General features: G+C 39.6%; 210 protein-coding genes and 3 pseudogenes (1 of these 213 only partly in view). 138 read left to right on the top strand and 75 right to left on the bottom strand.

The genetic code is table 11. The features are described 5' to 3' along the window. From lpxK to PJ15_RS03110, 20 genes are all read left to right on the top strand, one after another. Window positions 1-167: the final stretch of a tetraacyldisaccharide 4'-kinase gene (gene lpxK, locus PJ15_RS03205; protein WP_047427900.1), read on the top strand. Its footprint begins 841 nt before the window's first position; 167 of the gene's 1,008 nt are visible here — the last part of the coding sequence; its start codon lies off the left edge, out of view; it ends in the stop codon at window positions 165-167. 9 nt (window positions 168-176) lie between these two features. Further along, a complete protein-coding gene (gene kdsB, locus PJ15_RS03200; RefSeq protein WP_047427897.1) occupies window positions 177-938 on the top strand; it encodes a 3-deoxy-manno-octulosonate cytidylyltransferase in 762 nt (253 codons plus the stop codon). A 4-nt stretch (window positions 939-942) separates the two neighbouring features. Beyond that, window positions 943-1,926, top strand: a complete 984-nt coding sequence (locus tag PJ15_RS03195; protein WP_047427893.1) for a DNA polymerase III subunit delta' — start codon at window positions 943-945, stop codon at window positions 1,924-1,926. A 201-nt stretch (window positions 1,927-2,127) separates the two neighbouring features. Further along, window positions 2,128-2,433, top strand: coding sequence for a hypothetical protein (locus PJ15_RS03190; protein WP_004772520.1), 306 nt, complete (start codon window positions 2,128-2,130; stop codon window positions 2,431-2,433). A 357-nt stretch (window positions 2,434-2,790) separates the two neighbouring features. Beyond that, on the top strand, window positions 2,791-3,135 hold the full coding sequence (locus PJ15_RS03185; RefSeq protein WP_004772519.1) for a PilZ domain-containing protein: 345 nt from the start codon (window positions 2,791-2,793) through the stop codon (window positions 3,133-3,135). A 24-nt stretch (window positions 3,136-3,159) separates the two neighbouring features. Further along, a complete protein-coding gene (locus PJ15_RS03180; RefSeq protein WP_047427890.1) occupies window positions 3,160-3,933 on the top strand; it encodes a TatD family hydrolase in 774 nt (257 codons plus the stop codon). Between the two features lie 40 nt (window positions 3,934-3,973). Continuing rightward, window positions 3,974-4,582, top strand: a complete 609-nt coding sequence (locus PJ15_RS03175) for a TetR/AcrR family transcriptional regulator (protein ID WP_004772516.1) — start codon at window positions 3,974-3,976, stop codon at window positions 4,580-4,582. Between the two features lie 11 nt (window positions 4,583-4,593). Continuing rightward, window positions 4,594-5,142, top strand: a complete 549-nt coding sequence (locus PJ15_RS03170; RefSeq protein WP_047427887.1) for a Tfp pilus assembly protein FimT/FimU — start codon at window positions 4,594-4,596, stop codon at window positions 5,140-5,142. A 67-nt stretch (window positions 5,143-5,209) separates the two neighbouring features. Then, window positions 5,210-5,635, top strand: coding sequence for a type II secretion system minor pseudopilin GspI (gene gspI / locus PJ15_RS03165; protein WP_227504687.1), 426 nt, complete (start codon window positions 5,210-5,212; stop codon window positions 5,633-5,635). Then, window positions 5,635-6,252 (top strand): type II secretion system minor pseudopilin GspJ, encoded by a 618-nt coding sequence (gene gspJ, locus PJ15_RS03160; RefSeq protein WP_047427884.1) that lies wholly within the window; start codon window positions 5,635-5,637, stop codon window positions 6,250-6,252. Before gspI ends, gspJ begins: the two co-directional genes overlap by 1 nt. A 4-nt stretch (window positions 6,253-6,256) precedes the next feature. Then, window positions 6,257-7,216, top strand: coding sequence for a type II secretion system minor pseudopilin GspK (gene gspK, locus PJ15_RS03155; protein ID WP_047429135.1), 960 nt, complete (start codon window positions 6,257-6,259; stop codon window positions 7,214-7,216). 107 nt (window positions 7,217-7,323) lie between these two features. Beyond that, the gene (locus PJ15_RS03150) at window positions 7,324-7,920 is read left to right on the top strand and encodes a 6-pyruvoyl trahydropterin synthase family protein (protein ID WP_047427881.1); all 597 of its coding nucleotides are present in this window, start codon (window positions 7,324-7,326) and stop codon (window positions 7,918-7,920) included. Window positions 7,921-7,963: 43 nt separating this feature from the next. Then, entirely contained in the window at window positions 7,964-8,677 is a 714-nt protein-coding gene (gene ung / locus PJ15_RS03145; protein ID WP_047427878.1) for a uracil-DNA glycosylase, read from the top strand. Continuing rightward, on the top strand, window positions 8,674-9,798 hold the full coding sequence (locus tag PJ15_RS03140; RefSeq protein ID WP_171067027.1) for an enoyl-CoA hydratase/isomerase family protein: 1,125 nt from the start codon (window positions 8,674-8,676) through the stop codon (window positions 9,796-9,798). The genes ung and PJ15_RS03140 overlap by 4 nt, the downstream gene beginning before the upstream one ends. A gap of 6 nt (window positions 9,799-9,804) precedes the next feature. Beyond that, entirely contained in the window at window positions 9,805-10,314 is a 510-nt protein-coding gene (gene tadA, locus PJ15_RS03135; RefSeq protein WP_047427876.1) for a tRNA adenosine(34) deaminase TadA, read from the top strand. Between the two features lie 66 nt (window positions 10,315-10,380). Next, a complete protein-coding gene (locus PJ15_RS03130; RefSeq protein ID WP_047427874.1) occupies window positions 10,381-10,821 on the top strand; it encodes an SRPBCC family protein in 441 nt (146 codons plus the stop codon). Window positions 10,822-10,830: 9 nt separating this feature from the next. Beyond that, a complete protein-coding gene (gene cmk, locus PJ15_RS03125) occupies window positions 10,831-11,511 on the top strand; it encodes a (d)CMP kinase (protein ID WP_047427871.1) in 681 nt (226 codons plus the stop codon). Between the two features lie 115 nt (window positions 11,512-11,626). Next, window positions 11,627-13,309 (top strand): 30S ribosomal protein S1, encoded by a 1,683-nt coding sequence (gene rpsA, locus PJ15_RS03120; RefSeq protein WP_004772497.1) that lies wholly within the window; start codon window positions 11,627-11,629, stop codon window positions 13,307-13,309. 157 nt (window positions 13,310-13,466) lie between these two features. Continuing rightward, window positions 13,467-13,769 carry an integration host factor subunit beta gene (locus tag PJ15_RS03115; protein WP_004653854.1) on the top strand — a complete coding sequence of 101 codons (303 nt, stop codon included), beginning with the start codon at window positions 13,467-13,469 and terminating at the stop codon, window positions 13,767-13,769. A gap of 14 nt (window positions 13,770-13,783) precedes the next feature. Continuing rightward, the gene (locus PJ15_RS03110) at window positions 13,784-14,149 is read left to right on the top strand and encodes a lipopolysaccharide assembly protein LapA domain-containing protein (RefSeq protein ID WP_004772496.1); all 366 of its coding nucleotides are present in this window, start codon (window positions 13,784-13,786) and stop codon (window positions 14,147-14,149) included. Between the two features lie 85 nt (window positions 14,150-14,234). Here the strand turns inward: PJ15_RS03110 and PJ15_RS03105 are convergent, their stop codons facing one another. Then, the gene (locus tag PJ15_RS03105; protein WP_004772494.1) at window positions 14,235-14,561 is read right to left on the bottom strand and encodes an AzlD domain-containing protein; all 327 of its coding nucleotides are present in this window, start codon (window positions 14,559-14,561) and stop codon (window positions 14,235-14,237) included. Beyond that, window positions 14,558-15,214, bottom strand: coding sequence for an AzlC family ABC transporter permease (locus tag PJ15_RS03100; protein ID WP_005257890.1), 657 nt, complete (start codon window positions 15,212-15,214; stop codon window positions 14,558-14,560). The genes PJ15_RS03105 and PJ15_RS03100 overlap by 4 nt, the downstream gene beginning before the upstream one ends. An 89-nt stretch (window positions 15,215-15,303) precedes the next feature. On the opposite strand from PJ15_RS03100, the gene PJ15_RS03095 reads away from it, so the two are divergent. Together PJ15_RS03095 and pyrF are read left to right on the top strand one after the other, a co-directional pair. Further along, window positions 15,304-15,852 (top strand): helix-turn-helix domain-containing protein, encoded by a 549-nt coding sequence (locus PJ15_RS03095; protein ID WP_004772490.1) that lies wholly within the window; start codon window positions 15,304-15,306, stop codon window positions 15,850-15,852. Between the two features lie 113 nt (window positions 15,853-15,965). Next, window positions 15,966-16,646: an orotidine-5'-phosphate decarboxylase gene (gene pyrF, locus PJ15_RS03090; protein WP_004772489.1), complete on the top strand. Its 681-nt coding sequence runs from the start codon at window positions 15,966-15,968 to the stop codon at window positions 16,644-16,646. A gap of 12 nt (window positions 16,647-16,658) precedes the next feature. Here the strand turns inward: pyrF and PJ15_RS03085 are convergent, their stop codons facing one another. Further along, the gene (locus PJ15_RS03085) at window positions 16,659-17,576 is read right to left on the bottom strand and encodes a lysine exporter LysO family protein (protein ID WP_047427864.1); all 918 of its coding nucleotides are present in this window, start codon (window positions 17,574-17,576) and stop codon (window positions 16,659-16,661) included. Between the two features lie 227 nt (window positions 17,577-17,803). Here PJ15_RS03085 and PJ15_RS03080 point away from each other — a divergent pair, with 227 nt between their 5' ends. Continuing rightward, a complete protein-coding gene (locus PJ15_RS03080) occupies window positions 17,804-18,379 on the top strand; it encodes a TetR/AcrR family transcriptional regulator (protein ID WP_047427862.1) in 576 nt (191 codons plus the stop codon). Window positions 18,380-18,404: 25 nt separating this feature from the next. Here PJ15_RS03080 and PJ15_RS03075 read toward each other — a convergent pair whose 3' ends face one another. Together PJ15_RS03075 and PJ15_RS03070 are read right to left on the bottom strand one after the other, a co-directional pair. Continuing rightward, the gene (locus PJ15_RS03075; protein WP_047427859.1) at window positions 18,405-19,631 is read right to left on the bottom strand and encodes a multidrug effflux MFS transporter; all 1,227 of its coding nucleotides are present in this window, start codon (window positions 19,629-19,631) and stop codon (window positions 18,405-18,407) included. Window positions 19,632-19,862: 231 nt separating this feature from the next. Further along, window positions 19,863-21,377, bottom strand: a complete 1,515-nt coding sequence (locus PJ15_RS03070) for a flavin-containing monooxygenase (RefSeq protein WP_047427856.1) — start codon at window positions 21,375-21,377, stop codon at window positions 19,863-19,865. A gap of 155 nt (window positions 21,378-21,532) precedes the next feature. Between PJ15_RS03070 and PJ15_RS03065 the strand changes: the two genes are divergently transcribed. From PJ15_RS03065 to PJ15_RS03040, 6 genes are all read left to right on the top strand, one after another. Next, complete coding sequence (locus PJ15_RS03065; protein WP_004772479.1) at window positions 21,533-22,552, top strand: AraC family transcriptional regulator; 1,020 nt, start codon at window positions 21,533-21,535, stop codon at window positions 22,550-22,552. 118 nt (window positions 22,553-22,670) lie between these two features. Next, complete coding sequence (zapE, locus tag PJ15_RS03060) at window positions 22,671-23,816, top strand: cell division protein ZapE (protein WP_004772477.1); 1,146 nt, start codon at window positions 22,671-22,673, stop codon at window positions 23,814-23,816. Between the two features lie 290 nt (window positions 23,817-24,106). Then, complete coding sequence (locus PJ15_RS03055) at window positions 24,107-26,269, top strand: malate synthase G (protein ID WP_047427853.1); 2,163 nt, start codon at window positions 24,107-24,109, stop codon at window positions 26,267-26,269. A gap of 67 nt (window positions 26,270-26,336) precedes the next feature. Beyond that, on the top strand, window positions 26,337-26,819 hold the full coding sequence (locus PJ15_RS03050) for a hypothetical protein (protein WP_047427851.1): 483 nt from the start codon (window positions 26,337-26,339) through the stop codon (window positions 26,817-26,819). Between the two features lie 89 nt (window positions 26,820-26,908). Next, window positions 26,909-27,529: a 2OG-Fe(II) oxygenase gene (locus tag PJ15_RS03045; protein ID WP_004772473.1), complete on the top strand. Its 621-nt coding sequence runs from the start codon at window positions 26,909-26,911 to the stop codon at window positions 27,527-27,529. Window positions 27,530-27,606: 77 nt separating this feature from the next. Then, on the top strand, window positions 27,607-28,272 hold the full coding sequence (locus PJ15_RS03040) for an SOS response-associated peptidase (protein WP_047427847.1): 666 nt from the start codon (window positions 27,607-27,609) through the stop codon (window positions 28,270-28,272). A gap of 56 nt (window positions 28,273-28,328) precedes the next feature. On the opposite strand, the gene PJ15_RS03035 is transcribed toward PJ15_RS03040, so the two are convergent. Continuing rightward, on the bottom strand, window positions 28,329-28,793 hold the full coding sequence (locus PJ15_RS03035) for a MarR family winged helix-turn-helix transcriptional regulator (protein ID WP_004772470.1): 465 nt from the start codon (window positions 28,791-28,793) through the stop codon (window positions 28,329-28,331). Window positions 28,794-29,433: 640 nt separating this feature from the next. Beyond that, window positions 29,434-30,291 carry an alpha/beta fold hydrolase gene (locus PJ15_RS03030; protein ID WP_047427844.1) on the bottom strand — a complete coding sequence of 286 codons (858 nt, stop codon included), beginning with the start codon at window positions 30,289-30,291 and terminating at the stop codon, window positions 29,434-29,436. Between the two features lie 134 nt (window positions 30,292-30,425). Here PJ15_RS03030 and PJ15_RS03025 point away from each other — a divergent pair, with 134 nt between their 5' ends. Then, a complete protein-coding gene (locus PJ15_RS03025; RefSeq protein WP_047427842.1) occupies window positions 30,426-30,881 on the top strand; it encodes a hypothetical protein in 456 nt (151 codons plus the stop codon). Window positions 30,882-30,894: 13 nt separating this feature from the next. Here PJ15_RS03025 and PJ15_RS03020 read toward each other — a convergent pair whose 3' ends face one another. Beyond that, on the bottom strand, window positions 30,895-31,155 hold the full coding sequence (locus PJ15_RS03020; protein ID WP_004772467.1) for a hypothetical protein: 261 nt from the start codon (window positions 31,153-31,155) through the stop codon (window positions 30,895-30,897). A 426-nt stretch (window positions 31,156-31,581) separates the two neighbouring features. Then, window positions 31,582-32,883, bottom strand: a complete 1,302-nt coding sequence (gene brnQ, locus PJ15_RS03015; protein ID WP_047427841.1) for a branched-chain amino acid transport system II carrier protein — start codon at window positions 32,881-32,883, stop codon at window positions 31,582-31,584. Between the two features lie 357 nt (window positions 32,884-33,240). Between brnQ and map the strand changes: the two genes are divergently transcribed. After that, window positions 33,241-34,035, top strand: a complete 795-nt coding sequence (gene map / locus PJ15_RS03010) for a type I methionyl aminopeptidase (RefSeq protein ID WP_004772465.1) — start codon at window positions 33,241-33,243, stop codon at window positions 34,033-34,035. 30 nt (window positions 34,036-34,065) lie between these two features. On the opposite strand, the gene PJ15_RS03005 is transcribed toward map, so the two are convergent. Continuing rightward, window positions 34,066-34,986, bottom strand: coding sequence for a LysR family transcriptional regulator (locus tag PJ15_RS03005; protein ID WP_047427838.1), 921 nt, complete (start codon window positions 34,984-34,986; stop codon window positions 34,066-34,068). A 55-nt stretch (window positions 34,987-35,041) separates the two neighbouring features. Next, window positions 35,042-35,470 carry a guanosine-3',5'-bis(diphosphate) 3'-pyrophosphohydrolase gene (locus tag PJ15_RS03000; RefSeq protein ID WP_047427834.1) on the bottom strand — a complete coding sequence of 143 codons (429 nt, stop codon included), beginning with the start codon at window positions 35,468-35,470 and terminating at the stop codon, window positions 35,042-35,044. A gap of 89 nt (window positions 35,471-35,559) precedes the next feature. Between PJ15_RS03000 and PJ15_RS02995 the strand changes: the two genes are divergently transcribed. Beyond that, window positions 35,560-35,883 carry a hypothetical protein gene (locus PJ15_RS02995; RefSeq protein ID WP_047427831.1) on the top strand — a complete coding sequence of 108 codons (324 nt, stop codon included), beginning with the start codon at window positions 35,560-35,562 and terminating at the stop codon, window positions 35,881-35,883. Window positions 35,884-35,934: 51 nt separating this feature from the next. On the opposite strand, the gene grxD is transcribed toward PJ15_RS02995, so the two are convergent. Next, window positions 35,935-36,276 carry a Grx4 family monothiol glutaredoxin gene (grxD, locus tag PJ15_RS02990; protein WP_004772459.1) on the bottom strand — a complete coding sequence of 114 codons (342 nt, stop codon included), beginning with the start codon at window positions 36,274-36,276 and terminating at the stop codon, window positions 35,935-35,937. 163 nt (window positions 36,277-36,439) lie between these two features. Between grxD and PJ15_RS02985 the strand changes: the two genes are divergently transcribed. Next, window positions 36,440-37,654, top strand: a complete 1,215-nt coding sequence (locus PJ15_RS02985) for an aspartate aminotransferase family protein (protein ID WP_047427825.1) — start codon at window positions 36,440-36,442, stop codon at window positions 37,652-37,654. Between the two features lie 58 nt (window positions 37,655-37,712). Here PJ15_RS02985 and PJ15_RS02980 read toward each other — a convergent pair whose 3' ends face one another. The 3 genes from PJ15_RS02980 to PJ15_RS02970 form a co-directional block, all read right to left on the bottom strand. Beyond that, entirely contained in the window at window positions 37,713-38,144 is a 432-nt protein-coding gene (locus tag PJ15_RS02980) for a CBS domain-containing protein (RefSeq protein WP_004772457.1), read from the bottom strand. 138 nt (window positions 38,145-38,282) lie between these two features. Continuing rightward, window positions 38,283-38,660, bottom strand: coding sequence for a DUF2750 domain-containing protein (locus tag PJ15_RS02975; protein WP_032810616.1), 378 nt, complete (start codon window positions 38,658-38,660; stop codon window positions 38,283-38,285). 334 nt (window positions 38,661-38,994) lie between these two features. Next, a complete protein-coding gene (locus PJ15_RS02970) occupies window positions 38,995-39,228 on the bottom strand; it encodes a hypothetical protein (protein ID WP_004772455.1) in 234 nt (77 codons plus the stop codon). A 226-nt stretch (window positions 39,229-39,454) separates the two neighbouring features. Between PJ15_RS02970 and PJ15_RS02965 the strand changes: the two genes are divergently transcribed. The 4 genes from PJ15_RS02965 (at window position 39,455) to PJ15_RS02950 (ending at window position 42,424) form a co-directional block, all read left to right on the top strand. Next, entirely contained in the window at window positions 39,455-39,814 is a 360-nt protein-coding gene (locus PJ15_RS02965; protein WP_004772454.1) for a hypothetical protein, read from the top strand. Window positions 39,815-39,927: 113 nt separating this feature from the next. After that, entirely contained in the window at window positions 39,928-40,257 is a 330-nt protein-coding gene (locus PJ15_RS02960; RefSeq protein WP_047427821.1) for a hypothetical protein, read from the top strand. Between the two features lie 116 nt (window positions 40,258-40,373). After that, window positions 40,374-41,495, top strand: a complete 1,122-nt coding sequence (gene ftsY, locus PJ15_RS02955) for a signal recognition particle-docking protein FtsY (protein ID WP_004772450.1) — start codon at window positions 40,374-40,376, stop codon at window positions 41,493-41,495. A 332-nt stretch (window positions 41,496-41,827) separates the two neighbouring features. After that, on the top strand, window positions 41,828-42,424 hold the full coding sequence (locus PJ15_RS02950) for a nitroreductase family protein (protein WP_004772449.1): 597 nt from the start codon (window positions 41,828-41,830) through the stop codon (window positions 42,422-42,424). Window positions 42,425-42,572: 148 nt separating this feature from the next. Here the strand turns inward: PJ15_RS02950 and PJ15_RS02945 are convergent, their stop codons facing one another. After that, complete coding sequence (locus PJ15_RS02945) at window positions 42,573-43,061, bottom strand: pyridoxamine 5'-phosphate oxidase family protein (RefSeq protein ID WP_047427815.1); 489 nt, start codon at window positions 43,059-43,061, stop codon at window positions 42,573-42,575. Window positions 43,062-43,432: 371 nt separating this feature from the next. Here PJ15_RS02945 and PJ15_RS02940 point away from each other — a divergent pair, with 371 nt between their 5' ends. Together PJ15_RS02940 and PJ15_RS02935 are read left to right on the top strand one after the other, a co-directional pair. Next, window positions 43,433-43,894 (top strand): hypothetical protein, encoded by a 462-nt coding sequence (locus PJ15_RS02940; RefSeq protein WP_047429133.1) that lies wholly within the window; start codon window positions 43,433-43,435, stop codon window positions 43,892-43,894. A gap of 1,189 nt (window positions 43,895-45,083) precedes the next feature. Next, entirely contained in the window at window positions 45,084-45,773 is a 690-nt protein-coding gene (locus tag PJ15_RS02935; protein WP_047427813.1) for a DUF2057 family protein, read from the top strand. 92 nt (window positions 45,774-45,865) lie between these two features. On the opposite strand, the gene PJ15_RS02930 is transcribed toward PJ15_RS02935, so the two are convergent. Genes PJ15_RS02930 through PJ15_RS18775 form a run of 3 tightly spaced genes read right to left on the bottom strand, consistent with a single transcriptional unit; the run spans window position 45,866 to window position 48,073 of the window. Then, the gene (locus PJ15_RS02930; protein ID WP_047427810.1) at window positions 45,866-47,524 is read right to left on the bottom strand and encodes a PepSY-associated TM helix domain-containing protein; all 1,659 of its coding nucleotides are present in this window, start codon (window positions 47,522-47,524) and stop codon (window positions 45,866-45,868) included. Between the two features lie 2 nt (window positions 47,525-47,526). Then, on the bottom strand, window positions 47,527-47,814 hold the full coding sequence (locus PJ15_RS02925) for a hypothetical protein (protein ID WP_047427807.1): 288 nt from the start codon (window positions 47,812-47,814) through the stop codon (window positions 47,527-47,529). A 1-nt stretch (window position 47,815) separates the two neighbouring features. Then, window positions 47,816-48,073: a hypothetical protein gene (locus PJ15_RS18775; protein ID WP_047427804.1), complete on the bottom strand. Its 258-nt coding sequence runs from the start codon at window positions 48,071-48,073 to the stop codon at window positions 47,816-47,818. Between the two features lie 168 nt (window positions 48,074-48,241). On the opposite strand from PJ15_RS18775, the gene PJ15_RS02915 reads away from it, so the two are divergent. Further along, window positions 48,242-50,401, top strand: coding sequence for a TonB-dependent siderophore receptor (locus PJ15_RS02915; protein ID WP_047427801.1), 2,160 nt, complete (start codon window positions 48,242-48,244; stop codon window positions 50,399-50,401). 78 nt (window positions 50,402-50,479) lie between these two features. Here PJ15_RS02915 and PJ15_RS02910 read toward each other — a convergent pair whose 3' ends face one another. The 8 genes from PJ15_RS02910 to PJ15_RS02875 form a co-directional block, all read right to left on the bottom strand. Continuing rightward, window positions 50,480-50,776 (bottom strand): cyd operon YbgE family protein, encoded by a 297-nt coding sequence (locus PJ15_RS02910; RefSeq protein ID WP_047427798.1) that lies wholly within the window; start codon window positions 50,774-50,776, stop codon window positions 50,480-50,482. A gap of 4 nt (window positions 50,777-50,780) precedes the next feature. Next, window positions 50,781-50,882, bottom strand: coding sequence for a cytochrome bd-I oxidase subunit CydX (gene cydX, locus PJ15_RS18270; protein ID WP_000270276.1), 102 nt, complete (start codon window positions 50,880-50,882; stop codon window positions 50,781-50,783). A 14-nt stretch (window positions 50,883-50,896) separates the two neighbouring features. Then, window positions 50,897-52,042, bottom strand: coding sequence for a cytochrome d ubiquinol oxidase subunit II (gene cydB / locus PJ15_RS02900; RefSeq protein ID WP_047427795.1), 1,146 nt, complete (start codon window positions 52,040-52,042; stop codon window positions 50,897-50,899). Beyond that, window positions 52,039-53,616, bottom strand: a complete 1,578-nt coding sequence (locus PJ15_RS02895; RefSeq protein ID WP_005241807.1) for a cytochrome ubiquinol oxidase subunit I — start codon at window positions 53,614-53,616, stop codon at window positions 52,039-52,041. The genes cydB and PJ15_RS02895 overlap by 4 nt, the downstream gene beginning before the upstream one ends. Continuing rightward, complete coding sequence (gene cydP / locus PJ15_RS02890; protein ID WP_004653758.1) at window positions 53,616-53,807, bottom strand: cytochrome oxidase putative small subunit CydP; 192 nt, start codon at window positions 53,805-53,807, stop codon at window positions 53,616-53,618. Before cydP ends, PJ15_RS02895 begins: the two co-directional genes overlap by 1 nt. 556 nt (window positions 53,808-54,363) lie before the next feature. Continuing rightward, entirely contained in the window at window positions 54,364-54,975 is a 612-nt protein-coding gene (locus PJ15_RS02885) for an OB-fold-containig protein (RefSeq protein WP_171066990.1), read from the bottom strand. A 22-nt stretch (window positions 54,976-54,997) separates the two neighbouring features. Then, the gene (locus tag PJ15_RS02880; protein ID WP_155766441.1) at window positions 54,998-55,303 is read right to left on the bottom strand and encodes a Rieske (2Fe-2S) protein; all 306 of its coding nucleotides are present in this window, start codon (window positions 55,301-55,303) and stop codon (window positions 54,998-55,000) included. A gap of 16 nt (window positions 55,304-55,319) precedes the next feature. Then, window positions 55,320-56,333: an adenosine kinase gene (locus PJ15_RS02875; RefSeq protein ID WP_047429131.1), complete on the bottom strand. Its 1,014-nt coding sequence runs from the start codon at window positions 56,331-56,333 to the stop codon at window positions 55,320-55,322. 112 nt (window positions 56,334-56,445) lie between these two features. Here PJ15_RS02875 and PJ15_RS02870 point away from each other — a divergent pair, with 112 nt between their 5' ends. From PJ15_RS02870 to PJ15_RS02855, 4 genes are all read left to right on the top strand, one after another. Further along, the gene (locus tag PJ15_RS02870; protein WP_047427784.1) at window positions 56,446-56,895 is read left to right on the top strand and encodes a GNAT family N-acetyltransferase; all 450 of its coding nucleotides are present in this window, start codon (window positions 56,446-56,448) and stop codon (window positions 56,893-56,895) included. Window positions 56,896-57,027: 132 nt separating this feature from the next. Continuing rightward, on the top strand, window positions 57,028-59,967 hold the full coding sequence (locus PJ15_RS02865) for an insulinase family protein (protein ID WP_047427783.1): 2,940 nt from the start codon (window positions 57,028-57,030) through the stop codon (window positions 59,965-59,967). Window positions 59,968-59,987: 20 nt separating this feature from the next. Further along, on the top strand, window positions 59,988-61,154 hold the full coding sequence (locus PJ15_RS02860) for a phospholipase A (protein ID WP_047427780.1): 1,167 nt from the start codon (window positions 59,988-59,990) through the stop codon (window positions 61,152-61,154). Then, entirely contained in the window at window positions 61,155-61,682 is a 528-nt protein-coding gene (locus PJ15_RS02855) for a cysteine peptidase family C39 domain-containing protein (RefSeq protein ID WP_047427778.1), read from the top strand. It abuts the gene before it with no gap. Here the strand turns inward: PJ15_RS02855 and PJ15_RS02850 are convergent. The 3 genes from PJ15_RS02850 to ilvA all read right to left on the bottom strand — a co-directional run bounded on the left by PJ15_RS02850 (window position 61,670) and on the right by ilvA (window position 65,355). After that, complete coding sequence (locus PJ15_RS02850; protein WP_047427774.1) at window positions 61,670-63,007, bottom strand: TrkH family potassium uptake protein; 1,338 nt, start codon at window positions 63,005-63,007, stop codon at window positions 61,670-61,672. The two genes, PJ15_RS02855 and PJ15_RS02850, sit on opposite strands and share 13 nt — an antisense overlap. A gap of 1 nt (window position 63,008) precedes the next feature. Further along, window positions 63,009-63,659 (bottom strand): potassium channel family protein, encoded by a 651-nt coding sequence (locus PJ15_RS02845; protein WP_047427771.1) that lies wholly within the window; start codon window positions 63,657-63,659, stop codon window positions 63,009-63,011. A 157-nt stretch (window positions 63,660-63,816) separates the two neighbouring features. After that, window positions 63,817-65,355 (bottom strand): threonine ammonia-lyase, biosynthetic, encoded by a 1,539-nt coding sequence (gene ilvA, locus PJ15_RS02840; protein WP_004772413.1) that lies wholly within the window; start codon window positions 65,353-65,355, stop codon window positions 63,817-63,819. A gap of 104 nt (window positions 65,356-65,459) precedes the next feature. On the opposite strand from ilvA, the gene rpiA reads away from it, so the two are divergent. Then, window positions 65,460-66,131 carry a ribose-5-phosphate isomerase RpiA gene (gene rpiA / locus PJ15_RS02835; RefSeq protein ID WP_047427768.1) on the top strand — a complete coding sequence of 224 codons (672 nt, stop codon included), beginning with the start codon at window positions 65,460-65,462 and terminating at the stop codon, window positions 66,129-66,131. Beyond that, the gene (locus PJ15_RS02830; RefSeq protein WP_047427765.1) at window positions 66,131-66,826 is read left to right on the top strand and encodes a M48 family metallopeptidase; all 696 of its coding nucleotides are present in this window, start codon (window positions 66,131-66,133) and stop codon (window positions 66,824-66,826) included. The genes rpiA and PJ15_RS02830 overlap by 1 nt, the downstream gene beginning before the upstream one ends. Here PJ15_RS02830 and PJ15_RS02825 read toward each other — a convergent pair. From PJ15_RS02825 to PJ15_RS02815, 3 genes are all read right to left on the bottom strand, one after another. Continuing rightward, complete coding sequence (locus tag PJ15_RS02825; protein WP_047427763.1) at window positions 66,823-67,434, bottom strand: CDP-alcohol phosphatidyltransferase family protein; 612 nt, start codon at window positions 67,432-67,434, stop codon at window positions 66,823-66,825. The two genes, PJ15_RS02830 and PJ15_RS02825, sit on opposite strands and share 4 nt — an antisense overlap. A 125-nt stretch (window positions 67,435-67,559) precedes the next feature. Continuing rightward, window positions 67,560-69,044, bottom strand: coding sequence for an alkaline phosphatase (gene phoA / locus PJ15_RS02820; RefSeq protein WP_047427762.1), 1,485 nt, complete (start codon window positions 69,042-69,044; stop codon window positions 67,560-67,562). A 145-nt stretch (window positions 69,045-69,189) separates the two neighbouring features. Continuing rightward, window positions 69,190-70,701 (bottom strand): hypothetical protein, encoded by a 1,512-nt coding sequence (locus tag PJ15_RS02815; RefSeq protein WP_047427760.1) that lies wholly within the window; start codon window positions 70,699-70,701, stop codon window positions 69,190-69,192. 296 nt (window positions 70,702-70,997) lie between these two features. Here PJ15_RS02815 and argC point away from each other — a divergent pair, with 296 nt between their 5' ends. The 5 genes from argC (at window position 70,998) to PJ15_RS02790 (ending at window position 76,678) form a co-directional block, all read left to right on the top strand. After that, a complete protein-coding gene (argC, locus tag PJ15_RS02810; RefSeq protein WP_047427758.1) occupies window positions 70,998-72,047 on the top strand; it encodes an N-acetyl-gamma-glutamyl-phosphate reductase in 1,050 nt (349 codons plus the stop codon). Between the two features lie 81 nt (window positions 72,048-72,128). Then, window positions 72,129-72,878, top strand: coding sequence for a DUF6776 family protein (locus tag PJ15_RS02805; protein ID WP_004772399.1), 750 nt, complete (start codon window positions 72,129-72,131; stop codon window positions 72,876-72,878). 22 nt (window positions 72,879-72,900) lie between these two features. After that, window positions 72,901-73,314, top strand: coding sequence for an ATP-dependent Clp protease adapter ClpS (gene clpS / locus PJ15_RS02800; RefSeq protein WP_165569270.1), 414 nt, complete (start codon window positions 72,901-72,903; stop codon window positions 73,312-73,314). 716 nt (window positions 73,315-74,030) lie between these two features. Then, window positions 74,031-76,316 (top strand): ATP-dependent Clp protease ATP-binding subunit ClpA, encoded by a 2,286-nt coding sequence (gene clpA, locus PJ15_RS02795; protein WP_004772396.1) that lies wholly within the window; start codon window positions 74,031-74,033, stop codon window positions 76,314-76,316. Beyond that, window positions 76,316-76,678, top strand: a complete 363-nt coding sequence (locus PJ15_RS02790) for a YnfA family protein (protein WP_047427756.1) — start codon at window positions 76,316-76,318, stop codon at window positions 76,676-76,678. Before clpA ends, PJ15_RS02790 begins: the two co-directional genes overlap by 1 nt. Before the next feature lie 55 nt (window positions 76,679-76,733). Here PJ15_RS02790 and PJ15_RS02785 read toward each other — a convergent pair whose 3' ends face one another. Then, the gene (locus tag PJ15_RS02785; protein ID WP_047427754.1) at window positions 76,734-78,305 is read right to left on the bottom strand and encodes an ATP-binding cassette domain-containing protein; all 1,572 of its coding nucleotides are present in this window, start codon (window positions 78,303-78,305) and stop codon (window positions 76,734-76,736) included. 618 nt (window positions 78,306-78,923) lie between these two features. Between PJ15_RS02785 and PJ15_RS02780 the strand changes: the two genes are divergently transcribed. After that, window positions 78,924-79,967, top strand: a complete 1,044-nt coding sequence (locus PJ15_RS02780; protein WP_005257815.1) for a 3-deoxy-7-phosphoheptulonate synthase — start codon at window positions 78,924-78,926, stop codon at window positions 79,965-79,967. Between the two features lie 45 nt (window positions 79,968-80,012). On the opposite strand, the gene PJ15_RS02775 is transcribed toward PJ15_RS02780, so the two are convergent. Both PJ15_RS02775 and PJ15_RS02770 read right to left on the bottom strand, forming a co-directional pair. Further along, window positions 80,013-80,933, bottom strand: coding sequence for an alpha/beta fold hydrolase (locus PJ15_RS02775; RefSeq protein ID WP_047427751.1), 921 nt, complete (start codon window positions 80,931-80,933; stop codon window positions 80,013-80,015). Next, on the bottom strand, window positions 80,933-81,493 hold the full coding sequence (locus tag PJ15_RS02770) for a PadR family transcriptional regulator (protein ID WP_004772388.1): 561 nt from the start codon (window positions 81,491-81,493) through the stop codon (window positions 80,933-80,935). Before PJ15_RS02770 ends, PJ15_RS02775 begins: the two co-directional genes overlap by 1 nt. A gap of 125 nt (window positions 81,494-81,618) precedes the next feature. Here PJ15_RS02770 and PJ15_RS02765 point away from each other — a divergent pair, with 125 nt between their 5' ends. From PJ15_RS02765 to PJ15_RS02750, 4 genes are all read left to right on the top strand, one after another. Then, window positions 81,619-83,643 carry an NADPH-dependent 2,4-dienoyl-CoA reductase gene (locus PJ15_RS02765; protein WP_047427748.1) on the top strand — a complete coding sequence of 675 codons (2,025 nt, stop codon included), beginning with the start codon at window positions 81,619-81,621 and terminating at the stop codon, window positions 83,641-83,643. 68 nt (window positions 83,644-83,711) lie between these two features. Then, window positions 83,712-84,119 carry a nuclear transport factor 2 family protein gene (locus PJ15_RS02760; protein WP_047427745.1) on the top strand — a complete coding sequence of 136 codons (408 nt, stop codon included), beginning with the start codon at window positions 83,712-83,714 and terminating at the stop codon, window positions 84,117-84,119. Window positions 84,120-84,158: 39 nt separating this feature from the next. Then, a complete protein-coding gene (locus tag PJ15_RS02755) occupies window positions 84,159-84,878 on the top strand; it encodes an SGNH/GDSL hydrolase family protein (RefSeq protein ID WP_004772383.1) in 720 nt (239 codons plus the stop codon). 14 nt (window positions 84,879-84,892) lie between these two features. Further along, window positions 84,893-85,978 carry a YheT family hydrolase gene (locus PJ15_RS02750; protein WP_047427742.1) on the top strand — a complete coding sequence of 362 codons (1,086 nt, stop codon included), beginning with the start codon at window positions 84,893-84,895 and terminating at the stop codon, window positions 85,976-85,978. A gap of 73 nt (window positions 85,979-86,051) precedes the next feature. On the opposite strand, the gene PJ15_RS02745 is transcribed toward PJ15_RS02750, so the two are convergent. After that, a complete protein-coding gene (locus PJ15_RS02745) occupies window positions 86,052-86,558 on the bottom strand; it encodes a hypothetical protein (RefSeq protein ID WP_004772380.1) in 507 nt (168 codons plus the stop codon). Window positions 86,559-86,927: 369 nt separating this feature from the next. On the opposite strand from PJ15_RS02745, the gene PJ15_RS02740 reads away from it, so the two are divergent. The 14 genes from PJ15_RS02740 (at window position 86,928) to PJ15_RS02675 (ending at window position 99,427) form a co-directional block, all read left to right on the top strand. After that, complete coding sequence (locus PJ15_RS02740; RefSeq protein WP_004772379.1) at window positions 86,928-88,559, top strand: CTP synthase; 1,632 nt, start codon at window positions 86,928-86,930, stop codon at window positions 88,557-88,559. A gap of 33 nt (window positions 88,560-88,592) precedes the next feature. Then, window positions 88,593-89,450 carry a 3-deoxy-8-phosphooctulonate synthase gene (gene kdsA, locus PJ15_RS02735; protein WP_004772378.1) on the top strand — a complete coding sequence of 286 codons (858 nt, stop codon included), beginning with the start codon at window positions 88,593-88,595 and terminating at the stop codon, window positions 89,448-89,450. A gap of 45 nt (window positions 89,451-89,495) precedes the next feature. Then, window positions 89,496-90,785, top strand: a complete 1,290-nt coding sequence (gene eno, locus PJ15_RS02730) for a phosphopyruvate hydratase (RefSeq protein WP_005230688.1) — start codon at window positions 89,496-89,498, stop codon at window positions 90,783-90,785. 126 nt (window positions 90,786-90,911) lie between these two features. Next, entirely contained in the window at window positions 90,912-91,283 is a 372-nt protein-coding gene (gene ftsB, locus PJ15_RS02725; RefSeq protein ID WP_004772376.1) for a cell division protein FtsB, read from the top strand. Continuing rightward, window positions 91,267-91,971 carry a 2-C-methyl-D-erythritol 4-phosphate cytidylyltransferase gene (gene ispD / locus PJ15_RS02720; RefSeq protein ID WP_047427735.1) on the top strand — a complete coding sequence of 235 codons (705 nt, stop codon included), beginning with the start codon at window positions 91,267-91,269 and terminating at the stop codon, window positions 91,969-91,971. The genes ftsB and ispD overlap by 17 nt, the downstream gene beginning before the upstream one ends. 152 nt (window positions 91,972-92,123) lie before the next feature. Next, on the top strand, window positions 92,124-92,600 hold the full coding sequence (locus tag PJ15_RS02715; RefSeq protein ID WP_004772374.1) for a DUF6438 domain-containing protein: 477 nt from the start codon (window positions 92,124-92,126) through the stop codon (window positions 92,598-92,600). A gap of 117 nt (window positions 92,601-92,717) precedes the next feature. Continuing rightward, on the top strand, window positions 92,718-93,134 hold the full coding sequence (locus PJ15_RS02710; protein ID WP_047427733.1) for a YeeE/YedE family protein: 417 nt from the start codon (window positions 92,718-92,720) through the stop codon (window positions 93,132-93,134). Beyond that, window positions 93,134-93,553: a DUF6691 family protein gene (locus PJ15_RS02705; RefSeq protein ID WP_047429129.1), complete on the top strand. Its 420-nt coding sequence runs from the start codon at window positions 93,134-93,136 to the stop codon at window positions 93,551-93,553. The genes PJ15_RS02710 and PJ15_RS02705 overlap by 1 nt, the downstream gene beginning before the upstream one ends. Before the next feature lie 2 nt (window positions 93,554-93,555). After that, window positions 93,556-94,428 (top strand): MBL fold metallo-hydrolase, encoded by an 873-nt coding sequence (locus PJ15_RS02700; protein ID WP_047427731.1) that lies wholly within the window; start codon window positions 93,556-93,558, stop codon window positions 94,426-94,428. 182 nt (window positions 94,429-94,610) lie between these two features. Further along, complete coding sequence (locus PJ15_RS02695; RefSeq protein ID WP_047427728.1) at window positions 94,611-95,309, top strand: histidine phosphatase family protein; 699 nt, start codon at window positions 94,611-94,613, stop codon at window positions 95,307-95,309. 219 nt (window positions 95,310-95,528) lie between these two features. Beyond that, window positions 95,529-96,626 carry an LLM class flavin-dependent oxidoreductase gene (locus tag PJ15_RS02690; RefSeq protein ID WP_047427726.1) on the top strand — a complete coding sequence of 366 codons (1,098 nt, stop codon included), beginning with the start codon at window positions 95,529-95,531 and terminating at the stop codon, window positions 96,624-96,626. Between the two features lie 172 nt (window positions 96,627-96,798). Then, a complete protein-coding gene (locus PJ15_RS02685; RefSeq protein WP_005257798.1) occupies window positions 96,799-97,059 on the top strand; it encodes a hypothetical protein in 261 nt (86 codons plus the stop codon). A gap of 319 nt (window positions 97,060-97,378) precedes the next feature. After that, complete coding sequence (locus PJ15_RS02680) at window positions 97,379-97,828, top strand: hypothetical protein (protein ID WP_047427723.1); 450 nt, start codon at window positions 97,379-97,381, stop codon at window positions 97,826-97,828. Between the two features lie 486 nt (window positions 97,829-98,314). Next, on the top strand, window positions 98,315-99,427 hold the full coding sequence (locus tag PJ15_RS02675; RefSeq protein ID WP_047427720.1) for an OmpW/AlkL family protein: 1,113 nt from the start codon (window positions 98,315-98,317) through the stop codon (window positions 99,425-99,427). 81 nt (window positions 99,428-99,508) lie between these two features. Here the strand turns inward: PJ15_RS02675 and PJ15_RS18575 are convergent, their stop codons facing one another. Continuing rightward, window positions 99,509-99,649: a hypothetical protein gene (locus tag PJ15_RS18575; protein WP_171248557.1), complete on the bottom strand. Its 141-nt coding sequence runs from the start codon at window positions 99,647-99,649 to the stop codon at window positions 99,509-99,511. A 484-nt stretch (window positions 99,650-100,133) separates the two neighbouring features. On the opposite strand from PJ15_RS18575, the gene PJ15_RS02670 reads away from it, so the two are divergent. The 3 genes from PJ15_RS02670 to PJ15_RS02660 all read left to right on the top strand — a co-directional run bounded on the left by PJ15_RS02670 (window position 100,134) and on the right by PJ15_RS02660 (window position 102,367). Next, complete coding sequence (locus tag PJ15_RS02670; protein WP_047427717.1) at window positions 100,134-100,949, top strand: DUF4882 family protein; 816 nt, start codon at window positions 100,134-100,136, stop codon at window positions 100,947-100,949. A gap of 179 nt (window positions 100,950-101,128) precedes the next feature. Further along, window positions 101,129-101,719: a uracil-DNA glycosylase family protein gene (locus PJ15_RS02665; protein ID WP_047427714.1), complete on the top strand. Its 591-nt coding sequence runs from the start codon at window positions 101,129-101,131 to the stop codon at window positions 101,717-101,719. Window positions 101,720-101,740: 21 nt separating this feature from the next. Further along, a complete protein-coding gene (locus PJ15_RS02660) occupies window positions 101,741-102,367 on the top strand; it encodes a class I SAM-dependent methyltransferase (protein ID WP_047427711.1) in 627 nt (208 codons plus the stop codon). Between the two features lie 25 nt (window positions 102,368-102,392). Here PJ15_RS02660 and PJ15_RS02655 read toward each other — a convergent pair whose 3' ends face one another. Beyond that, window positions 102,393-103,916 (bottom strand): phospholipase D family protein, encoded by a 1,524-nt coding sequence (locus PJ15_RS02655; RefSeq protein WP_047429127.1) that lies wholly within the window; start codon window positions 103,914-103,916, stop codon window positions 102,393-102,395. 158 nt (window positions 103,917-104,074) lie between these two features. On the opposite strand from PJ15_RS02655, the gene PJ15_RS02650 reads away from it, so the two are divergent. From PJ15_RS02650 to PJ15_RS02605, 10 genes are all read left to right on the top strand, one after another. Beyond that, window positions 104,075-105,184: an S-(hydroxymethyl)glutathione dehydrogenase/class III alcohol dehydrogenase gene (locus tag PJ15_RS02650; RefSeq protein ID WP_047427708.1), complete on the top strand. Its 1,110-nt coding sequence runs from the start codon at window positions 104,075-104,077 to the stop codon at window positions 105,182-105,184. 57 nt (window positions 105,185-105,241) lie between these two features. Further along, on the top strand, window positions 105,242-105,589 hold the full coding sequence (locus tag PJ15_RS02645; protein ID WP_047427705.1) for a winged helix-turn-helix domain-containing protein: 348 nt from the start codon (window positions 105,242-105,244) through the stop codon (window positions 105,587-105,589). A 256-nt stretch (window positions 105,590-105,845) separates the two neighbouring features. Beyond that, window positions 105,846-107,672: an allophanate hydrolase gene (gene atzF / locus PJ15_RS02640; RefSeq protein ID WP_047427702.1), complete on the top strand. Its 1,827-nt coding sequence runs from the start codon at window positions 105,846-105,848 to the stop codon at window positions 107,670-107,672. A 15-nt stretch (window positions 107,673-107,687) separates the two neighbouring features. Beyond that, the gene (uca, locus tag PJ15_RS02635) at window positions 107,688-111,293 is read left to right on the top strand and encodes an urea carboxylase (RefSeq protein ID WP_047427698.1); all 3,606 of its coding nucleotides are present in this window, start codon (window positions 107,688-107,690) and stop codon (window positions 111,291-111,293) included. A gap of 6 nt (window positions 111,294-111,299) precedes the next feature. Beyond that, window positions 111,300-111,992 (top strand): GntR family transcriptional regulator, encoded by a 693-nt coding sequence (locus PJ15_RS02630; RefSeq protein WP_004772300.1) that lies wholly within the window; start codon window positions 111,300-111,302, stop codon window positions 111,990-111,992. A 32-nt stretch (window positions 111,993-112,024) separates the two neighbouring features. Continuing rightward, window positions 112,025-112,336: a hypothetical protein gene (locus PJ15_RS02625; protein WP_047427695.1), complete on the top strand. Its 312-nt coding sequence runs from the start codon at window positions 112,025-112,027 to the stop codon at window positions 112,334-112,336. A gap of 160 nt (window positions 112,337-112,496) precedes the next feature. Next, window positions 112,497-113,375, top strand: coding sequence for an AraC family transcriptional regulator (locus tag PJ15_RS02620; RefSeq protein ID WP_047427692.1), 879 nt, complete (start codon window positions 112,497-112,499; stop codon window positions 113,373-113,375). Window positions 113,376-113,379: 4 nt separating this feature from the next. Continuing rightward, window positions 113,380-114,384: an NAD(P)H-quinone oxidoreductase gene (locus PJ15_RS02615; protein WP_047427689.1), complete on the top strand. Its 1,005-nt coding sequence runs from the start codon at window positions 113,380-113,382 to the stop codon at window positions 114,382-114,384. A 108-nt stretch (window positions 114,385-114,492) separates the two neighbouring features. Next, entirely contained in the window at window positions 114,493-115,368 is an 876-nt protein-coding gene (hchA, locus tag PJ15_RS02610; RefSeq protein WP_047427685.1) for a glyoxalase III HchA, read from the top strand. 153 nt (window positions 115,369-115,521) lie between these two features. Continuing rightward, window positions 115,522-116,523, top strand: a complete 1,002-nt coding sequence (locus tag PJ15_RS02605; RefSeq protein WP_047427682.1) for a 2-dehydropantoate 2-reductase — start codon at window positions 115,522-115,524, stop codon at window positions 116,521-116,523. Between the two features lie 57 nt (window positions 116,524-116,580). Here PJ15_RS02605 and PJ15_RS02600 read toward each other — a convergent pair whose 3' ends face one another. Continuing rightward, entirely contained in the window at window positions 116,581-117,453 is an 873-nt protein-coding gene (locus tag PJ15_RS02600) for a bile acid:sodium symporter family protein (RefSeq protein WP_047427680.1), read from the bottom strand. A gap of 739 nt (window positions 117,454-118,192) precedes the next feature. Here PJ15_RS02600 and PJ15_RS02595 point away from each other — a divergent pair. The 6 genes from PJ15_RS02595 to PJ15_RS02570 all read left to right on the top strand — a co-directional run bounded on the left by PJ15_RS02595 (window position 118,193) and on the right by PJ15_RS02570 (window position 125,877). Continuing rightward, the gene (locus PJ15_RS02595) at window positions 118,193-119,254 is read left to right on the top strand and encodes an HlyD family secretion protein (protein ID WP_047427674.1); all 1,062 of its coding nucleotides are present in this window, start codon (window positions 118,193-118,195) and stop codon (window positions 119,252-119,254) included. Between the two features lie 23 nt (window positions 119,255-119,277). Further along, window positions 119,278-120,825 (top strand): DHA2 family efflux MFS transporter permease subunit, encoded by a 1,548-nt coding sequence (locus PJ15_RS02590; protein ID WP_047427670.1) that lies wholly within the window; start codon window positions 119,278-119,280, stop codon window positions 120,823-120,825. 156 nt (window positions 120,826-120,981) lie between these two features. Then, window positions 120,982-121,803, top strand: a complete 822-nt coding sequence (locus PJ15_RS02585; protein ID WP_047427667.1) for a hypothetical protein — start codon at window positions 120,982-120,984, stop codon at window positions 121,801-121,803. Beyond that, window positions 121,800-123,386: a GH3 auxin-responsive promoter family protein gene (locus PJ15_RS02580; RefSeq protein ID WP_047427664.1), complete on the top strand. Its 1,587-nt coding sequence runs from the start codon at window positions 121,800-121,802 to the stop codon at window positions 123,384-123,386. The genes PJ15_RS02585 and PJ15_RS02580 overlap by 4 nt, the downstream gene beginning before the upstream one ends. Then, window positions 123,383-124,720: a TolC family protein gene (locus tag PJ15_RS02575; protein ID WP_047427661.1), complete on the top strand. Its 1,338-nt coding sequence runs from the start codon at window positions 123,383-123,385 to the stop codon at window positions 124,718-124,720. Before PJ15_RS02580 ends, PJ15_RS02575 begins: the two co-directional genes overlap by 4 nt. Then, window positions 124,717-125,877: a hypothetical protein gene (locus tag PJ15_RS02570; RefSeq protein ID WP_047427658.1), complete on the top strand. Its 1,161-nt coding sequence runs from the start codon at window positions 124,717-124,719 to the stop codon at window positions 125,875-125,877. The genes PJ15_RS02575 and PJ15_RS02570 overlap by 4 nt, the downstream gene beginning before the upstream one ends. Window positions 125,878-125,947: 70 nt before the next feature. Here the strand turns inward: PJ15_RS02570 and PJ15_RS02565 are convergent, their stop codons facing one another. From PJ15_RS02565 to PJ15_RS02555, 3 genes are all read right to left on the bottom strand, one after another. Beyond that, on the bottom strand, window positions 125,948-126,421 hold the full coding sequence (locus PJ15_RS02565) for an SRPBCC family protein (protein ID WP_047427655.1): 474 nt from the start codon (window positions 126,419-126,421) through the stop codon (window positions 125,948-125,950). Continuing rightward, the gene (locus tag PJ15_RS02560; RefSeq protein WP_047427652.1) at window positions 126,399-126,758 is read right to left on the bottom strand and encodes an ArsR/SmtB family transcription factor; all 360 of its coding nucleotides are present in this window, start codon (window positions 126,756-126,758) and stop codon (window positions 126,399-126,401) included. The genes PJ15_RS02565 and PJ15_RS02560 overlap by 23 nt, the downstream gene beginning before the upstream one ends. A gap of 91 nt (window positions 126,759-126,849) precedes the next feature. Beyond that, window positions 126,850-127,743: a DMT family transporter gene (locus PJ15_RS02555; protein ID WP_047427649.1), complete on the bottom strand. Its 894-nt coding sequence runs from the start codon at window positions 127,741-127,743 to the stop codon at window positions 126,850-126,852. 90 nt (window positions 127,744-127,833) lie between these two features. Between PJ15_RS02555 and PJ15_RS02550 the strand changes: the two genes are divergently transcribed. From PJ15_RS02550 to PJ15_RS02530, 5 genes are all read left to right on the top strand, one after another. After that, window positions 127,834-128,706 carry a LysR family transcriptional regulator gene (locus tag PJ15_RS02550; protein ID WP_047427645.1) on the top strand — a complete coding sequence of 291 codons (873 nt, stop codon included), beginning with the start codon at window positions 127,834-127,836 and terminating at the stop codon, window positions 128,704-128,706. Between the two features lie 251 nt (window positions 128,707-128,957). Then, window positions 128,958-131,162, top strand: coding sequence for an OsmC domain/YcaO domain-containing protein (locus PJ15_RS02545; protein ID WP_047427642.1), 2,205 nt, complete (start codon window positions 128,958-128,960; stop codon window positions 131,160-131,162). Between the two features lie 282 nt (window positions 131,163-131,444). Then, on the top strand, window positions 131,445-131,756 hold the full coding sequence (locus PJ15_RS02540) for a DUF305 domain-containing protein (protein ID WP_047427640.1): 312 nt from the start codon (window positions 131,445-131,447) through the stop codon (window positions 131,754-131,756). A 95-nt stretch (window positions 131,757-131,851) separates the two neighbouring features. Continuing rightward, the gene (fdx, locus tag PJ15_RS02535) at window positions 131,852-132,193 is read left to right on the top strand and encodes an ISC system 2Fe-2S type ferredoxin (protein ID WP_047427638.1); all 342 of its coding nucleotides are present in this window, start codon (window positions 131,852-131,854) and stop codon (window positions 132,191-132,193) included. A gap of 101 nt (window positions 132,194-132,294) precedes the next feature. Beyond that, window positions 132,295-132,483 (top strand): heavy-metal-associated domain-containing protein, encoded by a 189-nt coding sequence (locus PJ15_RS02530; RefSeq protein WP_047427635.1) that lies wholly within the window; start codon window positions 132,295-132,297, stop codon window positions 132,481-132,483. Window positions 132,484-132,584: 101 nt separating this feature from the next. Here PJ15_RS02530 and cueR read toward each other — a convergent pair whose 3' ends face one another. From cueR to PJ15_RS02510, 4 genes are all read right to left on the bottom strand, one after another. After that, the gene (cueR, locus tag PJ15_RS02525; protein WP_005257759.1) at window positions 132,585-133,043 is read right to left on the bottom strand and encodes a Cu(I)-responsive transcriptional regulator; all 459 of its coding nucleotides are present in this window, start codon (window positions 133,041-133,043) and stop codon (window positions 132,585-132,587) included. 11 nt (window positions 133,044-133,054) lie between these two features. Continuing rightward, on the bottom strand, window positions 133,055-135,538 hold the full coding sequence (locus PJ15_RS02520) for a heavy metal translocating P-type ATPase (protein ID WP_047427631.1): 2,484 nt from the start codon (window positions 135,536-135,538) through the stop codon (window positions 133,055-133,057). 312 nt (window positions 135,539-135,850) lie between these two features. Continuing rightward, window positions 135,851-136,693: an SDR family NAD(P)-dependent oxidoreductase gene (locus tag PJ15_RS02515; protein ID WP_047427628.1), complete on the bottom strand. Its 843-nt coding sequence runs from the start codon at window positions 136,691-136,693 to the stop codon at window positions 135,851-135,853. After that, window positions 136,694-138,226 (bottom strand): flavin-containing monooxygenase, encoded by a 1,533-nt coding sequence (locus PJ15_RS02510; protein ID WP_047427625.1) that lies wholly within the window; start codon window positions 138,224-138,226, stop codon window positions 136,694-136,696. It lies immediately after the preceding gene. Between the two features lie 113 nt (window positions 138,227-138,339). Here PJ15_RS02510 and PJ15_RS02505 point away from each other — a divergent pair, with 113 nt between their 5' ends. The 4 genes from PJ15_RS02505 to PJ15_RS02490 all read left to right on the top strand — a co-directional run bounded on the left by PJ15_RS02505 (window position 138,340) and on the right by PJ15_RS02490 (window position 142,974). Then, window positions 138,340-139,365 carry an AraC family transcriptional regulator gene (locus tag PJ15_RS02505; protein WP_047427623.1) on the top strand — a complete coding sequence of 342 codons (1,026 nt, stop codon included), beginning with the start codon at window positions 138,340-138,342 and terminating at the stop codon, window positions 139,363-139,365. Window positions 139,366-139,494: 129 nt separating this feature from the next. Next, entirely contained in the window at window positions 139,495-140,208 is a 714-nt protein-coding gene (locus tag PJ15_RS02500) for a response regulator transcription factor (protein WP_047427621.1), read from the top strand. 86 nt (window positions 140,209-140,294) lie between these two features. After that, window positions 140,295-141,758, top strand: a complete 1,464-nt coding sequence (iaaH, locus tag PJ15_RS02495) for an indoleacetamide hydrolase (RefSeq protein WP_047427618.1) — start codon at window positions 140,295-140,297, stop codon at window positions 141,756-141,758. A gap of 184 nt (window positions 141,759-141,942) precedes the next feature. After that, a complete protein-coding gene (locus tag PJ15_RS02490; protein WP_047427615.1) occupies window positions 141,943-142,974 on the top strand; it encodes a M20/M25/M40 family metallo-hydrolase in 1,032 nt (343 codons plus the stop codon). Between the two features lie 70 nt (window positions 142,975-143,044). Here the strand turns inward: PJ15_RS02490 and PJ15_RS02485 are convergent, their stop codons facing one another. After that, window positions 143,045-143,347: a DUF3817 domain-containing protein gene (locus PJ15_RS02485; RefSeq protein ID WP_047427612.1), complete on the bottom strand. Its 303-nt coding sequence runs from the start codon at window positions 143,345-143,347 to the stop codon at window positions 143,045-143,047. 377 nt (window positions 143,348-143,724) lie between these two features. Between PJ15_RS02485 and PJ15_RS02480 the strand changes: the two genes are divergently transcribed. After that, window positions 143,725-144,708 (top strand): NAD(P)H-dependent flavin oxidoreductase, encoded by a 984-nt coding sequence (locus tag PJ15_RS02480; RefSeq protein WP_005257745.1) that lies wholly within the window; start codon window positions 143,725-143,727, stop codon window positions 144,706-144,708. A 48-nt stretch (window positions 144,709-144,756) separates the two neighbouring features. Here the strand turns inward: PJ15_RS02480 and PJ15_RS02475 are convergent, their stop codons facing one another. From PJ15_RS02475 to PJ15_RS02460, 4 genes are all read right to left on the bottom strand, one after another. Next, window positions 144,757-145,743 (bottom strand): NAD(P)H-quinone oxidoreductase, encoded by a 987-nt coding sequence (locus PJ15_RS02475; protein WP_047427609.1) that lies wholly within the window; start codon window positions 145,741-145,743, stop codon window positions 144,757-144,759. Between the two features lie 90 nt (window positions 145,744-145,833). Then, on the bottom strand, window positions 145,834-147,279 hold the full coding sequence (locus PJ15_RS02470; RefSeq protein ID WP_047427606.1) for a coniferyl aldehyde dehydrogenase: 1,446 nt from the start codon (window positions 147,277-147,279) through the stop codon (window positions 145,834-145,836). Between the two features lie 56 nt (window positions 147,280-147,335). Further along, window positions 147,336-148,580 (bottom strand): saccharopine dehydrogenase family protein, encoded by a 1,245-nt coding sequence (locus PJ15_RS02465; protein ID WP_047427605.1) that lies wholly within the window; start codon window positions 148,578-148,580, stop codon window positions 147,336-147,338. 34 nt (window positions 148,581-148,614) lie between these two features. Further along, the gene (locus PJ15_RS02460) at window positions 148,615-149,511 is read right to left on the bottom strand and encodes an acetoacetate decarboxylase family protein (protein ID WP_047427602.1); all 897 of its coding nucleotides are present in this window, start codon (window positions 149,509-149,511) and stop codon (window positions 148,615-148,617) included. A 426-nt stretch (window positions 149,512-149,937) separates the two neighbouring features. On the opposite strand from PJ15_RS02460, the gene PJ15_RS02455 reads away from it, so the two are divergent. Together PJ15_RS02455 and PJ15_RS02450 are read left to right on the top strand one after the other, a co-directional pair. Beyond that, the gene (locus tag PJ15_RS02455; RefSeq protein WP_032869652.1) at window positions 149,938-150,768 is read left to right on the top strand and encodes an alpha/beta fold hydrolase; all 831 of its coding nucleotides are present in this window, start codon (window positions 149,938-149,940) and stop codon (window positions 150,766-150,768) included. A 175-nt stretch (window positions 150,769-150,943) separates the two neighbouring features. Beyond that, window positions 150,944-152,173: an NADH:flavin oxidoreductase/NADH oxidase family protein gene (locus PJ15_RS02450; protein ID WP_047427598.1), complete on the top strand. Its 1,230-nt coding sequence runs from the start codon at window positions 150,944-150,946 to the stop codon at window positions 152,171-152,173. Window positions 152,174-152,482: 309 nt separating this feature from the next. Here PJ15_RS02450 and PJ15_RS02445 read toward each other — a convergent pair whose 3' ends face one another. The 3 genes from PJ15_RS02445 to PJ15_RS02435 all read right to left on the bottom strand — a co-directional run bounded on the left by PJ15_RS02445 (window position 152,483) and on the right by PJ15_RS02435 (window position 155,053). Next, window positions 152,483-153,529: an acetoacetate decarboxylase gene (locus PJ15_RS02445; protein WP_047427594.1), complete on the bottom strand. Its 1,047-nt coding sequence runs from the start codon at window positions 153,527-153,529 to the stop codon at window positions 152,483-152,485. A gap of 189 nt (window positions 153,530-153,718) precedes the next feature. After that, window positions 153,719-154,522, bottom strand: coding sequence for a type 1 glutamine amidotransferase domain-containing protein (locus PJ15_RS02440; protein ID WP_047427592.1), 804 nt, complete (start codon window positions 154,520-154,522; stop codon window positions 153,719-153,721). 111 nt (window positions 154,523-154,633) lie between these two features. Beyond that, complete coding sequence (locus tag PJ15_RS02435; RefSeq protein ID WP_047427589.1) at window positions 154,634-155,053, bottom strand: MerR family transcriptional regulator; 420 nt, start codon at window positions 155,051-155,053, stop codon at window positions 154,634-154,636. Window positions 155,054-155,145: 92 nt separating this feature from the next. On the opposite strand from PJ15_RS02435, the gene PJ15_RS02430 reads away from it, so the two are divergent. The 4 genes from PJ15_RS02430 to PJ15_RS02415 all read left to right on the top strand — a co-directional run bounded on the left by PJ15_RS02430 (window position 155,146) and on the right by PJ15_RS02415 (window position 159,345). After that, window positions 155,146-155,844 carry a type 1 glutamine amidotransferase domain-containing protein gene (locus tag PJ15_RS02430; RefSeq protein ID WP_047427587.1) on the top strand — a complete coding sequence of 233 codons (699 nt, stop codon included), beginning with the start codon at window positions 155,146-155,148 and terminating at the stop codon, window positions 155,842-155,844. A gap of 360 nt (window positions 155,845-156,204) precedes the next feature. Next, window positions 156,205-156,861 (top strand): hypothetical protein, encoded by a 657-nt coding sequence (locus PJ15_RS02425; protein ID WP_047427584.1) that lies wholly within the window; start codon window positions 156,205-156,207, stop codon window positions 156,859-156,861. Window positions 156,862-157,216: 355 nt separating this feature from the next. Continuing rightward, window positions 157,217-158,473 (top strand): 3-(3-hydroxy-phenyl)propionate transporter MhpT, encoded by a 1,257-nt coding sequence (gene mhpT / locus PJ15_RS02420; protein ID WP_047427581.1) that lies wholly within the window; start codon window positions 157,217-157,219, stop codon window positions 158,471-158,473. 197 nt (window positions 158,474-158,670) lie between these two features. Then, window positions 158,671-159,345, top strand: coding sequence for a YjjG family noncanonical pyrimidine nucleotidase (locus tag PJ15_RS02415; protein WP_004772237.1), 675 nt, complete (start codon window positions 158,671-158,673; stop codon window positions 159,343-159,345). Window positions 159,346-159,375: 30 nt separating this feature from the next. Here PJ15_RS02415 and PJ15_RS02410 read toward each other — a convergent pair whose 3' ends face one another. Further along, window positions 159,376-159,945, bottom strand: a complete 570-nt coding sequence (locus tag PJ15_RS02410) for a helix-turn-helix domain-containing protein (RefSeq protein WP_047427578.1) — start codon at window positions 159,943-159,945, stop codon at window positions 159,376-159,378. Between the two features lie 93 nt (window positions 159,946-160,038). On the opposite strand from PJ15_RS02410, the gene PJ15_RS02405 reads away from it, so the two are divergent. Continuing rightward, window positions 160,039-161,223 carry a benzoate/H(+) symporter BenE family transporter gene (locus tag PJ15_RS02405; RefSeq protein WP_047427574.1) on the top strand — a complete coding sequence of 395 codons (1,185 nt, stop codon included), beginning with the start codon at window positions 160,039-160,041 and terminating at the stop codon, window positions 161,221-161,223. Window positions 161,224-161,400: 177 nt separating this feature from the next. On the opposite strand, the gene PJ15_RS02400 is transcribed toward PJ15_RS02405, so the two are convergent. Next, a complete protein-coding gene (locus PJ15_RS02400; protein WP_047429125.1) occupies window positions 161,401-162,429 on the bottom strand; it encodes a putative 2-aminoethylphosphonate ABC transporter substrate-binding protein in 1,029 nt (342 codons plus the stop codon). A gap of 227 nt (window positions 162,430-162,656) precedes the next feature. Between PJ15_RS02400 and PJ15_RS02395 the strand changes: the two genes are divergently transcribed. The 6 genes from PJ15_RS02395 to phnX all read left to right on the top strand — a co-directional run bounded on the left by PJ15_RS02395 (window position 162,657) and on the right by phnX (window position 169,673). Next, on the top strand, window positions 162,657-163,379 hold the full coding sequence (locus PJ15_RS02395) for a UTRA domain-containing protein (protein ID WP_052138567.1): 723 nt from the start codon (window positions 162,657-162,659) through the stop codon (window positions 163,377-163,379). 91 nt (window positions 163,380-163,470) lie between these two features. Further along, window positions 163,471-164,646, top strand: coding sequence for an ABC transporter ATP-binding protein (locus PJ15_RS02390; protein ID WP_047427568.1), 1,176 nt, complete (start codon window positions 163,471-163,473; stop codon window positions 164,644-164,646). Then, window positions 164,640-166,352 carry a putative 2-aminoethylphosphonate ABC transporter permease subunit gene (locus PJ15_RS02385; protein ID WP_047427564.1) on the top strand — a complete coding sequence of 571 codons (1,713 nt, stop codon included), beginning with the start codon at window positions 164,640-164,642 and terminating at the stop codon, window positions 166,350-166,352. The genes PJ15_RS02390 and PJ15_RS02385 overlap by 7 nt, the downstream gene beginning before the upstream one ends. A gap of 108 nt (window positions 166,353-166,460) precedes the next feature. Further along, on the top strand, window positions 166,461-167,603 hold the full coding sequence (locus PJ15_RS02380; RefSeq protein ID WP_047427562.1) for a TIGR03364 family FAD-dependent oxidoreductase: 1,143 nt from the start codon (window positions 166,461-166,463) through the stop codon (window positions 167,601-167,603). A 67-nt stretch (window positions 167,604-167,670) separates the two neighbouring features. Next, window positions 167,671-168,822 (top strand): 2-aminoethylphosphonate--pyruvate transaminase, encoded by a 1,152-nt coding sequence (gene phnW / locus PJ15_RS02375; RefSeq protein ID WP_047427559.1) that lies wholly within the window; start codon window positions 167,671-167,673, stop codon window positions 168,820-168,822. A gap of 35 nt (window positions 168,823-168,857) precedes the next feature. Further along, complete coding sequence (gene phnX / locus PJ15_RS02370) at window positions 168,858-169,673, top strand: phosphonoacetaldehyde hydrolase (protein WP_047427556.1); 816 nt, start codon at window positions 168,858-168,860, stop codon at window positions 169,671-169,673. Between the two features lie 68 nt (window positions 169,674-169,741). Here the strand turns inward: phnX and PJ15_RS02365 are convergent, their stop codons facing one another. Further along, on the bottom strand, window positions 169,742-170,638 hold the full coding sequence (locus tag PJ15_RS02365; protein WP_047427552.1) for a LysR family transcriptional regulator: 897 nt from the start codon (window positions 170,636-170,638) through the stop codon (window positions 169,742-169,744). Window positions 170,639-170,761: 123 nt separating this feature from the next. Here PJ15_RS02365 and PJ15_RS02360 point away from each other — a divergent pair, with 123 nt between their 5' ends. After that, a complete protein-coding gene (locus tag PJ15_RS02360; RefSeq protein ID WP_047427550.1) occupies window positions 170,762-171,517 on the top strand; it encodes an SDR family oxidoreductase in 756 nt (251 codons plus the stop codon). 353 nt (window positions 171,518-171,870) lie between these two features. Beyond that, window positions 171,871-172,803 carry a lauroyl acyltransferase gene (locus PJ15_RS02355; protein WP_047427548.1) on the top strand — a complete coding sequence of 311 codons (933 nt, stop codon included), beginning with the start codon at window positions 171,871-171,873 and terminating at the stop codon, window positions 172,801-172,803. Window positions 172,804-172,914: 111 nt separating this feature from the next. On the opposite strand, the gene PJ15_RS02350 is transcribed toward PJ15_RS02355, so the two are convergent. After that, the gene (locus tag PJ15_RS02350; RefSeq protein WP_004772208.1) at window positions 172,915-173,148 is read right to left on the bottom strand and encodes a DUF2171 domain-containing protein; all 234 of its coding nucleotides are present in this window, start codon (window positions 173,146-173,148) and stop codon (window positions 172,915-172,917) included. A 262-nt stretch (window positions 173,149-173,410) separates the two neighbouring features. Between PJ15_RS02350 and PJ15_RS02345 the strand changes: the two genes are divergently transcribed. From PJ15_RS02345 to PJ15_RS02325, 5 genes are all read left to right on the top strand, one after another. Next, complete coding sequence (locus PJ15_RS02345) at window positions 173,411-174,424, top strand: acyl-CoA dehydrogenase (protein ID WP_047427543.1); 1,014 nt, start codon at window positions 173,411-173,413, stop codon at window positions 174,422-174,424. Beyond that, window positions 174,412-175,188, top strand: coding sequence for a PIG-L deacetylase family protein (locus tag PJ15_RS02340; protein WP_047427540.1), 777 nt, complete (start codon window positions 174,412-174,414; stop codon window positions 175,186-175,188). Before PJ15_RS02345 ends, PJ15_RS02340 begins: the two co-directional genes overlap by 13 nt. Continuing rightward, window positions 175,181-175,780, top strand: coding sequence for a class I SAM-dependent methyltransferase (locus PJ15_RS02335; protein ID WP_047427538.1), 600 nt, complete (start codon window positions 175,181-175,183; stop codon window positions 175,778-175,780). The genes PJ15_RS02340 and PJ15_RS02335 overlap by 8 nt, the downstream gene beginning before the upstream one ends. After that, complete coding sequence (locus tag PJ15_RS02330; RefSeq protein WP_047427536.1) at window positions 175,777-176,421, top strand: glycosyltransferase; 645 nt, start codon at window positions 175,777-175,779, stop codon at window positions 176,419-176,421. Before PJ15_RS02335 ends, PJ15_RS02330 begins: the two co-directional genes overlap by 4 nt. Window positions 176,422-176,564: 143 nt before the next feature. Beyond that, window positions 176,565-177,035 carry a BLUF domain-containing protein gene (locus tag PJ15_RS02325; protein ID WP_047427534.1) on the top strand — a complete coding sequence of 157 codons (471 nt, stop codon included), beginning with the start codon at window positions 176,565-176,567 and terminating at the stop codon, window positions 177,033-177,035. On the opposite strand, the gene PJ15_RS02320 is transcribed toward PJ15_RS02325, so the two are convergent. Further along, window positions 177,022-177,360: a hypothetical protein gene (locus PJ15_RS02320; RefSeq protein ID WP_047427531.1), complete on the bottom strand. Its 339-nt coding sequence runs from the start codon at window positions 177,358-177,360 to the stop codon at window positions 177,022-177,024. The genes PJ15_RS02325 and PJ15_RS02320 overlap by 14 nt on opposite strands. A 541-nt stretch (window positions 177,361-177,901) precedes the next feature. Further along, window positions 177,902-178,537 (bottom strand): SOS response-associated peptidase, encoded by a 636-nt coding sequence (locus tag PJ15_RS02315; protein WP_047427528.1) that lies wholly within the window; start codon window positions 178,535-178,537, stop codon window positions 177,902-177,904. A gap of 455 nt (window positions 178,538-178,992) precedes the next feature. Here PJ15_RS02315 and gltS point away from each other — a divergent pair, with 455 nt between their 5' ends. From gltS to PJ15_RS02290, 5 genes are all read left to right on the top strand, one after another. Beyond that, on the top strand, window positions 178,993-180,213 hold the full coding sequence (gene gltS / locus PJ15_RS02310; protein WP_047427525.1) for a sodium/glutamate symporter: 1,221 nt from the start codon (window positions 178,993-178,995) through the stop codon (window positions 180,211-180,213). A gap of 271 nt (window positions 180,214-180,484) precedes the next feature. Next, window positions 180,485-181,648, top strand: coding sequence for a zinc-dependent alcohol dehydrogenase (locus PJ15_RS02305; protein ID WP_004772193.1), 1,164 nt, complete (start codon window positions 180,485-180,487; stop codon window positions 181,646-181,648). 156 nt (window positions 181,649-181,804) lie between these two features. Next, complete coding sequence (locus PJ15_RS02300) at window positions 181,805-182,605, top strand: SDR family NAD(P)-dependent oxidoreductase (RefSeq protein ID WP_047427521.1); 801 nt, start codon at window positions 181,805-181,807, stop codon at window positions 182,603-182,605. Window positions 182,606-182,765: 160 nt separating this feature from the next. Then, window positions 182,766-183,650, top strand: coding sequence for an aromatic amino acid DMT transporter YddG (gene yddG / locus PJ15_RS02295; RefSeq protein WP_047427517.1), 885 nt, complete (start codon window positions 182,766-182,768; stop codon window positions 183,648-183,650). Window positions 183,651-183,750: 100 nt separating this feature from the next. Then, window positions 183,751-184,473 carry a 4'-phosphopantetheinyl transferase family protein gene (locus tag PJ15_RS02290; protein ID WP_047427514.1) on the top strand — a complete coding sequence of 241 codons (723 nt, stop codon included), beginning with the start codon at window positions 183,751-183,753 and terminating at the stop codon, window positions 184,471-184,473. Window positions 184,474-184,535: 62 nt separating this feature from the next. Here the strand turns inward: PJ15_RS02290 and entS are convergent, their stop codons facing one another. From entS to fes, 4 genes are read right to left on the bottom strand one after another with little or no spacing between them, the layout of a single operon-like run. Next, window positions 184,536-185,786, bottom strand: a complete 1,251-nt coding sequence (gene entS / locus PJ15_RS02285) for an enterobactin transporter EntS (RefSeq protein WP_047427512.1) — start codon at window positions 185,784-185,786, stop codon at window positions 184,536-184,538. Next, complete coding sequence (locus tag PJ15_RS02280; RefSeq protein WP_047427509.1) at window positions 185,776-192,939, bottom strand: non-ribosomal peptide synthetase; 7,164 nt, start codon at window positions 192,937-192,939, stop codon at window positions 185,776-185,778. Before PJ15_RS02280 ends, entS begins: the two co-directional genes overlap by 11 nt. 13 nt (window positions 192,940-192,952) lie before the next feature. Continuing rightward, window positions 192,953-193,168: an MbtH family protein gene (locus PJ15_RS02275; RefSeq protein ID WP_047427506.1), complete on the bottom strand. Its 216-nt coding sequence runs from the start codon at window positions 193,166-193,168 to the stop codon at window positions 192,953-192,955. Between the two features lie 31 nt (window positions 193,169-193,199). Next, window positions 193,200-194,393 (bottom strand): enterochelin esterase, encoded by a 1,194-nt coding sequence (gene fes / locus PJ15_RS02270; RefSeq protein ID WP_047427504.1) that lies wholly within the window; start codon window positions 194,391-194,393, stop codon window positions 193,200-193,202. A 271-nt stretch (window positions 194,394-194,664) separates the two neighbouring features. Here fes and PJ15_RS02265 point away from each other — a divergent pair, with 271 nt between their 5' ends. From PJ15_RS02265 to PJ15_RS18770, 5 genes and pseudogenes are all read left to right on the top strand, one after another. Beyond that, a complete protein-coding gene (locus tag PJ15_RS02265; RefSeq protein WP_047427501.1) occupies window positions 194,665-195,435 on the top strand; it encodes an SDR family oxidoreductase in 771 nt (256 codons plus the stop codon). A 61-nt stretch (window positions 195,436-195,496) separates the two neighbouring features. Then, window positions 195,497-196,729 (top strand): isochorismate synthase MenF, encoded by a 1,233-nt coding sequence (locus PJ15_RS02260; RefSeq protein ID WP_047427498.1) that lies wholly within the window; start codon window positions 195,497-195,499, stop codon window positions 196,727-196,729. Between the two features lies 1 nt (window position 196,730). After that, the gene (locus PJ15_RS02255; RefSeq protein WP_047427496.1) at window positions 196,731-198,380 is read left to right on the top strand and encodes a (2,3-dihydroxybenzoyl)adenylate synthase; all 1,650 of its coding nucleotides are present in this window, start codon (window positions 196,731-196,733) and stop codon (window positions 198,378-198,380) included. Between the two features lie 42 nt (window positions 198,381-198,422). Next, window positions 198,423-199,052: pseudogene (locus PJ15_RS02250) on the top strand (isochorismatase family protein); the annotation flags it as partial. Between the two features lie 12 nt (window positions 199,053-199,064). Continuing rightward, window positions 199,065-199,292, top strand: a complete 228-nt coding sequence (locus PJ15_RS18770) for a phosphopantetheine-binding protein (protein WP_227504686.1) — start codon at window positions 199,065-199,067, stop codon at window positions 199,290-199,292. 136 nt (window positions 199,293-199,428) lie between these two features. On the opposite strand, the gene PJ15_RS02245 is transcribed toward PJ15_RS18770, so the two are convergent. Continuing rightward, window positions 199,429-202,584 carry a multidrug efflux RND transporter permease subunit gene (locus tag PJ15_RS02245; RefSeq protein ID WP_047427493.1) on the bottom strand — a complete coding sequence of 1,052 codons (3,156 nt, stop codon included), beginning with the start codon at window positions 202,582-202,584 and terminating at the stop codon, window positions 199,429-199,431. Window positions 202,585-202,808: 224 nt separating this feature from the next. On the opposite strand from PJ15_RS02245, the gene PJ15_RS02240 reads away from it, so the two are divergent. The 7 genes from PJ15_RS02240 to PJ15_RS02210 all read left to right on the top strand — a co-directional run bounded on the left by PJ15_RS02240 (window position 202,809) and on the right by PJ15_RS02210 (window position 213,609). Continuing rightward, window positions 202,809-204,803, top strand: coding sequence for a TonB-dependent receptor plug domain-containing protein (locus tag PJ15_RS02240; protein WP_047429123.1), 1,995 nt, complete (start codon window positions 202,809-202,811; stop codon window positions 204,801-204,803). Window positions 204,804-204,945: 142 nt separating this feature from the next. Continuing rightward, window positions 204,946-205,326 carry a Fur family transcriptional regulator gene (locus tag PJ15_RS02235; protein ID WP_047427491.1) on the top strand — a complete coding sequence of 127 codons (381 nt, stop codon included), beginning with the start codon at window positions 204,946-204,948 and terminating at the stop codon, window positions 205,324-205,326. 153 nt (window positions 205,327-205,479) lie between these two features. Continuing rightward, a complete protein-coding gene (locus tag PJ15_RS02230) occupies window positions 205,480-207,633 on the top strand; it encodes a TonB-dependent siderophore receptor (protein ID WP_047427489.1) in 2,154 nt (717 codons plus the stop codon). A gap of 319 nt (window positions 207,634-207,952) precedes the next feature. Continuing rightward, the gene (locus PJ15_RS02225) at window positions 207,953-209,275 is read left to right on the top strand and encodes a site-specific integrase (protein WP_047427487.1); all 1,323 of its coding nucleotides are present in this window, start codon (window positions 207,953-207,955) and stop codon (window positions 209,273-209,275) included. A gap of 6 nt (window positions 209,276-209,281) precedes the next feature. Beyond that, a complete protein-coding gene (locus PJ15_RS02220) occupies window positions 209,282-210,862 on the top strand; it encodes a site-specific integrase (RefSeq protein WP_047427484.1) in 1,581 nt (526 codons plus the stop codon). Continuing rightward, window positions 210,852-213,170 carry a hypothetical protein gene (locus PJ15_RS02215; RefSeq protein WP_047427480.1) on the top strand — a complete coding sequence of 773 codons (2,319 nt, stop codon included), beginning with the start codon at window positions 210,852-210,854 and terminating at the stop codon, window positions 213,168-213,170. Before PJ15_RS02220 ends, PJ15_RS02215 begins: the two co-directional genes overlap by 11 nt. Before the next feature lies 1 nt (window position 213,171). Further along, the gene (locus PJ15_RS02210) at window positions 213,172-213,609 is read left to right on the top strand and encodes a hypothetical protein (RefSeq protein WP_047427477.1); all 438 of its coding nucleotides are present in this window, start codon (window positions 213,172-213,174) and stop codon (window positions 213,607-213,609) included. Window positions 213,610-213,767: 158 nt separating this feature from the next. Here the strand turns inward: PJ15_RS02210 and PJ15_RS02205 are convergent, their stop codons facing one another. From PJ15_RS02205 to PJ15_RS02200, 4 genes and pseudogenes are all read right to left on the bottom strand, one after another. Further along, window positions 213,768-214,241, bottom strand: coding sequence for a hypothetical protein (locus PJ15_RS02205; protein WP_047427474.1), 474 nt, complete (start codon window positions 214,239-214,241; stop codon window positions 213,768-213,770). After that, window positions 214,238-214,447 (bottom strand): annotated as a pseudogene (locus tag PJ15_RS18765) (hypothetical protein); the annotation flags it as partial. The gene PJ15_RS02205 and the pseudogene PJ15_RS18765, both read right to left, overlap by 4 nt. 51 nt (window positions 214,448-214,498) lie before the next feature. Continuing rightward, window positions 214,499-214,630 carry a hypothetical protein gene (locus PJ15_RS18880; protein ID WP_264673640.1) on the bottom strand — a complete coding sequence of 44 codons (132 nt, stop codon included), beginning with the start codon at window positions 214,628-214,630 and terminating at the stop codon, window positions 214,499-214,501. 88 nt (window positions 214,631-214,718) lie between these two features. Further along, window positions 214,719-215,327, bottom strand: coding sequence for a hypothetical protein (locus PJ15_RS02200; RefSeq protein ID WP_047427471.1), 609 nt, complete (start codon window positions 215,325-215,327; stop codon window positions 214,719-214,721). A 984-nt stretch (window positions 215,328-216,311) separates the two neighbouring features. Here PJ15_RS02200 and PJ15_RS02195 point away from each other — a divergent pair. Then, window positions 216,312-217,961, top strand: a complete 1,650-nt coding sequence (locus PJ15_RS02195; RefSeq protein WP_047427469.1) for an RNA-directed DNA polymerase — start codon at window positions 216,312-216,314, stop codon at window positions 217,959-217,961. Continuing rightward, window positions 217,951-218,670 carry a hypothetical protein gene (locus PJ15_RS02190; RefSeq protein WP_047427467.1) on the top strand — a complete coding sequence of 240 codons (720 nt, stop codon included), beginning with the start codon at window positions 217,951-217,953 and terminating at the stop codon, window positions 218,668-218,670. The genes PJ15_RS02195 and PJ15_RS02190 overlap by 11 nt, the downstream gene beginning before the upstream one ends. Window positions 218,671-218,689: 19 nt before the next feature. Here PJ15_RS02190 and PJ15_RS02185 read toward each other — a convergent pair. The 5 genes and pseudogenes from PJ15_RS02185 to PJ15_RS02165 all read right to left on the bottom strand — a co-directional run. Beyond that, window positions 218,690-218,875 (bottom strand): annotated as a pseudogene (locus tag PJ15_RS02185) (anaerobic dehydrogenase); the annotation flags it as partial. A gap of 332 nt (window positions 218,876-219,207) precedes the next feature. Beyond that, window positions 219,208-219,408, bottom strand: a complete 201-nt coding sequence (locus PJ15_RS18760; protein ID WP_227504677.1) for a hypothetical protein — start codon at window positions 219,406-219,408, stop codon at window positions 219,208-219,210. Window positions 219,409-219,676: 268 nt separating this feature from the next. Next, complete coding sequence (locus PJ15_RS02175; RefSeq protein ID WP_047427461.1) at window positions 219,677-224,311, bottom strand: hypothetical protein; 4,635 nt, start codon at window positions 224,309-224,311, stop codon at window positions 219,677-219,679. 65 nt (window positions 224,312-224,376) lie between these two features. Continuing rightward, on the bottom strand, window positions 224,377-229,494 hold the full coding sequence (locus tag PJ15_RS02170) for an ATP-binding protein (protein ID WP_227504676.1): 5,118 nt from the start codon (window positions 229,492-229,494) through the stop codon (window positions 224,377-224,379). Next, window positions 229,481-230,503 (bottom strand): ComEC/Rec2 family competence protein, encoded by a 1,023-nt coding sequence (locus PJ15_RS02165; protein WP_047427458.1) that lies wholly within the window; start codon window positions 230,501-230,503, stop codon window positions 229,481-229,483. Before PJ15_RS02165 ends, PJ15_RS02170 begins: the two co-directional genes overlap by 14 nt. Window positions 230,504-230,686: the final 183 nt, after the last annotated feature.

Below are 230,686 nucleotides of genomic sequence, written 5' to 3'. Positions count from 1 at the left end.
CAATCATTACCACTGAAAAAGATGCCGTAAAATTCAAGGCATTATTAAAGCAACATCCTGAATTTAATATTCCGATCTGGGTGGTACCCGTCGAAGCAGTTTTATCGCCTGACTGTTATGTGTTGTTAAAACAGCAATTAAAACAGGTCGGGATTCAACTTTCTTAGAGATCTATCATGAAGCATATTGTTATTCCTGCTCGTTTTGCGAGCTCTCGTTTGCCAGGAAAACCATTACTCCTTATTCATGGTCGACCAATGATTTTGCGGGTGGTAGATCAGGCAAAAAAAGTTGCTGGTTTTGATGATTTATGTGTAGCAACAGATGATCCTCGTATTGCAGAGGTTTGTCAGGCAGAAGGTGTGGATGTGGTTTTAACCAATCCTCAGCATCCATCTGGTACGGATCGTTTAAGCGAAGTTGCTCGTATCAAAGGTTGGTCAGCAGACGATGTGATTGTGAACGTACAAGGTGATGAGCCTTTATTGCCTGCTCAACTGGTACAACAGGTCACACAGCTTTTGATTGATAATCCACAATGCTCAATGTCTACTTTGTGCGAGCCGATCCATCAGTTAGATGAATTTCAACGTGATAGCATCGTGAAAGTGGTGATGAGCAATCGTAATGAAGCGCTTTATTTTAGTCGTGCGACCATTCCTTATGATCGTGACGGCGCAAAACAAGCTTTACCAACGCTACACACACAGGCTTTCCGTCATTTAGGTCTATATGCTTACCGTGTGAAATTATTGCAAGAATACGTGACTTGGGAACAGGGCAATCTGGAGAAACTAGAAAGCCTAGAGCAATTACGTGTTTTGGAAAATGGTCATCGCATTGCGATTGATGTTGCAGAAGCGAACTTACCCCCAGGCGTAGATACACAGGCGGATTTAGATCGTCTCAATACAATGCCTGTGAGTGCATTTGAATAAGATTATGGTCGATACTCAAATGAAAACACTGTATCCCTGGCATGCACAGACTTGGGAACTTCTCAGTACACGATTTCCTCATCTGGGACATGGGTTATTATTTTATGGCAAAAAAGGCTGCGCCAAAAAAGAGTTTGCTGAACGTTTTGTTGCTTGGGTGCTTTGTTTAAATAAACAGGCACAAGCTGCTTGTGGTGAATGTACAAGCTGCCAATGGCTAAAATCGGATACACATCCTAATTATGTGCATATCACTACAGACGAAGAAAATAAAAAACAAAACGCAAAAATCAAGATTGAGAAAATACGTGACTTACTGCCATTTGTTCAACAAACAGGTGAAGGCTGGCGTGTTGTGGTCATTGAGCCTGCGGAAGCATTAAATACAGCCTCTGCAAATGCTTTGTTGAAAACGCTAGAAGAACCGGGTGAGCGAGTCGTATTGATTTTACTTGCTGATCATTATTTGAAATTACCTGCCACCATTCGCAGTCGATTACAGCATTTTGCGTTAGATCGTTTAACGCTTGAAGATGCGCAGACTTTTGTCAAACAGCAAATTCCAGAAATTTCATCAAGCCAAGTGTCATTATTGCTGAATCTTGCCAATGATATGCCGCTAACGGCGATTGAAATTGAAAAAAGTGAATGGTTGCAGAAACGCGCTATTTTCCTTACTGACTGGTTGAAGTTGGTTGCAGAAAAAAATATGCCTTTGAACTATTCAAATAAATGGTCTAAAGAGCTTAATTTTTCAGAATTTATGACCATGTTTGAGTATTTGCTGGGTGATTTGATTAGTTTGAAACTCAATCAGGCGCTTAAAAATGATGATCTGGATTTTAGTCGTTTGGTCGAGTGTTATAACCTTGAGCAGCTATTTGGAATCTATTCTGATTTGCAGCAGAAAAAACGCATGGTTGAGCAGAATGTTCAAACCCAACTGGTAATGGATGAGCTGTTTATTCAGTTGATGAATGTAGCTTAATCGTGCTTTAAGTACTCGGCTGACTGATTGTTTCAATAAAACAGGGAATGAACTTGCCTCTAAAATAAGTTCATTACCTTGTTTTATATTACTTATGTAAAAATTGTATCTAAAATGTACATTGCTCTTTAATCCTTGATCAAAAAAGAATATAAAATGTGAAACACTTCACAATAATATTAAAAAATAAGGAATATCGAGATGAAAATTAAATCTATCGCGATTGCGTTGTCATTTGTGATTTTACCAAGCATGGCAATGGCTGAACCGAAGTTTATTTCAAATATTAATGGATCATCTTTTCAGATTAATGCGTCTAATGCGGGTTCACAAGCTTACGAATGTGTATATAGCTACTCTTTCAATCATGTCCGTGGTGCTGGCGCAAATCAGTTCAGTGGTAAATTTTATATTGAAGCTGGGGCCAACAACATTTCTGTCATTGCCAGAAATACCGATCAAGCGATTAGTAAATTAGACTTTGATTATAAATGTACTGAAAAATAAAAAACTTTATTTTTATCATTATTAAAAAGCCGCTCACAAGAGCGGTTTTTTTCTAAATCACATCTGTATTTTTCTTATCATTTCTTTCAAGCTGTCATCTGTTGTAAAACTACGGCACGTATTATTCGAAAAAGTGATAAATAAGCTGCTTTTTTAAATGCCCTAAATTGTATTTAACCTAAACATCATTTGTTGTTTGCAGGATTGTTTTCTATAATTCAGTCATATAAGACGTATAGATATTAAATGAACGATCACGAAAGATAGGCTATAAATCAGATGGAAACATTCGGATGTTTTATACGTCGAAAGTAGACGTTCTAGATTTTGTGTTTCAATATTGAACAGGGGAAAGTTATGCAACCACAAATGATGGGCGGAATTATACAGGTCAACATTCCAGACAAAGCGACCTTACAATCAAGTTATATGCCTTTTGTACAAGGCGGCGGTTTATTTGTGCCAACTAAACAAGCGGTGAAAATGGGACAGGAAGTTTTTGTACTGGCAACACTTCCGGAACAATCCCAAAAGATTCCATTGACTGGAAAAGTGATCTGGATTTCTCATAAACAGACGCATTTTAAGCCACAAGGTTTTGCAATACAGCTTGCTGGTGAAAAAGGCGTGTATTATAAAAATGAAGCTGAGAAATTGCTGGCCGGATCCAAAGGTCTGGATCGTCCAAGTTATACCATGTAGTTATGAAGTAAATAGGATAGAAGAGTGTTTGTTGATACGCATTGCCATTTAACCATGTTGGATCTAAGCCCTTATCAAGGCGACTTGGATCAGGCACTTGAGCAAGCCCGTCTTGCGGGTGTTTCGAAATTCATGGGCATTTCGGTTGATCTTGAAGATCATATAAAGTTGGCAGAAATTGCATCCCGACATCACGATGTTGGGTATTCTGTCGGTGTTCATCCATGTGAGGATGAACAGGTGATGGCGCGCGCGACAACAGACTATCTCGTCAATCTTGCTCAATCCGATAAAGTGTGGGCTTTGGGTGAGACGGGACTGGATTATTATCACAGTACAGATTTCGTCGAGGAACAAAAGCGTTGCTTTGCCCGACACATTGAAGCTTCAAAAATCGTGAAAAAGCCTGTGGTTGTGCATACCCGTGCAGCCAAGCACGATACCATTGATATTATTCATGCAGAGCAGTCTACCCATGGTATTTTGCATTGTTTTACCGAAGATTGGGAAACAGCAAAAGCCGTTTTGGATTGTGGTTACTATATTTCTTTCTCTGGGATTGTTTCTTTTAAAAATGCTCAGGATTTACGGGATGTGGCAAAGCAAGTGCCGCTTGATCGTCTTTTGATAGAAACAGATAGTCCTTATTTAGCGCCAGTGCCTTATCGCGGTAAAAGCAATGAACCGAAATATGTTCCTTTTGTAGCAAAAGCATTAAGTGATGTATATGATAAATCGGTTGAAGAGATTGGCATGATTACAACACAAAATTTTGAAAATCTCTTAAATTTGAAATAAACGGTTTTGTTGTATTAGGAAAGAGAGTTATTACGTGAAAATGGATCGTCAAGCTCAGTTTAGAGCACGAGAAGTATTAATTTTTCAAATCGCGGAGCAACTCCTATTAGAAAATGGTGAAGCAGGCATGACGCTGGATGCGTTGGCAGCTGAGCTGGATCTTGCTAAAGGCACGTTATATAAGCATTTTCAAAGTAAAGATGAGCTGTATATGTTGCTGATTATTCGTAATGAGCGCATGTTATTGGAAATGATTCAGGATACCGAAAAGGCATTTCCTGAACATTTGGCTTTCTTTATGTTGCACCATTTGCATCATCCTGAGCGTACGGCCTTATTCCATCAGATAGAAGAGCGGCTTTCGACCACTGGACAGGGTATTCAATTACTGTTCAGTGAGCTATATAAGGTGCGTAGACAGCGTTTGCGTATCATTATCCGAATGACGGAAAGTTATTTGCTGGGTATTAACAGTACCATGACGACGCGGGATTACCTTGCTTCGATCTGGTCTTTGACCTATGGCGCAGCCGTTATCCTGAATTCGAGCTTCTATCAGCGTTATCTGGGTTCTCGAGATACCTTACGTGTCGCTTATATTGAGCAGGCTTTGGCATTACCGAAGCTGGTCGAAACTGCGCTTGCATAGTTGAAATGATAATGAGATCACCAAAGCATTCGCAAAAGGCTTTTACCCTGATTGAGGTGATGGTGGTGATCGTTATTATGACGATTATGGCATCTCTTGTGGTTTTGAATATCGGTGGTGTTGATCAACGCCGCGCCATGCAAGCCCGAGAGATGTTTATTCTTGATCTGAAAAAAATTAATAAAGAAGCCACTGATCAGGCAAAAGTTTTTGCGTTAAATACTCAAAATGCCACGGATGTTGCACCTTTCAGTTATAACCTCTATGAATATCATGACCAGAGTCTTGAGCAGATTCAGCAGGCTGACCGCACTTGGCAACTATATAAAGAGTTTAAGACGCGTCAATTACCCAATAATGTGTCTTTGAGTATACAAAGTTTAGATACAGCAAATTATAACAAAGCAAAAAATGAAGATTTACTTGGCGGTAAGGCTCCTCAACTCATCTGGTTTGGAAATGGTGAAACGAAGCCTGTCCGAATCCAGTTTTATTATGCGCAACAGCCGATCGGACATGAGTTAGAACTGGATCATTTGGGTAAAGTCAATGAAAATTAAGTCTTTAGTATATTGTCCAGAGAGTGGTTCTTCTGTTGCTGTAGAACAGAAACCTCGCACCTCAAGCATAGCTTTCGGCCTTGCAGCAGGGCCGAGCGTTGCTCGGCGTAGTCCTGCTTCAGGATTTACTCTACTAGAAGTGATGGTTGCGTTGGCGATCTTTGCTGTTGCTGCGATTGCGTTAACCAAGGTAGCGATGCAATATACGCAATCGACATCAAATGCCATTTTAAGAACCAAAGCACAATTTGTGGCCATGAATGAAGTGGCAATGATGGAAATGAATCAAGAATGGCTGGATGGAACACAATCCAAGCAAGTGACCTCTCAAGGGGAAACTTGGCAAATCGATAAAAAAGCACAATCTACAATCAGCCCTAAAATCCAGCGAATTGAACTCCAAGTCAGTTTATTTAATAAAGAACAAGGTAAGGTCGAAGCGGGGATTACCAATCTTGTGTTCTTTAACTATCCTGCCAAAGCTAGAACATAATGAAATATACACGCGCATTTACTCTGGTCGAGTTATTGGTTGCAATTGCAATCTTTGCAGTACTTTCGATGCTGGGCTGGAAAGTGTTTGACTATTTATTAAAAGTAAAAGACCGTAATGCAGAACATGAATTGCACTTATTTGCTTTGCAGGATGCTTATCAGCAGTTCTTGCGGGATAGTTTGCAGATCATACCTTTGACAGCTAATGATGGACGACAGTTGCAAGCTGCGCTTGTCTTGAATGATCAGCACTTTGCATTCAGCAAGGCTGGTGTTTCTGACCCACTGAAACAAGGTTTGTCGCCTTACGAGCGTATTGAATATCGTTATGATGCTGAACAAAAGAAAGTTTATCGCCTCAAATATTCAAATCTGAATATTCCTAATCGGGTACAGCCAGTTTCAAGTACTTTATTGGAAAATGTAGATCAATTTAAAGTGATTGTTTTGAATCCCCAAGAATCGACGCAATGGCCTGAAAATAGTGATCCAAGTAATATCGCTGAACTGAAGAAATTACCACTTGGAATCAAAGTTCAGTTGACAGTGGCTGGTACAGACTACGAGTGGATTTATAGTCTGCTCAATAATAATTCAGATGCAGGCGGTCAGTAATGTCATGAAAAAACATTCATCTCAACATGGCATCGCTCTATTAACGATTCTGGTAATGGTAGCTTTGGCGACCATTCTAGCGGCGACCATTGCCAAGCGACAAACCAATACTGCCGAAAACACGGGTTATTTAATGCGTCAAAACCAATCTCTGCTTTATGCAAAAAGTGCAGAGGCATTTTTCTCGGAATTGCTGATACAAGATAGCGATAACGGGGAAAGTATTGACCATTTACAGGAAAACTGGGCAAAACCGATGCCGCCATTTCCTGTAGAGGATGGATATGTTTCTGGTCGTTTAGTTGATGAGTCTGGAAAATTTAATCTTAATAATTTAGTGAAAGCTGATGGAACAAAGGTGGATGAAGCCGCGCAACGCTGGTTTGAAAAATTGCTACAACGGGTAGGTTTGCCTGCTGAGTTAAGTCAGGCCGTAATTGACTGGCAAGATGTTGATGATGAAACCACAGGGCCAATGGGAGCCGAGAGTAGTTATTATCAGGGTTTGGATCCTGCTTATCTAACGCCAAATACCAAATTCCACAGTGTAGAAGAGTTGAAACTGGTCAGAGGATTTGAGGGTAAGAATTATGATTTGATTAAACCCTATGTCACGGCATTACCTGAAGCGACCAAGGTCAACATGAATACGGCACCAGCCTTGTTATTGGCCAGTATTGATCTAAAAGTCGATGTAAAAGCGGTGGAGCAAGAGCTAAAAGCGAAACGGGCGAATTTGACTTATTTCAATAATATTGATGATTTATGGCATCTAAATGCATTTTCTGGGATAGAAGAACAGAATAAATCTGATGCCGCTGATTTGCTGGATAGTAAATCCAACTATTTTACTGCACAAATTGAAGTGGTTTTAAGCGAACGAAAACGTCAATTTACCAGCTCTTTAGCACGTAAGGATAAGCAAGTGACTGTTTATTCAAGAAGTCTTTCACCTTTCCAGTAAATTTCTGGATTGGTTAATCAAATGGTGACAAGGTTTAAAATCAATCCCAATCCATGTTTTTTTGCTTTATAATAAAATTCGTTTGCAGATAAAGATTAGCTTGGTGCATGTTAATTCGTAAATTGTTTAAGTTTGAGAATGCTCATATTGTACGTAACTGTACATCGGATCGTTGTAAGCGTTCGATTCATGGGCATAGTTATAAAGTTGAATTATTATTAAAAGCGTCAAAGCTGGATCATGGGCAAATGGTCTATGATTTCGGCTTACTCAAAGGCGTTATTAAGGAGCTATATGATAGCTTCGATCATGCAATCTGTTTTTGGCAGAAAGATGACCCTGCTTATATTGATGCATGTAAGACATTCAGTGCGCGCTGGATTTCCTTACCCGTTTCGCCATCGGCAGAACAGTTTTCGCGTATCTTTTTCTATCTCGCTCAGCAAGTGTTAAATTCAACTGTTACCCAGAATGGTGAAGGGGACGTTGAAGTGTATTCAGTGATTGTGCATGAAACAGATACTGGCTATGCACAGAGTTTTCAGGAAGATATTGAAAATACACAAATGGGCGAATTGAGTCTGGAACAGATTGTCTTTTCAGAACAGGTACAGGCTGAATGGAGCGACTTTCAGATGTACGAAAACCTGAAAAAAGGAACAAAATTCCAGAATCCGAATGTAGAGTTACAAGTTAATATTTAAGTATTCTTCACTTAAATAAAAGAATTTATTTCAAGGAATGTTGATGCAACTTACTGAACAGCAACAGGACAAACTTAATAAAGTTCAGTTGGACGAGTCTTGGAAAATCTCATTATCAGAGTTTCTTCTGAGCCCTAAAATGGATAATTTGCGTGAGTTTTTACAACAAGAAAAACTTGCAGAAAGAGTCATCTATCCACCAAGCAAGCAGATCTTTAATGCATTGAATACCACACCATTAAATGCGGTGAAGGTCGTGATTCTGGGGCAGGATCCTTATCATGGTCCAAGTCAGGCCAATGGTTTAAGCTTTTCTGTGCAAAGAGGGGTTGCATTACCGCCATCTTTGCGTAATATTTTTCACGAATTAAATACTGACCTGGGTGTTCCTGTTTCTCGTCATGGTGACTTGAGTAAATGGGCGGCACAAGGTGTGTTATTGCTCAACAGTGTACTTACGGTCGCGGCAGGACAGCCAACTTCACATCAAAAACAGGGATGGGAAGACTTTACCGATTCAGTCATTGATGTATTGAATGAGCAGCGCGAACATATTGTGTTTATTTTATGGGGTGCTTATGCACAGCGTAAAGGACAACGTATCGACCGTAACAAGCATCTTGTTCTAACAGCAGCGCATCCATCACCACTCGCTGCAAACCGTGGTGGTTTTTTTGGCTGTAAAGTATTTTCTAAAACTAATCAATATTTGAAACAACATGGCATTGAGCCTATAGACTGGCAATTGGACGCATAATGACTTCTCCCGATTTAAATAGCTATCATCCTGATTTAGTTATTGAGCATGCAAAAAATGGTTGGCGAATCATTCGTCTTAATCGCCCTAAATCACTGCATGCTTTAGATGAGCCGATTGTAAGTGCTCTGCTTAAAGTATTTGAGCATTTTCATGAAGATGAAAGTGTTAAAGCGATCTGGTTCGATTCGACGACACCAAAAGCATTTTGTGCAGGTGGGGATGTCCGTAAATTACGTCAGCTTGTCATCAATAAAGAAGTTGAAACAGCGAATCAATTTTTCCAGCAAGAATATGCGCTTGATTTACTCCTACATAATTATGCAAAACCGATCGTTGTCTGGGGCGAAGGCTATGTAATGGGTGGTGGCTTAGGCTTGTTTATGGCAGCACCATTCCGTTTGGTTACTCCATATTCACGTCTGGCAATGCCTGAAATCAATATCGGTTTATATCCAGATGTGGGCGCAAGCCGCTTCCTTGCTGATCGTGGTCAAATCGGTTTATTTACTGGTTTAACTGGCTCAATTATGACCGCAGCGGGCGCATTCAGCGTAGGTTGGGCAACGCATATTTGTGAAGCACAACGCGATAATGTTCTGCAAAAGGTTTTAAATGTCGATTGGAATCATTATCCAGCGGGTGCTTTCCGTGCGATTGATGATACCTTGAATAGCTTACATCGTCCTGTTGCTGCGGGTCCTTTGCAAAATTCAATTGATGTAATTCATAGCGTTTGTCGTGGGCAAAACTTTGAATATGACTATCAATCGATTATTGGCCTCAGTGATGCAAGTAGTGACTGGTTACGTCAGGCAAGTGAGAACCTGCAAAAAGGTTCACCAAGCACTGCAGCAATTACCTGGTTGTTATGGCAATGGGGTAAACAAGGTCATGCATGGGATGAAGTCTTTGCATTAGAAGCCCAAATTTCTGAATGGAAAATCCGTCATCCTGATTTTGTTGAAGGTGTGCGTGCCCGTCTGGTTGATAAAGACTTATCACCTGAATGGAAAGCAACAGAACAGTTAACGCTTAAAGGTATTTTGGGCGACTGTGCACCTGTAACCAATATCGAGAGCTGGAATGCGTTGTTGAAGCACTATGGCGTGATTGCTTAAGCTGATATGACTGTAGAAAAACATAATGATGAATACTGGATGCAGCTTGCCTATGAGCAGGCTGCATTAGCGGCATCACAGGGAGAAATTCCTGTCGGTGCCATTCTTGTTAGTGATGATCAGGTCATTGGTGCAGGATACAATGCACCGATTAAACTTTCAGATCCTACTGCACATGCAGAAATACAGGCTTTACGTGCAGCGTGCCAGTCTTTAAATAACTACCGTTTGCCTGAAGATACGACACTGTATGTTACGCTTGAACCTTGCACCATGTGTGTAGGCGCTTTAGTGCATGCACGGGTAAAGCGTGTGGTTTTTGCCACGACTGAGCCAAAAGCGGGTTCTCTGGTCAGTGCCAGACAATTACTCGAAAGTGGTTATTACAATCATAAATTTGTTTTTGAGCAAGGATGTCTGCAAGCGCAATGTTCCTTGCAGTTAAGTAATTTTTTCAAACAAAGAAGAAATGAAAAGAAGAAAATCCGTTCATCAAAAACGTCCTTAAATGATTAAAAATGTCTCATGAGTTATGGCACACTAAGCCTCCAATGTTTTTGGATATAATCAAAAGGCGAAGTTATGCGTAATGCAATCACGATAGAAAAAGAATTCAATGCACCGATCTCTGAGGTTTTTGACTTGTTGTCAAAACACGCAACCTATAACAAGGCATTTGCACCATTACAGGTGGTTCGTGTGAAAGATTCTGCTGATCCGGAACGTCCTGACGGGATTGGTTCAATTCGCCGCATGGGATTTGGTCCGATTAAACCGCTTCAGGAAGAAATCACGCTATTGGAAGAGAATAAACGAATTGAGTATAAGTTGATCAACAACCCATTGGTAAAACACCATTTGGGGCAAATTGACTTTAAAGAAGTCACACCTTTTGTAACTTTGGTAACTTATAAGATTGAATTTACAGCAAAAGCACCTTTTGTAAGTAAATTAGTTCTTGCACAACTCAAAGCAGCGATTACACTAGGTTTTTCAAAATTAGCCAAATCAGTTGCTTCATAAGAGATGGGAATGACAGTTCATATTATTACGATTGATGGTCCAAGTGGTTCTGGTAAGGGCACATTGGCTGCAAAAATTGCCGCACATTATGGTTTTAATTTATTAGATTCTGGTGCGTTATATCGTTTACTTGGGCTGTCTTTGTTTCAACATGGCTTGTTGGATCAGCTGGATACCAAGCTAGAGCAGTGTGTTGAGTATGCTACACAGCTCGATATCGAATTTAAATCTACAGAAGCAGCAACACTTGTTTTTCTGGAAGGCGTTGATGTTACCAATACCATTCGCACAGAGCAGGTCGGTGAGTATGCATCTAAAGTGGCAACTGTTCCAGAATTAAGAAAAGCATTATTTGAACGTCAACGTGCATTTATTCAGGCGCCGGGTCTGGTTGCTGACGGACGTGATATGGCGACATCGATTTTTCCAGAAGCCCAAGCCAAGATTTATTTAACTGCATCGGCTGAATCTCGTGCAGAGCGTAGAGTAAAACAGTTGCAGGGTATGGGTCTTGATGCTAAAATAAGCGACATTTTATCTAACATACAGGCTAGAGATAAAAGAGATATGGAGCGAACTGTTGCTCCGCTCAAGCCAGCTGAAGACGCGTATGTCATTGATAGTTCTACAATAGGCATCAATGAAGTGTTTCAGTTAATGGTGGACTATATCGATAGCTGTATTCAATAGATAAACCCTTTTATTTTCAGTTGAAGCATTGCTTGATCAGATTTTTTGGACAATGTAACAACTTAACTAAACCGGCCTTGTCTGATCCAAGACCGCGGACTTTATCAGGTATATCATGACCGAATCTTTTGCAGCCCTCTTTGAAGAAAGTGAATTAAACCTCAACGTTGAAAAGGGTGCAGTCATCCAAGGTACTGTTGTTAGTATCGATTCTGACTGGGTTACTGTTGACACTGGCCTTAAATCTGAAGGCGTTGTTGACCGTGCTGAATTTTTAAATGAACAACGTGAACTTGAAGTTCAAGTTGGCGATACTGTTGACGTAGTTGTTGAAGCGCTTGACAACGGTATGGGTCAAACAGTTTTATCACGTGAAAAAGCGAAACGTGCTGAAACTTGGACTAAACTTGAGAAAATCTTTGAAGACGGCGAAATCGTTACTGGTGTTATCTCTGGTAAGGTTAAAGGCGGTTTCACTGTTGACATTGGTCCTGTACGTGCATTCTTACCAGGTTCTTTAGTTGACACTCGTCCTATCCGTGACACAACTCACCTTGAAGGTAAAGAGTTAGAGTTCAAAGTAATCAAACTTGATGCTAAACGTAACAACGTTGTTGTATCTCGTCGTGCAGTTATGGAAGCTGAATCTTCAGCTGACCGTGAAGCATTACTTGCTCAACTTGAAGAAGGTCAAACAGTTACAGGTACGATCAAGAACCTTACTGATTACGGCGCGTTCGTTGATCTTGGCGGTATTGATGGTCTTCTACATATCACAGATATGGCTTGGAAGCGTATCAAGCACCCTTCAGAAGTTGTTGAAGTTGGTCAAGAAGTTACAGTTAAAGTACTTAAGTTTGACCGCGAGCGTAACCGCGTATCTTTAGGCCTTAAGCAATTAGGCGAAGATCCATGGTTAGCGATCATGAGCCGTTACCCTAAAGGTTCTATCGTTAAAGCACGTGTAACTAACTTAACTGACTACGGTTGCTTCGCTGAAATCGCTGAAGGCGTTGAAGGCTTAGTACACGTTTCAGAAATGGACCACACAAACAAAAACATCCACCCATCTAAAGTTGTTCAGATCGGTGACGAAGTTGATGTTATGGTTCTTGAAGTTGACGAAGAACGTCGTCGTATTTCATTGGGTATCAAACAAACTCGTGCTAACCCATGGGAAGAGTTTGCTAAAGCAAATGAAAAAGGCGAAAAAGTTTCTGGTACGATCAAGTCAATCACTGACTTCGGTATCTTCATCGGTTTATCTGGTGGTATCGACGGTTTAGTACACTTGTCTGATATTTCTTGGAACGAACAAGGCGAAGAAGCGATTCGTCGTTACAAGAAAGGCGACACAGTTGAAGCAGTTATCTTATCTGTTGACGCTGAAGGCAACCGTATCAGCCTTGGTATCAAGCAATTAAACAGCGATCCATTCAATGACTTCTTGGCTGCGAATGAGCGCGGTGCTTTAGTTAAAGGTACTGTAACTGCTGTTGATGCTAAAGGTGCTACAGTTAAATTAGCTGATGACATCGAAGCAACACTTAAAGCTTCTGAAATCAACCGTGACCGCGTTGAAGATGCGACTAAATTCTTAGAAGTTGGTCAAGAAGTTGAAGCTAAGATCATCAACGTTGATCGCAAATCTCGCTCTATCAACTTGTCTATCAAAGCGAAAGACGAAGCTGAAGAGAAAGAAGCTGTGAACAATGCTCGCCAAGCTGCTGCAACTCAAGCTGCAGAAAGCAATGGTCCTAAGACTATTGGTGACTTAATTAAAGCTCAAATGAAGTAATTTGTTAAAAAGTACGTTTCTTGTAACAGAGACGTACTTTTTTATACAAAAATACTGTAAACGGTAGCGTAGTAATCATGTACTGCGCTACCGTTTTGTATTTAAACAGGTTATTATTAAAAACATTGGAAAGTAGCGATAATTAAAGAGGTCATCAATGACTACTGAAGCACTTAATAAATCTGATTTAATTGAACGGATTGCTCTTAAAAACCCACACTTGGCTGAACCTTTAGTTGAAGATGCAGTTAAGATCATGATTGATCAAATGATTGAAGCACTTTCAAGCGGTGATCGTATTGAGATTCGTGGTTTTGGTAGTTTTGCATTACATCACCGTGAACCACGTTTAGGTCGTAACCCTAAAACAGGTAAGTCAGTTGATGTTGCAGCGAAAGCAGTTCCACACTTTAAACCTGGTAAGGCACTTCGTGATGCAGTAAACGAATCTGCTGAATAAGTATTGAGGTCTTTATGCGTTATGTCTTAATTGCATTACTCGTTGCCATTTTTGGTTATTCACTTGCTTTGGTACTTCAAAACCCGGCTGAGCTACAAGTAGACTTGTTATTTACTCAAGTTCCAGCGATGCGTTTGGGGTTATTACTTTTATTGACGTTAGTCTTAGGTGTTGTTGTTGGTTTACTTCTAGGCGTACAGGTTTTCCGCGTTTTCCAAACCAGTTGGGAAATTAAGAGATTGCGCAAAGATATTGATCATCTTCGTAAAGAGCAAATTCAACTTGCACAGCAAGCTGCCGCAGAAGCTGCTGCGAGTGTAAGACATGAGAAAACGGTTCTGGATATTAACCCAGAAAGCCAGCCGCGTACTCCGTTATAAATTTTATATTTCAGCCTTATAAAATCTTGATGATTGTATAAGGCCCTTAAAAGCTCTTTATTGGATTAAAGAGCTTTTTTTGTTTTTATGGAAAACCGAAATATCTCAACATGGCGGTAATGAGCATAGCGACTAAAATCACCACAATAAGAGAATATTTTTTCCATGCAAAAATGATCGCAACCGAAACGCCAATAATTTTACTGATGCCACTAAAATGAGTTTCTGTAAAAAGGGTATTAAATACGGCTAAGGTGAACAGCAGAACACAGGCAGAATCAGCCAATAACTGTTTATGATGTTCTTTGATCTCAATGCGATTTGCCAGATAAAAGCCTGAATAACGGATCAGGTACGTCCCTAAAGCAAGTACAACAATGCCTATGAAGATATAACTCTCGCTGTATTTCATTTCGTTTTTCGACCTATCATTAAACCCAGCATGGACACTAAAACAGGAAGTCCTGTTGGAAGTAAGGGAATAGAAGCTAAGGAAAGTGATGTGCCTAGAAATACTCGATTTCGTGTGGTTTTATTCTTGAGCATCGGCAGGATCAAGGCAAAAAGAATGGCTGGAAATGCTGCATCAATGCCAAAGACATAGATATCTGGAATATTTTTGCTCAGCAGATAACCGATGAATACACCGAGCGGCCAAAGTATGCTGATACCTAGGCCACACATCCAGTAAGCCCATTTTTTCAAATGCGCTTCTTGTTGACTCAGTCCGAACATCACACTTTCATCATTCATGATGTGACAGGCAATAAAGTGATAGACATTTTTCTCAATAAATGTTGCAACCGATAATCCAAAAGGCAAATGACGCAAATTGATGAGTATACCTGTGAATGCGGCAAATACAGGATTTGCTCCTGTTGCAATCATGCCAATAAAAGTAAATTCAGCTGCGCCAGCTAATACTGTTAAGGACAGAGCGAGAGGAATCCACATGGGCAGGTCAAAACTGGCTGCAACTGATCCAAGAGAAATCCCGACAATTCCTGTTGCGACTGAGATGAGAATGATGGCTTTGATTAAGTTATAGCGTTCTTTATCTTGCATCTTTATTTTCTATATCAAACGACCGTACGATATAATAGATTAATTTTATATCGTTCGTCAAAACGAACAATCGTTTTTTATGGTGATTTATGGCATTGCCAATTGAAATTGTTGCAAAGGGTTTGCAAAGAGAGAGACAAAAAGCAGGACTGTCATTGGCAGAAGTCGCGCGTCGGGCGGGTATAGCCAAATCAACCTTGTCGCAATTGGAAGCTGCACAAGGAAATCCTAGTCTGGAAACATTGTGGGCCTTGTGTGTGGCTTTGGATATTCCATTTGCAAAGTTAATGGAAAGTAATATTGCACAAACTCAGGTCATTCGTTTTGGCGAAGGGCCATCTGTTTCCTCTGAAATTGCCCATTATCAGGCTATTTTATTGGCCAATTGTCCAACTGGCGCTAGACGTGATGTATATATGCTCACCACACAGCCAGGTGAACCACGTTGCAGTCAGCCGCATCCGATTGGCAGTATTGAGCATATTGTGATTATGAAAGGTCAGGCAAGAGTCGGCTTAATTTCCGAACCAGTTTTGCTGAATGAAGGGGATTACATTTGTTATCCTGCCGATCAGCCCCATATTTTTGAGGCTTTGCAAGACGATACTAGAGCAATTCTTATTTCCGAGCAGAGATAAGGGCTATTTCTGTATGATCGAAACGCTTTTTTGCATTATGGGTGCTTTCTTGCTTTGTTCATGCTGTGAATCACTTTATAATTAACTGATTTTTATGTGATGGAACTAGATTCGTGAGTATTATTGTTGCCCTAGACGCAAAAAGCCAATATGACGCCTTAACAATTGTTGATCAGCTTGATCCGTCACTTTGCCGTGTGAAAGTTGGCAAAGAGCTTTTTACTCATGAAGGTCCATCAATTGTGAAAAACTTGCAAGACAAAGGTTTTGAAGTTTTTCTTGATCTAAAGTTCCATGATATCCCGAACACTACCGCTCAAGCAGTATGTGCTGCTGCCGACTTAGGTGTATGGATGGTGAATGTGCATGCTTCAGGCGGCCGTAAGATGATGGAAACTTGCGTTGAACGATTGAAGGCCGGCAACTATCAGACTCAGTTGATTGCAGTGACTGTATTAACGTCAATGGGACGTGAAGATTTGCGTGATATCGGTCTGGATATCGAGCCAGTTGAACAAGTGAAGCGTTTAGCAAAACTCACTCAGGAAAGCGGGCTAGATGGTGTGGTATGCTCAGCACAAGAAGCTAAGATCCTTCGCGATATGTTAGGTCAACAGTTTGCATTGGTGACACCAGGGATTCGTCCAGAGGGTTCAAATGCAGATGACCAAAAACGTATTGTTACCCCAAAACAGGCTATGCTTGATGGTTCAACGCATTTAGTAATTGGTCGTCCAATCACTAAAGCGGAAAAACCGACTGAGATGTTGAAATCAATTTTGGCTTCGATTTAATGAAGTCAAAGTTTAAAACTTCATACTGAGAAATAAGCTGATTAAGAGTGGTGCGAGGAGCGACAGAATCAATCCACTCATCATGGCATGTGGTACATAATGTGTGCCACATGACTGTTTCACCATCGCAAGCGTTACATCCATTGAGGTAGCGCCTGCGCTGGAAATCGCAGAGCGTGGAAAGCGCCAACCTAAACAATACATCAATAAAATCGCAAAGATTTCTCTAAATAAATCGGTTAACAGGGCAATACCACCTAGTTTGGCCGAATGCAGTTCGGTAAATAAAATTCCGGACATTGAATACCAGCCATAACCTTGAGCTAAAGCCATAACTTCATTCAGGCTGTAATGATTCGATAGAATAAAATAGTTAACAATTGCTGCAAGACAAGATCCAATAAACGCTGCGACAGGCACCAATAAGATTTTCCAGCTTAACCAGCTACGATCGAATTGAGTAAAGGCCAGTTCAATACCAATCAAGAAAATAAAGATTAATAATAAATACCAGCTATTAAAGGCAATATGCAGATCTAATTTTTGAATAAGCATACCCAAGCCAATACCCACGGCTAAGGCCAGAAAGGCTTTTCCAATGTTTTTCAGTGCATTTAGAAACAAGTGGAGTGAAATTTTCCCTTGCACGCTTTGGCGATCAATTAGCTTATACGTCATTAAACAAATAAAAAAAGAACCAATCGAAGTGGTAAATGCAATGAGTACTGCTGGTGGCAAGATTGCGGCTGGATTTTGAATATGGTTGAGTGCTTGCGTGAGTTCAAACGCAACACTGACCAGTAAAATATAAGAGAAATAAGGAAGAATTTTAAATACAAATTTTTTTAGTGATTGAGATAAATGCGGTGCGATAAAATAGCCTAAGCTGATACAAACAAAAATTTGGAAAATCAGAACAAAAGAGGTCATACGATCAGAGCGTTGAAAGTGCTGATTTATTATGCAGGGAAATCTGATAGTTGGGTAGATTTATATATCATTTGATCAACAAAATTTGGGGCTGAAACAATGCGAAAGAATTGAACAGAGCATCTCGCACATTTTTTATTTTTAGATGCAGATTGAATGAGCTGATTCATCTATGAATATCGCATGAGGTGAAATATACTTTTATCAGTACAAGAGGTAGATGATTTGTGACAGCAGCTAAGATTCAAAAATATGCATTGGAACGTTTTGCAAAACAGGGCTTTGCCGCCACGTCATTGAATGAAATTGCGACTGATGTTGGTATAAAAAAACCTTCGATTTATGCACATTTTAAGAATAAGGATGAGCTCTATCTCAGCCTGATTCCCATCATGATTGATGAAGAACTGGGATATGCCAAAACAATTTTGCAAGGTGGGGAGCATCTACAACAACAATTGCATGATTATTTTATCAGCATCGAACAGCGCTTTAATGAGTCTTATGCGGTTCAGTTCTGGATGAATGCTTTGATCAGTCCACCCGTGCATTTGTATGATCAGGTGATTGAGCCGATGCATGTGTTTATGGCTGATCTGGAACAGTTATTTTCGCAAGCGATTCAGAATTCTGAAGTGGCTAAAAATCAGCATCAACTCGATTCCCAGACACTTGCTCGGGTATGCATGAGTTTTGTGGATGCATTGCAAAGTGAATTGATTTATGGCGGTCAAGAAAAGTTCCGACTTCGTCTGGATGCCATCTTAAAAGCATTGAATGTATTGATCAGTACCTCAATTTAAAAGGTACTGATGCGTGTGAATATCATTATTCAGCTTCTGCAACAGGAAAGCGAGCCCGTTGTCCTGAGGCGGCAAAAATAGATAAGCCCAGTGCGATACTGCCACAGATGAATAAACTTGCAGGAAGCAGGCTGATATTAACGTCCATAAAGCTGACAATAAAACCAATCAGTGAAGCAAAAGCATATTGGAGTAAGCCCATTAATGATGAGGCTGCACCCGTTAAATGCTGTGGGCTTTGTTGCATGGTAAGTGCGGTGACGTTACCAAAGATAAATCCTGTAGACCAAATACTTAGTCCCAAAAGAATAATGTATTGCCACAAGCTTAAATCATAAAAAGACACACTCGTTAGCAGAATCAAGCTGGCCCCACTAAATATACACATTCCAAGTATCAGTAAGCGTTGCGCCGACCAGCGTTTTAATAACAGGATTGAAACTTGCCCAAGAATGATTAGTCCAATCGCATTGGCTGCGAATAAGGTACTAAAAGTTTCATTATGAATATGATAATGCTGAATAAAAATAAAAGGTGACTGGCTTAGGTAAACAAAGAAAGCACCCAAGATAAGACCACCAGCAAGAGTGTAGGCCGTAAAGCTTTTATTTAAGCTCAAGGTTTGATAACTGGTTTTGATTGTGGCGAGTTGGAGTGGCTGACGATATTCAGGCTTTAAGGTTTCGGGTATGGCGTAATTGCCCCAGAACCATAAGATTGTACCAAGTACGGCCAATGTATAGAAAATAAGTGTCCATGATCCGAAGCGAAGAATAAAGCTACCAAATAAAGGGGCAATGATTGGAATGATCATCATCACCTGCATCAGGATGGAAAAGTTTTTGGCACTACTTTGTGCATCGCATACATCCGAAATAATCGCTCTAGGTACAACTAAACCCGCGGATGCGCCGATGGCTTGTAAGAATCGAGCAGCCAGTAACCATTCAATCGACGGTGCAATTGCAGCCAGTAATGAACCTAAAATGAAGATCGCAATACCGATTAGCAAAGGTTTACGGCGTCCAAAACGATCAAGTAAAGGCCCGTAAATCCCTTGACCAATTGCAAGACCAATCAAGAAGACCGAGAGCGTCAATTGAACTTGTCCAGGCGTGGTTGCAAAGCTTTCTGCAAGTAGGGGAAATGCAGGTAAATAAATATCAATCGCCAGCGCATCTAAAGCGGTAAATAAGGAGAGCAGCAGTAACAAAGACCAACTGATTTTTGAAATTGGAGGAGCAGATTGCATATCTTGTAAACTCGAGTGCAGAAAGCGAACAGGTATTAGTAACTACCTAACGGTAGGTAGTTAAAATCTTAGCATGAATTTTTTGTTTTTGCCTATAAAAAGAAATGTGGCTTTAAATTGGAAAAGATAAAGGAATAAAGAGCGGGTAAGCAGGAGGTATAAGTCGTTGTATCATTCAGAAATAAAAAAGCCCCTAAGAAGTTCAAGGGCTTTTTAACTGTATTTTGCTATTTATGCAGCATTGGATTTGGCAGCAGTTGAGCTATTGATAAAATTATAATCAGCCACGTTTACTTTGCGTGTCTCTAACCAATATCTCCACGTATAGGTTGGCCATAGTGAGAAGTTTTTGCCATCAGCAGCCTGATACCAACTGCTACAGCCACCCGCTTGCCAGACCGTACCTTTCAGTTGCTCTTGTACACGCTCATTAAACTGATCTTGAACATCCTGCTTGATTTCGACAGCTTGAGTCTTGGTTTGATCGACAGTTTGAATCAATTGCAGAATGTAGTTCACCTGTGATTCGATCATGAAAATCACAGAGTTATGACCAAGAATAGTATTTGGCCCAAGTAACTGAAACAAATTCGGGAAGTTTTTGGTGCTGATACCATAATAGCTTTCCGCGCCATCTTTCCATGCTTGTTTGAGTTCAATACCGTTACGACCAATGCAATTGAAATGCTTTAAGTAAATACGTGGGTCAGTAATAAAGCCAGTTCCATAAATTAGGCAATCAATTTGGCGTTCTTTGCCATCTTTAGTGATGATGCCATTCGCTGTAATTTCCTGAATAGCATCCGTCACTAGTTCAACATTGTCACGGTTAAAGGTCGGGAAGTATTTATTAGAAATCAAAATACGTTTACAGCCCATCACAAAGTCTGGGGTTAATTTTTTTGCCAGTGCTTTGTCTTTTACCTGAAAACGGATAAAAGCTTCCGCCAGTTTTTGACCATATTTCATTATTTGTGGCTGTACAATCGGCACGACACGAGATTCATTGGTCCAGTACAGACGGGTACGATGAATTTGACGATAGATGTTTGAAGCTTTAAAGAGTGTTTTGCTGAGCTGTGAGTATTTGCGTTCATCACGTGGAATTACCCAAGCTGCGGTACGTTGTAATACATAGAGCTGCTTCACTTCGGGTGCAATTTCTGGAATGTACTGAATGGCACTACCACCTGTACCAATGGATGCAACTGATTTACCTGTTAAATCATAATCGTGATCCCATTGAGATGAATGGAACACTTTACCCTTAAAGTTCTCAATTCCTTTGACATGAGGAATTTGTGGAACATGTAACGGGCCAGAAGCAAAAATCACAAATTGTGCTTCGAGAGTGGCTTGGTCTTTAAAGTCCAATGTCCAGATATTGCGGTTTTCATCAAACTCGGCTTTGGTTACTTCATGTCCGAATTTGCAATAGTCTTTTAATTTGTATTGTTCAGTGATGTCTTGAATATAAGTAAAGATCTCATCTGCTTCTGCATAACGTTTTGACCAATCGGTTTTTGGTGCAAATGAAAGGGAATACATATGCGACTGCACATCACATGCCGCACCTGGATATTGGTTTTCACGCCACGTGCCACCGACGTCATTGGTTTTTTCTAAAATTACAAAATCATGGATTTGACTTTGTAACAGGCGAATGGCCATTGCTAAACCACCAAAACCTGCACCAATAATTGCCACTTTTGTTTTTTGAATCGCATTTTTGGTTACATCACGCATAGCGTATATCCTGCACAGCTAAATTTTATGCAAGTTTAATGGTTTTAACGAGATTAAATATGATTGTACCGACGTAAAACTTGACCATTTCGGCAATTCATTTGCTCAGGCTTTTATAGTAAAACATTAAAGTTTTGAGAACTGTATTAGGAATTATGAAGAGATCTATCCTCGGATTGATGTATTTGATTCAAGGCATGCGTCATGTCGGCATTGATGTGGATGCACGTTTAGCAAATATGGGTATACAAGCCGATGCTTTAGATCCAGCTTCAATTATTCCTGATGAGATCGAATGGGATATCTTGCAACATATTAGTCAGGATATTTCACCTGAACAAGGTCTGTTCATCGGGCAACATTATGCGCTGGCAGGTTATGGGCCATTTCTGATGTTATTGGTCACCAGTGAAACTCTCCATAAGGCTTTGTTAAATGGGGTGCAATTTCAGCAGTTGACTCATTTATTTGGTTCTTTACATCTCGAAATTAAAGAAGATTTTATTCATTTGTTCTATCAGCCTGTTGATCTGAATACGCATTTAGGTCAATTGCGCGCGCAATGTGAAATTTCAGGTACGTATAAGTTCTTACAAGATATTTTCAAAATGATGGGATTAGAGATCCCTAATATTCGGATTGAATTGCCATTTACCCGTCCGAAAGACTTAAATTTGCTTGCAGCCTATCAGGATTATTATGGAATAGATGTCAAATTTGGATGTAGAGAGGCTGCTTTCATATTAGAAAATACTCAAATACTCAACATTAAGATCCCATCTGCTGATGTATTGACCTATCGCATTTATGAAGAAAAATGCCTAGCGGATATTCAAAATCTAGAAAAAAGTGCCAGTCTAAAATTGACCGTGGTCGAATATGTGAAGGATTATCTGGAAATGCAAAATGGAGTCATTCCGACGATGGCAGAAACGGCCTGTGCCTTGCATATTCCCGAGCGAACTTTAAGGCATCAATTGCAGCAAATGCAGACCAGCTATAAAGAAATTCGTGAAAAGCTGATCCAGCAGAAGGCCATAAAATTCATTGAAAACAGTTCATATTCGATTGAACAGGTGGCTGAAATGTTGGGTTATTCTGAGCCAGCAGCGTTCAATCATGCCTTTAAAAGATGGTTTGGATTGAGTCCAAGACAATATAATCGCAATCATTAAATGATTAAAAATGGTACATTATGATGTTTAAACTCTATGATAATTAAGCCTAAAATCTAATGTCATTGAACGGAATGTTCGATATAATTTTCACCAATTAAAATTGCAATAACACCTTATGTCAAATTCTAAACCAGACTCACATAGCACTGCATTTATCCCAACGTCACCTGCTGAGCGTTATACTCAAGCACTTGAGTCAGGACAATTCATGCCAGATGAAGCACAAGCTCAGGCTGTGCGAGAGTTAGACCGAGTATGGAAAGAGTTACTCACTCGCTATAAGGCTTCTAAGAAAGCGTTTCGACGTTTCCGTCGTCAAACCTATCCGAAAGGCGTTTATATGTGGGGTGGTGTAGGCCGTGGCAAGACGTGGCTGATGGATCAGTTTTACGAATCTGTTCCATTCCGCCGTAAAATGCGTATGCATTTCCATCACTTTATGCAACATGTCCACAAAGAGTTGAATAAGCTTTCAGGTCAACGCAATCCTTTAGATTTGGTTGCGGATCAGATTTATAAAGATGCTGTTGTAATTTGCTTTGACGAATTTTTCGTATCGAACGTTACAGATGCAATGATCCTGAGTGATTTGTTCCAGAAGTTATTTGAGCGTGGCATTACGTTAGTTGCAACGTCAAATATTGCACCAGATGGTTTGTATAAGAACGGGATTCATCGTGACCGATTCTTGCCAACCATTGAGCTGGTCAAGAAAAACTGTGTCGTTTTAAACGTAGATGCCGGTGTGGATTATCGTTTACGTGTCTTGAAACAAGCACAATTATTCAAGTATCCATTAACGGATGATGCTCAAGCTTGGTTATCTGGGCGTTTTAAAGCCTTGACCCAAACGCAGGCGCAATCTAATTCTCCAATCATGATCAATAATCGCGTGGTAGAGACTTTAGGCCATACTGAAGATGTATTGTGGTGTGAATTCTCTGAATTATGTTTTAAACCGCGTAGTCCAGCCGACTTTATTGAAATTGCTAACATTTACAATACCGTGCTGGTGAGTAATGTTCCGCATTTGACAGATTTCTTGTCAGAAGGAACACGCCGTTTTATTTATCTGGTCGATGAATTCTATGACCGTGGTGTAAAACTGATTCTTACTTCTGAAGATTCAATCATTGATCTGTATGAGGGTGAGAAATTGGCATTTGAAATTGAACGGACGCGTTCACGTTTATTGGAAATGCAATCGGATGATTATCTACATTCCGAGCATCGACAGATTCAGGTCGCACAAACTTCATAAATCAAAAAGGCATTCTTCGGAATGCCTTTTTTTATAAACTTACATTGATAAGGCTTTATTCCTGACTGATTTTTGTTATAACTAGATGAGTTTGAAAAGGGAGTATGTTGCAGAACTAGAAAGAAAAGCATCGACATTTGATATTTTGATAAATATAAAAAATCTTGTTTGTCAATACGTCTAATAGGGAAAATGCTTACTATTTAGGAATGTGATATTACTATTCAGGCTAGTATAAATCAGTATACTAGAATTCTTGTTATAAAAAGTTAGCACCATCAGGAAAGACAATGACTGTACGTATTCAAAAAGGCAAGCTAGCGATTGCTAAAGAACTTTATGATTTCATCGAAAATGAAGCTTTACCAGGGGCTGGTTTAGAGAGTGAAACTTACTGGAAAAACTTCGAGCAAGTCGTTGTCGACCTTAGCCCAAAGAACAAGGCATTATTGGCTAAGCGTGATGATCTTCAAGCGAAGATTGATGAATGGCACCGTAATAATAAATTTGAACTTAATGCTTATAAAGCATTCTTAACCGAGATTGGTTATCTGGTACCAGAAGTTGCAGACTTTAAAGTAAGCACTGAAAATGTAGATGAAGAAATTGCTTTACTTGCAGGCCCTCAATTGGTTGTACCTGTACGTAATGCACGTTATTGCCTAAACGCAGCCAATGCACGTTGGGGTTCTTTATATGACGCGCTTTACGGTACAGATGTTATCTCTGAAGAAGGTGGCGCAGAGAAGGGTAAAGGTTATAACCCAGTTCGTGGTGACAAGGTTATTGCTTTTGCTAAAGACTTCTTGAATCAAACTTTCCCATTGGCACAGGGTTCACATGCAGATGCAACCAAATATGCAGTTGTAAACAACGCTTTGGCTGTGACTTTAAAAGATGGTTCAACCACTACTTTGGCTCATCCATCTCAATTTGTTGGCTTTAATGGCGATGCTGCGGCTCCTGCAGAAATCGTACTCTTAAATAATGGTTTGCACGTGATCATTGAGATCGATGCAAATAGCCCAGTGGGTAAAACTGATGCGGCGGGTGTAAAAGATTTAACACTTGAAGCTGCTGTAACCACGATTCAGGATTTGGAAGACTCGGTTGCTGCGGTTGATGCAGAAGAGAAAGTTGAAGGCTACCGTAATTGGTTAGGCTTGATGAAAGGTGACTTACAAGAGTCAATCGAGAAAAATGGTAAAACCATTACCCGTGCTTTGAATAAAGATCGTACTGTACAAAACCTGATTGGTGGTACAACTACTTTACATGGTCGTTCATTGATGTTGCTTCGTAATGTTGGGCATTTAATGACTAACCCTGCGATCCTTGTAGATGGCGAAGAAGTGTTTGAAGGCATCATGGATGCATTAGTGACGCCATTACTTACCGTTGCTGATATCCGTGGTCAAAACGAGAATAAAAACTCTCGTAAAGGTTCAATGTATATCGTTAAGCCAAAAATGCATGGTCCAGAAGAAGTTGCCTTTGCTGTTGAATTGTTTGAACGTGCTGAACAAGCAATTGGTTTACCTGCAAAATCGCTCAAAATCGGGATTATGGATGAAGAGCGCCGTACATCTGTAAACTTGAAGAACTGTATTGCTGCTGCAAAAGATCGCACGATCTTCATCAATACTGGCTTTATGGATCGTACAGGTGATGAAATCCATACCTCTATGGAAGCTGCACCAGTTGTTCGTAAAGAAGCAGTTAAAACACAAAAGTGGATTGCTGCTTACGAAAACCGTAACGTTGCAATTGGTTTGGCATGTGGTTTACAAGGCAAAGCGCAAATTGGTAAAGGCATGTGGCCAAAACCAGACAGCATGAAAGATATGTTGGCAACCAAAACGGCTCATCCAAACGCGGGTGCATCTTGTGCATGGGTTCCATCTCCAACAGGTGCGGTACTTCATGCCTTGCATTACCATCAGATCAATGTAAAAGCGCGTCAAGATGAATTAGCTGCTGAAAACATGTTGTCTTTAGATGACTTGTTAACACCGCCGTTTGCACCAGAAACAAACTGGACTGCGGAAGAGTTAAACAATGAACTTGAAAATAACTGTCAAGGTATCTTGGGTTATGTAGTTCGTTGGGTAGATTTAGGTGTTGGTTGTTCTAAAGTGCCAGACATCAACAACGTTGGTTTAATGGAAGACCGTGCAACATTACGTATTTCATCTCAACACGTTGCAAACTGGCTGCGTCACGGTATCGTAACGCGTGAACAGGTTGAAGAAGTGCTTAAGCGTATGGCTGTGATTGTTGATCAGCAAAATGCTAATGATCCACTTTATACGCCAATGGCACCTAACTTTGATGGTATTGCGTTCCAAGCTGCTTCTGACTTGATCTTCAAAGGTGCAGAGCAGCCATCTGGCTATACAGAGCCATTGCTACACGCAGCGCGTTTAAAATTAAAAGGTTATACAGGTGACTAAGTTTACTTGTTAGACTGATAAAAGGTACCTATTTAATAGGTACCTTTTTTATAAATAGAGGAAAAAAATGTATTTTTGGAACACAAAAAAATTAATTGACGATTTAAGAAACAACCGTTTAACAGAACAAAACTACAAAAATTACTATTTGGTTAGCAGTGTATTTATGCTCATCATGATGTTTGCTATGCGTTTTGCTCCTGTAGATGGTGAGCTTCCAAATCTTATTGATGCGGTGTTGAGCACTATAATTCTCATTGTTGGTATCAATTTTTGTTTTAAGGCGAATGGCGGAAATCAAGGTAAACAATTTGTTAGTCGTTTAATCTGTCTCTTTTTGCCAATTGGCATAAGGTTTATCTTGGCTTATTTCCTGTTATTTCTTTCTTTAATTCTTGTTTTTATTTTAACTGCACGATTTATTGATTCCACTCAAATTCTGGTGTTAATTACCCCTTATCAAAAATGGGGGATGCTTATTATTTCAATTTTAATGCAGGTGATGATGTATTGGCGCTTTTGTGTAGCATTGAAAGCAATTCATCGTTAACAGAGTGTAGGTAAAACAGGATAAAACAGATTAGCACTGAAATATTTGTTATAATTATTACAGTTTGATCATTTAGCCGAATCATAGCGATGTCACAAATTTTAAAATTAGATGCTTTAAAACAGGCGCAAGTTTCAACTTCGCCATATCCTTACTTTGTGGTGGAAAATTCAATTGTAGACAGCGAAGTGAAAGCTGTGATTCAGGATTTTCCAAAGATTGAACAAGGTGGAAGCTATAACATTGAAGATGTTGAGATTAAACCTAATTTTGATCGTTTCTTAAAATCATTAGATACCAAAGAATTTCGTCAAATTTTAACTGAAAAATTTGATGTGGATGTGATGGAACATCCGATGATGATCACTTTACGTGGTTATTCACGTCAAAAAGATGGTCGTATCCACTCGGATTCAAAAACCAAACTTTTGACCATCCTGATTTATTTAAATGAATCTTGGGATGCACCTACAGGTCGTCTACGTATCTTAAATGATGAAAAGAACATGGATGACTATGTTGCAGAAATCGATGCTGGTCCGGGTACATTAGTTGCTTTTAAAGTTACCGATAACGGCTGGCATGGTTACGTCCCTTATGAAGGACAACGTCAATCAATCCAGATTAACTTTTTAACCAGTGATAAAGCCAATGCCAAGCACCGCTTTATTCATGGTTTAAGTGCAAAAATGAAAAAATTATTTGGCTAATATTGGCTGAATAGAAAGAGGAGGGTTGATACCTCCTTTTTTTAACTTTATTTTCGAAGGTGAATACTCAACGAACTATGTGTGCCAACTTTAAACCACTGACAGATGAACAAGCGAAGCAGCTTGGTTTGCCTCCGATTCCATTTGAATATGTAGAAGAGGTTTATCCAAGCTATAAAACACCTTTGTTGTTTAAATCAGAACAAGGGTTTGAGTGGCGTGATGTGTTATTTGGTTTGGTGCCGAAATGGTCGGAAGATATCAATATTTCCAAACATACCTATAATGCGCGACATGAAACACTGTTTCAAAAACCGAGTTTTCTGGAGGCTGCTTCTAAATGTAAGTTTGGCGTCATTCCAGTCACTGAGTTTTATGAAAGTAAGTACATTGATAATAAACCGCAACGCTGGGCAGTACGCCGTAAAGATGGAAAGGCTTTCTTTATTGCGGCTTTATATGAGATCAGAAAGCTAAATGATCAGGTGATCCGCTCGGCCACCATGCTAACGATGGACGCCATAGACCACCCGATGATGAAGGATTTTCATGAACCAGGCGATGTCAAACGATCTGTAGTGGTGATTCCGCATGAGCGTTTAGATGAATGGTTAAGCTTAAAACAGCCCCATCAGCTTTATGATTTTATGAAGGGTTTCCCTGTGGAAGAGTTTGAGTGTCTACATGTTCCCAAAGCAAAAATAGAGAAAGTGACACCGCAGTTAAATATGTTTGATTTTTAATTTTCAAATAAAAAAGGCTTCATGATGGAAGCCTTTTTTTATCTTTTATCATTGTATTAACGTGCAAGATTTTTAAACATATGACGCAGAATTTCCATGGTCTTTTCAATTTGCAATGGTGTTAAACCGTCAAAAGATTGTTCTAGTATGACTGCAGTCAGGTCATTGATCTTGGTAATCATTTCTTGACCTTTTTCAGTAAGATAAACACGAGTAATACGTCCATCTTCCTTGCATGAATAGGTGTCAATATACCCTTCATCTTTCAGGCGATAAACGATCTTGGTGGTGGTCGACATTTTTGAAATGACCATCTCGGAAAGTTCGGATACGCTGGCATGCGGTTTGACGTGCAGGGCAATCAAAATACGACGACGTGAATTGTCTAGACCGTACTTTTTCAACACATTGTCGATGTTTTGGACATACTGAGCATTTACTTGAGAAATCCAGTAAAAAGGGAAGTCTTCCAGATTAAATGAATCGGCTGTAGGTAAAAAACGCGCATATTTTTTTGGCATTACTTATTTCCTATGCTTGCACAAGGAGCTAATCCAATTTAGCTCTTAGATTCCATGAAATGTCTACAATTTGCCTGTTAACAAAAATCCTTTTCCTGATTTTTTTAACATCCCATTTTTAACATCTTTGCCTAAAGATAATCTTTAAATTATCTTTGTTCTGAATAGAGAAGTCATCATAAAATTCACATAAATCAGCTATTAAAGATGAACTATCCAGTCGTCTAACCCTAAAGGGAGTTCTACAGTTTCGCATTGCTGCTTGTTTATAGAATACTCGTATTGTAGAAAAAAAATACGAATTTTGACGTGACATTTTTATAAAAATTTCTGTCTAAAATGTCATAAATATATAAAATCAATATATTTATAAAATAAATAACGCTTAAATAAATAGCGAATACATGAGTTTGTCTTGATCAATTGGTTAAAATATAGCACATCAATTTTTTTTAAAAAGATGAATAAATACATTCTTTGTCACACTTTTCTATTAAATTTCTAAAAAATCGAGTGTGTAGTCGGTTAAATAACGTTATTTAAGACGATAGATCCCATAAAAAACGCACCTAAACAGGATTACAGGTTTAGATGCGCAAAAGTAAACTGGTTGTTGTGTTCGCTTTTTATCTGGTCATGGTCAAATCCGTAATTCATTTTCTAATATTGGCCAGATCTTCTGATGAGATTTCTTGAACATCAGCATATGTCCAATTTGCTTATAACCAAGCTGTTGCGGATTCAGTTCAATTAATTTTGTCTCTGCATTCGGATATAAACGAAGCAAATCTTTAACATTGGTATGTGTCGCAATTTCATCATCTGTTGCCCAGAATGATATAATAGGGCATTGAATTTGCTGATGATAATCTTCAAAGATACTTTTTCCTATAGCATTCATTACATAACCAGGTTTGCTACAAAACTCTGCCCATTGTCGTGCAACATTCTTTGGCAGATTTTCACCCATTCCGATGAATTGGGTCGCGCCATAACCTTTAAAAAAGCTAGAAACAGGAAAAATGACATTGAACATGAGTGGTGCTAGAACTTTGGTTTTACCTTTGAGTCCTTTTACGTGGCCCGTTGAGCCAGCAATAGCTAATACTTTTGCAACCTTGTGATAATTTGATGCAATACCAAGCAACTGTCCGCCAGCACTATGACCTACAATAATGATTTTCTCTGCTTGGGTACGATTCAACAATGCTTCTATCGCAGCAGGAATATCATAAATTCCCCAGTCATTAATGCTTGCTGTGGAGTCTTTTAGTGGACCATGTAGTGATTCTCCAATTCCTCGAAAATCAAAACTCAGTACTTGATAACCTTGCTGGTTCAGCCATTCGGCGAATGCATGATAAAAGTTTTTGGTAATTCCTGTTGCTGGGCAGATCAAAACTGGATAGGGCTTATCAGAATGTTCTGTTGGATAGAACTGGGCAGCAAGTTGATAGCCATCTTTACAACTGATCCAAAAAGATTCAACGCTATTCATGGAGAAAACACTCTTATGTATTTATCTTTATACTTTACATAAGTTCCAAAAAGAAACCTGATTAAAAAATGACTTAAAAGTCAAATTTTATGTAATATAGGCGCCTATAAGAAATTAGGATATAGGGAAATAAGATGTATGTTTTAAATACAGCAACACAATTTGCAATTGTATTTAGTGGGATTTTTCTATGGGTGGGGATGCTTACAGGTGTTTGGAAATATTATCAAATTAGACAATCTGAGCTGGCGAGAGCACATTATTATGTAGATATCGCGCATCGGAGTAGTCTGCTTTATGCGCCAGCAAGTCTGATTTTAGCGGTACTCAGCTATTTTACGGTTTTATCGGATGAGATCGTTTTATTCTGTGTGATTGCTAATTTATTCTTTTTTGCGATGTCGATCTTGATGTATATACTGCATGGCTTATTAAAAGATACGACCAATCAATTTAAGCAACCGCATAAAGTAGGGCGGTTAAATTTGCCTGAATGGTGTATGACATTGATGATGCTCAGTTTAATTATTGTCGAGTTAGGCGCTACAACAGTGTTGTTATTCGGAACAATTGCTCAGTTTTTAAATTAAAAAAAATGGATGATTACTCATCCATTCTCCCTAGAGAATTTTTTTGGCGTGCTGCGCTTAACTGTCGAAACTTTCGATCGACGATCGCCCACATACAAAAGGCAACAGAGACAATCAATGCATATGCAAAATATTCGGGTTTTAAATTACCTTTAATTGTGCCTTGGAACAGCAACGTTACCATTAAGGCTAGCGTTGTCGTTGCATATACTATTGTATCATTCGCCTTCAGAGCGTTAATGAAGACTTGCTTGTTGAAATGTATTGATAACATCTCCATCCCTCCTTGTTGTGACGACAAAACCATGCGTTTTTGTCTGAATTGTTTTTTAAGTTGTACTGCTATTTTCTGAGCATTTCAATAGCAAAAAGGGGTATTTTGAAAATAAATTTTGGAATGTATTGATTTATATAACTTTAAAGTATTTTTTATATTAATTTATGGTATTTTTTAGTTAAATATTGGTCGATATTTTTACATTATGAAATATTTATGACAGCTATATAAAATGGGTTATAGCGCTTATTTTAGAAATATCGGGTATCATAAAAGGATAGAAAACAGTGTGATTTTACGCGGTTTTTAACGGATAAAAAAGAAAGATTTGTCGTAAACAAAAAATGAACGTTGGATAAAAGGACATTTTCTGCATAGCTAAAATCATGTTTGGGTAAAACATCACTTTAACGACAAATCATTTTACTTCTTCTGAGCTAAAGCTCGGTCAACCACAATTGCAATCACCAGAACAGCCAATGATGGGAGTAACCATGCAAGGTTTTGTTCATTTAAAGGTAAATGCTGAATAAAGGTTGGGAGTTGTGCTGTAAAACCTGCGGCTTTAATCGCTTCAACAATACCAAAAAGGAAAGCTACGGCTGTTACTGAACCTACGACGATCGAAGGATTATTCCAGCGTTTCCAGAAAAAGCTGAGCATGATCACAACAATTGCTGGTGGATAAATTGCACTGAGTACAGGTACAGAGAATGCAATTAGCTTGGTTAAACCTAGATTGGAAATTAATAATGAGAAGCCAGTGAGAATGAAAACAAGTAATTTATATGATAAACCTGTTAATTCATTGAAATATTCTGCACAAGCACAGGTCAATCCAATCGCAGTAACCATACACGCAAGGAAAATCAGACAGGTGAGGAAGTAAGAACCATAATCACCAAATGCATGCTGTACATAAGCATGGAGGATAATCGCACCATTGGCTGCATCAGGTGCAACTTCGTGACTACCTAAACCAAGTTTAAATAAGCTGACATAGACAAGGGTAAGTCCAACACCAGCAATTAAGCTTGCGATAATCGCGTATTTGGTAATGAGTTTGGTATCTGTAACGCCACGAGATTGAATCGCTTGAATAATCACAATACCGAATACCAGAGCGCCCAAGGTATCCATGGTGAGGTAACCACTGACAAAACCTTCAGAAACCGGACTGCTTACATAGTTATTCACCGCAGGCGAGATAAGACCTGTTGGAATAGCAAAAGCTGCAATACCTAAAATTGCCAGTGCAATAATTTTTAAAGGTGCAAGTACATGACCTACAGTGTCGAGCAATTTGTTTGGGTACAATGAAACCGCAGTAACAAAAGCAAAATAAACAATACTATAGATAAAGAGGCTACTACCTGAGGTACCAAAATAAGGAGCAAAGCCAATTTCATAAGAAACGGTTGCTGTACGCGGAGTCGCGAATAGCGGCCCTACAGTTAAGTAGCAAGCAATGGTGAGCAGTAGGCTAAAGAAACGGCCAAGCGGAGAACTAATGATTTCGATCGAGCCTTTCATGCGAGATAAAGCCATGATCGTAATAACAGGTAAACCAACTGCGGTGATTAAGAAACCGAAAGCGGCAAGCCAAACATGTTCACCAGCCTGCTGAGCAACGATAGGAGGAAAGATAATATTGCCTGCGCCAATAAATAACGCAAAGGTCATAAAACCTAAAGCAATGATATCTCCTGTACGAAGTTGATTCATAAAGAGGGAGGCATAAAATAAAAGTGCAAATTTTAGAATAAAAAAGCGTTCATTTGAAACTAATTTATGTGAAAATTGTTTGTTTTTTGACTAAAAAGAAATTATTAAAATCATATAATTAGATGTGGTAAAGCTAATGCATTGAAAAGGTTTTTAAAACTCCGAAAATAAAAAGTGCTGATGTCTTTTCTCAATCAGCTTAATCGAAATTAAATGTAAAATAAAAATGGTCTTTTAGTCTTAAAAAGATTGAAGATTTGCATGCAAGGGCGTACAACTATTGAAATACTTTATGCAGCCCTAATATTTTTGCTTGCATGTGAAATTAATCTGATAGATGAATAAGGAAAATCTCGAATGAGAGCTTCTACTGTGACCATTAAAACTGAACAAGATCTTGAGAAATTAAGAATCTCAGGTCGTTTGGCGGCACAAGTGTTAGAAATGATTGGTGCTTATATTAAGCCTGGCGTTTCAACTGAATATTTAGATGATATCTGCAATGATTATATCGTGAATACCTTGCAGGTGATTCCAGCCAATGTTGGCTATCACGGTTTTACCAAGACAACCTGTATTTCTGTCAATGAAGAAGTGTGTCATGCCATTCCTTCTGCCAAAAAGATTTTGCAAGAAGGCGATATCTTGAATATCGATGTGGCTGTGATTAAAGATGGCTATTTTGGCGATACTAGTCGCATGTATTTTGTCGGTGAGCCGAGTCCTGAAGCCAAGAAACTGGTTGAAACAACCTACGAAGCGATGTTAGCTGGTATTCATACCGTTAAACCTGGTGCAACATTAGGTGATATTGGTCATGCGATCCAGACAGTTGCCCAAAATGCAGGCTATAGCATTGTTCGTGAATATTGTGGACATGGCATCGGCCGTATCTATCATGAACAGCCGAATATTTTGCATTACGGACAAAAAGGCCAAGGGATGGTTTTGAAAAAAGGCATGGTCTTTACCATTGAACCGATGGTTAATGCAGGCAAGCCGCATGTGAAAGAGTTAAATGATGGCTGGACTGTGGTCACCAAAGACAAGTCACTTTCTGCACAATGGGAACATATGGTTGCGGTGACTGATGACGGTTTTGAATTACTTACCCCGTGGCCAGAAGGTACAGGGCATTATCCAGCAGTTTAATTGTGTTGTGATACAGCAAAGGCTCGATGGTTAATCGGGCCTTTTCTTTGTTGAGCACTGTGTTAATTGCTCAACCAGATAATCAATAAATACACGTACGGCAGGTAACAAGCCGCGACGAGACGGATAGACTGCATGGAAAACACCATGTGGCGCTGTCCATTCAGGTAGTACAGTCACCAGTTGTCCAGTCTTAACAAAGTCTTGTGCAATGCTGTCCGGTAATAAAGCGATCCCGCAGTTTTGTGTTGCCAGCTCTGCCAACATTAAAAGATTTGATCCCATAATGACAGGATTCACCTTAATCTTTTTCTGCTGATGATCTGGGCCAGTTAACAAGAATTGCTGGTCAAGATGATCTTCTGACATACTGATAATTCGATGTTCGGCGAGCTGTTCTGGCGTTGTCAGATTACCAAACTCATTTAAATAGGCTTGACTGGCAAAAAGACGTTGTTCAATCGCTTCAAACTGTCGTAGTACCAGATTCGGATCATCATCTAATTTAGAACGCACTCGTAAAGCCAGATCAATTCCTTCATTAATGACATCGACTCGACGATTGCTTACCAACATCTGAACACGTACTTCAGGATATTTTTTCAAGAAAGCAGGCAGGATTTTCGCCATCTGGTTCTGGGCAATATCGACAGGCACACTGACTTTAATCACACCACGTGGCTGACTACTTAAATGATTCACCACATCATGTGCCGCTTGCGCTGCATTCATCATGACTTGCGCGTGGCGATAGACATCCATCCCGATATCAGTCACTGCGAAATGACGCGAACTACGCTGAATCAGACGTACACCAAGTTGTTCTTCGAGGTTATATACCCGACGGCTTAATTTTGATTTTGGAATGTCAGTCGCACGTTCAGCTGCACTAAAACCACCATGCTCAACCACAAGCGCAAAGCAATAAAAATCATCTAAATCCGTTAGCATTACGCTATAAACTCCAGCTTATTGTGTTCAGGTTAAATCATTATAAATGCAATTATTAAACATTTTGGGATAATAATATATCTCGAACCTGTTGATATTCTTTCAATCGTTCAAAATCTTTCATTGTCGGATACTGAATCCGCGACAAGTCCATATTGTCTGTGATATCAGCTAATTTAACAACACGTGCAATGGGATTCTGTACAGTCCGTTGGGCCGCTTGTATTCGGGATTCTCCCTCCTGCTTGGTAAGGGAAATAATTGCGTCGATCAGATGTGTCTGAAAACCTAATCTATAGAGTTCATCAATCGTGGTTGTTGTGTCTTCTAAAATATCATGTAAAACAGCAACGATTTTGTGCTCAATGTCTGGCACGTTCAACATGACTCTTAATGGATGCAGAATATAGGGCGCATTAGCTTTATCCACTTGGCCTGCATGCCGTTCTGCTGCAAGTGAAATCGCCCGTTCAAGTGTTGCCATGATTGCAACCCTCCCATTCAAAAGTATTGAAGATAGATTCGGGCATCATATTCTTTTAAACTGCATGAAACTTTTGATGCTTTATTATTATGTCATACCAACTGATTAACATTGCCGATGCCACCCAAAATATTGCCTGTCCATATTGCCAGCATGCAGTTTTAGACTGGGATCAGGAACAATATATTCAACCTTGTGAACATACCTTGTTTATGGCAATGGATTTAGGTTTTGAATTTATCGCAGATCGTTTTGATGAGGTTTTGTCACAATCGGTTGATGAAATTCATGAAGATCCAAATATGAATATTTTTGCAACGGTGAGTCAGGCAAATTATCCTGAAATGCAAATTTATAAAGCTGATTTAGGGGTAGAAGGCTTATTTCGCTATGTAGGCTTTAGTCCAAACTAATGACCATCCAATAAAAAAGCCAATCATTTGATTGGCTTTTTACTTTACAACTTATGCTTCTGGAGCAGGGCTGTACTGTTCAACCAATGGCTTTAATTCACCATTCTGGAACATTTCAAGCATAATATCACTACCGCCAATAAGCTCGCCATTTACCCAAAGTTGTGGGAAAGTAGGCCAGTTTGCAATTTGCGGTAAAGTTGCACGAATATCTTGATTTTCCAAGATATTTACATACGCAAATGGACGACCAATTTGGCTAAGTGCTTCTACTGCACGAGCAGAAAAACCACATTGCGGGAATTGTGGAGTGCCTTTCATGTAAAGTAAAACAGGGTGTTTCGCAATTTGATCACGAATTAACGCTACTGTATCACGCGCTTGTTCCGTCATAGATAGATCCTCTACTAATCTCCCTGCATTATACCTAAAAAATGGCGTGACGGAGGATTGCAAAAGATTTTTCTTGTATAAATGTGACTTTAAGCTTTCAATCTATGCAAGTTTTTGCTTATATAACTTTTTTCACCACAACTACCGATAGATTGAGTTTGTTATGACTAATATCACTCTTGCTCCTGTGCAACCTGATCAACCCACACATCTTATGGCGACTTATGGTCGCCAGGCGATCAGCTTTGTACGAGGGCGAGGGGCGTATTTATATACAGCAGATGGCACTGAGTATTTAGATGCACTAACAGGTATTGCAGTATGTGGATTAGGGCACGCACACCCTGTCATTGCTGAAGCAATTGCTGAACAGGCTGCAACTTTAGTACATACCAGTAATTTATTTGAAATTCCTTGGCAAACTGCGGCAGCACAGAAACTCGCTGAAGTTTCTGGAATGGAAGAAATCTTCTTCTCAAATAGTGGGGCGGAATCCAATGAAGGTGCAATTAAAATTGCGCGTAAGTTTGGTTCACAACAAGGCATTGCCAACCCTAAAATTTTAGTGGCAGAGCAGTCTTTCCATGGTCGTACACTTGCAACCTTATCCGCAACAGGCAATAAGAAAGTACAGGAAGGTTTCGCACCCTTGGTGGATGGCTTTGTTCGTGTTCCGTTTGGAGATGTTGAGGCGATTCAAGAAGCAGCCATTACACATCCAGATATCGTTGCCATCCTGATTGAGCCAATTCAAGGTGAAGGTGGGGTGAATACTGCACCTCAAGGCTTTAGCTATCTAGAAGATGTGCGTGCTTTATGTAATCAGCATAACTGGCTGATGATGCTGGATGAGATCCAGACTGGTAATGGTCGTACAGGCAAATATTTTGCTTATCAGCATACCAATATTATTCCTGATGTCATGACCACAGCAAAAGGTTTGGGGAATGGTTTTCCTGTGGGTGCGGTGATGACACAAGGTAAGGCGGTAGGCTTACTTGGCGCAGGAAGCCATGGTTCAACCTATGGTGGTACAGTGCTGGGTTCACGTGTGGTATATACCGTGCTTGATACATTGGAAACGGAAAATGCTGTTGAAAATGCGGCAACAGTGGGTGCTTATATTGTTGATCAGTTAAGAGCGCAATTGACGGATCATCATGTACAGGTACGTGGTTTCGGGATGATGATTGGTATTCAATTACCAAAAGATTGTGCTGAGCTGGTTGCAATTGCGCGTGATGAATATAAGTTGATTGTGAACGTGACGGCTGGTTCAGTTGTTCGTTTACTGCCGCCTTTGAATATGACGCAAGCGCAAGCCGATGAATTATTGCAACGTCTTGTTCCAGCCATTCAAAATTTTCTAAAAGCTTAATCTGTAATAAGTAACAAAAAAGGGCAATTGATTTGCCCTTTTTTGTTTTTGATTAAAATTAACCAGAAATATATTGTTGAAGCTGCTCAATCAGAATGCGTTGATCATCCATCGCTGCTTTTACCAGATCTCCAATCGAAATAAAGCCCACTAACTTTTCTTGATCCAGTACTGGAAGATGACGTAAATGGCGATCGGTCATGAGGTTAAGACATTCTTCTACCGTATGATTAAGACTGACTGAAATGACTTTCGAGGTCATAATGTCTGCAACAGGCGTGTTATTTGATGAACGTTCCATTAAGGCAATTTTACGCGTGTAGTCACGTTCAGAGAAAATTCCAACAACTTTTTCATCTTCAGCAACAACCAGAGCACCGACACCTTTATCGGCCATGATCTTAATTGCTTCAAGTACAGTCGCATTTGGTGAGATTGTAAAAATTGATTGTACTGCTTTATTCTTGATGACTTGAGCAACGATTGTCATTGTTTATCCACCTGTGTTGTATTGTCATTTTCATTTAACTTAACGGTATTTTTTTTAATTGCAAAGTGCTAATTTCACTCCAATGATAACTTTTTCTCATAAATGCTCAAAAAGTCATCACTGGCGTTAAATCATGTTTTAAGCAGGTATAACTGCTTCACGTGGCATAAAAAAGAAATGCTGCATTTGCTGTGTTGAGAGCTTAAATTTGCGGTGTGATGAGTTGAATAATGCTGGCTCAACCTGCAAGCGGGTTAAAGTGGGAAGCAATGACTCATGAAAATCCTTAGGGGTAATTTTCCGTGGCGTGTAGTGTTTCCAGTTGGCTTTGGCATAACGATGGGCTTGTACACCATTGAGCCAGAAAGGGAAGACATGACCGTCCTGATCCGATTTGATTGCCCAACCTTCGTGGTAAAGGCCCCAAAGTGCACCACAGTACATCATTGTTTTTAGAATTGAAATTTTAATCATCAACTCTCGTGAAACCGGCTGAAAATGGTTAAAGCGATACATTTTATTGAACTAATATTCTTAAACTTATGGTTCATTATAAGAAATCTAGATGTCATTTATGTTTAACAATTGACTAAAATCGTAAGCAAATATTGTAGTTACTTAGAAAATTGAGTGATTAGTTCTTTAATTTTGTAAGCTAAAGCTTTGGATAAAATAGAGTTATTGTGTTTTTATCGGTCGGGAAATTCGATCAAGAGAGGGCAATGTTTTAATGCAGTACGAGTGAAAAAGAGGAGATCATCTTACTAATTATAGTTTAACAGGCATTAAAAAAACGCCACCTGAGCAAATCAAAGCGATGAAAGCTTTGATATAGCGCAAGGACGTTTCTTTAAGCTTGAAGGGTTGCCATCTTCTGCCAATACTGAGCTTTCAAGGAATCACGTTCTACTCGGAAGCCTTGATAATACAATTCTGCTAAAAATAGTGCCGCTTTACCGTGACCTGCTTTAGCGACTTCCTCAAGCTCTTTTACTGCATCTTGGAAGTTTTTTTGCGATTGAATTGTATTGACCGCATTTGCATATAGATGCTCTAGTTCATGGTGTGTAAAATGTTGAATCATATAATAACTCCTTATTTTAATTATGATTACCGCAAATTCTATCCAAAGTTACTCTACTTTGAATTTAAGCTACTTTAACTTAGAATTATTAAAGTAATATGACAAATTGATGGAATTGTCAAATATATTCAGCAATTTTGCGTAAATAAAAGCTTACACGATTAAACATTTACCACAAATAATTTTAAGTAGAATCAAAGTGAGAATAAGAGAAAAGGAGAATAACATGTCAAATGTGATTGATGGTGTGAACGTTGATGTTCCTCCATTAGAAAGCCAAATCATTGCGCTTGCTCATCATCATCGTAAATTACTTGATGAAGCGATCTTTCATCAGGAAATTCATTTAGGTGATTATTGTCTGGCACAGCGTAAGCGTGTTTATGACTTTGCCAGCCATTTAAGCCCTGAACAAAAAGACCGTTTTTATAAAATTTATGATGGCGAGCTGAAGAATATTGCCGATGACGATGATTTACATCCTGCTGATGCAGAAAGTGGGGTGGGGATGTTTGCGATTTTCATTGTTCTCGTCATCATTGCATTCATTCTGTACTTTGCTTTTGTTCGCTCGCTGGTCAGTTAATCACAGCTAAAGTTGTTTGCACGTTCAATAAGTTGTGGAATTGTGACTTATTGAACGTTGTACTTGTCCTAAGCGAATCAGAGACATACACTACCTCTAATTCGAGGTAGGTTATGTTGTCTATACTTTCTAAACATAAAGTGATGCAATCCAGATTAGGATTCAAACTGGACCAATTTTATAATATTTTGGTCGGTATTATTATTTTGTCCATTTTTATACTTGCGTATAACGCATTATTACGTCCAATCAATGCATCGCAATATCAGCAAGTGGTGCAGTTTGCTCATCAGGCCAGCCATCCAAGAACCCAGCATATGGCGCATGATGTTTTAGACCAGACGCCAATTCGTCGTCTAGATTATTTAAAGTTATTAAATGCTTATCAATTTGAATCAAGCCGGATTAGACAATATCCTGCGATGGCGAAAGAAGATGAGTGAGTTTTAATCGACTCATTTTCATTATAAATGAATCAATTGTCCCATTCGGGAAAACGATAGCAATTTATGCTAGACTGGCCCCATTTTAAAAGCTGCTTTACTCTCAAGGAATCGACATGCAACAGCAATCGAATATGCAAAATAAATTCTTGATAAATGCTGACATCGGTGATGACGATGTAACATTACCAAGTCTACCTGCTGTCGATGTTCCCATTATAGAGCCAGCTGTACAGCAAACAGTTGAAACCCCTGTAGTAGCACCAGTCGTTGAGCAACCAGCATCGGCAGCTGTTGAAGAAGAAGCCAAATCAACAGGCTTCTTTGGTCGTATGAAAGATGGTTTGACGAAAACCCGTCGTAGTTTTACGGATGGTATGGTCAATATTCTGATTGGTGGCAAAGAAATTGATGACGAATTACTGGAAGAAGTTGAAGAACAACTTTTAGTTGCAGATATTGGTGTTGATGCGACCAAAACTATTATTGCCAATTTGACTGAACGTACTGCTCGTGGTGATTTGATTTATTCGCATGCTTTATACAAGGCACTTCAGGAAGAACTGGTTGCTTTGCTAGCTCCACGTGTTAAACCACTGCATATTGATCCGAATAAATCACCGTATGTGATTTTGATGGTAGGTGTAAATGGTGTAGGAAAAACCACAACCATTGGTAAACTGGCGAAGCGTTTACAAGGTGAAGGCAAGAAAGTGATGTTGGCTGCGGGCGATACATTCCGTGCAGCAGCAACTGAACAATTGCAAATTTGGGGTGAGCGCAATGACATTCCTGTTGTGGCTCAAGGTCATGGTGCTGATAGTGCTTCTGTGATTTTTGATGCATTTGAAAGTGCGCGTGCCAAAGGCATTGATGTATTGATTGCAGATACCGCTGGTCGTTTGCAAAACAAAGCCAACTTGATGGAAGAGTTGAAAAAAGTGAAACGTGTGATGCAGAAAATTGATGCAACTGCTCCACATGAAATCATGCTAATTGTAGATGCTGGTACAGGTCAAAATGCGATTAATCAGGTTCAGCTTTTTGATGAGGCTGTTGGTCTAACAGGCATTACCATCACCAAACTGGATGGTACTGCAAAAGGTGGCGTATTGTTCAATATCGCAAGTCGTACTCACGTGCCGATTCGCTATATTGGTGTTGGTGAGAAGATTGATGATTTACGTCCATTCTCGGCTAAATCATTCGTTGCTGCGTTATTTGAAACAGACAAATAAATTAGATTCTAATATGAAATAAAAGCCGAGTTTTCGGCTTTTTTTCTTTTTAAAAACAAGATTTAGCTGGCAATATCATTGCGTGATTGCGAATCATTCTACTGAAAGAGATAGAGTGGAACAGAACAAAATAATAAGATTTGCAAGGGCCGAGAGCTAGAAGTCAACCCATTAAAGCCCAATTACATCTGAACCAGAACAGTATATTAATTAGCATTGTTTCAAAAAAAGAACGATCTGTTATGTTTTTTGGTCTATTCCTAAAAAATACCTCGTTATACACTACATTCAATCCAAGATAACGCCTCAGAGCACAAGGTAGGAATAACAACATGAGCAACTTCTTAAATAGTATTAAATCACGCCGTACAATTTATGCGATTGGTAAAAACCTGACAGTAGACCAAGCGACAATTGAAGAAACGATCCGTGAAGCTGTAAAACAAAGCCCATCATCATTCAACTCACAAACTTCACGTGTTGTGACTTTATATGGTGAATCACATGCAAAATTCTGGGAAATCGTACGTGAAACTTTACGTAAAATGGTTCCAGCTGAAGCTTTCGCGAATACAAGCGCGAAAATTGATAGCTTTGCAGCAGGTTTTGGTACAGCGTTATTTTATGAAGATCAAGATGTTGTAAAGGGTCTACAAGAGCAATTCGCGCTATATGCAGATAACTTCCCAGTATGGTCTGAACATTCAAGTGCAATTGCCCAATTTGCAACTTGGACTGCTTTATCTGAAATTGGTGTTGGTGCGTCATTACAGCATTACAACCCAATTATTGATGCAGAAGTTGCAGAAACTTTTGATATTCCTGCAAACTGGAAATTACGTGCTCAGCTTGTATTCGGTTCAATCGAAGCTGCTGCTGGCGATAAAACATATATGGATGATGCAGCACGTTTCAAAACTTTCAACTAAGTTTAGATCGGGCATCAAAAAAAGAGCACTTTATGTGCTCTTTTTTATTGGAGTAAAAAATTTCTCTTTTAAACTTATACGCTGTTAGAGGAGTATTTCATTGAGAGAAGACAAATCAGGTGCCGTCTTGTAAGAAAGTTCATTAAATTTACAGGGAGATATTTTTCGTTGTGCCAAGCTCCTCAGATTCTCCTGTAATAGAAGCTTTAGCAAGTTTGAATAGGGTTGCTACTTTACCTGAACCTTTCCAATATTGAGCGCCGTTGCAGATCACACGAAGTAGTTGAATATCTGGGTCAGATTTACCATGTTCAAAGAATGCTTCATAGGCAGGAGACCAGATCTGATCAAGAATCGCAGGATCGACGACACACTCAGCGATACCATTAATCGAAACATAATCATTATTCGATATATTGCTATATCCCAAATTGACTTGGTTATTTAGCGGAATACTTTTCACCAGTTCAGAACTTTTAGAACCTAAAAACCATACGACCCCATTAAAATCTGTATCTTGGGTGGTCATTGGGACAGAGTGTAAGTGGCCTTTTTCAGAGATGAAAGTAACCATGGCAAATTTAATGCCTTTAAGCAATTGATTTAATTCTTGATATTCATTGTTTAGGTTGTTCATACCGAAGTTCTCCTACGTTTGATTTCTCAATATCCATGAAAACAAAAAAGTAGAGGGTTTCGGTTTGTGGCGCATTTGTTTTATCCATCTAGAAATGATGACTTCGTGTTAATTAAATTATTAAAAAATATTTAAAACCAGTTATTTCAATTGCTTTGGGAAGCTTGTCTTATATTTCGCGGAAAGCCCTTTGTATGCTTTTTAAGTCAATTAGATCTGTGACTTACTGAAATACCAGTAACTTTAAGAGGCAGTTATGATTTGTTGGTTTAATCATAAGTTTTTGTTTTTATAGCACTTAATTTGAAATAATTATGTGAAAAGTGTAAAATATACACTTGTCTTTATTTGTTTGTTTATTGGGTGGCTTGGTGAAAAAAATATTAATTCTTCTTATAAGTACGGTGATTTCTGGTTCAGTTTATAGTGCAGATGACTTATTTAATAAACCTCAATCTATATTGATTCTGCAAAACGACGAACCTCAATATCAAATCGAGAGTAGTGAACAAGTTGATTTCTTTGAATCATTGAAGCAGCAAGAGCAAGATCGTCTAAGTCAACGCACTCAAGATTTAGAAAACCTGAATGAAATTCAATCAATTACTTCTAATATGAGTCCTCATGACAGAGCGCAGTATTATCTTGAGCATCGACATTTGGGTGCTTTAGATGCGCATGGGCAAGAGCAGCAATTCAACTCACTACAGAAGGCTCGAAATAGAGGTATGATTTCAAACCAAGATTATCAACAAAAAATTATGAAACATAGTCCATTACCTTTAGAGCATAGAAGTAATCAGTTTAAATTATCAATTCCGATTGGAGATTAAGGCGACTGATTTCTGATGTAATTGGGTGGACTGATTACTTTTCCACCCAAAGCTTCCGTAATAATGACATCTGACTTACATTCATTAGCTATTTGCATAGGACAGGTTATTCAAATTATTTATTCGCCCTTAAAAGCTGAATGGCAATGCGACCTATAATTAAGTTTTTCCCCAGAGTAGACACTCTCTATGCATGGAGCTTATCCTTTTAAATTATCTATAAAAACAAGCTCAATACTGTAGATTTGAATTGAGTATTTTTGACCATTTGGTAAAATAATGGAGTAAGGTACTGTTTTGGGGTGCTTTATTTTACTTTTCAAGGGGTTGAAAATTATGAATATTATCAAGTTTTTAAAAAGCTTTAACACAATTGGGGCTTATCTGATTGTTGCAAGCGTTGTGCTTGTCATACTTATTTTATATTTTTATTTCATTAATCCAAATTAAGTATTAATCAATGTTAAGCAAAGCCACTTTCGGGTGGTTTTTTACTGCTTATATGTTCTTGCGAAAGAGACAAGATGTTTCAGTGCTTACAATGTGGTAATAATTTAAACACGATAATTACAATCCGATTACGAATTATTACACTTAATCTGATATAAAAATTTTAACGAGAAGAGGTTGATAATTATGAATATTTTTAAGTTTTTGAAAAGCTTTAATACGGTAGATTTTTATCTGGTTATTGCTAGTCTTATGCTGGCGGCACTTATATTTCTATTTTACTTTGTGAGTCCAAATTAACACCTAACGAAGTATAGTCTGGCATTTTTTATACCCTAAATTGCAAGATTGGTGTAATCATTATTTTTACCAAGTCCATTAGATCATATGATGTAAAAGTGTTTAAGGAATTGTTAGAGGGTACCAATCGCGAAAAGTTACAGAAAACCTTTTTAGAGAAAATCTTGAATTGCAATCTGAATTATTAAAACGCAATAAAATCAAAAAATAAATAATAATAGGGTTGTATTAAGGGGTTGTAGATATCAAAGAATGTTGAAATCTTGGTCTCTTAACACTAAGTTTTAGATAAAGCTTTTTTTTGTTGGTTTGAAGCTGTACTTATCTTAAAAAAGCTAAATTGTTGCAATAGGCAGTTTTAACTTTTGTCATAAAATCGTCATAATCGCATTGCATAGTGCATACGGTTTCATAAATTGTTTATAACGAGAAGAGTCTAATGTCTTTAAGAGTTGGTGTTGCTGCTTTCGGGTTATTATTAAGTAGTTCAGTGTTTTCAGCAGTTACAATCACTGCACCTGAAGAAATCGTGATTCTTGCTGTAAATGGTCAAGAAGTGAATAATGGATTAATTCCTTCAAAAAACAATAACTATCAGGTCGATCCGGGTAATTTAGTAGTTAATGTTCGTTATCGCGAATATTTTGAGCATCTGAATGGTGAGCATGACATCCTTAAGTCAGGTGTCGTCACGATTCAGGCACCGAACCTTCAAGATAATCAAACTTATACTTTAGGTTTGATCAACGCACCTAAAGATTTTGAAGCCGCAAAGAAATATGCTGATCAGCCTACGGTTGCTTTATATGATCAAAATAAAAAGCTTGTCGTTCAACAAACGGGTGCGAACAATGAAGCACAACCTTGGTTCTCAGGCAATAATTTTTTAAGCCGCACTCTGGATTTAACCCAAAAGAATAAAAACAATGTTGCCAATCAGCCAGCGCCTGTTTACTCAGGCACTGCTACACAAACAGCAGTTGTTGCGACTGCACCTGTTGCTGTAACAACAGCAGCTCAAGTAGGTGCAACCAAGACAACCGATCAACAAATGGCAGAATTATGGCAAAAAGCATCGAAAGCTGAACGTCAAAAATTCATGGCGTGGTTGGCTGGACAAAGCAACTAAATCTCATATCAATAAAAAGGCCGATGATATCATCGGCTTTTTTACGCTTTTAAAAATAATTAGACTATTTTATCTCTGGATCTACGAATAAGTTAGACCTGATTTTCTGTAAGAACTGAATGATCCTGTTTTTGATTGGACCAGATTGAACCTACGGGTGCGCTTAGTGCTCGATCTCTTGCTTGTTGATAAAAGCGTAAAAACAGTAAAGAGAAGCATACTGCAACAATATCTATCCAGATTAAATATCCTGTTGAATGCCATAACCCTTGAATAGGAAATAGGTAAGTGAGAACAGAAGTTGTTGGAATAAGCAATAAAATCACCGCAATTGCAAAGAAGAGTTGAGGTAATGCTTTGGCTGCTCCAATTAGAAAGCTGTATAAAATACAAGCAATAAACACAAAATAGTAGCTGTACATGAATACATGGTTATGACTTTGTAATTGCATTGGTATGACGTAGGCCCAGCGTCCAGCCAGCATGCTCACAAATATTGCCAGCATACAACCGAGACATGCGCCGATCGTAAGATTAGCAATAAACATCACATCCTTACGTTGTTGTGGAGCTGGCAGATTAGGATTTTTCTGTTTCCGTAAACGGGTTTCAATCCAAAGGATATTGCCAGAATAAAATAAATAAGCTCCACCTAAACCAAAGATGAGATAAATCCAACGAATGGAATCGCCACCATAATTTCCAAAATGTAGTGCGAACATAGAACGGATCAGTGATGCAGCCGAGCTTTCTTCTGTTGATAGGGTTTTGGTTGGATAAGGTGAATCTTGATAAGGATTAAAATTCATATAATCAAAAGTATCGCCCCTTAGCATGCGATCTGGATGATATAGTGCAACGAACGCAGAGGCCCGTCCAGGATGATCCAGCTGGTTGAAACGGATACCATCAATGCGATAATCAGGTGCAGCTTTCTGTATATTCTGAAAAATCTTTTCTACATCGAGCTGTGGTGCTGGATCAACAATTTTTACCGCAGGCGGTCGTTCAAAAAGTGGTTTGTCTTTTGAGACCAGCTGGCTGAGTGCGCCATAGAAAATATCATGAAAGGCAAAAACAACGACGGTAATACTGATAATAATATGAAATGGTAAGCTGGTGATCCCGATAACATTATGGGTATCTAACCAAAAACGTTTCTTATTTTTACCTGGACGGACAGCAAAATAATCTTTGATTAATGTTGGCAATAACACGATCAGACCAGACATAATTGCAAGAAAATATAGAACTGAAACCACACCCATCACCATAACACCCGCGGTATGATGTCCCATCATGCCTGGAATACCTGCGGTTTCATGAAGTTGCTCAATCAGCCAGCCTAATTTAGACACATTCACTTGTTGAGCAATCAACTGACCATTGGCATCGAGTGTTGCCAACATACTGGTTTGAGCAATATCAATTCCATGATGATCATCTTCTGGCTCATGTGCTGCTTCCCATTGAATCGGCGCATTATGTCCTTCTGGTGAGCTGAAACTGAGCGTAAAGGCTTTCTTTGTCTCTGGATATTGTGCCTGCACCTGTTCAACGAGCTGGTTATATTGGTTAGGTTGAATGGCTGCTAGTTTTTGTTGAGGAGGTGTTGCCCATTGACTCAATTGATGTTGAAACATGGTTAAACCACCCGCAAAAAAACAGATAAACAGAAGAATACCTGCGCTGATTCCGACCCATGTATGAAGATTTTTACCTGTTTTAATGATATCTGCGCGAACTTTCATTTTTAACCTCTCAACCAGACCAACAGGGCATAAGCAAGCACATTCGCGATACTGAAAATCAGCATCGTTTGCCAACCTTTCGGAATGAAATAGGCAATAAAGAAAGCAAATAGCCAGAACCACGGGATCGACCACATACCTAATTGAGGTGCAATAGAGGAGTCCGAGTTTGACTTGTTGAGTAGAACGATAATTGCACCCATTGCCATGGCAAAGCTCAAGCCAAGAAAGAAACCGGCAAACGTTTTTGTCCACCAGTCTGGTTGTAATTTTTGTTTCAGCATATCCATTTTAATTTGACCTTTTCATGAGCATCAGCAGAGGAGCGAATGACCAGACTAGTGTCGCAATTGCAAGCCAGATCAAGATTGCCACGAGTAAAGGCAACGCATAAAGCAATATGCTTAAACCAATCAATAAACCGATTATGGCCGTATAAAAAAAATAACGACTCAGTTGGTTTTTTAAGAAATTTTGATTGGGATGGCTGAGATAAAGACCGATACAGGATAAAAGTGTGACAGTGATCCCGATTAGTTTTAAAGTCATATGTGAAATCTGCAAATAGTAATGATAATAATTATTGTTTAAATTTTAGCAAAATTAAAGCCTATATTCAAAAACTTAATCAAATCCAAAAGGAACAAAGGAAATCATTGTTATTGATAATCATTTGCATTTATGTAGAATGTAAAAAAATATTTTCAGGGGGAAAGAATGAAGCACCATCATTTATATACTGCGATCATGTTTGTTTTGGCTGGTCAATATCACAATGTCGCATGGGCAAATGATTCTCGTGTGGACCAAGAGAGCAATAATGTTTTACCCACAATTCATTTAAAAGCAGAACAAGCAGATCCATCCTATACCGTAAAAAAATCAAAATCTGCGACGAAACTTGATTTATCTCTGAAAGAAACACCTCAGAGTGTCACGGTATTTACAGCACAACAAATCGAAGACCAAAACCTGAATAGTACCAATGATGTCTTGGCTCAGACTGCTGGTGTCACCATGGTTCAGTATGGGCAATTGGGTGCGGGGTATAACACTTATTATTCACGAGGTTTTGCAATCACCAATGTTCAACGCGATGGAATACCAACATCAACTGCTTCTTTTGGTGGTGCAGATATGTTTGGTCTTGAAGATTCAGCACTTTATGAACGTATCGAGGTGACCAAAGGCGCTACAGGTTTGACCAGTGGATCAGGCAATCCAAGTGCCAGCATTAACTATGTACGAAAACGTCCTACAGCAGAGGTAAAAGGGGCCGTTAATGTACAAGTGGGTAATTGGGATCGGTATCGGAGTCAAATTGATGTAAGCGGTGGGCTAAATCAGGATAACTCGATTCGTGGTCGTACCGTCGCTGTTTATGAGGAAGGCGGCAATCAACAGGATCGGTTTCATCGTCAAAATGCAGTGATTTATGGGGCTTTAGATGTTGATTTAAGCGATAAAACAACGCTTACTACGGCTCTTACAGCACAACAAGTCAAAATTGATGGGGCGACGGCGCATGGTTTTCCATTTATAACGCATGATGGACAAAAACAAGTAAGTTTTGGGAGAAAAGATAATCCTGCGGCAAACTTTACCTTTAGTGACACTGAGAAATTAAATATTTTTCTAGGCCTTGAACATCAGTTTAATGATAACTGGCAGGCAATTGCGAATTATGCATTTACCAAAGCAAGCAATAAACGTGAGTATGGCGTCGCTGGATCTGGGGGCATTACTTATGATAAGCCGTATAGCGTGAATAAAACCTTAACCTTACAACCAGGACAAATGGTGGTGACGAGTGGGCGTTTAGAAAGTACACCAGAGGTACATTCCCTAGATTTATATACATCAGGAAAGTTTCAGGCATTTGGGCAAGAACATGATGTTAGTTTTGGGGTAAATGGTTATCGGATTCAATCAGATGATCCAACTTTCAACCGTTATTATGTCGTTGAAAATATTGCAGGTTGGAATGGCAAGAGTCTGAGACCTGATATAAAACAAAGTGGCCGTAATCTTGTAGATGAGCAGCAATTAGGTGCCTTTGCCGCTGCGAAATTACAATTGCTTGATCCATTAAAACTGGTATTAGGTACACGTTTTAGTAACTGGGAACGTAAAACCACGGATAATGAACAAAAACAGAATGGGGTTTTTACGCCGTATGCAGGTTTAATTCTTGATCTGACGAAGAATGTATCTGCTTATAGCAGCTATACCACAATTTTTAATCCTTCTTCTCGAAAAGATAAAAATGAAAACTATCTAGATCCAGAAGAGGGCAATAGTTTTGAGGTGGGTCTAAAAGCAGATTTTTATGAAGGGCGTTTGAATGCAAGTGCTGCCTATTTCTCAATGAAACAGGATAACTTTGCAATTCAGGATACCAGTGCCGGAACAGCAGAGTTGGATTTTCAGCCTTATATTGCTGTAGATGGTGCGAAAGTGAAGGGCTATGAATTGAGTCTTGCTGGTGAAGTTTTACCAGATTGGAATATTCAGGCTGGCTATACTCATACTGATGCTAAAAATCAGAATGGTGAGATTCTGAATCCTATTTTACCAAAGAATACCTTTAAATTATTTACCACATATAAGCTGGATAAGATCACTTTAGGCGGTGGTGTGAATTGGCAAAGTGAAATTTATGATGCCGCTTCCGCAAAAGCTGGGGGCTTAGCTGCTCAATTGAACAGACAAGACAGCTATGCGTTGGTCAACTTGATGGGGCGTTATCAAATGACTCCAGATGTCAGTCTTGGTTTAAATGTGAATAATTTATTTGATAAAGAGTACAAGGCAAATACTACAAATACGTGGGGTGTGGCGCGTAACTTTACAGCTTCAGTGAATTTTAAGTTTTGATGATTTGATAAGTCAGCCAAAATTAAAAAAGCTGCCAGATCTGGCAGCTTTTTTAAATGGTAGGGAAATGAAAATAACTTATTGGCCTAACCAGATAAAGTATCCGAGAACCATCAAAGGCCAGGCGATATAAGGGCTAAATAACCATTTCCATAACCAGAATCTTGGTACAAATCCAACCCCATGCACAAAGCCACCAGAAATGCCAATCATCACCAGCATCAGCAGGCTATGATTATAGTGTCCGTCTGCATCCAGCATCAGCGATGGATGTACCAGTAAAATAGCAGCAAGGGGCAATGCCAACAAAAACGAAATGGTCATTGCAAGCACTTGAGCTTTACGATTCTTCGGTGTTGTCATTGCTTCAGCCATTTTATTATTCCTCATCTAAATTTTGATGATGTTCGATATACAATGCACTGAGCACACCTGCGAAACATGCCATCAAAATGCCTAGAATCCATGCAAAATACCACATGTCACATCTCCTGATTAGTACAAACTATGTGAATTTTCTTCAATGTGTTTGTTGGTGATGACGCCCCACATTTTGTAATAAGACCAAGAGGTATAGATCAAAATGAGCGGAACGAAGATACATGCAGCAATCGTCATTACCCCGAGGGTTTTATGACTAGAAACGGCATCCCACATGGTCAAGCTTGATGTTGGATCAATGCTTGATGGTAACAAGAATGGGAATAATGCAAAACCTGCAGTCAGGATTGCACCGACAATCATTAAGCTTGTACCTGTAAAGCTTGCAGCCGCTTTATGTTTGCCTGCACTAATGATGACCAGTAGCGCACCTAAAATTGCAACAATAGGTGCCGCCATAGTAATCGGATAAGTTGCATAGTTATTTAACCAACCATGATTGGCATTGGTCACAACGTCTTTAGCAAGTGGGTTGAGTGCCGCATTTGTATTTACAGCAGTGGCATAGCTATAACCCGAGATATTACCAAAGAATAACCATGCACCCGCAGCCAAGAAGCACACAAGGAAGGCAATTGCCATGATTTGTGTTGCTTTGGCAGAACGATTATGTAAATTCCCGTCCGTACGTAGCATGAGCCATGCGCCGCCGTGTGCACATAACATTGATAGGCTGACAATACCGCAAATCAATGCAAATGGATTCAGTAATGCAAAGAAGCTACCTGTATATTGTGAGCGTAATGTGTCATCTAGGCTGAATGGTACGCCAAGGAACAAGTTCCCGAATGCCACACCAAACACTAGCGCAGGCACCGCACCACCGATGCATAGACCCCAGTCCCAAGAAGTACGCCATTGGGTATTCTCTAACTTGGAGCGATAGTCAAATCCGACGGGTCGCAGGAACAGGGCAAATAAAACCAGTAGCAAGGCCCAGTACATTCCGGAGAAGGCAACCGCATAGACCATTGGCCAAGCTGCAAATAAAGCACCACCTGCGGTAATGAACCAGACTTGGTTACCATCCCAGTGCGGTGCAATCGTATTGATTGCAGCACGGCGTTCAGAATCGGTTTTACCCACGAATGGCATCAGTGCCATTGAGCCCATATCGAAACCATCGGTGAGGGCAAAGCCAATCAGTAGAACACCGACCAATACCCACCAGATAATTTTTAGGAGTTCATATTCGATCATGACTGAGCCTCCCCAGCTTTTGCTTCGAGTTTTTCGAAGTGATATTTACCAGTATGTAACGAGCTTGGACCTAAACGAGCGAATTTGATCATTAAGTACATTTCGATAATCAGTAGCACGGTATAGAACGCAGCTAATGCAATGATTGAACCCCATACATCGCCTGTACTCACACTTGAAGCAGACAAATGTGTTGGTAAGATTTCACCAATTGACCACGGTTGACGACCACCTTCAGCCACATACCAACCTGTTTGAGCAGCAATCCATGGGAGAGGGAGAGCAAACAAAGCAAATTTGAGTAACCACGGTTTATCTTCGGCATTACGTTTTGCCACTGACCATGTTGCAAGAAGGAATAGCAATAACATCAGGAAGCCAGAAGCCACCATTGCACGGAATGAGAAGAATAGAGCAGCTACATTTGGAATGGTGTCTTTAGTTGCTGCCTGAATATGTTCTTCAGTTGCATCAACCACATTTGGAGAATATTTTTTCAAGAGTAGGCCATAACCTAAGTCTTTTTGATTTTTCTCAAATGAAGCCAATAAGTCTGGAGAACGGTCACCCGCACGAAGTTTTTCTAACTCGCTATAAGCTACCATACCGTTACGGATACGCACTTCATGTTCTTTCATCAAGTCGCGTAAACCGGTCACTTCTTTGTCTGTAGAACGAGTTGCAATAATCCCCATCACATAAGGAATCTTAATCGCATAATCGGTGCGCATTTCCTGCTGATTTGGGAGACCAAATAAGGTAAATGCAGCAGGTGCAGGTTCGGTATGCCATTCAGCTTCGATTGCAGCAAGTTTGGTCTTTTGAACATCACCGAGTTCATAACCTGATTCATCACCAAGCAAAATCACAGAAAGTGTTGAAGCTAAACCGAAGATGGCAGCAATTGCGAATGAACGACGCGCAAACGGTAAGTCACGTTTCTTTAATAGATAGTAGCTTGAGATTGCAAGAACGAAGATCGCACCTGTGACATAACCCGCAGAAACCGTATGCACAAACTTCACCTGAGCAACAGGGTTGAAGATCAATGCACCGAAGTCAACCAGTTCCATACGCATAGTTTCGTAGTTAAATGCAGCACCGACAGGGTTTTGCATCCAGCCGTTTGCGATCAGAATCCACAAGGCAGACATATTCGAACCAATTGCGACTAACCACGTCACGCCTAAATGCTGGACTTTAGATAGGCGATCCCATCCAAAGAAGAACAAGCCGATAAAGGTTGATTCAAGGAAGAAGGCCATCAAACCTTCAATGGCAAGTGGCGCCCCGAAAATATCGCCTACATAGTGGGAATAATAGGCCCAGTTGGTACCAAACTGGAATTCCATAGTTAAACCAGTGGTTACACCTAGGGCAAAGTTAATCCCGAAGAGTTTCCCCCAGAATTTGGTCATGTCCTTATAGATTTCTTTACCAGAAATCACATACGTGGTTTCCATAATGGCAAGAATAAAAGCCAGACCTAAAGTTAGAGGGACGAAAAGAAAGTGATACATTGCGGTCATTGCAAATTGGAACCGCGAAAGATCGACCACGCTTTCAGAAATCATCAACGTGTCTCCTGAGTTTTGGACATGTCACCAGCAATACGCTCGGCAACTTCATTGTTAAAATCTTTTGGAATCGTTGGGGCATCAAACCAGATGTGTTTAATCACCAAGAGAAGTGCAACTTTAATAATAAGAATAATCGTGATTTCTCGGATGAGCCGCCGATTTGGATCTTGAGAACTTGTGTTCATAGAACTTAGCCTCATACACATTTTTAAAAGATGTAAAACATTATTAAATAAAAACCATTGAAAATAAACCTTTAGGATTTTTAATATGTTTAATTTAAAATAATTTATATAAAACAGCAACTTGATTTTATTTGTGGTTAAAATTTAAAATAATGATTTTATCCAACTAAAATAATATGAATTATTTTTTTAAATCTGATTAAAACAGTTGTATTTATGATTTTAAATCTGATTAAAAAGCTCTGGTTTAAAATGAGTTAAATAAATATTAAACCAACTAAAATAGTATGAATATAAAATATATAATATATACAGTGGGTTATCATTTTAATTACATATCAAAATTATTTTTAGAATGAAATGCTGATAAAACCAAGCATTTAGGTAGAGTTTATTTGTAGAAATGTGACGAACATCACTTTTGTGTTTTACAGTATTTCTAGATCATGAATCACTTCAGAAGGGAAGATATAAAACACCTATTTTTATTGTGTACTTTTGTAACATTGTGTTTATTTTGGGCTTGGAGATCGCGTTTAGCGGTTTTTGATCGGTTTTAATCTGGGGTAAATAGGTTATTTGAAAGAGAAATCTTTTTTGCAAGATAGTGTGAATTGGATTTTTGGCTAATCAGCAGGACTTGTGATTGTAATTCCAGTTCGCCATATTCTGGTTCAACTTGTACATAGTACAGTTGCCCAAACTCATCGCGAACACGGGCTTGAGCAGAAAAACCTGGACGGGCATTTCCCGTTGAAATTGTTGCTAGCCGCCCAACCAGATTGGTATGTGTATGAATGACTTTGGGTTTAATTACCTGATCCAGACAGTGAATCATAAAGACAGTAAAGAAAATGTCGATAATCAAAGCGGGAACAAATAAATAATATGGAGAAATAAAGTAATGCTGTAAGGCAAAGAATGAAAGCTCAAGAAAATAGCCCGCAAAACTAAAGTTGATGAGCAAGAAAACAAAAATCAGATATTTGGAAAACTTTACATCCACTAAAGGCGAATTGAGTAACCATTCGGGGGCCAGTTTCTTCACCAGATGGCTTGGACGTAAGCCGATAAAAATGCCAATGGTTTCTGCAATGCTAAGCACGATCAAAGCGACTACGCTCATATGAAATGGCATAAGGTAGTAGTTGAGGAAAAACTCAGTCATTGCAGAATTCATGATTTAAGCATCAATCGATATAAATACCACCATCTGAGTGGACTGCCAGATTTACTTTTTCAAGGAATTCACCCAGACATGGGCCTGAAATACATTCGCCTGTTTCAACAGAGAATAGGGCGCCGTGAGTAGAACATTGAATATATTCGCGATCCTGATCAAGAAACTGATTTTCCAAGAACTCAAGTTCTGTCTGCAAATGCGGGCAAACATTCTGATAGGCATAAAAGCTGCCATCTTTTTGAGTAATAAAAATAGTTGTCCCTTTCATCGTATCGTATGCACGAGACTCACGCTCAGGGACTTCTTCAGTCATGCAAATCTTTTCCATGTTAAGCACATTCCTGTTGAGCTTTTTTAAATTTTTCCAAGAGTTCTGCGTAGTTTTCGACACTTAAACGTGGGCCGAATTGTGCAACAACTTCGCTAGAGATTAAAATAGCAAGTTGAGCGGCTGCTTCCAAGCTTAAACCTGCATTAATTGCGTACAGGAATGCGCCAGCAAATGCATCGCCAGCACCATTGGTATCGACAGCTTCAACTACGCGGCCATTCACATGGAACTGGTGAGCTTCATTTACGATGACAGCGCCTTTGGCACCTTGTGTGATTACAATGTGCTGGTTTTTTAGTTTCAGTGTTTCAATTGCAGCATCAAGATTTTCTGTATTGGTAAACATGAGTGCTTCCTGTTCGTTACAGAAAAGCAAGTCAACGCCATCATCGAGCAGTTCTTCTAAACCTGAGCGAGCATATTGCACCATTGCAGGGTCAGAAAGAGAAAGGGCAATTTTAACACCGTGTGCTTTAGCCAGTTCTCGTGCCTGTTTAACCGCTACGCGTGCAGTATCACTTGTAGATAAATAACCTTCGATATACAACCATTTTGCTGTTTTTAACGGTTCAAAGTCGATCTGTTCAGCTGTCAATTCAGCGGTAATACCGAGATAAGTTTGCATGGTACGTTCAGAATCTGGACTAATCAGTACCATGCAGGTGCCTGTCACACCTTCGCTGATTGATTGGGTTGCTGTTTTAATTCCGGCTTCGTTTAAACCAGTTAAATAGATTGAACCAAGTTCATCGTTACCTACACGGCAACCATAAAATGCAGTACCACCTAGAGCACTAAAAGCAACGCTTGTATTCGCTGCTGAACCGCCACTGGCTTGGCCTTTGTAGCTTTGGGTAGTTTGTAATTTTTGATATAAATCTGCCTGTGTTTCGCCATCTGCTAATTGCATGGTACCTTTTTGCAAAGCTTGTTCTACTAAAAACTCATTAGAAACTTTAAATTCCTGGTCAATGAGTGCATTACCAATTGCAAAAAGATCAACAGTTGCCATGTTTGTCATCACAGTAAAAATCAAAAAGCAAAGTTTACACCAATGCTCAGGATTACAATAGTTTGTTGAAAAAAATTCAGCTGTTTATACGTGGGAAATTCAGGACGAAGACATGGATTTATTACAACGATTAAGAATAGAACGAATTTTAACGCTGCCGACTGATCTGAATATGCTGATTGAATTGTCTGAACGAGAAGGGTTCCAGTTTTTAAAAAGACTTAAGCACGACTTTGAAACGGGTGAAAATCGTTTTGATCAATATGGAGAAGGCTTATTTGCAGTATATAAAGATCAGAATCTGATTGCAGTAGGTGGTGTTAGTCAGGATCCTTTCGATCAAACTGGAAAAATGGGCAGACTAAGCCGTTTTTATATTCATCCTGATTGTCGTCAAAAAACAGTGGGTGCATATTTATTGAAGCATATCGAGCAGTACGCCCAAACTTATTTTGAGCAGTTGTGTTTATATACCGATACTAAAAATGCGGCGAATTTCTACCAACGTATGGGATATGAAGGTGTAGATTGGGGGCACAGTAATTTCCGGAAAGTTTTTTAATCAACTGTGTTCTGATTAGCCGCTGCATTTTTCTACAAAAATAGAGTAATTTACATGGATATCGATACGTATTCTTCGGTAGACTCTCTATAATCAATCGTAATGATTTAATAGAGATAAATTGGAGATCACATGACTGTAGATGTTACTGAAAGCATTACTCAAACTATTCATCCCGCGTTTCAGCTATTACGTCAACACCATGTAGAAGCACTTGATATTCAAGTTTCAGAATATAAGCATAAAGTGACTGGCGCTGTTCACTATCACTTGGCGACCAGTCATGATGAAAATGTGTTTTTGGTTGCCTTTAGAACCCAGCCAATGGATTCGAAAGGAGCAGCACATATTTTAGAGCATACCGCGTTGTGTGGTTCTGAGAAATTTCCTGTACGTGATCCGTTTTTCCTGATGATCCGTCGTTCCCTCAATACGTTTATGAATGCTTTTACTGCCGCCGACTGGACAGCTTATCCATTTGCGACACAAAACAAAAAAGATTTTCAAAACTTACTGTCTGTTTATTTGGACGCTGCATTTGCTGCCAATCTGAACCCTTTAGACTTTGCTCAGGAAGGAATTCGTATTGAGCTTGAAAATGATCAGGCAGTGTATAAAGGCGTTGTCTTTAATGAAATGAAAGGTGCGATGAGCTCTCCAACGGATCAGCTTTATCATCAACTTGCACATCATTTGTTCCCAGAAACAACTTATCACTATAACTCTGGTGGCGATCCAAAAGACATTCCAGATTTAAGCTATGAGCAATTGGTTGATTTCTATAAAACGCATTATCACCCAAGCAATGCGGTATTCATGACTTTTGGCAATCAAAGCGCATACGATCTTCAAGAACAGTTCGAAAGTCTGGCATTACACAAGTTCTCTCAAGGTACGACTTTATACTCAAAACCTGAGAAACGCTTAACTGCACCAGTCGAAGTGACTGAAAGCTATGCGGTTGATAGCGAAGATTTGAAAGATAAAACTTATCATGTAATGTCATGGTTATTGCCACAAACCAGCGATACCAAACTCCGTCTAGGTATGCGTTTGGTTGAGGGGATTCTATTAGAGAATTCGGCTTCACCTTTACGTCACTATTTGGAAACCTGTGGTTATGCACAGTCAACAGGCCCACTCATGGGGGTTGATGACAGCAACTTTGAAATGACCTTCTATTGCGGTGTTCAAGGTTCAAATGCTGAACATGCAGAAACATTTAAAAATGGCATTCTGGATATTCTGAAAGATGTGGCCTCTAAGCCAGTAGATCGCGATTTTGTTGATGCTATTCTTCATCAAATTGAATTACATCAACGTGAAATTAATGGCGATGGTACACCGTATGGTTTAAGCCTGATTTTAAATGGTTTAGGTAGTGCCATTCATCATAGTGATCCGATTCATGTCTGGGACGTGGACTCTGCGATTGAGCAAGTGAAAGAAGAGTTGAAAGACCCGATGTGGTTGTCAAACCTGATTCAAACTCATTTGTTGAACAATCCGCATCGTGTACAAATGACTTTAGTCCCTGATGCAACCAAATCGGTGAAAGAGCAGCAAGCAGAACAGGCGCGTCTGGCTGACATTACGGCCAATTTAACCGATGCGCAGAAGATCGAGATTGAAGAAAAAACTGCAGCCTTAAAGCAGCGTCAGGATACGCCTGATAATCTTGAGCTATTACCAAAAGTTGGTTTGGAAGATGTACCTGCCGAGTTGCAGATTGTTCAAGGCCAGTTGCGCGAAATTATCTGTAATCGTTTAGATACGCCGTTAAATTTATACCATGCAGGCACCAATGGTATTTACTATCAACAAGTGTTGATTCAGATTCCTGACGAGATTGTTCAATCACCTTACTTCAATTTACTTTCGATTCTGATGGGTGAAGTCGGCGCTGGTGAATATGATTATCTTGAATTCCAGCAGATTCAGACAGCCGTCAGTGGTGGTTTGGGTATGGGCGCATCGTTGCGTAGTAAGGTGGATGATAAAGACCGTATTAGCGCATGGCTGACTTTAACCACCAAATCTCTGACACAAAAACTGGATGCAATTCAATTATTGAAATTGGCATTTGAACAGCTACGTTTTGATGAGAAAGATCGCATCATTGAACTGTTACAGCAACGTAAAACGCGTTGGCAGTCACGGTTGTCCGGTTCTGGTCATAGCTATGCGATGCAGGCCGCATCTCGTCAAATGAGTGCTTTGGCGCGCCGTGATTATCACAACACAGGCTTGGGCGCATTGAACTGGTTAACCGAGTTGGTCAATAAAATTGATCAGGATGATGCAGCTTATCAAGCGTTAATTGGCGAGTTACAGTCGATTCATCGTAAATTACTACAAGCGCCTAAACAATTCTTATTGGTTTGTGAAGAACATCAATCGGATCGTTTGGTTGAAGAAATTCAGAATGTCTGGGATAAGCTGGCTGTTGATGAAACACCTGTTCAATTAACGCAAGTCGAACCCGTGAATACTTCAGATGATGAAGCGTGGTTAATTCAAGCCAATGTACAATTCTGTGCATCTGCTTACCAAGCAGTTGATGTAGCCCATCCAGATGCGGCACCTTTGATGGTGTTGGCGGCTTATTTACGAAATGGTTTCTTGCATAGTGCCATTCGCGAAAAAGGCGGTGCGTACGGCGGTGGTGCAAGCTATGATGGTAATGCGTGTTCGTTCCGTTTCTATAGCTATCGTGATCCACGTTTAGCAGAAACATTCAACGATTTTGAAGCCAGTGTGCAATGGTTATTGAATACCGAGCAACAGCCACATCAACTTGAAGAAGCTATTCTTGGCTTGGTCGCGAGTATGGATAAACCAGGTTCTCCAGCGGGTGAGGCGATTACAGCATGTTATGCATTGCTACATGCACGTACACCAAAATTCCGTAAGATTCTGCGTGAACGTTTGCTCAATGTGAATCTGGACGATTTACAACGCGTTGCCAAGCAGTATTTATTGGCTCAAAAACCTGTAAAAGCAGTTGTTGCGCCATTTGCGAAACGCGAAGAATTGCAGAAACTTGGATTTAGCATCAAGCAAGTCAATTAAAAGAAAAATTGGAGAATTCTATGGCGTTCAAATCTTTTGAACGTAGTTATCTGGAGCTGAGTGTCTTGACGATACTTGGCTTAACTACGTCGTTGGCACATGCGCAAGCGACCGCACCAGCCAGTCCAGCTACAGCGGATGCATGTGTGGCTTTAGCCTCAAATGCTGAGCGTTTGGCGTGTTATGATGCGATTTTTAAAGCACCAACCATTATTCCAACACAAGTTCAGACTGATGCCGCTCCAATGGTTGCAGCTGCCGTGCCTGCGGTGGAGTCGAATGAGCCAGCCAAACCTGAGTCTTTGAAAGATAAAGTGGTTCAAAAGGTAAGTGATCTGCATATTCTTGGTGCTGCGCCTAAGTTTGACCCGAATGTTTCTTTACTGGATCGCCGTTGGGAGCTATCAGAAGACAGTAAGTTAGGTACATGGAATATCCGTGCTTATCAACCTGTCTATTTGCTGCCTGTGTTTTGGACAAGTGACAAGAATGAGTTTCCAAGTAGTCCGAACCCTGAAAATACGGTTAAAGACAAGCAAGAACTCACCTCAAGCGAAGCCAAGTTCCAGATCTCATTTAAGACCAAGGCTTGGGAAAATATTTTTGGCGATAATGGTGACCTGTGGTTAGGTTATACTCAGTCTTCTCGCTGGCAAGTCTATAACTCGGATGAGTCTCGACCTTTCCGTGAAACGAATTACGAGCCTGAAGCGAGCTTAATGTTTAGAACCAATTATGAAGTTTTGGGGCTGAATGCACGCTTACTTGGTGTGACGCTGAACCACCAGTCTAATGGCCGTTCGGATCCGCTATCGCGAAGCTGGAACCGTGTCATCTTTAATCTTGGCTTCGAGAAAGATAATTTTGCCTTGATGCTGCGTCCTTGGTATCGCGTTGAGGAAGATGCTAAAGATGACAATAACCCAGATATTAAAGATTATGTAGGTCGTGGTGATGTAACCGCATTTTACCGCAAGGGTGATCACGATTTTTCATTGATGCTGCGTCACTCCTTGAAAGGTGGGGATCGTTCACACGGTGCGGTTCAGTTTGACTGGGCATTCCCAATTACAGGAAAATTGCGTGGACACTTGCAACTGTTTGATGGTTATGGTGAAAGTCTGATTGATTACAATCATCGTGCGACCTACGCAGGCTTGGGCGTATCATTGATGAACTGGTATTAAATGAGTTTAAATATTCCAGAATCATTATTACAGTTAGATGCAAATTGTGGGGTGTTCGCACTGTGGCTCATCTTAAAGCAATATCAAACCCATATTGATATTGCTGATCTGATCCAGTTGTGTCGTCATGATCGTAAAGATGGCACATTCACGATTGCTCTAGCTGTAGCCATGAAGAAATTAGGCTATACCGTTTCATTTTATACAGCACCTGATCCAAACATCGATGACAATGAAAAGCAGTGTTATCGTGAAGCGGAACGTCTGCAGATTCCTATCGACGCTGCTTTAACCTATGCTGAGATTCAGCACGCTTTTGAAAGTGGCAATTTTGTGATCGTGTTTTATGACACCTTGCAAGGAATGGGGAACCAGTCCTTGCTTTATTCAATTGATGAACAGGAAGTGAGTTTCTGTGATCATTTTGATGTGATGTCTAAAGCTGTATTTGAACAACAACGCCAAGCTGATGGAATCTGTCAACAAGTGATTGTGATTGAGCAGCCTTCGAGTTTTCATCCAATCTGAATGTTGGCATTGGCGTGTTTTAAACGGCTCTTTTTTGGTGTTGCAATTAAATAGGCAAGCGTTAAAGGGCCGAGTCGACCTGTAAACATTAGTACACTAAGGACAAATAAACTGCCGTCATGTAATTGGCTTGTCGCGCCGCGTGATAAACCTACTGTACAGGCGGCAGAAACCACCTCAAACATCAAGTCCATCACATCCAGTTTGGGTTCGAGCAGCAGAATAATAAAGCAACCGACAAAGACCAACATGCCTGTAATCGCTGTCACGGCAAGGGCTTTATAGGTTGTTTCTGCTGAAACTGAATGATTAAAAATACGGATTTCTTCATTTCGCCGTAAAAAAGAAAGCACACACAGCAACAAGATCACAAACGTACCGACTTTAATGCCACCAGCAGTACTGAGAGAACCACCACCAATAAACATTAACAGCATGGTGAGTAAGGCTGTACTATGCTCCATCGCACCTGTATCAATCGTATTAAATCCAGAGGATCGAGGAACCGTGGCCTGAAACCATGCATTCATGGCTTGTTCACCTAAACTCATTGAACCGAGCGTCAATGGATTATTTGACTCTAATAACCAGATCAAGATAAAGGCGACCAGATTCAAAATCGCAATGGTACTGAGGATGAGCTTGCTGTTTGGTGTCAGTTTGCTCCAGCGCTTATTTTGTTTGACATCGATCAGCACCAAAAAGCCAATTCCACCCAATGTATAGAGCAGGCTGATGGTTAAACAGATCAGATAGTGGCTCTGGAAATTGATCAGACTATTGTCGAACAAGGAAAAGCCTGCATTATTAAAGGCAGAAACGCTATAAAAGATGGCGTAATAAAGCCCGCGGCCAAAGCCATAAATCGGGGCAAATGATGCAGTTAATATTACAACGCCAATCAGCTCAAAGAACAGGGTATAGAGCACAACGCCTTTGGCGACGAAGGTGACTTTGGATAGGCTGGTTTGGCCAAGGCTATCCTGAGCCATCATTTGCTGTTTGAGACCCAATTTAGGTGCCAGACTCAATGCTGCCAGTATGGCAAAGGTCATAAAACCCAAACCACCCGATTGGATCAATAACAGGATAATAAACTGCCCAAAATGATTGAATGACTCATTCAGATTAACCACAGATAAGCCGGTAATGGTGACGGCTGATGTCGCGGTAAACAAGGCATCCATCCAGCTCACGTTGCCTTTATTGGCAATCGGCAGTTTCAGTAATAATGTCCCGATGACAATAAAACTTAAAAAACCAATCGCCAGCAAAGAAGGAGGGCTTAGGTTAAAAATCTTTTGGGAGTTTATTTTTAATGCCATGTTATGCGAAACATCCTGCAAGTTTTCTGAGATGGCTAAGCGAACCTTCCAAAATCAGTACATCATCTGTTTGCAAGGTAAAATTAGGATCGGTTTCATAAAAAATCTGCTGATCACGTTTAAGCAACAACAGTTTAATATTTGGCTCTTGCTTTAAAATACCTGACAAATTGATATTGTTCAGTTTCTCATTAACGGGAACCTTGACGATGTAATGATCATCATCCAGTGCCATATAACGACTCACCATTGGGTAGTTCAGTGCTTGCGCTACACGGACACCCATATCTTCTTCAGGATGGATAATCTTGCTGACATTTAAATGAGAAAGGATGGTGTGATGTGCTTTAGTTTTGGCTTTCACCAGAATCTTCTCAACACCTAAATTCTTTAGGTTTAGCACACAGAGAATACTGGCTTCAATATCTTCGCCAATCGCAACAATAACCGCATCACAATTCTGGATATTCAGCTCTTCAAGAACGTGCTCATCTGTTGCATCGGCAATCACTGCATGTGTAATACGATCAGCCAGATTTTCTACATTGCGCTTGATGGTATCAATTCCGATGACATCATGATTTAGTTTGGTCAGCTCTAATGCAACAGTTGCCCCAAAACTACCTAAACCAATGACTGCAAACTGTGCCATAACTGTCCTTAACTAAATGATAAAAATATCTTTTTACTCATTTTAAAATGGAATAATTTTCTGTTTGTAATGATTTTGTGTTGTCGTCTATCAAAGATTCAATAGATGTTGATAAAAATAAAGCCGACATCATGCCGGCTTTAAGTCGTTAAGCTGCTTATTTAAGGAAGCGCTTATAGCCAATATTGTTGCTGATTTCAGCATATGGATAAGTGATCTGCTCTAATGTTTCAATCAGACCATCTGGATTCTGTTTAGCATCAGTCGCTTCCAGACCCACCAATACACGACCTTCCGCGGCACCGTGATTACGGTAATGGAACAGGGTAATGTTATGGGTTGGCCCTAAGCGCTCAAGGAAGGTGAGTAGAGCGCCTGGACGTTCTGGGAATTCAACACGGAATAAGCGTTCATTTTCAATATTGGCATGTCCACCAATCAGATAACGAATATGCAGTTTTGCCACTTCATCATCAGATAAATCATCCACTTCATATTGCTGTTTTAACATGTTGTGAATTTCATGGCGTTCAGCTTCACCACCTTTTAAGCTAATTCCGACAAAGACCTGAGCCAGATTGCTTGAGCTTGCACGGTAGTTAAACTCAGTAATGTTACGACCTTGCAATGCACGACAGAAGTTGAGGAATGCACCTTTTTGCTCAGGAATCGTCACGGCATAAATTGCTTCACGACGTTCACCCAGCTCGGTACGTTCTGCGATATAACGTAAACGGTCAAAGTTCATGTTGGCGCCACAAACAATCGAGACCATATTTTTATCAGTCAATTGATGCTCTGCAACATACTTCTTGATACCAGCCAAGGCCATGGCACCAGATGGTTCGACAATACTACGATTTTCATCATAGGTATCTTTAATGGCAGCACAGATTTCATCTGTATCAACCGTTACGATATCAGGTTCAACGATTGGGCCTGAATTATCCGATTTACGTAAACGGATCACATCAAAGGGTAATTCACCAATTTGAGCGACCGCTGTACCATCGGCAAATAGACCTACATGCGGCAATACCACGCGTTCATTGGATTCGAGTGCCGCTTTTAAACATGCTGATTCTTCGTATTCAACGCCAATGACTTTGACATGTGGTGCGACTTCACCGAGATAGGCTGCAACGCCCGCAATGAGTCCGCCACCACCAACAGCAACGAAAACATATTCAACATCACGCCATTGGCGCAGTAATTCATTGGCAATTGTGCCTTGACCGGCAATCACTAGCTCATCGTCATAAGGTGGAATGAAAACCAGTCCTTCATCTTCCGCACGTTGTTTTGCATATTTGTTGGCAACATCAAAGCTATCGCCGTATAACACCACTTGACCGCCCAAGCGTTTAACAGCCTGAACTTTAATATCAGGTGTCGTGCTCGGCATAACGATAATTGCAGGAATACCTAATTTTTTTCCAGACAATGCCACGCCTTGCGCATGGTTACCTGCGGATGCACAAATAACACCACGATCGAGCTGATCTTTAGGAAGCTGGCTGATACGGTTATAAGCACCGCGGAGCTTGAAAGAGAACACAGGTTGTAAATCTTCACGCTTAAATCGAATGTTATTATTAATTTTTTGACTAATTCGTGGAGCTGCTTCAAGCGGTGTTTCAATTGCAACATCATAAACCGTTGCTTGTAAAATTTGTCGTACCACACGAGACAGCATGTTCTTCTTCCCTATAACAGTTTAAAATAGACGATCATTGTAGCAAACCCCTGTGCATTTGCGCTGTTTTCTTGCAGCAAATGTCAAAATAGTTGAGTGAAGTCATGAGTCTATATGCAACCCAAGATGAAAAAAAACAAGCTGCGGCAAAAGCAGCTTTGAAACATTTGCCTAAAGGCGGCATTTTGGGCGTAGGAACAGGAAGTACCGTTAATTTTTTAATTGATTTATTGCCTGAATTGCAATTAGAAGCAGCTGTCGCTAGTTCGAATGCAACCGCTGAGCGTTTGAAGAAGCTTGGTATTGAAGTTGTAGATATGAACTCGGTAGGTGGCCTAGATGCCTATGTGGATGGTGCTGACGAAATTGACCGCCATATGCATATGATTAAAGGCGGCGGCGCTGCATTAACCCGTGAAAAAATCGTTGCGTCGATTGCAAAGAGATTTGTATGTATCGTTGATGATTCAAAATGGGTTGACCAGTTGGGTCGTGATTTTCCACTTCCTGTTGAAGTGATTCCGATGGCACGTTCTGCTGTTGCGCGTAAAATCGTCGCTTTAGGTGGTGATCCAGTTTATCGCGAAGGTGTGGTCACGGATAATGGTAACGTGATTCTGGATGTATTTAACTTAAACATTCTCAATGCGCTTGAGCTGGAAAAAACCATTAATGACATTCCTGGTGTTGTCACCAACGGTATCTTTGCATTAAATGCAGCAAGCATTGCGATTGTTGCAACTAATAATGGTATCGAAGAGCGTACTGCACAATAATGCAGGCAGTTTCATTAGAAACGTTATTACCTGAAATTAAGGTGGTTCGACATGCAAGGGCGAGAAATCTGCGCTTGCGTGTGGAGCCCACAGGTATTCGTTTAACGGTTCCGCTATTTTGTAGTAAAAAACAGATCCAGCAGTTTTTAACTCATTCTGAGCAATGGCTGGTTGAAACCTGGGGGAGACAACAAAAACAATTTAGTCTGAACGTGGATTTGCCTGAGCAACTTTCATTATTCTTTCATTCCCAACCTTTTCAGATCATTCGACAATCACAACGACATATTTTTAAGTTTGATTGGGAACAGCAGACGATCTTTATACGAGATACGGCGTCGGAAAAAGCGTTACAGGCAGCCGTTATGGCTTATGCCAAGCAATTTTTACCTGATTATCTGGATCAGGTCAGTCAGGAAATCGGCTTGGCTTATCAATCTTGTAATATTCGAAATCCGAAAACCCGTTGGGGAAGTTGTAGTTCCAAACATGACATTATGCTCAGTGCAGCATTAGCACTGATGCCTGAACACAATGTCCGAGCTGTGTGCGTGCATGAATTAGCACATACCAAACATTTTGATCATGGTGCGGCATTCTGGAACGAAGTTGCCAAATATGATGAAAATTATCAGATCCATCGACAGCAACTGAAGCAAATTCAATTACCGAGCTGGTACTATAAAAAGGACTAACCGTTAAAAAAGCGGTTATGTTGTACAGCTAAACCTTTTCGGATACGCCAAGCCTGTTTAAGGTTTGGAACATCATTCTGCCAGTGTTTAAGCACAAGGATGATGGCAATAATTTCTGCACGGGTCAGAATTCCTAGCCAGAACACAATCAGGAAGAGAACTTGGGATTGTCCAGTTAGAGTCACTTGTACTAACAGTGCGAATAAAAACAAAGTCCAGATTTTGGCACCGAGACTATGGGTGGCAACTTCTTTGCGAAATTTAATGAAACTAACCACATAAATGGCAATTTCAGATGCAACTAAAATAATGATTGGATAGAGATGCTGTTGAAAAAATGCGGGCTGTTGTAGGTAAATCGAAACGATTGCACAAATAAAAAAGATTTGATCAACATTGGAATCAAGTCGGCGTAAGCGCTCATTCGAAACCCCGAGATGTCGGGCGAGCATGCCATCGAAGATATCGCTAAGCAGACCCATTGTGAGAAAAATGACGGTGTAGATCGGATAAAATTCCGGTTGGAATAACGTCACTGCGACGATAAGAAAACCGAGAATGACTCGGGAATAAACAAGTAAGGTCGGAATTTGATATTTTAGAGACATTCAAGAAGTGGAATAACATTATTTATTCTGAGTATAGCATCCGAGTAAATGAATGAATTTTAAAATTATCTATTTCATGTAAATAACAGCAGCCTCGAAAGACTGCTGTCGTGTTTAAAACGATTTTATTTAATGCCTAAAGCATCGCGCATGATAAAGAATAAATCGGTTTGATCGAGTAAGCCTGATACATTGCCTGCACGCGGGCCATAAGCGGCTGTACGAACTTGGGCACCTGTATGATGCTGGCTTTTACCTTCAGGTGCAGTGCCGTAGTTGATTGCCATTGCGACACCATCTTTGGTTTTAAGCGCTGCCGTTTGACCCGGGCTGTCACCATCTACTGGAATGATTTGACTGGTATGCGCATGGTCACCTGTAACAATAATCAGGGTATCACCATGTTCTTTTGCAAATTTTAAAGCAACCTGAATCGCTTCATCGAGTTGTACTGTTTCACCAATCTGACCGCATGGATCCGCAGCGTGATTTCTTTTATCAATTGAACCACTTTCAACTTGTAAGAAGAAACCTTTAGGATTTGGCTTCAGTAACTCAATTGCTTTATCAGTCATTTGTGCCAAGCGTGGTGTAGATGCCGTAAATTCAGGATTATCTCTACAGCTTTCAGCCTCTTTCTTATGGCCATTTAATTGTGTTGCTGGACCGCTCCAAATCACTGGAAGGTTGCCATTTGCAAATAAACCAAGTAAAGGCTGGTTTTGATTGGCGCTATCAACGGCTTTTAATGAGTTCAGATCTTCAACGATACGATAATTTTCTAATTTCGCACGCTCAAGCAAAGTCTTGTCTTTGAAAGGACCTGCTTTTGCAACTTCATAGAATGTTTTCTTACCGCCACCTAAAGTCACGTCAGCACGTGTTGTTAGAAGCTGTTCTGTGATCGAACCTAATCCACCATTTTCCAGTGCGCTTTCAGGACAGCGTTTGGTGGTTTCATTTGGCCCATAACACTTACGTGCGCTGATATGAGAGACCAAAGCAGCTGGGGTTGCATCTTGCAGTTCAGTCGTCGTGACATTACCTGTCGCAAAACCAGCTTTTTTCGCAAGTTCCAAAATAGTTGCATGGTGTTTTTGATAAATATCTACGCCAAGCGCATTATTATAAGTTTTAACCCCAGAAGCCCATGCCGTTGCAGAAGCTGCCGAATCCGTTACATAATCAATTGCACCATTTTTATCCAGCGCATAGGTTGTATAGCTTCCTGTAAAAGGGAGTACATCTAAACCTTTAAAATAACCCGCAGCGCCTTCTGCATAATTTCGCGCAGAAGTAATCTCTGAATCACTGGTACCATCACCAATAAAGAGAATAATATTTTTTACGGTCTTATCACTTAAAGAATCTTTTAATGCTTGTGTGCGTTCTTGTTTTAAGCGAGTTGCGCCACCGAACTGACGAATATCACCTTTTGCACCAGGTTCTAATAATTCTCCAGGCTGTGGGTTAGGAGAGGTAATAGGGGGTTCAGTTGTTGGTGGTTTTGGTTGTGGGGTTGGCTGGTTATTATTAGAGGAATCATTGTCGCTTCCGCAACCAACAAGTAATGAAATAAGAGCAGGTAAGAGTAATGGTTTGAGTTTCACTTAATTTCAACCTAAAGATTAGTTGAAATGGATAGTAATAATTAAATGTTAAGGTTTGGTTAAAATTATATTTTGATTTTCTTTATATTATTTTAAAAAGGCATTGAAACCGAGATTCCAGTGCCTTTATTTATATTTTAAGTTTTTAAAAACTACATTGTAATTGTGTCGTTTGCAGTTGATCTGGAGCTTTACGATTGTCAAGCCCAGCGCTTGCACTAACTACCTGATTGGCTTTGATTTGGATCTGAATAAAATTATATTGGAAGGTGGCGTTGGTGGGTTGCGATGAACTGCTATTTAAAAGATATTCGTGAGTTGTTTTATTGACCTGTAACAGGTTGTCGGTACTGTCCGCATCAACTGTTGAGCGATAAGTTTGAGCGCCTTTAATCAGTTCAAGTACACCATTTGCCCGAATATTGAGTTGACAGCCATTGCCATCTTCATAATGACCAATCAGATATTCAATAGAAGGTAAGTTTACATTAACCAGATTAATTCCCGTTAATCCTTGCTTACATGGATAAGTAGAGCCATTGCAGGTTGCAGTTGTATCTACAAAGCCAACCGCACGACGGTAATCGCCTGCACCTGAAACACGGAATGAATCAGTAGATTCTATTTGAGGATCAAAGCTATAAACTTTTTGTTCTAATAAATTATAGCCTGATGGATTGATTGAATCCTGCTGGTAGTTCTTTGCCAGTTGTAAGGTCGATTCTTTTAAAGAGGCGCCATATTCATCCCGAGCCATTTTTTGGTTTGCGGCTATTTTTAACAGTGTATTTTGAGCTGGATCGATATTTTCTGGTGCATTAGAAACAAGTGTTTTTAAGGCTGTCTTATCACCCCGTAGTATTTTTCCATCAAGTTGCCCATCTCTTAAATCAATTGCCAGATTTTTAGTAAACTCGGTAAAAGAATCGGTGGGAAAGCTGTTGGCCCATTGCTGAATATAACCAAAACTAAAAAAGACAGTAGTATAAAGCGCTGGTAAATTAATGATATCTTGGGCTGTAAAACTGCTGAGTGAATAGGCGGGACTTAAATTGGGTAGATCAATACTATTAAAGGCACTTAATAAGGCTGTATTTACATCATTTGAAGCCAGTTTTAAATGTAAACTGCTAATTCCCGTCGGATCAATTTTGGCATCAGTTGGAAGATATCCAGAGCGAATAAGCGCTCTTTGATAAACAGCCTCCGAATTCGGATTAATAAAAACAGTCTGATTGGTCGAATTGAGATTAATTTCAATCAGTGTATTTAATTGAGTTGAAACATTATTGTATTGACCTGATAAGGGATTATAAATAAGTGCACTCGGCAGGGTTGTTAATTCCACTCTATAAATACGATTTTTAACGCTTTGAGGCAAGGTCAGTGCAAGATTGGTGGTTGTATTGGCTGTCTGCTCTAAAATTAAAGTATTGTCTGTATTGTCATAAACCTTAATGCTGATATTACGCAGCTCAACAGGCACTTTAACATTTAATGTTTTTGGACTAGGCGTCGGCGTGGTTGGAGTTTCAGTCGGAGTTGATGCTTCGCTTTCACCACTTCCGCAACCGACTAATGTTGAACTTAATAGAAGGGTACCAAGTCCTACGCAAATATAGTGATTTAATCTTTGTTTTTGTCTCAAAGAAGGCATTCCAGCTCTCCAAAATTTTGCATCCATGAAATTTATTATTACCGCAATGTTTTTTTATTCTATTCGAATCCTTAGCGGAAACAATAGCGTTTCTTGACCAATGGTGAAATCATTTCGGATAAAACAAATTGATTTATCTTTAATTGTTGGATCAATAAAAATATAGACTGAAGATAACAACATAAATTTCCAAGCCAGCAGATATTTATTTTCTTAAAAGTTAGAGACTTGAAGATTGTGTAAAAGAGGGCAAACTGCCATACTACAGGCCTAAATGAAAGCTAGAGGTGTCACACGTGATTTCTGTTGGTATTGTTGGTGGAACTGGATACACAGGGGTTGAACTATTACGTCTATTACTTAGACATTCACAGGTTCAAGTTCGTATTCTCACTTCTCGTACAGAAGCAGGAAAGCGCGTTGCTGATATGTTCCCAAGTTTACGTGGCCACACGACGCTTGAGTTTTCAGACCTTGATTTAGAACAACTCAAACAATGTGATGTGGTGTTTTTCGCGACGCCACATGGTGTTGCTATGCAGCATGCAGAAGTTTTAACCGCTGCTGGTACTAAAGTGATTGATCTTGCGGCAGATTTCCGTTTACAAAGTCTTGAGCAATTTGAAAAATGGTACGGCATGCAACATAGCTGTCCAACGATTTTGAAAGATTCTGTTTATGGTTTAACTGAATTAAATCGTGAAAAGATCAAACAGGCTCAAGTTATTGGTAATCCTGGCTGTTATCCAACAACAGTACAATTGGGCTTGGCACCTTTGTTGAAATCGGATACTCAGCTAATCAATACGCAAGGCATTATTGTTGATGCGAAATCTGGTGTCTCTGGTGCAGGCCGTAAAGCTAGTCTTGGCATGATTTATAGTGAGAATGCAGATAATTTCAAAGCCTATGGCGTTGCTGGGCATCGTCATCATCCAGAAATTGTGGAAGCACTTGAAAATATTTCAGGTCAAAAAGGTCAGTTTGATCAACTGATTTTTGTACCTCATCTGGTTCCGATGATTCGTGGCATGTTGAGCACGATTTATGTTGATTTAACAGAACAGGGTCAGCAAGCAGATTTACAGGCACTTTATGAAGATTTTTATAAAGATGAACGCTTTGTTGATGTGATGCCTGCGAATAGTTCACCAGAAACACGTAGCGTTCGTGGCGCGAATGAACTTAGAATTGCACTTTATCGCCCACAACCAAATAAGCTGATTATCTTGGTGGCTCAGGATAATTTAGTCAAAGGTGCAGCAGGTCAGGCCATTCAAAATATGAACTTAATGTTTGGTTTTGATGAGGCTGCTGGCTTAGAAGGCATTGGTTTATTACCATAAAAAACGCTTTTTTACTTCACACACATTTAAATTTCGATTTTAATGTGTGCTTTGATGCAAATCATAACGATAGAGATGATGATGGAAAACGTTGAACCGACTACTTCACCAGACAGTTCCGTTGAGAAAAATAAGTTTTTAAAAACGAATTTACCTTTAATTATTGGTGCTACCGTTCTGATCGGTAGCAGTTTTATGCTTGGTTATACTGTCGGACACCGTCAGGGTTTAACCGTTGTTGGCTATGATGCTGATGCGGAACAATTGGTTGATGTTGTCCAGAAGCAGAAGACTGCGTTGGATGCTGTGAGCAAAAACTTAAATGCAGCTGTGCAAGAGCGTGATATGGCTGTGGGTAATGCAGATGACTTATTTAAATCTGTAAATCAGGCCAATGCAGATAAGGCTCAGTTTGAAGGAATGAACGCGATTTATCGTGAAATCCTGAGACAACGTGGTGGTGTAAGTTTAACGATTCAAAATATGGCAATTAAGTCATTACCTGAAAATGCGTATGAATATCAGATTGATCTTGTTCAGGTCAGCCCGAATAAACGCCGTGCTTCAGGTTCAGTCGAATTACGTCTGATTAAAGACACTGAAGTTTTAGTCGTACCTTTAGAAGATAAAAACTTCAATTTTGAAGATTTTGAGCGTTTAACTGGCCGTTGGACAATGCCAAAAGGCTTTACACCGCAATTTATTGAAGTGCGCTTAACTGGATCAGGTACACCGATCATTAAACGTTTTAGCTGGCAACGTGGTAAGCCTGTGGATGTAAGTTCTGCCTTTGTGTCAGAAATTCCTCAAGCCGAAGCGAATGCTCAATAATTTTTTAGATTAAGAACTGGATATGCGAAGATACAAGCGTCAAATGAATTTAAGTGAAGTGAAAAACTCTTTTCATCAATCAGGTTATGTCGATTGGCACTTAAATCCACGTTTAAGTGATTCGCAGGAAGATCATGAAGGTGAAGTGGTTGTGCAAACAGCCCCACCTGAATTAAAGCGCCCGCCATTATATGCGGTTGTTTTAATGAATGATGATTACACACCAATGGATTTTGTGATTGAAGTCTTACAAAGTTATTTTGGGATGGACTTTGATCAGGCCAGTCAGGTGATGCTGACCGTTCATTATGAAGGTAAGGGAACAGCGGGTATTTACCCACGTGATATTGCTGAAACCAAAGCAAATCAAGTGAATAACTATGCTCGTGCACAAGGCCATCCGTTGTTATGCCAGATCGAACCTGAGCAGCGTTAAGAAAAGCAACGCTTTTTAGCTGCGCAAGACCTTGCGCCATGATATGGCTCATATGCTGTAAGTGAAAGCGTTAAGAAAAGCAACGCACTTGCGGAATTCCATTCCTCATGCGCAAGGCGAGCAACTATGTTGCGAGTGCAAGACCTTGTGCCATGATATGACTCATATGTTGCGAGTAACAGCGTTAAGAAAAGCGACGCTTTTGCGGAATGTTATTCCTCATGTGCAAGACGAACAGTTATGCTGTAAGTCAAAGCATTAAAACTATATTCCCGTTCTATAAAACGCATAGCAAAACTCTTGAGAAGTCTTTACGCTGCTCAGGAATTTAGCGCTTGATGATTATATTGAGATTTAGTATTCATCCTTAAATTGTTAAATCATATTGGCTTTATTTTTATGAGGCCTAATTAACATTTGAAAAATTCACTTTAACTACATTATTCTGATATTTATTAAGTAAATCATCATATTTGCTGAATATTTAATCAAATAAGTGGGTTTTATCCACTTTGTAATTGAATTTTTACAACAATACTTTGTTTTGAAACTTGACCAAGATAGTCAACTAATGCTAACAGTAGAATATGAAGCAAAGAGACTTGTAGATGTATATTCAATCACGTTTACAGAAGCTCAGCGGATCAAGTTAATAATTCGCTTTTTCATTAAAAGATTCTCTTTTTTTGATAGAGCCCAAGATATAAGGGGGTTACATGCTCAGTCGTCAATTAGAAGTATCGTTACGTTTGGCTGTTAGCATGGCTCGTCAAAAGAGACATGAGTTTCTGACAGTTGAACATTTGTTGCTTGCCTTGCTGGATAATGATTCAGCCGTAAATGCGTTAAAAGCCTGCGGTGCTGATATCGTTACTTTGCGTAAAGAATTAGAGGAATATGTAGAGCAACATACCCCGAAACTTGGTGATAATAGTGAACAGGCTCCTCATCCGACAGAGAGTTTTGACCGAATTTTGCAACGTGCCATTTTCCATGTTCAATCGAGCGGCGGTGACCGTACAGTTGAAGGTGCCGATGTTCTCGTCGCAATGTATTCGGAACGGGATTCTTTTGCAGTTTATTTGCTTAAACGTCATCAAATTAACCGTTTGACTTTGACTCAATACTTATCACATGGCACACGTAAAGATGAGATTCAGGTTGAAGAAGAAGTTGAAGATATTGAAGGTGAAAATGCGGCTTCTGCCAATGCAGGCCCATTGGAGCAATATACGCTTAACTTAAATGTTGAAGCTCAAAAGGGTAAAACCGATCCTTTAATTGGACGTGAAAAAGAGATTGAGCGTGCGGCACAAATTTTATGTCGTCGTCGTAAAAACAACCCGCTTTTAGTGGGTGATCCGGGCGTCGGTAAAACCTCAATTGCTGAAGGTCTGGCTTGGTTAATCGTCAACGGTAAAGCGCCAAAACCATTGGCAAATGCGGAAGTGTATAGTCTGGATATCGGTGCGCTTGTTGCAGGTACCAAATATCGTGGTGACTTTGAAAAGCGTTTAAAACAATTGTTGAATGCGTTGAAAAAGAATCCAAATGCGATTTTATTTATTGATGAAATTCATATGATTATTGGTGCTGGTTCGAGCATGGGCAGCACTATGGATGCATCGAATTTGATTAAGCCTGCGCTAGCAAATGGTAGCTTACGTTGCATTGGTTCAACCACTTTCCAAGAATATCGTCAGGTATTTGAAAAAGATCATGCTTTGTCTCGTCGTTTCCAGAAAATTGACGTGAATGAACCGAGTATCAATGAAACGATTGAAATTTTACGTGGCTTGAAAAACAAGTTCGAAGACTTCCATCATGTGGAATATGATGATAAAGCTTTGGTTGCGGCTGTTGAGCTGTCTGCGAAATTTATCAATGATCGTTTCTTACCAGATAAAGCCATTGATGTGATTGACGAAGCGGGTGCGCAACGCCGTCTGAAAGCGGAAGTAGATGGTACAACCATCTCTGTTGAAAATATCGAGGACATCGTTTCTAAGATTGCCCGTATTCCACCGAAAACGGTTTCTAAAGATGACAAGTCTGTACTTGAGAATTTGGAACGTGATCTTAAGCGTGTGGTGTTTGGACAGGATGAAGCTATCACGGCACTTTCATCAGCAATCAAATTGTCTCGTGCAGGCTTAAAAGCACCAGATAAACCAGTGGGTAGTTTTGTATTTGCTGGCCCAACAGGTGTCGGTAAAACCGAGGTCACAAAACAGCTGGCGAAATTGCTGGGTGTAGAGCTGGTTCGTTTCGATATGTCGGAATATATGGAGCGTCATGCGGTTTCTCGCTTGATCGGAGCGCCTCCAGGTTATGTTGGCTATGATCAGGGTGGTTTACTGACTGATGCGATTCATAAAAATCCGCATTGTGTACTGTTGCTTGATGAGATTGAAAAAGCACATCCAGATGTATTTAATTTGCTGTTGCAAATCATGGATCACGGTGCATTGACCGATAACAACGGTCGAAAATCTGATTTCAGAAATGTGATTATTGTTTTAACCACCAACATTGGTGCGGAAAGTATTGTCCGTGCTAGCATTGGCTTTACTGAACAAGATCATAGTTCAGACAATCAGGATGCAATGAAACGTGCATTCTCACCTGAATTCCGTAACCGTTTAGATGGCGTGATTCAATTTAAAGCACTTCCAACTACGATTATTGATTCAGTGGTAGATAAATTCTTAACTGAGTTGCAAGCGCAACTGGATGAGAAACAAGTGGTACTTGATGTCGATCAAAGTGCACGTGACTGGTTATCAACCAATGGTTATGACCGTTTGATGGGTGCTCGTCCAATGCAACGTCTGATTCAGGAACATCTGAAAAAGCCACTTGCTGAGATGATTCTATTCGGTGAGCTTGCTGAGCATGGTGGTAACGTTGCAGTTTCTGTGAAAACAGAAAATGGCAAAGAAGTCGGTTTAAAACTGGAAGTATTTGAAGATCATATTAACCCGAGTGCTGAACCTGCTTAATGTTTGAACTTTCTTTCTCAATAACCCAAGTACTTAAAGTATTTGGATTATTTTTCGTCACAGCCATTACTGAAATCTTAGGTTGTTATTTTCCTTATTTGATTTTGAATCAAGGCAAGTCACATTGGTTATGGATTCCTACCGCCTTAAGTCTGGCTGTATTTGTCTGGCTACTCACCTTACATCCAGCCGCTTCCGGTCGTATTTATGCGGCCTATGGTGGAATTTATATTTTTACGGCTTTGATGTGGTTACGCTATGTTGATCAGGTCATGTTGACACGCTGGGATATTCTGGGCGGAATCGTTGTTGTTTGTGGCGCTTGCCTGATTATTTTACAGCCGCAAGGTTTGGTTCGTTAAATAAACATCAGCATGGCGCAGATTGTCGCCATGCTGAGATTAAGTCCTCTAAAAATTAACTGAGTACATAGCTTTCATGGATCCCGCATTCTTCAACAAAGCTTTCATCGTGCGACACAAGTATCACAGCACCATTAAAAGAGCGAATTGCCTGGGCCAGTAATTCACGAGATTCAATATCGAGATGGTTCTCTGGTTCATCGAGAAGTAATAACTCAACTGCTTGTTGTTTTAAGCCCAACAATGCTACTTTCAGACGTTCTCCACCGCTCAATTTTGTTAAAGGGCTCAACGCCTTGTCTCTACGGATTTGTAGGTTGCCCAATAGGGTGCGTGCCTGTTGCTCGGTCAGATTTGAATCTATACCGCATAGATATTCAACAGCAGATAGATTTTCATTGAGTAATGAAAGGTTCTGATCCAGATAGACAGCACTTACTTTGCAATAAATCTCTCCTGCAAGTGGCGGGATTAAGCCTTGAAGGGTTTTGAGTAAAGTGGATTTACCCGTACCGTTTGCGCCACTTAAATGCAATTTTTCACCAGTGGATAGGGCTAGATCAATTGGCTGTGTTTTTGCATAAGTCAGTTGTAATTGCTGACAGCGTAAGATTTCACCTGATTTACCAGTCGTTTGAGTAAATTCAAAAGACTGTGATTTAAGATGCTCCAGTTGCGTTTGTTTTTGCTGTAACTCATCTTTTGCATCAGCAAGCTGTTTGCTCTGTTGTTTTCGTAAATGCGAAAGAGATTGCTCAGATTGTTCTTTCTTGGCATCCAGCAAGATCGGAGCTTGAGAACCTGAGGCTCTTAACTTTTCACCCGTTTTTTTCCGCTTTTGCGCTTTCATCTGACTTTGATGTTGTTGCTCTTTAAGCTGTTTTAACTCGCGTTTCTCTTGCTGCACTGCATGTGATAATGCTTCAACTTGCAACTGATGTTGTTGCTGATAGAGCGCGTAATTGCCACCATAGTAATGTAGACCAAGCTGGTTTAAAGCAAAAATACCTTGTACATGAGAAAGTAATTGTCGGTCATGACTGATCATTAAACCACCCGTAGGATGTTGCGCCATTTGCTCTATTAACCATTGTCGTCCTTGAGTATCCAGATGATTGCTTGGCTCATCCAAAAGCAGATAATGATCTTTTAATAGGAATAAACGACAAAGGGCAAGCTTGGTTTTTTGGCCTTCACTCAAATGTTGAGTCGGGGTATCTAGTGTTGTAGGTAATCCTGCACTTTCTAACAATTGTTGCCATTCGGTTGGTAGATGCCAGAGATGTTCAACCCGATCATAATCGTTAAATGAAGCAGTACCTTGCTGAATCCGTTCAAAGCATTGATATAAATCTTCAATATCCAAAGCTTGAGCAATGGTATTGGCTTGTACACGTTGGAGTTGCGCAAGATGCTGATGTGGGCATTGCCATGAAATTTGGCCTGAATAAGCGAGTTCAGTCGATCCACCCTGAAGTAGAGACATCAATAGTGATTTACCCTGACCATTACGTCCAATCAATCCGCAAAACTGATGTAAGGGCAGTTGGAATGAAAGCTGGTCGAAGAGTTTGTGCTGTGCCAATTCAAGCGATAGATTTGAAACGATACATGCCTGTTGAGTCATAAGAAACCTCATAAACAGGATATGCAAAATAGCGAGATAGAGATAAATTTTAGAATGACAATCGCTAAACGATAGATAAGTCTATTTTGCACATCAAAAAAGAAAAATGGATTTTGATGATAAAAATAGGACTTACTTCATTGGCGTAATCTCGGGTTGATGTATTTTTCATCTATTCTATGAGCTAAGCGGGCAAAGGTCAAATTTCAGGATTTTTAAGTTATGATTAAAAAAACACAAAAAATGCTTGTCAAATGCTGAAATAGTGCGTAATTTAATACTTAGACACAGTTTTTAGATATTTGAAATAAACATGTTAAAGCATACTGTAAACACAAACGCATACTTTTATTTTTGGCAATATTAATCGTTGCCTGATGCGTTTTGGGCAGCAAAAAGGGTTGCCCAACCAGTTAATACCTGATCGGCAACACCGATCAGGTTTTTTTATGCTTTAACAATCATCATTTTAGGAGAAATGCCATGTATACATTCAATTATTCATATTTTAGCAAGATTACTTGGTTTTACTTTGCAAAAAAATCAACATCACTTAGATCACACTTGCTCAAATAAATGAAAAGGACTGCGAAGAAGGCCAGTCCAAAGGAATTGAAAATGAATGCTTTAAATACTGCTTTGACACAACCACAAACACACACAAAAGAATCAATGCTTAGCTTGCCATCACAACTCAAAGCGCAGTATCCCTTGTCTGCAAATCTGGCGCAGCAAATTTCAAAACATCGTCAAACGATTCAAAATATTTTATCAGGACAAGATCATCGTTTAATGGTGATTACAGGGCCTTGCTCGATCCATGATCCTATCGCAGTACTCGAATATGCTGATCGTCTGCAACAACTCCAAGAACAAGTCAAAGATCAGATTTTCCTTGTCATGCGTGCCTATATTGAGAAACCACGTACCACAGTGGGCTGGAAAGGTTTTTTATACGATCCAAATTTAGATGGATCATCAGATTTACAACTGGGCTTAGAAAAGTCTCGTGCGCTTTATTTACAACTGGTTGAAAAGGGTTTGCCGATTGCCAGTGAAATTTTAAGTCCAATGGCAACGGGTTATTTTGATGATTTGCTGGCTTGGGGTGCAATTGGTGCACGTACCAGTGAATCACAAATTCACCGTGAAATTGCCAGCCACATGCCGTACAGCATCGGTTTCAAAAATGGGACTGATGGCTCGATTCAGATTGCGTTAGATGCAATCCAGTCTGCCATGAACGGGCATCAATTCCTCGGGATGACCCAACAAGGTTTGCCTGCGATTCTGCATAGTGCAGGTAATCCATTACCACACTTGATTTTACGCGGCTCAAATCATGGAACCAATTATGATTTGGCATCGATTCAATCCATGCATTTCAAACATAAGCATTTACCAGCGCTTGTGATTGACTGTAGTCATGGCAATAGTGCCAAAGATCCATTAAAACAACCGCAAGTCTTGCAGCAAATTATTGCAGAGCGTGCAGAATCGAAAGTGCGCGGTGTGATGATTGAGAGTCATTTAGTAGATGGCAATCAAAAAATCTCTTGTGATATGACTTATGGTCAATCCGTTACAGATGGCTGTTTAGGCTGGGATAAAACGGCACAGGTTTTGCTGGATGTTGCTGAACAAATGCGACATAAGAAATAAAGTTAAAAAAGCCAGTTGAAAACTGGCTTTTTTATTGGCTTAAAATCAGGCTGCTTGAATAGATTGAGCTGCAAGAAAGTGACCGATTTCCTGACTAAACTTTCTTGGTTCAGTAATGAGTGGCGTATGGCCAGAACGTTCAAAATAAACAGCTGTGGCATTTGCCAGACTTTCTGCAATCAAGGTTTGTCCCGTCTCAGGGTACAAGGTAGATTCACGACCAATAAAGAACGTCGTTGGGCAATTGAGCTGGCTAATCGCTTCGCGATAATCTTCATCATGATTGAGATAGTTTTCTACATACCAAAGCAAGTAATCCAGTCGTTGAATTGGCAATAGATATTTTTGTAAGAAAGGGCGATTCAGTGCCAGTTTGAAAATCTTGGGACTATAGTTATTACTGCCTTGCAGCTCGATAAACGCACCCCATAAGCTCACTAGGTTATAGCGAACATCATCGGGTAAATCTTCAAGCTTCTGTGCATGTTTGTATTGGTGTAATAGGGTTTGAATTTCCAGCAAGAGCTGTTTAAATTGAGGATGTTTCTGCCCGAATAAGCCATATTGCCAAGAGTCATCGACAGAGATCTTCGGTGTTTGATCAATATGTAAATAGGCTTTGAGTTTCTCAGCCAGATTGCCATGTTTCATCCCATGCATGGCTGTGGTTGCACCCATGGAATAGCCCATCAGGATAAACTGATCGAGTTTTAATTGCTGAATGAGACTATTAACATCATTCCAGTGGCTAGAAATTGCATCCATATTAGGGATCGCGCAATGCTTTGACCCCCCAAAACCGCGCCAGTCTGGAATGATAAATTCATATTGTTTGCGATTGGAAAATAAGAAAGGAAGCCATTGCCAGCTTTGCATGCCTAGACCTGACAACACCAGCACAGGTTCACCTTCGCCAACGCGTCGCACAAATAATTTTTCCTGATCAGGCATGGTATAAAATGGCATTATTGTTCTCCAATATCGTTTGCTTCCTCAAACTTTCGCAGTTGAGGAATCATTTGTTCCAACCATTTTATCCATTCACTTTCTGTAATGATACCAAGTTCAAGAATCATTTTATGGATGAACAGCACACGGTTGGTGGGTTGGCTATTTTTAAAATCTTTATCATGAATGGCTTGATAAAGGCTTAATTTTTCCTTATGGATGGATAAATGGCGTTCCAACTCAGGCAAAATGGTATTGCCTCCCAGTTGAGCCTCAGCCCTTAACCTGACCATAAGATCATCACGTAATTGTGCTGGTTCGCTCTGTTGTTCAATCCATGCAGCCAGTTGTATTCTACCCAGTTGCTCAACTTGATAGGTTTTTTTTCGGCTATTTGCAGCTTGTTCTTCTAATGTCGAAATCCATCCTTTTTTCAGCATACCATTGAGTTCACGATAGATTTGCTGATGAGTCGCATTCCAAAAGAAGCCCATTGAACGGTCAAAGCGACGAGCCAATTCAAAACCTGTGCTCGGTTTCTCCAATAGGCTTGTCAATAAAACATGGGCGAGTGACATGATGTTCCATAATAAAAAAATGACTCATCAGAATTATGCAATATGTTGCATAAAAATCAAATCTTGTTTATAACTTTATGCAACAAGTTGCATTAGCCAGCAGAATGCGAGCCAAAGGAGAAAACATGTCAGCTTATCCACATTTATTAAAGCCACTTGATTTAGGCTTTACCACTTTAAAAAACCGTGTGCTTATGGGGTCTATGCATGTTGGCTTAGAAGAAGCACCTCAAGGTTATGAGCGTATGGCTGCATTCTATGCGGAACGCGCCAAAGGTGATGTTGGATTAATTGTTACAGGTGGGATCTCGCCAAACGATGCTGGCCTGACTTTTGCGCATGCGTCTAAGCTCGATAGCATTGCCGAAGCAGATAAACATAAAGTGATTACCCAAGCTGTACATGAGGCGGGCGGTAAGATTGCAATGCAGATTTTACATACAGGCCGCTATTCTTATCAGCCTGAGATTGTTGCACCATCTGCGATTCAGGCGCCGATTAACCCAATTAAACCCAAAGCGCTTACTTCAGCTGAAGTGCAGCAAACCATTGATGACTTTGCCAACTGTGCCAAGCTTGCACAATATGCAGGTTATGATGGCGTTGAAATCATGGGGTCAGAAGGTTATCTGATTAATGAATTTATTGCCGCTCGTACTAACCATCGCGATGATGAATGGGGCGGTAGCTATGAAAACCGTATTCGTTTCCCGATTGAAATCGTAAAGCGTACCCGTGCATTGGTGGGTGAGAATTTCATTATCATTTATCGCTTGTCGATGCTGGATCTGGTTGAAGGTGGTTCAACGCTGGAAGAAGTGATTCAACTTGCAAAAGAAATCGAAAAAGCGGGTGCAACCATTATCAATACAGGGATTGGCTGGCACGAAGCACGTATTCCAACGATTGCAACCAAAGTACCGCGTGCCGCATTTACGTGGGTGACTGAAAAGCTCAAAGGTGAAGTTGCAGTTCCTTTAATTACTTCAAACCGTATCAATACTCCTGAAATGGCGGAACACGTTTTGGCTTCTGGTCATGCAGATATGGTGTCTATGGCACGTCCAATGTTGGCAGACCCAGAATTTGTATTGAAAGCCAGCGAAGGTCGTAGTGATGAGATCAATACCTGTATTGGTTGTAACCAAGCTTGTTTAGATCATATTTTTTCAATGAAGATTGCGACATGTTTAGTTAACCCACGCGCTTGTTACGAAACGGAACTGATTTTCAAAGAAACCAGTGCAGTGAAAAATATTGCCGTGATTGGCGCAGGCCCAGCAGGTTTAAGCTTTGCGGTTTATGCTGCAAGTCGTGGTCATAAAGTGAAAGTCTTTGATGCCAGCAACCAGATTGGTGGTCAATTCAATATCGCCAAAACTATTCCGGGTAAAGAAGAGTTCTACGAGACCTTACGTTACTTTAAACGCCAAATTGAATTACAGCCGAATATTGAGTTAGTACTGAATCATACGGCTACTTATGAAGAGTTAAGCCAAGCACATTATGATGATATCGTGGTTGCGACTGGCGTGACTCCACGTCAATTGCAATTTGAAGGCATCGATCATCCAAAAGTGTTGAGCTATATTCAGGTATTAAAAGAACGTGTACCTGTAGGTAAGCGTGTTGCCATTATTGGTGCTGGCGGTATTGGTTTTGATACCGCAGAATACTTAACCCATGAAGGTGACAGTGGTAGCTTAAATCCTGAAAAGTTCTATGCAGAGTGGGGAATTGATACGACTTACGAGTATGTAGGTGGCTTAAAACCAGCTGAGTTAGAAAAGTCAGAACGTGAAATTTACTTACTACAACGTAAAACAGCATCTGTTGGTGCAGGTTTAGGTAAAACTACAGGCTGGATTCACCGTACTGGCTTAAAACATCGTGATGTGAAAATGATTGCGGGAGCAAGTTACGACAAGGTTGACGACCAAGGTCTACATATTACGGTGGATGGTCAAAGTCGTGTGCTTGAAGTTGATAATGTGGTGATTTGTGCTGGTCAGGAATCTTATACTGCAATGTTCGAACAACTTAAAGCAGATGGTAAAAATGTTCATCTGATTGGTGGTGCGAAAGAAGCAGGTGAGTTGGATGCAAAACGTGCAATTCGTCAAGGTGCTGAATTAGCAGCCGTTTTATAAGGTAGAAATGAGCATTTTCTCATGAGAGGAAGTGCTCATTCACTTTTAGATATGAAGGAAAAATAACAATGACACTTGAAACAACAAAACAAGCCTTAGCGATCTGGCATGAAATGATTCAAGCTGGCGATTTATCTCGCTTAAATGACTTGCTTGCGGAAGATGTTGTGTTTCGCTCGCCAGTTGCTTACAAGCCTTATGAAGGAAAGCATGTGGTCTTTTTTATTTTGACCAATGTGATTCAGGTGTTTGAGAACTTTACTTATCACCGTGAATTTTATACCGAAGATGGTGAAAATGTAGTGCTGGAATTTAGTGCTAATGTGAGTGGTAAGTCATTAAAAGGCATTGATATGATTCGTTTTAATGATCAGGGGAAAATTATTGATTTTGAAGTGATGATCCGTCCGATGAGTGGTTTGGCAGCATTAGCAGAGAAGATGGGCGCAAGATTTGCTAAGTATCAACCCAACTAAAGTACCAAAAATAGCCTAAGTAATATTCAGAGATTTAAAATGTGGTTAAAACTTTCAACTTTGGCTTTATTGCCTATATTACTCATTCAGGGTAGGAAAGTTCGTAAAAATACACCACGTCTTTTAGAAGCCGGTGGAGAGCGTGAGGGTACGACTGGTGAGGGACAACCGCTGTCTTTATTGATCTTAGGCGATTCAGCGGCAGCTGGCGTGGGTGTTGATACTCAACAAGACGCTTTATCAGGAGCGATCATTTCCGAATTACAGAATGAATATCGCTTGCAGTGGAAATTACAGGCAAAAACAGGCGATACCACTCAGCAAATTTACCAAACAGTACAACAGTTAGATCAGCAATGTTATGATGTAATCGTCACCTCAATCGGTGTCAATGATGTCACTAAGCTGACTTCGGCAAAGTCTTGGTTGAAACAGCAACAACAACTTTTTAGCTATATACAACAACAGTTTCAACCCAAGTTGATTATTGTGTCTGGTGTACCACCAATGCAGCATTTTCCAGCTTTGCCGAATCCATTGGCTTGGCTGTTTGGAAAATATGCAGCACAAATGAATCAAGTATTACAACAATGGCTGGCGCCGCAGCCGCAATTTCATTTCATTCAATATGATGTAGAAACTTTTCAGGCGATGAATCTGCCAATGGCCAGTGATGGTTTTCATCCTGGCAAAGAAATTTATGCAATTTGGGGAAAACAGGTCGCTACTTTAGTGCGGCAAACATTTACTCATCGTTAGAGGCGGTATTGGATATGGGTATATCTGCTTTAGACAAAATAAAAGTGTTAGGTTCAGAACTCTTTGATACGGTACTCGGTGCTGAACAACCGAAAATGTATTATGACCCGAAAGGGAAGATTAAGGATGTGCTGGAAAAATTACCTCAATTAAAGCAAAAATATCGTCCAACGCCGTGGCTAAGTAATACTCATCTACATTTGCTGTATTTTGATGTGATTCGAAAGAAAATGATCAAGCTTGAATATGATCGAATCGAACAATTACAGATGCAGGATGGTGGTGTAACGGCAATCGCATGGTACGGATATGACTTACCGCCAGAGACGCCGACTGTTGTGATTATGCATACCATTACAGGAACACCTGAAAGTATGCGGGAGCTGGTTAAAGACCTGCATGAATATACAGGGTGGAGAATCGCATTGTGTTTACGCCGTGGTCATGCGGGTTTGCCAATGCCTGTACCACGTATTTCATTGTTTGGTTCGACCAGTGATCTAAAAGAGCAATTGGCACATATTCAAAGCTTATTTCCAGACTCAGACTTATACGCTGTCGGTTCTTCTGCGGGTACAGGTTTGTTAGTGCGCTATCTAGGTGAGCAAGGTGCAGACACACCTTTCAAAGCTGCCTTTGCAATGTGTCCAGGTTATAACACTGAAATTGGCTTTAAAAATGTCCATCCTTTTTATAGCAAAATGATGACCAAGAAGCTTTTTAAGCACTTTATCTATCCGTATCAGACCACATGGGGGCAACTTGCTTCTGTAGAAAAGGTGCTGACAACCACCAGCTTGGAAGAGTTTGAAAAAGAATACTTTGAAATGGCTGGATTTCAGGATTATCAAAGCTATTGTCAGGCAATCAACCCGATCTATGTATTTGAAAATGTCAAAATTCCATTGATGATTTTGAATGCAGAAGATGATCCTGTCTGTTCAATCAAGAATCTGGAACCGTATAAAGATGCAATTCAGCATATGGAAAATATTGCTGTGGTCACGACGAAGAAGGGTAGCCATTGTGGCTTCTATGAAACGTTAAGTGTGAAATCCTGGGCTTCACGTTTGATGGCAGATTTTTTTAAGAATTATTAATAATGTAGAAATAAAAAAGCCATGAACTGCAACAAACGCGGTTCATGGCTTTTTACAGCAAGCAATTAAAACATTAGTTGTTTAATGCAGGTGTAGCAGCAGCAATCGCGGCAGCAACAGCATCATCTTCACTTTGAGCTGGTGTAGATGATTTTGGTGCTTTTGCAGTTTGTTCAGCTTTTGGTTGCTCTACTTTAGCTGGTTTAGGTTCAGCTTTTACAGGTTGCTCAGCTTTAGGCTGTTCTGTTTTTGCTGGTTTTGGTTGTTCAGTACGTGGAGTCTCAGTTGCAGCAGGCGTTTCAGTCTGCGCAGGATGGATTTCACGACGAATTTCAGTGGTCGTATTTGCAGTTTCTTCGCGCGTTGTTTCAACAGCAGGCGCTGGAGCTTCTTGCTTATCAACACTTTCTAACGATTCAAACTCCTGAATTTTTTCAGGCTCAGGTTGTGGCTGAGTTTGAGTTTCAGTCGTTGACTGTTCTTGCTGCTCTTCGTTTTTAGGTTCTTCTTTTTTCACACAAGCAGTTAATAAAAGACCAGTCGCCAGTGCTGCACAAATTAAAAGTTTTTTATTTGCCATTGCTAAAACAACATATTAAATAAGGACAGCACGAATTATAACAGTAAAAGTATGTGAAGAAATCCCTATGCTTTGTTGAGTTTGTTTATATTTTATAATTGCTTGCAAATCCTCATCACTTTTATGGCTCATTTATTACGGTTTAAAACCGATTTTTAAGAAGTTTGAGGATGAATTTGAGCGCTTAAACGTAATTTAAGTATGAAAAATCATCAAATCCCGTAAATTTTTATCGAAAATGCTGATAGAATAACCAGTTGTTTATAGTTCTTTGAATTGATGCGGTTTGACTTTGCTTTATAGGGGCAGAGTACAGTAAAATTGCCCAACATTGTAGGCCGATTTCGGCTCGATTGTACGAGAAACTCAATGACCCATTTTATTTTTGTCACTGGTGGTGTGGTTTCATCACTAGGTAAAGGTATTTCTGCTGCTTCTGTTGCTGCACTTTTGGAAGCTCGTGGCTTAAAAGTCACTATGGTAAAAATGGATCCATACATTAATGTCGATCCAGGTACCATGAGTCCATTTCAGCATGGTGAAGTTTTCGTCACAGAGGATGGTGCTGAAACTGACTTAGATTTGGGATATTACGAACGTTTCTTACGTCGTGCGAAAATGACCAAACTGAATAACTTTACCAGCGGTCGTGTATATCAAGACGTTTTGAACAAAGAACGTCGTGGTGACTACCTAGGTGGTACTGTTCAAGTTATTCCACATATTACAGATAACATTAAAGAACGCGTACTTCGCGCAGGTGAAGGTTACGACGTTGCGATCGTTGAGATTGGTGGTACTGTTGGTGATATCGAATCACTGCCATTTATGGAATCAGTACGTCAGCTTATGGTTGAGTTGGGTCATAAACGCACAATGCTGATGCATTTGACCTTATTACCATATATCAAATCTGCTGCAGAATTGAAAACCAAGCCAACTCAGCATTCTGTGAAAGAACTTCTTTCAATCGGTATCCAGCCAGATATCTTGATCTGCCGTACTGAATACGATGTCGATGTTGATACTAAACGTAAAATTGCATTGTTCACGAATGTTGAAGCGCGTGCCGTTGTGGTATGTAAAGATGCGAAAACGATTTATCAAATTCCACGTACTTTCTACGAACAGAATGTTGATGACCTGATCTGCGAACGTTTTGGCTTCAACGATCTTCCAGAAGCAAATCTTGAAGATTGGGACAATGTTGTTGAGGCATTATTGAATCCTGAATACACAGTACGTGTTGCGATGGTGGGTAAATATGTAGAACTTCCAGATGCTTATAAATCTGTGAATGAAGCACTTTTACATGCTGGTATCCAGAACCGCGTTAAAGTTCAGATTGACTATGTCAATGCTGAAGAGCTTGAACAGCAAGACATTAGCATTTTAAGTACGGCTGATGCGATCTTGGTACCAGGTGGTTTTGGTGAGCGCGGTACTGAAGGCAAAATGAAAGCGATTCAGTATGCACGTGAAAACAAGATTCCATTCCTTGGTATTTGTTTAGGTATGCAATTGGCTGTGATTGAATATGCACGTAATGTTGCAGCGATGCCAGAAGCAAGTTCAACTGAATTTAACCGTTCAACTAAATATCCACTTATTGGTTTAATCACTGAATGGTTAGATGAACGTGGTGAATTACAGCAACGTAGCCTTGAGTCTGACTTGGGCGGTACGATGCGTTTAGGTGCACAAAAATCAGAACTGGTTGAAGGCACTAAAACACGTGAAGTATATGGCAAAGCTGAAATTACTGAACGTCACCGTCATCGTTATGAAATGAACGATCGTTTTATTCCGGCACTTGAAGAAGCTGGTATGAAAATTTCAGGCTATTCATCAGTACAACATTTAGTTGAAACTGTAGAAATTCCTGAACATCCTTGGTTTATTGCTGTACAATTCCACCCAGAATTTACAAGTTCACCACGTGATGGACACCCATTATTTGCTAGTTTTATCGGGGCTGCTAAAAATCAGCACCAAAAGTAAGTATTGAGTTTTAAATAAACTGGGAAAGTTTAAATGTCACAATTAAAACCACAAGAAGTTGTACGTTTAGGCGATATACAAATGGCAAATCATTTGCCATTTGTATTATTTGGCGGAATGAACGTACTTGAATCGAAAGATTTAGCATTTGAAATTGCTGAAACGTATGTTGATATTTGCAAACGCTTAGATATTCCTTACGTGTTCAAGGCAAGCTTTGACAAGGCAAATCGTTCGAGCTTACATTCATTTCGTGGTCCTGGTCTGGAAAAGGGCATCGAGTGGTTGGCGGAGATTAAAAAACATTTTAATGTGCCAATCATTACCGACGTTCATGAACCTTACCAAGCAGCGCCTGTAGCTGAAGTCGCAGACATTATCCAGCTTCCTGCCTTCCTTAGTCGTCAGACTGATCTTGTTGAAGCAATGGCAAAAACTCAAGCCATTATCAATATCAAAAAAGCACAATTCTTAGCACCCCATGAAATGCGTCATATCTTGCATAAATGTCTGGAAGCTGGGAATGACAAACTCATTCTTTGTGAACGTGGTTCAGCATTTGGCTATAACAACCTGATCGTTGATATGCTTGGCTTTGACACCATGAAAGAAATGAATGTGCCAGTATTCTTTGACGTTACCCATGCTTTACAAACACCAGGCGGACGTGCTGATTCTGCGGGTGGTCGTCGTGCTCAAATCACAACTTTGGCACGTTCAGGTATGGCAACAGGTCTAGCGGGTTTATTCCTGGAAGCGCATCCGGAACCGGAAATTGCAAAATGTGATGGACCATGTGCATTGCGTTTATCTCAGCTTGAGCCATTCTTGGCACAATTAAAAGAATTGGATACTTTAGTTAAAGGATTCAAGAAGTTAGACACCCACTGATGCAATAACTTGCATCTTGTTTTTCATTCAACAGAGGAATTGTTCATGAGCCAAATCGTTGACATCCGTGCACGTGAAATTTTGGACTCTCGTGGTAACCCAACCATCGAAGCAGACGTTATTTTAGAATCTGGGGTTGTTGGTCGTGCATGTGCACCATCTGGTGCTTCAACTGGTTCTCGTGAAGCTTTAGAACTTCGTGATGGCGATAAAGCACGTTATTTGGGTAAAGGTGTTAAAACTGCGGTTAATAACGTAAATACGATTATCCGTGACGCTTTAGTGGGCAAATCAGTATTTGAACAAAAAGACATCGATAATACGATGATCGAACTTGATGGTACTGAAAACAAAGAAAAATTAGGTGCTAACGCAACTTTAGCTGTTTCATTGGCTGCTGCTCGCGCTGCTGCTGAAGAAAAGAAAATTCCTCTTTTCCAATATATCGCAGATCTTCGTGGTCAAACGACTTTGACTATGCCTGTACCAATGATGAATATCATCAATGGTGGTTCGCATGCTGACAACAATGTTGATATTCAAGAATTCATGATTGAGCCTGTAGGCTTTACATCATTTGCTGAAGCATTACGTGCAGGTGCAGAAATCTTCCATTCGCTAAAATCAGTTTTAAACAAAAAAGGTTTAAACACTGCTGTAGGTGATGAAGGTGGCTTTGCGCCAAACTTACGTTCAAACGAAGAAGCAATCACTGTTATTCTTGAGGCAATTGGTCAAACGGGTTACAAAGCTGGTTCTGATATCATGTTGGCACTTGACTGTGCTTCTTCAGAATTCTACAAAAATGGTCAATATGTCCTTGCAGGTGAAGGCAATAAAGCATTCACAAGCAACCAGTTCTCTGACTATTTAGCTGGTCTTGTAAACCAGTACCCAATCATTTCGATTGAAGATGGTCTGGATGAATCTGACTGGGAAGGCTGGAGCTACTTAACCTCAATCCTTGGTGACAAAATCCAGTTGGTTGGCGACGATTTATTCGTAACTAATCCTAAGATTTTACAACGTGGTATTAATGAGAAAGTCGGTAACTCGATTCTGATTAAATACAACCAGATTGGTACATTGACTGAAACTCTAGATGCAATCTACCTTGCTAAAGCAAATGGTTATAGCACTGTAATCTCACACCGTTCAGGTGAAACTGAAGATTCAACAATTGCTGACTTGGCAGTGGGTACAGCAGCGGGTCAAATCAAGACTGGTTCACTATGCCGTTCTGACCGTGTAGCGAAATATAACCAATTGCTTCGTATCGAAGAATTAACGAAAGCAGCTTACCGCGGTAAAGCTGAATTCAAAGGTCTAAAATAAGGTCAAATTATCCATGTTGAAAACTTCTGATCATCTTTCTTTACAAAAGAGAGAAACTCTGCAAATTCATAATCCTATAGAATTCGCAGATGATCTTGCTTTCAGAAGGATGTAGGGGCTTTTTTCATGTTAGAGATGTTTCGATCGACCTCGAGTAAATTGATTCTGTTGCTTGCAGTCGTTTTGGTTGCAAGCTTGCAGTATCAATTCTGGTTAGGTGAGGGCGGCTATTTCCCTCACCAAGCCTTAACTCAGCAAATTACTCAACAAGCTGAAATTAATACTGAATTAAAAGAACGAAATCGTATTTTAGCTGCCGAAGTTTTTGATTTAAAAAATGGTAGCGAAGCGATTGAAGAACATGCACGTTTAGATTTAGGTTTAATTAAACCCAATGAAACATTTGTGCAAATGAGTACAATCAGTACCCATTACAAACCGATTTATATTGATCCAAACGCAAAAGAAGATACTGCAACGAATGAAAACCCAGACTAAGCTGTGGGCGGTTGTACCAGCAGCAGGTTCGGGCAGTCGTTTTTCTAAAACTGAATTAAAACAATATCAGTATATTCAAAATCATACTGTACTTGAACATACCGTTAATCGTCTAAATACACTTGATCTGGCCGGATGTGTGCTTGCCATCGGTCAGCAAGATAATTTTGCCAAAACACTGCCGTTTCAACATAAAGATAATCTGCATTTTTGTGAAGGTGGTGACGAGCGTGTGCACTCTGTTTTAAATGCCTTGATTTATTTGTCTGAAATTGCAGATGAAAATGATTGGGTATTGGTTCATGACGCGGCACGCCCATGTGTTACTTCGGATTGTTTAACCCGTTTGGTTGAGTCAGCACAGCATTCAAATCAAAGTGCAATTCTGGCCATTCCAGTACGTGACACTTTAAAACAAGTCCCAAGCGAGAATCAGATCGAGAAAACGGTAAGCCGTGAATTGTTGTGGCAAGCTCAGACACCACAAATGGCTCGATTGCAAGTTTTAAAAAGTGCAATTGAACAGGCCTTAGCAGATCATATTGTGATTACAGATGAAGCAAGTGCTTTGGAATATGTGAAAGAACCTGTGCAAGTGGTGCAGGGACGATCTGATAATATTAAAATTACTTATGCCGATGATCTGGAATTGGCGCGGCTCATTTTACAATCTCAAATTCATTCATAATTATTTCGTTTGCTCTATAAATCAGTTTTTCTCAGTGCTGTAATAGCCTAAGTAAAACTCAGTGAAGTTTACTGTTTGTTTACATTAACTTAAATGACAAAAAACTGACGATTTGTTAAATTTGAACAACATACTTTATAACGGATCAACAAATGAAAAAATTATTACTTGCGGGCCTTTTTACTTTTTCTTTAGTTGGCTGCGCAACGACTCCTCAACAGCCTGAAGATACTGTACAGGAAACAATTCGCTATTCTACTAGCCCTTGTTTTGGTACTTGTCCAATCTATTCTGTTGAGATTACACCTGAAGGCGCTGTTCATTTTGATGGTAAACAATATACCAAAGTGACAGGTACTCAGGATTTAAAAGTTGATCCTTCTGTTTATACCAAGCTCCAACAAGAATTAAAAACTTACCGTCCAGCGACTGGCGCGAATGTAAAAACAACGGGCTGTGCAGAAACAGCAACTGATCACCAAAGTGCTTTCTTTGCATGGAAACGTCCAGATGGTACAGTGACTCAGTTAAGCCACTACACAGGCTGCATCTCTCCAGCAAATGCTGAGCTCAATAAAGTGATTGAAAAGTTGCCTAAGACGATTGGTATTGAAGATTTAGTACGTTAATCTCGACTTCGCTTAAAGAGAAGGCTTAATTACGCAAATGTAGTTAAGCCTTTTTTCATTTGTATAAAGATTAAAAATAACATATTATAAAAACATATATTGTTGTGTGAGAGGAAGATGAGCAGCATTATTTTGGCTTTGATTGGTGGGGGGCTGATTGGATTAGCTGTTGTTGGCTATTTATATATTAATGGTCGTATTGCTGGCATTAGCGGGTTAATTGCTCAACTCTTACAACCGAAATCTTTCATTGGAAGCTCTGCTTTCTGGTTCTTGATGGGCTTAATTGTTACTCCGTTTATTTATCAGTTATTCGTACAGCCACAGATTATTTTAGATTCCTCTCCATTTGCTTTGATAGCCGCAGGTTTACTGGTGGGCTTTGGTACACGATTAGGTTCAGGGTGTACCAGTGGCCATGGGATCTGTGGGCTTAGCCGATTATCAATGCGTTCAATCATCGCAACCGTTACATTTATGCTTGTAGGAATGCTCACGGTCTATGTCGCACGTCATCTTTTGGGAGCGATATGATGAAAAATCTATTTGCTTTTATCTTTGGAAGTATATTTGCACTAGGTTTAATGATTTCAGGAATGTCCAATCCAGCAAAAGTATTAAGCTTCTTAGATATTTTGGGTGAGTGGGACATCAGTTTGATGTTTGTAATGATTGGTGCAATTGCTGTGGCATTTATTCCATTTCAAAAAGCAATCCGTCATCCTAGAACCATATTAGGGGAAACGATAGCATTTCCGCAGAATCATCAGATCGATAAAAAGCTGATTATCGGCGCGGTTCTATTTGGTATAGGTTGGGGAATTGCAGGTATTTGCCCAGCACCAGCGCTTACTTTAATTGGACTCGGTTATACACAAATCTGGTATTTCATTATTGCCATGTTAATCGGTATGTTTCTTCATCATCTTTGGGCCAAATCAAGCGGAGAGTAGCAATGTCAAATCCACAAGTTAAAGCTTTCTTTGATGAAAATAGTAATACCTTTAGCTATGTTGTCAGTGATCCTGAAACCCGTTATTGCGCAATTATCGATAGTGTACTGGATTATGATGCCGCTTCTGCGACAACCTCAACAACACATGCCGATGAGATTATTGCTTATATTCAAACTCAGGCTTTACAGGTTGAATGGATCTTAGAAACACATGTGCATGCTGATCATTTAACGGCTTCGCAATATTTAAAATCACAACTTGGTGGAAAAATTGCCATGAGTGAAAAAATTGCTGTGGTTCAGGAGACTTTTAGTGCGATCTATCATCTTGATATAAAGTATTTTAATTCCCAACAAATATTTGACCATCTTTTTAAAGATGATGAGCATTTCCAGATTGGATATTTAGATGCATTTAATATTCCAACGCCCGGCCATACACCTGCATGTTTAAGCTACGTAATCGGAGATGCTGTTTTTATTGGCGATACTTTATTTATGCCTGATTACGGCACAGCACGTTGTGATTTCCCAAAAGGGAGTGCAGACCTGCTGTTTGAGTCCATACAAAAACTTTATCAATTACCCGAACAGACCCGAGTTTTTCTTTGCCATGATTATAAGCCTGAAGGGCGAGATGAGTACGTTTGTGAAACCAGTATTCAAGCTCAAAAACAATCTAATATTCATTTAAGTGCCGCAACGCCAAAACAGGAATTCGTAAAAATGCGGCAGGCACGAGATGCAACCTTATCAATGCCAAAGCTGATATTACCTGCGATTCAAATCAATATGGATGCAGGGCGTTTTCCTGAACCTGAAGCCAATGGAATTCGTTATTTAAAGCTTCCTTTAAATTATTTTAAATCCTGATTTTTCCAAAAATAGCACTGAAATTCGCGTTAATCCTACCAAATAGCCTAAGTAACATTAAGCTTTAAACAGCCAGCACAAGCAAGAGCCAACAAAAAGTCAAAACAAAAATTTTGTACTTTAAGAAAGAGCTATGTTAAAACTACATCCATTTTAAGACTTACATCAATCAGGATATAGGAATGACAACCATCTATTTAGTCAGACATGGTCAAGCTTCATTTGGCAAAACTAACTATGATGAGCTGTCAGAAAATGGTGAAGCACAAGCAAAACTCTTGGGTCAATATTTCAAGAATATTTTTACTGAACAGCCTTATATCGTTTCAGGAAGTATGAAACGTCATCAGCAAACTACACAAATTTCTTTAAGTGAATGTTTTCCTCAGGCCATGTATAAGACCGATGGATTGTGGAATGAGTTTAATCACCAACAGGTGTTTTCACTGTATGAACCTAGATTTTCGCAGCCAGAAGTATTGAAAGAGGATGTTTTTAAAGAAATTGATCCAAGGGCTTATCTGGCACAAATTTTTGATAAGGCAATCGAGCGATGGGCAAATGATGAATTTCATCATGAATACGATGAATCTTGGCCTGTTTTTAAAACCAGAGTAGATCAGGCATTACAAAATTTATGTACTGAGTTAGTAGATCAGCAACCTCAAGAAGCGATTGTATTTACTTCTGGTGGTGTTATCTCTGTGATTATTGGAAAGTTACTTGAGTTGAGTGTACAGCGTACTTTCGCGCTGAGCTGGTCGATTGCAAATACAAGTGTTACCACCTTAAAACTGAGTAATGGCGCACTTCAGCTCATCAGTATGAATGAACACCAATTTATTAAATCAAAAAATCCAAACTTATTAACCTGGCTCTAAAGTAGAGCTGGCTACAATATTTAATATAATGCCTGACTTGACCATCCGCTAACCAAAGTTATAGAAAAATATTTGAAGCTTGAAAAGGAAAATTTATATTGCTTCACATTTCACATAATTAAAAAAGTTTAAATCCACGTTAGAATATAGCGCTTACTTGATAAATAAAGAATTTAAAGTTTCTACATTTATTCATTTACATTAAAAAAAGGAAAAAATATGTCTCAACATGACTTTAATTTATCAGATCATTTTAAGCTGGGTATTTTTGCTTTTAATTGTTCTGGAGGACTCACTGCTTCTACTTTGGAAGATGGCTGGGATGCCAGTTGGGAGAAAAATCTGGAACTGGCACAAATGGCTGATGAAGCTGGAATTGATTTTCTTTTATCCGCTGCGCGATTTATTGGCCACGGCGGTGAAAAAGATTTTCATGGTACAGTTCTGGAAACCGTGACCTGGACATCGGCTTTATTAGCCAAAACCAAAAAAATTCATGTGTTCGCCACATTACACAGCGCGTTAAACCATCCAGTTGTGGTTGCCAAGCAAATTGCGACTATGGCTCAAATCAGTGGCAATCGGGTCGGTTTAAATATTGTCGCAGGTTGGAACAAGCCTGAATATGACGCAATGGGATTACAACTGCCAGATGATCATGAAACGCGCTATGATTATGCGCATGAGTGGTACGGGTTAGTTAAGAAAACCTGGCAAAATAAGGAACCATTTGATTGGAACGGAAAATTCTTTCAAACCAAAGGGACTTATGGAAAGCCGAAATTGATACCAGCTCCACCGATTTTTAATGCGGCAGGTTCTAAAGAAGGCCGTGAATTCGCAGTTAAAAATTCCGATTTTTTATTTACACCTGCATCAGATCTTGAGCGTTCTGTGTCTGAAATTAAAGAACTAAAGAAAGAAGCCGCAGCACTTGATAGAAGTATTAAAGTGTTAACCTTTTCACATGTCATTTGTCGTCCTACGGAGGAAGAGGCCCAAGCAGAATGGGATCGACAATTGAATAATGCAGACGAGGGCGCAGTACAACATTTAATAGATACCTTATTTTCATTCTGTAAATCTTTCCCGCCTGATTTATTTGAAGGATTGCGCCAACGTATTGTCGTGGGACATGGTGGTTTCCCATTAGTAGGCACACCAGAGCAGATTGCGGACGGATTGATTTCTTTACAGCATACGGGATTCTCAGGTACTACATTATCATTTCTAAACTATACGCAAGAATTTCCATATTTTAGAGATCATGTTATGCCGATATTGAAAGAAAAAGGATTGCTTCAATCTGCGTCCTAATTCTTGTGATGGGTGGATGATCTTGGGTAGAAAAGGTCATCCACTGATCAAATACTGACGTGTGAGTGCTTTATTTATATGACAAAAAATATTCAATTGATTGATTTTTGAACATGTTTTTTGTTTTTTTATGGTATAAAAATATCTCAATTATTAAACTTGAGAATAACAAATGTCTGAACAAAAATATCATTGGTATTTGATTGGTTATACTTTTAATGATGCAAGTAATAATGGAAATACAAGAAGTTTTAACATTCAACTGCCATTAGAATCCTTTCTACCACCTGTTTCTAAAACGAAACTAAATGAGTTGAATGCGATTGGTGCTGAGTGGATCAAGAAAAGTGATCCCTCAACACAGCCAGTGAACTTGTTTGCCATGTCGATTTGTTACCTGGGTGAGATGACCCAAGCGGAATTTAATGCATAATGAAAAATACAAGAATGTTTGGACGGTAGAAAAGTCTGGTTAGACTTAGACTGTTCAACATTCATTTTTAATGTATTCTATAAATACCCTCATGATATTGAGGGTATTTTTTGAAAAAATTAATATTTTTAAAATATCCAGATAGTTACGGATTGATAAGTAATTACTCTAATAAACGTAGCATAGAAATCTAGGTAATTAAAAATCTAACTTTCTATTACATTGATGACTCTTTATAAATAAATTCATTTTTGTATATTTTTTTAATGACTTCGTATCTGCCATTTGATAAATTACCTGCATAATAAGGGGTATTTTAATGACCAGAATTTTAATTGCTTCAATGCTACTGGCCTTGAGTTTTAATGTAACCGCTAATACTGATGATGAATTGAAAGAACAAGGAATTATTGGGCAGGATTTTAAGTTTATAGATCTTGATCGAGCGGCTGAGTATTTTAAGAATTCGACGGAGAAGACTTCAAAATCAGTGACTTATAAATCTAATGAGTTGGTAAAAATAACATCAGCTTCCGCGACGCCATTTTATTCTTCAGTAACATTCAGCCCAGCTTTAGATATATCTGAAACTGAAGAAAAAGATTTAGCTGATTTTATAAGTACCAAGGATAGTTATCAGGTTTGGTGCAAAGAGCTTTATAACTCTAAATATATGGGCGTTAATGATCATAAAGTTGAGGTCTTTTATAAAAATAAGGTTGGAGAGACTTTAGGCAGTGTGATTTTGAATAATGAAACTTGTAGATAGCATTTTTTAGTAATTACGACTTCTAATTATTGATTAGAACAACTTAATAAAGCATAAATAGGTATTCAAATTAGCAATAGAATAATTTAATTTATTAAGTCACTGTTTTATTTAACTTAAACTGACCTCTTATGGTCAGTTTTTTTATTGCTTGGAAAGAAGATACTATAAGCTAAGCATCTTACTTAGCCATTTTGCCTGTACTCAAAGCTTATGTCTAATGAAACTATAATTCCAGCAATAAAATTAATAGAGTAACAACACTATTCACGTAAGTATATCTATAAAAATTCCTTAAAGAGGGCATTTTTTCTATAAGCGCTACTTTTAACTACAGTTAATTTTGTTAAGTTCATCACAAAAAATTAGTGATTAGTCACCTTTTATCAGTAAGTAAAATTTATTGTTTGATAAAAAAACATTTGTAGTTATATTCAAAAAACATATTACTAAATCAGGTAATGTGGAATTTCAGGAAGAAATAAAATGAAAAAAACAGCAACAAAAATTGTAATCGCAACAACTTTGATGTCTTTAACCAACTTAACTTATGCCCAAGAGTTTAAGCGATTCTCGGTCTCGGCAGGTTGGTTACATGTGATGCCACAAGGTAAGGCGAATCCCTTTAATATTAATACCAATGTTAAAAATGGAACGGTCACCAAAGTCGGAAGTATTTCGACGACTAGCTTCTTAAATTCGGTTGATCCGAATGCGATGGGAACTGATTTAGGAGGAGAGCAGTTTAACCAAAAAGAATTTCTCGAGTTAGCTTTAAATGAGCCATCTTTGGCAGCAATATTAACTGATGGAAATGGCAATATCCTGCCAGAAGTTGCTGGTAGTGCTAATATTTATGGGTTAGAAAACTGGCGGCAGAATGATGCGGGTCTTGAAGTTGATGATGTCGATACTTTAGGTTTAATGTTCAATTATTATTTGAATGACAAAGTTTCATTACAGTTAATCGGGGGCGTTCCACCGAAAGTTGATATTAAAGGAGAGGGAGAAATTGCAGCGCCTTTAAGTGGATTAGCAGTTTCTCCAAATGAGATCGTAAAGATTTTGTTCCCTGAGGGTATTACCTTAGGTCAATCTATTCCTATTACAAATTTAGGTAACAAGTCCAAAGCTGCAACAGTTCGCGCATGGACTCCAGCGATAGAAGCACAATATCAGTTTGGTACAGGTGGCGTAGATAAGTTTAGACCATATGTTGGTGCTGGTCTGATGTATGCTCATTTTAACCAGATTAAGCTTAATGAAGGAATTAGAGCTGATTTGATCTCAGCTGGGCATATGATTCAAAATGTATTGGATGGTAAAGGTGGAGCTGCTTTAGACCGAAAAGTCTCAAGTGGTGATATGACTGTCAAAGTAGATGCAGATGATGCGATTGCACCTATTGTTTCCGTTGGCTTTACTTATGATTTTAATGATTCTTGGTATGGAGTTGGTTCAGTTTCCTATGCCAAATTGAATAATAAAGCCACTATTGATGTCGTCAACAAAAATACAGGCAGTAAATTAATTCACGCGACAACCAAGATCGATATTGATCCACTGATTACTTATGTTGGTGTGGGATATCGTTTTTAAATCACTGAGTAGACATGTTTGGATTAGTGTAAAAGCCCTCTGAAGAGGGCTTTTGGTGAGGTTTTATTTATAGTTTAGAAATTAACGACCACCACCTGTGCAGGAAAAGCCACAACCTTTACCACCAATAAAACCTGTTTCAGCTTTTGGTGTGAAATCTATTGCCATAACATTAGTAGAAATTGTAAGTAATGTAGCTACTGTAAGAAGTAATTTTTTCATAGTAAGACCCTCAAGTTTAAATATTTTTAAGTAATAGTAAGATTTATAGTTACTCTATAAATCATGTGATATATATTGCAATTAAAATTAGATCATATTGTTGTTCTTTATTAGATTAAATGATTTTATTTGTATACAGATCTGTCTGTATTTTTTTATTTTAATGATTTATTTATTTGAAAAAATGAATCTGAGGAAGTACATTCCAAACTCTAAGAAATTAGTTTCTTTGAATCTCACATTTTTGATAAAGCTTAGGAAAAACAATAAATGAATAGCTTACAAATTTAACCTCAAGAAGATGAACTTTTCAAGGCTCAAAAAAGGGGGATGAGACCTCTACGATGTCAACGTAGCGCTCAAAGAGCAAGAGCCATACGTCGAGAAGAGCGGTTGCTGGGATTATAAACTATTCATCTGATTATTGTGTTATTGATTAAATTTTATTTTATATTCTTATTTCACAAAAATAATGGATTGAAAAATGAAAAAGTTATTATTAAGTATGATTATTGGGGTTGCAAGTACCGTAAGTTGGGGAGCATCTTGTAATTACAGCTTTAATGCTACGCAGGCGCAGATCGATACCTATAATAGTTCACATACCAGAAAAAGAGAGTTTATGACATCGATTGATCTTTCTACACAACAAGGAACATCTGTCATCAAGCTAATTGATAATCCAACCAGTGATCAAGTACTTATCTCTGCTGGAGGGATGAATGATCTTCCAGATAAAGCAGTGGTTACAAATGGAATTATTGCTTTTGAAGCAGAAATTGATACCTCTCAACTACAAAGCTTACTAACTGGTTCTACACAAGAAACTCAACAAATGGGTTTTGCTATTACGGGTAGCTCTTCTGCTGGGAAGGAGTTAGGGATAAATCTCGCTCAATCTATTATTAATAATTCACCGACCAGTGTGAATGGTAACCATCTAACGATTATAGGTGGCTCTTTTAATAACTCAAATGGACAGACAAGCTTTAAGGACTTGGATCCGCGAAGTTTTACAATTCAAATGCCTACGACGGGAAAAGTTAGATTTGGTGTTTATATTAATCAACAATCTAAACAAATCGGGTTTATTGTTAATAATATAAATTATGGCTATATGAATGTAATAGCGAATAACCCAATAACTAAAATTGGTTTTTTTGCAGAAGCTCAAGATACACCATACTCTAACTCAAAATTTATTGGAAAGGCAGTAACGTTGAAATTAATAACTGATCAAGCCCAGTTCACTCAGTCGTATCCTTCTGGTGCAACTGACATATGTGGTACTGCGATTTAAATAATAGTAATTTTCTAACCTCCTACGGGAGGTTTTCTTTTCTCCATAAAAAAAAAAGATATTGCTAAAATTTTGTTAAGGCGAAATTTTCACCAACAAAAGAGCCAAGCAAAAAACTTGAAAATTCGATAAAATGATTAAAAATATTCATTCGATTTGAAATTTGGCTATTGATATAAATGACTGATATAGAAATAGAAACACATCCATTACAACCATTTTTACCTTCCAATGCCAAGCTATTGATGCTAGGCAGTTTTCCGCCGCCACAAAGCCGTTGGAAGATGGATTTTTACTATCCAAATTATCAAAACGACATGTGGAGAATATTTGGCCTGATTTTCTTTAATGATAAAAATCATTTTTTAGACTTGCCTAATAAAAACTTTAAAGAACAAGAAATTCGTGAGTTTCTAACTGAGATTGGGGTAGGAATATTTGATACGGCGTATCAGATTAAACGCTTGCAGGGTAATGCATCGGATAAGTTTTTAGAAATTGTCACACCTACAGATTTATCAAAGTTACTTGAGCAAATACCAATGTGTCATACCATTATGACAACAGGGGATAAGGCAACGGATACACTGATACAGCATTTCCCAGATCAGCCGATAAAACCAATGATAGGGCAATCTGTACAGGTTAAACATCTTGATCGGGAGCTGAGTTTATATCGTTTACCCTCTTCGTCACGCGCCTATCCTTTAGCATTAGAAAAGAAAGCAGAAGTCTATCAACAATTTTTTCAGCAAATTGGTTTGGTGTAATTAAAAAAGAGGAGGGAAGCTATGAGTGATGATGTCCCTAGTCCTATTGATTTAAGGCTTTATGCAGATGCTCTTGAATGGCAAGAAACAGCAAATGCAAAACGTCCATGGAGAAAGGACTTCTTTCAGTATTATGTAGACTTTATAAAAGCTCATATCGGTAATAATTGTCATGTATTAGAACTGGGGTCTGGGCCTGGTTTTTTAGCTCAACATTTGTTATCGCAACTTGATGGTATTAAATATCACGCTTTTGATTTTTCTGAAGTGATGCACACGCTTGCACAAGAGAAATTAAATGCCACTGAAAAAGCACGAGCAACCTACATTATCGGAGATTTTAAAGAGCCGAACTGGCAAGATAGCCTAACTCAAAAATTTGACATCATCATTATTCATCAAGCTTTACATGAGCTTCGCCATAAGAAATATTCAACTAATTTTCATAGAGTCGTGAAAACCTTATTAAAATCTGAAGGCCATTATCTGGTTTGTGATCATATTTGTGCGCCTGATGCGATGCAAAATGATCAACTTTTTATGAGTAAACAAGAGCATATTGATGCTTTAAAAAAGGCATCTTTTGATGTCATCAAGGTGCCTTTAGAAATAGCAGGTTTGTGCTTATTTGAAATGTCACCCAGTTAAGATAATCAATAAACCTGAATAAGCTCTACATCATCCATTCTATAGGGAAATAAGACACCACATTCATGGTAAAGCGTTGGAATCTGGTACTTTCAGGATCATGATGATGCTGAATAACTTCACCATTGTCTTTATGCTCACACCAGACAATATTGCCATGTTCATCTAATTTAAGTTGATAAGCCACTTGTAATAAATGCTGGTCCAGCATTGCGGTAATCTGGTCTTGTAAATGATCAGATTCCACCACCAAACCCACTTCAGTATTTAGATGAGCAGAGCGTGGGTCAAAGTTAAATGAACCAATAAAAACCTTTCCATCAACATCAAAAAACTTGGCGTGTAAGCTGGAGCGATTTTTACCTTTGACGGGAATGACACTCCCTGTCGCAATTTCATACCAAGTCCGTTTTTTACGCTCGATGTTGGGCTTAAACTCATAAAGCTGCACACCATTTTGTAAAAGTGGCTTACGATACTGGCTATAGAACGAATGAACTACGGCCACATCATTCGCAACCAGACTATTGGTCAGTACCCGTACTTTGATACCGTCTTTAGAAAGTTGATTGAGATAGGCCGTACCACGTTCAGTCGGGACAAAATAGGCAGATACCAGTTCCATGTGCTGTTCTGGTTTGCCCATAATATTGAGGACTTGGGAATAGAGAAGTTGCTGTTGTTGTGCCTGTCCGCGCGCCTTATCTGGATGATCAGCCACAAAATGGGCTTTGGCCCACTGGATTGGATAATTTTCTAAACGTAATTTTAAATAATCTTGTGCGGCTTCTAATTTATCTTCGGTTGGTGTATTGACCTGATCTAGCGTTTTATATGAGATTCTCAGGTTCTCAAGTTGCTGAGCAGTGCCTTGTCCTAACAATTGTTCTGTGGAGTAGCTCAGTGGATGATTCCAGAACTCATCAAATACCTCTTCCGCTCGCTCTACCGCTTTGCCGTAAAATAAAATATCCATGTCGCTGAACTGAAACTGATCGCCAGCATCAAAATATTCACTACTGATATTTCTTCCACCAGTAACAGCAATAGAATGATCTGCCAGTGTAAGCTTGTTGTGCATGCGATGGTTAATCTGTTTTAAGCGGAAGATATAATCAATAAAACGGAGGTGTCTAAACTTATAAGGATTGAAAATACGTATTTCAAAATTTGGATGCTGGGCAAGGGCTTTTAAAGCCTTATCCAGCTTTATTCCATTTTGGTCATCAATCAGCAGGCGAACTTTTACACCACGATCAGCAGCATTCAGCAGTTCATGAAGCATCAGATTGCCAATGGCATCGTCATTCCAGATATAGTATTGTAAATCAAGCTGATGCTTGGCATTTCTGATTAAATGAATACGTGAGGCAATACTTAAAAAAGCATCATCCAAAGCTAAAAAAGCCGTTAAACCATTTTCAATATTAAGATCGGCCTGTGGGTCATTCATCCACTTTGTTTTAGTTTGCAAGGAATTACTCCGATCATGATTTTCATTCGGCGGTAAAGAACAGCCACCAATTCCAAATACAATAACAAGCGTCATCATTTTAAAGTGATATAAATTCTTTATCATTTTTATCGTGAAATGTTGCGTACTATGTAAAGATAGCATCACATGTACTTGAAGATGTTGAATATCAGCATAAAATCAGTTAACTGTTACAAACATAACACATTACATCGACTATAAAGGATGAAGGTATGAAATCTCGTGCAGCCGTTGCATTTGCCGCAGGTGAACCATTACAAATCGTAGAGCTTGATGTTGAGCCACCAAGAGCGGGTGAGGTTCTCATTAAAATTACGCATACTGGGGTGTGCCATACAGATGCCTTCACTTTATCAGGTGATGATCCTGAAGGTGTATTTCCTGCTGTTTTAGGCCATGAAGGCGCAGGGGTTGTGGTACAAGTGGGTGAAGGTGTGACCAGCGTCGCAGTAGGCGATCACGTGATCCCATTATATACGGCTGAATGTAAAGAATGCTTATTCTGTAAATCTGGAAAAACCAATCTTTGTGTTGCGGTACGTGCAACTCAAGGTAAAGGTGTGATGCCAGACGGCACTACTCGTTTTTCTTATAACGGTCAACCGATCTATCACTACATGGGCTGTTCAACCTTTAGTGAATATACCGTAGTTGCTGAAGTGTCTTTGGCAAAAATCAATCCAGAAGCCAACCATGAACAAGTGTGTTTACTTGGTTGTGGCGTGACTACAGGTATTGGCGCCGTTCATAACACCGCAAAAGTGCAGGAAGGCGATAGCGTTGCTGTGTTTGGTTTAGGCGGTATTGGTCTTGCTGTAGTACAAGGCGCACGTCAGGCCAAAGCTGGACGTATTATTGTAGTAGATACCAATCCAGATAAATTTGAACTGGCAAAACAGTTTGGCGCAACAGATTTCCTTAATCCAAAAGAGTATGAGCAACCTATTCAGCAAGTCATTGTGGAAATGACAGGTTGGGGCGTTGATCACTCTTTTGAATGTATCGGCAATACTAATGTTATGCGTTCTGCACTTGAATGTGCACATCGTGGTTGGGGACAGTCGGTGATTATTGGCGTTGCGGGTGCAGGTCAGGAAATCTCAACCCGTCCATTCCAGTTGGTGACAGGACGCAAATGGATGGGTACTGCTTTTGGCGGCGTAAAAGGCCGTTCACAACTTCCTAAAATGGTTGAAGATGCAATGAAAGGCGAGATTCAGCTTGAACCTTTTGTAACGCATACCATGCCACTTGAAGACATTAATGAAGCCTTTGACTTGATGCATGAAGGTAAGTCGATTCGTACTGTGATTCATTTCTAAATTTAAATAATGAGATTTGATGGTGTGAAATACATCATCAAATCTTGGTAACTCGAAATGTCAAAACCACGTTTAAAAATGCACCTTCGAATCTTGTCTGATGAACAGATTGCCTTTGGCCCCGGCAAAGCTGAATTACTCGAAGCCATCCAGCGTACAGGTTCAATTTCACAAGCGGCCAAATCTATGGACATGAGTTATCGTCGTGCATGGCAACTGGTCGATACCATGAATCAATGCTTTCAATCTCATCTTGTCGAAACTCAAACAGGGGGAACGCATGGTGGTGGTGCAATCGTAACCGAATTGGGGCAAGTCATATTAAAAAAATTTAGAGGCATGGAACAACAGGCGATTCAGTCCGTTGCTGCAGAATTTGAAGATATCACTAAATATTTAAAGTAAATAAATAACTCTATAAAAACAAATAACTTAAATCGAATTTTCTCATTTTTATTCAACTCTTTTATTCCACACTAAAGATCTGCTGATTTATAGCGCACATCAGCTCGAACAAAATTTTTCAGCACTATAACTGCACCATTCTCATAAGCTTGTATTTTATTAAACACCATAAGTGATTAATTTTTATATTAAAAATATATTGGCACAGTTTCTGCATTTATCTATTCAAACTTGTATACAAGATAGGATTCATAAGATGCATGAACTAAAAACTTTAGGCTGGACAATTTCTGAATGGCAAACGGCGTATTTCAACAATGAAATTCAACTCGATATTTTAAAAGAATTAGTTAAAGCACTTGATCCTAATGATGTGGCCTGGATTTCGATTGTGAGTCCAGATGTACTCGAACAACAGATTCAGTCTTTAACGCAATTAGCGCAAGATGCGGAAAACCTCAAAAAGCAATTTCCTCTATACGGTGTTCCGTTTGCAGTTAAAGACAATATTGATGTCGCTGGTTTTGTTACCACCGCAGCATGTAAAGCATTACATACGATCGCTACACAAGATGCTGAAACCGTCCGTTTGCTTAAACAAGCAGGTGCCATTGTGATTGGTAAAACCAACCTTGATCAGTTTGCAACAGGTTTGGTCGGGACACGTTCACCCTTTGGGGCAGTACCGAATAGCTTTAAACCTGAATATGTCAGTGGCGGTTCAAGTTCGGGGTCTGCCAGTGTCGTAGCAAGAGGTTTGGTTCCATTTTCACTGGGCACGGATACAGCTGGATCGGGTCGTGTACCAGCGGCATTCAATAATATTGTGGGCTTAAAACCAACCAAAGGGCGCTTCTCAAATCGAGGACTATTACCGGCAGTCAAAAGCATCGATTGTATTTCCATTTTTGCACTTACTGTTTCTGATGCAGAGTTGGTTGCCCATCAAGCCGAAGCGTATGATGCTTTCGACAGTTACTCTCGTCCACACCCTAAAAATGTACCTGCTCGATTCTCGAGCAAATTAAAATTTGCAATTCCAAAACAATTAAATTTCTTTGGTGATGAGCAGGCAGAAAAAGCGTTCCAGCAAACCATTCAATTACTTGAAAGTTTAAATGCAGAAATTACAGCGATTGATTTTTCTGCCTTTGAGCAACTTGCAGCTCAATTATATCAAGGGTCTTGGGTTGCCGAGCGTACGGCGGCGGTTGCGGATCTACTAAAAAGCAATGCTGACGATTTTGATCCAACGGTCTTGGAAATCGTTCAACAAGGTGAAAAATACTCTGCAGTAGATGCCTACAATACCGAATATTTAAGAATGGATCTGGCTCGAAGAATTCAAGACAGTCTGGCTGAATTTGATGCATTGATTGTCCCAACTGCACCAACGATTTATACCATTGAGCAGCTTCAACAACATCCAATTGAATACAACGCTCACTTTGGCATTTATACCAACTTTACCAATCTCGCAGATTTAAGTGCATTGGCATTACCCGCAGGCTTTAGAGCAGACAACTTACCTTTCGGTATTAGCTTAATTGCACCTGCATGGCACGATGCGGCCCTAATTCACTTTGGTAAGGCTTGGCAAAACTATCTGGCACTTAAATTGGGTGCTTTAGACAAGACCTTAGCTTCAAACGCACCAACTTTGGTGTCTCCTCATCATATCCGAGTTGCTGTGGTGGGTGCACATTTAACAGGCATGCCACTCAATTTCCAACTGACCACTCGTGATGCAGTACATGTCGAAACCACCAAAACCTCTCAGGACTACGCACTTTATGCCTTAAATGGCACCGTCCCACCAAAACCTGGACTAGCACGTCAATCCAATGGAAAAAGCATCATCGTCGAACTTTGGGATGTACCAACGGCACGATTTGGTGAGTTTGTCGCAGAAATTCCAACCCCATTAGGGATGGGCAATGTCGAGCTGGAGGATGGTCGTTGGGTCAAAGGCTTTATTTGCGAACCGTATGGCTTAGGCGATGCCGAGAATATTAGCCATTTTGGTGGATGGAGAGCCTATATCCAGCATCGTAACAGTCAAGCGGTAAACACAGCGAATTAATTGGGGGAAATCATCATGTTTAAAACTGTACTTATTGCAAACCGTGGTGAAATTGCTGTCCGAGCAATTCGAACATTAAAAAAATTAGGCATCACTAGCGTGGCTGTATATTCCGATAGCGATCGTTATGCACAACATGTCCAAGATGCAGATATTGCAATTTCGCTAGAAGGTTTAAAACCTGCCGATACTTATCTCAGTATTGATAAATTGATTCAAGCAGCCAAAAAAACTGGGGCAGAAGCAATTTTTCCCGGTTATGGTTTTCTGTCTGAAAGTGCCGATTTTTCCCGTGCTTGTGAAGAAAATAATATTGCATTTATGGGCCCAACCGCAGAGCAGATTCTGGAATTCGGTTTAAAGCATCGCGCACGTGAATTGGCTGCAGCGGCGAATGTTCCAATGACACCGGGTACAGGACTACTCGATAGCTTGGAAGAAGCATTGACAGCTGCTGAACGGATTGGCTATCCAATCATGTTAAAAAGTACTGCGGGTGGCGGTGGAATTGGCTTAACCCGTTGTGACACGCCGCAAGCATTAACCGAAGCTTATGAAAGCGTAAAACGTTTAGGTGAACAGTTCTTTAAAGATGCGGGAGTCTTTATCGAATGTTTTATTGATAAAGCACGTCATGTCGAAGTACAAATTTTTGGTGATGGCAAAGGCCAAGTAGTGGCATTTGGTGAGCGCGATTGTTCATTGCAACGTCGTAACCAGAAAGTGGTAGAAGAAACGCCAGCGGCCAATTTACCTGAAGCTACCCGTCAAAAGTTGCATCAAGCAGCGGTTGAACTGGGTCGTTCTGTCAATTATCGCAGCGCAGGCACGGTTGAGTTTATTTACGATGCTCAACGGGATGAATTTTACTTTCTTGAAGTAAATACTCGTTTACAGGTAGAGCATCCTGTCACTGAAATGGTCACTGGACTCGACTTGATTGAATGCATGCTCAAAGTCGCGGCAGGTGATGCCTTGGACTGGGATTATCTCAGCAATATCCAACCGAAAGGTGCGGCAATCGAAGTCCGTGTCTATGCCGAAGATCCTGTGAAAAATTTCCAGCCAAGCCCGGGTGTACTCACAGAAGTGTCTTTTCCAGAAGGTATTCGTGTCGATACTTGGGTCAAAACAGGTACCGAAATTTCTCAATATTTCGATCCGATGATTGCCAAAATTATTGTCCATGCCGAAGATCGAGCTACAGCAATTGAAAAATTAAAAGTAGTTTTGGCTGAAACCCGCTTAAATGGAATCAGTACCAATCTGGATTATGCACGCGCCATTGTTTCAGATCAGCGTTTTGAATCTATGCAAATCTGGACGCGTATGCTGGATGATTTTAACTACTCACCAAAAGTCATTGAAGTGATTCAAGCTGGCACACTTAGTTCAATTCAGGACTATCCGGGGCGTACAGGCTATTGGGATATAGGTGTACCGCCATCTGGCCCAATGGATGATTATGCATTCCAACTCGCCAATCGTATTGTCGGCAATGATGCTAAAGCGGCAGGTTTTGAGTTTACCTTGGTGGGGCCAACATTAAAGTTTCATGCAGATACGACGATTGCACTGACTGGTGCAAGTTGTACTGCTGTGTTAGATAATCAAGAAATTAGCTTTTGGCAACCAGTTAAAGTCAAAGCAGGGCAAACCTTAAAAATAGGACAAGTGGCTTCAGGCTGCCGTACTTATTTGGCAGTACGTGATGGACTGGATGTACCCTTATATTTAGGTAGTCGTTCAACCTTTGCACTAGGTAATTTTGGTGGTCATGCAGGACGTACTTTGCGTGTTGGCGATATGATCAAAATGGTTGATTCAAGCTTGGCAAATGCTGAATTGCCATTGGCAACCGACACACCACAAGCCTTATCGACAGATTTGATCCCTGAATATAGCAATGAATGGGAAATTGCTGTGCTGTATGGACCACATGGCGCACCTGATTTCTTTAAACCCGAATATGTAGAAGAGTTCTTTGCGTCTGAATGGACCGTACATTTTAATTCAAATCGTTTAGGCGTCAGACTTTCAGGGCCTACACCAAGCTGGGCACGTGAAAATGGCGGTGAAGCGGGTTTGCATCCATCGAATGTGCATGACTGTGAATATGCGATTGGCGCGATCAACTTTACGGGTGATTTCCCTGTGATTCTGGCAAAAGATGGCCCAAGTTTAGGTGGCTTCGTTTGCCCAGTGACCATTGCCAAAGCAGAGCTTTGGAAAGTAGGTCAACTCAAAGCTGATGACAAAATCCGTTTTTATCCAATTACAGTCGAGCAGGCCAACGAGTTAGAACGCAAACAAATTGAGACGATTCAAAACTTTGCCGCCGCTGCCAAAGTGGTTGAAACGATTGAGCCAACTCAAGATGTCTTCACCACCATTCTGGCACAACGTGAACAAACTGAATTATCGCCAAAAACGCTGTATCGCCAAGCAGGTGATAGCTATATCTTATTAGAGTATGGTGAAAACGTTTTGGACTTGGCACTACGTTTACGTGTGCATCAACTGATTAAAATGATTCGTAAAGCCAATCTTGCAGGCGTTTTGGAACTGTCGCCGGGTGTACGCTCACTACAGATTAAATACGATGGTCTGGTTATTCCTCAAGCTGAGCTGATTACGAAATTGCTTAAACTTGAAGATGAAATGGGTGATTTAAGCCAACTGAAAATTCCATCGCGTATCGTACATTTACCAATGGCTTTTGAGGACAGTGCGACTTTAGGTGCAGTGGACCGTTATCAGGAAAGTGTTTGTGCTAAAGCGCCGTGGTTGCCGAATAATGTTGATTTTATCAAACGAATTAATGGGCTTGCACATCGAGATGAAGTGAAAGACATTATTTTCGATGCCAATTATTTAGTACTGGGTTTGGGCGATGTTTATCTCACAGCACCGTGTGCTGTGCCGATTGATCCACGTCATCGTTTGCTCAGCTCTAAGTACAATCCAGCACGTACCTTTACTGCGGAAGGCACGGTAGGGATTGGTGGTATGTACATGTGTATTTATGGCATGGACTCCCCGGGTGGTTATCAGTTAATTGGGCGGACGCTGCCGATCTGGAACAAGTTTAAAAAGAACAAGCAATTTGGGGATAAACAATGGTTCTTGCAGTTCTTTGACCAGATTAAATATTTCCCTGTGACTGAAGCCGAACTCAATCAATGGCGTGCAGATTTTGAAAATGGTCACGCTCAGATCCAAATTGAAGAAACCGAGTTTGACTATGCCGAATATGTACAGTTCTTGGAGAATGAAGCGGAAAGTATCGCCGCATTTAAAGAGAAACAGCAACAGGCCTTTAGCACTGAAGTGAGTCGCTGGAAAGAAGAGTTTGCTGCACAACCTGAACAGCATGTAGAACAAGCCAATCAGGTCGATTACAGCCATCTTTCTTCTTTAAATGCATCAATGACAGGCAATATCTGGAAAATTTTTGTTGAACATGGGCAAGAGATCAAAAAAGGAGAAACTATTGCTATTATTGAAGCAATGAAAATGGAGCTACCTGTTTATGCGGAGGAAGATGGTATCGTCAAAGCCATTATTTGCAGAGCGGGACAAACTGTACACAGTGGTGAGCCATTGGTATATATGGAATAGGGTTGAATGAAAGAACCAAAAATAACAACAAAAAGCTCAGACAATCTGTCTGAGCTAGTTTACCAACGTATCAAGAATGACATCTTTGATTTCAAATTGATGCCTGGTGAACGCTTCACTGAGTCTGAAGTTGCCAAAGCTTATGCGGTAAGTCGTACCCCCATCCGACATGCCTTATATCGTTTGCAACAAGAGGGCTACGTTGATGTGAGCTTTCGGAGCGGTTGGCAGATTCGACCGCTCAATTTTCGTTATTATGAAGAACTTTACGATGTGCGTATTGTTTTGGAAAAAGATAGCATTCGTAAACTTTGTCAGATTGATCATCACAACTCAGTTGAGTTGTCACTTTTAAAAGCGCTTTGGCTGGTTGAGCCTGATGCGTACTTAAAGGATATTAAACAGCTTTCGCAACAAGATGAAGATTTCCATTGTGCCTTGGTCCGTGCTTCGGGCAATAATGAAATGGCAAGGATTCATCGAGATTTGAGTGAGCGAATCCGGATTATCCGCCGTTTGGACTTTTCTAAAGATTATCGGGTGGAAGCGACTTATCAGGAGCATCAAAAAATCTTAGGTTTTATTTTTGAGAGACAAACAGAGCAGGCGATCAGTGCGATTGAAGCGCATATCATGCAAAGTCGTGATGAAGTGAAAAAGATTACCTTACAGATGTTGGATTCGAGTCAGTTTTATTAGAATTAAGCTCTGATGAATCATTTAGGATTGTTATGGATAACTGGAAATATGCTTTGATAGCATCCGTTGTTACAATATTAGGTATTGCCCTAGTAACATTACTTTCAAGATTTAAATTATGGAAAGTTTCTCTAAGTATTTTTTTTCTTTCAAGTATAGGGTTTTGTATTATTGGAGTATTAGGAAGACGATCAAATAATCGTGGGTTTGATGGCCCTTGGGGAGCTCATGGTGTATTGATGGAGTTTTTTAACCTAGAAACAATTATAATAAGTTTTGGAGTAGGATTGTTTGTAACATTACTATTCTTTTTTTCTATAATCTTTTCTGACAATAAAAGATAATGATTTGGGTAAGTCATAGACATTAGTTCACAATGATTTGATCCTGAAAACAGGAGTTCACAAAACTCTCTTTTCCATGCCTAATTCTGCATAAAACTAACAGCTTTTATCTCTTTGCTATTTAATAATAAAAATCATATTTCAAATCATCAGATGACACATGATGAATGACCAAAAACTCATCAACTTATTTCTAAAACTGGTTCAGAAAGAAGGTTTCTTTGCCACAGCCATTGACGGCATTGTGCTCATGCGAGTTGACCATAATACGCCACCGATTGCTGTATTACAGGAACCAACCCTCGTGTTTGTATTGCAAGGCCAAAAGCGCGGCTATATCGGCACAGAAACCTATTCTTTTCAACAAGGTGAATGCCTGATCGTCTCTGTTTCGATGCCATTTGATTGTGACACCATTGCCAGTGCGGAAGCACCGATGATTGCGATCAGCATGAAACTGGAGGCAGACACTGTGAATGAGCTGCTTGCAAAAACCTATTTCGAGAACTACCAGTTTAAGCCACTCACCACAGGAATGAGTGTGATTCAATATGATCAGACCATTTCGAGTGTGCTGAATCGTTTATTACAGACATTGACCTCAGAACAAGATGTGCTGGTTTTGGGCGATCAGATTAAACGAGAATTGCTTTATCGAGTAATTCAACATGCAGGTGCGGATGCCTTAAAAGGTTTGGTTGCACAAGGCAATCTCAGACCTATTTATAAAATCTGCGAGTATATCCAGCACCATTTTACAGAAAAGCTCACTGTAGAAATGCTGGCAGAGCAAGCCAATATGAGTACCTCTGCATTTCATAAAGCCTTCAAACAGGTGACACAACATTCGCCGTTGCAATATTTAAAAGTCGTTCGGTTGCATAAGGCAAAACAATTGTTGCAAAACGCAGACCAAAGTGTGGCTCAGGCAGCTTATGCTGTTGGATATCAGAGCTCTTCTCAATTTAGCCGAGAATTTAAAAAGCAGTTTGGTTTTCCCCCAAAACATGCTGAATCTAATACTGAAACGGAGTCATGATCAGATGAATCAAAAGAGCGTAGAACAAATGAAATATATTGAAATTACTCAAGCAGGTGGCCCTGAAGTTTTACAAGTTGCTGAGGGAGCACGCCCAGAAATTACTGCTGATGAAGTTCTTATTGAAGTCTACGCAACAGGAATTAATCGACCTGACATTTTACAGCGTCAAGGATTATATCCAATGCCAAAAGGCGTCACGCCTATTCCAGGTCTAGAAGTATCTGGTGTGGTTACACAAGTAGGCGCGCAAGTGACACAGTTTAAAGTGGGCGATAAAGTCTGTGCACTGACCAACGGTGGCGGGTATGCTGAATATTGTGCTGTACCCGCAAATCAAACTTTGAAAATTCCAAAAAATTTAAGTTTTGTTGAAGCGGCTGCTATCCCTGAAACGTATTTTACTGTTTGGGCGAATCTGTTCCAGATTGGTCAATTGAAGAAGGATGAAACTGTGCTGATTCATGGTGGGGCCAGCGGTATTGGTTCAACCGCAATCAGCTTGTGTCATGCTATGGGAATTAAAAATTTCTCTACGGTTGGCCACGATGACAAAGTTGAAAAGTTATCTCCAATGTCACAGGTGATTAACTACAAAACCCAAGATTTTGAGAAAGAAGTGTTGGCACTGACCGATGGTCAAGGCGTGGATGTAATTCTGGATATCATTGGAGCCGCCTATTTCAACCAGAACCTGAGATTATTAAAGCGTGATGGACGTTTGGTGATTATTGGCTTTATGGGCGGACGTAAAGTTGATGGCTTTGATATACAGGAGTTGATGCTAAAACGTGCCGTTGTCACAGGCTCAACCATGCGTGCAAGAACCAACGCTGAAAAAGCAAAAATCACCCAAGAGCTCGAACAGTTTGTCTGGCCTTTGATTGAAGCCGATCAATGTAAACCGATGATCTATAAAACTTTCGCCTTTGCAGATGTCGCTCAGGCACACCAATGTTTAGAGAGCAGCCAGCATATTGGCAAAGTCGTACTCGAAATTAAGTCTTAATTTGCCTGATTATGTTCATTCTATGCCTGTTCGTACTCAAAACTTGAGTATGGCAGGTTGCTCAAGCAGTATGAATATAAATAAAACGATGCAATGAGGAAACTTGAAATGACAACAAATCTTGATGATCGTAATCCAACACCAGATCTTGCAGAAGACAATGCATTCTTCCCATCACCCTATTCATTGAGTCAGTATACTTCCGCTAAAACTGACTATGATGGTACAACCTATCCACAACCCTATCAGGGCGATAAAAAGATTTTAATGATCGCGACAGACGAACGTTATATCTTGATGCAGAATGAAAAATTCTTTTCTACAGGAAATCATCCCGTTGAAATGTTATTGCCAATGTTTCATCTGGATAATGCAGGCTTTGCCTTTGACGTTGCAACGCTTTCAGGAAATCCAGTCAAGCTGGAAATGTGGGCGATGCCAAACGAAGAACAAGTGGTATTAGACACCTATAAAAAATATGAGAAACAGCTCAAGTCGCCGTTAAAACTGGCTGATGTGCTCGAGAAAGCTTTAAGCGCTGATTCACCTTATGCAGGTATTTTCATCCCCGGTGGACATGGTGTATTGGCTAAAATTCCACACAGCACTGAAGTCAAAGCATTATTAAAGTGGGCCGTTGCAAATGATAAATATGTGATTACCTTGTGTCATGGGCCAGCAGCATTACTTGCTGCCGCTGTAGATGAAAATCCACAAGACTATATTTTCAAAGACTATCAGGTTTGTGTTTTCCCTGATTCCCTAGATAAAGGCGCGAATATTGATATCGGTTATATGCCAGGGCAACTGCCGTGGTTGGTCGGTGAAAATCTGGAAAAACTTGGCGTTAAAATCTTGAATAAAGGGATTACAGGTCAGGTACACCAAGATCGAAAATTACTAACAGGTGATAGTCCGCTGGCTTCAAATAATTTAGGAAAGTTGGCAGCAACGACATTATTGGCCGATCAAGACCTACGATAATTACTTGAGATAAAAATGAAAGCCTGACATCGATTGTTGGGCTTTTTTATTTTTTGACCTGTTCTAGCTGATCAATTGTCAACTCAATGACAATCTCTTTTCAGGCTTCGGGTTACAGTAACCCATACGGATATAAACTGAACAGGAGGTTGAATGAAAATATGTATTTATGGTGCAGGCAATATTGGTTGTTATCTGGGAGGGCGGTTAGCAGCCATAGGATGCGATGTTCAATTTATTGTACGCCCTAGAATTCACCAGCAATTACAACAATACGGTCTGACAGTTTCGGATTATCGTGGGTATCAACACACGATTGCAGCAAATCAGCTTCAATTGAGCGATGATCCACAAGTTGCAGCGCAAGCAGATATTATTTTTGTTTGTGTTAAATCAGCAGCCACTGAATACGTTGCTCATGAGTTAAAAACTGTTTTAAGAAACAAAACATTGATTATCAGTTTTCAAAATGGTTTAAGAAATGCGGAGATTTTAAAACAGATTCTGCCCAACCAAACTATTCTTGCAGGCATGGTTCCTTTTAATGTCGCGGCGTTGGGAAATGGTAGATTTCATCAAGGTACAGAAGGTGAGTTACATATCAAGCAAAATGATGCGCTGCATGAGCTAATGAACGCATTTAAAACCGCAGGGCTGGAACTGAAACTGGAGCCTGATATGCAGGCAGTACAGTGGGCGAAGTTAATTCTTAATTTAAATAACGCAGTGAATGCCTTATCACAGCTTCCATTAAAGCAACAGCTTTCGATTCGGGCATATCGTCAATGTTTGGCAATGGCACAAATGGAAGCGCTGAGATTGCTGAAAATTGCGCATATTCAACCTGCTCAACTCACGGCTTTGCCAGCGCAAATTGTTCCTGTGGTATTAAGATTGCCAGATTTCATTTTTAATGTGGTGAGTAAGAAAATGTTAGCAATTGATCCACTGGCTCGTTCATCTATGGCAGATGATCTGATGGCAGGACGAACAACTGAAATTGACTGGATTAATGGAGAGGTTGTTCGTTTAGCAGAACAGCTCAATTTAGAAGCACCTATCAATGCAAAACTGATTCAGCTTGTTAAACAGGCGGAAACTTCTCCTCAGGCTTGGTCAGCACAAGCGCTTAAACAACAGCTAGAAGTCGTATAATTAAAAATAGCGTATCACTGAAAATCAGTCATACGCTATTGACGATAAAACAAATATTTAAGATTTCTCAGTCACTGGTGGCCCAAACCGAGTAATCAAAATGCCAAAGATTGTAGCGAAGATATACATAAAAATAGAATAAACTGCAGCGGGCATTGCGATCGTCGTACTGGCCATAATTGTAAACGCAATCGTCATTGCAAGGGTGCTGTTATGAATCCCGATTTCAAATGCACAGGCACGGGCTTGATATGAACTGATCCCAAAGAAACGCGGTACAAAATAACCAACTGCCAAACTGATTGCACAGAATAAAGCGGTAGCAAAGCCAATCTGTCCCAGATACTCAACCAGATTATGCCGCTCATTAAAAATTGCCCCAGCAATAATGATGAGTAAGAAAACAATTGCAAAAATACGTACAGGACGATTTAACTTTTCTGCTAAATGTGGGGCAAAATGACGAACCAGCATACCGATTGCCACAGGCACCAAGATAATTAGAAATACTTGTAGAATTTTAGAAAATTGTAGCCCTACATGTTGTCCTTCATTCATAAAATGCAAAATGGCGAAATTGACAATAAACGGTAAGAACAGGGCAGCAACCAAAGCATTGAGTGCGGTCAAACTAATGTTTAAAGCGATGTCACCCTTATACAAATAACTAAATAAGTTAGCAGTCGAGCCACCCGGTGATGCGGCTAAAAGCATGAGACCCACAGCAAGTAACGGCGGTAGCGCAAGGATTTTACAAATCAAGAATGCAATCCCGACCAATAAAACTAATTGGCAAAACAGGGCAATGATAACGGCTTTTGGGTGTTTGGTGACACGGGCGAAATCTTTTAAGGTGAGTTCCAAGCCCATACCCGCCATGACAATGGCAAGTGCGATTGGCAAGAAAAGGGTGATCAATCCTGAATCCATAACTATTCGTTCCTTTGAGTTAAAATTATATTAAAAAAATTTATATATTATTTCCTGTGAAGATATCAACTTTCCAATAATTTTGTTGATATATTTGGCATAAGTCGATTAATTTATTAAACTGGTTTGCAAATAAACTCATCGATTATCAAAACTAAATAACAAATTAATGTCTTTATGTTATTAATTCTAATCATTTATATCACTTAAATATTTTATTAACTTTGACAGCATAAATTTGTCAAATAGATGACAGTTTATTCAAAATAAATTGAAAAGCATAAGAGATAAAACTCCCAAATATGACGATTTACATTTTTATAACGTTATATGGATTTTGTTAACGAAAGCAGATTATGTATATAAAACAAGCAAAAGATGTGGCCTTTTTTGTTAATAAGGAAAATTTGTAGCAAAACAATAAAAAATAATATATATAGGTTTAACAACATTATAGATCTATTTTAAAAAATAAGTTTATGAAGATAAAGTAGGCCAAACTTACAATTACATAAATTTTAAATATAGTTTTTATAACATTCTGTCTACTGGCAGAAATAGAAAAAACACCTGTCAAAACGGTCAATGATATTTATTTGACTTAAGAATGATAATTTGCAGCAATTTTTACACTGTGACGATTTATTGAATAAAACCAAGTGAAAAGTTACGTAAAAAAGACGCCAATATTTTGTTGGTATAAATAAAAAATTGAATATTACAAATAAGCGGAATGAATATGGATAACGTCGCTCAGCTAGAAACTGACACTAATTTCCAAAGTCGAAAAAAAATAACATGGGCTGTTTTTAGTGCGCTTCTGTTATTACTCATTATCGGCATTATATATTATTTTTTTGTATATCGATATTATCAGTCTACCGATAATGCCTATGTTCAAGCTGATGTCACTTGGGTAATGCCAAAGATATCTGGTGAAGTGATTGAATTGATCATTAAAGATAATCAGGTGGTTAAAAAAGGCGAGACCTTGGCGATACTGGATCATCGTGATTATCAAGCTCGTTATGATCAAGCCCGTTCAGTCGTGACCTTAAAACAGGCAGCGCTTGGGGTGCAGCAGCAAAATGAAAAATCAGCAAAGTCATCTATTAGTGAAGCAAATAGTGGTGTTGTTGCAGCGCAAGCTGACTTATCCCGCTTGAAAAAAGATTTTGACCGCTATCAGGACTTGTTAAAAGATGGGGTGATTACTCGCCAAAACTTTGAAGCTGTCCAGTCTCAGTATTTAACCGCACAGGCACAACTGAGCAAGGCGCAAGCCGCTGTCAATGCAGCCGAAGCGCAACTCGGTAGTCTACAGGCAAGTAGAGCCCAAATTTTGGCAGATATTCAAAATGCCAATGCGAGTCTGGATCTTTATCAGATTGATCTTGCTTCATCAAAAGTGATTAGTCCCGTGTCGGGCAAAGTCGGTAGTCTTGCAATCCAGAAAGGTTCACGTGTTTCACCACAAACGCGTTTGATGGCAATCATTCCTGAAAAAAGCTTATATGTACAGGCCAACTTCAAAGAAACTCAAATTGAAAAAATGCATATTGGTCAGCAAGTTAAATTAAAAATAGATGCATATCCAAGCCTGACATACACCGGAAAAATCGAAAGCTTTTCTCCAGCATCCGGGGCGACTTTTTCACTCATGCCACCTGACAATGCGACGGGGAATTTTAACAAAGTTGTACAACGTATTCCTGTTCGCATCACCATAGATTCAAGCCCGCATATTGATCTCATTAAACCGGGAATGTCGGTCAGCGCGACCGTTGATCTCAGAACTTAAACATAAAGTCTTAGGTGTAAGTGATGAATCAGTCTGTCGAAAGTGAATGGAAATTCCCTCGAAAAACCGCATGGGCAATTTTTGCTGCCATGATTTTTGGCAACTTTATGGCGATCCTTGATATTCAGATCGTAGCGAGTTCTTTAAATGAAGTTCAAGCAGGTATGAGTGCAAGCCGTTATGAAGTGACTTGGGTACAAACGGTTTATTTGATTGCAGAAATTATCGCGATTCCAATGTCTAGCATTGTATCGCGAGTACTTTCTACACGTGTCTATTACACCATTTGTGCGGTTGGATTTACCATCAGCTCACTGCTTTGTGCGTTGGCATGGAATCTGGAAAGTTTACTGGTTTTCCGTGGCATTCAGGGCTTTATGGGCGGAGGCATGATTCCAACTTCGATGACAGCGTTGTATCTGCTTTTTCCTGAAGCAAAACGCTCATTACCGTTGGTGACCTTCGGGATGGTTAGTACATTAGGCCCAGCGATTGGCCCAACTATTGGCGGCTGGTTAACCAATAATTTCTCATGGCACTGGATGTTCCTGATCAATATCATTCCGGGGATTATTATTGCCACTGTGATTTACTCAGGGCCAAATATTGACCGCGCCAATTATTCACTGATTAAAACTATGGACTGGCTGAGCCTGATTGGTATGGCGATGTTCTTGGGTGGGCTGGAATATTTCCTTGATGAAGGTGCACGGCACGACTGGCTTGCAGATTCAGGCGTTCGTATTGCCTTGATGATCTGTCTGATCGGCGGCATGATTTTCTTCACTCGAAGCTTTACTCAGCCTAAGCCTTTACTTGATCTGAGCGTATTCAAAAACAAGAACTTCACCCTAAGTGCAATTACGACCTTTGTCATCGGCATGGCGCTGTATGGCTTGGGCTATATGATTCCTGTTTTTCTTGGGCAGGTTCGAGAAATGAACAGTAGCCAGATTGGTCACATTATGATGGTGACAGGCGTGGTGATGTTCTTTTTTGCGCCGTTCCTTGCTTGGCTGATTCCTAATTTTGACACTCGTAAAACCGTATTCGTTGGCATGATTCTGGCGGGGTTCGGAGTATGGCTGAATTCACATCTCAGCATCCACAGTGATTATGACTTTATGTTCTGGCCACAAATTTATCGTGGTATCGGCTTGATGATTTGTCTGATTGTGGTTTCACATTTAGCCATGAGTACTTTACCGCTAAGTAAAGTGGCTGACGCCAGCGGTATTTATAACCTGATGCGCAATATTGGTGGAGCAGTTGGCTTGGCATTGATCAACTCCTCACTAGACTGGCTGACAGCGCTACATGTGACTCAAATTAATCAATACATGACGCCACAGAACTGGATCTTTGTCGAAAGACTGGATCAGTTGACAGCGCAATATCAGGAGGTTGGTTCAAATGCACAGCAAATTGCGCTGAGCGTGATTTACCGTGACATTCATTATCAGGCGCTTACATCAAGTTTCAATGATTTATTACGTATGCTCGCAATCATTATGTTTGTGACGGCTTTTTTAACCATATTTATGGATCGGGGGAAAAAGATGGATATGTAGATATTTTAAATAGAGGGTAATTTCAAAAATGAAAAAACAATAGGGCTTATATAAAACATATCCCGTTATAAGAAAAGAATATTTATATAAGTATTTTTAATACCTCTATATGAGGTAGGGGTACTCGTGTATCTAGATTTAGAAGGTTAAAGTATTATGATTAATACAACATATAAACTAATTTCAAAATTTAACCAGAAAGAACGTACCTATGGTCAGTATTTTGAAAAAGAGCAAATCGATATTGATCGATTAAAAGTGATGTATTCTATTTATGAACAATATTATGAAAACACCAGATTTTCTATATTTGCAGAGGATTTTAAAAAGAAAAGTGGTGTGATTCTGGTTTTTAATTCACAAACCGATGAAATCGTGGGTTTCTCTACAGTCGTTGTGCAACATTTCTATTTAAATGGCAAGGACTATACCGTTTTATTTAGTGGCGACACTGTGATTTTAAGAGAGTTTTGGGGAACGCGTTCGCTTCAGAGCACCATGCTCAAACTGATGATCAAGTTAAGAATCAGATATCCATTTAATGAGCTGTACTGGTTGCTGATTTCTAAGGGTTATAAAACCTATTTATTACTTGCCAATAATTATTATGTGTACTACCCAAATATCAAAGATGAAAATCAGCATCTCTCCTCAGTCATTGAGCACTACTGTGAAAACTTCTTTGGCGAATATTATGATAAAGAAGCGGGATTACTAAATTTTGGTGAGGATTATCAACCATTAAAAGGTGAAATTGCACCGATTACAGCTGAAATGAGAGAAAAGAATCCTAATATTCATTTCTTCGAGCAGAAAAATCCAACCTGGAGCATTGGCACTGAACTCCCATGTATTGGACGTATGGGCTGGAAAGATATTGCCCGTTTTCCAGTGAAGCTCATGAGAAAGCCAGTCAGCAAAGGCAAATGTGAGGCGATTTTAACAACTAAAACCAACCGTAGAGAGGCCATCCAATGAAACCAAATGAATGGCTGACAACAGGCTCGCATCTTATTTTAAAGCAATGGTGCAATGCATCTGATCGTAATTTTCAAAAACAGTTTAATGCATTAGAAGCAACACAACGTCAAATTTTGCATTCGATTTTACAGACCTCAAGCTTTGCGAAAGATAAAAAAGTTCAAAACTATGAGCAGTTTGTAAAATCATTCTCTGCCACACGTTACGGCGCTTGGCGAGAAGAAATTCAACGCTATCGTGAGCAAAAGTTGACGCTTTCCAGCAGCAAGCTGGTGCGTTTTCAACCGACCAGTGGTTCAAGCGAACAGATCAAATTTATACCTTATACGAAATTGTTTTTAGATGAACTTGATCATGCGATTGCGCCGTGGTTAGCCAGTATGTATCGCAAGTGTCCTCAACTCAGCTCGGGCACACATTACTGGTCAGTGTCATGGTTGCCTGAAAGTCAGCGAGAAGTTTTAAAAGATAAAAACTTAAATGACGACAGTGCTTTATTAGGAATGGGTAAACGGATTTTATCGAAGTTTACCCAAGCTGTTCCAAGCAATGTGGCTTTTGCCGCAAATGCCGATGATGCATTATTTGCGACGATCTGTTATTTGGTTGCAAACCGAAATCTGGCGATGATCTCTGTCTGGAGTCCAACTTTTGCATTGCAACTTCTAGATCGTTTAGAAGCAATGCAACAGGAAGTCATTGAGGTACTTGAAAGTGGTTTATGGGGAAGTCGTCAAAGTTCACTGAAAGAAGTCACTGCACCGTATAGTCCCGAAAGTGCTCAGGCTTTAATTAGCAGTTCCAATGGCGAGCAGATTAATTTCAAAAAACTCTGGCCTAAATTAAGTCTGGTGTCCAGTTGGGATACCGCTGGTTCCAAAGCTTGGGCCGAGAAATTGCAACAGCGCCTTCCATCAGTGCAATTTGAAGGCAAAGGCTTGTGGGCGACTGAAGGTGTGGTGACCATTCCATATAACGATCAATATCCGCTTGCTTATCAGAGTCATTTTTATGAGTTTGAGTATCTTGAAGGTGAGAAGCAGGGCCAGATTATCCCGTCATGGGAACTCAAAGCTGGTGATGTAGTGAGCCCCATTATTACTTCGGGCAATGGTTTACTCCGTTATTGTCTAGATGATTGTTTGCGTGTCACAGGTTTTCTGGAACAAATCCCTTGTTTCGAGTTTCAGGGACGTCGTTTTGGCGTTGATCTGGTGGGAGAGAAACTTGCACCTGAAACGGCGCAACAACTGCTTTCACAACTCAATGAAACCGAATCTAAAGCAATCTCTTTGCTTGCTATAGATACAGAACAGCAGGTTAAACCTTTTTATTGTGTCCTGTTTGAAGGAGAAATTCATCACAGCATTAACGATGAATATATCGATCGTATCTTGCGCCAGAACTTCCATTATGAACTTGCACGTAATCTCGGTCAGTTAGATCAGCCACAGATTCGTCAAGCCCATAATGGTTGGAATGCCTATAAGAAACTGGTCATGTTTGACGGCATTATTGAAGGCAATATCAAGCCTGAACCATTAAAGAAAATTACCCTGAATAGTTTGGAACAACTATGAAGAAAGGGATGATGCAATTTAATAATCAGCTTTTTAAGTCCACGCATATTGCACTATGCGTGGGGATGTTCTTCGTTTCAAATAACGTGACTGCGATGACTTTAGATGAGGCATTGTCAGCAAGTTTAAGACATGAAAGTCAACTCGAAGTAAGTCGCTTAAGTGTGAATCAATCTACAGCAATGCTTGAGCAGGCCAAACAGCGAGATGGTTTAAAAGTCAATCTGGTCGGGCAACTGGATTATGAGCGGGTTGAAACACCTGCTCAGGTCATGTTTCCAACTGAAGGCAACCGTAAGGGCCGAAGTCTGCAATTACAACTGGATTATCCTGTCTATACCTCTGGACGACATCGCTTAGGGGTTGATGTGGCGAAAAACCAGTTATCTGCGCAGGCGCAGGGTTTATCGGATCAAAGATCGGAAACCATTCTTAATACGGTCATGGTCTATACCGATGTATTAAAAAAGAAAGCGATTTTAGAGTTGCGGAAAAAGACCATGTCTAACCTGCAACGCTCGCTTTATGAATCACAACGGCGTTTTGATGTTGGCATGATTACCCGAGCAGATCTGGCCCAGGTTTTAGCTCAAGTGGCTCAAGGACAAGCCGATATTACACAGGCGCAATCCAATCTCACCGTGAGTGAAGCACAGTTTTATCAAATTACGGGGGTCACGCCTGAAAATCTTGTGGCGATTAAACATCTTCCTGTCATTTCTAATCAGCTGGATGAAATATTGGCAAAAACCAATCATCATCCTGCCTTGATGCGTGCGAAATATGAGAAGCAAGCTGCCGAGAAACAATATGCTTTAACCAAACGGGAACTCTGGCCTACAGTCATGTTGACCAGCCGTGCGGGCAAGCAGCATGAAGCCAGTTATATCGGTTCTGAAAGTAACAATTACATGGTTGGGGTACAGTTGAATGTGCCTTTGTTTGATGATGGCCTGAATCGGGCCAATGCGCGAAAAGCACAGGCAGATGTCGACTTAGCCAACCAGAAAATCCGAACGCTTGAGCTTGATCTGAATCAACGCGCACGGACGACATACGCACAATTGCAAACCATTCGACAAAATAAAGAGGCACTTCAAAATGCCATAGATGCGGCGTCGATTGCCTTTGTTTATACCCGAAAAGAGTTTGAGTTAGGTACCAAAACAACCTTTGATTTGCTCAATACCGAACAAAAATTATTGGATGTACAAACCCAAAAAACAGTTAATGAACAGGATGAAGTTGTTTTTGTCTATCAACTTCTTGATCAAATGGGACAATTAAATCAGCTGGTTCCAAACCAGACCACAACACAGGTGAATAATGAATGAAAACAAATCCACCGACATCAACTGAAAGCAGCTTGATTACACGTGAAGCCACATTGGCAGATGATCAGGCTTTACGTGAACTGATTGCCGTGCCAATGACCACCAAAGGCGTGCAAATCAGCTTTCAGCGCGAACCGAGTTATTTTAAGGCATCAGATATCTTGTATCGTCACAAACTGCATGTGGTGATTGAAGATACTGAGAATCAGAAGAATGTGGCCTGTTACAGCAACGGTCATCGTCCATGTTATGTCGATAAAGCAGTACAGAATGTACGATATGCCAGTGATTTGCGGGTTGATCCCAATTATCGTGGCAAATCATTGGTCAAAATTCTGGGTGCACACGTTAAACAAACGCTCCATGAACCTGATTTTAGCCAGATGATTATTTTCAATGATAATTATGCTGCAAGAGCTGCCATACAAACTGGTAAAACAGGAATTCCAGATTACTATGATGAAGGTCTGATCGAAACTTTGACTTTGACTCATCTAGGGACAAAACGTGATATTGATGCATTCTTAGAAAAGACCAAGCAAACAGAAATAGGCAACATTCATTCTCGTGTTGCTCAACCAGAAGATATCCCTGCAATGAATACGTTTATTGCAGCAATGGCACAGCACTATAATTTTATTCCTGCTTATAATTTTGAAGAACTGCAAGCAGGGCATCACTATTTTACGGGTCTACAATTGTCAGACTTTCAATTGTATTTCCAGAATGAGAAATTAGTCGGCATGTTTGGATTGTGGGATCAGCATAGCCTGAAACAAACCAAAATCCTGCATTACAGCCCCTTAATTGGTGTATTTCGTCCTGTTTATAATTTATTGACCAAAATCACCAAAGCAATGCCATTGCCGAAACTGGGTGATTCGCTCAAATATCATGTGTTACACAGCTTATTATCTCATCCACAACATTTGGCGCTGCACCATTTAATGCTTGAAGATGCCTATCAACTGTCTAAGCAGAAAGGGGTTGGGGTAATGAGTTTCACCTTGTCACATCAAGATCCACGCTACCAATTGAATCAGTTTTATAAAGGTGAACGATTAACAGGAATGCATGGCTTTATTAGTTTTGCAGGTGATCCACGTCCGAACTTTGATAAGAGTTTAATTCCATATCTGGAAGTTGGGCGGATTTGATTTGATCTATAAAAATGCCTCAAAGTATTGGAAAGTAAACTTTGAGGCATTTTGAGTAGAAGGGGGAAAATTATTGAGCTTTTAAGCTGTTTGCATATTCGACCAGTTGATCAACCACAGTTCCCCAACCTTCAAAGAAGCCCATATCCTCATGCTGTTGGCGGGTTTCCTGAGTCCGATGTCGCGCAATCGCTGTATATTTAGTTGCGCCATTACCCACATCTTCAAGTAATAGAATCGCAGTCATAAATGGATTTTCAGCAGGTTTCCAGTCTTCAGTATAGGTATCAGTAAAAACCAGTTTTTCGCCGTCAATCACTTCTAAGAAAACGCCTTGATTATTGATTTCATTGCCATCCACATCAAAGATAGTATTGAATTTTCCACCCACTCTTAAATCAATTTCACAGGCCTTGATCGAGTGAGGGCGAGGAATAAAGAAGTGTTTGATATGTTCAGGCTTCGTCCAGCATTCCCAGACCAGTTCACGGGGCACATCAATCACTCTTTCTAGTTTTAAATCAGTTTTGGGATCCAGTTTCATTTTCTCTTTTCCTTTTTAATTCGAGTGCGTAACGATCAAATTGATTGAGTCTTTGTTCCCAGATGGCTCGTTGTTCACTTAACCAGTTTTGCATAGGCGTAAATGCATCAGGGGCCAAAGCACAAGTTCTGATTCGTCCATTTTTTTCAGAATGAATGAGTCCAGCCTGCTCTAATTTGTTCAAATGCTTTAGAAAAGAAGGCAGGGCCATATCATGTTGTTCAGCCAGTTCAGTGATTGAGGCTGATCCAAAAGACAGCCGCGTTAAGATATCTCTACGCGTTGGATCACTAAGCGCACTGAACAACAAATCAAGTTTAGAATCATACTTAGCCATAGAGCTAAGTATTGTGCATTTATTAATCTAATGTCAACTAAAACTTAGCTAAAAGGATAAGTTTTTTTAAATGCTCATTATCACTTTGTTTTTAGGCTTTATTCACCAATAAGATACCGATGAAACTGAGGACTGCACCCACAGCCATTGATCCAGTAATCGGTTCTTTCAGTATAAAAAAGGCCAGTAACACAGCAAAAATCGGAACAAGATTGGTAAAAATAATGGTTTTGGATGCTCCAATGGCATGAATGGCTTGTGCATACCAGATGAAGGTCAGTACGGTACCCAAAGCACCTAAATAAAGAACAGCTAGCCAACTGTTCAATGAGATATTGATAAACGTTTTATAACTTAACTCAGGCATTGAACTGATGAAAAGAAATGCGGTCCCCCAAAGGACGGCGTATGTGGTCATGGTCAATGCCGATGTATTTGTGTGCTTCAAGCACAAGGTATAAATCACCCAACTGAATACCGCACCACACATCATCATTTCACCAAGCCCAAAAGACTGTTGTAAGGCATTAAATACTTCACCGCGAGTCACCACCAGCAGTGTTCCAACTAGGGCAATACAGACACCAAGATATTTGATTCTGCTTAACTTTTCGTGAAAGAAAATACGCATGATCAAGACAGTCAGGATAGGTGACAAACTGACAAACAAAGCTGTTCGACCTGCCGCAATTCGGGAAAGCGCAGCAAAGAAAAACAGGTTATAAGTGCATATTCCAGTTAAGCCCATCAGAATTGCATAAATATGCTGTTGAGTGGAAAGACGGGGAAAGCCGCCTGTTGTTTTGATCAGTAAAATAAGCAGCAAGATGGCAGCAATGGAGAAGCGTAACAGTGCAGATAAAGCTGGAGAAACTTCTGCGGCAAGAATACGTCCAGCAATAAAGGTGCCACCCCACATCAAAGCTACACAGATCAATTTAAAATAAACAGTACAACGTGGCAGCAAAATTGCGAAATGGCGCATGAGGTTTTTTAATCAATACAGAATTAAAGCAAATCGTAAAACTCATTTATCTTTATAGTAAAATGAGCTTTTACTCATGAATGGTCTATCATGACACTAACTCAACTCGAAATCTTTTCAAAACTGGCAGAATTAAAAAACTTTACCCTGACCGCACAGCAACTGAATATTTCACAGTCTGCGATTTCACATGCACTTAAATCCTTGGAAAAGAAATGGGAAACTCAGCTGTTTTATCGCAATAACAATGAAGTTGAACTCACCGCAGCAGGCCAAGGTTTGCTGCCTTATGTGAATGAAATGCTGAATGTCTCAACCATTATTCATCAACAAGTCATGGACCTCAAAGGTTTTAAAACAGGGAGTTTGCGTATCGGCTCCTTTGGCGCATCTTCTTCCAATGTACTGCTTCCATTGATTTTAGAAAATTTTAGTCGGGAATATCCCGAGGTCGAAGTATTGATTTTTGAGGGAACAGATAAAGAGGTGTTGCAATGGATAGATGAGCGCAAAGTTGATCTTGGTTTTGTGGTTTTACCTGAGTCTCGCTTTGATACTTTTGCTGTATTGGAAGATATCTTTGTGGCTTTGATACCAAAGCATTTACCGATTGCCCAACAAGCTGCGGTCAAACTAGAAGAATTGATGGATTATCCTTTTATTTTGACCAGTGCAGGCAGTCAAAATCATGTGCTGGAATTATTTAGAGCAGCTCAACTAACACCTCAAGTGAAGTATCATCTCTCTCAAATCCTGTCGATTTTAAATATGGTAAATAGCAATGCAGCGGTATCTATTGTGGCTGATTTATCCCTTGATCAAAACATTCTGCAACTGTATCCCAATATCGTAAAACGACCATTATCACCAAATATTAAACGCTCAATTGGCTTGGCTGTGAAGAACAAGCAGCAAATGACACCAATTGCAAAAGCATTTATTGAGATTGCAACACAACTGTAAATATCTGGTTAAATCATCAACAATTCAGCTGACTGTTCATAAAAAGGCTAGAAAAACAGACAAAAGTTATCAATTACACAAAATACTTCTATAATAGCGGCCATTATTACTAAGGTCAGTGTTCGATCGTGCTTAAATGACCTTAGCCACAGTTTTCTTTTTTAAGTCTATTTCATATCTACGATTCGGCTTATCAATCAATATTTTCACTCTTGTGTGCTTGCAACGCATAAGAATATTTAGGTGTTCGCATGGAAATTAAGGTTAATTATCTCGACAATCTTCGACAAGAGGCGAAGTTTGATGATTTTACGGTAATCGCCGATCAGCCCATTCGCTATAAGGGCGATGGCTCTGCGCCCGGTCCATTCGACTATTTCCTTGCTTCATCTGCATTGTGTGCGGCTTACTTTGTCAAAGTGTATTGTGCTGCGCGTGACATTCCAACGGATAACATCCGTTTATCACAAAATAATATTGTAGATCCTGAAAACCGCTATAAACAGATTTTTAAAATTCAGGTTGAACTCCCAGCCGACATTTCTGAAAAAGACCGTCAAGGGATCTTACGTTCAATTGATCGCTGTACCGTAAAAAAGGTGATTCAGACTGGCCCTGAATTTGTCATTGAAGAAGTGGAAAGTATTGATGCAGATGCACAAGCGTTGCTGATGCCAAGCCTGACTTCAGAAAACAATACTTATATTTTGGGCAAAGACCTGCCGCTAGAACAAACCATTGCCAATATGTCTGAGATTTTGGCTGGTTTAGGCATGAAGATTGAAATTGCATCATGGCGTAATATTGTGCCGAATGTATGGTCATTACACATCCGTGATGCACAGTCTCCAATGTGTTTTACCAATGGTAAAGGCTCAACCAAAGAAAGTGCTTTGGCATCGGCTTTAGGTGAATTCATTGAGCGTTTAAACTGTAATTTCTTCTATAATGACCAGTTCTGGGGTGAAGAGATTGCCAATGCAGAATTTGTGCATTATCCAGATGAAAAATGGTTTAAGCCGGGGCCAAATGGTGAGTTACCAAAAGAAATTCTGGATGAATACTCTCTCGAAATTTATAACCCTGATGATGAGTTACTGGGCACACATCTGTACGACACTAACTCAGGCAATACTGAACGTGGTATCTGTTCATTACCATTTGTACGTCAATCTGATAATGAAACTGTCTATTTCCCGTCAAATCTGATTGAAAACCTATATCTCAGTAATGGTATGAGCGCAGGAAATACCTTGGTTGAAGCTCAGGTTCAGTGCTTATCTGAAATTTTTGAACGTGCGGTTAAGCGTGAAATCTTGGAAGGTGAAATTGCCTTACCTGACGTACCACAAGAAGTATTGGCAAAATACCCAGCTATCGTAGCAGGGATTCATGGTCTGGAAGAACAAGGCTTCCCAGTACTTGTCAAAGATGCTTCATTAGGCGGTCAATTCCCTGTAATGTGTGTGACGTTAATGAACCCACGTACAGGCGGTGTCTTTGCCTCATTTGGCGCGCACCCAAGTTTTGAAGTCGCTTTAGAACGTAGTTTGACTGAACTACTACAAGGTCGTAGTTTCGAAGGTTTAAATGACTTACCGCAACCGACTTTCCAAAGCAATGCAGTGACTGAACCAAACAACTTTGTTGAGCACTTCATTGATTCAAGTGGTTTAGTCTCTTGGCGTTTCTTTAGTGCCAAATCTGATTATGACTTTGTAGAATGGGACTTCACCAATGAAGGTGAAAACTCAAATGCTGAAGAAGCAGCTGAGTTATTTGGTATTCTTGAGGAAATGGGCAAAGAAGTCTACATGGCGGTGTATGAGCACTTAGGTGCAACAGCATGTCGTATTCTGGTGCCTGATTATTCTGAAATTTATCTGGTTGAAGACCTGATTTGGGACAATACCAATAAAGCTTTATTATTCCGTGAAGATATTCTCAATCTACATCGTTTAGATGAAGCACAGCTGGAAGCATTGGTCGAGCGTTTAGAAGAATCTGAACTGGACGATTACACTGAAATCACGACATTGATTGGTATTGAGTTTGATGACAATACTGTGTGGGGTCAGTTAACCTTGCTCGAATTGAAGCTATTAATCTATGTTGCCTTACAACAGTTTGAAGAAGCCAAAGAACTGGTTGAGACCTTCTTGCAGTACAACACCAACACGGTAGAACGTGGTTTATTCTATCAGTGCATGAATGTCGTGCTTGAAGTGTTGCTCGATGACGAAATGGAACTGGAAGATTACGAGATCAATTTCCGTCGTATGTTTGGCAATGAACGTATGGACGCGGTTATCGGCTCGGTTGAAGGTACGGTTCGTTTCTATGGTTTAACCCCAACCAACATGCAATTGGAAGGACTTGACCGTCATTTACGTTTAATCGACAGCTATAAAAAATTGCACAAAGCGCGTGCGAAAGCAGTTGGCTTAAATGTCTAAAACACGTTAAATATTCATTTAAAAAGTGCATGTTGATCATGCACTTTTTTTATTTACTGCATAGAACACTTTGTTTTTTATTACTCAGAATATTAATAAATTGATGGCTTGACCTTGCAATTATTGGAAGGACTACAGTGTCTTTCATAAAGGTAAATGTGCCAGATGAGAGAGAAACGCTGATCTATTATTGACGGTATCATTTCCTTTATTTTCATCAATATAGCAAGTCAATCACATCTTAAATGAATGTTGATACTGCTCAACAGAAAGGAAACAAGAATGAGTGAACAACAATCTGCAACACCGCCTAACTCAAATGATCCAAGTGATTTCTATAGTCTCTCTACACGTGCTTATATGGAACTAACCAGCCGTATGCATGTAGATATGCAAATCAATTACACTGACAATGCCGACATCGATTTTATGCGTGGAATGCTGCCTCATCATCAAGCCGTAGTTGATATGGCCAAGATCGCCTTGAAATATGGTTATGATCCAGAAGTTCGAATGTTGGCAAAAAATATTATTTTGGCACAAGATATTGACATTAAAGTAATAAATGCTTGGTTAAAACGGCATTTTTTATAAGTCTGTATTGTTGACTTATTTTAGATAAAAGGCTTTATGACAAAGCCTTTTATTATTTGTGATTGATCATATCAACCTATTCAAAGGTACTAACTATGCCTAAAATAACAGTTCTCCCGAATGAAAAAATTTGTCCTGAAGGTCGTGAAATTGAAATAGAGCACGGGACAAATCTCTGTAGAGGTTTGCTTGATTATGCTATCGAAATCGAACATGCCTGTGATCTTTCAGGAGCATGTACAACCTGTCACGTGATCGTAAAAAAAGGATTTGATAGCTTACCGGAAATGGGAGATATTGAAGCTGATTTACTCGACCGAGCCTGGGGGTTGACCCCTTATTCACGTCTATCCTGTCAGGTCGATGTACAGAAAGATGATTTAGAAATAGAAATCCCAAAATATACTGTGAATTATGTGTCCGAAAAGAAAGGCTGAACAGCTAATTTCCTAATTTAATGACCAAAAGACTTGACCTTCCAATTATTGGAACGTTTATATTGAATCTATCTTCTTTCATAACCAAGTGGAGCATTCGTATGGAATTTCATGTAGAAAATATGACCTGTGGTGGCTGTGCACGTGGTGTAACGCGCGCGATTCAGGAAGTGGATGCCAATGCAAAAGTAATCACTGATCCACCTAACCGTAGTGTAAAAGTAGAAACCACGGCATCACAACAGCAAGTGGCTGATGCATTAACAGAAGCAGGTTTTCCACCACGTTAATCTGTATCTAATAAAAAAGCGGCTGATATAGCCGCTTTTTTTAATTTCAAGAAAATACTAAAAAATGAAAAGGCCATATGTCTATAGCCTTGTAATAAATCTTATTTGCGCCCAGTTAAGGGTGAGAGCGAGAGCAGATCATTATGATGGTGGATATCTTTCATTTCATGACTCGGTTCTCTCAAGCCCTCAAGAATTGGACAGTCGGGACGATTGTCACCAGCGCAGCAATCCACCAAAGTTTGCAAGGTTTGCGCCATTTGCTGTAAATCCTGAATGCGTTCTTCTAACTTATGGATATGTGCCTGAGCCAGATGTTTTACATCCGCGCTATGCCTGTTGCGATTGTTCCATAAATCCAGCAGATCGGTAATTTCTGCTACCGAGAAGCCCAATTCACGACTACGTTTAATAAATTTCAAACGCTCAACATCATTATCTGAATAAGAACGATAACCCGCATTGCTACGACCAGCCGCTGGAATCAAACCTATCTGCTCGTAATAACGGATCATCTTGGCAGTCACGCCAGAAGCCTGAGATACTTTACCAATATTCATAACATCCTCCATTAGCGGCTGCGTGTAGAAGGTGGCTGGAAACGACGTAAACGTAATGCATTACCCAGCACAAAGACACTAGACAGTGCCATCGCACCCGCTGCAAAGATAGGTGACATCAGGATACCATAGGCTGGATAGAGTAGCCCTGCAGCCACAGGAATCAACAGGGTATTGTAAGCAAAGGCCCAAAACAGGTTCTGGTGAATATTGCCAATCGTCGCTTTTGATAAAGCAATGGCATTGGCTACACCTTGCAGATTGCCTGACATCAACACCACATCCGCAGACTCAATCGCAACATCTGTGCCCGTACCAATGGCAAGACCTACATCCGCTTCTGCTAGCGCAGGGGCATCATTAATACCATCACCGACAAAGGCAATATTGCCGTATTTTGCTTTTAACTGTTGTACTGCTTTGACTTTGCCTTCAGGTAGAACTTCTGCAATTACTTCGTCGATACCCAGTTGTTTGGCAATCGCATGAGCCGTACGCGCATTGTCACCGGTAATCATAGCCACTTTTAAACCGAGCTGATGTAATGCCTGAATGGCTGCTGGTGTTGACTCTTTAATCGGATCTGCGACAGCGATAATCCCAGCAAGTGCACCATCAATGGCAACATAGAGTGGCGATTTGCCTTCGTCACCTAAACGTTGTGCTGTGGCTGCAAAAGGTGCAACCTCAATACCCAGCTGAACCATATAGCGATCTGCACCAATCTGAATGGCCTGACCATTTACGCTGGCGTCAACACCCATACCTGTCACTGACTCAAACCGCTCAACTTGCGGAAGTCCCAGTTGTTGCTGTTCAGCTGCATCGACAATGGCTTTAGCAATCGGATGTTCTGAGCGCGCTTCAACAGCCGCAACCAGACTCAACACCTCATCGCGTTGAAAAGAGGGAGTCACTTCAAAATCTGTCAGTACAGGATGACCTTCGGTTAATGTGCCTGTTTTATCCACCGCAACCACTTGAGCATCTTTTAGCAGTTGTAAAGCTTCGCCTTTACGGAACAATACACCTAACTCTGCGCCACGACCTGTACCGACCATAATCGAAGTTGGCGTTGCCAATCCCATTGCACATGGACATGCGATAATCAGTACCGCAACAGCATTGACCAAGGCGAAAGTTAAAGCAGGTGATGGCCCAAAAATCAGCCAGACGAGGAAAGTCAGTAGGGCAGCCAACATGACGGCAGGCACAAACCATAATGTCACTTTATCCACCACCGCCTGAATCGGCATTTTAGAGCCTTGCGCTTGCTCAACCAGACGGATAATTTGCGCAAGCATGGTGTCACCACCCACAGCCAGCGCTTTAAAACTCAAGTTGCCATTTTGGTTAATGGTTCCGCCCACCACCTGACTGCCGATATTCTTCTCAACAGGAATAGGCTCGCCTGTAATCATGGATTCATCAACGAAGCTTTGGCCTTCAAGCACTTCACCATCGACAGGGATTCTTTCGCCAGGTTTCACCATCACCAAGTCGCCCGCAACCACTTGATCAATTGGAATGTCGGTGATTTGACCATCTCGTGAAACATGAGCAACTTTTGCCTGTAAGCTAACCAAACGTTGAATCGCTTCCGAAGTTCGACCTTTGGCTTTAGCTTCAAGAAACCGTCCTAACAGGATTAAAGCCACAATAACGGCTGCTGCTTCGTAGTAAACATTGACGGTTCCTGTTGGCAACAGTGTCGGTGTAAAGGTAGCGACCAGTGAGAAGAGATAAGCAGCTAAAGTCCCGACTGCCACCAAAGAGTTCATATCGGGTGCTAAACGGAATAAGGCAGGAATACCTTTACTATAAAAACGTCGACCCGGAATAATCAGGACTAAAGTGGTTAAAACAAATTGTAAGTACCAACTGTTTTGAATCCCAATGCTGTGTTCAATCAGATGATGAACGCCCGGAATCAGGTGAGAACCCATTTCCAGAATAAACACAGGTAAGGCCAGAATCGTGGCAAGGATCAGGTCACGTTTGAGTTCAGCTCTTTCCTGATCTTTCTTCTCAAGTTGTTCGCTTTGATCTGGCGCCGCCGCCTGAATTTCTTTGGCATCGTAACCCGCCTTATCAATCGCTGCGATGAGGCTTTCAATACTGGCTGTACCATTTACGGTTGCACGTTCTGTAGCGAGATTGACATTGGCCGTTTTTACACCTGCTACAGCATTCAATGCTTTTTCAACCCGACTGACACACGAAGCACATGTCATCCCCTCAATAGAAAGCTCAACTGTATTGGCAGGGACGTCATAACCCGTTCGCTCGATTGCCTGAATCAGTACTTGTCGATCTATTGGCTTATTCAAGGTGATATCTGCACGTTCAGTGGCTAAATTCACGGAGGCGGATTGTACACCTTCAACTTTTTTTAAGGCAGTTCCGACACGACCAACACAACTGGCGCAGGTCATTCCTTCAACTTGAAGTGAAACTTTTATATTTTTAGTTTCTGTATTTGTTTGGGTTTCCATAAGTAAGACCTATAGAGCTAATTCTGATTGCTTAAAGCATAGACCTTAACATTATGGGAAGGTCAAGAGGGGATTTTCAATTTTTAAAGCTATATCTGTTTAACTCGTCAAATTTATTATTTTCATCGCAATTTAAAAAAAATGAATGGCCTTTGAATGGAAATATATGTTTTTTTAATTAGAATGATTGACGTAGCGATATTGGGTTATGAGTTAAAGCATCTAAAGAAAAATGATTGAAATACAGTTTTTGATCTCAACGATCGACCATTCATACACCCAGCGAATGGCCGATCACCATACACATTTTATTTATGAGAAGAATCGGGCTTGTAAGGTAGAGGCTGTCGCAAAAATCTTTTGATATCCCTGTGGCAAAATTCGTTGCAAGATATCAACTGCTTTTGCATCCGCACCGATCAATAAACGTCGTTTATTTTTGCGCACGGCTGTCAGGATTTGTTTTGCTGCCTCATCGGCGGATGTTCTCAGTATTTTGTCAAAAGCAGCCTGACTGTTTGCTGGGTCTAGCCCTAAAATTTCGACACTATTATTAATACGGGCAGCTTTAACAATATTGGTGCGAATCCCGCCGGGATGCACACAGGTTGCACTGACACCTGAACCTTGTATATCGAGTTCTTGGCGTAAAGATTCGGTAAAGCCTCGAACTGCAAACTTACTGGCATTATAAGCACTTTGTGTTGGTTGCGCAGTCAAGCCAAACATGCTGGAAATATTGATGATATGACCGTCACCACTTTGTTTCAGGTAAGGCAGGAACTCTTTGGTGCCGTAGACGACACCCCAGAAATTAATCCCGATCAGCCATTCAAGATCATCATAGCTAACACCTTCCGCGGTACTGCCCATCGCCACACCCGCATTATTAAAGATTAGATTCACTTGTTGATGCTGTTCGGCAATCGTTTTAGCCCAATCTGCCATTTCTTGTCGATTGGCTACATCGACCACCTGTGTGCTGACTTTGACTGGATATGTTTTTAATAGATTCTGTGTCTTGGCTAGCCCCAATTCATTTACATCAGATAAAGCCAGATGGCAGCCTTGTTTTGCCAACGCGACCGCAAGTGCTTGACCAATCCCTGAACCAGCGCCTGTAATGGCTGCGACCTTGTTATGAAATGTTTTCATTTAAACCGCCATTTGTTGTTCTAAAAGTTGTGGCTGAACATGAGTATGAGCTGACTTTGTGACTTGATGATAATTTTCCAGATCGAAGCGACGGGTACGCTGACGATATTCCAAGGTGAAGCCCGGCCAGTTATTGGTATTTTTCCCTGTCGCAGTTTGATACCAGCTGGTGCAACCTTGCGACCACATGGTTGATTTCATCCGTTCCTGAATTTCCTGATTAAACTGTGTCTGGATTTCAGCCTTAATATCTGTAAAGCAAAGCTGATTGCGAATATGTGCCTGAATTGCATCAAGAATATAGTTCACCTGACTTTCAATCATATAGACAATTGAGTTATGACCAAGATTGGTGTTTGGACCATACAACATAAAGAAATTCGGGAAGCCATTCACCGTTAAGCCTAAATAAGCTTCAGCACCATCGACCCATTGGTCTTTCAATTTTTTACCTTTGAGTCCTGTGATTTGCATCGGTGCCATAAACTCGGTTGCGGCAAATCCTGTTCCATAAATAATGGTATCTACTTCGCGTAATTTGCCATCTTTATCGACAATACCATTTTCAGTGACTTCCTGAATTGCGTTATTGATGACCTCGACATTCGGACGAACCAGACTACGGTACCAATGGTTTGAAATCAGAATTCGTTTACAACCAATCGGATAATCAGGCATCAGACGATGACGAAAATGCGGATCTTTAATTTCTTCACGGATATGTCGCTGGAAAATATATTCGGCTAGTGGAATCTCATTTAAGGTTGCGGTAAAGCTTTTGAGGCGAATCTCGTTATAGCTATATTGAAATACGCGATCAAGGCTTTGCAAAATGGGAAGTTTTTGAAATGCTTTTCGTTCCAGTTTTGAATAAACACGGTCTGGTTTTGGAATGACATAAGGAGCAGAACGTTGATAAATATCTAAATGCGCCACTTGCTTGACGATCTCTGGTACAAACTGGATCGCACTGGCACCTGTCCCAATGACTGCGACACGCTTATTATTCAGGTCATAATCATGATCCCAGCGCGCCGAATGGAAAGCTTTGCCTTTGAAACTGTCCAGACCTTTAATTTTCGGATACGCAGGGCGGTTGAGCTGACCAACCGCGGCAATTAGAAATTCCGCCTCAAATTTTTCTCCAGTTAAACTCTGGATCTGCCAAATGCCTTGAGTCGCATCAAAATCAGCGCTGGCAATTTCTGTATTAAACTGGATATGCGGGTACAGTTGATATTTTTCTGTGCAATGTTTTAAGTATTGATGAATTTCCTGTGATGAGCCATAACGATTTTTCCAGCCTAGTTCCTGCTCAAAAGAAAAGGAATATAGATGAGAAGGCACGTCACAGGCTGCACCGGGATAGGTATTGTCACGCCAGACACCACCCACATCATTGGCTTTTTCAAATAAGGTAAATTGTTCAAATCCAGCAAGTTTGAGCTGAATAGCCAGACCTAATCCGCCAAAGCCTGTGCCAATAATGGCGATACGAATATTCTTATTTGAAGATAATTGTTGTTTAAACATAACTGACTCAAGTGAAAATTATCATGTATTACATGCAGAATAATCGTTTCATACATTGATTTAGAGGATGGATGAGGACAAAATATTGTGATTAGCGGACATGGAGAAGACGCTTGAAGTACTTATGGACCTACGAACGAAGTATTCATAGTGTTCGCCTGATGGCTGATTTTGCCGCAGAGTTAGGAGTCAACCATCAGCAGATTCTGAAAGGAACAGGCTTAGAACAACAGCAATTGCTTGATCCCAATACGCTGGTGACAGGCCAGCAAGAATTACAACTGATCCGTAATCTGGTAGAGAAATTCGGACAACGGCCTTTGCTAGGGCTGGAAATCGGAACACGTTATCACTTTACGACTTTTGGCTCATTAGGACTTGCTTTGATCAGTAGTGCCAATATTCGTGAAGCTTTGAACTTTGCATTGGCCTATTTTCCCTTATCCTTTGCTTTTAGCCAGTTTGTGGTATCGGAACAAACCGAGACCCAGAGTGTTCAAATTGAAATTGTGGTAGATGAAGGGATTCCAAAAACGTTATGGCCATTTATTATTGAACGAGATGTGGCCGCACTCATTACCGTGCAACGCGATTTAATGCAGGATCATCTCTGTCAAAAAGTAGTATTTTCTTTTCCACTTCGGGGAGAAATGCAGCCTTATACAGCGCTATTTGGCGTTACCCCAGAATTTGGCAGATCAAAAAACCTTATTGTCTTAAACGCAGAAAAAATAGATCAGAAGCTGAGTATGGCCAATGAGCTGGTATTACATGCTGCAGAAGAACAATGTCGACAGACGCTGGATAAACGACAATCACAAAAGAAATATACCCATCAGGTTCAGCAAGTATTGATGAATAGTAAAGGGCAAATCCCGTCTATGGAGGAAGTTGCGGATCGATTGCACTTAAACTCACGTACCTTGCGCCGTTATTTGGCCCAAGAGCAGATGACATTTCTCCAGATCAGGGAAGAGGTTCGAAAAATTCTTGCAGACTATTATTTGTCTTTAACCCAAACCTCCATTGAGCAAATTTCTGAATGGTTAGGCTATGCAGAGCCTGCCAGTTTCATTCATGCCTACAAACGCTGGTATGGCAACACCCCGCATGCAACCCGACTAAAAAATAAAGTATAGAAATTTACAGTGTATTGATCTATAAAAGGAGTTGGTTGTTTTTTCAGCCTGCTGAATGGAATCAGTTTAGATTTAAATCTGGATAACAAAAATATTTTTATGCGTCATTTTTAATAAAACGGTCAGTCTATGCTTTTAGAACACGATTTAAGTCCATCGGAGTTTACGCTTTTTTCCGAAATACTTTGGAAATTAGGCGCGCAAAAAGGACAGGAAAGCTTACGCGAAACGATCATTGCAGATATTGCGACCTTGTTACGTGCTGATTTTGCAGCATCTTATATCTGGGATGCCAAACATCATTTATCCAGAAAAGGCATCATGTGGCAGATTGATCCCAAAGCCATCACGGAATATGACCAAATCTGGCAATATGATGATCCAATCACAGCCCAACTTCGACAGCGACAACATCCAACCTTTGTTCATGAAATCATTTCTCTTTCCGCGCTCAAGCAAACCAATTACTACAACGAGTTTTTGCAACCTTATGGTTTGTATCACGGTCTGAATGTTTATTTTGTTCGAAATGGCATGGATATCGGAGACTTACGTATCTGGCGTGCCAAAGATTCAATCATGTTCAGTGAGCGGGAGAAAAGGATCCTTAATTTACTGGAACCTTATCTGACCCAAGCCTTAGCAATGGATTTATCCACTCAGTATTGTTTAACTCCACGCGAGCAGGAGGTTGCAACTTTAGTAGCGAAAGGATTAAGCGATAAGTACGTTGCCAACTTACTTGATATTGGCTTCACCACGGTCAGAACGCATCTTAAAAACGCCATGCAAAAAATGGGTTGCCATAATCGTACCGAAATGGCGAGGCTCATCTATTGTTAATTCACTCCTCAATTTTGAGGATATCCTCGGAATTTACAACTGTACTAAATTAGCAAAACAATTACTTAAATGGATTTTAAGTCGCTATGCTAAACATGAATGAAAAAGTAAATTCGGATCAAATCATTCACCTAAATAAAGCCACCATTGGCGAAATTACCCGGCTGGTACAAGAGCGGAAAGTCACTTGCGAACAACTCGTCCACCACTATTTTGACAATATTGAAAAGCAGCAAGCCTTAAATGCTTTTATTCAGACGGATAAAGCAGCAGCTATTCAGCAAGCACAATTTTGGGATCAATCTATCCGTGAAGGCCATGCTTGTCCTGCCTTGATCGGGGTCTTGCTTGCCGTAAAGGATAATATTCATGTCGCAGGTTTTCCGAATACAGCGGGAACACCAGCCTTGGCAGATTTCAGACCCAAAACCACAGCACCAGTGATTCAGGCCCTGATTGATCAAGGGGCGATTATTGTTGGTAAAGCCCATATGCATGAATTGGCATTTGGTGTGACAGGTTATAACACCGCAATGCATATTGACGGTGTGATCGGCACACGGAATGCAGTTAATGCTTTACATATTGCAGGCGGTTCTTCTTCTGGCAGTGCCGTTGCAGTTGCCGCAGGAATGGTGCCAATTGCCATCGGAACCGATACAGGTGCATCTGTCCGATTACCGAGTGCCTTAAATGGTTGTGTTGGCTTCCGCCCAACAGTTGGACGCTATACTCAAGCAGATATCACCCCGATTTCGCATACACGTGATACAGCAGGGCCTATGGCGCATTGTATGGCTGATATTATTCTGATTGATCAGTTAATTGCACCATTAGCTCAGCCTATTGCATTGCCTGCACGACCGATCAGACTCGGAATCAATGCCTATTTTTGGGAGAATCTGGATGAAGATGTCCATGAACAGGCACATACAGCGCTACAACTGTTAAAAACCGCGGCTATCGAAATTATTCCCGTGGATATGCCAGATTTGGCTCAGCTCAACCAGAATATTTCATTTCCTTTGGTGATTTATGAAGGTAAATATGACCTGATTGCGTATTTAAAACATCATGAGATCGAACTGAGTCTGGAAGCTTTGGTCGAGCAGATTTCCAGTCCAGATGTAAAACATATTTTCCAACAAAATATATTACCTGAAATGATCATGAACGAAACGGGGCAATCTGTACCCGTTCAACCTTTGTATCAAAAGGCGATTCAGGAAGCTCAACCACAACTGCTAGCACTCTATCAAACTACCTTTGAGAATCATCAACTTGATGCTTTGATTTTTCCAACCTCGCCGATTGTCGCACCGCTTGCGGATGAGCAGGTTAGCTCCATTGAACATTTCCAAAGACTGATTCGTAATACCGATCCGGGCAGTAATATTGGCTTGCCGGGGCTTAGTTTACCCATTGGTCGAGGGAAAAAATCACAACTTCCTGTGGCGCTGGAAATTGATGGCTTACCTCATACGGACCAGCAACTTCTGGCAATTGGACAAGCGCTAGAACAGATTTTTAGCAGCTTAAATGATCGCTGATATAATTTCATCTTCAGTACATCGCCCGTTTAATTGAAGACGGGTTTTGTATTACTGAAAATAAGCACTGATAGCGTTGTGGCTCAATCGATAAGTGAAAAGGATACAAATTGAAATGGCAAATCCACAGGTGCAAAACTAGTATTAGACTGACTTTATAAAAAAATTGGTTTAATTTTATCTTATGTTTTTAAAGAAAATTTTAGGTGTATGTATTTTAAGTAGCCTATTTGCAATCAGCGGCTGTCAAAAAAACGAGCAACATTCCAAAGAAAAAACTGAAGATGTGAATCAATCTGGTTTAAAACTGGATGCAGCACAGATGATGGCGCACCTAAATGCTTTTGAACACATTGCCAAACAGCATGGTGGCAATCGTGCAGTGGGTACGCAAGGCGGTTTAGCGAGCGCGGATTACATTTTAGATCAAGCCAAGAAAGCAGGTTTTAGTACAGAGGTTCAGACTTTCGAAAATCGTGAAAAGACCAAAGGCCAGAATATTATTGTGGAGATTCCAGGTGAATCAAAACAAAATATTATTTTACTAGGGGCGCATTATGACTCGGTCAAAATGGGACCTGGTATAAATGACAATGCTTCTGGTGTCGCCTTATTACTTGAGTTGATGACACAATTGTCGACTCAAAAAATAAAGCCTAAACATACTATTTATCTGGCATTCTGGGATTCAGAAGAAGTGGGAATCGCAGGCTCTCAAGCTTATGTGAAAAAACTGACTGCCGAGCAATTAAAAGCGATTAAAGCCTATATCAACTTGGATATGGTTGGCACCAAAGACCCTGAAATCTTGATTGCAGATGGGGATAAATCCTCTGTAGACGAGATGGAAAAAATGTTAAAAGAACGTGGCATGCAGGAGCAGGACTATAAGCCTTTACTCGATGGTTTACGCAGTCTTCCAAGCCATAGCGGTGACATAGCCTTAGAGAATATGCTCAAAGAATTTTTTAAAACTAAAAATCTAAAAATTAAAGAAGATGTCTCCACCTTAACCGCAAGCGATACGGCTCCGTTTTTAGGTAAAGTTCCAGTGACTGCTGTCATCTTGTTTAATGAACAAATGAAAGGGGACGAGCTTGAGTTCGCACCGTGCTATCACAAAGCATGTGACACCATTGAACAGGTTGATCCCAAGTCAATGCAACTGGCAGGTGATGCCGTCATTTATTTATTAAAATCACTCGATAAAAATTAAATTTGAGCGTGTTGTACGCAATAAAAAAAGGAAATCATGTGATTTCCTTTTTTTATAAATCTTTGTATTTCTATTTAAGCTTGGCTTGTCGCTGAGCGATATATTTCTCGTTAAAGAAGCCGCCAAAAGGAATAAACGCCAGTATAAATAATCGAAGCAATTCAGCTTTTGACCATATCGCAGCCGTGCTGATCAAATTCCACAAATAGAAAAGAAATGCCACGCCGTGGATTGGCCCCATAATTTTGGTAGCAACCGGTAGGTCAAATGCGTATTTAACAGGAATCGCAACGGCAAATAGAAGTAATAAAGTCACAGCCTCAAGAATGGAAGCCAAACGTAAACGTTGCAATTTTTGGGTGGTAGCACTCATAACGTCGTCTCAGGAGATTAATAAAACCATAAAAATGACTGAAGCATATCATCTTTATCGCTCATCACCTTGAGAGACTAGGTAACAGACTTGAAAGATAAGCACATTTAAGCAATTAACTGTATTGAGCTAAGTGATAAATTTTAAGCAGACTGGTTGATATCCTTATTTTTATACAATCAATTTCAATATCTTATGTAAATTATCAGTGTGCAAGCATGATTCATAAAATTCTTTCATGGATTATTGTTATGCAACTTGTTGCATAACAATATTTGTCCCGATATGATCAGGTGAAGTCAAAATCAGGCGTTGATGATTTAAATGGCTTGATGAGCGTATTGAAATAAAAATTTATCTTAAAAAGGGCATATTTCATGTCAAACATTCCAGAAGTACTCAAGCACTTAAGACTTCCTGTTATTGGATCTCCATTATTTATCATTAGCACACCTCAACTGGTGCTTGCTCAATGTAAAGCTGGAATCGTTGGCTCAATGCCTGCGTTAAATGCACGTCCAGCAGAAAAGCTGGAGGAATGGTTAAAAGAGATTACAGATGGAATTGCAGAACATAATGCCTTACACCCAGACCGTCCCGCAGCGCCATTTGCAATTAACCAGATTGTGCATAAAAGTAATAATCGTCTCGAACATGACATGGAACTGATTGTTAAATACAAAGTTCCGATTGTGATTACCTCTTTGGGCGCTCGAACTGAAATTAATGATGCAACGCATAGTTATGGTGGCGTAGTCTTGCATGATGTGATTAATAATCGCTTTGCCCAAAAAGCCATAGAAAAAGGTGCTGATGGCTTAATTGCAGTAGCCGCAGGTGCAGGTGGACATGCAGGCGTAAAGAGCCCATTTCCATTAATTCAGGAAATCCGAGAATGGTTTGATGGGCCTTTAGCCTTATCGGGGGCAATTTCTACAGGGGATGCCATTTTGGCAGCGCAAGCGATGGGCGCTGATTTTGGTTATATTGGCTCTGCATTTATCGCAACTCATGAAGCCAATGCAACGGATGCTTATAAGCAGGCCATCGTTGATCATAATTCAGATGAAATTGTCTATTCCAACTTATTTACTGGCGTACATGGCAACTATCTGGCACCAAGTATTCGTGCAGCAGGGCTTGATCCAGCCAATTTGCCCGAAGGTAATTTGAAGGACATGGATTTTAGTACTTCCAGTGAAGATGGCACACAGCATAAAGTGAAAGCGTGGCGAGACATCTGGGGATGTGGGCAAGGTCTAAATGCGGTGAAAGCAACCACATCTGTTGCCGAGCTGGTTGATCGTCTTGAAAGAGAATATCGTGCAGCTAGACAACGTTTAATGCTGAATAATATTTAATTAAAGAAAGAGCTAAAAGCAATACTTTTAGCTCTTTTCAAAACCAGATTATTTTTTCACGATTAATGCCAGCTTACCGACATGTTGACCCTGATTTAAAAATTCATGGGCCTGACGAGCCTGTTCCAAATCAAAAGATTGATAAAGCAAAGGTTTGATTTGTCCTTTGGAAATTAAAGGCCAAACTTTTTCCTGCAAGGCTGACATCACTTCCGCTTTGGCTTCGGATGACTGTGAGCGTAAAGTTGCGCCTGTATGCGTGAGGCGTTTTGCTAACATCGGAAAAATATTAAGGTTCTGCGCGAGACCTTTTAATACACCAATTTGTAAAATGGTGCCATTCATCGCGGCAACGTCATAATTTCGCTGAATATAATCACCCGCAATAATATCCAATATGAAGTCTACGCCTTTACCATCGGTATGTTTTTTGACTTCTTCAACAAAGTCATTTTCGTGATAATTAATGGCAACATCCGCACCAAGTTCCAAACTGGCTTTTTGATGTGCTTCACTAGAAACCGTAGTAAAAATTTGTGTGGCGCCAAATGCTCGGGTCAACATGGTTGCTGTCGTGCCAATACCAGAGGTACCGCCATGAATTAAAATCGAACTATTCGGGCGAAATTTGGCATGCTGGAATAAGTGCGACCAAACTGTCATAAAGGTTTCAAGTAAAATACCGCCTTCCACCAAAGTCAGTCCTTCGGGAATAAAAAGAACATTATCCTGATGAGCGACAACGTATTCAGCATAGCCACCGCCAGGGACGAGGGCGCATACTTCATCACCCGCTTTAAATTTGCTGACAGATTTCCCGACTTGTTTCACAATGCCTGAAACCTCCAGTCCTGGAATATCGGTCACACCAGGTGGAGGGGCATATAAGCCCTGACGTTGCATCACATCTGGGCCATTGATACCAGCGGCAACCACTTCGATTAATATTCCTTCATCACTCAATTCCGGCATTGGTCTTTCACTGACCGTAATGACTTCGGGGCCACCCGCACCGTTAAACGTAATACATTTCATGAGACCTGTACCTTATTCAATATTTTATAAATTTGCGTAAAATCGCAGTGGTAGAATGAGAATAGAAAACCGCCACTGCATAGCGTTCAATTAAACATCAGGCTTTTTCTTGCCTAATGTGACGGCAAGTGCCAGTTCCATAAATTTGCCAAACGGGGCATGTAACAGGCTTGGAAAATTCCAGCGTCCTTGATCAAAAACACCTTTGGCATGACTCATGGAGCGGAATCCTTCAATACCATGATAAGCGCCCATACCGCTTGGCCCGACACCGCCAAATGGCAAGTCATCTTGAGCAACATGAATGATGGTATTGTTGATACCGACATTGCCTGATGTGGTTCGTCTCAGCAGTTTTTTACAATCCGCATCTTTTTCACCAAAATAATATAGGGCGAGTGGGCGATCCCGCTGATTAATATAGTCAATCACTTCATCGATATGACGATAGGTTCTTACGGGTAGTATTGGCCCAAAGATTTCTTCTTGCATAATGGCATCATCGTCCCGCGCACCAACCACCAAAGTAGGAGCTAGGGTACGAATACGCTCCGAAGCTGATTCGGGTTTTGTGCCCATTTCAAGCACACGGGCGCCGCGCTTACGTGCTTCATCCAGCAAGCCTTGCAAACGTGCATAGTGACGTTCACTCACGATAGAACTGTAATCCTGACAATCTGGCCCATCTGGATAGAAACGTGTCACCGTCTCATTGAATTGCTGAATAAAGTCTTCTAGATCATCTTCATGGATCAATGCATAATCAGGCGCAACACATGTCTGTCCGCTATTAGACAATTTTCCATAGGCAATACTGGTCATGGTTCGACGATTTACATGTCCGCGGGCGACAATCACCGGACTTTTACCACCGAGCTCAAGCGTCAGCGGGACAAGATGATCACTAGCAGCCTTCATCACTTTACGACCGACAGGCGTACTGCCTGTAAATAATAAATGATCAAAAGGCAAAGCACTGAAAGCAGCTCCAACTTCAGGTCCACCTAAAATCACGGCAACCTCCTCAATAGGAAAAGTTGCTGTAAGCATACGGTGCATCACATCACTGGTACGTGGAGTCAGTTCGGAAGGTTTAAGCATGGCCCGATTACCCGCTGCCAATGCAGTCGCGAGCGGGATAAGCGTCAATGAAACGGGATAGTTCCAAGGTGACATCACGCCAATGATGCCTTTGGGCTGATATTCCACATGGGCTTTTGCAGCTCGATAAAACAGGCTGACATGACGGCGTTCAGCCTTCATGAATCGGCGTAAATGACGTGAGAGATAATCAATCGACTGTACAATCCCAACCAGTTCCATAACATCTGTTTCGTGTGCTGAACGATGTCCAAAATCTTCACTGACCGCGGTTTGTAATTCAGTACGATAGGCAAGCACAGCGGCGCGTAGCTTCGCCAGATTGGCTTTGCGTTGTGCCAGACTTGGCGGTTCCGCGGCCAGAAAAGCCTGACGTTGCTGTTTCAATATTTCAGATGCATTGTTCACATGACTGATATCGTTAAATGTGTTCATCTTCAACCTCATGAATTTTGGCAGACAGGCTGCCGACATGTGGATATTGGCTACACTTAGAGCTGTTGAAACTCTAGGCCTGCATGCTTGGTCAAACGTTGAATAAACCGATCATCAAACATGGTTGCAGGTGTCCAGAAACCACCAGCACGGCCCGTTTTTTTAGCTTCTTTAACATGATCAATTGCAAGACTTAAGGCAGCTTGTCCCAACATTTTTCCAGTAGAGCCATAGCCTGGATCACGATCACCTGTGACTTTGATTTTTAGGATTTGACCTGCTTCAGTTTTGCCGACAAAACGTAAATCAAAACGTCCTGTACGCTGCTGTTCTGGGGTAGGGCCTTCACCTGGTTTTGGCAACATATAACGTTCCATCAGCTGGCTCACAGGTTTACTCACTGCGGCGAGCATGAAGATACCTAAGCCAGAAACCACGCCTAAGGCTTTGAAACGTCCTTTTAAACCTTCGCCAGTTAAAATGGCTTCGTTATAGCTAAAGTTGCTGCCATAGGCATTGCCTGACAACGCGTTAGAACGATGCACAACACGCTCATTGACTGCTGCCATCACAAATGGCGCAATCCATGCATTAAAATCTGAATCGAATTTCGCAGTTTTAATATAAATTTGGTGTTGGCTATTGCCATGATCAGGCGGGCAAAGCACATAAGGATTGACCAGATCTTTACGTAGTGCAGGATCAGCAGCAGCTTCTTGAATTACATTAATAAGACTCGCAACTGTGCCACCCGACGCACCACCTTTTAAGGTCTTGACCCGCATGCTGACTTGCGTTGCAGGTGCATTGAACTGTTTTTGAGCCTGTTGCTGTAAGTAATAAACCCCCATATCCGATGGAACTGAATCAAAACCACAACAATGCACAATGCGTGCGCCTGATTGCTGGGCTTGAGATTCGTATTTCTCGATCATTTTTTTGATCCATTGGGTTTCACCTGTCAGATCACAATAATCTGTACCATTGGTTACACAGGCCTGAATCAAGGGTTCGCCATATAAAGCGTAAGGGCCAACTGTTGAAACCACCACACGCGTCTGTGCGCACAATGCGTTTAGCTCAGCTTGATTGCTTGCATCGGCGATCAGGATCGGCAAAGATTCTCCCAAAGTACCTAAACTACTTTTAAGGTCTTGTAATTTTTGTTGAGAGCGGCCCGCAATGGCCCAGCTCAGTTGTTCCTGTTGGGTCGAAAAATATTCTGCCAGATATCGGGTCAGAATTTGCCCAACAAAACTGGTGGCACCGAATACAACAAGATCATAATTGGTTTGTGTCATTGTTTATTTTCCTTCATTTTAAGTGGTTTAATATTTAAAGTGGTTTCGGTAAATTGAGCACAACCTGAGCATCTTCTACCACATCCAGACGAAGAATTCTGGATGCTCCCAGCTCATCCAGTAACTGGCTTAAAGGCCCGCCATGACGAAGCAACTTGACCTTTTTCGGTAATAATTGCTGTGCCAATGAAAGGGGATTAGATTGCACCAGTGTTTGATGCCATTTGCCATCAACTTGATGCAGCATCGTCGCTTCAGTCATTCGAGATTCAGATTTCACATGCTGTAAAGCAGGTGTCACTGCGGTCAGGCTTAAATCGATCTTGCCTGTGGTATCTGTCAGATTTGCATGAATTTGATCGGGATGAATCTCGACATTAATTTCGGTGAGCCATTTCGGCAGTTGATAGCCATATACGCCACGAACGCGTGCAATCTCGGTATCGACAGGCAATGCTAATACATGAGCATAAAAGTGACGTTGTCGAATCGAATTGGCCAGCTCTAAAACATGTGAGCCATGCGCCTCTGGTTTACGCACAACAATTGCAACCGAGACTTCGTTATACGGATCGTTATCGCAAACAGAATAACGAAAGAAGGTTAATGCCACCAAGCCATAACCAGGCAACGTGCGTAAAGGTTGTAAAGGCGCAGGTAACTTTTTCTTAAGTTTTTTCAATGGTGCCAACATCAGTACTTGCACACTACTACTACGATAATAAAAATTAGGAGCCCAGACAGGGCCAACTCTCGATTCGACCAGCTTCTTTGGAATCTTACGGAAAAAATCGATATTTCCAGCAGCAGGATCCTGAGCAACTTCATCAAGGTTGGGGTTCATTCTAAAACGGTCATAGTAGCCACCTTTTGGAACGCTAACCTTTTGTTGTCCAAACTCAACTTCAGTAAACTGTTTATTGCTGTTCATATTGGTTAACCTTTAATTGATCAAGTTATTCAAAATGCCTGTATAAGAATCTATGCATTTGTCATATGAGATCACTATAAGATTAAAGCTAACTTTAAAGTCAAGCCCTAAAATTTCTGTTTTGAAAAACGGGCGCTTTATTCGTTGAAAGTATGTAAACAGAATAGACAATCAAATATTTTTAAATCTTCAATAAAACATTGAATTTCAATAGCTCATCTTCGATTTTGTCTTTTATTTCTAAATTATAAAATTACATTTTTATTATCAGAATGGGACTAAACCCGTTGACCTTAAAGTTAGCTTTAACCTTAGTATAGAGTGGCTATCCATACAGATAGTTTTAAAAATAATGTGATTTTACCGACATGAATTACAACATAGATCATGACTCGACAGTGTAAATCTTACACAGGAGAAACAAAGATGGCGTACGTTACGACAAAAGATGGTGTAGAAATTTTTTATAAGGACTGGGGTCCACGAGATGCACAGGTCCTCTTTTTCCATCATGGCTGGCCACTGAGCTCAGATGATTGGGATGCCCAGTTACTTTTTTTCTTAAACGAAGGTTTCCGTGTCGTCGCACATGATCGTCGTGGGCATGGCCGTTCCAGTCAGGTTTGGGATGGACATGATATGGATCATTATGCTGATGATGTCGCTGCGGTAGTACAACATCTCGGGATTAAGAATGCCATTCATATCGGACATTCAACAGGAGGTGGGGAAGTAGCACATTACATCGCGCGTCATGGCGAAGAAAATGTTGCCAAAGCCGTGCTGGTGAGTGCCGTGCCGCCGATTATGGTGAAAACGCCGAATAATCCTGACGGCTTACCGAAAGAAGTGTTTGATGACCTGCAAAACCAGTTATTCAAGAATAGATCGCAATTTTATTACGATTTGCCTGCTGGTCCTTTCTATGGTTTTAATCGTCCTGATGCAAAACCATCCGAGCCTGTGATCTGGAACTGGTGGCGACAAGGCATGATGGGCGGTGCCAAAGCACATTACGATGGCATCGTGGCTTTTTCCCAAACCGATTTTACAGAAGATTTGAAAAAGATTTCTGTACCTGTGCTGGTGATGCATGGCGATGATGATCAGGTGGTTCCTTATGAAAATTCGGGCGCATTGTCAGCCAAGCTAGTGCAAAACGGCACGTTAAAAACGTATAAAGGTTTCTCACATGGGATGCTCACCGTAAACGCGGATGTGATTAATCCAGATTTACTGGCATTTATCCGCCAATAATCCATTTTACTCAACACAATCAAAATAGAGGCCTGCGTGCCTCTATTTTTCTATTACCTAATTAACTGAATATAAAAAATATTTATAAAAAATATATTATTCCATTTGATAAAACCATTGACATTAAAGTTGGCTTTAATCTTAAAGTAAATCCATACTCAATGAGGTCACAAAAATGAAAGTATTTGAAAAACTGGTTTTCCCGAATGGTTCTGATATTCCCAACCGCATTGCAAAAGCAGCAATGGAAGAAAATATGGCAGATATCAATCATGCGCCGTCGGAAGAACTGATGCGTTTATATCAGGCATGGGCGGATGGTGGTGTCGGTTTAATCATTACCGGTAATGTGATGGTGGATCGCCGTGCAATGACAGGGCCTGGCGGCGTGGTACTTGAAGATGAACAGCATCTGGACACCTTTAAGCGTTGGGCACAAATCGGTCGTTCTAAAGGCGCACAAGTCTGGTTGCAGATCAATCATCCGGGGCGTCAGATGCAATCCAATTTAGGTCAGGATACTTGGGCGCCTTCAGCCGTTGCACTAGATTTGGGCAAAATGTCAGATCGTTTTAATACGCCAATTGAAATGAATCAGGACATGATTCAGGAAGTGATAGACCGCTTTGCCAATACTGCACGTCTAGGTGAAAAAGCTGGCTTTACAGGTGTTGAAATCCACGCAGCGCATGGTTATTTACTTAGCCAGTTCCTTTCACCACTCAGCAATAAACGTCAGGATCAATGGGGCGGTTCTCTGGAAAATCGGGCGCGTATCCTAATCGAGATAGTTAAAGCAGTGCGTGCTGTGGTTTCTGAGACATTTACTGTGGCTGTGAAACTCAATTCAGCAGATTTTCAGCGTGGTGGTTTTAGCGCGGAAGATGCACAGCAAGTGGTGCAGATGCTAAATGGATTAGCAGTCGATCTGGTTGAGCTGTCTGGTGGTAGCTATGAAGCACCTGCCATGCAAGGACAGGCACGTGATGGACGCACCTTGGCACGTGAAGCTTATTTTCTGGAATTTGCTCAGGAGATCCGCAAAGTAGCCAAGATGCCAGTGATGGTAACGGGGGGAATTCGCCGTAAACAGGTGGCTGAGCAAGTAATTGAAAGCGGTGTTGATATGGTCGGGATTGCAACTGCGTTGGCAATCGAACCAAATTTACCTCATCAATGGCAGCAAGGGCAGAACACGGCACCTGAATTACAGCCCATCCATTGGAAAAACAAAACGCTGGCTTCTTTGGCAAATATGGCCACAGTGAAATTTCAGTTGCGTAAATTGAGCCTTGGAAAGCACCCGAATCCAAAAGTTTCTCCACTTTGGGCACTGATTCTGCAACAAGCTGCGATGGCACGCCGTACCCGTCTTTATAAAAACCAGATGCGTCATTATGCCTAAGCATATTAAACAGCAGCAGAGCTTCTAAACTTTTTATAGTTTGAATTATGAAGCGACAGCCAATGGCAGCACCTCTGTCATTGGCTTTTTTATTGAGAGCTCTTTTGCAATCTAGGATCAAACAATTAGACATCAACCCAATGTTTTACAATCCTACACAAGCAAATAAGATGGGTACTTAGGTTTAAAACTAAAAAGAAATAATTGACCAAAGATGAGAATTTTCTATTTTTAAAACGACAAACATTTTAGTGCAAATAAAAAATACCCGCTTTCAATCTGAAAACGGGTACTGGTCATATAATCAACTTACTTTTTATGCTTGCTGACCTCATCCAGCGCAGGATAAGGAACAGGCATATTCAGGGCTAATTGAGCATCTTTGACCACATCGAGACGTAAGATCTTCTCCGCACCTAAATCATTCAGAAGTTTCGTCAATGGCCCGCCACTACGAACCAGTTGCACGTCCTTTGGAAATAACTTTTGTCCAAACGCCAATGTATTTGACTCTACAGAAGTGCTGTGCCATTTACCGTCAACCAGTTGATACATGGTCTTGGTTTCAATTCTTGATTGCGGCTTCACCGTTTTAATTTTTGGCAAAGGCGCAGTCAGACTTAAATCAGGTTGACCATCTGTATTAAAAATCTGGGCCTGTAGTTTTTGACTGCCAATATTCAGATCAATCGGTGTGAGCCATTTCGGTAACTGGTAGCCATAAACACCGCGAACACGAGCAATTTCCGTATCGACAGGTAAGGCCAGTACATAACCATAATATTTATGCTTACGCATTGAGCTTAATAATTCAGTGCTATTGAAATGATGTGCACCAGGCTGGCGAACCACAATGGCAACAGAAACTTCATCGTATGGATCGACATCTCCCACAGCATAGGAAAAGAAGGTTAGAGAAACTAAACCATAACCGGGAAAAGGTTGTAAGGGTTCAAGCGGTGCAGGTAGCTTGGTTTTTAATTTTGCGATTGGGGCAAGCATCAACAATTGTACATTGCTGGTACGGTAATAAAAATTTGGTGACCAGACTTTACCCACACGCGTATCTACCAGCTTTTTAGGAATAGTACGGAAATAATCAATATTTCCTGCGGCTGGGTCTTTTGCCACTTCATCTAAATCAGGATTCATACGAAAACGATCGTAATAACCACCTTTAGGCACATTGACTTTATAAGGACCAAATTCAACAACAGTGGTTTGCGCTGTGTTCTGTGAGGTATGGATTTGATTTGCGAGCTGATTGGGCTCAGTTGCATAAGTTGCAGTGCTGAGCAATACACTTGCTGCTATTGCCGAGATTGAACGACTTAAATGACGTTGATTGAAGTTCATGAGATTCCTCCTGTTAATCTTTTAAGATGCTAAGATTAAAGCTCACTTTAAGGTCAAGCATTTTTTGAAGGCTTTCACTCATTCGATGCATGAGAACAATGAATCAATAGGGAAATATAAATCTTATTGAGAAATATCTATTTTTAATAAAAAAGCCAGATTGTTAGGATCTGGCTTTAATGGCATTTTTTATTTTAAAGTACTAAGACGTTTGACCACAGCTTCCGCAATTTCTTTACTCGACTGTGGATTTTGTCCTGTAATAATGCGGTCATCCACAACCACATAAGACGTAAATGGCACCCACGCACGCTTATAATGTGCGCCGCGTTGTACCAGTCCATCTTGCAATGATAAAGGGACTTGCGATTTGATGCCTGAGAGTGTTTCCTCAATATTGGCAAATCCTGTTACAGTTCGACCTGCAATCAATGCTTTGCCCTGATCGTCCTGAAGCGACAATAAACCTCCTACACCATGACAAACAGCGGATACCACACCACCTTGCTGGTAAATCTGCTCACTGATCTTTTTCAGGCCCTCATTTTTGGGGAAATCCCACATGGTGCCGTGACCGCCCGTATAATAAATTGCTTTGTAACGGGATGGATCAATCGCAGCAGGTGCAAGTGTATTATTTAAACGCTGCATAAATTTAGGATCTGCAAGATGTGCTTTGGCAGATTTATCTAGATAAATGGGCTTTAGGCTGCGTTCATCTAAAGGAACAGAGCCACCTTGTGGACTAACGAAATCCATGTCATAGCCAGCAGCTTGTGCAATATCATAAAAATGGGTCAGTTCAGTCAACCATAAGCCTGTATGATCTGAACGAGAAGGGTAAGCAGCGTGGTTGGTCATCACCACCAGAATTTTACCTAAGGATTTCGTTTGTATATTTTGTACAGATTCAGCCGCTAAGGCCGAGTTAACCGAAAAGATCAGCATAAAAATACTGATCAACCACTTTTGAAGATTCCAACGTTGCAACATGACAGGTTCCTCATTAATCACCTGTCAAAGATCCTATGCTTAAAGTGAGGTTTAAGGTCAATAGCTTTTGATCAGTTTCGGATGAGGAAAGAACGATAAAAGAGGTGCCGATTATTTTTCAGCGTTGTCATTGCTATAGTAAAGATTGAGCAAGCGCTGCGCATTTTCTGCACAGGTGATTTCATCTGGCTTGTTGTTAATTGCAGTAATCATCACTCGAAGATTCTGTTTGCTCATGGCCAGTTTCTGCTCTAAGTCTTCAATATCCTTGATTTTACTTTCCAGCAGATTAATCAGAACATCATGATCCCAAGAGCTGACATTTGAAGGGAGAAAAGCCTTGATCTCGGTCAAAGAGAAACCGACTTGTTGTGCTTGCTGAATCACGAATAATTGTTTGAGGTCATTTTCGCTATATTCACGATAACCATTCGATTTGCGCTTTGCTTTCGGTAACAGTTTAATCTGCTCATAATAACGAATCGTTGGAGTGGTTAAACCACTACGTTTCGATAATTCACTGATATTCATTTTACCGATTTCCTCTTGACATTAAAGCTAACTTTAGACTTATAGTGAGACAAAAGCAAGACTAAAAATAACGTTAAAAGCTGAGGTGAAAAATGTCTAAACGTATCCTGCATGTGGTGACCAATGTTGCCCAATATGAAAAAGTTGATCGTCCAACAGGTCTATGGTTAGGAGAGTTGACCCATGCCTATGACGAGTTTGAAAAGCATGATTATATTCAAGATATTGTGAGTCCTTTAGGCGATCGTTCGCCGATTGAGCCTAAATCACTAGAGCGTTTCGTGGCTGATGCTTCTGTTTTAAAACGCAAAAATGATCCTGCATTTATGCAATTACTGGAAACAACCAAGAAACCTGCCGAGATTAATTGGCAAGATTACGATGCGATTTATTACACGGGTGGACATGGTGTGATGTGGGACTTTTTAGATAATCCTGAGCTGCAACAGATCACCAAGAATATTTATGAAAAAGGTGGCATCGTTGCCAGTGTCTGTCATGGTTATTGTGGATTGCTCAATGTTCAGCTTTCAAATGGACAATACTTGATTGCAGGTAAAAAGCTGACTGGCTTTGCTTGGTGCGAAGAAGTATTGGCTGGTGTGGCAAAAAAAGTGCCCTATAACGCAGAACAACTCGCAAAAGAGCGGGGTGCAGATTATGAAAAGAAATTGATTCCTTTTATGCCAAATGTCGTTCGAGATGGCAACCTGATTACGGGACAAAATCCATTTTCAGCGCGTGTGACTGCATTTGCGATGATTGAAGCATTAAAGATGAAGACCGATTAGATCGGAACATATGAGTTAAAGCATAAAACAATATTTATACTGCTGACTCTAAAAAATAAGTTTTAACGTCAACTGACGGCTAGCCATTTTTTAATATGTTGTATTGATTTTATCAATACAACATATTGTTTTTTTTATATAGACCTAATTTTCAGATTTGGTACATTTCTAAAAAGAAAGAAGCATTCCTCACGATGAGGCTTCAGGGATGATTAAGAATTTATTTGATCATTTATTTTAATTTCAGAATAAAACGATTGTACTAGATATAAGGCCTAAAATTTTTTTCAAGATTTATTGTTCACAATATTTCAGTAATTCTTTATGCCTAAAATTTAGCAATTACACAAGGATGTGATAGTGAAAATCATAAGATATATAACGGTAGTGAGTTTAGGTGTACTGATAAATAGTCAAGCTTTTGCAGAGCAGAGTGTAGGTGGATTCATTGCAACCTATATCGTTCCAAAAGCAACAGTTGAAGTTAAAAATACTGGAAGTGCAAAAATAACAGGCGATGCTCGAGCATACGGTATTGTTGCCGAACTAAATAAAGATCAATGGTTTGGATATATACATTATGAAGGCGCTTTTATTGATATGGATGCATTACCAGAACCAGGTATTGATGTAGATGAATATCGTCTTGGCCTAGGCTGGCGAAAGAAGTTAGCAAAAGGTTCTGTACAGACAAGTGTTGAATATTTTGGTCAACGTGAGCAATTTGATTTTTCTATGATTCCTGAATGGAATGATTCTGGTGTTGGTATTCATGTTAATGGAGAATATTTATTAGGTCTCATCGCAGGAAAAACCCCAATCGTTGGTTTCATTGATGTTGGCTATCTTGATTTAAATAAAAGCGATGCAGAGGAATATCGATTTGGTGTAAAAAGTATGCTAAGTAAAAACCTTGGCGTGATGTCAGCCTACCGTATTTTTAAACAGGAGGTGAATAAAACTGAAGATAAAACAACATTGAAAGGACTAAATTTAGCTATTTCATATCTATTTTAGATAAATAATGAGAATATTCAGATTTTCATACAATTTTAAAATGTTGGTTATACAAAAATAATCAACATTTTAAAATACAAATATAGTTCACAAATATCCATTCGCTGAACTGGTTTATATTTCTAACACAAAAAAGTTAAAGAAAGGTGATGTCAGATTTAACTAATAATTGTTAAAAATTCAGAGTTTCAAAAATGCTCTCGATGAACCACGATTACATATTGCATAAGTTTATTTTGTATTGCGTAACTTTTTTCGCTCTGCTAGTCTTTTTTTGCTTTCTCTGAAAATATGCCAACATAAAGGATTGTATACAAGAGATTATAAATTCGAAGAATCAAAAAGGAAGATAGAAATGTTAAAGGATGCAGAAGTCGCATCACCGTCATCAAAAATTGGCATGATCATTACATTAGTTTTATGTTTTATTTTCGCCATTATTGAAGGCTTTGATTTGCAGTCAATGGGTGTTGCGGCTCCCAGAATGAAAGCAGAAATGCTACTGAACAGTACGGAAATGGGCTGGGTATTTAGCGCAGCGGTTTTGGGGACTTTACCAGGTGCCATGATTGCAGGAAGGATCGCCGATTCGATTGGACGTAAGAAAGTATTTATTAGCTGTATTCTTATTTTTGGCCTGATGTCTTTATTAACGCCTTTTGCCCAACAACTGAATACCTTACTATTGGTAAGATTTTTGACAGGATTAGGTATGGGCGGGGCTTTGCCCATTGTGATTACTATGGTTTCCGAGGCTGTGAGTGAAAAATACAAAGCCACGGCGGTAAGTGTGATGTATTGCGGTATGCCGATTGGCGGTGTGCTCACTTCGGTGGTTGCCTTATCTCTCACTGCTGATCATGAGTGGCGACATATCTTCTATTTCGGTGGTATCGCACCTTTATTGCTTGTACCTATTCTGATTTTCTTTTTACCTGAATCAAAAGCTTATCTCAATAAAACGGCGACCAGTCCAGCAAAAAAACAAAGCTTGATGACGGTTTTATTTGCAAAGCCTCGTGTGCTGATCACTTCTAGTCTATGGTTAAGTTTCTTTGGAACGCTTTTGGTATTAGCACTATTCCAGAACTGGTTACCGAGCCTCATTTCAGGATTAGGACTGAATAAAGAGCAAGCAAGTTATATCCAGATTGGCTTTAATCTGGGTGGTTCAATCGGCGTACTCATTTTAGGTTTTATGCTGGATCGGTTGAATAAGTTTGTGATTGTTGCAAGTGTTTATAGTGGTATTTTGCTCTCGCTGATTGGTCTTGCTTATTCTAATAGCGCATTTAGCTTTACCTTATTTGCAACTGGATGCGGTATGTTTGTGATTGGTTGTCAGTCAATTCTCTATACCTTAGCAGCCAAGTATTATCCAACAGAAATGCGAGGTACGGGAGTGGGTGCTGCCGTCGCAATTGGCCGGATAGGTGCGTTTTCTGGCCCATTAGTCGCGGGGTATTTACTTGGAACAGGTCAAAGTGAAATTGTGGTGATTGCTTCAAGTATTCCAATGATTTTATTGGCTGCCATTTCAGCACTGATCTTACTTCGTAAGCCGACGCATTCCGCAGAAGAAAAAGATAATCTAAAGATCGTCACCACCTGATTTGCTCTTATTCATGGAAGGTTAGAAAAGGATTCATTTTTCGACGTCCTCAAACAAAGGAAATAGCACGGCTGTTTCCTTTTTTATTTTGGTCTGCAAGTACGCCAATGATTGATTCAAGATGATGTACATTGGCTTTTGACTTATCGGTATAATAAAATAGCGGCGATTTAGGATGAACAGATAGGAAGAGTAGGATGTATAAGGCGATTTTCTTTGATATTGATGATACCTTGCTGAATTTTAGCGTGGCGAATCGCTCGGCATTTGTGAAATCATTTGGGGAATTCAATTTACATCATGATGATCTGACCTATTCAACTTATAAACAAATTAACCATCTTTTATGGGAAAGACAGAAGTTAGGTCAAATTACCGTACAGGATGTGATTAATAATCGTTTTAAAGAACTATTTACTGCACTAAAAGTTGAAATTAACCACGATCATTTTCGTGATACCTTTCAAGGTAATCTGGCAAAAGAACATACCCTTGAAGAAGGTGCAGCAGAAGCAATCCAGTATTTGAGCCAGAAATATAAACTCTTTGCCGCTTCCAATAGCATTCTGCTTCAACAAAAAGCACGTTTACACTTGGCGGGTTTATTACCGCATTTCTCTGATTTATATGTTTCTGATGATGTGGGTTATGAAAAACCTGACCAGCGTTTTTTTCAGACCTGCTTAGCTAGAAGTAATATCGCCAAAGAGGAAATACTTTTTATTGGGGACAGCTTAGAGGCAGATATCAAGGGTGCAACATCCTGTGAAATCCCGACCTGCTGGTATAACCCGAAACAACTCAAGAATGAACAGAATCTGAATATTACTTATACCATTCAACATTTGTCAGATCTGACCAAGATCCTATAAAAACAACAGCATGCCTTTGCTGATAAGAGGTTAAGGTATAGGACGTGGATAGTGAATGACATTGTGCATAATCACAATCTGTTCACCCGTATTGGTATAGGTATGTGGAATATCGGCATGAAAGCGGATAGATTCTCCTGCGGCAATAGTATGATTCATCCCCTCAAGCTGTAACTGCAATACCCCAGCAAACACAATAATATGCTCAATCACGCCTGCCTCATGTGGGCTAGATTCACTTTTTGCACCCGGTAGCAATTCAATCTTCAACACATCCATTCGCAGTTCTTCATCAAAAGGAATCAGAGGGCTGACGCGCATTCCTGAATGATCCTGTTCAAAAACGGGTAAATCACTGAAATGATGAATCTCTGGTTGAGTTTGAGCTTGCCCACCTTCAAGAAAAGTCGAAAATGCAATATTGAAGCCTGTGGCGATTTTCCAAAGCGTTGCAACAGTCGGACTCGACTTACCCAACTCAATCTGCCCAAGCATCGCTTTACTCACACCGGTTAATTCAGCAGTCTGACTAAGACTCAAACCTCGCTCGGTTCTTAATTTTTTTAAAGCTTCGGCAACATTGGGGGGAATATCTTGCATAAATAGAAGTCTTCTTGATTAAAAATGATTGTCCGTTATAACAGACGATGATACTTTAGTCACTCTACCGTCATCTTCAGTAAAGTACTTCCTATGCGTAACTTAGCATTTTTTAGGTCTTCCTCACCAGCCATGATCATGACTGGGCTTGTGGCCGTACTGGTGGGTTATGCCAGTTCTTTGGCCATTATTTTGCAGGCGCTGGAAAGGGCTGGGTTGGATGCTTCGCAAACTGGAAGCTGGCTGATGATGCTGGGTATCGGCATGGGGATCACCAGTATCGGATTGTCGCTATATTACCGTACTCCGATTTTAACCGCATGGTCGACACCCGGAATTGCCTTGCTTGCAACCAGCCTGACTGGAGTAAGTATTAATGAAGTGGTGGGGGTGTTTATTTTTGCTTCGGGACTAATGCTGTTATGTGGCGCGACCGGTATTTTTGCCAAGCTCATGAATTACATTCCACGCTCCATCGCTTCTGCGATGCTGGCGGGCATCCTGTTACGCTTTGGTTTAAGTACATTTGAAGCATTACAGGTCAACTTTATCCTGTGTATTGCCATGTTGGCGGCATTTGTTTTGACCCGCCGCTGGTTTCCACTCTATGCCATTATTGCAACGTTAATTACAGGAATTGTTGTTGCAGGACTCAGTGGGGATTTGCATTTTACACAGACCAGCAGCGTATTTACGCTTCCAACCTTTATCCAGCCGCATTTCACCATGACTACGCTGATTGGTGTGGGGATTCCATTTTTTATTGTCTCTCTCGCATCTCAAAATGCGCCAGGTATTGCAATTTTACAGGCCAGCGGTTATTCACCTAAAACGTCAATGTTGCTGGTATGTACGTCCTTAACCGCGATTATTTTAGCGCCGTGGGGTGGTTTTAGTATCTGTATTGCAGCCATTACTGCAGCGCTTTGTATGGCGCCTGATGTTCATCCAAATCCTGCAAAACGTTATATTGCATCTACATGGGCAGGGATCTTCTATTTAATCGCAGGGATTTTTGGTGGTGCAATTTTTATATTGTTTAATGGCTTACCAACTGTATTAATCCATATTCTTGCTGGATTGGCCTTAATCACCACCTTGATGAACAGTCTGCATCAAGCATTGGCAGACGAACAAGGCCGTGATGCAGCGATTATTTGTTTTCTTCTCACCGCATCGGGCGTTACCTTATTGGGAATCGGTTCAGCATTTTGGGGCTTGGTCGGCGGAATTATTGCGTATCAGATTTTAGTGAAACGTGATCATAAAATAGCGTAGAGAATCGGCTTTTAGCTGCCCATGAAAAGTTCAACCCTCCGCCAGATCGTTGAACTTAACATCAATCATATATTTCATCTAAAAAAGTACGTTTTAGGATACAGCAAATATAAAAATAGCGGTGGGGAGGAAGGCAGACCAAGCTACAGAACATCCTCCTCATCGCAATGCTGAAGATTATTTTTTCTCGGTTTTACCATCGTAGCGTTTAGTCCATTCTTTTAAAATACCATCGCGGTTTTTCGCAGCCCACTCAAAATTGTTCTTAATCATCATTTGGTTAATCTGGGCTGGTCGGAATGGCATCGGTTTCGCCACGTTCGGATAAGCCACCACAGCAAAGTTCTTGGCATAGGCTTCATTGGCTTTTTTACTCACCGTCCAGTTAATAAATTTTTGTGCATCTGCCAGATTTTTTGTTCCTTTAACAATCGCAGAGGCTTCCATTTCCCAACCTAAGCCTTCTTTAGGAAACACGATTTCTAACGGTGCGCCACGTTGTTTCAACTGAGCAGCACGATAACCAAAAGAAATACCAATCACAGCTTCACCCTGTGCAGCCATCTGACACGGTTTAGAACCTGAATGGGTATATTGGGAAATATTTTTATGCAGCGCATCCATATATGTCCACGCTTTTTGCTGTCCAAATAGTTGTAGCCATGCAGATACATCTAAATACCCAGTCCCACTTGATGCAGGATTTGGCATGACGATTAAGCCTTTATAGATGGGCTTGGTTAGATCTGCCCACGTTTGAGGAACTGGAAGTTTACGCTTTTTCAATTCGATACTATTGACGCACAATGCTGATTCCCACGCATCCATACCCGTCCAGGTCGGCACTTTTTTTGGGCTGACGAATTGTTTATTTAATTTTTCCACGCTCACAGGTGCGTAAGGATGCAACATATTTCTCTGATCCAGCAACATCAAGCTCGTCACTGCAAGACCTGCTACCACATCTGCTTTTGGATTTTTTTGTTCTGCAAGCAAACGTGCGGTAATGACACCCGTTGAATCACGTACCCATTTAATTTTTAAATCAGGGTAGTCTTCACGAATTTTTGCACTATATGCAGCCAGCTGATCAGATTCTAATGCAGTATAGACAGTAATTTCACCAGCTGAGGTGAGGGTTGCCGACAGCAAACTGCCCATCAATGTTGGGGTTAAAAGAGAAAGAGATCGATATAAATGTGTCATGAGAGCGCCCTTGAATAATGATGCAACGATTGCTGAGTTGATGGACATTTAAGCAAGCGAATATGACAATTTCATTAAGCTGGTTTAAACCAGATTTATTATTTTTCTCCTTTTATTTTTTTGACAAAAAAACTTAAACTCCGTAAAAGAAATGCTAGTTTTCAATAATCTTTCATTTTTTGCATGTATAGTAAAATTAAAATGTTGGGTTCAAAATTATGGTTCAGATCGATCAATCATCAGCACGTATTCCTAAATATATTCCTATTCGTGATTCATTGGCGCATGAAATAGAGTCTGGAATTTTACTGAGTAATGTCAAACTTCCATCTGAACGTACACTATTAGAAAAGTTTCAAACCACTCGCGTTGCCGTGCGTGAAGCCTTACTAGCTTTGGAAATGGATGGTTTAATTTACCGTTTGGATCGTCGTGGCTGGTATGTTCGGGCACCTCGCATTATTTATCATCCGCAATCGACAAAAAGCTTTATGCAATATGTCAGCGAACAAGGCTATGTGCCTTCTACAGACCTGATTTCAGCAGAGCAGGTGGAAGCAACACCTTGGGATGCCAAACATTTAAATATTGCGGTCGGTAGTTCGGTTTATTCAATCTGGCGTCGTCGAAGTATTAATGGACGACCTGTGGTGGTTGAGCATTTACGTATCCGTGCAGATTTATTTGCTGATTTTTTAGCACATCCGCTCAATCAATCAGTCACCCAACTCATGGCCGATGAATATCAATGTGTCATTACCCGTGCCAATATCAATTTGTTTCCTACAGCCTTGGCTGAGCAACAAGCCAAAGCCTTACATGTAAACGTTGGATCTTTAGGGCTTTATATTTGCCGAAGTAACCGCGACCAGCATGGACGGGTGACTGATATTGACCAAGAATACTGGTTACATGATGTGCTGGATTTACATTTTGAAGCGCAAAGCTAGCCAATCTGGTTTAAACCAGATTTAATTAAACTGTCATAATAACCTGCTCAAATACGGCTTAATCACTTAAAGTTCTGGATAAGGAACGTTGATGAAGCAGTATTCACCTAATAACTTTTCGACTCAGTCTGCGAGCAGTTTAGTCTCGGGACTGAGCAATTTTATTCATTCGGATAAACGCAAGAAAGTTCTAGAAGTTATTGATGTTCAGAAAAGTTTTCAGAAACATCAGGTTCTGAATCATATCAATTTTGAAGTCTATGAAGGTGAGTTCATTAGCCTGTTAGGACCTTCAGGCTGTGGTAAAACCACACTTTTAAGAATTATCGCAGGATTAGAAGTACAGGACTACGGAAAAGTTCTTAAAATGGAACAGGACATTTCCAACCAGAAAGTTGAAAAACGCCGTTGTGGCATCGTATTTCAAAACTACGCACTGTTTCCCAATCTCACTGTCGCTGACAATATTACCTTTGGACTCCATGCAAAACAATGGAATAAGGTTGAGCGTCAACAGCGCACTGAAGAATTATTACAACTGATCGAGTTACCTACCATTGCAACAAAATATCCGAATCAATTGTCTGGTGGTCAGCAGCAGCGCGTTGCCTTAGCCCGTGCAATCGCACCACGACCCGATATTCTGCTTTTGGATGAGCCACTATCTGCACTGGATGCAATCGTCCGTGTCAATTTAAGGCAAAAAATCCGTGTTATTCAGCAGCAGTTGGGTTTACCAACCGTGATGGTGACTCATGATCAGGAAGAAGCACTAAGTATTTCTGATCGTGTGGTGGTGATGAATCACGGCGTGATTGAGCAGGTCGATACACCACATAATATCTACTATAAGCCTCAAACCAAATTTGTAGCCCAGTTTATTGGCACCATGAATTTCTTGCCCGCACAGGTGAGCGACTCAAACACCATTCAGGTACTTGGGCAGTCAGTACAATTAAAAACTTCATCTTTACAAGCTGGACAGCAGATTGAACTGGCGTTTCGCCCAGAAATGGTCGCCTTGTGTGAACAAGCTGATCATGATCCAGCATTTATCTATTTGCCTGTTTCCATTATTTCAACTGAATTTCTTGGTGCAAAACGTCGCCTGTTTACCCAAGTCAATGTTGAACAAAATGATGCTGCCCATGTGATTCAGCTTGATCTGGATAATGATGCACTCGCGATACTCAATCCAAATATGTATATCAAGGTGGCTATAAAACAGCTACATGTCTTTGATGGGAAAGGGCGGACACTATGTTAAATCAGTCGACTGCCGCTGCGATTTTAAAGAATCAGGCCGCTAAATCTTCGCTGTATTCTTTCCGTTCATCAGCATTTTTATTTATTGCTGCACTTGGGCTGTTTTGTCTACTGATCCTACCTTTAGCGATTCTGTTTAAGGGGGCATTTTTAAATAGTGATAGACAATACATCGGTCTGGCAAATTTTATTGAATATTTTTCCAATCCGAGCTTGTTCTCATCGATTTTTAATTCAATCTGGATTGCAAGTGTTGCTACAGCGATCACAGTCTTGATGGCAAGTATCTATGCCTATGCCTTAACCGTCGTTGATATCAAGGGAAAAGGAATCTTAAAAGCGATTGCATTTTTACCCATTCTGGCGCCGTCCATTTTACCTTCTCTGGCGCTGGTCTATCTGTTTGGTCAACAAGGCGTATTGAAAAGTTTACTTGGTGACACTGAAATTTACGGACCATTGGGCATCCTAATCAGCTATTGCTTCTGGTTATTTCCAGCTATTTTTATCTTGATGCTGTCTGCATTTAGAAATATTGACCAGTCGTTGATAGAAGCTTCGCGTAGTTTAGGAAAAGGACTGTGGGCGACACATCGCGCTGTCACTCTGCCAGCTATCCGTTATGGTCTGGTCAGTGCAGCATTGGTGGCATTTACCTATGTGCTTACTGATTTTGGTATTCCTAAAGTCATTGGCGGCTCATTCAATATGATGGCGCTGGACGTGTATAAGCAGATTATTGGCCAACAAAATATGCAAATGGGTGCAGTGATTTCCATCCTGTTGCTTTGTCCAGCATTATTGGCCTTTGTGTTTGACCGTTATCAAAGTAAACGTCAGGCGCGCTATCAGAATTTTCAGGTCAAGCCTTATGTGATGAAAGCCAGTACACAAAGTCAGTGGCTATTCAGTGGGTTTTGCTATCTGATTGCTGGTTTTATCTTATTGCTGATCATCACTGCAATCGTGGCTTCTTTTATCCGCTACTGGCCGTATGACCTGAGCATGACTCTCGATCATTATCGTTTTGAATATGTTCAGGGCGGTGGCTGGGATGCCTATTTTAATTCACTCAAACTGGCTGGCTTTACAACGCTGGTCGGAAGTGTGGTGATCTTTATGGTGGCCTTATGTGCCGAGCGTTTTAAAGTTCACCCATTATTAAAAAATCTGGTGCAAATGCTGACCTTGTTGCCACTTGCCATTCCTGGTCTGGTATTAGGTATTGCCTACATTCTGTTTTTCAATGATATGCAGAATCCTTTACATATCTTGTACGGCACCATGAGTTTACTGGTGATTTCAACCATTATTCACTATTACACCGTGCCGCATCTGACACTGAGCAGCACCATTAAACAGATTCCTGTGCAACTGGAAGCTGCCGCACAAAGCTTGGGAAGCAGTCGCTGGAAAACTTTCTACAAAGTGTATTTGCCACTCAGCTTACCTGCATTGTGCGATATTTCGGTTTATCTATTCGTCAATGCGATGACCACCGTCTCAGCTGCAATCTTCCTATATTCGCCAGATACCAACCTTGCTGCGGTTTCTATTCTGAATATGGATGATGCAGGTGATACAGCTTCGGCAGTAGCAATGAGCGTCTTGATCTTACTCACTTCAGCCATCGTAAAACTTATACATGGTTTGCTGACCCGAGGAATATTGAAGAAAACACAGGCTTGGCGAGAAGCTTCACACTAACTCCTTAATTTCACTTCGTTTTTGATACTTCATCGTATGAGGTAGGGGCTAATTCTACCCGAATCAAGCCCAATGACTGCTTGGAATAGATTTAATAGGACAACCACAATGACTGATCTCATTATTGTAGGTGCAGGAATTTTAGGCCTATCTGCCGCTATTCAAGCTGCGGAACAAGGCCTCACCGTAAAGGTATTTGAAAAAGATGCCCAGCCCATCGGCGCTACACGCCGTAACTTTGGCATGGTCGGTACCTCAACCCTAACCCATCCAGAAAGTGAATGGCGCAAGTATGCACTGGATACAAAGCAGTTTTATCAACGGATCCAGCATCAGCATGACATTTCCTTTCAACAGCGCAATGGTCTGTATGTGGTAAATACCGCTCTGGAATGGCAGGTGATTAATGAGTTTGCCCAGCTTGCACCACAATTTGATATTCCTGTACAGCTATTATCTGCAACAGAAATGGCACAACAATACGGATTTCTTCAACCGCAAGCACCTATGCTGGGAGGATTACGATTTGCAGAAGATTATTCCGTTGAACCGCACCTGATCGGACAGCGCCTTTTGCTATACGCAATCTCTTTAGGCGTAGAAATCCATTGTAATGCCTGTGTGGTGAAAACTATTTCTCAGCAGACATCAACCATCGCCGTGCTTGCCTCAGGCCAAAGCGTACAAGCAAGCCGCATCCTGATTTGTCATGGTGCCGAAACCGACACCTTATATCCAACAGTACTTCAGGAACTAGGGTTAAAACGTTGTACCTTACAAATGGCATTAACCCAGCCTTTAACACAACAGTTAGGTATTTCCCTCTATTCAGGTTTATCTGTTTCCCGTTATCCCGCTTTTGAAATCTGTCCATCTTATCAGGAACTCAGCCAAGCGTCCCAACAGGGCTTTGTTCGTGATTTTGGCATTCATATTCTGATTAAGCAAAATCACGCTGGGCAGATCATTCTCGGCGATAGCCATGAATATGCAGATATTGATGAACCGACTCAGTTCGACCAGCGTGAAGAAATCAACCAGTTTATTGAACATTACTGTGCGGAAAAAATTGGATTGCGTTTACCGCCAATTCAAACCCGCTGGAATGGCTATTACCTTCAACATCCAACCGAACTGGCCTGTGTGACTGAAGTTGAGTCAGGCATCTTCCTGATTAGTGCAATCGCAGGCAAAGGCATGACCACAGGTGCAGGTTTTATCCGACATGTTTTAGAACAACATATTTTTTAATATTGTCATCTGGTTTAAACCAGATTGGTATATATTGAAATCAAATCTTGAAACGATGAGCAATAGCATGAACACACAAGACACTTTAAATTTAGCCTTGGACAATAAATATTTATTGCTAACACCGGGTCCATTATCGACCTCTGCAACGGTACGCCGTGCCATGCAAAAGGACTGGTGTACTTGGGATAAGGAATATAATGGATTGGTACAAGATATCCGCCAAAGACTGGTCAATCTGGCAACCACAGCAGTAGATCAATACACCACAGTACTGATGCAAGGTAGTGGCAGTTTTGCGGTTGAGTCTGTTTTAGGTTCAGTGATTGCCAAGCATGAAAAAGTGCTGATCATCAATAACGGTGCTTACGGGGCGCGCATGGTACAAATGGCACGCTGCTTAAATATCGAAGTGGTTGAACTTGTTTATCCTGAAACGAGTACACCTGACTTGGCTGAAATCCAGCAAATATTAATGGATGAAAATATTAGCCATGTGGCTTGCGTTCATTGCGAAACCACCACAGGTATTTTAAATCCAATTCAGGACATCGGGCGTTTAGTCAAAGCCGCAGGCAAGGTCTGGATTGTGGATGCCATGAGTTCATTCGGCGGCATACCGATGGATATTGCTGAGCTTGAAATTGATTTTCTGATTTCCAGTGCCAATAAATGCATTCAGGGTGTACCGGGCTTTGGTTTTATTCTGGCAAAACGCGAGCGTCTTGAAAAATGTCAGGGATTGGCACGTTCAGTCAGTCTGGATCTCTATGACCAGTGGCATACCATGGAACAACAAAATGGGAAATGGCGATTTACCTCACCAACTCATGTGGTTCGCGCATTTTATCAAGCCTTGCTCGAATTGGAACAAGAAGGCGGTATCGAAGCGCGCTACCAACGTTATCTGAATAATCAGCAAACCCTGTCAAAAGGTATGTCAGCTCTTGGATTTGAACGGGTACTGGGCAATGCATGTACCCAATCTCCGATTATTACCACCTTCTTATATCCAGCTTCGCCAAAGTTCAGCTTCCAGCAGTTTTATGAAAGCTTAAAACAGGCAGGTTATGTCATTTATCCCGGCAAAGTCACTGATCTGAACTGTTTCCGTATCGGCAATATTGGTGAAGTTAAGCAACAGGATATTGAAGGTCTGTTGTCAGCAATTTCAGATTATTGTCAGACCCATCTCCATCTCAACGCAGTCACTGCATAACTTTATTCGACATAAATACTTTAGGGAAATATCTCATGACAAATACAAATATCCAACTTCAAGCTGTGGTTTTTGACTGGGCAGGCACGACGGTTGATTTTGGTTCACGCGCACCTATTCTAGCTTTTATGGCACTATTTAAAGACAATAAAATCGAGCTCACCATTGAAGAAGCTCGTGCACCCATGGGTTTGGAAAAACGTGATCATATTGCTGCTGTATTGAAAATGCCTCGTGTAGCACAACTCTGGAAAGAGATTTACGACAGTGAAGTGACGGTTGCCGATATTGACCGTTTATATCAGGACTTTATTCCATATCAATTAAAATCTATTCCGCAATGTTCAGCACTGATTCCAGGTGCATTGGCTGTATTTGACAATATCAAGCAACGTGGTGCAAAAATTGGCAGTAATACGGGTTATGCCTCAATGATGATTGGACAACTGGTTCAAGATACAGCACAGCAGGGTTATCAACCTGACTGTATTATCACCGCAAGTGATGTCAAACATGGTCGCCCATATCCAGAAATGCTCTGGAAAAATCTGATTGAGCTAGATGTCTCAGATATTAAAACTGTGGTTAAAGTGGACGATACCGTGGTCGGTATTGAAGAAGGCTTAAATGCAGGCTGCTGGACGGTCGGTCTCGCGATTAGCGGAAATGAAGTTGGCCTGAGTTTTGAAGAGTGGCAAGCGCTATCTGCTGAACAGCAACAACCACTCAAAGACAAAGCTTACGCAAAAATGAATCAGTCAGGTGCACATTATGTGATTGATAGTATCGCTGATTTACCAGCCGTATTAGATGATATTGAGCGCCGTCTAAATCAAGGTGAAAAGCCTTAACGTATTCAAAAATAGAATTTTGGCTCATTGTCCATTCAAGGGTAATGAGCCGTTTTGCTAGAAAATCATCAACCCAAAGGATAGCGTTTAAACAACTGTACGATCCATTCAATAAAAACTTTTTGTCTCGGTGAAACCAGTGTTTTAGAAGGATACAGTAAAGAGACAGGCAACGAAGGTACGGGATAATGAGGCAGGACTTCACAAAGGATGCCTTGTGCAAGCTCATCAACATGACCATAACGCGGCACCTGTATTAACCCAAAGTGTTGTTTCGCTGCTGCCGAATAGGTATGGGCACCATTGACCTGAATCATAAAGGGCAAATCATAATTTTTTAGTTCGCCCTCAACCATAAACTCCAGCGGAAGATTCTTCTGACGGGCAGTGGAATAAAACCCAACCATAACATGGCTTTTAAGCGCGTCTAGGTGATGAGGTATACCGTATTGTTGTAAATATTGCGGACTTGCCAACGTGACTTGCTGGATATTTCCCAGATGCCTAACGATTAGTTCGCTATTATTTAGTTGTCCGATCCGGATCACGCAATCAATTCCTTCCTTAATCACGTCAACATAACGATCGCTTTCTGTCAGTTGTAATTGGATTTGAGGAAATTCGCTTAAAAAATCTCGTAATTTTGGCAGAATAAAATGAGAGGCAAAAATACCATGCACTTCTATTTTTAAGGTTCCTTGAGGTTTTGCATGCAAAAAATCATGATCTGATTCATTGATATAGCTCAAGATATACTTACAGCGCTCATAATAAATCTGGCCTTCATCGGTTGGTCGGACCTGACGTGTGGTACGGAATAACAGGCGTGTATTTAATTGGGTTTCTAACTGCTTGATCGCATCCGTGAGTGTAGAACGGGGCAGGTTTAATATTTGCGCCGCTTTGGTAAAACTTTGCTGCTCGACCACATGGATAAAAGCAGACATTGCATTTAACTTATCCATTTCTTAATGTCCTTTGTTCGGTTTATTCGGACAAAGATGTCAGAATCCGATAGATTATTAACTAATAGCTGAACAGTATCATAGAACGCATAAGATGATAAGTTTCATTCAATGAGGTTTAAAATGACAAATACAGCTGCACATTCTAATCCATCAAAAGTAGTTTTAATTACGGGTGCTTCTCGAGGCATTGGTGCTTTTACGGCAAATTTACTGGCTCAGCAAGGACATCAGATTATTATTAACTATGCCAATAATGACCAGGAAGCGGATCAAGTGGTGAAGAAAATTCAGGCTGCGGGCGGCATTGCGAGTGCATTTAAAGCCAATATCAGCCATTCAGATGAAGTCATCCAACTTTTCGATTATGCGATCCAGACCTATGGCCGTGTGGATATCCTGATTAATAATGCTGGCATCATGCGTTTAAGTAAAATCGAGCAGGTCGATGATGAAAGTATTGATCAAATTCTGGCAATCAATCTGAAAGGATCTTTATATACCATGCGTGAAGCGGCAAAAAGACTGACACATGGTGGAAAAATTATTAATTTATCCAGCAGTGTGGTTGGGCTAAAACTTGAAGGCTATGGTGTTTATGCAGCATCAAAAGCCGCAATTGAATCTTTAACCGCTATTTTAGCCAAGGAACTTCGAGGTAAAAATATTACAGTTAATGCGATTGCACCTGGGCCAACTGCAACTGAGCTTTTTTTAGAAGGGAAGAGTGAAGCGTTGATTGCACAGTTAAGCAAAGCAGCGCCATTGGAACGCTTGGGTCAGGTAGAAGATATTGCAGCAGTTTTAGATTTTGCAGTGAATGAAGCCAGCAACTGGGTCAATGCCCAAGTACTTCGTGTCAATGGCGGTATTATCTAGTACAGAACAATGCTGACCAAAGCTTTGTGTTTCGGTCAGCGCTACAGCTAAAAAGTTAGATAAACTGTGTTTCTGGTCTCTATATTGAAACGAATATGAGAATCTTTGGGTAGGCGAAAATTCAGGACTTTAAAGACCAAACTTGATATATATCACACAATACAAATAATATGTCTAATAAATCTTTTAATAATTTTTACAGTTATTAATCATGCAGTTAAACTAAGTTTTCTAATTTTCTAAAAATAATATCGGCTTTTAACTGATTAAATTGTTGTGATTGTAAGCATGATACAACATAAAATATTTATATATGCTAGGCTGTTTAGTTTTTCTTAAGAAAATACTCTCAAATGGATTTAAAGCAGAAGCATGAAACAGGAAAGTTTTATTGGTCATTTTTATTACCCAGATATTGGGGAATATGGATCTCCCTTACGATTTTAATGTTATTTGCAATATTGCCGTGGGCGATTCAATGGAGATTAGCAGACGCTTTATCAAAATTGGCGTGGAAAGTTTTAAAATCTCGACGTAAAACCACGTTAAGAAATTTTGAATTATGCTTTCCACACAAAGATGCCTCAGAAAGAGAAGCTGAAGCAAAGCAAGTCTTTTTCAATATGATCATTGGTTTGTTCGAAGCTTTAAATGCTTGGTATAGCCCAAAATGGTATCGAAACCGTATACATATTCAGGGTTTAGAGCATATTTCACAAGCACGAGAGACAGGGGTTCTTTTATTAGGTAGTCACACCACGCTTTTAGATGCGGGCGGCTATATCAGTAGTTGTTTCTTTGATCTGGATGTGGTTTATCGTCCACAAAACAATCCCTTACTGGATATGTTAATCAGCCGATCGCGCGCCACCATTTATAAAAATCAGATCTCCAAAAATGATATGAAAGGTTTAATTGGCAATCTGAAACAGGGAAGAGCCATTTGGTATAGCCCAGATCAGGATTTTGGCCTAAAACAAGGCGTTATGGCACCATTCTTTAATATTCAAGCGGCGACAGTAACGGCGCATCGACGATTGATGAATATCTCAAAAGTTCCCGCCATTCCTCTATTTTTCTATCGAACAGGTAATATCCGCAATCCTCAATATCATATTTTACTTGAGCCGCCGTTACAGAATTTTCCAAGTCAGGATGAAGTTGCGGATGCAACCAAAGTCAATCTGATTCTTGAAAATCAGATCAGCATGTACCCAACTCAATATATGTGGTTTCACCGAAGATTTAAGACCCGAGCGCTAGGAGAGGCTGCACTTTATTCATAATCGGTGAATTATAAGATTGTTAGTTAAATTATCATCATAAAAAAACCTACTGCCAATCAAGGCAGTAGGTTTTTTATAAGCAAACAAAAATACTTTAGAGCATTGACTTCGTTATATCGCTTGCCATTGTTGCTTAACTTCTTCTGAGTTTTTAATCAGAACTACTTTGTCATCTTTGACTTCACCAATCCATGCCGTTGGGATGAGATGATGCTGATCGTTTTCATCACGCGTCAGTTTGAGTTGACTATCACCTTCGAGATGATCAACTGTTCCGACTTTGGTACCACAAGAAGCAATGACATCTGAATGTTTTTTAATATCTTGAATATTTAAAGTACTCATTTCTTAAACCTCTTTATAAACATCACAACACGGAAGCCTTTAAGCTACTGCATATTTGCTCATAATTGTTGGGTTTTAAATAATCCTTACAGGATGATTTTATAGATTCACCTAAACATACTGTTTAGTTAACAATGAAACAAAACGAAATAAATAGTTAAATAACTACGAATAATTATCTTTTCATTACAATTTATCTATTTAACTCAACGGAATTTTTAAATTACTTTTAAATAAACTGACTTAAATTAATATTTTAAAAATGAATAGTAGAATATCGATAAAAAGATCAACTTTTGACATATTAAATCGCTTTGAGCAGTACTCAGCCGAAGAGAAGTTAAACCAACGGCCATTGGTGCTTAAACAGTTGATCCATTCTGTTAGGCGATTACCTGAACCGGCCTCGGGCCAGACTTCTCAGCGCTGGCAAGTTTTTGCTCAGATTGCTGGCTTTGACCTAAGTTTAGCCAAGCTTTTTGAGTCACATTGTGATGCGTTAAGCATTTTGCATGAGCTCGGATATGAAAATGAAATCGATGAGAAAATATGGGCTGTTTGGGCTGCCGATGGTGGGCCAGCACCGTTACAGGTCGAAAATGAGTTTTGTTGTGGAATTAAACCGTGGTGTTCAGGCGCTGAATTTGTCCAAAAATCCTTAATCAGTTTTAAGGATCAACAGGGGCAATCTCAGCTTTGCATTATCGACCTCAACCAACCCTCGGTCACCATTGATCTGGCTCACTGGCAAGCCATAGGCATGCAAGGCACACAAACTGCCAGAGTCAGTTTTCAGGACACAGCAGTCAAACGTATTGGTCGTCCCAATGATTACCTTGATCGGGCTGGTTTCTGGCATGGTGCTGCGGGTGTTGCAGCTTGCTGGTATGGTGCGGCAGTACGGTTAATGGATGAGCTGCAACAAAGCTGTCTTAAAACACCCAATCCTTTTAAGAAAATGTATTTAGGTCAGTTGGCAACTCAACTTGCTGTCACCCGACAATATTTCCAATACGTCGCGCAACTGATTGATCACCAACCCAAGCTTAGTCATGAACGGGACGTACGTATCTTGCGCGCGCAAGCAGAACAAAGCTGTTTGGCGGTTATTGAAGGGGTTGGAAAAGCGCTGGGTGCACGGCCTTTTTGTGAACAAGCGACCTTTGCCAGTTTAATGGCAGATTTACCTGTATTTATTCGGCAAAGCCATGCGGCGTTTGATGATGAGCAAATTGCTGAACGATGTTTACAGGAGCAAATAGCATGGCAGCTCTAAAACATCCTTTGGTTGAGGATCGCATTATTGAAGGGCAAGGTACCTCTAGACAACAATGGCTCTATGCATTTGAGCAACAACCGCTATCGTCGCTCAATCTTGAAAAATTTCAATCGAAACGAATTGTGATTGTGGCGCCGCATCCAGATGATGAAATACTCGGTTGTGGCGGCTTGATGCAACAGTTGATTAGTATGAATTGTCACTTAGTGATTGTTGCCGTCAGCAATGGTACCCAAAGCCATCCGCATTCAAGCAAATATAGTCCAGAGCAATTAGATCGAATCCGCCCGCAAGAAAGTCTGGCGGCATTACATTGTTTAGAGGTCTCGGATTTTGCACAACGTATTGCCTTAAATTTACCCGATGGAAAGATTCATTTGCATACAGAGCAACTCTGGCAAGCATTAGAGCAGCTGGTTCAAGCGGAAGACATTCTGATTTGTAGCTATGCGCAGGATGGACATCCTGACCATGAAGCGGTAGGAAAAACGGTACAGGCCTTTGCTTTAGCGCATGACTTACCATATTTACATGTGCTGATCTGGGCATGGCATTGGGCGCGACCATTAGATCCCCGTATTAACTGGCAACGGGCCAGAGCTTATAGCTTAACTCAGAGCCAGTTAACAAAAAAACGTCAGGCAATTATGCAGTTCAAAAGCCAGATCGAAGCTGATGAAAGTACAGGTAATGCTGCGGTTTTATCTCCAGCAATCATCGAACGTTTGTTGATGCCTTGGGAGGTTTATCTTTGTGAATGATTCTAGTCAATATTTTGAAGCCTTATATCATCACAACAATGACCCTTGGGGCTACGATCATCATTGGTATGAGGCTCGTAAAAGGCAAATTTGTTTAGCATTACTCACTCAACAGCACTATTCATCAGTGCTGGAAATCGGCTGTTCCAATGGTCATTTAAGTGTACATTTGGCCCAACGCACTGATCAGCTTTTATGTCTAGATCTTTCTGCACATGCTGTCTATTGGGCTTCGCAACGTTTACAGAATCTGGGCCATGTGAATGTTCAACAACAAAAAATACCTGAAAATTTTCCTGAACAGAAATTCGATCTGATTGTCATCAGTGAAGTGGCTTATTACTTATCTCGCAATGAATTGCATGAACTTATCGATCAACTCAAAGACAGTTTAACGCCACAAGGTGAAATCCTGTGTTGTCACTGGCGTCACGCGATTCAGGATTTTGAACTGGATGCCTTCCAAGTACATGATCATTTAAAACAATCTTTGCCTTTCACTCATTATTTAAGTCTGAATGATCCAGATTTCATCATTGATATCTGGACGGTAAATCCTTCATCTTTGGCTAAACAGCAGGGCTTAATATGAATATTGGTATTGTTATCCCAGCCCATAATGAAGAGCAGCATTTATCTGCCTGTTTGCAGTCGATTCAACAGGCTGTACAACATATTGGTCATGAACAGGTCGAGATTTTGGTGGTTTTAGACAGTTGTACGGATCAGTCATGTGCGATTGTAGAATCACATCAAGTCAACTGGATTGAATGCAATTATGCTTGTGTAGGCAAGGCCAGAGATTTTGGTATTCGACATCTGATTCAACAGGGTGTGACATGGGTCGCTTGTACTGATGCCGATACCATTGTCGATCCAGACTGGTTACTGTGTCAGATGCAACATCAGCCTACTGATGCCATCTGTGGAATCGTAGTGCTGGATAATCTAAATCACTTATCAGCACCGCAACAGCAAAAATATCTGGCACATTATCAGGACAGTATGGGGCATCAGCATATTCATGGCGCAAATTTAAGTTTTAGCGTAGATGCTTATCTTCAGGCGGGAGGTTTTGAGCCGATTCCTTGTCATGAGGATGTGTCATTAATTCAAAAATTTATGACTCAATGCAGCAAAATCACCTGGAGTAATCTGGTTCGGGTCACCACCAGCAGTCGACTGAATGGACGTGCACCACAAGGGTTATCACATTTTTTAAAACAGCTCTAAGGTACTTTTAGGATGAAAATTGATTAAACGGTATAAAAGCAAATGAGAAAATAAAAAATTAAAGTTTTCGTGATTCTGTAAATATATGATAGTTTTAAAAATTATAATTAACAAAATAACTTTCAGAGTTTGCGGAAATCTTTATGAATATACGATTATGTTATGCCAGCAAACGCAATGAAAATAGCGATGATTTGCTACAAGATTTACGCGATATCCTCACCGAAGCTCGAGATTTCAATACTCAACATTGTATCTATGGCGTCCTCTACTATGCAGATAATGCCTTTTTTCAATGCTTGGAGGGAGAACAGCAGATTGTTGAAAGTTTATTTGAAAAAATAAAAACCGATTCACGGCATCTCGATGTCAAGCATCTCAATACACACTCCATTGACCAATCGAGCTTTAACCGCTGGTCAATGAAATATGTACAACGAAATACCAATATTGAATCTTTCTTTCTGACTTTGGGAGAAAATAGCTTTAATCCAAGCTGTCTCGACCAGATAAGTTTAGATGCTTTTCTCAGTGAATTGCTACTTGCAGAACAGACAACGCTTCCCATTGGCAAAAAAGTTGGCATGGTCAATCGTGGCGTTAATCCATTCTAAGCTGTTTGGTTCGCAACTTGATATTCACGGTTTTAAGTTTCGGTAACACTTTAGCCATGAGTAAATAGACAGCAATAGAAGTCATAAACATCAAGATCACTTCCATGCTCTGGCTAATAATCAGCATGGCACAGTAGAAGAAACTAAATAAGGCCAGACATAATTCTGTGCCTTTAAAATACCACGTAATAAACACACCAAAGAGAGTAGCGGAGAGTATCAGATTAACTGTTTCGTTAAAGCCTAAATAATTGAAGAAGATGATGAGTAGGCACAACGCTAACATTGATAGTAAAAAGACAAAGATATTTTTTGCAATAAACATATTCTATTTCCTATCCTGAAGTTAATTTAAAAATCTTTCCTCTGGAACCAGAGGAAAGATGGTACATATTCAGACATTATTTGAGATTCTTTTCTATTATTCAGATTTGTTATATTAATAAAGATGCCTTTTTTATTTTACGGGATCTCTTCATTAATATTCAGCTTTCTATTGAATAGTAAAGAGCGCTTAAATGTACCGAATTAATTATTAAAAAAAATCAATCAGTTGAAGAATAGGTTTTTGGCTTACACGTTTGTAAGAGATTGCCTACAAATGGGTATTTTTTGATCAAAAATTACATTTCAATTTAAAATTAATTAATTTAAAAACAATATCTTATATACAAACTATAATTTCTCTAATTTTACATTTTTAACAAAACGCAACATGATATTTCATTAGAGAAAAAATAATGATGAGCAATATTTAAATGAAGTAAGAATGATGATTATCTAGAATTGGTATGCACTGTTATCGATGCGATTTTCTATAAAAAGAAAAATGAGAAAAGAATTAAGTTTTACGATAAGAAATTCATTCATGGATAGAAATGATCAATTTGGGATTTCGGTGCAGCAGTAAACTCATCTGGAGAAAATTCAAGGATCATTTCGGCTGCCTGTGCATGGTCTGCATTCAGCCAGTCCAGACGGTGGCCTTCAGAGATGATAACGACTGATCTTTTTTCATGTTCAGGCGCATGAAACTGGTTCATTAAAGGGTGGGAATCTGCATTGATGGTTAGCATACTCATGGAGAGAATTTCCTGACCTGCAACACTTGCATATTCATATATAGCGGCGACTGTAAACGGCTTTTTGTCCTGACGATAGATGCCATACCACTGTGCTTGCCCATCAATATACTTAGGCTCAAAAATAATCTCGACAGGTACCAAAGCAAATTGATTTTTGTTCCAAGCATGTTTGAAACTGTTTTTTTCAGCCACCGTTTCAGCACGTGCATTATAAGCATTCTGAACTGCCTTTAACTCCTTGGCCCAAAAAGGTACCAGACCAAAACGGGCAGCACGCCATTCTACTTTTTGATCGGGAGAGATCAGGATCGGGCTAAGATCTTCAGGATAAATATCCGTTTTGTAGTCAAATGTCGGTTCAAACAAATCTAATAAATGAGCCCGACTTTTCTGAATAGGTCGATAGTTTGCACACATACCTCAGCCTCGTATCGTTCAATAAACACTCACTTATTGTTGATCAGAACCACCTTATTGAGGAGCATATTTTTGTACTTGGATTGCATCAATAGCTGCTGATCTGGTGATTCTTAGAGAGAATGAAATCTAATGATACGATCTGAAGGAGCAGATGATTTAAGATATTTTAGAGGATAGAGGAGATAAAAATTATCTCATCATGATAATCAATTAGAAGAAATTATCCCAAACTCATAAATTTTATACTTCAATTTAAAAGATTCTGATCAAAGGAAATTGAGCCGACATTAACCGATTGTATTTATATCGATTTTTACATGTTTAGGCCTGCAAAAAATTACTAAGCTTAACAAACAAATCCTTCTAATTGCTTTACTATCGCTCGCTTTATCTTCAAAAGAAGGTCTCTCTTAACCAACGACTTTCGTCAGTGTTTTTTGATTTGGTAAACAATGAATTTTGATATCGACATTTTTGGTACGATTGTAGTTGCAGTCTTTGTACTTTTTATTGGTTATTTTCTGGTTAATAAAGTTAGTTTATTAAAACGCTACAATATGCCTGAACCTGTAATTGGTGGACTTGTCGCTGCGATTGTCACTTATTTTCTATTCACCAAATTTGATATTACGGTGAATTTTAATGCGGACATTCAACGCAGTTTCATGCTGGTCTTTTTTACTTCGGTCGGCTTGAGCGCAAGCCTGTCAAAGTTGAAAGAAGGCGGAAAAACACTGATTGTTTTCATGTTCTGTGTAGTGACTTATGTTTTATTACAAAATGCTTTAGGCATAAGTTTGGCAACTGCTTTAGGACTAGATCCATTGATTGGTCTTATTACGGGATCTGTGACCTTAACGGGTGGCCACGGTACTGCAAGTGCTTGGGGTAGCATTTTTGAAAATGAATATGGTATTCAAGGCGCTGTCGTTTTAGGTATGGCCAGTGCAACCTTCGGCTTAGTTGTCGGTGGCATGATGGGTGGCCCAGTAGCGAAGTTTTTGATTCGTCGTTATCAATTGGCCGAAGAAATTGCACCGACACAGCAACGTACTGAAGCACCACCTGCAAATGAAACAGCACCATTTGAATATCCAGAAAAAACCCGCCTGATTACGGCAGACGATGCGGTAAAGACACTGGGGATGTTTGCACTGTGTATTTTCTTTGCCAATTTTATGACTGACTTTGCCAAAGGTCATTGGTTTGAGTTACCAACCTTTGTATGGGCATTAGGCTGTGGTGTGTTCTTACGTAATACGCTGGAATATATCTTTAATATCAAGCTATTCGACCGCTGTATTGACGTATTTGGTAACGCATCTTTGGCTTTGTTCCTTTCGATGGCATTGATGTCTTTACAGCTCTGGCAGCTTGCTGGTCTGGCAGGACCACTTGTCATTATTCTTATTGCACAAACCCTGTTTCTAGCGCTTTATCTATTTTTCGTCACCTTTAAAATTATGGGCAAAAACTACGATGCAGCGGTACTTTGTGCAGGACAATGTGGCGTCAACTTAGGTGCAACGCCAACAGCAATTGCGAATATTCAGGCAGTTACCAATACTTATGGACCTTCGCATAAAGCCTTCTTGATTATTCCGCTGACTGGGGCATTTTTTGTCGATATTATTAATGCGCTTGTGATCCAGACCATTATTAATTTCTTTTAGCATGCAGAGCTTCATTCCACTAAGAAGCTGAAATGCTTTACCACTTTGAAAATGCCAGTTTTTATCAACTGGCATTTTTTATTGCTATTCATTGCATTTTCTTAAACATATTCTTTTTCAGCTTTTTCTTAATTTTTTCATGATTGGTTACAAAGCTTTAGTTCCTTTTGCATATTCACAATATGACTTACCTGAGCGCAAACAAACGTTGCAAACGGTAAAGAAACACTGCCCATAATCAAATGAACAATTAAAAATTAAAGGAATAACCATGCGTGCGCTTACTTACCACGGTGCTGAAGATGTTCGAGTTGAAACGGTAGCTGATCCTGTTATTCAAGAAGCTGACGATATCATTTTACGGGTCACTGCAACTGCAATTTGCGGTTCAGATCTGCATCTGTATCGAGGAAAAATTCCTCAAACCGAGCAGGGTGATATTTTTGGACATGAATTTATGGGGATTGTTGAAGATGTCGGTTCTGCCGTCACACAGGTTAAAAAAGGTGATCGGGTCATTGTGCCTTTTGTCATTGCTTGTGGACAGTGTTTCTTTTGCCAGTTAAATCTAACCGCGGCATGTGAAACCACCAATACAGGCCGAGGATCGATTATTAATAAAAAACAAATTCCTTCAGGCGCTGCTTTGTTTGGATATAGTCATCTTTATGGCGGCATTCCGGGCGGGCAGGCAGAATATGTACGTGTACCCAAGGCCAATAAAGGGCCGTTTAAAGTGCCCACGTCATTGTCAGATGAAAAAGTGCTTTTTCTCACTGATATTTTACCCACTGCATGGCAGGCCGTAAGCAATGCAAAAGTCACTAAAGGTTCGACTTTGGCAATCTATGGTGCAGGTCCTGTTGGCCTGCTGAGTGCAGCGTGCGCCAAAATGCTCGGTGCAGAAAAGATCTTTATTGTCGATCATAATCAATACCGATTGAGATATGCAGCGGAAGCGTATGGGGCGATTCCTGTTGATTTTGAAGCAGTAGATGCTGCCGAATACATTATCCAGAACACAGGCAATTATCGTGGTGTGGATGCGGTCATTGATGCCATTGGCTTTGAGGCAAAAGGCAGTGTTATAGAAACATTGCTGACGAATCTAAAACTTGAAGGCTCAAGTGGTGTAGTTTTACGTCAATGTATCGCGGCGGTACGTCGAGGTGGAGTGGTCAGTGTACCCGGTGTATATGCAGGGCCTATTCATGGTTTCCTATTTGGCGATGCTTTTGATAAAGGGCTTACTTTTAAAATGGGACAAACGCATGTGCATCAATTTTTACCTCAATTATTAGAATTGATTGAGGACGGTAAGTTGTCACCAGAAGCCATCATTACCCATCGAATGAAATTAGAAGATGCAGCCGAAGGTTATCGTATTTTCGATAATAGGGAAGAAGAATGTCGTAAGGTCATTCTTACCCCTTAAAAACCGATTAAGCGTAGAAAACCTCTAAGTTATATTGGAGGTTTTTTTATTCTCCAACCAACTTTTAAATAAAAAATAGAGAATTCGAAATCGCCGAAACATGGCTAAAAAGCGTACAATAAATGAAAAATAAAAATACAGGTTCGGGCATATCTCATGTTAGTTAAAAATAAAATTGCCGTAATTTTTGGTGGAAGTGGTGCAGTGGGGCACGCGATTGCCCATGTCTTGGCCCGAGAAGGTGCACACGTCTATTTAGGAGCCCGTCATCAGGACAAACTGGAGCAGGTTGCAGCAAATATTCACAACGTAGAAGGTCGAGTAAAAACCTTTATTGTGGACGTCCTAGATGAACAAGCCACCCAAACAGCGATAAAACAGTTGGTTGAGCAAACGGGGGAAATCGACGTGGTCATCAATGCCGCCAGTTTTATGCATAACCAAGGCAAAGAACTTTCAGAACTCACCCAGCATGAATTTATGCAGGGCATCACACCTTTTCTTACTGCACAATTTAATATTTCAAAAGCAGTGGCACCTTATATGGGAGCAACCTCTACAGGTACAATAATTAGTGTAATTGCACCTTCGGGAGGAATAGCGATAGCGGGTCATTTGGGACATATCGTCGGTTGTGCAGGAACTGAAGCATTTATCAAAGCGCTCGCCTGTGAACTTGGACCGAAAAATATTCGGGTGCTTGGTATACGCTCCCATGCAATTGCGGATGCCGCCCAAGCAGGGTCTTATACTCGTGAGTTATTTAGCTTAAAAGCACAAGCCATGGGTCTGAGCTTGGATGAATGGTTAAATGGAGCTGCGCAAAGTACCATGTTAAAAAGATTACCGACATTGGCTCAAATTGCCGAAACGGTGACATTTCTGGCATCTGATCATGCCAGTGCAATGACCGCTACCATCATTAATATCACCGCGGGTACAACGATAAACTCATAGCAATATACCGATAGAATTTTTAAATAATTCAATATGATTCCTGTGCAAAGCAGACGAGTCATGGTAAAAAGTAAATCCTTATAAACTCTAATATTCAAGTGAAGAATCAATCGTTCATTCTTCATGATCAGAATATGAAACTTGATAAGTGATTAAGTGGATGATAACCAAAAGAAATGCAACCTTAGTAGGACTCATTGCTGTGCTCTTATGGAGTTCAATTGTCGGGTTGATTCGAAGCGTCAGTGAAAATCTTGGGGCGACGGGCGGAGCTGCCATGATCTACAGTGTCGCGTCATTGTTCTTATTGATGAGCATTGGATTTCCCAAGCTAAGTGAATTCCCCCGACAATATCTGATTTGGGGAAGCTTACTTTTTGTTTCTTACGAGCTTTGCCTTGCATTATCGATTGGCTATGCCAATACCAGTCAGCAAGCGATTGAAGTAGGTATGGTGAACTATCTATGGCCAGCGCTGACCATGGTATGTGCAATTCTGTTTAATCATCAAAAATCAAGTTGGCTCGTAATTCCCGGTTTTATAATTTCTATTTTAGGAATTTGCTGGGTACTTGGAGGGGATCAAGGGCTTGACCTCGCTAGCATGTGGGCGAATGTTCAAAATAATCCTCTAAGTTATGGACTAGCCTTCATCGGTGCATTGATTTGGGCGGCTTATTGCACAGTAACGGCTAGAATTGCCAATGGTAAAAATGGTGTCACGTTATTCTTTATCCTGACGGCGGTGGCGTTATGGCTTAAATATCTATTCATGGGTGCTGAACCGATGCATTTTGATTTGCATGCACTGGTTTATCTTACACTTGCTGCTGCCGCTATGGGCTTTGGCTATGCCGCATGGAATGTCGGGATCTTGCATGGCAATGTTACACTGTTAGCGGGCGCTTCTTACTTTATCCCTATTTTTTCGGCAGCGCTGGCAGCTATCGTTTTACAAACAACTCTTTCGATTGCCTTTTGGCAAGGCGCAGCAATGGTTTGTATTGGTTCAGTTCTTTGCTGGGTGGCTACGCGACAGAAATAATATTTCTGTAAAAATCACATTTTTTAAAAATCAGTTTGGCAAATAATAATCATTCTCTTAATTATGTATAATGTTCAGGCAATAATACCTGTAACACTTGATGAATTATTTTTTAGAAATTCCACCAACGCTAGCATCAGCTTGCCTGCAACATGCAACACTGATACGACTTACAGCAAACACGATTTGTTATCGTGCAGACATTTCGATAATCAACCAGATTCGACAGTCTTATAGACTTGAACGACCGAGTTACTTGGAAAATGCCAGCGCAAAACGCCTCAATGAGTTTTTTGCAGGACGTATTCTGGCACAAGCCATCTTGCAACAACATTTTAATTGCTCAATGTGCATTAGTTCGACGCAGCTAAAATTACCGCAATGGCCCAAAGGCTTTATTGGCAGTATCAGTCATTCAAATGAGCAGGTGATTGTCGCGATTTCATCGCAATCTGAATATTTAGGTATAGATATAGAACGAATCGTTGAGACCAGTTTTGCCGAGGAAAGTGCAACACTGATTTTGACTCCATGCGAACAAAAATTATGGCAAGCCGAAATCTCGCAATATTTAAGTTTTCGTAAATACCTGACGCTTATTTTTTCTTTGAAAGAAAGTCTCTACAAAGCCGTTTATCCAATTGCTCAAAATTATATTGATTTCTTGGAAGCAACAGCAGTTGAAATGAACATGAAGAATCAATCAGCTATTTTAAAATTTGATCAAAAAACTAGCCAATGTTATGGGTTAAAGTCTGAATATCAGGGGTATTGGCAATTTAATAATGATGATGTCATTACATACATAGTACAAAGCAATTAATTTCTTAGATATGAATAAAACAGATAGATGGCAAAGTCGCCATCTATTTGCATGAGAAAATTCTAACTTTGTTGCAGGTCAGGATCATTAAAACTTGCGTCTCTGATCTTTTCAGCACTCATCAGAAAACCCAGCCCAAGTGCAAAGCTCAAGCCACTGAAGATAAAAATACTGCTTGAGATAGGCAGGAAACGTGTCAATGCGCCCAGAATTGTGGTGGCAATCGAGTCAGAAGATGCATCCTGAGCCAGCCAGATGGCATTGATACGACCTAAATATTCATCAGGCGTATGACCTTGTACGATGCTGTATTGCAACAGGTTGGCGATTGCTGAAAGATAGCCGAACACACTTAAGATCACCAAGGTCAACAGCAACCACGGCGACAAGCCAATCAAAAACATACAGGCAAAAACAGCAAGACTGGCATAAATCATGACTGTACCCGGTCGGGTTAAACTGGCAGTCCAGCCACTTAACAGTGCACCCAAAGTTGCGCCTAATGGCACTGCGGAGTACATTAAGCCCAATTCAAATGCGCCTCCCGCAAATTGCCGGTCAACAATCTGTGGGAAAAGGATACGAATGGCGCTGGTGAAGCCCAGAATCGTACCAATCAGAATGGTGCTACCCACTACTTTATTCTGGAAAACAAATTTGAAACCTTGTAATAACTGCTGAACTGGATGCTCATCTTCACTTTCGGTTTGTGGTTTTAATACAGGTAGGCCAAGTAATAGCAACACCGTAAACAAGGTGCCAATCGTCGCAATCCAGTAAGCCCACGCTACACTGCTCGCGGCAATCACAATTCCACCAATCGCAGGTGAAATTACTGTCGCCAGACGTACCGAAACCATACTGATGGCACGCGCTTGCACAATATTCTCACGCCCAACAATGATCGGCATAATCGCCATCATTGCCGTAACACCTAAAGCGCCGAAAAATCCATCCCACGCACTTAAAAAATAAAGTGCATAAAGCGAAGGTGTATCGAGCATGGCATTCACCGCCAAGCCCATAAACCCTAAACCACAAACCAAACGGGCAAATAAAATCAGTTTTTTTCGATCATATCGATCCGAAAGTACACCACCCAGCAGCAAACCGATAAACATGGCAATGCCTTCAAAAGCGGTCACAATTGCAACCTGAAAGACATCCTGCGTCATTTGATAGACTTGTTGAGGAATCGCAACAATTAACATCCCAATCGTCAGCAGCGAAACGGTTCGGGCAATAAAAACATTTCGGAAATGTGTATTCACTTTAAGCAGACTAAAGTCAGTCAAGATATTTTTAAGCTTCATGCTTTGAATCCTTTAATTGATAGACTTGACTGAGATAGTCATTTAACAATGGCCCTAATGTGGTCAATTGTTCAGGCGATAATAAAGTTTCGTGACTGGCTTCTGGCAAACGGATAATCTCCAGCTCATTCACAAGAGGTTGCCAGTTTTGTTGAGGCTGGATATAGGCAGGGAGTGATTGTTCCGCCACAAAAACATGGATCTTGCCCGCGTAAGCAGTGGTTGTGTGTTGGCTCAACAGACGCACGGCATCTCGATAATTCGCAAAAATGTATTCCTGCAAACTGTCTTTTTCTTCATTCAGCGCTTCATCAGCACCATCTAAAATCTGATTAAAGAACTGGATTTGTTCCTGTTCTGCTTCTTCGGTTACCACAGCGGCATTTTGCATGTTCCATTCATGAATTTCCGCAGGATAGGTGTCTAACAAGCCCACAAAAGCAACCTCATGACCTAAACATTGCAAACGATCTGCAAGGCCATAGGCAATCGTTCCACCCAGAGAATATCCCAAGAAGGTAAATGGACCTTCTGACTGTATGTCGAGTACCTGTTTTAATTGATAATCAATCAGCTCATCCATGCTCTGGCTATAAACCAGCGCACCATTCGGACGAGGGGATTGCAAACCAATCAGGCTAATATCGGGATGTAAATAACGGTTGAGCACGCTATATTGCCAAGCCAGACCAGAACCTGGATAAATACAGAATACAGGTTTAGTTTTTGCCTCACGGATCATGAAAGTGGTGTCAAAACCAGCTTCATCATTGGCCTGATTCATTAGATTTTGTAGTTGCACTTGCTCAGCCAGTTTTTCAATATTGGCACCCGTCATGATTTGATTCACCGCCAGACTTCGGTCAAAAGTCTTTTTAATTTCAATTGCCAGTTTCATGGCAAGAATCGAATGACCTCCAAGCGCAAAGAAATCTTCTTCGACATGGATACGACGCGTTAATCCCAAGATATTCTGGAAAATCTGTTCCAGTTTTAATTCGGTTTCACTCGAAGCAAATCGCTGCTGTGAAGAGTGATTCAATTGCGGGCGTGGCAAGGCTTTACGGTCTAATTTACCGTTATGGCTTAACGGCAAAGTCTCAAGCGCAATGAAATGGCTTGGAATCATATAAGTCGGCAAGTGTTTCGCTAAACGTTTCTTTAAACTGCCAGCATCAACACTTTGTGTGGTTTTTAGATAAGCAACCAGTTGCAGATCAGTCGCATTTTGATCTGCTGAAACAGACATTGGCTGAATCACAACTTCGTCAATTTGACTGACCAGACGTAATTGTTGTTCGATTTCACCTAATTCAATACGTTGTCCACGGATTTTAAGCTGATCATCTGCACGGCCTACATATTGAATACTGCCATCTATATTCCAGCGGGCAATATCACCTGTACGATACATCCGTTGTCCAGTCTGAAATGGATTCGCAACAAAACGTGTTGCCGTCAGATCCGCACGTTGCAAGTATCCCAGCGCCAGCTGATCACCAACCAAATACAGTTCACCTTCAGCACCGATCGGGAGCGGACGTAAATATTGATCCAGAATATAGAGTTGGGTATTCCAGACTGGATAGCCAATCGCAATACTATTTTCAGATGTGAACTGGGCCTGTTGAGCATCCATATAACTCACATCCACGGCTGCTTCTGTTGGGCCATATAGATTATGTAATTCAGCACTGAAATGTTGATTAAAGGCCTGCGCCATTGCAGTCGGCAATGCTTCACCACTACAGAACACACGTTTTAATGGCAGTGCCTTACGTTGCTCATCCTTTAAAAATGCAGTGACCGCTTCATCAAATACAGACAGCATGGAAGGGACAAAATGCAAAGTCGTGATATTGTTCTGCTGAATAATATCCAGCAAAGCCATTGGATCACGATGCGCATCTACAGGCGCCATCACCAAACGTGCACCCACCAGATAAGACCAGAAAAACTCCCACACGGAAACATCAAAACTGCATGGTGTTTTTTGTAGGATGCTGTCATTGATATCCAGTGGATACTGGTGTTGCATCCATAAAATACGATTCACAATTGCCTGATGAGACACCATCACACCTTTAGGCTGACCTGTGGTTCCCGAGGTATAAATAATATAGGCAGGCTGCTGTGGACTCACCAATGTAATTCTATAATTGGTCAGTGCGGTATCGGCTACATCAAATAAGCTTTCAAAATTCAGTTTCGGTGTATCGATATCTGTTAACAGGTCTGCTGCGGTAATGGTTAGTCGCGGCTTGGCATCTTGCAACATATACTTGATACGTTCGGTCGGATGCTGAATATCGATCGGCAAATAGGCTGCACCCGCTTCAATCACAGCCAGAATCGCAATACTCAGCTTGACTGAACGAGGTAAAGCGATTGCGACAATATCACCAGCCTGAACACTGGATTGCTGTAATCGTTTCGCCAGTGTACAAACTTGCAGACGTACTTGCGCAAAGCTGAGCTGATGTTCTTCATCCATCAGTGCAATGGCGTCTAGATGGCGCAATGCCTGCGTACGCAACAATTGCTGCAAGGTTGTATACGGAACATCATGTGCAGTTTGATTAATCTGCTCAATCAATTGCTGTTCAACAGGTAATTGCAATGGATAATGCTGCAATGCCGTTTCAGGTTGCTCCAATGCGATCTGAATCAATTGTTCAATACGTTGCAAGAATTGCACTGGCTGTGCAATCACACCACGTTGTTCCAGTAATAACTCAATTTCCTGATCAGGAATCACCAACAAGGCCAGAGGATAATGGCTATAGCCACGATTGGTCAGCTTTTCAATTTTTGCTGAACCTAAGTGTTGTTGCAGATATTGATGGTCAGGATAATTCTCTACCACTAAAAGACTGTCAAATAGACTGCCTTGACCCAATTGCTGCTGTATTTCATTGAGTCCTAAACCATCATGTTCCAAATGACGAATATGCAATTGTTGCAGATGATGCAATTGCTGCCATAAATTCTGCTGCATCTGTAGTTGGACACGTACAGGAATAGTATTCAGAAATAGACCAATTTGCTGCTCGATACCGTTCACGGGTGCAGAACGCCCCGCAACAGGTGTACCAAACAGGATATCTTCACGATGCGCATCGCTCTGTAAGCACATTGCCCAGATCATTTGCATAAACACATTTAAGGTAATGCCCGTTTGACGCAGCTTATGTTGAAGCGCTGCACTCAATTTTGCATTTAAACGATGTTGGGTTTCCTGTACGTTTTGTTTCTTGGCATGTTCAAATAAAACTAAAGCTTGAGCATCGGCCAAATCCTGCTGCCAAACCTGTTTAGAACGAGTATGGTCTTGCTGTACCAGTTGCAGAATGACATCGGCATAGGCATGTTTGGCAACCGTCAGACTTTGCTCGGGGTTCTGATAAGCTTGAATGAAATCTTGCATAAACAGCGGGGTAGACCAACCGTCTGTCAACAAATGATGCACCATCAAAATCAATTCAGATTGTTGAGATGAGGTCTGGATCAACACAGCACGAATCAGTCCATACGCCTGATGCAACTGCATCGGTTGCTTAAGCACATCTGCAATGCATTTTTCCAGGGTCTCAGGGGTACTGCTATATACATCTACAGGCCAGATTCGGGTTGGATTCGGCGTATAGACAAAGATTGGTTCATCATGCAATGTACTATCAAAACAGCCTGCCAGTTGCGGGTGTTTTCTTAATACATTGGTCAATGCCTGTTGTAACTGGATCAGATCAATCTCACCCGTGAGACTCAGGCGAGTAAAGGCATTATAGCTAGCCTGTTGCTGTTCAAGCTGCGCATGGAACAACATGCCTTTATGTAACGGCAATAGCGGTAAAACAATCGAATCCTGTCCATATTCTGTTTGCACCTTGTTAATGACTTGATCATCAAAAACCGACTGCATGGTGTAATCAATATCTCTAGGATCCAGTACTTCCAGCTGAGTAGCCATAGTTGCAATGGTTTTGAGCTGGAAGACATCACTCGGTTTTAAACCATAGCCATGTTGACGCAATTGGGTACATAACATGATGGCAGAAATACTGTCGCCACCCGTCATAAAGAAATCATCGTCAATGCCGATCTGCTCTAGTTTTAAAACAGCAGCCGCAATCTGACACAGCAAATGTTGTTCTGGGGTTTGGGCGGCACGACTTTGGGTACGAATTTGCGGTCTTGGCAGGGCCTTTTTATCGACTTTACCACTGACATTACGCGGGAACTCCTGCATTACAGTCAAGGCCGAGGGCACCATATAATCAGGCAGGTTTTGGCGTAGTAAACTGAGGTAATGCTGGCTGAGCTTCTCGCTTTTTGCTTCATCGAGTTGAATATCTTTCACCACACAATAGCCTAAAAGACGGTGGCTATTATTGATCGGTTCTGCAATCACCACCACGCTTTCAATATTTGGCAGTACTGAAAGGGCATTTTCGACTTCACCAATTTCGACACGATAACCACGAATCTTGATCTGATCATCGCAACGCCCCATAAATTCAAGTTTGCCTGCCATATTCCAGCGCACCAGATCACCTGTACGATACATACGCTGTCCGTGTTCAAATGGATTGGCAATAAAACGGGTTGAACTTAAATCCGCACGCCCCAGATAACCGTTGGCAATACCAAAACCTGAAATATATAACTCACCAATGACACCAATTGGGCAACGTTGCAGATTTTGATCCAGCACATAAGCTTGGGTATTGCCAATCGGATTGGCAATCACAGGGCGTTCCGTCAATTTTAACTCTGCACGGAAAGTATCAACGGTATATTCGGTTGGTCCATATAAGTTATGCGCAAATAAATCAGGCTGTGCATTTAATTGTTGCCATAAAGCCAATGGCGCAGCTTCACCACCAATCAAAATCAGGCTTGGATGATGCTGACCTTGCTCAAATAGTCCATTGCTAATCATCTGGGCACAAAAAGATGGCGGTAAATCAAGCGTATCAATTTGACGTTGCTGAATTTCCTGTACCAGTCCATACGCATCACGGCGCATATTCTCATCAAAAATATGTAGCTCTTGGCCCCAAATTAACCAGAATACCTGTAACCATGAAGAATCGAATGAGAACGAATGCGTATGAGCCGCTCTGAGTGGTCGATCAGGGAAACGTTGTTGTACCGCTTCCAGCACAGGGAAATAGATCGTATGTTGATGTACAAGAATCAGATTGAGCAAAGAACCGTGAGTGTTCATTACACCTTTAGGTCGTCCTGTACTTCCTGACGTAAAAATGACATAGGCCACATCCTGAAAATCAAAACGTCGCTGCTCTGCCGGAATATCTGCTGCATCCTGCGCACGAATTTGCGCTCGAACAGCCTCATCATCCAGATGAATTTGCTGCAAAGCTTGTGGCAACTGATTTGAGAGTGCCTGTGTGGTTAAAACGAAGAGGGGGTTCGCATCCTCACACATCATTTGCATACGATCAACAGGATAGTCTAGATCCAGTGGTAAGAAACTTGCACCCGAATTCAGTACGGATAACATCATCACCACAGATTCTGCTGAGCGCGGAATCGCACCCGCAATCACGGTATTTTTCTTGGCGCCGTGAGCTTGTAAGAAACGGGTAAACTGATTGATCTGTGCTTTTAATTCAGCAAAAGTGAGCTGATACAATGATTCGCGTTCACCGCTCAGAATCGCAATTCGGTCTGGATATTTGCTGGCCTGTTCATAAAAAATATCCAGTACATTGTTATAACTTTCAGGATGCGCAACCCGTGGCCCTGTACCCGCTTGATCAAGAAGATGCTGTTCTGGAGTGGTCGTGATTCTAAATGGCGCACAGCTTTGCTCTGGTTGTACAAGACATTGTTCAAGCAATAAAGTCAAACGCTGACTATGCATTAACAATTCATCTTGCGTGTAACGGGCTGCATCGGCTCGTAGCTCAATCATCAATTCCTGATTTTGAACGATAAACGAAAATTCAAAATCATCGATTGGCCCCGTGGAAATATGATGGGTTTTCACGGCCTGATCATCAATCACCAGATCCTGATCGAACGCTTTATAATTCAGGATAGGGCCATAAATACGCTCATGGGCATCAATCGAATTTAAGTCACGTAAAATCTGTTCTGCATCATATTTTTGATGCGGGCGAATTTGTGCCAACTGCGCCTGAACATGCTGTGCCAGACTGATCCAGCTATGCTGCGGATTTACCTGAAATTGAACAGGCAGAACATTCACTGTAGGTAATAAGGCACGAATGGCTTTGGAACCCAGACGGCGCATGAATGGAACGCCCATAACCAATTCAGACTTGTCTGTCATTTTATAAAGATAATGTAGTGACAGCGCCATCATCATGTCAGGCAAAGCCAGTTTTGCAGCAGAAGCCAAAGCCTGAATTTGTGCAAGAATTCCTTGAGAGAAATGCAATTGATGTTTAATAAATCGGGCAGTTGTTTTTGCCGCAAGATGATGAGTACTTAATGTGACTGGTGAAGCAAGGTCTTGGCAATAATTTTTCCAGAAAGCCTGATCTTCCTGAAACTTTGGACTGGCCTCATAGGCTTGTCTTTCTGCAATCACATCTTTCACAGTAATAAAAGGTGAGGCCTTCAGTTCATCATTCTGAAGTTGCTGGTAAATCTCAACAATGCGCTTGGTCAGGTTAATGATACTAAAACCATCTAGCATGATGTGATGATAGCGTTGATACCAATAGACTTTATCGTGGCAAACAAACAGCACCTGGCGATAAAGATTGCTGTCGTTGTTTTTTAATGACTTGGCATATTGGCGGTCGGTTGGCATCCAGTCCCACAAGCGTTTTTGTGCCTGCTCGGGTGGAAGATGACAAAAATCAAATTCTTCAATTGGAATTTCAACCTGATTTTTGAGCTGTAAGAATGGTTCCGCAGGATTGCAGGAATACTGCGCCGTGACCGTATCTGCTTCACTTAAACCCAGCTGAATGGCTTGCTTGAACGTTGCCAGATCCAGTGTTTTTGGTAATTCCAGACAATGTGCAATGGTATATAAGTCTTCAATCGCACTTAAATGATCTGCAAGGAAAATCCCTTGTTGAGTTGAAAGCAGATTTAAGCGTAAAGGCTGTGTCGGTTCCTGAATAAATTCATTATGTAATGCTTGGTTCATATCGGTAACTCCATTAAGCCACTTGGAATGGGTTAATTGCTTTCCAATGCTGCTCGACATAGTCAATACATTCAGAACGCGTAGTTGGTCCTAATCGCACTTCCCAACCAGCAGGTAAGGTATGAAACTCAGGCCATAAGCTGAATTCACCTTTTATATTTTTAAGCACGAAGAAGGATAGGTTTTCGTTATCAAATGGATTGATATAATTTTCTTGTAAAGTACTCATCATGTTTTTCCTTTGAAAATTCAAGGTTTTTTTAAGAAATTAGGGTTTGCAGCGTGTCGACCAGATCATATTTCCAATTGATTGCGTCATGGCCACCTGCAAAGGTGTGAATCTGGGTAGGTCGTACTGAACTTAAGGTCGCGTAAAGTAATTGGCTGTCTTCACGCATATCTGTTTCATAAGCGCCAGTACGGATGAAGATTTGAGTCTCGTTGGGAATCGGTTGCAGATAGTGTTCGATCACCTCTAAAAAACGTTGTGTATGAACATTTAAAAAATCACTGTTTGAATAATCGGACCACCAGTACGAGCCTGATTGCAAAATCAGACCCTGAAAAGCGGTGGGATAAAGTAAAAGTGAATGCAGAGCGCATAAACCACCTAGACTTTGACCGCATAAAAATACGGGGATGGATGGAGATAAAGAGAAGTTTCGCTGAATATACGGAATCAGCTCTTCAACAATGGCCTGTGAAAACAGGTCACGACAGCCATAGTCGAGACAACGTTGTTCACTATTGATACTGTGTAGAAATACATAATTTGCCGCATCCATCTTGCCCTGATTGGTACGAGACTGGATGTCTTGTAAAATCGGTAGATGCTGACTCCAGACTTGTCCATCCAGAAGAATTACCAATGGGCTGTTTTCTGTCAGCGGCGCGGTCTGGTAGAAGTCAACTTGATAGGTTGTTGCCAGATGCTGGCTGTGCCATTCAATCGACTCATAAACGGGAGACACGTTTGCTTGCCGAGAATCTTGTTGCTGCCCCAAATGCAATTGATTGACCCAACGCGAGACTTGCGCTGGATAGGGTGGGTAAGGATTGAAGCGATCCACCTGAACATAATGCTGTAGCTGGTTGATCCACCATTTGCGACGAAGCTGTGCCTCTGGTGTTTCAGGCGCTCTATCAGGGGTCGTCACCAATACATAACTACCAGACCAATTTAGAGGCAGCGTTATTTCAAAAAAGGAAATATCCGTATTTTCAATCTGCTGGAATGCATTCCATTGTTGATAAATGGAAGGGCTTTGCGAATACACATCAATATAGGTCGATTCAGTTTCTGACTGACGACGCCATAAAAAAGTACAGTGCAACTGCTGGTTATCTTCAATAACAAGAGGGGTACCGATGTGTTCGACTGAATTCCACCAGATGTCAGAACCTAAGTTTTTTTGTTGGAATATTGGATGAATTGGAAAGTAATTTGGCTTCATCTTAAGTCCATATATCGACTAGAAAGCGGCCCAACAATAATGGAATGATTCTCATTTGTAAATGCAAATAATTATCATTATATCCAATAAAAAAACACACTAATTTCGCTTAATGATAAAAAACAACAATTTAAGAAATAAAATAGCTTTAAAAACAACCATTTTTTTCTTATTTGATAAAAAAGTGAAAATTGCCAGCTTGATTGTAATGATAATTATTTGCAATTATGTTCGGCGATCAAAAAATTGGTCGCAAATTTGGAGTATTCATATGAGCTCTACCGTCATTGTAACGGGAGCAGCCAGAGGCATTGGTGCAGCAATTTCATCTCGATTGTTGCAACAAGGTTTTACCGTCATTGGCCTTGACCAGCAAGCACAGCCCGAACACTGGGAAATAACCCAAAACCTAACACCCGAACTCGCTTCACGATGGAACGGTATTCAACTGGATATCACCGACGAAGCTGAGACAAAAAAAGTGATTGAAGAAATTCTGGTGCAGTACAACGTTGTTGGACTAGTGAATGCCGCAGGAATTTTAATCATGACCTCGTTGCTCGATGCAAAAAATGAGGACTGGCAACGCACATTCGCCGTGAATCTGCTCGCACCGATTGCGATCAGTCAACAAGTGGCCCAATATTTATGCGCCAAAAAACAGGGGAGTATTGTTACGGTCAGTTCAAATAGTGCCCGTATGCCACGTATACAATTGGGGATGTATGCCACGAGCAAGGCGGCTTTAAGTCATTATTGTCGTAATCTGGCATTAGAAACAGCACAACATCATGTCCGCGTGAATATTGTGTCACCCGGTTCTACCTTGACCCATATGCAAAAACAATTATGGACAACGGATCAGCCTCCTGCAGCAGTGGTCAATGGTGATCTGTCCCAATACCGGACGGGGATTCCACTTCAGAAACTTGCAGAACCTGAAGATATTGCCAATGTGGTGGTCTTTCTACTTTCAGATCAAGCTGCGCAAATTACCATGCAGGAAATTGTCGTTGACGGCGGCGCCACGCTAGGCGTGTAAAAACATAAATTCTTAACACTTTAAAACTTAAAAATAAGATGTCGTAAAAGGAGTATAGTCAATGTCTATACAACATCCCTATTTTATTCAAAAAGAAAACTATACCGAAAGTCGAGTGGCATTCGCCCATGAAATCTTACAATGTGATCGCGATGCGGGTTTCTACTTTACAACGCCAGACTATGTCCTGAAAAGCCAGCATAAATTGCAGGATATCGATATTGCGCCAGACAGTCATTTATCTGACTGGTTAAAACAGGCACGCTCTCAACTGAATCAGGTGATTCAACAAGGCCATCCACAGGCGAAGATTCTCGGCGGCATTCCATTTTCCAACGCGCAAGATGTCAATCTCATGCTGATGGATGAGGTGAAGTTTTATCAAAAGCTTCTTTACACCTCATCTCATCGAGAAATAACGGCAAGTACGATAGAACAGGCCCGCTTTATTCCTTCTGGTGAGCAATATCAAGCTCAAGTCGCTGAACTGGTGCATAAAATGCAGCAAGGTGAATTGAATAAAGCCGTACTTGCCAGAATTTTAGAATTAGAACTGTCTGATGAAATCGATATCTCCCAGCTCTTTTATCATTTAAGTCAAGACAATCCTGAAGGCTATAACTATGCAGTTGCCCGCGATGCGGCACATGAAGGCTGGTTTGTTGGTGCAAGTCCTGAACTTTTGGTCGCTAAACAGGGGACTCAGGTCTGGAGTAAACCTGTCGCTGGTACTTTGGCACGAGATACAGATCCGATTCAGGATCAGCACAATGCACAACAATTATTGGCTTCCGCAAAAGATCAGCATGAACATGCGGTTGTGATCGAAATGATCGCGGATCAATTAAGTCCTTTCTGTAAAAAACTACATATTCCAAAACAACCTTCACTCATTAGAACCCAACGTTTATGGCATCTAGCCAGCCGTATTGAAGGTGAATTAAAAAACAAAGACATTCACGTTTTCGATTTGGTTGAAAAACTGCATCCAACACCTGCGATCTGTGGGCAGCCAACAGCTGTAGCGAAAGGTTTGATTGAGCAACTGGAACCTTTTAATCGGGAACTTTTTGCTGGAACGATGGGTTGGGCAGATGCCCAAGGCAATGGCGAATGGTCTGTCACTGTTCGTTGTGCGCGCGTCCAGCACAATATCGCCCGCCTATTTGCAGGAGCAGGCATTGTCGCAGCATCTGATCCAAGTGCGGAGCATGCAGAAACTGCGGCCAAATTTAGAACTGTATTAGATGGTTTTGGGTTTTCATCAGAACACATCATGGGGAAGGTAAAATAATATGCAAAATTATCTAGAAGGCGCAGTGCCTTATCCTGAGGCATTTGCGACACGCTATCGCGAAAAGGGCTACTGGATCGGACAGAGTCTCAGTGATTTTTTACAGCAATCTGCACAACAGTTCCCTGAGAATATTGCCATCTTCGATGCAGATACAGCGCTTAATTACCAACAATTCAACCAGCTTGTCAGTTTTTGTGCCAATAACCTCTATCAACAGGGTTTACGTGCAGGCGATAAAGCTGTGGTACAAATGCCTAACTGTTACCAGTTCTATGTGGTGTTTTTTGCCCTGATTCGTTTAGGTGCGCTACCTATCATGTCCTTACCTGCACATAGACATGCTGAGCTGAATAGCTTTTTCCAGCAAACTCAGGCAAGCGCTTATTTCTGTGCTGACTTCGGGGCACAAAAGTTTGATTACCGTGAATTGGCACGTAAATGCCAGCAAGCCAATCCAGCGTTACAGCATATTTTTGTTTTAGGAGATGCAGCCGAGTTTTCTAATCTTGCAGCACTATTACACAAAACTGATCTTTTAGCTCAGGCAATACGCCCAAGCAGTGCAGATCAAGTGGCCTTTTTGCAACTCTCAGGCGGCAGTACAGGCATTCCTAAATTGATTCCCCGCACGCATGATGACTATTTATATAGTGTGCGAGAAAGTGCCAAGATCTGCCAGCTTGAGCAAAGCTCCCGTCTGTTAATGGTGTTACCCGCAGCTCATAACTTTTCTATGAGCTCAGCAGGTGCATTAGGTATTTTCTATGCGGGAGGTGCAGTCGTTCTTGGTAGCGATCCAAGCCCTGAAACCGCTTTTGCCTTGATACGTAAACATAGCGTAACGGATGCCTGTCTGGTGCCTGCTTTGGTTCGTCCGTGGATGGATAAAGCTGACAAAGATCAGGATGACATCTTGTCCACCTTACGCTGTTTGCAAGTTGGTGGTGCGCGCTTACCCGATACGGTTGCCAGCAGGTTGATTGATGATTTTCAGGTGAGATTGCAACAAGTGTTTGGTATGGCAGAAGGGTTGGTGAATTACACCCATTTTGATATGTCTCCCGAACAGATTATTCATACCCAAGGCCTAAAGATCTCAGCCGATGATGAAATTTTAGTGCTTGATGAGCATGATCAACCTGTTGCAGCAGGCGAAATTGGGCATTTGCTCACACGAGGCCCATATACCATTCGTGGTTATTACAAGGCGCCCGAACATAATGCACGTTCGTTTACCCCAGATGGTTTCTACCGCACAGGTGATCTGGTTCGTATTCGGGCTGACGGCTGTATCGTTGTGGAAGGCCGTTCAAAAGAACAAATTAATCGTGGCGGCGAAAAAATCGCAACTGAAGAAGTGGAACAAGCATTGGTCACTCATCCTCAAGTCCGTCTAGCTGCGCTGGTGGCGATGCCTGACGAGATGTTGGGCGAAAAAAGCTGTGCCTTTATTGCATGGCAAACACAGGACAACGATCCAAGCGCGATCCGCCGTGGTATGCAGCTACGTCAATATTTAAAAGACTATGGTTTAGCGACCTATAAGATCCCTGACCGAATCGACTTTATCGAGCAGTTTCCTTATACCGCCTTTGGCAAAATCGATAAAAAAGTGCTTCGTCAGCATCTCCAAACCGAAACCGTTTAATTTTTTCACCCCAAGTCATTTATAAAAGATGAGAAATAAGTAATGAGTATTCCTAAAATTGCCAGTTATGCCATGCCTCAAGCCCATGAGTTCACTGAAAATAAAACCCATTGGCAGTTAGATGCCAAACAGTCAGTTCTACTGGTTCATGATATGCAGCAATATTTCTTAGATTTCTATGACCAGCAACAAGCACCTATTCCTGAATTATTAAAAAATACACAGGCCTTGATTCAACAGGCGCGTCAACTCAATATTCCTGTGGTGTATACCGCACAACCTGGAGACCAGACTCCAGAGCATCGTCAGTTATTGACTGACTTTTGGGGGACAGGCTTAAAGGCAGATCCGCAAATTACCCGCATTCATCCTGATGTCGCCGCCACAGATGCAGATACGGTTTTAACCAAATGGCGTTATAGTGCCTTTAAATTTTCTGAATTTGAACAGTTGATGCAACAATGGGGACGAGATCAATTGGTGATTTGCGGTGTTTATGCGCATATCGGCTGTCTCATGAGTGCAGCAGAAGCCTTTATGCTCAATATCAAACCCTTTGTCTGTGGCGATGCAATGGCGGATTTTAGTCGTTCTGAGCATGATATGGCACTGAAATATATCAGTACTCGCTGTGGTCAGGTCATGACCACCAGTCAGGTACTGCGCTTATGGGATCTCAAGCACATGGCTACGGCTTTATCGAAGGAAGGCATTATTGCTGCGGTCAGTGAGCAGCTACAAATCCCTGTGCATGAAATCGAACTACATGACGACTTACTTATGCTCGGTTTAGACTCTGTCCGTCTAATGACGCTGGTTGGAAAATGGCAGGCACACGGCGCAAAAGTGAGTTTTGAGGATCTTGCCGAACAACCAACATTAGATGTATGGATTGAAAAACTCGTTGCTTAAGCTCAAATAAGTCAATAAAAAAATGGCAGATTAAAACTGCCATTTTTTTATTGTTCAAAATTTTTCAGTGAATTGATCATTGTGCTGGATTGAAATAGAAAAGAATGCTTCCTTTTCAATTCAGCATTTTTATATATCAAGATTCATCCTGCTTGATACGCATATTTCGGATACGGGATAAAATATCCAGATTTCGCCATTCCAGTTTAGGCAAACCGACCCAGCTGTTTACCATTACAAATAGGAAGGCGGTAAATAAAGGTATCAGGATCGTCCCAAAAATCACACTGCCTAATACACTAATGCCAATCTCATAACGACTGGCGGCACCAGCGCCTGTGGCAAAGACCAAGGGAATAATCCCCGCACCAAATGCTAGTGATGTCATGATAATGGGACGTAAGCGCAAAGCTAATGCTTCATACGCTGCGGTATATTTATCTCGTCCTTGTGCAAGTGCTGTCGATGCAAACTCAACAATCAGAATGGCATTTTTACAGGACAATCCAATCGCCGTGAGCAACGCAATCTGGAAATACACATCATTGGGCAATTCAAATAACCACGCAAAAACCACCGTCCCCGTAATCCCGAGCGGTAAACCCAATAAGATAATGAAGGGAATTTTCCAGCTTTCGTATAAGGCAGCCAGACACAGGAAAATAAACAGGATCGAAATCACATACAGATAAATTGCCTGATGACTGGATTGCTGTTCCTGTAAAGATAATCCGCTCCAAGCCAGATCTACACCTGATTGCTGGTTAATTAAGTCAGAGAGTTGATGCATGGCCTGACCTGAACTAAATCCATCACTGACATTGGCCTCCAGTTGGATCGCCGCCAGTCCTATAAAACGGTTTAATACCTCAGGCCCACCTGTCCAGTGTGTCTGGGCAAAGTGGGATAAGGGCAGCATTTCTCCAGATTGATTACGCACATGCCAGTAGCGTAAATCTTCAGGTTTAGAGCGGTATTCGGTATCGCCTTGCATAATGATGCGTTTAATCCGACCGCGTTCAACAAAATCATTAACATAACTGCCACCCCAAGCCGTAGAAAGGGTAGAACGGATTTCACTTTGTTCCAGACCTAACATTTTTGCCTTGTTTTGATCCAATTGCACATATACGGCGGCTTTGTTGTCGCTGACTAAAGGACTGAGCTGACTAAAAGCAGGATAATGGGCTGACTGACCTTCAATCTCTGCAAATTGTTGTTGTAAATATTCACGCCCTTTGCCAGTTAAATCACGCAACCATAATTCAATGGCATCCGATTGTCCTAAACCTGCGACACTGGCTGGCATACCCACCATCACACGTGCTGGGAGTAGATCTGACAGATCCTTTTGCATGCGTGCACGAATAGCAGGTGCAGTATTTTCATCACCTTGACGCTCATCCCAGTGCTTCAATGAAACAAAGGCCATCCCCAGATTTGGCCCTTGTCCAGAGAAATTCTGTCCATTGACCACTAGAACGGTTTTAATATTTTTGCCTTCTTGTTTGAGCAGATAATCATTAACCTGTTTACCCACGGCTTGGGTTTGGCCTAAAGAGGCACTATCTTGCAAGGCAAATTGCACTGCCAGTAGGCCCTGATCTTCATTCGGAATAAAACTGGTCGGTAAAGCCCGATAGATCAAAGCCAGTAGCACAATCAGCGTAGCAACACCCAGATAAGCAAAGTACTTGAATTCGAGTAAGTATTGAGTTGACTGAATAAAGAAATTTTTGATTCGGTGCACGCCACGCTCTAAATATTGCCCCCAGACAGGTTTAGGTTGTTGCTTTTTGAGTAATACAGCACAGAGCGCTGGCGTAATCATCATGGCGGCAATTAACGACAAGAGCATTGCTGCCACGAGCGTGATTGAAAACTGACGGTAAATCATGCCCGTTGAGCCGCTAAAAAAGGCCATTGGAATAAATACCGCCGTAAGAACAAGCGTAATCCCGATTAAGGCACCACTAATTTCCTGCATGGATGCTAAACAGGCTTCTCTTACATCGAGCTGTTTTTCATGGATAAGACGCTCAACATTCTCGACCACGACAATGGTATCGTCCACCAACAAGCCGATCGCAAGTACCAAAGCAAACAGGGTTAGGGTATTAATACTCATCCCTGCCAGATACAGAATGATAAATGTGCCACAAATGACAATTGGTACGGTAATCGTCGGAATCAGGGTCGCACGCCAGTTCTGTAGAAATAGATACATTACCAATACCACCAGAATCACTGCTTCCAGTAAAGTAAAGATGACCTGCTTGATCGATTCCTGAATAAAAGGTGTATTGTCACGAGGATAAACGATCTTATAACCCGCAGGTAAATGATGGCTTAACTGCGCAATTTTATCCTTGATCAATTTTGAAGTCTGAATGGCATTGGCATCAGGACTTAAAAAAATCCCTAAACCCGCGGAAGGGAAGCCATTTAAGGTATTAATACTTTCATAATTTTCTGCGCCCAGTTCAACACGGGCAACATCTTTAAGATAGACCAGACTGCCATCAATATTGGCCTTGACCACAACCGACTTAAAATCATCAATGGTTTTCAAACGCGAGCCAGCGGTCACTTTGGCATAGATATTCTGATCCGCCGCGGCAGGCATGGAACCAATTGAACCCGCGGCAATTTGAGTATTGTAATCCTCTAAAGCCTTCTCGATATCACTTGGCATTAACTTATAGTTTTTAAGCTGATTCGGATTGAGCCAGATCCGCATGGCATAGGCCGATCCAAAGATATCAACTTCTCCCACGCCCTGAATCTGGGCCAGCGGCTGTTCAAAGTGATTCACCAGATAATCGGACAAGTCGATGTTATTGGCTTTACCCGTTTCATCATAAACCCCTACGATCAGTAGCATATCACCTGTGGTTTTCCAGATATTTACACCTTGACGCTGTACCTGTTCGGGGAGGCGACTGAGGGCACTATTCATCTGGTTTTGTACTTGAAGTTGAGCCTTATCAATATCCGTACCAATTTTAAAATGGATATCAATCGTACTGCGGCCTGAAGATTCGCTATTAGAGGTGTAATAGAGCAGGTGATCAATGCCTTTAATCTGCTGTTCCAGAATCTGTGTGACACTGTCCTCGACCGTTTCAGCCGATGCTCCCCGATAAACCGTCGCAACGGTCACACTGGGCGGGGCAAGATTGGGATACCGTTCAACAGGTAAAGCCAGAATCGAAAAGAAGCCTAAAATCAAAATGATAATGGCAATGACTGATGCAAAAATCGGATGAAAAATAAAGAAACGGGATAGCATTATTTTATCTACTTATGCATAAAGTTTAAGGAATAGGGGAATACAACAATATTCAAATTGCCGATTATAACTAAATTTTACATAAACAAGAATGATTATCAATTTCAAATAAAAATAATTTCAACTATTGAATGATTATCAATAAATAGCTATGATTCGCAAACTTTACAAATGATAACAATTAACAAATGAAAATTGTTATTAATACTGAGGATGCAATAAAAATGGTCTTGACTAAGAAGAAATTAGTGATTGCAATTGCAGCATTTACGCCGTTTGCAGTATTTGCAAATGAAGATCAACAAACCCAGAAAGCGGGGACGACCTTACCTACGATCGTCGTCACTGCCAGTCTGGCAGAAGAAAGCCCAGATACGGCACCTGCTTCTATCACTGTTGTCAGCAAAGAGCAGATCGAACAATCAGCAGCAAATAGTCTGGCTGAAGTCGTGGGTAAAACCGTCGGGGTGCAAAATTATAATGGCGGTGGTCGTGAAAAGTTGACCATTCGTGGGGTGCGTGAATCAAACGGGGTATATACCTTGATTCTAGTGAATGGCAAACGTATTTCTTCTACAGGTGCCTTATGGCGTGATGCCGATCTGGATATTAGCTCGATTCCATTGTCCAGTATTGAACGGGTAGAAGTCATTCGAGGCCCGATGTCGGCGCTATATGGTTCAGATGCGATTGGCGGTGTAATTAACATTATTACCAAAAAGCCAACAGATGAATGGCAGGGCGCAATTAATGCGGAATATCATATAGTTGATCGCGGTACAGGAAAACAGCAATATCGTCTGGGTGCCTCTGCATCTGGTGCATTGACCGATAAATTAGGTCTTTCGATATCGGCTGAGCAATATGACCGTGATGCGTGGTTCTCACAGGGCAAACAAGCCACGCCAGCGTATTATATCGAAGGCAAGAAAACCCAAAATTTACGTTCAACCCTTAGTTATGAACTCAATGATCAGCAAAATATTGATCTTGATTTAGGATATAACAAAGATGAACGTCCTTATGGTCAGACGGATTATCAATATTATCCAGCTTGGGACTATTTAAGTGAAGGTTTTGCCAGTCAGGAAATTGAACGTTATTCAGTTGGCCTAACACATCGCGGTGACTGGAGTTGGGGGAAAACTACCGTTTCAGCGCAACAGGAAAATAGTGAAATTAAAGACTATGATTCAGATTTTGATGAACCTAAACATCGTACTTTAAAAGAAAATAATACCAATTTACGTGCTTATAGCAATTTCGATGTCAGTATTCACGGCGTTGTTGCTGGTGTTGAATACAATAATCAGGAAGTCAAAGACGGTGTAACTTATCAAAATTCAGGTAAGGCTTCAGTTAGCACAACTTCGGTCTTTGTACAGGATGACATTCATATCACAGATCCGCTGACTTTATCCTTGTCTGGTCGTTATGATGATCATGAAGTGTTTGGTCACCATTTCAGTCCAAAAGCTTATCTGGTTTATCAATTACCGCATGATATTGTGGTGAAGGGCGGTTATGGACAAGCCTTTAAAGCGCCGTCTCTCGCACAAATGACTAAAGATTATGGCATAGTCAGTTGTGGAGGAGGGTGTACCTTATGGGGGAATCCAAACCTTGAGCCTGAAACCAGTGATAACTATGAAATTAGTGCTTCAATCCGTAAATCGACGTGGAACGGGAGTGTGACCTTATTCCAGAATGAAATTAAGGATATGATTAGCCGTGATATTACCTATACCATAGATCCAAACGGTGAATCCAAGCCGACTGGCGCTGCTTGGGTAAATTTAGGGCGAGTTAAAATCAAAGGGGTAGAGCTTGCAGCACAGGCTGATTTATTACCTATGCTTTCTGTCGATGCCAATGCGACTTATCTTGATGCTAAAAACAGTGAAACACATAAACGCCTGGATGAACGTCCACGTCTGCAAGCCAATACCAATCTTAATTTAAAACCGCTTGAATGGTTAACTCTAACGGCGGGTGCAAGTTATATCGGTGATCAGGTCATTAATCAGAAAAAACTACCTGATTATACCTTGGTCAATATTGGTCTCTCTGCCAAAGTAGATCCAGCAGTGACTGTACGTGCAGGTATTCGCAACCTGACCGATGTTGATCTTGAAAAAAAGGGCAAAGATGCGGGAATTACATTTAATGAAAAAGAGCTGGGCCGTAATTATTACGTCGGTTTGACCTATACCTTCTAATTTTGAATATTGACCTCAACAAGATGCCTTGAGAAATCGTTTTCAAGGCATTGTTTACTTCGATTTTTCGACTTTTATTTACACCAAGTTATTTATTTTTATAAAAAATAGAGTTGTTATTATTTTAATTTACAGGTTTTTTATGTACTCAAAGTTATTAATAAATAAAGGCTTAACGCCAACTGTTGCCAGAGTTTCCGTTTTAGAAGTACTTGCTCAACACAACGGTCTTACCGCAGATGATATCTATATGATTGCCAATAAACAAAGCGGCCTTAAAATAGGCACCATTTACAGAGTCCTGTCCGATCTGGAAAAACATCATCTTATTCAAAGAATTCTGTTTGGTCGAAACAAAAGTGTATATAAGCTACTTAAGCAAAGAATCAATTGTAATGTGAGAGAAACCATCAACGGAAATATGCATGCTTATAACAATCCTGAAATCACCACATTACTCGAAGAAATCATGGATAAACTTGGGGATGAGTTTTCAACGGCAGAACTGATTTTGTACAAATAAAGCTTTTAGATCACAAGTTAAATTCAATTTATCGGCTAAATGTGAAAAAGTCTTAGATAGATGGAAAATATGCTTGTCCAATCTAAAGAAATTGTGAATACTCGTGCCGCAAATTCGGACTGTAAAATTATTTTTTAGGACTCGGCAAATACTGTGAAAACCTTTCCACTTTCTCGTTTACAAACAGCATTACTGGCAGTTGGCTCATTTTCATGTTTAGGGTTACTCTCCACAGTGGCACAGGCCGAAACTGAAAGCGAAACCACTCGGCTTGCCACCATTACAGTCAATGCTCAGGCTGCGGAAAGTGCGTATTATCAACCTAAAGTCAATTTAACTGGTTTTAATCAACACAGTCTGGCCGAAATACCTGCATCAATCAGTACTATCACAGCTGAACGTATTGCAGATCAACATGCAAAAACACTCACAGATGTGGTAAAGAATGATGCAGCAGTAGGGGATGGCTATGCACCGATTGGCTATTATCCGAACTTTGTAATGCGTGGTTTTGCGCTGAATCTGGGTTCAAGTTATTTGCTGAATGGCAATGTGATTCGCGGTGAGCAAAATGTAGCGCTTGAAAATAAAGAACAGGTTGAAATCCTGAAAGGAATTAGTGCAATTCAAAGTGGCATGTCAACACCCGGTGGTGTGGTCAATTACGTGACTAAGCGTCCTAAAGACATACAGTCGATTACCGTAGGTACTGATAGTGAAGGTGGCTACCGCGTTGCAACAGATCTGGGTGGGTTGTTGGGCGAGCAGCAACAATTTGGTTACCGGATTAATCTGGCGAATGAAGAAATTCATCCTTATGTTGAACATGCCAATGGACGTCGTTTATTCGGTTCAGTCGCTTTAGACTGGAAAATCTCAGATCGTTCCAAACTCGAATTTGATCTTGAATCACAACATCAACGTCAGCGTTCTGTACCAGGTTATCAATTATTAGGTGGAAACGCCGTACCAAGTGGTGTGAAATGGGATCGTTTACTGGGTTATCAAAGCTGGAGTAAACCTGTAAGCAGTGATAGCTTGAATACAGGATTAAAATATACTTATCAGATCAATGACAACTGGACGTCGCATTTAAGTGCTTCACAAAGCCGTGTTGTGGTAGATGACTATTCATCATTTGCTTGGGGGTGTTGTCAGGCGCAAAGTAATACTTTTGACCCGAATGGTAATTACGATATTTATGACTTCCGCAATCCAGATGATAGTTATCTCACTAATCAATTTAAGGCTGGCATAAACGGTAAATTTAATACCGGTACATGGCAACACAATCTCAGTGCAGAATTGTCACACACAGCTAAACGCCATTCACAATATGATGCAATAAATGAAATGGTTGGTTCAGGCAATATTTATCAGGATAGCATCGCGTATCTGCCAACTGATAAGCGTTTGGCGAATCACTACAAGTCTTTAGAAAGCCAGCAAACCGCATTAACATTGATTGACCAGATTGATTTTAATGCGGCTTGGTCAGTTTTAGCAGGTGGAAAACTTTTACATTTAGATGAAAATGCTTATCAAACAGATGGTCAGCGCATTCGAAAGACCGACTTTAATCGCTTCTTGCCGCAATTTGCCGTGATGTATCAACCTTGGGAACGCACGCACTTATATGCATCTTATGCCAAAGGTTTAAGCGATGGTGGTCAGGCACCTTGGTTTACCAATAATGCGCCTATAACGCTAGCACCAATACATTCGACTCAATATGAATTGGGTATGAAACAGCAATGGCAAGATTTTCTCTTTACAGCAGCATTATTTGATTTAAAACAAGACAATCAGTACACCAATGCAGCCAATAATTATATTGCTGAAGGTGAACAGCACAACCTTGGATTGGAATTCGGTTTACAAGGCCGTTTAGGTGAAAATCTGGATATTACATCAAGTCTGGCATTGACACGTTCACGACTTAAAGATGTACAAGTAACTGAATATAGAGGACATCAGACTCAAAATGTGCCAAATGTACGTTTTGCCAGTCATTTATCTTATCAAGTGCCACAAATTGATGGATTACGGTTATTGGCAGGTATGCAGTACAGCAGCAGTAAATATGCCAATAAAACAGGCACAGTGAAGGTGTCAGGCTATAGCGTATTTGATGCTGGCGCTGCGTATAACTTTCATGCGTACGGTTATGACAATACATTGAGATTGAATGTCGATAATTTATTGAATAAAAAATACTGGCGCGATGTAGGTAATTTTGTTGGGGATGATTATTTATTCTTGGGTGCGCCACGTACAGCACAGTTGTCGTGGACTGTGAATTTTTAATTTGCCATAGAATTTAAAATACCGAGAAAGCATCACGGCGTAAACTTTAAATCATCAAATAAGTTTACGCCGTTTTTATTTAGATTCGTATAGAGCAATTAGAAGCCACAAAATTAGAGTTTGGTGAGGAACAAGTCGTGATCTTAATAAATTACAATTATTTCGCATAATGTACATTATGTTAAATTTGATACAGGTGACATTAAGTTCATAAACTTGTTCCATCAACTATAATTCAGTTACTTACAGTACAAATTAAAACAGACTTTTTTTAGTTATGTTTATATCTTAAATACTTCACAAAGTTTACAAACAGCTCATGCTTTTCATAAAAACAATTCAGCTTTCAAAAAAGAAGTTTATTCAAAATCGGATAGTCTTGCTGTTTGATGCCTCTACTACTTCGCCATGTCTTTATCCGTTCCTCTATTCCTTAACTGCTTTAAGATTTCAAAGTTTTGCTACGCAACAATCTGATATGCTCGCAATAAAGCTTTGGTATGAATTCTGGTTTTTAAAATATTCAACTTTGTTCTGTGAGTCATTTTTTTCTTCTGGATACACACCTGAAGTCTATGTGCATGAAATAGATAATTTTATTGTTTTTCTAGAAAATAATAAAAAATTAGAAATGAATTTGATTCGACTTAGATCAAATACTGATGTCAATTATAAGACTATTACACAACGTCTGAGGTCTGTAATTAAGTTCTTTGTTTTTCTCTTGGATGAGTATTGGAATATTAGAAATCAGGATCTTACGATTAAAGAAATAACGAGCCATAGGAAAAAAATAGATAGATTCTTATTGAATAAAAAAAAGATATTTGGAAAGTTTTCTAAACGAAGCTTAACTGTAAAAAATACTATAAATCATAGCTTTAAAAGCTTAAGCAATGAGATGGTTGCTAATCTTTATGAAGTAATTCGGCCAGATCAAAAAAACAAAACTAACCCTAACAATCCTTTTTCAACTCAACCACATCAGCTTCGTAATTTCTTAATCGTACATCTCATGCTGAATTACGGATTGAGAGTTGGTGAGCTAATGTTATTGACAGAGAAATCAATTAAAAAATCAATTAATTCTGATTCTTATAGCCTTATAGTTACAAATACTGATGATGAAAATGATACTAGGATGAGAAAGCCAAGTATTAAAAATGAACAGTCATATAGAGTTATAAAGTTGAATCAAAAGGATTATAATTTTTTAGTTATGTATATCAATTACATAAGGAGTTGTGGTGAATCTGATATCTTGTTTACATCTTTGAAACCACCCTACTCCCCATTAAGTTACTCTGCAATTAATATAATTTTTAACAAAATTGATAAAGTCTTCAGGTACTTACATCCTATATATTTTGATAACAATAAGGTTGATTCTATCCACAAAATCACGCCTCATGTTTGCCGACATACCTGGGCTTATATCACATTAGCTTTTGCAATAAAAAAGTATCAAGCTAAAGGTCTAATCGACAATGACGAAAATATGCAACAAGCCCAAGAAGATCTGCGTGTATTAGGGGGTTGGAGTGCTAATAGCATAATGCCAAGCTACTACGCTAAACGCTTTATTGTAGATAGTGCAAACCTCTTAAATTTAAAACGTATATCTGAAGAATTATTGGAATGATAAAAAATGGTGCAATTTGACCTTTTTACAGAACAGGAATTTCATCCTGTTTCTATTTTTAATGAGAAACAGCTGACAGCCCTTCAAAGTATAGATAAAAAATTACCTAAGATTGTCAAATTTTTAACTGCTGATAAATTTGATGATAAATTTATAATTTCAACAGATAACACTTGGCATTTCTATTATTCTGGAACAAAAGAAAAAATAGATTTTTCAGCTCTTTATGAAAGTGAGATTATATTAGCTAAATTTTTCCTTATAATGTATATTCAAAAGAATACACCATCTAATTTGAGTAATATATTTTATTCTTTTAGATTCTTAATTAAATATTTAAAAAAAAATAAGTTGGTTTTTAGTTATGAAAATTTAAAAAAAACATTGATTGAATTTGCAAAAGAAGAAAAAAATTATAACAAATATTCTCATACTAAATTTTTATTGAAACTCTTAATAGTAGAAGACTTTCCGCATTTTGACATTGATGATGATTTTGAACTAGAGTTTATTCCTAGACCTAAGTCTTTTAATTCAAAATTATTCTATCAAGAATATGAGGATTGTATTGATTATGCTCTTATCTCTGTGATTCAACAGGGTTTTTCTAAGTTAATTAAGGAAATAAAGGAATCTAAAAAAAACATAACTAATCAAACACTTCTATACTCCTCAATACTAGGATTGGTGTATGTAACAGGACTGAGACCTGTACAATTAGCTAAATTATCGGTAGAAAATCTTAAAATAGATACGACTCGTGAAATAGATAATTTTCAGCGCTATAGCATACTTATCCCTTATGCAAAGCAAGCAAGATATGTACATGAAAAAATATCTGTAAAATTACCAGAGGAAATTGCTGAAATTATTTTCGCCTATATTAAAAGATTTAAGTTAAAACCAAATGATAAGCTATTTGATCTAGGCGAAAATTCTGCTCGTTTCTGTTCAACGGCTATTAATACACAGTTATTTGATTTTGCTCCTGAAAAATACAGAGATGCTGTTCATGCAGGTGAAATGATAAGACAAAAGTACTCTTATTCTGATTTTAGGCATCATGTTGGCTATAGCCTAGCGATGGCGGGATCTTCAGCTGAAGAAATAGCATATATCTTAGGCCATTCTTCTGTTGTAACCGCAAGGCATTATATTTTTTCTACGCCAGAATTAGCACAAATTAGAGCACAGGCGCTTGGCAAAAATTCTTTATACAGACAAATGATCGCTATGCTCCTCACAGGAAGACTAGTTTATAAGAAAGATTGGAACCAAAAAAAAGTTTTAGGTAATGTTGGCAGCACAATTCATTACGATATTGGTGGGTGCTCTTATGTAGAAAAGTGTTTATTCCAGCCTGTTCGGAACTGTTACGGTTGTATGTATTTTCATCCCTTTATCGATGCTAATCACAGCAAAGTTTTAGAGGATATTCAAAACGAAATTAATGATTTAATTAAGCTATCTGATGGTATAGGTGTATCTAGGAATCCATTGATTAGGGTTCATGAATCAACTAAATTTGAAATTGAATCCGTAATTGCTCGTTGTGCAATACACAAGGGTAACATTTATGAATCTTGAAAAATATAAAGCTTTTATAGAAGAACAGAAAATTTTTTTTGAGGAAAATATCAAACCAAAGTTTAAATGGTTATGGAGTGATCCGGAATGGGCTGGAGGTACTATTGGTTCAGGCTGGTTACTTTCCCGTAGTGGAAAAACACACTTTTCATTTCAAACAGTGAAAAGAATGAAAGGCATTGAAGACCTTTCAATAGATATAACATACCAAGAGTTCATTAAAGCCATAATGGTTCTCAGTTATAGAAAAGCTAATTCAAAAACTTCACCACAAAAATTATATGCCGAAGTTCTGGTGCTCAAGCGTTGGTATAGTGAATTATGTAAAACTAATCCCGTGAACACTCACCCCTGCTTCATATCCACATTAACTTTAGAAAACTCATTTAAAGTACTAGCTGAAAACTCGAGCAAAACAAACCTTCCTGATCATGCGGGTACGTATCTTAGATTACAAGAAATGCTAAATCACTATGCTTTTACCGAAAAAACATTGGAATTCTCTCAAAAATATCTATATATAAATGCAAAAAATAGGACACCCAATGCAAAGAAAACAAAAGCATTAATAGATCAGTTGGAATTAGATGAGGATGATATTGATAAGGAAAAACTCATTTCTATCCGTACATTTATCAATATTGCCTCACTAATAAATTTATGCGAAAGAAATAGCGAGAAAATCATTCTTAACTTTTTATTATTGCTTATAGTTACGGGTTTGAGATCAACAGAAGTACTTCTTTTAAAAACAGATGCCTTGATTAAACAGCCTTTACTAGATCCAATAACTAAAGAACACTTAACTTTAGATGGTATCAAACAATATACACTAGGGATTCAATATCATGGAGCAAAAGGTGCTGGATTTAGAATACATTGGGTTGAGCCACTTGCTATAAGTCTTGTTGAAACAATTTTTCAATCAGTTATAGAGCTAACAAAAGAGTCTAGAGAGCATCTTCAATATATTAGATCAAAAAATTGCTCTGATTTTTTACCCAAAGTAATTGATGAGATTAGAGAAGATTTTATTGAGTTAGATGATTTTGTGGGTTCAATTTTTAATATTGCAATTCATAAAAAAACCAGAAGCTACATTACTACGGCTGCTAAGAATATTCCAATTTTTAAAGAAGTTTATATCAAAAAAAACAACAAAACTGATAAGTATTATTTAAAGAAAGACATAAATGAATTTATAAAAAAATTAGCAAATTATGATTCTGAGTTTTCAATAGATCATGTGTTTAACTATGAAGGAAGAATAGAAAAAATTGCTTTTGAAGATTTACTTTTTATTCATGAATTTAAATCAACTTCATTAAAAAGATTTTTTAGCTTTAAAGCTAATGTAATTCCTTTTCAAACCACAAATATAAATAGTTTTTTAGGCGGTAGTGAAAGCCTGTCAATATTTCAGAAGTATAATTTACTAGAAAATGATAAAGAATATTCTAGGTTAGGTTCTCATATTCCTCGGCATAATATTAATACTTTTTTGGCCCTCAGTGGTTTGTCTGAACATTTGCAAGCCATGCTTATGGGACGTGTTGATATAAAGCAAAATCAATATTATCATCATCTAGCTTTAAAGCAACGTAAAATAGCAACAAGTGTTTTAGAAAAATATCAACTAGAAAGTTATAGAAAAAATACGCAAGAAGTCAAAATAGAACCTCCAGTCGATACCATTAAAAAAGATGGGTTAATGTTTTTTTCAGAGAAATTAGACCTGGAAAACAATATCAAAATGAATTTACAGTCTTTTGATTCAAAGAATGAAGTTGCTAATTACATTAAAAAATCATTCTTTGATGAATACTTTGAAGACATCACTCAATCGTTCAATGAATTAACCAAGACTAATGAAAAAGATGCAGATGAGTTAGTCCAGCGTCATGGAAATTTACATCCCTTACCTTTTGGCGGCTGTATGCGTGAAATAGCAGTCCATGATTGCCCTAAACGTCTATCCTGCCAATCAGGTGATCAATGTGGAAACTTTGCATTGACTGGTCGTAAAGGAGAATTACAAGCCTTGCAGCATACGTTAGATAAATTACTTGGCGAATTTTCACATATAGAGAAAATAGTAGTTCATGATCTATCTTATAGCGAAATGCTTGAGGATTTACGTCAAAAAATACTTTTTTTAAGTGACTTAAAGACAAAAGCACTTGATAGACAGAATAGTTTAACTCCTATTCCTATTTTTCCTTATGGTGATACGATCACTAAATTACCAACAACCTTAAGTGAACTATTCGCTATAGAACAGCAAAAAATTGAAACTAAGGAAGTTTGATATGTTACGTGGTAAACAATTGGATGAAGTTATCGAACAAGAATTACAAATGATGTTGGTTGAAGGTTTTGAGAAATCCCCTATTTCACATAAAGTTCTTCATAGTCGCTTAACAGCTAAGGGGTATATATCAGGTGGGTTAAGTACTTTAAGTTCAGCTGAACGGAAGAAGCTCATATCTCTGTATGTATCTGAGCAGATTTCGCCACTGTACCTGAAGACTAAAGAGCAGCAACTTTATGTGAATAAAAAGACAAGACAGGCTCTTACTGATACCAATAAAAATTTACGCATACATATTGACGATTTGGAATCACAACTTCATCAGAATACAGAAACACTTATAAATATTATCGAAGAAGTAAAACTAAGAACGAACTTAAAAGTAGATCATCTTTTGGCACCACATTTGTTGAAGAAATATTTAGAAAATAAATAATATATTTGGTGAATAACGTTGTTCAATGACATACTAAAAGTCTAATTGAATATGAACTAAGCCAACAAAGGCTGAAGATGTCTCCTAAAATAGGTTTGTGTAACAAAGCCAATTTATTACAAATAATAAAAATCTCAAGCTTATTTTTTGTTTTCTATTCAAGTTAATTTTTGAGCTTCATATGTTTGAATAGATTGCTTCAGTTCTAAAATTGGAAGGTACAGCTGATCCTTAAAGCCTATTTTTTTCATGAATGCCCTGCAATCAGAATTAGGACATTCTATTTCTAAAAACTCATAACCAAATTTTTCACCAAATAAGCATAAATATTTAAGAAAGGCTGTTCCATGTCCTTTATTTCTATGATGAAATGCTAGTCGGGCAACAATAATATATTTGCTGTTAGCCTTCTTATAACCATGCTCTCCAAATCGAATATAAAATTCATTAGGCTTCCCAACTGATGACCTCCCTGCAAAAAAACTTGTGAAACATTTAGTTTTTCCGTCCAACTCCCTTATAGTAAAATGAGTTTTTTTCTTTGAGTATTTAAGCCTATCAACAAGGAAGCTTTCCAGAGTTTCTGAAATAGCATTCCGTTCAGTATCATCATTCACAATATTATTATTCATAATACAATAAGTCCTTTCTTTATATCTTGTTTATGATACTGATGTCTTCTTCTAGAATTATGCTTCCAGCTCTTTGCAACTTTATAGACATAAACAGGTAAGTCATCCCATTCTTCAGGTAAGGCGGTACCTCGTGCAACACGAAGTTTTAAGGGATAGTCTTTATATTCAATCTAATGCATCAAATAAAAACTACGTTCTTGATGGCCATTCAATTGCCCATCCAGGCTAAGCTGTTACTCATGGATTGTTCTTTCTTAGCCCTCTAGGCAAGTTAAGCCCCGCTCTAATGTAAATGGCTTGGATGTAGAAATTAGTTGAGTCATCACGCACTGCATCAGCAACAATGTCGTACTGCTGATCAGTAATTGTTCAAATCGAATTTTCATTTTAATGATCCTTGCATCTCCTACGGGCTTTTGCTGCCCGCAAGAAGTGCTCATGTAAAATATTTATTTTTTAATCGCTTCACATTGATTATTGATAATGTTCAGCTGAAAGCAGCTGACGGATTTCACTGACCATTTGTGGACTACGCCAAGGAAATAGTACTTTTAGACTGTAATTTGATTTGAATGGATCTCGTGTGCCAATATTGACTTGAAACTCTCGTTTCATCGGTGTCCGATGCTCTTGCTGATTAACACGAATTCCCATCATCGGATTACTGATCACAGTGGTCGTAGTTCTGAAGCGATCTTCAACCAAATTGTAATGTCCTACAGAGGTAATGTAGTCAAAAGAATATTTGACTAGGCGTTGATCCGGCTGATCAAACAGGATGATGGTTTTGTCCTGACTATTAATCCAGACACCACGATTTTGATAGTTAAAAGTTTCCCCTTGGCGTTTCAGTTGCTCGGTCATCCCATCAAAATATGTATTTCCATATTGATAGAGATAGTAAATGATCACAAACCAAAACAGGTCAAAGCCAAAGAAGATATAAGCGAAAGCACCAAAGGAAAAGATTTTGGCAACAATCAGAAAGATCACAATTGGCAAAACTACACATTTTAAAAATAATTTGGATTTCTGTGGACGGTTTTCGATTGGAATGATTTTAGGTTTTGTTAATTCAGTCATGGTTGTTTCCCGCATGTTCAATACAATTCACAATCACCAGCAGATATAAAAAGTTTTATTTTTATAGGAGTGACTTAGCCATCCACCGTTGGATTGTTCTTGTAAAAATGATGTTTTAATAGAGACGAATAATAAGATTAGCCGTCTAGCCCTCGTTGAAACGTACAATCAGGTTGAACATGGGATAAGGCACATATCAGAAAAGAAAGATACAGCATATGAAGCTCCTTGAATCTTAAGAAGTTCTGCCATATCACTGCTAAATAATGGTGGCAGAACAAAAGAGGGTTAGCAGACTGGGATCCAAGGAACCAGCACACCCGAAGGTGTCCCCCTTCTGTCCTACCATAAAGATAAAAGGGGGACGAGAAGGTCCACAAAAAATAGACAGGCTATTTTCCGTGCTGGATCGACGGTCTGCTAAAACCGACTGGCAATGTAGGCCAGCGAGCCCATATTAATTTCATCTAGGGCTTAAGTCAATTTTACCTGCACTATAATCTAGTCAATCAGTTCCCTTCTTGTATTTTCTCAAACATAATTATGTAGTTCTAAAATATAGCTATAATTGACAGAACAGTTATCTGAGCAAAATCCACTTCTTGTTCTAAATATTCTAGCTTTCGCAACTAACATTATTGGGAAAAGGAATGATAAGTAGATTCCGAAAAAGGATGGGGAAACACTCTTGTAACATACAAAAATCTCAGTCTTTACCTGTAGTAAGAACCTTTTTAGAAGTCATTTCTAATGAATAATAAATCACATTAACAGCCGTTAATACTTATCCAACAATTGGCTGAAGGAAAATCTTATAAAAGTGGAAACTTTAAAAGTATTTTGTTTTATATATTAAATTAGAGTTCACCCAAGAATTTTTAAAAAAATACTTCCTTATATAAAATTCTTATTGCTTTTTAGTGCTTTAGTATTTACAACATAAATTGATAAAGCTAAACCAAGCTCAGATTTGGAGAATAAAAATTGCCAAGCCCTACATTTGATCATTTTAAACGAGCTTCTATGGAAATTGCTGCTCATGGAGATAATGATACGTTACCTTTTGATATAGATACCAAATTTTGTGGGGATAAGGCTAAGGAATTGGCCCATATAGCATTTGAATTTTATGACAATCTCAAGAAAGGTCCGTTAAAGGAAAATAGTCGAAAAATAACAGCTCTCGATGTTTTCAGTGAGCGCTTAATTGCTCCTTCCGGACCTGCAGGATTTAGAGTCATCACTAAGATTCATCCTTTTTGGAATATTTATTTTAATGGCTTAGGAATAGCTATTGCGGAAAAACTTGAACCTTTACGCTCGCCACGTACTTTTTCTTATAGATTTAAATCAAATGGTGATACTGAACTCTTTGATTCAGAATATTCCTGGAGAAAATATAAACAAACTACTATAGAAAAATCACTTTTAAGTGGTACCGAAGCTGTTGTTGTACAAACTGATATATCTAGCTTCTATAACCAATTATCTCATCATCATATTGAAAACTTCATAAGTGATTTAGGGAATAATGGATCAATAGTAGCGAAGCAAATTAATGCACTTTTAGGAAAGTTTTCTGCTGGTCGCTCATTTGGTTTACCAGTCGGCGGCCAAGGCTCAAGAATATTAGCAGAACTCTTCTTGAAATATGTTGATGATGCAATGACATCAGCTGGTATAGAGTGGTACCGATATGTAGATGATTATGTGTTCATTGCAAAAACATATGCAGAAGCTTACAAAGCGCTTAGTACTCTTGCACATTCATTGGCTAATTACGGCCTTACTATAAATAAAACCAAAACAGTTTTCCTTTCAGCTAAAAATTATGTTGATTATGTTTCAGCTCAGTTAGGCGATCATGATGAGGAAAGTTCAAAGTTAAGGACTATTGATCTTCGATTTGATCCTTATTCCGATACACCTCGTGAAGACTACGAGACATTAAAAGAAACAGTTGAAAGTCTTGAAATTCGACGCTTACTTAACAGGGAATTAGAAAAGTCCATTCCTGATTCTTTTTTGATCACACAAATTGGTAGAACAATGAGACTTCAGGAACCTATTGTGGCTCTTGAGTTAGCCTCTACATTATTAAATGTACATAATATTCATGCTTTTAGATCCTCTTGGTCTACAATTATGCGAGGTATATTTTATTTAAGAAGCGATAAAAACTTTTTATCGATTAGTGCTGGGATTGATAACTTAATTGATCAGATAATTTTTAATGCTGCACATTTACTCGAAGTGGATACTAATTTACTTCATTTTTTACGCTGCCTTCGCTTTCAGAACAACCCCACTCGATCAAAATTCATACATGACCTATATATACAAACAAATTCAGAAACGATAAAGAGAGCATGCATTGATTGCTGGCGTTATTGGCATGATCGGAATGCCTTTACTGAATTACGTAATAAATGGAGTCGACTTGATAAAAATAGTCAAAGGTTACTATGGTTAGCCTCTTACAAATTTGGTGATCAAGGCAATGGTATGAGAGCCCAACTAAAAGCGAACTCTGAAACTTCTTGGTTATTAGGTATAGAAAATCATGAATTAGATGGCCCTCAATTTTCAAAAGTATTTCTTGATTGGGCAGCAGGAGCAGCTAATGCAGTATGATCCAAGAACAGTTGCACGTAATATTCCAGGAATTTTTGATGAAATATTTCCACAACTTACTCCTGGTCTAGTCGCACATTTCAATTCATTTTCTAAAGATGTATGTGAGCCTATCTCTCCTATTTATTTAAAAAAAACAACTCTTAAACCTGCCATGCTTTTTGAGCTTGGTTATGCTGCAGGAGAGCATTTAATCAAATTTGCGCAGATTGACTGGGAAAAGTGTTTTCTTTCTGCCATTCAAAGACAAAACGTATTTTATGATGCTGTTGCCCCTAACTCACTAAATTATATCGACAAAGAAATAGCTGAAATGGTGGGTAATAATATAGCAAAAGTATTGATACAATTATCTTCCGATTCCCATGAAGTTATTAATTTTAATCCTATAATTCCTGGTATTGAATGGATTTCAACTAGCCAAGGTGATTTTTCTTTAGGAAACACTTTGATAGAGGTTAAATGTACTAATCGAAGATTTTCTGCAGCCGACTATCGCCAGATTGCGATGTACTGGTTATTAAGTTATGCGGGTTCTCTTGAGAAGAAAACAGAAGAATGGGAAGAAGTGATTTTACTTAATCCCAGATTAGGGTTCATGGTTAGATTTAATTTCAATAATTTTATAAATGTGATCAGTAGTGGTAGAACTAAACTAGAAATATTTCAATTATTTATTTCAATAATTGGAACAAGATCAATGCATTAAAATTTTAAAAAGCAGAAATTTAAACTACTTTCTCTTGTTTAACAGGAACATATTTGAGATATGGTGTTTTCGTAAAAGGCTCACAATGAACACCTGATGTCAACATATTGAGCCTTGGACCAATATAATCTCCTTCTTGATTGCGCATATCATAACTATGGGGTTGAGAAACAATTCCTTTTTGCATGCCTGTATCTATTTCAACTGCTACCTCTACATATCCTTTTTTAGATATACTCCTTAATTCTTCACCATTCTGATGCAAATGTATCTAATTTGCTATCTCTTTAATTTGTCGTTCTAAAACAATAATTTCATAGAAGGTAGACACAAGATTGAAAATTAACAACCAAGTGTCTAAAGCTAATATGAAAGTTTATCTATTTCTGAATCCATGTGCTTTAGCTTGTAATACAACATAGACTGAAATTATTGATAAAATACACATTGCTATTGTGAGTGATGATGGGCCAATTTTTTAAAGAAAAATCCCGCCTAGCAACCCTCCTCCAGCAATAGCCAAATTAAAAACAGTAACTAACATGGACTGAGCAACATCAGCACCTTCACCAGCATTATCAGCAATTGCTGTTGCAATAAAGTTTGAGCTCCACCAAAAGTGATACCACATAATGCGATACCACTCAGTACTAGCCAAGCATAGTTACCAGTACCAGCTAGCCCTATTAGAATAGCTGCAACAGCAAAGCCTGCTAAACTTAATGATCTATCAATCAAAACCTCAGTAATCCAACTCCCAATGATTGAGGATACTCTAAATAATAAAATTAATAGATCCAATCTATCGCCAAGACCTACTGAGGTAAAATAAGAAAAAATAAATGTATACAAAATATTATGTTCAAGTATCCCATAAGAAGATTACTACTAATACAGTGTGTTACTGCTCAAAAGCAAAATATGAGTTCATCTTTTCTTAAAAGATAAATAAAATGAACTAATAAAAATATCATACTTTCTTTATAGTATAGATATAATTCACTTGTTAACCTTCTAAGCGGATATAGATAGGATTTGGTGGCTCACTACCAAATAGTTTTTTATCTCGCTCTTTTTTCCACTTTTTACAACGATTATTTATATCATTCCTAAAACTTTGGTAAAATTTAGAGAAAATTATATTTTTATTTAAAATTGATTCTTTCCATATGAAAAATCTTGAATCAACTATTTTTGTAAATAAAATCATATATTGCCAAAACTCTTCTTTATTTTCTGTAGATACCATTTTTCCAAACCAATATTTAGACCAGGAATTTCTTTCATACATATATAAAGATGCTTTGTAAGCATCACCAATTATTCCATCATAATCTTTATATTTATCAAACACCTCTTGAGATAATTTATTTTCATCCAAACATCCAGCAACTAGAACTCCTCTAGCAATTTGAGATGGTTCAACACAACTAATTTTTTTTCTAATATAATCATAAACAACAACATCATTATTATTTAATAATGCTGATAGCACATGATCATAAATTTTTTCATCTGAAAGTGATTTATCAAGTAATTTAAATCTATACAAGTTCAATTCTTTGTTTGAGCCAGCCCAAATTGCCATTTGCTGTAATGAAATTTCCTCTTGACCAACAGTTATATTTATAAATGATTCGCTATTCTTAATTTTCTCCAAAACTAATTGATATTTTTTCACATCATTTTTTGAATAACTATATGCTAACAACAATATGAAATTATAAAATTTAGACAAATTACCATTTGAAAATTGCATAAACATATTAAACCATTTTTCTTTTAGCTCTGGAGCTGAGTTCAATATAATATCAAATGCTTCAGGCAACATCCCTCTTAATATAAGATCAACACTATTCTTTTTTAAATAACTTATATAATCTTTAAATTGGTTATTTTGAGACTTATGCCTTTTTTCGAAATCCTCTCCAGATTCTGAAAGTGATTTTAAATGCTGCTCTAGGTTAATGACTTCTTCTCTTCTGTCAACCCGAAAAAGAGAAATAATATTTTCCTCTAGCGATAAGTTTTCAATAATTTCTAGCTTTGGAAAGCTAATCTCAGTATCAAATATAACTTTAAAAGCATTATCAATTGCATATGCTATCTTCCTTAGTCCAGTAGTTGAAAGAAAATTACCTGCACTACCATACGAGCATGGATGAATATTATTAAAAACCTCATCCTCTTCAACTATTTTTAGTTTTGCTGACAATAGCCATAACAATGACCCATAAAAAAACTCATGCTCCTTTTTTTCTAAAAAAATATTATTCCAATTTGACCTAATAAAATCACTCAATAAATCAAAATCTTCGAAATTAAAAATAGCTTTAAATACTTCTATTCTTATATAAGAATTGTGATTGCTTATATTATCCTTTAAAAAATTTTTATATAGTTCACTTAAGGGAATTTTTTTTATATTTGCATAACAGAGCAAATTAAATATTTGATGCTCTAGCAACTGCCTAGCAATAATCTGATCAAATTCTAGTGATGTTATAGACTCCATCATTTCAATAAGATCAATAAAAACAATATCTTCCTTTTTAAAGCTCATTAAAATTTCTAATTGTCGTAATGGTTCAATAAATGGTAAAGTCTGCATGATTGAAAACTGATTTACTAAATTTTTATCACTTTCAGTTAGATCATCAAATATTCCTGAATCGTCGTTGAGATTATGATAATTTAATAATTTATTAACATGCTCATTAGTAAACAAAAGATTATGTTGATCAATATTAAGTATTCCACATCGTAAAGGATATTTAGATCGATATAAAATATCAGTAATTAACTCTCTGTATTTTAATATAATTTTTGATGGCCTAAAACGTGCCAAACCAGTTTGAATTTCATGTAGTGAAATACTGTCATGAGTCTGATTTAGGTCATTCCAAACTTGAGTAATATCAAGTTTTTCACACGCTTTAATAGCTTTCTCAATATTTTTTGGTTCAAGTGAAGCAGGGTCACATGGATCAGTAGCACAATAGTCTTCTATTCTTCTCCATCCTCTAGGATAATCATCGGTTCTAAGCTTCTCAGCAAGCTCATCTGCAATCTTTGCATCATTGGACTCACCAGTCGAAAAAAGTATTCTTATGTAAGCCCACTTAGCAACATTTGAATTCTCAGAACAATTTAATATTTTTGCTTCACTTAATAATTGCGTTCTAGTAACCTCCCAATCAACAAGGTTATATCTAATTAAGTTGATAAAATCTTTATGTGAAGAGCTATAACCTGAATTTAAATTACAACCGAAACTCCATCTAACAAATTCAGGCACAAAATTTGATAAAGGTTTTCCTGCTAAGATATGAAAGGCAGTAATAACTAATACATCAATATCTCCTGTATGTTCGGTTAATTGACGAATTAAACTATTTTCTTTTTCAGACAGTTTATTTATTTTCTCTAAAATTCTAATTTTATTTTTCTCAATAGTATCTAAACGATCTTTATTATCTTTTTTTGAATAATAAGGAATATTTTTATCTGGTGCTAATGAATAGTATAAAAGCCAACTCTTTATTTTCTCTTCAACGCACGGCCAAGATTTTGAATTGATAGAAATAGAAATAATTGAATTTTTGACCCAGTTAAAATTTGGTTGTTGAGCACCAGCTAAACACAAATCTTCTAATATATCGATAAAATCAGGAATTTTATTTTCCACAATTGTAGCGAAATACCTAAGATGTAACTCATCAGTATTCTGTAGGGAAATAAAACACATCACTAGTGACGTTAGAACTTCTCTAGAATAGTATTTAGGTTCAATAACTAATATAGTCAAACAGGAGATAATAATTTCAGACGTTTTATCTAATGCATTTATTGGTTCGATAACTTTAGCCAAGCCTTCAATAAGATTTTTTCTATTTCGCTTCATAGAATTTAATTGAAGTATGATTTCTAATGCTAGAGCTAATGTTAAACCCTCCTCTTTTAATTTGTATGAATTAAGGTCATCTTCTACAATTTCAAAAAAACGACCTTCAGCAACAGCATTTAGATTTCCTTTAAAGTAATTAAGATCATCTTTTTCATTATTGATTAGTCTGTTTATAATTTCCTGTGCATGTCTCTGAAGACTAATTAAAAATTCAGTATATGTTATTTCTTCATAATTTTCAGATTCCATTTGCCTAATGTGTTCTAATAGTATTCTATTGACATCTAACTCTTCACTTTTTTGAATTTTCTGCTTATCGAATAGGCTTAGAGCAATATTTAGTAATCTTGGATTCAATAAGGAATGTGCTACACTATCAGTAAGTAAACTTGGATTAATTCCATTAGTTATTAAAATTTCATTTCTTTCCACCTCAGACCAATCTGTAATTATTACTGTTTTATAAGTATCTATAATCTTTCTTCTGACCCTTTCATTAAAAAATATATTTCTTGATGTTACTAAAACTTTAACACTTTTTTTATAAAAATAATGTGAAATTTTATTAATTATCTCAGTCCAATTTACATTAGGTTTTTGGTTTATTCCATCAATAGTCACCAATAAATTAATAACGTTTTCATTTGAATTACTTTCCCATTTATTGAATATATTCTTCCATTTTTTAAAGGAGATTTCACATTCTTCATCGTTTGTTTGTTCAATAATTTTTTTGATTAAAAAATTTTCCAATCCGCTATTGAGTTGACTAAAATCTTGCGCAGTAAGAAAAATATGCAAGGGTCTCTTCTCTAGGGATAACCAACTTTGTGCAGCAATCCATGATTTACCAACACCCTCTTTTCCTAATATAAAAATTATATCTTCTTTATATAAATTAGTATGAATACTACCAATTAGATTTGCTCGAGGTAATAGCTTAGATAATTTGGGATCTTTAGGAGCTAAAGGTTGACCAAAACTGTGTTTTGCTGCTCTATTATCAGAGAAAGTCTCTATCAGCCATTCATAATTATTTTTTTTTAGAAATTCAAATTCGCTTATTTCAATATCTTTTTTCCTATGAAAAACGTGACATCCGAAAAAATTATTAATGAAATCAAAGTCTATTTTTTCAAGATTCTCTGCACCAAAATCATTATGACTTTCATTATGGATGATTATCGCTTTTGCTATTTTTAGTGAATCATCTTGATGATATGTGAAAACGACTGACCCAGATATTCCTTTAAAATTATCATTTTTCTCCAATAAATTTGGATTCGGGCTTAAATGGCGATAAGAGACCATTGATTCAAAATATTTAGGCTTATCTAAGTCTAAATTAATCCAGTCACCATCCTTTTCGTTGAAACCTCTTGCAATATAAGATTCTGTATAAATTTCTTCATTAATAGTTAATTTATTAGTAGCTTTTTCATTAACCTCAATAATTGTAAGGTCTTTATTTTTATCGTAGAATATTTTACTAATATTTAGTTTTTCTTGATTTTTCTCCTGTAATAAATGGATGTTTTCTATAGCAAATTCTTTGGGACATGTTCTACAACATCCATCTATTTTATCCTTGTACAGGTCACAATTATCCTTTTGATCACAAATACTATGCTTAGAAGTTATAACAAATGATTTTGCTTCATCATATGATAAAAAAAGGTACCCTGTAGATTCCGAATTTAGGGTCACAACTTTGATTAAACTCTCATTATTCATAGTATATTCAATTAGATAAATGTTCGATAAAATTTAATAGCTCTATAAGCTTATGAGGCTATAACTCAGGAGCTCTTCACTTTTTGAAAAAAACTACTTTGCTGAAGTGCTGCACTTCTTCGATCACCGTGATCAACCAACCAATCAATAATTTTTAAGAATTTTTGTCGTAACTCTATTGGCATAGATTGTTCCTTCTCTATAAAAATTTGGATAAGGCTAGATATCCTTTGATATACTTGCTCATTCCAATTCAATTGCTCATCTAATAATAGTAGTTCTAAGATTTGATCAGCATAAATATTTGATGGATAATTTTTGATTGATCGCTCACAAAATTTCAAGAATAGGTGAATAACATATTCAGTCCAACCTACCGCTCGGACATACTTATCAACTACAGGTAAGATTATATCAATTTCAGACCAATCCCCATTCACAAACCTGCTGGCTAAAGGTGCATTTTGATCAAATGATACAAACATCAACGATTTTGCAATCTTAGGTAACTCAAAACCTGAAATTTGTCCTGCTCTATAACTTTTTTTATCAAAACACGATGCTTTTAAAAAACGATCCAAACATAAATCTAAAACATCTAACGCATTGTCAGGAATTATTTGTGCATCATAAATATAACGACAAATATAATTCTCAATGAATGGATAAAGCAACTCCCAACAAACATCTGTTTTAAGATTAAGAAGAGGCATAAGGAATTGTGATTTGATTTCTTCTGTAGGAAATATTCCAACAGCTCTAGCTAAGGCACTAGATAAGCTATGATTCCATTCATAAATAATATCTTTATCATCAAAACTCTGGTTTTCTTCGAGCCAAGAAGGTTCTTGTTTTTCTATAGTCCATTCTAAGCAACTTTTTAAAAAATCGAGAATATAGGTTTGGGAGGTATCATGAAGTAATCTCTCAGGCAGTAAATGAATAACTTTTCCTGAGAAATCATAATCCCACTGAGTATCTGATTTTACCCACTTTGAATCATCTTTATCATCGTAGTACCATTGATTATAAGATTCAGAAATCTTTCTCTCTCTTTCTTTATTACTTTGCAATGTTTCTTCGTCTAATTCCATCCAAGGAGCATCAGGTATAGGTAACGAACACCAGTCATCTCCGGATTTAAAATAGTTGTTTAGATGTTCATATAACTGTTTTAACTCTTGTTGAGCTTCTGGATATTTATCTGATCGATAGATTTGATATTTTAAATGATTTTTACATAAAGCAAATGCAAAATGAATTGCAGACCAAACCAGTTTAGGCTGTATATCAAATAATTTAAAACATTCTTTTAGGGCCGCTAATGAAATTTCATGAGATGGGCTCGCTACAATATTTAGAAGATTACTGAAAGTTAAATCATTCATAGTGCCATGAATAATTTCATTCACTAAAGCCTGTGCAAGAAATTTCTTCGGATGAAAAGTTAAGGAAGCTTGTGGACATCCTACTTCATAAGAGCTATATGGTAGTTGGACTACTTGATTTAAAATATCACGAGCCCATTCTAATTTACTTTCTGTACAATCAGCTCTAAAGACGAAGATCATGGTTGCTAATGCACTAAAAGCGTTTTGTTTCATTCTTCTAATTACATATGTGTCATCATCTATATCGCAAGCATCAAGAAATAAGCTTTCTTCTTCTATATTTTTTAAAAATTCACCGACTGATTCTAACGTATATGTATTTTGAATTTCTTGAGCTATTAATGATTGTTCCGCCCAATAAGCAATTTGAGAGAAAATTAAAAAATTATTTTTTTCTTTATGTTCTTTGGAGTTAGCTTGCTCTTGATAGTGAGGATGATTAAAGCCAAAACTAATTTGATTTTCAAGCTCTTGATAAGAATAATTCTTAGCATTACCATATTCAGCGTAAAAAACAGCCCGTCCCTCTAAAAATTTAATGATGGATTCATCTATCTTCTCATGCTTAAAATTAAAAGGAAGATCAGCTTTGAAATTAGATAACTTATCTTTTGTTAGTTCACGAAATTCAGGGTTGATAAAGTAATTTCGTAGTAAAAACTCTAAAAAAGTTGTACTAGGTTCCTGTAAGTCTTGCTGGAAACGATACTTATCTAACTCTAAAATTTTAAAATTAGTGACAACTGGAAATATAGAATTAGAAATAACTTGCTTATTTAGGGCTAAAACACTTACTACACCAAGAATTGCTACTGATTCATGCCCTAAAGTAATTTTTTGAATGAGTTCATCAAAATCTCGCCCTTGCTCTAGTTGTTCAAAGCACCAATTTTCTAACACCATATAGGCCGATGAAATCGCATTATTTATCCAAACAGGTTTTTTCCAGATATATTGCTTTTCATTTCCCCAAAATTCTTGCTCTCCCCAAGGAAATTCAATAATAGTTGGTAGAGGTACTTGTTCAGAAATTTCACATAGTTGTTTCCATGCTTGAATAGCATGGTTAGATAGGTCACGTATGAGCTGTAATCCACTATCTTCCGAATACTTCAATAATGAAGAAAATGGTTCTTTTAAAGGTGAGCTAGGATAAAAGTGTCTAGATTCATATTTAATTGATAAATTTTCCGAATCCTTACTCTGAATTTGTTGATATGGTGCTTGATGAAAAAATAAAGCACGACGATCAATCATTAATTGTTCTTCTTTTGATCTTTCTTCTTCAGGTTTAGCCAGTAACTCTTGATAATATTGCTTTGTTCTTTGATAGCTTCTTTCCTCACGTTCTATGCGTGTTTTAGGCAGTTCGTCTAATAAAAATTTTAGCGTTAAATCAGCAAGTAATTTTGGATGATGCTGTGAAATAAGGGATGAAGCACCAACTATATGTGCATAAATATCTCTAGATACTTCATTTTCCAAAAGTAGAAAATTTAAATATTTTTCCATATAGGATGGATTTGATTGTATTGAAACCAAGATTAAGTTAATTAGCCCCAACTTAAAATCTTTTAAGTTAACCATTTGTCCCCAATCGTTAGATCTTTCTTTTTGAGAAATTTCTAAAAGCCAGTGAATTGATACATCCAAAAGCATTTTAGACATCTGATTTGAGGGTATATGAATACCTAAATATTGCCAAACTTCAAAAATCTTCAGTATTTGAGGATATACTTTGGGAGGTATGCTTGGGATTAATTTAAAAATATATTCTAGAAGTGTTCGCCATAGTGAAGCATCAGATGGCCAAGGATATTGCATAGCCATCTCTAATTTATCAGACTGTATTAGGAATACAGGATTTGCTTTAGTCTTCTCTGCTTGAAACCATGTCAATAACTTATTAAAGAGATCAAAATCATTTTCGAGTAAGGCTTGTGTATATCCACTACTCAACTCAATGAACTTTGGGTGTCCTATTGGTCCAATCACCCATGCTCTTAACCATTGTGATCTTAGCTCTTTAAATTTTGGGTTTTCTAAATGACTAATCCACTGATCGTCAATAAATTCTCGTTGAGCAAGCAATTCTACAACCCTACCTATGTAAGAAGGTTGTCCAAAGCTTTCTATTTTATTTAACCAGTCTTGGTCTTCTTCTAGAAGAAGATAAAGTAATGACCATTCATAAAATATGTCATGTGTAAAATCAACAGTAGAACTTTTAGAATTTACATGAACTATCCCGTCAACAACCAAGCTATCTAAAACATTGATAGGCTGAATCTCTCTACGCTTGACACTATTACCAAGGCTTTGAGATTTAAGTTCAGAAAGTCTTTTTAAAAAATCTTGTCGATTATAAATAGATTGACCAATTGCATTAAATCCGCCCCGTTCCCACCATACATCTATTAATTCTAGTTCTGACTCAGGTTCAAAATTATTGGCTTTTAAACTTGTTAAAATTTTAGCAAAAAATGGACGTCTAATGATCTCTCTGACTTTACTATCACTGAATAATAACTTCTGAATGCCAGGAATTTGTTGAGCTAATGTATAACAATCATCATCGCTTAAAAGATCTACGTTTAAGGTTTGGATGGCTATATTCTTCAATAAAGTACCGACCCATACTTTTAATGGTTCAAGTCCAGTGTCTCTTAACGTAGTAACAATTTTCCAATTGGTTAAATCGTGATTATTAAAAATTGTACGAATTAAGTCTTCAATGATTGGTTTACTATTTTCACTAACTCTGTCTATACCATCAATAAAGACAATAGGAACTCCCCCAACGGCTTCCAAACTTATTAGCCACTCTGAAATTGAAAAACTAGGTAGTCCAACTCTAGATAGATATTCCAACCAAGTATTACTTCCCGTAAGTTGATCTGATTTAATGAATAAAAATGGTAAATCATTAACTTTTGACTCTGCGATTTGTCTTAGTAGAACTGATTTACCTGTACCTGACAAACCTGTAATTTGTATAAATCTTCCTGAATTTAATTTATCTTCAAACTCTTTGTGTAATGAAGGTCTAGATAACTCAACTCCATCAATTATCTTCGAAATTAATTCTAAACTTTGTTGACTAATATCTTTAATTTTTTGTACTTCTGGAATGTAAAGTCTTTGATCAAAAACTTTGCATTCGAAAAACTCATTGATTTCACCGAAATTTAAAGTATCAAGACTTTCTGCCCCAAAATCATTATGATTTTCATTATGAATGATAAGAGCTTTTGCTGTCGGGTAATCTTCATAATTTGTAAAAATTACTGAGCCTGATATCCCCTGAAAATTATCCTCTTTTTCTATTAAATTAGGAGTTGGATCTGAATGTAAGTTGTAATAAATAAGTGTATCAATGACTCTAGGTGCATCAAATACTAAGTTGGTTATTCCAGATTCTAAGCTATTAAAACCAGAAGCTACATAGAGGTCGCTACAGCTTTTTTCGTTAATTACTAGTTTATTGGTAGCAGTTTCAGTGACATGTACAATTACTAAATCTTTTGTTTTTTCATAATAAATTTTTTCTATATGAAGAGCTGATGTATCACCGTTATTAAATAATTGAATATCTGTTGTATCAAATTCTTTAGGACAGACTCTACAACATCCATCCGTATTACTTAGATATAAGTCACAACTATTCCTTTGGTCACATATGCTATGTTTTGATGTAGTAACAAATGACTTCTCATCATCAAATGACTTGAAAAAATATCCACTGGAGTTATCTGTCAGTGTGTGAACTTGTATTAGGTTATTTGTATTCATAGCTAAGTGTGTTCACCCCATTAGAAGGATAGTTTTCATTAATATTAAAACCTAGACTTTTACACTCTTCAATTTTTGCTAATAGATTAGAGCTATTTGAGCTTAAATGAATAGTTGGATTTTTATCGAAACTTAGAATTCTAGCTAAGGTAATGTTATTAGGATGCTTATTCTTTGTTTTATTATCAGCACATAAGATATATTCAGTTTTTCCAATAAACTCTAGTAAATCGATACTTGTATTATGTTCACTACCATGATGTGAAATCTTTACCACATCAAATTGATGTTTTAAAAAACCTGCGATATTTAAACCTTCTACAACATCTTCAGCATGAGCATCTCCTAGAAAAAGCCCCGAGAAGTTTCCATATTCAATGACCAATCCTATACTTGATTTATTAGTAATAGATGTATCTTTTATAAAAGTATCTTGACCAGATTGTATTTTTTGTAAAGCTTCCGCAGGTTTTACTTCTTCAGTTTTCGAACTTGAAATTTGTTTTTGCCTTTTCTTTTTTTCTTCTCTTTCTTTTTTTAAATCAGCATCCTTTAACATTCGCTCTAGGATTTCAGCTGTTGGTGTTATTGCGGTTAACTTAATATCTTTGAATATCAAAGGAGTAGAATTTCTTGTCAAACATTGAATTTGAATTCTACGTTCTTCCAATAATTTTTGTCTAAGAAGATTATCTTGGTTATATGAGATTTGTTTCTGTGAGCTTTTTATAATGTCAGGAATATCTTGGAGACTATTAAAAATAATAGTGTTAATTTTGATAGAAGTATCGAGCAAAAATTCAAATCCACCGATGTGGTCATCATCATTATGAGTGACTATCGCTATATCAAGAATACTATTTTCACCTAAAATCTTTTCTATATTAGCTAGTACATCTCTACGAGCTTTGAATGATTTTGGACCACAATCGATCAGAATTTTTGAATGATCGAAATCAAGAAGAAGACAATCTCCATGAGTCGCATCTATTACATGAATTTTTAACATTTAATACTTATGTAAAATGATGATTTATAAATATTTTATCTATTTATATTAAAAATGGAATCATTTTTTAAAGCAAATTCATGAAGTTATTTTCAATATATTCAAAATATGTTAATTAACTATTTGTTTTATATTGATTAATTATAAAAATGAACTAAACTTGATATAAACATAAGCAAAATA

The organism is Acinetobacter sp. neg1 (genome assembly GCF_000788125.1).
In the GTDB taxonomy this organism is placed as follows: Bacteria; Pseudomonadota; Gammaproteobacteria; order Pseudomonadales; family Moraxellaceae; genus Acinetobacter; species Acinetobacter vivianii.
The sequence above is the reverse complement of the archived record's forward strand: the minus strand, read 5'-3'. Positions and strand labels throughout refer to the sequence as shown.

Bases quoted from the DNA above. Each gene is read 5' to 3' on its own strand.
- gspK (WP_047429135.1), top strand. From the start codon at position 6,257: ATGAAAAAACATTCATCTCAACATGGCATCGCTCTATTAACGATTCTG.
- PJ15_RS02465 (WP_047427605.1), bottom strand. From the start codon at position 148,580: ATGACACAAACCAATTATGATCTTGTTGTATTCGGTGCCACCAGTTTT.
- PJ15_RS02950 (WP_004772449.1), top strand. From the start codon at position 41,828: ATGAGCAACTTCTTAAATAGTATTAAATCACGCCGTACAATTTATGCG.
- PJ15_RS02475 (WP_047427609.1), bottom strand. From the start codon at position 145,743: ATGAAATGTATTACGTTTAACGGTGCGGGTGGCCCCGAAGTCATTACG.
- PJ15_RS02215 (WP_047427480.1), top strand. From the start codon at position 210,852: ATGAATCTTGAAAAATATAAAGCTTTTATAGAAGAACAGAAAATTTTT.
- zapE (WP_004772477.1), top strand. From the start codon at position 22,671: ATGTCAAATTCTAAACCAGACTCACATAGCACTGCATTTATCCCAACG.
- PJ15_RS02760 (WP_047427745.1), top strand. From the start codon at position 83,712: ATGACACTTGAAACAACAAAACAAGCCTTAGCGATCTGGCATGAAATG.
- PJ15_RS02600 (WP_047427680.1), bottom strand. From the start codon at position 117,453: ATGGATTCAGGATTGATCACCCTTTTCTTGCCAATCGCACTTGCCATT.
- PJ15_RS02685 (WP_005257798.1), top strand. From the start codon at position 96,799: ATGTCTGAACAAAAATATCATTGGTATTTGATTGGTTATACTTTTAAT.
- PJ15_RS02200 (WP_047427471.1), bottom strand. From the start codon at position 215,327: ATGACTGAATTAACAAAACCTAAAATCATTCCAATCGAAAACCGTCCA.
- PJ15_RS02255 (WP_047427496.1), top strand. From the start codon at position 196,731: ATGCAAAATTATCTAGAAGGCGCAGTGCCTTATCCTGAGGCATTTGCG.
- PJ15_RS03190 (WP_004772520.1), top strand. From the start codon at position 2,128: ATGAAAATTAAATCTATCGCGATTGCGTTGTCATTTGTGATTTTACCA.
- PJ15_RS02555 (WP_047427649.1), bottom strand. From the start codon at position 127,743: ATGCGCCATTTCGCAATTTTGCTGCCACGTTGTACTGTTTATTTTAAA.
- atzF (WP_047427702.1), top strand. From the start codon at position 105,846: ATGCATGAACTAAAAACTTTAGGCTGGACAATTTCTGAATGGCAAACG.
- PJ15_RS03040 (WP_047427847.1), top strand. From the start codon at position 27,607: ATGTGTGCCAACTTTAAACCACTGACAGATGAACAAGCGAAGCAGCTT.
- PJ15_RS02780 (WP_005257815.1), top strand. From the start codon at position 78,924: ATGAATGCTTTAAATACTGCTTTGACACAACCACAAACACACACAAAA.
- PJ15_RS03055 (WP_047427853.1), top strand. From the start codon at position 24,107: ATGACTGTACGTATTCAAAAAGGCAAGCTAGCGATTGCTAAAGAACTT.
- PJ15_RS03115 (WP_004653854.1), top strand. From the start codon at position 13,467: ATGACTACTGAAGCACTTAATAAATCTGATTTAATTGAACGGATTGCT.
- cydB (WP_047427795.1), bottom strand. From the start codon at position 52,042: ATGATCGAATATGAACTCCTAAAAATTATCTGGTGGGTATTGGTCGGT.
- PJ15_RS03195 (WP_047427893.1), top strand. From the start codon at position 943: ATGGTCGATACTCAAATGAAAACACTGTATCCCTGGCATGCACAGACT.
- PJ15_RS02625 (WP_047427695.1), top strand. From the start codon at position 112,025: ATGGATAACTGGAAATATGCTTTGATAGCATCCGTTGTTACAATATTA.
- PJ15_RS02445 (WP_047427594.1), bottom strand. From the start codon at position 153,529: ATGAACTTCAATCAACGTCATTTAAGTCGTTCAATCTCGGCAATAGCA.
- PJ15_RS02650 (WP_047427708.1), top strand. From the start codon at position 104,075: ATGAAATCTCGTGCAGCCGTTGCATTTGCCGCAGGTGAACCATTACAA.
- PJ15_RS02550 (WP_047427645.1), top strand. From the start codon at position 127,834: ATGACACTAACTCAACTCGAAATCTTTTCAAAACTGGCAGAATTAAAA.
- eno (WP_005230688.1), top strand. From the start codon at position 89,496: ATGAGCCAAATCGTTGACATCCGTGCACGTGAAATTTTGGACTCTCGT.
- PJ15_RS02615 (WP_047427689.1), top strand. From the start codon at position 113,380: ATGAATCAAAAGAGCGTAGAACAAATGAAATATATTGAAATTACTCAA.
- PJ15_RS02540 (WP_047427640.1), top strand. From the start codon at position 131,445: ATGAGTGAACAACAATCTGCAACACCGCCTAACTCAAATGATCCAAGT.
- PJ15_RS02605 (WP_047427682.1), top strand. From the start codon at position 115,522: ATGAAAATATGTATTTATGGTGCAGGCAATATTGGTTGTTATCTGGGA.
- PJ15_RS02705 (WP_047429129.1), top strand. From the start codon at position 93,134: ATGAAAAATCTATTTGCTTTTATCTTTGGAAGTATATTTGCACTAGGT.
- PJ15_RS02305 (WP_004772193.1), top strand. From the start codon at position 180,485: ATGCGTGCGCTTACTTACCACGGTGCTGAAGATGTTCGAGTTGAAACG.
- PJ15_RS02965 (WP_004772454.1), top strand. From the start codon at position 39,455: ATGTCAAATGTGATTGATGGTGTGAACGTTGATGTTCCTCCATTAGAA.
- PJ15_RS02655 (WP_047429127.1), bottom strand. From the start codon at position 103,916: ATGACGCTTGTTATTGTATTTGGAATTGGTGGCTGTTCTTTACCGCCG.
- PJ15_RS02430 (WP_047427587.1), top strand. From the start codon at position 155,146: ATGTCTAAACGTATCCTGCATGTGGTGACCAATGTTGCCCAATATGAA.
- map (WP_004772465.1), top strand. From the start codon at position 33,241: ATGAGAGCTTCTACTGTGACCATTAAAACTGAACAAGATCTTGAGAAA.
- PJ15_RS02845 (WP_047427771.1), bottom strand. From the start codon at position 63,659: ATGGCACAGTTTGCAGTCATTGGTTTAGGTAGTTTTGGGGCAACTGTT.
- PJ15_RS02695 (WP_047427728.1), top strand. From the start codon at position 94,611: ATGACAACCATCTATTTAGTCAGACATGGTCAAGCTTCATTTGGCAAA.
- PJ15_RS02260 (WP_047427498.1), top strand. From the start codon at position 195,497: ATGTCTATACAACATCCCTATTTTATTCAAAAAGAAAACTATACCGAA.
- PJ15_RS02895 (WP_005241807.1), bottom strand. From the start codon at position 53,616: ATGATTTCTGAAAGCGTGGTCGATCTTTCGCGGTTCCAATTTGCAATG.
- PJ15_RS02470 (WP_047427606.1), bottom strand. From the start codon at position 147,279: ATGAACACATTTAACGATATCAGTCATGTGAACAATGCATCTGAAATA.
- gltS (WP_047427525.1), top strand. From the start codon at position 178,993: ATGAATTTTGATATCGACATTTTTGGTACGATTGTAGTTGCAGTCTTT.
- PJ15_RS02350 (WP_004772208.1), bottom strand. From the start codon at position 173,148: ATGAGTACTTTAAATATTCAAGATATTAAAAAACATTCAGATGTCATT.
- PJ15_RS02595 (WP_047427674.1), top strand. From the start codon at position 118,193: ATGGATAACGTCGCTCAGCTAGAAACTGACACTAATTTCCAAAGTCGA.
- PJ15_RS02165 (WP_047427458.1), bottom strand. From the start codon at position 230,503: ATGTTAAAAATTCATGTAATAGATGCGACTCATGGAGATTGTCTTCTT.
- PJ15_RS18880 (WP_264673640.1), bottom strand. From the start codon at position 214,630: ATGAAAATTCGATTTGAACAATTACTGATCAGCAGTACGACATTGTTG.
- PJ15_RS02225 (WP_047427487.1), top strand. From the start codon at position 207,953: ATGCTTTTCATAAAAACAATTCAGCTTTCAAAAAAGAAGTTTATTCAA.
- PJ15_RS03170 (WP_047427887.1), top strand. From the start codon at position 4,594: ATGAGATCACCAAAGCATTCGCAAAAGGCTTTTACCCTGATTGAGGTG.
- PJ15_RS02750 (WP_047427742.1), top strand. From the start codon at position 84,893: ATGGGTATATCTGCTTTAGACAAAATAAAAGTGTTAGGTTCAGAACTC.
- PJ15_RS03005 (WP_047427838.1), bottom strand. From the start codon at position 34,986: ATGCTAACGGATTTAGATGATTTTTATTGCTTTGCGCTTGTGGTTGAG.
- PJ15_RS02280 (WP_047427509.1), bottom strand. From the start codon at position 192,939: ATGAACCAAGCATTACATAATGAATTTATTCAGGAACCGACACAGCCT.
- PJ15_RS03045 (WP_004772473.1), top strand. From the start codon at position 26,909: ATGTCACAAATTTTAAAATTAGATGCTTTAAAACAGGCGCAAGTTTCA.
- PJ15_RS02245 (WP_047427493.1), bottom strand. From the start codon at position 202,584: ATGCTATCCCGTTTCTTTATTTTTCATCCGATTTTTGCATCAGTCATT.
- PJ15_RS02210 (WP_047427477.1), top strand. From the start codon at position 213,172: ATGTTACGTGGTAAACAATTGGATGAAGTTATCGAACAAGAATTACAA.
- PJ15_RS02710 (WP_047427733.1), top strand. From the start codon at position 92,718: ATGAGCAGCATTATTTTGGCTTTGATTGGTGGGGGGCTGATTGGATTA.
- PJ15_RS03130 (WP_047427874.1), top strand. From the start codon at position 10,381: ATGCGTAATGCAATCACGATAGAAAAAGAATTCAATGCACCGATCTCT.
- ftsB (WP_004772376.1), top strand. From the start codon at position 90,912: ATGTTAGAGATGTTTCGATCGACCTCGAGTAAATTGATTCTGTTGCTT.
- PJ15_RS02995 (WP_047427831.1), top strand. From the start codon at position 35,560: ATGTCATACCAACTGATTAACATTGCCGATGCCACCCAAAATATTGCC.
- PJ15_RS03000 (WP_047427834.1), bottom strand. From the start codon at position 35,470: ATGGCAACACTTGAACGGGCGATTTCACTTGCAGCAGAACGGCATGCA.
- PJ15_RS02450 (WP_047427598.1), top strand. From the start codon at position 150,944: ATGAAAGTATTTGAAAAACTGGTTTTCCCGAATGGTTCTGATATTCCC.
- PJ15_RS02915 (WP_047427801.1), top strand. From the start codon at position 48,242: ATGAAGCACCATCATTTATATACTGCGATCATGTTTGTTTTGGCTGGT.
- PJ15_RS02360 (WP_047427550.1), top strand. From the start codon at position 170,762: ATGACAAATACAGCTGCACATTCTAATCCATCAAAAGTAGTTTTAATT.
- PJ15_RS02945 (WP_047427815.1), bottom strand. From the start codon at position 43,061: ATGAACAACCTAAACAATGAATATCAAGAATTAAATCAATTGCTTAAA.
- ilvA (WP_004772413.1), bottom strand. From the start codon at position 65,355: ATGCTGTCTCGTGTGGTACGACAAATTTTACAAGCAACGGTTTATGAT.
- PJ15_RS02860 (WP_047427780.1), top strand. From the start codon at position 59,988: ATGGCGTTCAAATCTTTTGAACGTAGTTATCTGGAGCTGAGTGTCTTG.
- PJ15_RS02970 (WP_004772455.1), bottom strand. From the start codon at position 39,228: ATGATTCAACATTTTACACACCATGAACTAGAGCATCTATATGCAAAT.
- PJ15_RS02500 (WP_047427621.1), top strand. From the start codon at position 139,495: ATGCTTTTAGAACACGATTTAAGTCCATCGGAGTTTACGCTTTTTTCC.
- PJ15_RS02290 (WP_047427514.1), top strand. From the start codon at position 183,751: ATGAATTATTTTTTAGAAATTCCACCAACGCTAGCATCAGCTTGCCTG.
- cmk (WP_047427871.1), top strand. From the start codon at position 10,831: ATGACAGTTCATATTATTACGATTGATGGTCCAAGTGGTTCTGGTAAG.
- kdsA (WP_004772378.1), top strand. From the start codon at position 88,593: ATGTCACAATTAAAACCACAAGAAGTTGTACGTTTAGGCGATATACAA.
- yddG (WP_047427517.1), top strand. From the start codon at position 182,766: ATGATAACCAAAAGAAATGCAACCTTAGTAGGACTCATTGCTGTGCTC.
- ispD (WP_047427735.1), top strand. From the start codon at position 91,267: ATGAAAACCCAGACTAAGCTGTGGGCGGTTGTACCAGCAGCAGGTTCG.
- PJ15_RS03185 (WP_004772519.1), top strand. From the start codon at position 2,791: ATGCAACCACAAATGATGGGCGGAATTATACAGGTCAACATTCCAGAC.
- PJ15_RS02755 (WP_004772383.1), top strand. From the start codon at position 84,159: ATGTGGTTAAAACTTTCAACTTTGGCTTTATTGCCTATATTACTCATT.
- kdsB (WP_047427897.1), top strand. From the start codon at position 177: ATGAAGCATATTGTTATTCCTGCTCGTTTTGCGAGCTCTCGTTTGCCA.
- PJ15_RS02785 (WP_047427754.1), bottom strand. From the start codon at position 78,305: ATGACTCAACAGGCATGTATCGTTTCAAATCTATCGCTTGAATTGGCA.
- PJ15_RS03030 (WP_047427844.1), bottom strand. From the start codon at position 30,291: ATGAATAGCGTTGAATCTTTTTGGATCAGTTGTAAAGATGGCTATCAA.
- PJ15_RS02325 (WP_047427534.1), top strand. From the start codon at position 176,565: ATGAATATACGATTATGTTATGCCAGCAAACGCAATGAAAATAGCGAT.
- PJ15_RS02930 (WP_047427810.1), bottom strand. From the start codon at position 47,524: ATGAAAGTTCGCGCAGATATCATTAAAACAGGTAAAAATCTTCATACA.
- PJ15_RS02665 (WP_047427714.1), top strand. From the start codon at position 101,129: ATGACTGATATAGAAATAGAAACACATCCATTACAACCATTTTTACCT.
- PJ15_RS02385 (WP_047427564.1), top strand. From the start codon at position 164,640: ATGTTAAATCAGTCGACTGCCGCTGCGATTTTAAAGAATCAGGCCGCT.
- PJ15_RS02620 (WP_047427692.1), top strand. From the start codon at position 112,497: ATGATGAATGACCAAAAACTCATCAACTTATTTCTAAAACTGGTTCAG.
- PJ15_RS03025 (WP_047427842.1), top strand. From the start codon at position 30,426: ATGTATGTTTTAAATACAGCAACACAATTTGCAATTGTATTTAGTGGG.
- PJ15_RS02390 (WP_047427568.1), top strand. From the start codon at position 163,471: ATGAAGCAGTATTCACCTAATAACTTTTCGACTCAGTCTGCGAGCAGT.
- PJ15_RS02910 (WP_047427798.1), bottom strand. From the start codon at position 50,776: ATGGCTGAAGCAATGACAACACCGAAGAATCGTAAAGCTCAAGTGCTT.
- PJ15_RS02440 (WP_047427592.1), bottom strand. From the start codon at position 154,522: ATGTTGCAACGTTGGAATCTTCAAAAGTGGTTGATCAGTATTTTTATG.
- PJ15_RS02455 (WP_032869652.1), top strand. From the start codon at position 149,938: ATGGCGTACGTTACGACAAAAGATGGTGTAGAAATTTTTTATAAGGAC.
- PJ15_RS03095 (WP_004772490.1), top strand. From the start codon at position 15,304: ATGGCATTGCCAATTGAAATTGTTGCAAAGGGTTTGCAAAGAGAGAGA.
- PJ15_RS02190 (WP_047427467.1), top strand. From the start codon at position 217,951: ATGCAGTATGATCCAAGAACAGTTGCACGTAATATTCCAGGAATTTTT.
- PJ15_RS03175 (WP_004772516.1), top strand. From the start codon at position 3,974: ATGGATCGTCAAGCTCAGTTTAGAGCACGAGAAGTATTAATTTTTCAA.
- PJ15_RS02875 (WP_047429131.1), bottom strand. From the start codon at position 56,333: ATGGCAACTGTTGATCTTTTTGCAATTGGTAATGCACTCATTGACCAG.
- uca (WP_047427698.1), top strand. From the start codon at position 107,688: ATGTTTAAAACTGTACTTATTGCAAACCGTGGTGAAATTGCTGTCCGA.
- PJ15_RS02560 (WP_047427652.1), bottom strand. From the start codon at position 126,758: ATGGCTAAGTATGATTCTAAACTTGATTTGTTGTTCAGTGCGCTTAGT.
- PJ15_RS02365 (WP_047427552.1), bottom strand. From the start codon at position 170,638: ATGGATAAGTTAAATGCAATGTCTGCTTTTATCCATGTGGTCGAGCAG.
- gspJ (WP_047427884.1), top strand. From the start codon at position 5,635: ATGAAATATACACGCGCATTTACTCTGGTCGAGTTATTGGTTGCAATT.
- PJ15_RS02405 (WP_047427574.1), top strand. From the start codon at position 160,039: ATGCGTAACTTAGCATTTTTTAGGTCTTCCTCACCAGCCATGATCATG.
- PJ15_RS18575 (WP_171248557.1), bottom strand. From the start codon at position 99,649: ATGAAAAAATTACTTCTTACAGTAGCTACATTACTTACAATTTCTACT.
- PJ15_RS02515 (WP_047427628.1), bottom strand. From the start codon at position 136,693: ATGAAAACATTTCATAACAAGGTCGCAGCCATTACAGGCGCTGGTTCA.
- PJ15_RS02575 (WP_047427661.1), top strand. From the start codon at position 123,383: ATGAAGAAAGGGATGATGCAATTTAATAATCAGCTTTTTAAGTCCACG.
- tadA (WP_047427876.1), top strand. From the start codon at position 9,805: ATGACTGTAGAAAAACATAATGATGAATACTGGATGCAGCTTGCCTAT.
- PJ15_RS02205 (WP_047427474.1), bottom strand. From the start codon at position 214,241: ATGAATAATAATATTGTGAATGATGATACTGAACGGAATGCTATTTCA.
- PJ15_RS02355 (WP_047427548.1), top strand. From the start codon at position 171,871: ATGGATTTAAAGCAGAAGCATGAAACAGGAAAGTTTTATTGGTCATTT.
- PJ15_RS02765 (WP_047427748.1), top strand. From the start codon at position 81,619: ATGTCAGCTTATCCACATTTATTAAAGCCACTTGATTTAGGCTTTACC.
- PJ15_RS02175 (WP_047427461.1), bottom strand. From the start codon at position 224,311: ATGAATAATGAGAGTTTAATCAAAGTTGTGACCCTAAATTCGGAATCT.
- PJ15_RS02960 (WP_047427821.1), top strand. From the start codon at position 39,928: ATGTTGTCTATACTTTCTAAACATAAAGTGATGCAATCCAGATTAGGA.
- PJ15_RS02340 (WP_047427540.1), top strand. From the start codon at position 174,412: ATGGCAGCTCTAAAACATCCTTTGGTTGAGGATCGCATTATTGAAGGG.
- PJ15_RS02865 (WP_047427783.1), top strand. From the start codon at position 57,028: ATGACTGTAGATGTTACTGAAAGCATTACTCAAACTATTCATCCCGCG.
- PJ15_RS02850 (WP_047427774.1), bottom strand. From the start codon at position 63,007: ATGGCATTAAAAATAAACTCCCAAAAGATTTTTAACCTAAGCCCTCCT.
- PJ15_RS03110 (WP_004772496.1), top strand. From the start codon at position 13,784: ATGCGTTATGTCTTAATTGCATTACTCGTTGCCATTTTTGGTTATTCA.
- PJ15_RS02380 (WP_047427562.1), top strand. From the start codon at position 166,461: ATGACTGATCTCATTATTGTAGGTGCAGGAATTTTAGGCCTATCTGCC.
- PJ15_RS02585 (WP_047427667.1), top strand. From the start codon at position 120,982: ATGATTAATACAACATATAAACTAATTTCAAAATTTAACCAGAAAGAA.
- PJ15_RS02570 (WP_047427658.1), top strand. From the start codon at position 124,717: ATGAAAACAAATCCACCGACATCAACTGAAAGCAGCTTGATTACACGT.
- PJ15_RS02235 (WP_047427491.1), top strand. From the start codon at position 204,946: ATGTACTCAAAGTTATTAATAAATAAAGGCTTAACGCCAACTGTTGCC.
- clpS (WP_165569270.1), top strand. From the start codon at position 72,901: ATGCGAAGATACAAGCGTCAAATGAATTTAAGTGAAGTGAAAAACTCT.
- cydX (WP_000270276.1), bottom strand. From the start codon at position 50,882: ATGTGGTATTTTGCATGGATTCTAGGCATTTTGATGGCATGTTTCGCA.
- PJ15_RS02690 (WP_047427726.1), top strand. From the start codon at position 95,529: ATGTCTCAACATGACTTTAATTTATCAGATCATTTTAAGCTGGGTATT.
- cydP (WP_004653758.1), bottom strand. From the start codon at position 53,807: ATGAACACAAGTTCTCAAGATCCAAATCGGCGGCTCATCCGAGAAATC.
- PJ15_RS02460 (WP_047427602.1), bottom strand. From the start codon at position 149,511: ATGAACAGCAATAAACAGTTTACTGAAGTTGAGTTTGGACAACAAAAG.
- iaaH (WP_047427618.1), top strand. From the start codon at position 140,295: ATGCTAAACATGAATGAAAAAGTAAATTCGGATCAAATCATTCACCTA.
- PJ15_RS03150 (WP_047427881.1), top strand. From the start codon at position 7,324: ATGTTAATTCGTAAATTGTTTAAGTTTGAGAATGCTCATATTGTACGT.
- PJ15_RS02745 (WP_004772380.1), bottom strand. From the start codon at position 86,558: ATGGCAAATAAAAAACTTTTAATTTGTGCAGCACTGGCGACTGGTCTT.
- PJ15_RS02545 (WP_047427642.1), top strand. From the start codon at position 128,958: ATGGAAATTAAGGTTAATTATCTCGACAATCTTCGACAAGAGGCGAAG.
- PJ15_RS02315 (WP_047427528.1), bottom strand. From the start codon at position 178,537: ATGTGTGCAAACTATCGACCTATTCAGAAAAGTCGGGCTCATTTATTA.
- PJ15_RS02530 (WP_047427635.1), top strand. From the start codon at position 132,295: ATGGAATTTCATGTAGAAAATATGACCTGTGGTGGCTGTGCACGTGGT.
- PJ15_RS02435 (WP_047427589.1), bottom strand. From the start codon at position 155,053: ATGAATATCAGTGAATTATCGAAACGTAGTGGTTTAACCACTCCAACG.
- fes (WP_047427504.1), bottom strand. From the start codon at position 194,393: ATGAAGCCAAATTACTTTCCAATTCATCCAATATTCCAACAAAAAAAC.
- PJ15_RS03075 (WP_047427859.1), bottom strand. From the start codon at position 19,631: ATGCAATCTGCTCCTCCAATTTCAAAAATCAGTTGGTCTTTGTTACTG.
- PJ15_RS02660 (WP_047427711.1), top strand. From the start codon at position 101,741: ATGAGTGATGATGTCCCTAGTCCTATTGATTTAAGGCTTTATGCAGAT.
- PJ15_RS03065 (WP_004772479.1), top strand. From the start codon at position 21,533: ATGAAGAGATCTATCCTCGGATTGATGTATTTGATTCAAGGCATGCGT.
- brnQ (WP_047427841.1), bottom strand. From the start codon at position 32,883: ATGAATCAACTTCGTACAGGAGATATCATTGCTTTAGGTTTTATGACC.
- PJ15_RS18775 (WP_047427804.1), bottom strand. From the start codon at position 48,073: ATGACTTTAAAACTAATCGGGATCACTGTCACACTTTTATCCTGTATC.
- PJ15_RS02715 (WP_004772374.1), top strand. From the start codon at position 92,124: ATGAAAAAATTATTACTTGCGGGCCTTTTTACTTTTTCTTTAGTTGGC.
- PJ15_RS02985 (WP_047427825.1), top strand. From the start codon at position 36,440: ATGACTAATATCACTCTTGCTCCTGTGCAACCTGATCAACCCACACAT.
- PJ15_RS02300 (WP_047427521.1), top strand. From the start codon at position 181,805: ATGTTAGTTAAAAATAAAATTGCCGTAATTTTTGGTGGAAGTGGTGCA.
- PJ15_RS02415 (WP_004772237.1), top strand. From the start codon at position 158,671: ATGTATAAGGCGATTTTCTTTGATATTGATGATACCTTGCTGAATTTT.
- PJ15_RS02520 (WP_047427631.1), bottom strand. From the start codon at position 135,538: ATGGAAACCCAAACAAATACAGAAACTAAAAATATAAAAGTTTCACTT.
- ftsY (WP_004772450.1), top strand. From the start codon at position 40,374: ATGCAACAGCAATCGAATATGCAAAATAAATTCTTGATAAATGCTGAC.
- phnX (WP_047427556.1), top strand. From the start codon at position 168,858: ATGACAAATACAAATATCCAACTTCAAGCTGTGGTTTTTGACTGGGCA.
- PJ15_RS02975 (WP_032810616.1), bottom strand. From the start codon at position 38,660: ATGTATCGCTTTAACCATTTTCAGCCGGTTTCACGAGAGTTGATGATT.
- PJ15_RS02980 (WP_004772457.1), bottom strand. From the start codon at position 38,144: ATGACAATCGTTGCTCAAGTCATCAAGAATAAAGCAGTACAATCAATT.
- PJ15_RS02790 (WP_047427756.1), top strand. From the start codon at position 76,316: ATGTTTGAACTTTCTTTCTCAATAACCCAAGTACTTAAAGTATTTGGA.
- PJ15_RS02170 (WP_227504676.1), bottom strand. From the start codon at position 229,494: ATGAATACAAATAACCTAATACAAGTTCACACACTGACAGATAACTCC.
- PJ15_RS03020 (WP_004772467.1), bottom strand. From the start codon at position 31,155: ATGTTATCAATACATTTCAACAAGCAAGTCTTCATTAACGCTCTGAAG.
- PJ15_RS02805 (WP_004772399.1), top strand. From the start codon at position 72,129: ATGGAAAACGTTGAACCGACTACTTCACCAGACAGTTCCGTTGAGAAA.
- PJ15_RS02670 (WP_047427717.1), top strand. From the start codon at position 100,134: ATGAAAAAGTTATTATTAAGTATGATTATTGGGGTTGCAAGTACCGTA.
- PJ15_RS02480 (WP_005257745.1), top strand. From the start codon at position 143,725: ATGTCAAACATTCCAGAAGTACTCAAGCACTTAAGACTTCCTGTTATT.
- PJ15_RS02675 (WP_047427720.1), top strand. From the start codon at position 98,315: ATGAAAAAAACAGCAACAAAAATTGTAATCGCAACAACTTTGATGTCT.
- PJ15_RS02825 (WP_047427763.1), bottom strand. From the start codon at position 67,434: ATGTCTCTAAAATATCAAATTCCGACCTTACTTGTTTATTCCCGAGTC.
- entS (WP_047427512.1), bottom strand. From the start codon at position 185,786: ATGAAGCTTAAAAATATCTTGACTGACTTTAGTCTGCTTAAAGTGAAT.
- clpA (WP_004772396.1), top strand. From the start codon at position 74,031: ATGCTCAGTCGTCAATTAGAAGTATCGTTACGTTTGGCTGTTAGCATG.
- PJ15_RS02925 (WP_047427807.1), bottom strand. From the start codon at position 47,814: ATGGATATGCTGAAACAAAAATTACAACCAGACTGGTGGACAAAAACG.
- PJ15_RS02345 (WP_047427543.1), top strand. From the start codon at position 173,411: ATGAATAGTAGAATATCGATAAAAAGATCAACTTTTGACATATTAAAT.
- PJ15_RS03105 (WP_004772494.1), bottom strand. From the start codon at position 14,561: ATGAAATACAGCGAGAGTTATATCTTCATAGGCATTGTTGTACTTGCT.
- PJ15_RS02870 (WP_047427784.1), top strand. From the start codon at position 56,446: ATGGATTTATTACAACGATTAAGAATAGAACGAATTTTAACGCTGCCG.
- rpsA (WP_004772497.1), top strand. From the start codon at position 11,627: ATGACCGAATCTTTTGCAGCCCTCTTTGAAGAAAGTGAATTAAACCTC.
- PJ15_RS02630 (WP_004772300.1), top strand. From the start codon at position 111,300: ATGAAAGAACCAAAAATAACAACAAAAAGCTCAGACAATCTGTCTGAG.
- PJ15_RS02410 (WP_047427578.1), bottom strand. From the start codon at position 159,945: ATGCAAGATATTCCCCCCAATGTTGCCGAAGCTTTAAAAAAATTAAGA.
- PJ15_RS03070 (WP_047427856.1), bottom strand. From the start codon at position 21,377: ATGCGTGATGTAACCAAAAATGCGATTCAAAAAACAAAAGTGGCAATT.
- PJ15_RS02330 (WP_047427536.1), top strand. From the start codon at position 175,777: ATGAATATTGGTATTGTTATCCCAGCCCATAATGAAGAGCAGCATTTA.
- PJ15_RS02220 (WP_047427484.1), top strand. From the start codon at position 209,282: ATGGTGCAATTTGACCTTTTTACAGAACAGGAATTTCATCCTGTTTCT.
- PJ15_RS02320 (WP_047427531.1), bottom strand. From the start codon at position 177,360: ATGTTTATTGCAAAAAATATCTTTGTCTTTTTACTATCAATGTTAGCG.
- PJ15_RS02740 (WP_004772379.1), top strand. From the start codon at position 86,928: ATGACCCATTTTATTTTTGTCACTGGTGGTGTGGTTTCATCACTAGGT.
- ung (WP_047427878.1), top strand. From the start codon at position 7,964: ATGCAACTTACTGAACAGCAACAGGACAAACTTAATAAAGTTCAGTTG.
- PJ15_RS18770 (WP_227504686.1), top strand. From the start codon at position 199,065: ATGGCTACGGCTTTATCGAAGGAAGGCATTATTGCTGCGGTCAGTGAG.
- grxD (WP_004772459.1), bottom strand. From the start codon at position 36,276: ATGACGGAACAAGCGCGTGATACAGTAGCGTTAATTCGTGATCAAATT.
- PJ15_RS02885 (WP_171066990.1), bottom strand. From the start codon at position 54,975: ATGACTGAGTTTTTCCTCAACTACTACCTTATGCCATTTCATATGAGC.
- PJ15_RS03100 (WP_005257890.1), bottom strand. From the start codon at position 15,214: ATGCAAGATAAAGAACGCTATAACTTAATCAAAGCCATCATTCTCATC.
- PJ15_RS03035 (WP_004772470.1), bottom strand. From the start codon at position 28,793: ATGCCAAAAAAATATGCGCGTTTTTTACCTACAGCCGATTCATTTAAT.
- PJ15_RS02240 (WP_047429123.1), top strand. From the start codon at position 202,809: ATGGTCTTGACTAAGAAGAAATTAGTGATTGCAATTGCAGCATTTACG.
- PJ15_RS02700 (WP_047427731.1), top strand. From the start codon at position 93,556: ATGTCAAATCCACAAGTTAAAGCTTTCTTTGATGAAAATAGTAATACC.
- PJ15_RS02590 (WP_047427670.1), top strand. From the start codon at position 119,278: ATGAATCAGTCTGTCGAAAGTGAATGGAAATTCCCTCGAAAAACCGCA.
- PJ15_RS02815 (WP_047427760.1), bottom strand. From the start codon at position 70,701: ATGCCTTCTTTGAGACAAAAACAAAGATTAAATCACTATATTTGCGTA.
- PJ15_RS02510 (WP_047427625.1), bottom strand. From the start codon at position 138,226: ATGTTTAAACAACAATTATCTTCAAATAAGAATATTCGTATCGCCATT.
- fdx (WP_047427638.1), top strand. From the start codon at position 131,852: ATGCCTAAAATAACAGTTCTCCCGAATGAAAAAATTTGTCCTGAAGGT.
- PJ15_RS02855 (WP_047427778.1), top strand. From the start codon at position 61,155: ATGAGTTTAAATATTCCAGAATCATTATTACAGTTAGATGCAAATTGT.
- PJ15_RS02275 (WP_047427506.1), bottom strand. From the start codon at position 193,168: ATGAGTACTTTACAAGAAAATTATATCAATCCATTTGATAACGAAAAC.
- PJ15_RS02880 (WP_155766441.1), bottom strand. From the start codon at position 55,303: ATGACTGAAGAAGTCCCTGAGCGTGAGTCTCGTGCATACGATACGATG.
- PJ15_RS03085 (WP_047427864.1), bottom strand. From the start codon at position 17,576: ATGACCTCTTTTGTTCTGATTTTCCAAATTTTTGTTTGTATCAGCTTA.
- rpiA (WP_047427768.1), top strand. From the start codon at position 65,460: ATGAGTCTATATGCAACCCAAGATGAAAAAAAACAAGCTGCGGCAAAA.
- PJ15_RS02400 (WP_047429125.1), bottom strand. From the start codon at position 162,429: ATGACACATTTATATCGATCTCTTTCTCTTTTAACCCCAACATTGATG.
- mhpT (WP_047427581.1), top strand. From the start codon at position 157,217: ATGTTAAAGGATGCAGAAGTCGCATCACCGTCATCAAAAATTGGCATG.
- PJ15_RS02775 (WP_047427751.1), bottom strand. From the start codon at position 80,933: ATGCCATTTTATACCATGCCTGATCAGGAAAAATTATTTGTGCGACGC.
- phnW (WP_047427559.1), top strand. From the start codon at position 167,671: ATGAACACACAAGACACTTTAAATTTAGCCTTGGACAATAAATATTTA.
- PJ15_RS02645 (WP_047427705.1), top strand. From the start codon at position 105,242: ATGTCAAAACCACGTTTAAAAATGCACCTTCGAATCTTGTCTGATGAA.
- cueR (WP_005257759.1), bottom strand. From the start codon at position 133,043: ATGAATATTGGTAAAGTATCTCAGGCTTCTGGCGTGACTGCCAAGATG.
- PJ15_RS02830 (WP_047427765.1), top strand. From the start codon at position 66,131: ATGCAGGCAGTTTCATTAGAAACGTTATTACCTGAAATTAAGGTGGTT.
- PJ15_RS02770 (WP_004772388.1), bottom strand. From the start codon at position 81,493: ATGTCACTCGCCCATGTTTTATTGACAAGCCTATTGGAGAAACCGAGC.
- PJ15_RS03050 (WP_047427851.1), top strand. From the start codon at position 26,337: ATGTATTTTTGGAACACAAAAAAATTAATTGACGATTTAAGAAACAAC.
- PJ15_RS02265 (WP_047427501.1), top strand. From the start codon at position 194,665: ATGAGCTCTACCGTCATTGTAACGGGAGCAGCCAGAGGCATTGGTGCA.
- PJ15_RS02935 (WP_047427813.1), top strand. From the start codon at position 45,084: ATGTCTTTAAGAGTTGGTGTTGCTGCTTTCGGGTTATTATTAAGTAGT.
- PJ15_RS02485 (WP_047427612.1), bottom strand. From the start codon at position 143,347: ATGAGTGCTACCACCCAAAAATTGCAACGTTTACGTTTGGCTTCCATT.
- PJ15_RS02680 (WP_047427723.1), top strand. From the start codon at position 97,379: ATGACCAGAATTTTAATTGCTTCAATGCTACTGGCCTTGAGTTTTAAT.
- PJ15_RS02565 (WP_047427655.1), bottom strand. From the start codon at position 126,421: ATGAAACTGGATCCCAAAACTGATTTAAAACTAGAAAGAGTGATTGAT.
- hchA (WP_047427685.1), top strand. From the start codon at position 114,493: ATGACAACAAATCTTGATGATCGTAATCCAACACCAGATCTTGCAGAA.
- PJ15_RS02580 (WP_047427664.1), top strand. From the start codon at position 121,800: ATGAAACCAAATGAATGGCTGACAACAGGCTCGCATCTTATTTTAAAG.
- PJ15_RS02490 (WP_047427615.1), top strand. From the start codon at position 141,943: ATGTTTTTAAAGAAAATTTTAGGTGTATGTATTTTAAGTAGCCTATTT.